Genomic DNA, 193,870 nt, shown 5'->3' with positions numbered 1-193,870 from the left:
CGTTTTCGCGGGCAAGCCTCAGTGCCTTCAGAACGGCAGCTTCCGTCTGCGGATGGCTGAGATGCGTGCCCGTGGCGACCACCGCCTTGGCCGACGCAATGAACGCGGGATCGATGTCATCTTCGCCAAGAGCCATGTCGGCGCAGTTCTCGCGGTAGAAGATCAGCGGGAACTGTTCCTGGTCGCGGATGCCGAGCAGCACGAGCGCGGTGAGCCGCTCTTTGTCGGTGATCACGCCTTGTGTGTCGACACCGTGCCGTTCCAGCTCCTCGCGGATGAAACGGCCCATGTGTTCGTCACCGACACGGGTGATCAGCGCGGACTTCAGGCCAAGCCGAGCCGTGCCGCAGGCCATGTTGGTGGGCGAGCCGCCGATATACTTGTTGAAGGACGCCATGTCCTCCAGACGGCCGCCAGCCTGGGCTCCGTAGAGGTCGACCGACGAGCGGCCTATCGTGATGACATCGAGTTTCTTCACGTGCACATTCCGTTTTTGATTCAGCCCGTCAGATGGTGCCGCCGAGGGAACCTTCCAGTTCCGCCAGTTCCTGGCCACCGGCCATCAGGTCCTGAAGTTCTTCCGCTTTTATGTCTCCGCGCTCTGCGGTGCCAAGCGTCTTGCCGCGGTTGAGCACCGTGAACCTGTCGCCCACGGCCATGGCATGGCGCACGTTGTGGGTGATGAAGACAACGCCGATGCCTTTTTGGCGGACCTTGTCGATCGTCGCCAGCACGTTGGAGGTCTGGCGCACACCCAGGGCAGATGTCGGTTCGTCGAGGATCAACACCTTGGCCCCGAAGAAGACTGCGCGCGAGATGGCGACCGTCTGGCGTTCACCGCCCGACAATGTGCCGACCGCCTGGTCCGGCGAGCGCAGGTGAATGCCCATCTTGGCCATCTCGGTCATCGTGACTTCGTTGGCTTCGGAAAAATCGAAGAACTTGAACGGGCCGAAGCGCCTTTGCGGTTCGCGGCCCATCCAGAAGTTCCGGGTCACCGACATCAGCGGGATCATTGCCAGGTCCTGGTAGACGGTCGCGATGCCGGCTTCCATGGCGTCCCGCGGACTGTTGAAGCTGACTTCCTTGCCTTCCATCAGGATCTTGCCCTTGGTCGGCTTGTGGACGCCGGACATGGTCTTGATGAAGGTGGACTTGCCCGCGCCGTTGTCGCCCAGAAGGCAGTGGCATTCACCGGCCTTGACGGAAACGGAGACACCATTGAGGGCGATCACCGGGCCGAAGTGTTTTTCGATATCGACGAGTTCGATGAGGTTGTCGGACATCTTAGCGTTCCCCCGTGATCATGCGGCGGATGTAGGTGTTGAGGATCACGGCGAGCAGCAGGATAACGCCGAGGAAAACCCGGAAGAGCGAACTTTCGACCCCGGCGAAGAAGAGGCCTTGCTGAACGACGCCGAAGATCAGTGCGCCAAGCGCCGCGCCTACCACCGAACCGTAGCCGCCGGTGAGAAGTGCGCCGCCGATCACCACGGAAATGATGGCTTCGAATTCCTTCAAGAGGCCGCGGTCGGCTGCGGCCGAGCCGAATTCCATCACCTGACAGGTGGCGAAAATAGTGGCGCAGAAGGCGGAAAACATGAACATGAGGATCTTGACCCGGTTCACAGGTACGCCGACATAGCGCGCTGCCTGGGCGTCGCCACCGGCGGCGAAGATCCAGTTGCCGAAGCGGGTGCGGGTGAGCAGGATATGGCCGAACACGATCAGGATGATCGCCCAGATCATCAGCATCGGAATGCCTTCGACCACCGGTAGTCCTGCTTTCGGACCGGCAACGAACTTGCCGACAATGCCGAGATCGGCCAGCCAGACAAAGAGGCCGGAAAAGACCTTGCCGCCGAAAAGCCATGCGATGGGATCACCTTCCGCCGCTTCACGCACGCCGCCGATGATGGTCTTGCGGGTGGTGGCGATGGAAATGAAGATCGTCAGACCGCGCAGAATGTAGAGAAAGGCGAGGGTGACGATGAAGGAGGGCAGGCCGGTCTTGATGACCAGGTATCCGTTGAGCCCGCCAATGGCCAGCGCCATGGCAAATGCGACCAGGATACCGAACCATGCGGGGAACCCCCACTGAACAGTGAAGAGCGCGATGATGACGCCGGAGAAGCCGATCATCGAGCCGACGGAGAGGTCGAACTCTCCCGCGATCATCAAAAGGCAGGCGCCGACAGCGATGATGGCGAACTGGGCAGAGACTGTGCCCCAGTTGATGATGCCTTCCGGGGCAAACATGCCGCTGTCGCTGGCGATGCCGAGGAAGAACATGAATACGAGAATAGTGCCGCAGATCGCGCCCAGCTCCGGGCGGATCAGGGCCTTGCGCATGGGCGACATTTCGCGGATGCGCTCGTCTTTCCGAGGGGCGGCTGCCGATTGTGTCTCAGCCATAGGTCTCCTCCTGCGTGCCGGGGTGGCCGGCCGCGTCCAGTATGCGGCCCGGCCGCAGAACAGTGTTCTGGAATTCAGCGCTTACCCTTCGGGGTGCGCGAGCGTGTCAGTTGCAAGGGAGAGGCGGAGGGCCGCCTCTCCACAGGGCCGCGCCTGGCGGCCCTTCAGCTTAGCGGTATTCGCCGGCGTATTTTTCCACCAGGGCAATGTTGCCCTTGGTCACGAAACCCGGGCCGGAGTTGATGGAGTTGCCCGGAACCACGCCGTAACGAGCCAGGTTCGTCAGGATGACGACCGGCAGGTAGCCCTGCAGGTAAGGCTGCTGGTCGATGGCAAAGGCGATCACGTCGCCCTTGATGGCTTCAGCGATTTCACCGGAAAGGTCAAAGGTGCCGAAGTGGATGGTGCCGGACTTGCCCATGTCTTCCAGCGCAGCCAGCGTCGGATGCGCAGAGGTCGGGCCGAGGGTCAGGACGCCATTGGTGTCCGGGTTGCCCTGCAGGTAGGCCATGACCTTGGACTTGATTTCAGCCGGGTCCTGGCCACTGTCGATCATCTGGCCGCCCAGTTCGACGCCCAGTGCATCAGCATAGCCCTGGCAACGTTCAACCGAAGCCGGGTTGGTGATGTAGTGGTTCACACAAAGGAAGCTGGTGACGCCAGCCGCCTTGGCCTTTTCACCTGCACCCTTGCCGGCATCGTATTCCGGCTGGCCGACATGCATCAGAGCGCCGATTTTCTTGGACTGCTCTTCAGTGCCGGAGTTGATGGTGATGACCGGAATGCCCTTGGCAACCGCGTTGGACAGCGGGCCGCTCAGAACGTCGTAGTCGGCGATCGTCGCGATGATGCCGTTCGGGTTGGATGCAGCAGCCTGTTCGATGATGCGAGCCATGTCGGCAAGATCGCCTGTCGGCGGGTTGCGGTATTCCACTTCAACGCCCATCTGGCCACCGGCAACGGTGATGGCGTTCTTGATCGTGTTCCACCAGCTGTCGCTGTCCGGTGCATGGCTGACCAGAACGAAACGTTCGCCATCAGCGGAGGCCGGAGCGGCAAGGCCGGTAAAGGCAACGGCGGCAGCCGCCATTGCAATAAGTGTCTTCTTCATGGTGTTCCTCCCAGAACGTGGACCGCGGGCCTCGAACAATCCCACCCGCGTCATCAGAAGTCTGTGGCGGCTCGGGATCGCCGTTGCCGCATTTGGAATATAAATTCCATTTTTATCGAAGCGCAACAGATTTTTTCCAGAAAGATCACAGCCTGTTCCGTTGAGCCCCCACGGAAACGGCCAGGGCAATGGCCAGGGAGAGACTTGCGGACAGCGCCCGGAACGCGCCTACGTCCAGTTCCGAGACCAGTAGCTGGATTGCTTTCAGGCGTGCGAGCGGGCTGGTCACGACATCCGTAATGGCAACAATGTCAGCACCGCTGGCACGGGCCTTGGTGGCCATGTCGATGGTCATTTCCGTGTACGGGGCGAAGGTCACCGCGATGACCGCGTCGTTCGGCCGGATCAGGTGTTCCATGTTGATGTTGGCGATGCCTGAATGAAGAACCGCCGGCACGTCCATCTTTTCGAAGGCATAGGCAAGATACGACGTGACCGGGAAGGCCCTGCGGAAGCCGATCATGTGGATCGTTTCGGCACGGGCCAGCACATCGACTGCCTGTTGAAGCGCGGTCGGGTCGACGGTTGTCAGCAGGTTTTCCAGCGAAGAACGGCCAACCTCGACGAATTCGGCCAGGAGCGCAGAAGGTGACTCGGTGCCGTGCTCACGCAGTTTGGCGAGGCGGGTGGCGTAGTCCGGCCATTTCTGGGAATAGTCCGAGCGGAACAGTTTCTGCATTTGCGAAAAACCGGAAAAGCCCATTTCCTGGCAGAAACGCATCACGGCGGACGGCTGAACGTCGGCGCCTTCGGCAAGTTCGGCAACCGTGGAAACCGCCACCTTGTCTGGGTTGGCGGCGATGTAGTTCGCGAATTGTTTCAGGCGCTTGGGCAGTCTTTCGGCGGTGCTGCCGAGCCGGGCAAAAAACGCATCGATCGACTGCGGGGGCGCAAGGATTTCGGCGTTGGCGAGATTGGGTTCATTTTCTGGATCGGGCGAGGCGTCATTCATTGTCTTCTTCTTTTCCGGCTTGACACATTCCGTCGAAAATGATTTTGGAATTTTTATTCTAAATTGGCAAGCGCTGGTTCAAACCGCTCTGCCACATGTCATCCGGGAGGAAGTATCATGGCCGTCAATGTCGCCCTGCTTGGGGCTGGACGTATCGGTAAAGTGCACGCAAAGGCCGTTGGTGCGGCCGCCGGTGCGACGCTCGTCGCTGTTGCGGACGCCTTCCCGGAAGCCGCCGAAACGCTTGCAGCCGCCTATGGCGCCCGTGTCAGCACGATCGACGAGATCGCCGCCGCCGGCGATGTCGACGCGGTGATCATCTGCACGCCGACCGACACCCATGCCGATCTGATCGAAAAGTTTGCACGCGCAGGCAAGGCAATCTTCTGCGAAAAGCCGGTCGATCTGTCGCTGGACCGGGTGAAAGCCTGCCTGAAGACGGTAGAAGACCTTGGCGCAACCTTGATGCTGGGGTTCAACCGCCGTTTCGATCCGCATTTCCGCGCCGTGCGCGCAGCCATTGACGAAGGGCGGATCGGCGACGTGGAAATGGTGCAGATCACCTCGCGCGATCCGGGTGCGCCGCCGCCATCCTACATCACGTCGTCCGGCGGCATCTTCCGTGACATGACCATCCATGATTTCGACATGGCCCGGTTCCTGCTCGGCGATGAAGTCACGACCGTCTACGCGACGGCGTCGGTTCTGGTCGATCCGGAAATCGGCAAGCTCGGCGATTACGACAGCGCCATGGTGGTGCTGACGACGGCGTCCGGCAAGCAATGTTCCATCTCCAATTCCCGCCGGGCAACCTATGGCTACGACCAGCGCATCGAGGTGCATGGCTCCAAGGGTGTGGTGAGTGCGGAAAACCAGCGTCCGGTATCCATCGAAGTGGCAACCGAAGCCGGGTACACCCGTCCGCCGCTGCATGATTTCTTCATGACCCGTTACACGGAAGCCTATGCGGCTGAAATCACCGCTTTCGTCGAGGCTATCGAAACCGGTACTGCGCCGTCACCGAGTGGCGAGGACGGATTGAAGGCACTCGCCCTGGCAGAAGCTGCCCTCAAGTCCATCGCCGAACGCCGCGCCGTCGGCATGGACGAAGTCTGAGCGTCAGAACCACTATGACCTCATCCTGAGGAGGACCGTCTGGTCCGTCTCGAAGGATGGGCGGCACACTCATGAGCAAGCAGCCCATCCTTCGAGACAGCGCCAAGGCGCTTCCTCAGGATGAGGTTAAAGGGCGGAACGGTCCGCTTCGTCACCTCCGGGAGGATCGGATTACATGACAAGTCTCGGTATCGGATTGATCGGCACCGGTTTCATGGGCAAGTGCCATGCGCTTGCCTATGGTTCGGTGAAAGCGGTGTTCGGCGATGTGCCGGCGACCCGCCTGGAAGTGCTGTGCGATGTTCCTGCAGAAAAGGCAGAAGCCTTTGCCGACCAGTTCGGCTTCGCAAGGGCAACGAGCGACTGGAAAGATCTGATTGCGGATCCGAAGGTCGATATCGTCTGCATCACCACACCCAACAAGGTGCACAAGGAAATGGCGCTTGCCGCGCTCGAGGCCGGCAAGCATGTGCATCTGGAAAAACCGATGGCGCTCAGTCTGGAGGACGCCAGACAGATGCTGGCTGTTGCCGAAAGAACAGGTGCGAAGACCATCGTCGGCTACAACTACCTGCATAATCCGGCGATTTCGCATGCCCGCAAACTCATCGCGGATGGCGCCATCGGCCGGATCGTGCATTTCCGCGGCATGGTCGATGAAGACTACCAGGCTGATCCGGACCTCGCCTGGACCTGGCGGGCAACCAAGGCCGATGCCGGCCTCGGCACGCTCGGCGATCTTGGCTGCCATCTGATTTCGCTCGCAACCGCGCTCGTCGGACCGGTCGAAAGCCTGGTCGCGGAGACAAGGACGGTTCATGAAACACGGCCCATGGGCAATGGCTCAAGCGAGCGGCGTCCGGTTGAAAACGAAGACATAGCTTCTGCGCTGCTGACCTTCGAAAACGGTGTCCATGGTGTCGTATCGACCTCGCGCAGTGCGTGGGGCCGCAAGAGCTACATCGGCTTCGAGGTGCATGGAACGGAAGGCATGATCACCTTCGATCAGGAGCGCATGAACGAACTCCGTCTCTACCAGAACCGGGGTGAGCTTGCCGAACAGGGTTTCAAGACGTTGCTCAGCGGGCCAGCTCATCCGCCGTACGGGCAATTCGTTCCGGCCGCCGGCCATCAGCTCGGGTTCAACGATCTGAAGGTGATAGAGGTTCATGAGTTCCTGAAGGCGATTTCCGAAGGGCGCAATGCCGTGCCGTCATTCCGGGAGGCGCTCCATTTCGAGGCGGTCATTCATGCGATTGCCGAAGCCGGAGAGACGGGCTCCCGGGTACGGGTTGCTAGGGCGGACTGACGCCGACAGCATCCCACTGTCTATCGCTCACTTTATTGTTCAATGGGCGCGAACAGGCCGGTTCCTGTTCGCGCCCTTTATCTGTTGCGGATGATCCCTATAAACTCTTGAGAATACAGACCGTTGGTCTGCCGTGCCCGGCAGACCTTGCCGGCTCTGCGGGCTTACTCAGATCCGGGAGATCCTCTTGGCCAAGGTAATCGTTTTCTTTGCCCACCCACGACCGCACAGGTCGGAGGTGAACCTGCCGCTGTTTGAAACCGCGCGGTCGATCAAGGAGATCACAACCGTCGATCTTTATGCGGACTATCCGGATTTCAGCATCGATATCGACCGGGAACAGGACCGCCTGCGGGCTCATGACGTGGTTGTCTTCCAGCATCCGCTTTATTGGTATTCGGCACCCGCCATCATGAAGGAGTGGCAGGATCTGGTTCTGGAACATGGCTTTGCCTATGGTCATGCCGGCAAGGCATTGCATGGCAAGGTGTTTCTGAACGCGGTCACGACCGGTGCCAAACCGGATGCCTATTCGCAAACGGGCATGAACCATGCCGAGTTGCGCAGCTTGCTGGGCCCGTTCGAAAAGACGGCGGACCTTTGCGGCATGCGCTACCTCGCGCCCTTTGCGCTGTTCGGGGCCGGGCGGGCACTGGAGGAAAACCGCTTTGAGGCCCACCGCCTTGCCTATGGAAAGCTTCTGAATGCTTTGGTCCGCGATCGATTGGATCTTGCAAAGGCGGCTGCAGCGCCGGTGCTGCCGGATGACCTGGATGCGTTCCTGCTGGCAGGGGAGGCGGTCTGATGGCGCTGCTCAGCGAAGCTTTCGTCTATCTGTGCGCGGCCGTCATCGCGGTGCCGATTGCCAACCGGCTCGGCCTTGGCTCCGTGCTCGGTTATCTGATTGCCGGTGTGGTGATCGGGCCGGTCATCGGCATCGTCGGATCGGAAGCGGCCGACGTGCAGCATTTTGCCGAATTCGGCGTGGTGATGATGCTTTTCCTGGTCGGGCTGGAACTGCAGCCCGCCATGCTCTGGAAAATGCGTCAACAGCTTGTCGGGCTTGGCGGACTGCAGGTTGTCGGGACAGCGCTCGTCTTTGCCGCGGCCGGTCTGGCGTTCGGTCTTCACTGGCAGAGCGCTTTGGCGCTCGGCATGATCCTGTCGCTCTCCTCCACGGCCATCGTCTTGCAGACCCTCAACGAGAAAGGCTGGCTGAAAACGCAAGGTGGGCAGAGTTCCTTCTCGGTATTGCTGACCCAGGATATCGCGGTCATTCCGATGCTGGCGCTTCTTCCGTTGCTTGCCATCAGTGGCCATGGCGGGGAAGGAGCCGCGGATGGGCATGGCGAGAGTGCCGGTCATGGTGGCGAAGCTCTGGCGGCCTTGCCGGGCTGGGCACAGGCTCTTGTCATTCTGGCTGTCATAGCCGCCATCATTCTGGCAGGGCGTCATCTGCTGCGGCCTGTCTTCCGGTTCATAGCCGAAGCGCGTCTGCGGGAAATCTTCACGGCAACCGCGCTGTTGCTCGTAATTGGCATTGCCCTCGTCATGGATTTTGTCGGTCTGTCGCCGGCACTCGGTACCTTTCTTGCCGGGGTTGTTCTGTCCGACAGCGACTATCGTCATGAGCTGGAAAGCGATATCGAACCCTTCAAGGGCCTGTTGCTTGGCCTGTTCTTCCTGACGGTCGGGGCGGGGATCGATTTCGATCTTCTGTTCGGTGCCCCTTTATCGATCCTTGGACTCGCGCTCGGCTTGATGGCAGTCAAGTTTCTGGTGCTGTTCCTGCTTGCAGCCCTCTTTCGCCTCACCGGGCCAGATCGATGGCTGTTCGCGCTGGGGCTGGCACAGGCAGGGGAGTTCGCCTTCGTGCTGTTCGGATTTGCCTCGGGCAGCGGGGTGCTGGAACCATCGCTGATCAAGACCATGACCCTGGTGGTGGCGATTTCCATGCTGCTGACACCCGCGTTGTTCATCTTCTACGAAAAAATCGTCGCTCCACGGGCTCTGGCGAAAGCGGATCGGGAACCGGATGTCATCGACAGGCGCGGCCGGGTCGTTGTCGCGGGCATGGGCCGGTTCGGCCAGATCGTCTCGCGACTGCTGCTGACCAGTGGCTATGACGTGATCATTCTCGATCATGACCCGCAGACGATTGAAAATCTGCGCAGGATAGGCATTCGAACCTTCTATGGGGATGCGACCCGGCCGGACCTTCTGCACGGTGCCGGGCTGGACGATGCCGACCTCTTCGTTGCCGCGCTAGATGATCGCGACAAGCAGACCGAACTGGTGGAACACGTTGCCAAGACCTATCCGAATGTCCGGATCCTCGCCCGTGCCCGCGACCGGCATCACGTCTACGAACTGGAAAATGCCGGTGCTCATTGTGCTGAGCGGGAGGTCTTCGAAGGGGCCTTGGCGCTTGGGCGCCAGGCCTTGACCGAGCTGGGCTATCATCCGTTCCGGGCGCGCACCAAGGCGCGGGAATTCCGTCATCACGACATTGCGATGCTCGATGACCTTCGCGAGAATTTCAACGACGGTGGCGTCGACACTTCCTATATCGATGCCATGCGGGCGCATTCCGAAACCCTGTTCGAAATCATGCAAGTCGACAGGGGCGGTGATCGCCCTGAAGGATCGGAGCGTGGCTGGACACCTCCCCCAAAGGGCGATGCGACGCTCTGACGGGAGGTGGAAAGCAGCGTTCCGACAAAAGAATGAGGTTTCCCGGTGGTAACCACTGCCTTTTCCCGGCTGGCAGCGGCTCCTATATGCGGGGCAAGACAGACAATGGCGCCAGCCAGACACGCGGCTGACTGCGCCGGAACAGGAACCAATCATGACTTCGCAAGACACCGACACAACCGACCTCGATGATGTGTTGCAGATCGACATTGTTTCCGATGTCGTCTGTCCGTGGTGCATCGTCGGCTTCAAGCAGCTCGAACAGGCGATCGCACGGACCGGCGTTACGGCCGCCATCAAATGGCATCCTTTTGAACTCAATCAGGATATGGCTGCCGAGGGAGAGAACCTGCGCGAACACATCATGCGCAAATACGGCTCCAGCGCGGAGCAGTCCCAGGCGGCGCGGGACCGGCTGACGGACCTTGGCGCAAGCCTTGGTTTCGAGTTCAACTTCACCGACGACATGCGCATGGTGAACACCTTCAAGGCGCACCAGCTGATCCATTGGGCCGGTGAGAGCCGCAAGGAACACCAGTTGAAGATGGCGCTGTTCCAGGCCTATTTCGGCGACCGGAAGGACCTCAATGACAATCAGGTTCTGGCGGATGTGGCCGAAAGCATTGGTCTCAACCGGGCTGAAGCCCTTGCCGTTCTGGAAGACGGCCGCTTTGCCGAAACCGTTCGTGCGGAAGAAGCCTTCTGGACCGGCAACGGCATTCACGGCGTTCCGGCTGTCATCTTCGAGCGTCAGCACCTGGTATCAGGCGCACAGGGCGTCGACAATTTCGCAGCCATCATCACCGAACTGACGAAGGGCAAGGCGGCCTGACGGAACAGCCGTAAAGATAACCTGTAGATCGTCCAATATCTTCGCCATGCCATGGCTCAACCATGGCATCCACGCCGTTCCGTTCCCGCTCCACAGGCCTCAGTTTGCGGCACTGTTTCGGCATGGATTGCAGGTACAAGCCCTGCAATGACGGGGAGGAGGAAGAGTTCGGTTATCTAACTTCTCCCAGGGAAGAACCAACTTTGCCTTACAGCTTTTCGAACAACACTCCTGCAGCTTCGATCCGGCCGGCTGGTGTGTCGTCAGGTTCGGCGCCGTAATTTGTCCAGATCCTCAGGCCATCGGTCACACGGCAGCGGGCACCGCCGGCAAGGTCGAGCGTGTCGATCCCGGCTTCTTCGCACAGCATGGTGTAGAGGCGCTTCAGCACGGTTTCGTCACCCCAGCCACCGACATAGACGAGATGTTCCTGGCGGTAGGCGGCGGGCTGGCCGTCTTCCAGTTCCAGGATGACTTCGCCAGCACCTTCCAGTTCCTCGCGGTAGCCGGTGAAGGTGCCACCGCCCTTGAGCGGCATCGGCATGTCCGGGCGCAGGCTTTCGACCCGCGAGACTGCAAGATCAAGCCCGGGCATGTCTGGTGGCAATGGCACGGGAATGACCATGTCGGCGTTGCGGGCGGCTGTGCGCGGGCCCATCACCACCAGCGCTTCGGTTTCCGCAAGCACCTGTTTCAGGTCCTGCGGCACGTAGATCAGGCCAGGCAGGGCAACGATCTTGTAGCCGGAAAAGTCGCGGGTTTCGCCGCGCAGGATATCGACCGAAAGCCCGAGCTTGCGCAGCGCCTTGTAGGTGTCGAAAACAAGCTGGAAATAGGAAAGCCCCTTGCCGTGCGGCTGGGTGGTCCAGGCAAAATCCGCATCATAATCGAAGATCAGTGCAACAGGTGCCTGTGGGGCCGAGACGTCAGGCGCGTCGCGCAATTCGTCGGCGACCTTGCGGGCTTCGAGCAGTGCCGGTGCATCGGCATTGTCCGGGCGCAGCATGCCGGCATGCATCTGTTCCTGCGCGAAAGGCGCTTGTCGCCAACGGAAATAGCACACGGCCTCGGCCCCATGGGCATAAGCCTCCCAGGCCCAAAGCCGCATCATGCCCGGCAGAGGAGCAGGATTGTGGGGGGCCCAGTTCACCGGTCCCGGCTGTTGTTCCATCACCCACCAGCGGCCCTTGCCAACGGCACGGTAGAGATCGTGGTGGAAGGCCTGGAAGTCCGGATCGCCCTGGCGCATGAAGGCCCGCTGATGGGCGTCATCCGCGCTGACACGGTCTTCCAGAAAACCGAGCGGGTAGCTGTCCCATGTCGCGATCTCGAGATCGTCGCCGACCTTGAAGTGGTCGAAATCAGTTACCCGGCCCATGTAGTTGTGGCTGATCGGTGCGCTGGAATGCGCCCGGATGATATCGACCTGTCGCTTGTTGAAGGTAACCACCTGATCGGAGGAGAACCGCCGGAACGCAAGCGTGTGCGAGGGGTTCGGTTCGGTTACGGTCAGGTTCGGCAGGTCGATCTCGTCAAAGGAGAGATACTCCATAGACCAGAACACGTTGCCCCAGGCGCGGTTGAGCGCCTCGATGGAGCCGTAGCGGCCCTTCAGCCAGACCCGGAACGCTTTTCGGGCAGCATCCGAATAGGAGAGAATCGTATCGTGGCAACCATATTCGTTGTCGGTCTGCCAGGCGGCGACATGCGGATTGTTGCCGTAGCGCTCGGCGACAAGCTTCACGATCCGGTCGCTCTCCTGGCGAAAGCCCTCGTGCGAAAAGCAGTAGTGGCGGCGGGAACCAAACTTGCGGGGATTGCCGTTGGCATCGACGGCGACCATGTCCGGATGCTTGTCGACAACCCAGCGCGGCGGCGTTGCGGTCGGTGTGCCGAGAACGACCTTCAACCCGGCACGGCCCAAGGTCTCGATGGCCCTGTCCAGCCACTCGAAGTGCAAGTCACCAGGGCGGGGCTCGAGGCGCGACCAGGCGAATTCACCGATGCGGATCCATGTCAGCCCGGTCTCGGCCATCCGGCGGGCATCAGCTTCCCAGATTTCTTCCGGCCAGTGTTCCGGATAATAGCAGGTGCCGAGAGTACGTTTCATGATGGATGCTCACTGCTTGATGGTTCGGCAACGCTCATCCGGATGGTGAAGCGTTGCCACATATTCCGTGTCATCCCCGCAAAGGCGGGGCCTGAGGACCCTTCAAAGGTTCACTGAACTAGCATTTTGTCCCGGTGCTCCCAACACTTTGCCCGGGAGATGGACGGTGGCCCTGTTAGAGCAAGACCCTGTGCTCGCTCTGTCCACGAACCTTCACTTGTGCGAAATAGGTCTTGCCTTCGTGCTCGCCAGTAAGACCTTCGGCGGCGGATGTGGCAAAGAGCGTCTGCAGATCCGCCCCGCCGAATGCCGGGCAGGAAATCTGTTTTGCAGGCATGGAAACGGCCTCGGCAAATTTCCCGTCCGCAGTATAGCGTGCAACGTGGTTCGCCCCCCAATGGGCGTTCCACAGGAACCCCTCGCTATCGACCACGGCGCCATCCGGATTGAACCCGTCGGCGGACAGATCGACGAACAGGGACGGCGCACCTGCTGGCCAGCCCTCGGCGTCCAGGGCGACCTTCTGAATGGTCAGGGTGTCGGTGTCGGCGAAATAGGCCGTCTTGCCGTCCGGCGAAAAACAGATCGCGTTGGAAATGGTGATGTCGGAGAACAGCTTGCGCAGCTCTCCCTTGTAATAGCGGTAGATCGATCCGGCGTTCTTTTCGGCGCCAAAGCCCATGGTGCCGATCCAGAAGCCTCCCTTGGGATCTGCCCTGCCGTCGTTGGACCGCGTGATTGCGTTGTCGGCCTCCAGGTCGCAGATCTTTGCGGAGGCTTCCGTTTCCAGATTGAACAGGAACAGCTTTGAAGAGCTGGCGATCAGGAGTTCGGTCCGGCTGACCCAGCCTGCGGCAGAAACATATTCATCGAACTGCCAGGTCTTTTCCGTGCCGTTGTCGCGGCTGAGCAGGCGCTTGTTGAGAATGTCGAACCAGAACAGCTGCTGGCGCTCGGGATGCCACAACGGGCCTTCGCCTAGGGTGCACTGGCGCTCGTCGAAAACTGTGCTCATGACATCACCTGCATGCTGCAACGGCCGCGTCGTAGGCGGCGACGATTTTTTCGGCCCGTTCGCTGACTTCGGCAACACTGAAACCGGGTTTGAACAGAGCCGTTCCGATGCCGAAGCCGGCAGCCCCGGCCTTGATCCAGTCCCCGAAATTGTCCGGGCCGGCACCGCCCACGGCATAGGTCGCAGTGCCCTTCGGCAATACCGCCAGCATCGCCTTCAGTCCGTCCGGACCGATGAGCGAGGCGGGAAAGAATTTGAGGCCATCTGCCCCGCTGCGCAGCGCCGTGAAGCACTCGCTTGGTGTCATCACACCGGGAAAGGAAGACATGCCTTCGGCTTTCGTCGTCTTGATGACATCCGGATTGCAGTCGGGTGACACGATCAGCGTGCCGCCGGCGTTCTTGACGTCGCGCACCTGTTCGGGCGCCAGCACGGTGCCTGCGCCGATCTCGGCATTCGAGGAAAAGGCCTTTGCCATGGCGGCAATGCTGACAAGCGGGTCCGGCGAGTTGAGCGGAACCTCGATACGAGTGATGCCGGCGGCAATCAGGCATTCGGTAACGGGCAGAGCCTCGTCCGGGGTCAGGCCGCGCAGGATGGCTATCAGGTTACGGCTCATGAATGCTCCGGTTCGTAGAAGGAATAGGCAAGGGTCAGCCCCTTCAAGGTGATGGTTTCCGCATCGAGCTGCCTTGAGGCATGGCCGAGATGTGTCAAGGCGCTGCGATAGGCACCGGCGATCTTGTCGCTGCCCAGCAGGGCCGTGTTACCAAGGTCGAAATCACGGCTGACAGCGGCCAGTTCGGCTCCGATCAGAAGCCCCGACAATCTGCCGCTTGCCTGTGCAGGGCCAAGGTCCGCGACAAGGCCGGCGGCGCGCACGCCAAACAGATCGGCAGTCAGCGCTTCGGGGGCATTGAAACTGTGTTCGGCCGCTTCGGCAAAGGCTGTGCTGTCGAGGTCATCGGCGGAAAGGCCGTGCCGCAGGACGGAGTGTTTGGACAGAAGCGCGAAGGTCTCTCCTGTCATGAAGGTGCGGAACCGCTCAATTCGTCCGTCCTGGAGGGCGACCCACTTGGTGTGCGTTCCAGGCAGGCACAAGGTGCCGGTATAGTTCTGATTTTCCGAAAGGAATCCGGCGATCTGCGTTTCCTCGCCGCGCATGACATCGGGAGGGGTGAGCTGCTTGATGCCTGGCAGGATGCGCACGTCAAGGCGCGGGTCGGCTGCGTCCACCCGGGTAGCGTTCCGGATCGACGGCGGTGCGCAGGGTACGGTCATGTAGGGAGCTTCGGCCCACCCCTGCCGGGACCCGGCCATGCCGCAGACGATCACGGGTGTGACCTCACCGTCCCTCAGAAGGTCAGCGATCAGTTCGATCAGAGCGGGTTCGAAATCCTGTTTCTCCAGTCGGCCCATGCCCTTTTCGGAGCTGCGATGGGCAAGGATGCCGCCGGCTTCGTCAAGCGCCCAGATGCGCAGATTGGTGGTGCCCCAATCCGCCGCGATCCAGGACGCTTTTGGATGTGTGTTCATCCCGTCACCACCACGCCGCCATCCACGACCAGCGCCTGTCCGGTCATCGCCTTGCTGGTTCTGGAGGCAAGGAAAAGCACCGGGTCAACCATGTCGTCCGGCTGCAGTTCAACCTTGAGACACTGTCGGTCGATGTGCGCTGCCAGACCTTCCGGCGTTACCCACATGTCCTTCTGCTTCTGGGTCAGGACCCAGCCGGGCGCAATTGCGTTGACGCGGATGTTCTCCGGGCCGAATTCCCGTGCGAGGCTGCGGGTCATGCCGTTGATGCCGGAATTCGCGGTCGTGTAGACCGGGTAGCCCGCATTGCCCATCATGTAGGAGATGGACGAGAAGTTGACGATGGAGCCACCGCCGGCCGCTCGCATGCCGGCAACCACATGCTGGCAGGCAAAGAAATAGGCTTTCAGGTTGATCGCCACGGACCAGTCCCAGAACGCCTCGTCAACCTCTTCGGTCTTGTGGCGTTTGTCGTTGGCGGCATTGTTGACCAGAACCGTGATCGGGCCATGGGCTTCGGCTGCCTGATCCATGGCCGCCTTGAGGGCAGCCATGTCTGTGATGTCACAAGGCAGGTACAGCGGACGGCGACCGTATTTCTGTTCCATCTCGTCGCAGAAGGGCGCTGCGTCGGAACGCTGCACAAAGGCGACCTTCGCCCCCTGCCGCAGAAAGCCCTCCGTCAGCGCCGCGCCAATGCCGGAGCCGCCACCGGTGATGAATACCGATGCGTTGTCGAGATCCGGGTATGTTGCGTACATGGCACTTCCTCAATTGTTTTGGCGGCCTAAGCCGAAATTGGTTCGTTTTGAGTAACGTTACTCAAAGACGTTCGCCTTCCACAACCCAGACGGTTTCTGGGAACCGCCAGGGGAGCGTGAGCCCGTGGGACATCAGATATTGTCCACTGGCTTCAAGGTCTTGATGTTTCAGGAGAGGCGCACCGCGGGACAGCCGGGGCGCTTCGTCCCGATTGACGAGAGATAGCCTGTATCTGCCTTGCGGGTCCAGACCGGTCAAGCGCAACGGACGCGGCAGGATCTGGTCACTTGGTCGCGTCAGCGCGGCAAACGCAACGAACCGGCTGCCGTCGCAGGCAAGCTGCTGTTCTGCGATCACGGCCGGCTCGGTGCTGTCGAGCCGCAGGATATCGGCCTGCATCATCCAGTCCCGGTTGGCTTTCCACCAGCTCGTGACATTGCGCAGCGTCTCGGCTTCGGCTTCCGACAGCTCACGCGGGTCCATCTCGAAGCCCATGTGGCGTTGAGCCGCGGTCCAGGCGCGCAGGCGAATGTCCAGCGTGCGGCCGGAAGTGTGGCAGTGACGAGGCCCGACGTGAGAGCCTGTTACCGAGGCTGGCAGGAACAGGGCGGCATCGTGCTGAATACGCTGGCGTTCAAGCGCATCGTTACTGTCCGAAAGCCAGACCCGGTGCGTGCGTTCCAGGACGCCGAAGTCGATCCGCCCGCCGCCGGACGAGCAGCTCTCGATCTCCACTGCCGGAAAATCGGACCGCAGACGGTCGACCAGCTCGTAAAAGCCTTCGGCCTGTTCGGCATCGACCACGGGCAGGATGCGGTTGTGGTCCCACTTGATGTAGCCGATGTCGTTGTTTTTCAGGACGTCGGCGATGTGGGCATAAAGATAGTCGCGAACCTCCTGGTTGGACATGTCCAGCACCAGTTGCTGGCGTCCGCGGATCTGGTCGGCGTGACCGAGTACCCAGTCGGGATGGGCGCGGCAGAGGTCACTGTCCTCGTTGACCATTTCCGGTTCGAACCAGATGCCGAACTCCATGCCGAGCGCCTTGATATGGTCGATCAGCGGGGTGAGGCCATCCGGGTACTTGCGTTTGTCGATCACCCAGTCTCCCAGAGACGAGGTGTCGTCATCCCGGCGGCCAAACCAGCCGTCGTCCAGCACAAAGCGCTCGGCGCCCAGGTCCGCCGCTTGGGAGGCGATGGCTTTGAGTTCGTCGAGGTCGTGTTTGAAATAGACCGCTTCCCAGCAATTGTAGTGGACCGGGCGGGGAGTGCGGGCTCCCTGAACCACATGGTCGCGAACATGGCGCTGGAACCGAACGGCGGCACCGTTCAAGCCGGTGGCGGAATAGGTTGCGTAGAGCGGTGCGCTGACGAAGTGGCGTCCGCTGGCAAGGCTGGCAGTGGCGTGGCCGAACTGGACCTGACGACGCCCATCGGCAAGTTCCTCGGCCACCATCTTGTGGCCCCCGGACCAGCCATAGTGAAACGCGAAAGCTTCACCGGCCGTGTTGGACGTTCCGGCATTGCAGACGACAAGCCCCGGGAAATGGGCGTGGTCCGTGCGGCCCGTGCGGTTGTCGCGGACACGGGAACCGGGCGCAAACGGCAGGCGGCGGGTCAGGAATTCCGCGCACCAGCGGCCGGAAAACTCGATCATCTCGCCGGTGTGAGCCGGGACCGGCAGAACCGGAGCCGCCAGCCAGTCGACCGTGATCTCATCGGCGCTTTCCAGCCGTGTCTGAAGCTTTAACAGGGAGGTTTCCGGTGTCAGGACGAGATCGAAGACGAGGCTGAGATCAAGGCTGTTGTCGGCAAAGACAAGCGTCAGGCCATGCTCCGAAGCGGCTTCGCTTTCGAACCGGAAACTGGGCATGAGCGGCGCGCCGGATGCGTTCCTTGCAGTCAGGCCGGTTTGCCCGGGGAAGCTTTCGGAGGCTTCCGGACACAGGCTCAGACCGGCGTTGCGGTCGACCATGCCACCGGTGACGTCGGCAAGTGCGGCTGCCGAAAGCGTCTCCAGGTTTTCGCCAGTGGGAAGGGCGGGCCCCCAGTAGACGGCTTCCGGCAATCGGTCGTCGAAGCTGGCCAGGACCAGGCTCTGTCTGTCATCTCCAAGATGCCAGCTGCGGATCATTTCACGGCTCCGAGTGTGAGGCCTGCAATAAAGTGGCGCTGCATCAGGAAGAACATGGCGACAGGCGGCAGGGCGGCCACGATGGAACCGGCGCTCATCAGGTGGTAGGCAGCACGATATTGCGCGTTGAAGGACGTGATGCCGGCGGTGACAGGCTGGCTTTCAACGCCCTGCGTCAGCACCACGGCCCAGAAGTAGTCGTTCCAGATGAAGGTGAAGATCAGCACCGACAGCGCGGCGATGGCCGGCTTCATCAGCGGCAGCACCACGTACCAGAAGATCCGCCATTCGGAGACGCCTTCAACGCGCGCGGCCTCTATCAGCTCAAACGGCAGGGCACGGATGAAGTTGCGCATGAAGAGTGTGCAGAAGCCGGTCTGGAAGGCGATGTGGAACAGAACCAGGCCGGTGATGGTGTTGTAGAGGCCCATCTGCAGGGTCAGGTCGCGCACCGGCACCATCAGGATCTGGAACGGCACGAAGTTGCCCGCCACGAACATGAAGAAGAGCCAGATATTGGCCTTGAACTTGTAGATGCCGAGGGCGAAGCCGGTCATGCACGAGAGGCCAACCGCGCCGATCACCGTTGGAATGGTGATCTTGAACGAGTTCAGCAAATACTGCGGCATGTCCGAGCCGGTGAAGACCAGCGCGTAGTTGGTGAAGCCTTCGAAGGATGACGGCCAGCCCCAGTAGTTGGCGTTGGCGAAATCCGAATCCGGCTTGACCGAAAAGATGGCGACCGCGATCAGCGGCAGCAGCCACAGGATCAGCGCCAGCGGAAGCAGCGTCTGATAGGTGATCTGCCAGGGGCGGGACGTGCGTTCGATCGGTGTCGGGAACATGTCAGCGCGCCTTTTCTTCTTTGTACATCGACCAGAGGAAATAGGCGATGAAGGCCAGCATGATCAGGAACAGCACCACGGCAATGGCCGCGCCGTAGCCCATGCGGAAGCCGTATTCGGAGAGTGCGACCTCGAACATGTAGAAGCTGAGCACCCGGCTGGCGCCGAAGGGCCCGCCGTTGGTCATGACCGAAATCAGGTCGAAAGAGCGCAAAGCGCCGATGATGGTGACGACGAAGGCGATGAAGGTGGCCGGGCGAAGCTGCGGCACGATGATGTACCAGAGCATGCGCCAGCCCTTGGCGCCGTCGAGGCGTCCGGCCTCGATCTGCTCCGGATCAACCGCGTTGAGGCCGGTGAGATAGAGGATCATGCAATAGGCTGTCTGGGGCCAGAGGCCCGCGACGATGATGCCCACGGTGACCCAGTTCTCGTCCCCCAGCACGTTGAGCGGCGGCAGGCCGACCGCGCCGAGCAGAACGTTGAGGATGCCGAATGTCGGGTCGTAGAACCAGGTGAACACCAGGCCGACGACGACCTGGGAAATCACGAAGGGAAAGAAGAACAGGGATTTGTACAGCCGGATGCCGGTGACGGTCTGGTTCAGGAACAGCGCGATGAACAGACCGGCCGGAATGGCAAGCAGATAGAGCAGCAGCCAGATGACGTTGTTCTTCAGCGAGGTGTAGAACGCGTCATCCCAGTAGAGTTCCTCGTAATTGTAGAGCCCGACATATTCCGCCTGGCCCAAACCGTCCCACTCGTAGAGCGACAGGTTGAACGACTGGAAAATCGGAAAGATCACATAGAACAGGAAGAACAGGATCCCGGGAGCCAGGAACAGCCAGGGTGTCAACTGCTGCTGGTTGCGATGCCACCAGGAACTCTGGCGGGTCTCGGCGACGGATGCTTGGGCCATTTTCGGAACTCTTCGTGAGTCGTCGGCGTATACCGGAAAAGAGGACAGGGAGCGGTTGCCCCCTGTCCGGTCATGCGAAGGCAGACCTTATTTGTAGATACGCTGTTGGGCGCGGTCCAAACGGTCCAGGATCTTGTCCAGGTTGTCCGGCTTGACCATGAATTCCTGCAGGCCTTCCATGGCAACCTTTGCCATTTCAGCCGGGGCGTCGCGGTCGAAGAACTGGGCAACGCCGCCCGGGGAGTTCGTGGACAGCATCTCAAAGCCCTGTTCCAGGAACTTGTCCTGGTCCACGGACGACTTGGCGTTCACCGGGAGCTGGCCGAGGTGCTTGCCGTCGTTGATCCAGGTCTGGACGTCCGGCGAGACCGCGAACTTCAGGAATTCGCGCGCGTTTTCCTTGTTCTCGGCATTGGCCGGAATGTGGAAGGTATCGGTCGGCGCGTCTTCCGCCTTGGCGATGCCCGGCGTGATTTCCACGAACTGGTAGAAATCGATCTGGTCATCGGAAAGACCGGCTTCGCGCAGCGGTGCCACGGCGAAGTTGCCCATCAGGTAAGCGGCTGCATCGCCCTTGACCATGAACGGCAGAGCTTCCTGCCAGGAGTAGGTCTGATGGTTGTCGATGAAGGCGCCCATGTCGATGAGCTCGCGCCAGTTGGCGAAGGTCTTGCGGACTTCGTCGGACTTCCAGGACGCCTTGCCCGTGAGCAGGTCCATGTGGAAGTCGAAGCCGTTGGTGCGCATGTTCAGGTAGTCGAACCAGCCACCTGCGGTCCAGAGGAACTTGGTGCCGATCGTGTAGCACTTCTTGCCGGCATCGATGATCTTCTGGCAGTTCGCCTTTTCCTCTTCCCAGGTAGTGGGTTCGGACAGGCCAAGCTCGTCGAAGATGTCTTTGCGGTAGTAAACACCCCACTGGTAGTAGGTGTAGGGCACGCCCCACTGCTTGCCGTCGATGGTCATCGCACCCTTGGTAGAGGCGAGGTTGTCGGCAATTGCCGGGTCCGCCCAAAGGTCGGACACGTCCTCGAAGAGGCCGGCCTCCACGTAAGGCCGCATGCGGTTGGCCGCGTACCAGGTGGCAACGTCCGGCGCATTTGCCGTCAGGAAGTTGCGGATCTGGGTCTTGTAGGCTTCCCGGTCAATCACCGTCGTCTCGATGTTCAGCTCCGGGTTCTTCTCCTGGAACTGAGCGATCATCTCTTCCATGGTCGCACGCGGCGCCGGGTTCGATGTGTCGAGAAAGATTTTCAGATTGCCTGTCAGGCCGTCAGCAGAAGCTGCGCCCATCGCGGCTGCCAACATGGCAAATGCCGCTACGGACGTTTTCAGCATGGAACGCATGGTGTCCTCCCTTTTGGTTCCATTATGTGAAACTTAGTTTTGTATATTGATACTTTGATGCGATGGCGATAAGTTGTCAACAGGCTCGACGACAAGAAACGGGCCGAAGGAGGAGCTCATGAACAAACAGGCGGGGTCATCGACAGGTGACGGCACGGTCGGCAAGGCGCTGGAAGTGCTGGACAAGGTTGCGGCTGTGGGCAGTCCTGTGCGCTTTTCCGAACTGCTGTCTGAGAGCACTCATCCCAAGGCGACGCTGTACCGGCTGCTGCAGACGCTGGTGAGCCAGGGCATGCTGGCCTACGACGAGCGCCAGCAGACCTATTCGCTGGGTATCCGCCTGGTGCGGCTGGCACATGCGGCCTGGCGGCAAAGTTCCATCGCGCCGATTGCGCGGCCCTTCATCAACGCCTTGTCGGAAGCTGTCGGCGAAACCGTTCACCTGGCACAGCTCGACAGCGGGCAGGTGCTTTATGTCGACAAGAGAAACCCGACCAATGCCATCGACATGTTTTCGCAGGCCGGCAAGGTTGGTCCGGCCTATTGCACCGGGGTCGGCAAGGCCCTGATGGCCTTTCTGGAGCCTGCGGACCTCGATCACGTTTTGAAGAAGCAGTCGTTCTATCGCTACACCCCGGCAACGCTGGCCAGCGAAGCTGAACTGCGGGCGGACCTGGAAAAGATCCGCGAAGAGGGGCTGTCCTACGACCGCGAGGAACACGAGCCCGGCATCATCTGCATTGCAGCGCCGATCCTGTCGTCCAAGGGGCGCCCGGTCGGGGCGCTTTCCGTTACCACGTCTACGCAGCGCAAGAGCCTCGAACAGCTTCTGGAGGCACGGCCTGCATTGCTGGATACGGCCTCCAAGATCGCGGCGGCGGTCGAGGACTGGCAGTTCCCTGCCTAACAAGAATCCCAAGGGAGAGAGAATTACATGTCTGGCGTCACACTGACAAAAGCCGTCAAGAAATATGGCGACCTGGAAGTCATCCACGGAGTGGACCTTCAGATCGAGCATGGCGAATTCTGCGTTTTTGTCGGTCCGTCCGGCTGTGGCAAGTCCACTCTTCTGCGCATGATCGCCGGGCTGGAGGAAACGACCGACGGCAGGATCGAGATCGGTGACCGTGATGTGACCAAGGCAGATCCGGCAGAACGGGGCGTTGCCATGGTGTTCCAGACCTATGCGCTTTACCCGCATATGACAGTCGAGGAGAACATGGGCTTCGGGCTGAAGATGAACGGTCATCCGAAGGCCGAGATCCAGTCCAAGGTTGCCGAGGCCAGTCGCATCCTGAAGCTGGACCCTTATCTGAAGCGCAAGCCGAAGGCGCTTTCCGGCGGGCAGCGCCAGCGCGTCGCCATCGGCCGAGCCATTGTGCGCGGACCGGAAGTGTTCCTGTTTGACGAACCGCTCTCCAACCTGGATGCCGAGCTGCGTGTCGACATGCGCGTGGAGATCGCCCGCCTGCACAAGGATATCGGCGCAACGATGATCTACGTGACGCACGACCAGGTCGAGGCGATGACGCTGGCGGACAAGATCGTGGTTCTGCGCGGTGGCAATATCGAGCAGGTCGGCTCGCCGATGCAGCTCTATTCCGATCCGGACAACAGGTTCGTTGCCGGCTTCATCGGCTCGCCCAGCATGAATTTCGTCGAGGGTATTGCCGGGGAGGGTGAGGTCAGTGTTGCCGCGTTCGGCGGCGTTGCCGTTCCGACCGTCGTCGCGTTGCCTGCAAAGGGCGAAAAGGTGCTGGTCGGTCTGCGCCCGCAGCATCTGAAGGTCTCGCCTGCGCAGGAAGGGGCGAAGGTCGATCTGTGCGAGCAACTGGGCGGTGTTGCCTATTCCTATCTGATCTGCCCGACGGGCGAGCGTGTGATCGTGGAAACCAAGGGTGAGGATGCGCCGGTTTCAGATGGAACTGTCGCCATCGACTTCGACCCGGCTTCGGCGCTGTTCTTCGATGCGAAGACGGAAAAGCGGCTGCGGTAGTCTCGCCGAGGCGACTGGTCCAGGCGGCCCGCCTTCCGCGCCATGCCGGACAAGTGAGGCAACGTCGATCCGGCAACCGGATATCAGCCGTGCCTTTGGCGCGTCGCCTCGTTCGAAAAAGAGTTCGCTTCACTCACACAGATGCGCTGGGTTCCGGATCTGCACGCAGCTTATGCTGCGCTTGTCCGGAATGACTGTGGGTAACAGTTGAAGGCCTTGTCCTTGAGGGGCTGGAAACCGGATTGCGCAGGGCGCTAAGAACGCCTTTCCGCTTAAGCCGGGATGCAGGGCCTCTGGTCTGCGGGCCGATTGCACAGCATTCGTCTGGTGGGCGGGTCTGTTTTCTTGCCGATTTTGGCGGCTCTCCTGTCAGAGCCGATCTTTTTCCTCTGTCATCATAATCCTTCAGACAGCCATTATCACATTACCTACAGGCATTGCGCTGCCGCTCTTGGTGCTGTGTCTTTGCAGGACCGGGCAGCATTCATCTGTCATGAGCTCGTGTTACGCTAACTGACGACGATCCCGGAAAGGCGGCACTTCGAACGCGCATCTTGCCTTGACATGAATACTGATTCATGTGTCATATATTCCAGCGTCAGGCGATGATGTTACCCTGTGGAGGCCGTGGGAGCGGCCGGGCAGGTTTGCCGGCCTTTCGCGCAACGGGAGGAGAATTCATGACGAAACGCGTTTTCCGCTGGGCCGTGCCGCTTCTGGCTGGCATCAGCGTGGCGGCTGCCGGGATCGCCGGTGCCCAGGCCGACGATATCAAGATCGCCCACGTTTACGGCAAGACCGGTGCCCTGGAGGCCTATGCGAAACAGTCGCATACCGGCCTGATGATGGGTCTCGAATATGCCACCGACGGCACCATGGAAATCGACGGCCGCAAGATCGTGGTCATCGAGAAGGACACCCAACTGAAGCCGGATATCGGCAAGGCCGCGCTGGCGGAAGCCTATGGTGACGATGAAGTCGATATCGCCGTCGGCCCTGTCTCCTCCGGCGTTGCGCTGGCCATGCTGCCGGTCGCCGAAGAATACGAGAAGGTGCTTCTGGTGGAGCCGGCGGTTGCCGACAGCATCACCGGCGAGAACTGGAACCGCTACATCTTCCGCACGGCGCGCAACTCGTCGCAGGACGCGATCGCCAACGCTGTCGCACTGGGGCAGGAAGGCGTCTCCATCGCAACGCTTGCGCAGGACTATGCCTTCGGCCGTGACGGCGTCGCCGCCTTCAAGGAAGCGCTGGAAGGCACGGGTGCCAAATTGGTGTTCGAGGAATATGCGCCGACCGATACCAAGGATTTCACAGCCAACGCGCAGCGCGTCTTTGATGCCCTGAAGGATGAGCCGGGCCGCAAGTTCCTGTTCGTGATCTGGGCCGGTGGCGGCAATCCGATCAGCAAGATCAAGGCAATGGAGCCGGAGCGCTTTGGTGTCGAAATCGCCACGGGCGGCAACATCCTGGCGGCCATGGCGGCCTACAAGGAACTGCCGGGCATGGAAGGCGCGACCTACTACTATTACGAAATCCCGAAGAATCCGGTGAACGACTGGCTGGTGGCCGAACACCAGAAGCGTTTCAATGCGCCGCCGGACTTCTTCACCGCGGGTGGCATGTCTTCCGGCATTGCCATTGTCGAGGCGATCCGCAAGGCCGGGTCCACGGAGACCGAAGACCTGATCACTGCCATGGAAGGCATGGAGTTCGAAACGCCAAAGGGCAAGATGATGTTCCGGGCGGAAGATCACCAGGCTCTGCAGTCGATGTATCACTTCAAGATCAAGGTCGACCCGGATGTCGAATGGGGCATCCCGGAGCTGGTGCGCGAGTTGACAATCGAGGACATGAACATCCCGGTGCGCAACCAGTAAGCCGAATGAAGACGCGGCGGAGCCTTCAGCTTCGCCCGCATGGCCCCAAGACCCTTAAGTTTGCCCGGCTGGTGTGAAACACGTCCGGCCGGGCACTCATCCGATACAGTTTTCGCGACAAATCAAGCCTGGGAACGCGCATCGTGGCCAAGGAACACCCGATTCTGGAAACGAGGGACCTGACCATTCGCTTCGGCGGTCATGTGGCAGTCGATCACGTTTCCTGCGCCTTCGAGCGAGGCACCCTGACGGCGATCGTTGGGCCGAACGGCGCAGGCAAGACCACCTATTTCAACCTGATCTCCGGTCAGCTGGCAGCGACCTCCGGGGCTGTGCTGCTCAACGGCGAGACCATCACCCGACTGTCGGTGCCTGAACGCACCGACAGGGGGATCGGCCGGGCGTTCCAGCTGACCAATCTCTTTCCGACCCTGAGCGTGCGCGAAAACGTGCGGCTTGTAGCGCAGGCGAAGGCACGCAAGGGGTTCGATCTCTTCACCGTTGCAGAAAGCCATGTGGAACTTCTGGAGCGGGCAGACCACGTGCTGGCGGAGGTTCGGCTGATCGATCAGGCCGACCAGACCGTTTCCGCTCTGCCCCATGGTGACCAGCGCAAGCTTGAGGTGGCGCTGCTGATCGCGCTTGGGCCCCAGGTGCTCATGTTCGACGAGCCGACCGCCGGAATGAGCGTCGACGAAGTGCCGGTGATCCTGGAGCTGATCCAGAAACTGAAGAGCGACATGGACCGGACGATCCTGCTGGTGGAGCACAAGATGGATGTCATTCGCACCCTGGCCGACCGCATCATCGTTCTGCACAACGGGGCGCTGGTGGCCGATGGAGAACCCTCGGAAGTGATTGCCCTGCCGATCGTGCAGGAGGCTTATCTCGGCAAGGCACCGGCTTCCTCCAGGGAGGCTGCGTGATGGCGGAAAATCTGCTCACCCTTTCCGGAGTGCACACCCATATCGGCCCTTACCACATCCTGCAGGGTGTGGACCTCGCGGTGCCGGAAGGCGGGGTGACCGTTCTGCTCGGCCGTAACGGCGCAGGCAAGACCACAACGTTACGCACCATCATGGGGCTTTGGACGGCCAGCCAGGGCGATATCCGGTTTGGCGATCATGTCATCACCAAACTGTCGACGCCTGAAATTTCCCGCAGGGGAATTGCCTTCGTGCCGGAAGACATGGGCATCTTCACCGATCTGACAGTTGCCGAAAACATGATCCTGGCCGCTGCCAATGGGCCGATGGACCAAAAGCGCCTTGCCTGGATCAAGGAGCTGTTTCCGCCGATCGGCAGCTTCTGGAATTCCTCCGCAGGAACGCTGTCCGGTGGTCAGAAGCAGATGCTGTCCGTGGCGCGGGCGATCATCGAGCCGCGCCGGCTGATCCTGATCGACGAGCCGACGAAAGGCCTCGCACCGGCGATCATCAAGGCGATGACCGATGCGCTGAAGGAACTGAAGGAAACCGACACCACTATCCTGCTGGTGGAGCAGAATTTCGCGATGGCGTCCGGCATCGGCGACACGGTCGCGGTGATGGATGATGGCCGCATCATTCATTCAGGCCGCATGGACGAACTGGTGGCGGATGTCGCCTTGCAGGAAAAACTCATGGGGCTGAGCCTGGAGGCGCATCAATGAGCGAGACGGCGATCAAACCGCGGATTGAGAAGATCCCGCTGAAGGAACAGCTTGCCCAGAAGCTGCCGGTGCTGCTGGTGCCGGTGCTGGCTGCCGTCGGGCTCATTGCCATCGGCAATCCGGCGAGCTGGCTGACACTGACGGTGGCCGGGCTGGCCATGGGCATGATGATCTTCATCATGGCGTCGGGATTGACCGTGGTCTTCGGGCTGATGGACGTGATCAACTTCGGCCATGGCGCCTTTGTTGCCGTCGGCGCCTTCGTCGGCTTCACGGTTCTGGCCTGGCTGGCCGGCTGGACGGCTTCGCCAAGCGTCTTCATGAATCTCTCCGCCGTGCTGATTGCCATCCTTGCGGCCATGCTCGTCACCGGCCTTCTCGGTCTTGCCTTCGAGCGGGTGATCGTGATGCCGGTCTACGGCGAACATCTGAAGCAGATCCTTGTCACCATGGGCGGGCTGATCGTGGCTCAGCAGATGATCTACGTGGTCTGGGGGCCGGACGAGCTGCATATGTCCCGCCCGGAAGCCTTGCAGGGATCGCTGGTGATCGGCGAAGCGGCCATCGAGAAATATCGCCTGGTGGCGGTCGGCATCGGTCTCGCGCTGTTCATCGGCATGCGCCATATCCTGAAGAACACCAAGATCGGTCTGCTGGTGCGTGCCGGGGTGGAGAACGGCGAGATGGTGGAAGCGCTCGGCTACCGTATCCGCCGGCTGTTCCTGATCGTGTTCATGACCGGGTCGGCGCTGGCCGGGCTCGGGGGCGTCATGTGGGGCCTCTATCAGGAAACGATTACCGCACACATGGGCTCGGAGATCATGGTGCTGGTGTTCATCGTGGTGATCATCGGCGGCCTTGGCTCGGTCGAGGGCTGCTTCATCGGCGCCATGCTGGTGGGACTGCTTGCAAACTACACGGCTTTTCTGGCGCCGAAGGTGGCGCTGATCTCGACCATCGCGCTGATGGTCGTGGTGCTGATGTGGCGGCCGCAGGGCCTCTATCCGGTGGTCAAGGCGAAGTAGGGACGGAACAAGATCATGCTGACCAGACTTCTTTCCGGCGACACGCCGCGCAGCGGCCTTCTGACGGCGCTGCTGCTGATCGTGTTGATCTCGCTCGCCTTTGCACCGTTTCTCTTTCCCGGCACCAAGTCGCTGGAGACGGCCGCGCGGATCTGCATCTTCATCGTGCTGGTGGCAAGCTACGACCTGCTGCTGGGCTATGCCGGTATCGTTTCCTTCGCCCACACCATGTTCTTCGGCATCGGCGCCTATGGGACCGCGCTTGCCTTGTCGACCACCGGGCCGAACTACGGTTCGCTGATCTGGGGCACGGCGGCGGGCGCGGGGGTTGCGGCCCTCTTCGCGCTCGCCATCGGGCTGTTCTCGCTTCGGGTGAAGGCGATCTTCTTCGCCATGGTGACGCTGGCGGTCGCAAGCGCCTTTGCCGTTCTGGTGTCGCAGATGTCCTGGCTGACAGGCGGTGAGGACGGGCTCAACTACAAGATCCCGCGCGAACTGACGCCCGCCTTCAAGCTTATCAAGGCGAAGGTGTTCGATGTCAGCATCAATGGCAAGATCCTGGCCTATTACCTGGTGTTCTTTGCCGCTGCGATCCTGTTCCTGGTCATGCTGCGCATCGTCAATTCCCCCTTCGGCCGCACGCTGAAGGCGGTGCGCGACAATGCGTTCCGGGCGGAGGCGATCGGTTACCGCGTGGTCTGGTATCGCACCACGGCCACCGTTCTGTCGGCAGTCATGGCAGCGCTTGCAGGCTCTCTTCTGGCGATATGGCTGCGCTACACCGGCCCGGCAACAACGCTGTCCATGGAGATCATGATCGACATTCTGCTGATGGTCGTGATAGGGGGCATGGGCACGCTTTACGGGGCCGTGCTCGGGGCAACCCTGTTCATTCTGGCGCAGACCTATCTGCAGAACCTGATGGGTGTTGCTGCAGAAGCAACCAGCGCGGTGCCGGTGTTCTCGACGCTGGTGGCGCCGGAACGCTGGCTGTTGTGGCTGGGTGTTCTCTTCATTCTGTCGGTCTATTTTTTCCCGACGGGCATTGTCGGACGGCTACGGGCGGGGCGTGCGTGAGCGGGAATATGTTGCATATCCGCGACGAGGGAACGGGCAGACCGCTGGTGCTGATCCACGGCTGGTCTTGTCCGGGCCGGTTCTTCGAAGGCCAGATCGGGGCTCTGAAAACTGACGCCCGTTGCATTGTTCCGGATCTGCCGGGCCACGGCAAAACAGCGGGCCGGTTGCCATTGACCATCGAGGCAGCAGCCGATGCGGTTCATGCGGCTTTGGCCGAGCGCGAACTAACTGAAGTAATCCTCTGCGGTTGGTCGATGGGTGCGTTGGTTTCCTATGCAATGATCGAGCGGCACGGCGCCGACAGGATCTCGCAGTTCGTTGCCATTGACATGACGCCGAAGGTTCTGAACGACCCCGACTGGCAGAACGGAACGCTGAACGGCCTCAATGCTGAACTCAACGACCATTTCCTGAATGCCATTGTGGCGGATTGGGCCAAACTGCCGGCCCGGATCGCGAGAAGACTGTTCGCCGAAGGCCTGCCCGTGCCGGAGTGCGTTGCGGAGCTAGCCCGCAAAGAGATTGCTGCAGCCGATCCTGTGCTCTTGAAACCGATGTGGTCCTCACTGACCGCGCAGGATTTCCGCCCGCTTTTGAAAGCCTTTCCCGTGCCGTTTCATCTGGTGGCGGGTCTGCGCAGCCAGCTTTACGGCCCGGGTGTCCATCGCTGGCACGCGGACAATGTTCCGGATTTCCATTTCCATGGCTTTGAAGCGTCGGGCCACGCGCCGCACATGGAAGAGCCGGACAAGTTCAACAGCCTGCTGTGGAACCTGGTGAAGGGCTGAGGCGCACAAACTTGGCTTTTTGGGTCGGCCATCCTGACCGTTTCCTCAGTGTCCGCCGCCCAGCTTCGCCTTCACGAATTCAATGAACCGGTCCAGGATGCTCAAAACCAGGAACACGGCGAGCAGGCCGACGAAGAACCGGAGGTCGCGCAGCAACGTGCCGGGGGCAAAATCCTGGACGCTGCTGTTGGCGTAGGTCCACACAGCCCAGGCGATCCCGGCGAGGAGTGCTGTCATCACCAGCGAGATCAGGATGGTCTGCCAGAGAGGCTTTTGCGGCTGGTCGCTCATTTCAGCACCCTGGCGGTTAGAAGGTCCGCTTTGAACACCATCAGGTCATCCAGCTGTTCGACCTCACCTTCGACCTCGATGTAAAGCGCCAGCAGCGGATCGATGGCCTCGCCAAGAAGCTGGCCGTCCTTGCCTGCCAGAAGAAAGAAATTGCGCCCCTCGACCGGTCCGGACGAGACGAAGACCGGGGGAATGCCGCCGGTCAGGCAAAGGTCCGCGCAGGCCTTGTGCGCAAGGCCCCGGCCCGGGCGCATGGCGCCCGCATAGCACTTGCCGTCGCAGATTTCACCGGTCAGTTTCCAGCGCCCCAGCGAGACGGGTTCGGATGGGGTGAAGCCGGGCGCATCGTCCATAGCAGGTGCTACCTGTCCCACCTGGATCATTGTCAGATCGCCCCGGTTCACGGGCACTCCACGCAAGGTCACCTGCATCTCGCGATTGGCTTCTGCCTGTTCAAAGACACCGCGTTTGCCCTGGCCTGCCAGCATGTAGGTGCGGGCAGGGGTGTCGCCATCCGCCGGAATGCGGAACACCGGATAGGGCCGGAGTTCGAGCAGGCCGGTTTGCTCGAACCTGTTGCCCCACTGAAACGTGCCGCTGCCCGGATCGTTCTGGGTGGTGGACAGGGCGAAGGCTGCAAGGCCCAGTCCCGCGACAAAACACAGGGAGAAGACCCCGAGAAAGGCCACCAGTGGCTTCGGCACCTTGTTGAGATAGCCGACGAAAAACGGAGCCGCCTTGGTTTGTTTCCAGCTCATGACGCACCTCCGATCACCACCGGCTCGACATAGGTGCCGGGTGGCAGAGCGTTGGGATCGAGAAGAACGGTGGAGCCGACCAGCTTCAGCTTGTAGGTGGCGATCTTCTCGGTGAAGGGCGCGGGCGCGCAGCCGTCGGCCAGATTGTACTGATACCCGTGCCAGGGGCAGGTGATGCAGCCCCACAGCACCTTGCCTTCGCCAAGCGGACCGTTCTGGTGGGCGCAGACATTGGTGACCGCCGACAGCTTGCCGTCATACTTGAAGATGGCGACACGCTCTTCTTCGCTCAGGGTCACGACCTTGGCGCATTTGTCGTCGATTTCGTCCACCTCTCCGGCGACGACCCAGCCGGCTTCTTCCAGTGAAGCCTTTGCCGTGGCATCGCCCTTTTCCCGATTGGCCTCCAGGCGTCCGCTTGCAAAGTGAAGACCGCAGACCATGACAACGCTTGCCGCAACCATGCCGGTGAAGATGGGATCGGACGGGCCTTGCAGCGCGCCGAGCGCGACATGCAACACCACGAAGGCGTAGGCGGCATAGATGAACATGTGCAGCGCCTTCCAGATCGGCGCTCCCAGAAAGCTGAGCCAGAAATCATGGCTGGTGGCAGCCAGTGCGAACAGGATCAGGAGAGCGGCGATACCGAAAGCCTCGAAGGGAAAGCCGATCACCTGCCCGTAGCTTGTGTTGGAAGACAGTAACGCGACATAGCTATCTGTCGGTGAGAAGTTGAAATACCAGCCAAGCACATAGTTGGCGTGGACAGCCGCAATACCGGCGGTCATCACGCCGAAATGGCGGCGGTTGTAAAGCAGCGGCAGAAAGCGCCGATTGAGCCGTGCCAGCGGCCCGATGCACAGGATCACCGTCAGCATCAGAAAGGCACAACTGCCGAAGGCACGCATCCTCAGGATGGCACCGTCGATTGGCCGGGTGACATCCTCATGGAACGGCCCGACACGAATGAAGATGTAAAGATAAAGCGCAACGGCAATCAGCAGGATGGCGTCATAGACTATCTTGTTGCGGTTCCAGATCACCGGTGTGTATTGCACGCTCATTGGCTTGCCTCCCCGGAGCTTTTCACCGGAGCTTCAATCAGCACAGCCGGTCTGTCCGTGGGGGGCGACTGACGCATCGCCAGAATGGTGAAGAAGACCAGCGGCAGGAGCAGGCCGAGGACGGTCCAGATACGGGCATGGGCTTTGCGATGTGCACGTTTCACCGGCCAGCCTCCCCATGCTTTTCAAGCACGTACCAGCGATAGAGCACCAGCGGCCAGATCAGGCAGATACCGGGAATGAGCAAGGGCCGGAAGACATGAGACCCGCGTGCGGATGGCTCCACCCGGTCGATGCCGATGACAAGAAAGAGTACCGCGACCAGCCCGCCGGCCATGAGATAGTATTTTCCGATGTCGATCAGAATGGCTGCTGTTTGCAAGTGGACCCCCGCCAGGTCTGGATGTGATTGGTGTCAGCTTAGCTCATTACGAAGCATTGCCAACGGTCTCTTCAATTCTTCCGGTCCGAGTTGGCCGCTCTTCTCTTCTCACCCCGTCATTGCAGGGCTCGACCCTGCAATCCATGCCGTTTCCGTGCCTTGAGCGAGGTCCGTCATGTCGAACCGCAATGGCATGGATCCCATGGTCGAGCCATGGGATGACGGAGGAGGAGGTGTTGCTCGAGTGGCCTTGCCGCGTAAAAGGAGCGATTGAGACCTTGTCACGGTTTCCATCACACCAGATCCGCATCGGTAATGATTTCCACCAGTGACGGACCGTCGTGAGCGATCGCATCGGCGATGGCGTCTTTCAGTTCGGCAGGGTCGGTCACCCGGTGGCCGTGACCACCGCACAGGCGCGCGAAAGCGGCGAAGGACGGGTTGGTGAGGTTCGTTTCCCAGACCGGCCATTCGCCCGAGCGCTGCTCCTTGGAGATCTTGCCGAGCTCGGAATTGTTCAAAAGGATATGGGTTATATCCATTCCGTATTTGACGGCAGTGGTGAACTCCATGGCGTATTGACCAAAACCTCCGTCCCCGGAAATCGAGATCACCTTGCGGCCCCGGAATTCCTCGAAGTCCTGGGTCGCGCTCCAGGCGCCCAGGGCCGCGGGCAGGCTGAAGCCGATGGAGCCGAGATAGCCGGACATCAGGATGCGCTGTCCGCAAGGCTCAAAATACCGACCGAAGGAATAGGTGTTGTTGCCCACGTCGACCGGGATGATCGCGTCCGGTGGGCACAGATCGCTCAACGCCTTGAAAACGGCTGCCGAATGAATGCCCCTGCCGCCGTCCTCGGAAAGACGAAGGTCCTTTTCCACACGCCAGATTGTCCAGCGTTCCACCAGTTCTCCCGCCTGGTCGGGGGCATCTGCCGGTTTCAGCACCTGATCGACAATGGCTTCGCAGAAGCTGCCGATCTCGCCCCAGACGGGCAAGGTCACCGGATGGAACTTGCCGAGCTGCATGCGCTCGAAATCCACCTGGATGATTGTCTTGTATGGGGCGATGCCTGTGTGGTTGGCAAAGGATGATCCGAGCGAAACGATCAGATCCGCCTCGTTCATGAACCAGCTTGCAATGGGCGTCCCGGAGCGGCCAAGAACACCAGCCGCCAGCGGGTGGGTGTCCGGGATCAGGCCCTTGCCCTTGAAAGTGGTCAGGACCGGTGCGCCGAGCTTTTCTGCAAGCGCGACGACCTTGTCGCGAACATCCTTGGCGCCGTAGCCAAGCACAATGACCGGGCGTTTCGCTGCGTTGATCATCTCAACGGCCTTTGCGAGATCCTCGCCGGAGGGCGTGATGCCGGTTCCGCCGAGGCGGCCTTCGGGTTTGCCTGCCTCCTTGCTGCTCGGGTTGGTCTGGACGTCGTCGGGGAAAATGAGATTGGCGACATCCCGTTCCACCAGCGCGGTTTTCAAGGCCAGCGACATTAGCTCTGCATGGTTGGAGGTGCTGAGTACCGGCTGGGAAAACTTCGAGACGGCTTCGAACGCGGATTTGAGATCAATGTCCTGAAAGGCCCCCGGGCCGAACACCTGGGTCTGCACCTGGCCGGTGAGGGCCAGAACCGGTGACCGGTCGACCTTGGCGTCCCAGAGGCCGGTCAGAAGGTTGGTTGCGCCGGGGCCGGCAATGGTGAGGCAGGCTGCCGGTTTGCCTGTCAGCTTGCCATAGGCGGAGGCGGCGAAGGCGGCCGCGCCCTCGTGGCGAATGCCGATATAGCCCAAGGCGCCCTTGTCGACCTGACGGCGTATCGCATCGGCAAGGCCGAGGTTGGAGTGGCCGACCATGCCGAAGACACGCTTGACGCCCCAGTTGACCATCGTTTCGGCCATGACGTCGGTCACCGTGCGTTCATGGGGCGGCTCCGGGTCCAGGCCGATGAAGATCTCGTCGCCGTCGATCCTGAGGGGATAGAGCTTCTGGCCACTGTCCTCGTGACCGCCGGGAGGCGTGCCCGTCAGCGGATCGAAATCCCAGCCGTGCCAGGGGCATCGGATCCAGCATTTGCCGTCCGATCCCTTCTCGATGGAACCTTCCCCGAGCGGGCCTCGCTGATGCGGGCAATGATTGTCCATCGCCGCCCACTGGCCTTCGAAATGCGACAGGCAGATCGAGGTTGTACGCGCCGTGACCGTTTTCACCCGGCCTTCGGGCAGGTCTTTGACGTGCCCAACCTTGATCCAGTCGAGATCCTGAGCGTCCATTGGTCTTCCTCCCTTAAACGTCGCGATCGGTCACGCGATGCCGCCATAGGCAACGCCGGATAGCTCGGCCATTTCCCGTTTCCAGGTCGTCAGGTCTTCCAGGGTGAACTGGCTCAGGTGCGAATGACCGCAGGCCCTTGCCATTACCTGCATCAGTTCAACCGATGCTTCGAAGAAGTTGGTCAGCTGGCGGGCGGATTTCTCGATTTCCAGCCGATTGACCAGATGCGGTTTCTGGGTGGCGATCCCGACCGGGCAATTGTTGGTGTGGCAGGCTCGCATGGCGATACAGCCGATGGCCTGCATGGCCGAATTGGAAAGCGCCACCGCGTCGGCACCGAGCGCCAGGGCCTTGATGAAATCGTCGGGCTTGCGCAGGCCGCCTGTGATGATCAACGTGATGTCCGGCCGTTCCGACGTGTCGAGGTGCCGCCGGGCGCGGGCAAGCGCGGGAATGGTCGGAACGGAGATGTTGTCGCGGAAGATGATCGGTGCTGCCCCGGTGCCGCCGCCACGGCCATCAAGGATAATGTAGTCGACACCCAACTCCAGCGCCGCGTCGATGTCCTTTTCGACGTGCTGGGCCGACAGCTTGTAGCCGATCGGGATACCGCCGGTGCGGGTACGGACCTCGTCGGCGAAATCCTTTATCTGGGATCGATCTGTCCAGTCCGGAAAGCGGGGCGGCGAGATCGCGTCTTCGCCTTCCTTCAAGCCGCGGACCTCGGCAATCTTGCCCTTGACCTTGGCTCCCGGCAGGTGCCCACCCGTGCCGGTCTTGGCCCCCTGACCGCCCTTGAAGTGAAACGCCTGAACCTTGTCGAGCTTGTCCCATGCAAAACCGAAACGGGCCGAGGCGAGTTCATAGAAATACCTTGAATTGGCCTGTTGTTCTTCCGGTAGCATGCCGCCTTCGCCAGAGCAGATGCCGGTTCCGGCAAGGTCTGCGCCTCTGGCAAGGGCAATCTTGGCCGGCTCCGACAGGGCGCCGAAGCTCATGTCGGAAACCAGCAACGGGATCTTCAGTTTCAGCGGTTTCTGCGCGTTCGGCCCGACAACAACGTCGGTGCCGACTGGTTCGTCCTCCAGAAGCGGGAATTTCTGCAGTTGGGCCGTCAGGATCTGGATATCGTCCCAGTCGGGCAACTGGTTGCGCGGCACGCCCATGGCGTCGACGCGGCCATGATGACCTGTCTTTTTAAGACCGTCGCGGGCGTATTGCTGGATCAGGCCGTTGTAAGGTTCTTCCTCTGTGCCGTGGCTGGTGTCGGCATAAAGGCCGAGGTAGCTGTTGCGGTTGAACGGCTGCGGATGCTCCCGGGCCCAGGCGGCGACCTCGTCCTCGTCGACCAGGATATCGTCGCCTTCGACCCAGCTGTTGAATTTCGGCAAGGCCTCGGAGTTGTTGTATTCGGAGACGCCGCTGTCGAGCCGGTAATCCCAGTAATGAACACCGCAGATGAGGTTGTCGCCGCTGACATAGCCATCGGACATGAGCGCGCCGCGATGCAGGCAGCGGCCGTAGAAGACGGAGATGTCGTCGTCGAAGCGAACAACCACAAGGTCAACATCTGCGACGAGGGCATAGGTCGGTTTTCTGTCCGGCAATTCGCTGAGTTTGGCAACAACCTGTTTTGTCATGTCTTCCCCCGGCTACTGGCGATATGCGCCCTTGCTATTGGGTTGGTCGAAAGTCAGTCGGCAGGCACTTCCGGCCGCATGGGCGGCATGGCCTTGAGTTCCGCTGCCCCGTCCTTGCCGGACATGTGAGCAGCGTACCATTTGGCAAAAGGCACGGCTGTGACACCATGCAGGACCGCGCTGATCCAGACCGCGTTAACGGCCAGATTCAGGAGCTGTTCGCCGATTGCGTGATCAATCTGGTCAACGACGAGGAGCGCAAAAAGGGCTGTTGCCAGTCCGCGCGGGCCGAACCAGCCGAAAAAGAGCTTGGTCAGTGGGGCGGCATCCGTGCCGGCAAGCGACAGCCAGACCGCCAGTGGCCGCACCACGAACAGGCTCACCAGAATGAGCGCAAGGCTGGCGGCATCAAGATGGGCGATGGCATCGGGCAACAGGGCAAGACCGATCAGGAAAAAGGCACCCCAGGAAAGCATCTGGCCTTCGCTTTCGGTGAATTCGTAGATGAAGGCGCATTGCCCCTTGATGACGTTGCCGAAGAAGAGCCCTGCGACGAACGCTGATATGAAGCCGTTGCCGCCGATTTCGCCGGCGGCCAGATAAGCGCCGCAAGCCATGGCAATGGCGCCGATGCCTTCGATGGTATCGGTGGTCATGCCCCGGCGTTTGGCAGCCAGAAACAGCACCCCGCCCGCAGCACCGATAGCCGCGCCCGCCAGGGGACCAAGGATCAGTTGCTTGGCGCCAAACATCAGCCAGTCTGTCGCGCCCGGCTGCATCATTTCCCCGGCAAGGCTCGCGAACAGCAAGATGGCCGGCAGGGCCAGTCCGTCGTTGAGGCCGCTTTCCAGCGTCAGCGCCCGGCGCACCCGCTCCGGCACCGCCTTGTTGGTGACGACAGCCTGGCCGAGAGCAGCATCGGTCGGCGCGAGCAGCGCGGCAGCAAGAGCGGCGACGATGAGCGGTTCGCCGCTCAAAAACGGTATGGCCGCCACGGACCCGATAATTATGGCAAGTGGCAGGCCAAGGGCGAGCATGCGCAGGGGCCATTGGTGGCGCTGGCGCAGGGCCTGAAGATTGATCTGGGCAGCGTCCAGGAACAAAAGGACGATGAGAGCCATTTCGGCAACGATATGCAGAAGGCGTTCAGCATCGGTTCCAGGCATCAGCCCGGTCTGGGCCATCAGGTAGCCGAAGCCGATGAAGAGGATCGGCGCTGTCAGGACGCCCTTCGACAATGTCCTGGCCAGCAGCGTGTAGCAGACCGTAAACAGCGCCAGAAGCAACAGGCCGGTTGTCATGAAACGGTATCCCCCTCGAACGCTGTGACGTTAGGACAGCGCGAGCTGCCGTCTCAAATCATAATGCGATGACGCGGTTGTGCGACAGCCGTGATTTGCCAATGGCGAAAATGCGTTTGGAAAGGGTGGGTCAAAGGCCCGTGTGAGGGTTACTGCAAGGCCGCCAATTGCTTCAGGATACGTTGCGCATCGGCGGGTTTGGCGGCGATTTCAAGGATCAGTTTCTTGCGCACTGCTTCGGCAAATGTCGCTGGACTGTCGGCAGTCACCACAAAGGCGGCCGGACCGCCGATGATGCTCTCGTAGAACCGCTTTTCCAGATCGTAGGCAATCGGCCGGCCGGAACAGTGCCGGCACAGAACCGCCAGGCCGTTGATGACAATACCGGAGGAAACCACGATATTCCGGGCTTCGGGTATGGTCGGACCGTTCCAGTTGTTGGCGCTGTCGGCAGACAGGTCGATCACCCTGCGCAAGCCCGCAAAGGCATTGTCGTCGATCAGCTCCTTGCCTTTCAGAAGCGCTGCGCCGATGGCGTTGCGGCCGTAGGCGCGGCGCGGGGCTGCCATCAGTTCCGTTGCAAAATGCTGGGCGCTCTCCGGTCCGTCGATGACTGTCCAGTCCACGACAACATCCTGGGAGTGCATGTCCGCCCATTCGACATAGGTGACGACGATCTTGCCGTAAATGTTGCTGGCGATGGCATTCAGCACTGACGGATCCGTGATCGCGTCGGCATAGCCCTTGCGTTGAAACCGAATTTCTTCGTCATCGATGGACCCGGTCGCATCGGCCAGGAGCACCAGTTCCAGATCGAGTTCTTCGGAAAAGGCTGGGGGGATCAGAAAAAGGCACCAGACAACAACAGCAAGGATTATCCGCATCGCAACCGTCTCCCCATGGCAAAGGCATTTGAGAGTAGCTAGGGCGGGGTCGGGAAAATGGCAGGGTGGATGATGGTCGTGTCGCGAAGTTTGTCGTTGTTTGCACATGTCATAATACGGCTTGCCCCACTCGTATCCGGGGAAGCTCTCGCCACAGAATATTTGCACTCAAGCACTGGCAACTTGTCATCCCTGCGCAGGCAGGGATCCAGTAACTCACAGACTTTGCGGTTTTCGTCTCATACGACACGGCGTACTGGGTCCCGGTCTTGCTGCTGACGCAACAAACCGGGACGACAAATCATGGAGGTTCGGATGTGCTTAATCCCGCAATCCATGCCAATGCGTTTCCTCGTTCACGCACTTTGTTTGGAGGTGCAGGGGCTTGGATCCCATGGTCATGCCATGGGATGACGACGCTTGGAAATGAACAAACAAAAAAACCCGCCTTCCATCGGAAAGCGGGTTTGCAGGGTCTGCTTTTTAACCAGAGCTTACGCGACAGCGCGGGCCAGTGCGCATTGGGACCAGAGGTCGTTGATCGCGTTGGCGAGGTGTTCGATGTCCTCGGCCGTGTGCAGTGGTGTCGGGGTGAAGCGCAGGCGCTCCGTGCCGACCGGAACTGTCGGATAGTTGATCGGCTGAACGTAGATGCCGTAGGTGTCCAGAAGGATGTCAGAGATCCATTTGCACTTCTTGGCATCACCCACCATCACCGGAACGATGTGGCTCGGGTTTTCCATGTGCGGGATGCCGCGCTTGTCGAGAGCGGCGCGGACCTGAGCGACCCGGTCCTTGTGCGCCTTGCGTTCGAACGGGCTGTCCTTCAGGTGACGGATGGAGACGGCTGCGCCTGCTGCCAGCGCCGGCGGCAGTGCGGTGGTGAAAATGAAGCCGGAGGCGAAGGAGCGGATAAAGTCGACAACCGTCTTCGAACCGGTGATGTAACCGCCCATCACGCCGAAGGCCTTGCCGAGCGTGCCTTCGATGATGGTCAGACGATCCATCAGGCCTTCGCGTTCGGCAACGCCGCCACCGCGCGGGCCGTACATGCCCACGGCATGCACTTCGTCGAGGTAGGTCAGTGCACCGAACTTGTCGGCAACGTCGCAGATCTCCTTGATCGGCGCGATGTCGCCATCCATGGAATAGACGCTTTCGAATGCGACCAGTTTCGGCGCGTCCGGATCGTCCGCCGCCATCTGGCGTTCCAGGTCTTCATAGTCGTTGTGCTTGAAGATGCGCTTTTCGCAGCGGGCGTGGCGGATGCCTTCAATCATGGAGGCGTGATTGAGCGAGTCCGAATAGACGATCATGCCCGGAACCTGGGAGGCGAGCGTACCCAGCGCTGCCCAGTTGGAAACATAACCGGACGTGAAGATCAGAGCAGCTTCCTTGCCGTGCAGGTCGGCCAGCTCGTTCTCCAGAAGAACATGGTAGTGGTTGGTGCCGGAAATGTTGCGCGTTCCGCCTGCGCCTGCGCCGCATTTGGAGATCACGTCCTGCATCGCGGACACGACCTTTTCGTTCTGGCCCATGCCGAGATAGTCGTTGGAGCACCAGACGGTCACGTCCTGAACGGAACCATCTTCGCGGTAACGGGTTGCGCGCGGAAAAGCACCTGCCTGACGTTCCAGATCTGCAAACACACGGTAATTGCCGTTGTCATGCAGTTTGCCCAGGCGTTCTTCCAGATACGCGTTCACGTCCATTCTCAGGATCCTCTCATCGCGGGCACCTTTGCCAGCGCCTCTCTCCTGCCCGCGCAACTCGCGTCCCGCGCGGCCAATTTGCTGCCTGGAACCTTTCCGTCCGATTCCAGACTAGCAGCTAACTTATAGCCATTCAAAACTGCTTATCAAAGTTTTGGCCTTGATCAAGGTCAAAAACCCCGGCTGCGTCCAATCGCCATAGTGTCCGTTGCCGTGGTTTGCCAAGGAAAACCGGCCTTGTTCCCTTGTCGGAAAAAGTGCGCAATACCCGGTGAAACCGAAGAATATCCCAAGGTGATTGCCGGAAAATTTTCGCGGTCACGGCAAACATGGGTATGGCATCGGAATGTGCATGGGGCCAAATTGCCGCATTCTTCGGCCCGGTTTGAAGAAGTTTCTTGCTTTCAACCCTCAAACATGAATACTGATTCATGTTTCATGAACTGGGAGGAAACAGCAGGTGCGCAAACCAGCCGCAGAAGCAGACGCGCCGCAAAAGGCTGCAGGCAACCAGCCGAAAACGGCGCGCGGTGAAGCCACCCGAAAGGCGATCCTGACCGCTGCCGAAAGGGTGATCGGCGAGAAGGGCTACAACGACGCCTCCATCGGCTACATTACCAGTGAGGCAGGTGTCGCCCAAGGCACTTTCTATATCTACTTTACCACCAAGGAGCAGGTGTTCTCGGAGCTTGTCCTGGAAATGGGGCGGCTGGTCCGACATACGATCGCCGAGGCAACGCAGGGCATCGGCAACCGGCTGGAAGCGGAAGAGGCCGGCCTGCGGGCCTTCCTGGAATTCGTCCAGGCCCATCCGGACCTCTACCGGATCGTACAGGAAGCACTGTTCGTCGATCCTGCCGCCTATGAGGAATATTACAAGACATTCGCCGCCGGTTACCGGTCGGGACTGGTTGCCGCCGAGGCCGCCGGCCAGATCTCCAAGGGGGACACGGAAACCCGTGCCTGGGCCCTCATGGGCATCGCCCGGGCCCTTGGCGAGCAGCTGGTCGTGTTCAAGTCGGAAAAACCCATTTCCGAACTGGTTGCCAGTGCCTACGACCTGATTGCCAACGGCATCAAACCCTGAGGCGCATGTCATGGGTCTCGTTGAGGCAGAAACACGCGGCGGCGCGATCTGGATATGGTTGAACCGGCCGGACCGGCACAATGCTCTGGTTCCGGCCCTGGTTTCCGAATTGCGGAGCGCCATTGCCGAAGCGGCGATGGTCGAACCGGTGGCGCTGGTTCTGTCGGGCCGCGGATCCAGCTTTTCGACCGGTGGCGATATTGGCGGGTTTTTGGACCATGCCGGATCGCAAGGTACACTCATGGCCTACTCGGACGAGCTTGTCGGCAGCTTGCACGAGACGATCCTCGACCTGTTGTCCTTTCCGGTGCCGGTGCTGGCGGCGGTTAATGGGCCGGTGACGGGTGGGTCTGCTGGCTTGATGCTGGCGGCAGACATGGTTGCCATGTCCGGGACGGCCTTTGTCCAGCCCTACTACAATCAGGTGGGGTTCGGTCCGGATGGCGGCTGGACAGCCTTGCTGCCGGACCGCATCGGCACTTCGAAGGCACTTGCGATCCAGTATCGCAACACGCGCATCAGTGCTTCGGAGGCCGTGGAACTGGGGCTTGCCGTCTGTCAGGTGCCGGGGGCTGAGCTTGTTGCAACTGTTGACGGCTGGGTCGTGGATCTCGGCAAAGGCTTCGCGCAGACCCACCGCACGACACGGCAGAGTGTTTGGGATGCACGCAGATGCGCGATGGTGCGAGACCGTCTCGACCAGGAAAAAGCCAGGTTCCTGGACCTGGTGAGCTGTCAAAGCACGCTCGACGGCATGAAGGAATTCACCAGGAAACGGGCCTGAGGAGAAGCCCGTCCGAAGGACCAGGACGGCGACAGCAAGACGGACACCTCGACTTGCTGGGCGCTGGCTCGAGGCCCCGCCAGGTGTTGGGAGGACGCATGGAATATTTAACCGACATGGCCGCAAAACGGGCGGAGCTCACGCCCGGGGCGACAGCCTTTGTCGATCATGAAAGCGGCAGATCTTTCAGTTTCTGCGAGATCAACGAGCGCGCCACCCGGTTGGGCAATCTTCTGCTGGGTCGCGGCCTTGCCAAGGGCGACCGCATGGCGGTGCTCTGCCATAACCACCCGGATTTCTTCGTGCTGCTGTTTGCGGCTCAGAAAACCGGCATCCTGCTTGTGCCGCTCAACTGGCGACAGCCGGTTGCCGAGCTGCAGCCCATCTTGGCGGCCTCCGGTGCGAAGCTGCTGTTTCATGATCTTGCGTTTGTCGAGATTGCCGAAGAACTTGCCGCCACAACCGGCCTGTCCCTTCTGCCTCTGGGCGCCGAGGGTCGGGGCGGCAGCGCTCTTGATCGTCTTCTGACGGGGGCAAGTCCTGCAGCGATCGGATGCGGCAAGGTCAAGGCCTCGGCCCCCTGGTATCTGCTTTACACTTCCGGAACGACGGGCCTGCCCAAGGCGGTCATCCAGACGGCAGGCATGGCCTATGCCAACATGATCAACTACTGCCAGGCAACGGGTCTTTCGATCGGCGAAAAGGGCGTCAATTTCCTGCCGCTCTTCCATACGGCGGGGATCAACCTGCCGACGCTGCCGATCTTCCTGAACGGCGGCATGTCGACTGTCTTGCGCAAGTTCGATCCGGAGACCGTGCTTGATCTCGTTTCCGCCGGAAACGTCACCTGCTTCTTCGGTGTTCCGGCGATCTATCAGGCGCTGGCCCTGTCACCCAGGATCGGCAAGACGAATTTTTCGAAGGTCCGGTCGCTCGGCTGTGGCGGTGCGCCTGTGCCGAAACACCTGTTGTCGGAGTTTCAGGAGCGGGGCGTCACCATCTGCAACGGCATGGGCATGACCGAGACCGGGCCAACCGTGTTCCTGATGGACAAGGGCCATGCGCCCGCCAAGATCGGCTCAGTCGGAAAACCGCAGATCCTGACGGATGTTCGCCTGGTCGACGGCGATGGCGGTATCGTCGAAGGGCCGGGGGAAGGGGAAGTCCAGTTTCGTGGGCCGAACATCACGCCGGGCTACATGGACAACAAGGAAGCGACGGTTGCCACCTTCACGGTCGACGGCTGGCTGAAATCCGGTGACATCGGGCGCCGCGACGAGGACGGCTACTACTACATCGTCGACCGGATCAAGGACATGTACATCTCGGGAGGCGAGAACGTCTATCCGGCCGAAGTCGAGAAGGTTCTTGTCGGTCATCCGGCCGTTCTGGAGGCTGTGGTGATTGGTGTGCCTGATGCTAAGTGGGGCGAGGTCGGTGCGGCCTTCCTGATTGTGCGTCCCGGCGAAGACCTCGACACGACGACGTTGGCCGACTGGTGCCGCAAGCAGCTGGCGCCCTACAAGGTGCCGAAAAGCTTTACCGTCGTTGATGACCTGCCGCGCACCGCGGCGGGCAAGGTGCGCAAGAACATTCTGAAAGACGACTTCCTTGCCGACAATTCCCTGGAGAAAGCATAACCGATGAGCCTGACCGCTGACGCGCAGCACAGCGCAACGTTTAGCTGGATCCCCCGTCAGGAGGATTTCGATGCCTTTGCCGATCTGTCCGGTGATGACAACCCGATCCACGTCGATCCCGAATTTTCGGCTCGCACACGGTTCGGCCGCACCGTCTCCCACGGAATGCTGCTTTATACGCGGGTCTTTGCGCATCTGGAGGCCCTCCATCCGGGGCGAAGCCATGCCGTGCAGACTTTGATGTTTCCCAATCCGGCCTATGCGGATGAGGAGCTAACGTTTTCATTCACGCAGAGCGAGGACGATGGGGACCTGATCCTGATCGAGGTCGCCCGTGCGGCGGATGGGGCCGTGACCTTGTCCGGTTCCTGCAAACTGGGGGTGCGGACATGAGCCTGGAAGTCGGAGCGCGCGCGGAAGTCAAACGCAGCTACACAGAAGACGACATGCGTGGTTTCGCGCAGCTTGCCGGAAACGATACGGAAGTACCGGTGTCTGTTCCGGGACCACTGATCGGCGGGCTCTTTTCCTATCTGCTGGGCGTCGAGCTGCCGGGGAGAGGAACCAACTACCTGAAGCAGAGCCTGGAGTTTCTGGCGCCCGCCCCGGTCGGGGAGACGCTGACGGCCTCGGTGACCATCACGCGCCTGCGGCCGGAAAAACACCTGGTCGATCTGGAAACGGTCTGTGAAGCCGAGGACGGCACCCGCATCTGTCAGGGCCGGGCGCTTGTCTATGTCGAGGATGTCGGCAAGGACTGAGCCGTTGTTACAGGTTTTCGGCTGCCGCGCGGCGTTAGGCTGACCGGTTGCGCATTCGAGGGCCTTCTACTCGCCCTCGATGATCCGGACCTTGGATGGCCAGAAGGCGTAGTGCCCGGCAAGTTTCTCCGCCATCGGCACCGGCGATCTGTAGACCCAGCCGATCTCCTCACCGTCATGGGAAATGTAGCTGGCGTCGCCCTTGATGGGGCAATGGGTAGACTTGTCGACATACCCGAACCGGGTCTTGAGATCGGCTTCCGGCACGTAGATCACGGGGTCATAAAAAGACTTGCCGATTTCAAGAACGCGAACCGCATTGATGCTGTCCGCCAGCAGGGCCGCGCCCTGATAGATGCGAATACGCCGGGGTACGTCCTTTATCACCATCAGGTGGTCGGGGTTTTCCGGGTTGCGGATCGCCGTATCGAAGGCGGGCATTGTCTGCGCAGTCATGAGGTCCTCCGTGGAATTGGCCCTCATGTGTGGATGGTGACGGTGAAACGCAAAACAATTCTATGCTGCAGGGCACACGGTTTCGCTGGGTTTTGGGCGTTCGCAGGTTGAAGGTCATCGTTTCGGCCTTGATAATTCCTGCAGTTCTGCGCTCAAACAGGAGAACATGAATTTAGGAAGAAGTGGTGCCATGGCCGAAAGCGTTCAGGATTTTTTGAAACGGCTGTTCCTGCGGGCCGTCGAAGTGGCGGACCCGATGCAGAGCCTTGGTGCGTTTCTGCCGGAGAAACCAGCGGGCCGCGTCGTGGTGATCGGCGCAGGCAAGGCCTCCGCCCGAATGGCGGAAGCGGTCGAAAAGGTCTGGGGGCCGTGCGAAGGCCTGGTGATCACGCGCTATGGCTACGCGAGGCCGTGCGAAGGGATCGAGATCGTGGAGGCCGCGCATCCGGTTCCGGACGAAATGGGGTTTGTCGCGACCAAACGCATGATCGAGCTTGTTTCCGGCCTGGGTGAGAACGACTATCTGCTGGCGCTCATGTCCGGTGGTGCCTCGGCCTTGCTGATTGCGCCTGCCGGAGAAATTTCACTGGCCGAAAAGCAGGCGGTCAACCAGGCGCTTCTGGCCTCCGGTGCGCCAATCGGCCAGATGAATGTCGTGCGGAAACATCTGAGCCGGGTGAAGGGCGGGCAATTGGCAGCCGCTGCCTATCCTGCAAAGATGCTGGCTCTGCTCATCTCCGATGTTCCCGGTGACAATCCTGCTGAAATCGGGTCCGGTCCGACGGTTGGTGATACCAGCACGACGGCCGATGCCAAGGCGATCCTGGAGCAGTGGAAGATCGCAGTGCCGGCTTCGGTGCAACAGGTTCTCGCCGCCGGAAGCGGTGTGTTGAAGCCCGATGACGAAAAGCTTGGCCGTGTGTCGAATGTCATCTTCGCAGCTCCCTCCCAGTCGCTGGAAGCTGCCCGGACACTTGCCGAAGCAGAAGGCTGTGATGTCGAGATCCTGGGGGATGCCCTGGAAGGCGAAGCGCGGGAAGTGGCGCGTGCCCATGCAGAGCTTGCCCTCAGCCGCCAGAGCGAGCGCCCCGACGGTAGCCGGCCCTTGCTGCTCCTGTCCGGCGGTGAGCTGACGGTGACCCGACGCGGCGAGGGCGTTGGCGGACCGAACGCCGAATACGCCCTGGCTCTTGCCTTTGCCTTGCGTGGGGCTCCAGGTATCCACGCGATCGCTTGCGACACGGACGGTGTCGACGGGGCAGCAGAGGTAGCGGGTGCTGTCATTGGCCCGGATACGCTTGCAAGGGCGGACAAGGCGGGTGCCGATGTGGAAGAGGCACTTCTTACCAATGACGCTCACCGCTTTTTCGACACGATCGGAGATCAGGTTGTCACCGGGCCGACACTGACGAATGTCAATGATTTCCGTGCCATATGGATTGGATAGCGCATTGGCCGGGACGAACGCCCGCAAATCCTTTACCCGGCAAATGGCGCCGGAATTCCCAAGGGACCGGACTTGACTGAAATCACCATCACCCGTGTCGCGCGCCTGCCGGATCCGTTTCGGATCGAACGGTTTCTGTCCAATCCCAAGCTTGGCCCGAGGACGCTGTTCTTCAGCGGTGGATCGGCACTCAACGGTGTCGCCCAGTGCCTGAAGCGCTACACGCATAATTCCATTCACCTGGTGACACCGTTCGATTCCGGCGGCAGCTCGCAAGGGCTCAGGATTGCCTTCAACATGCCGGCCATTGGTGATCTCAGAAGCCGGTTGATGGCACTCGCCGACGAAACGGTGCTCGGCCATCCGGACGTTTTTCGCCTGTTCACACATCGGTTTTCGAAAACAGCCTCGCAAGTGGATCTGGCTGCCGAGCTGGAAAGCATGATCGCCGGAACGCATCCGCTGGTGGAGGCGATAGAGCAGCCGATGCGCACGCTCATCCAGAATCAGCTGGGGATGTTTCACGCCGCACGCCCGATAGATTTCGACCTGCGCGGCGCGAGCATCGGCAACCTGATCCTGGCCGGTGGTTACCTCAACCAGAACCAGCAACTTGAACCGATCATCTTTCTTGTGGCCAAGCTGGTGGGTGTTCAGGGCACCGTCCGGGCCGTTGCCGACGACAACCTGCACCTGGGGGCAGACCTTGACGATGGCGAGGTTGTCATCGGCCAGCATCTTCTGACCGGCAAGGAGCATCCGCCACTGGTCTCGCCGATCAGGAACCTGTTCCTCAATCGGGGGCTGACCGGCAAGGACCCTGCGGAAGCAGCGTTTCCGGACCGCAACCGGAGCCTCATCCAGTCTGCTGACCTCATCTGTTATGCGCCGGGCAGTTTCTATACCAGCCTGATCGCAAATCTCCTGCCGAAAGGCGTCGGAAAAGCCATTGCCGCACGCACCGTTCCGAAGGTCTATGTGCCCGGAACGGGGCAGGATCCGGAAACCGGCACGATGAGTGTTGCCGACAAGGTGCAGACCCTGCTTGCCTACTTGCGGCGTGACGCGGGCAGCGATTGCCCGGTCGACCGTCTGCTCAACTTCGTGATCGTCGACCAAGCGGTTCCGGAGAAGGAAACGGAAGGGCTGCAGGCGCTTGGGCTTTCCGTGCTTCGGCTCGATCTCGTCAGCAAGGCGTCCGCACCCTATTATGCCCCTGTGCCGCTTTGCGAAACTCTGGTCTCGCTGACGTAAGCACCACCGAACATTCAGGACAAGGTCATGAAACGTACGAAGCTTCTAAACCGGCATCTCAGCAAACTGGTAGCCTCGCTCGGCCATACGGACGAGATCGTCCTTGCCGATGCAGGCCTTCCGGTTCCTGCCAATGTTGGTGTGATCGACCTGGCAGTCAGCCCCGGTATTCCGGCCTTCTTCGATGTTCTGGAAGCGCTGGCCGATGAAATGATCGTCGAGCAGGCGGTCTTTGCGGACGAGGCATCGGAAGATCTCGTCACGCAGATCGAGGTACGGTTGGCCCATTGGGCGGCTGACACCGGCAAGCCGATCGAGCATGTCCGCATGTCTCACGAGGACTTCAAGGAGCGTTGTTCGAAGGCACGTGCGGTCATTCGCACCGGTGAATGCACGCCTTATGCAAATCTGATTCTCGTTTCCGGCGTGCCGTTCTGACAATCGCCGCAGACGGTGTCTGCAAGGCCTGTCTCCACAATCATTGCTGAGAACTGACCAACGCGAGGGGGGAGCGGAAATGCTCCTCCCATTTTTGTTTTCCGAAACGTTGCGACGGCATGTTTCGTTGCAACGTCAGTCGCTTCCCGCTCTGCAAAAAATAAAAATTTGATCTCCAAAACCGATTTTGTTGACTTACAAAATCGGTTTTGTAAAAATTTTCCTCAATAAAACAATCTGTTGCCTTTTGAGGCTGCAGGCCGGGAATTGAGCCCTTCGGGCTCGCAGGGAGGATCGATGTCGCGACTTCGCGATTCCGTCACCATTGATGACGTGGCGCGCCATGTGGGCGTTGCGAAAGGAACCGTGTCGCGGGTCCTCAACAATTACACCGATATTTCCGAAGCCACCCGCAAACGTATCCTCAAGGCTGTTCAGGATCTGGGCTATCAGCCGTCGGCCACCGCACGCAATCTGAAGCGCGGACGTCAGGACACGCTCGGCATCGTCATCCCCGTGGGTCACGGCAGTGGAGCGGATCCGTTCCTGTCCGAATTCATCGACGGCATCGCAAGAGCTCTCGACGAACTGGGGCTGGACCTTCTGGTGACCACTGCCCATTCACGCGAACACATGATCGAGACCGTGAAGCGGCTGATTGCCCGGCGCAAGGTGGACGGTTTCATCGTCACCCGAACGGAAGTGGACGATCCGCGCATCGCCTATCTGCGGGAACAGAATTTTCCATTCGTCGCCCATGGCCGCACGCGCGATCCGGCAGGCTATGCCTGGTTCGATATTGATAACGAGGCGGCCTTTGCTGACGGCGTTCGCCACCTCTACAGCCTCGGACACGAGCGGATCGGGTTCATCGGCGGTCCGATGGAACTCAACTTCGCGCTTCAGCGCCGCAACGGGTACAGGCAGGGTCTGGAGGCTCTGGGCCTTGCACATGATCCGGCATTGGAAAATCTTCAGCCGCTCAGCGAAAAAGGCGGCTTTGCAGGGGCCGAGGCGCTGTTGTCGCTGGAGGCGCCGCCAACCGCACTTTTGTGCGTGACTGACGCCCTTGCCATCGGAGCGGTGCAGTACTGCCGCAAATTCGGTCTTAAGGTCGGCTCCGACGTTACCGTCGTCGGCTATGACGGCCTGCCGGTGGGCGAATATCTGGACCCGCCGCTGACGACCTTTTCGCAAAGCGCCCAGGAAGCAGGCGGCAGGGTTGCCCGCATGCTTATCGATGTTCTGGACGGCAAGAACCCCACGGATCTGCAGGCCCTTGCCAAGGCAAACCTGATCCGGCGCGCCTCGGATGGCGCTCCGGCAAATTCATCGGAGGCGCTTGCAAGCGCGCTCCGCGACCGGCTGAACCAACAGCCACATTCCGGCAGGAAGGGAGAGTAATATGTTTGGGAGGACAACATTCCTGGCCTCGACCATCGCGGGCGTTCTGACGCTCGGTCTGACGGCCGCACAGGCCGAGACGTTGCGGTTCTGGACGACTGAAGAACAACCGGAGCGCCTGGCCAAGCAGGAAGAAATGGCCGCCGCGTTCAAGGACAAGACAGGCATCGAGGTGGATGTCATTCCGGTGACGGAATCCGATCTCGGCACGCGTGCCACAGCAGCCTTTGCCGCCGGCGATCTGCCGGATGTCATCTATCACACACTGCAATACGCGCTGCCCTGGGCCGAAGCAGGCATCCTGGATACGGAAGCTGCGACCGAAGTGTTTGAAAAACTGGGTGCCGGCACATTCGCGCCGGGCGCGGTTGCCATGGCTGCCGTTGAAGACGGTGTCGCCTCCGTGCCTGTGGACGGCTGGACCCAGATGGTGATCTACCGCAAGGACCTCTTTGAGGAAAACGGCCTTGCCGCTCCGGACAGCTATGAAGACATTCTGGCAGCTGTCGAAAAACTGCATAACCCGCCCGAGATGTTCGGTTTCGTCGCCGCGACCAAGGTGGACGAGAACTTCATGAGCCAGGTGCTGGAGCACGTGCTTCTGGCCAATGGTGTCAGCCCTGTCGGTGACGACGGTTTCAATCCGCTGGACGAGAAGAAGACTGTCGAAGCGCTGGAGTTCTACAAGGCCATCGCCAAGGCATCGCCTCCCGGAGACCTCTTCTGGAAGCAGTCGCGCGAGCTTTATTTTGCCGGCAAAGCAGCCATGATCATCTGGTCGCCGTTCATCCTGGATGAGCTTGCCGGCCTGCGTGACAGCGCTCCGCCGACCATCACTGACGATCCGACTTCCACGGAACTTGCTTCCAAGACCGGAGTTGTCACCACCTTGAGCGGCCCGTCCAATCCAGATGGGGCAGCCTGGGCCGACATCCGTTACTTCGGCATCACCAACGACGCGGACACGGAAGCGGCGATGCAGTTCGTCGAGTTCTCCATGGATGAGGGCTACCTGTCGACCCTGTCGATCGCGCCGGAAGGCAAGTTCCCGATCCGTCGTGGTTCTGCCGACAACGCGACCGAATTCGTCGATGGCTGGGCAAAGCTCCCGGTAGGTGTAGACCGCAAGGCGCCGCTGACCGATCTCTACGATGCCGAGACCATCAAGACCATCGTCTCCGGTCTCGACACCGCCAGCCGCTGGGGCGTCAAGGAAGGCCAGCTCTCGCTTGCCTCCAAGATGATCAACAGCCAGGTGATGAACCGTCTGGTGCGTGAATACATCGACGACGAACGCGATGCTGCGGCAACAGTTGCCAAGCTCAACGAGGAGCTGGCCAAGATCCAGTAACGCCTTTCCACCCCCAAGACCCCACGAGGGGGTGGGAAAGCCCGCACATAACGGCCCGGACCGGGCGTCTGTCGGATGCCCGGTCCTTCCCAATCTCCTGCCGCTGCATTGCCGGCAGCCGAGATGGGCTCCAGAAAGTTGCCGGTTGGGACTTGTCGGTCGCCAACGGCAGAACGGGATCTAGACCCCGGGCGGAAACATGAACACCAAAACCGAAGCTGACGCTTCCTCAGGGCCGCCGAAAGGCATCGGTCCGATGCAGCGGCGTGAAATGTGGCTGGCGTATCTGATGCTGGCGCCGACATTTGCCATCATCCTGATGATTGTTGCCGGACCGCTGCTTGCCAATTTCTGGATCAGTGTGAAGCCGGTTCAGCTTGCCGACCTGCGGCCGCCGACCGTGCTCGTCAACGAACGGGTTCGTGGCCGGCCAAAAGCACCAGGCGACGAGGCCCGGCTGGAATACCGGTTGCGCAATTCGTCCCAGGACGAGGAAGTCCGCAACGTGACGCTGAGCGATGTGGTGCCCGATGGCTTCACGGTGACTTCGCATTCCGAAAACTGTTCGCTCAATGGCGCCGCGCTGACGTGCGATCTTGGAACCGTTGCGCCTGGCTGGCGCGGAGATGTCGAACTGGTTGGAACCGTGTCGCAGGGGTTTCTGGATGCAAACCGTCCCGAACGTGCGAGCGAGCCGGTTATTTCGGGCGAAGCCAACAATGTGCTGACCAACTTCGAATTCACGTTCGAGAACTTCAGCCGGATCTTCAGCGCGGACGAGTTCTGGTCAGTGCTGCGCATTACGTTCTACTACACCATCTTCGGGACGGGTGGCGCGTTGGTGCTGGGTCTCTTTGCGGCGCAGCTCCTGAACACGACCTTCCCCGGTCGCGGTGTCCTGCGGGGCCTGTTCCTGTTTCCCTACGTCTCGCCGGTGATCGCAGTTGCCTTTACCTGGGTCGTTCTGTTCGACCCGTTTTCCGGCACGCTCAACGCGCTGCTGACCAAAATGGGCGTTGTCGCCGATCCGATCAATTTCTTCGGCCAGAGGGCGATCGAGTTTTCCGTTCTCGGCATTCCGATGGAGTTTCCGCTGGCGCTGACGACGGTGATAGCCTTCGAGGCCTGGCGTTACTTCCCGCTGTCTTTCCTGTTCATCCTGGCGCGCATGCAGTCGATCAACACCGACATGTATGAAGCTGCCGAAATGGACGGGGCGACGCCGCTGCAACAGTTCTGGTACCTGTCGCTGCCGCAACTGATGGGGATCCTTTCGGTCTTGTTCCTGCTGCGCTTCATCTGGACCTTCAACAAGTTCGACGACATCTTCCTTCTGACCGGCGGCAACGCGGGCACTCGTACGCTGACCGTCGATGTCTATGAGCAGGGATTTGCCCTGTCCAATCTCGGCGCCGGTGCAGCCGTTGCCGTGGTCGTGTTTGTCGTCCTTGTCACCTTCGCCACTTTGTTCATCCGCTTTTCGCCGAAGGAGGAAGGGCTATGAGACCCGGCAGTATCGTTCTCGCGGCGCTGACCGGCCTGATCTGGGGCGTGACTGCCATGGTGGTCATCGGTGTCACGCTGACACTGGTGACCGGCGATGTGGCGCAGCCGCAGGCAACGGCGGCAGGTCTTGCGGGGCTTGTCAGTGCTCTGGTTCTGGTCTGGAGGCAGTCGACCGGGGGCGCTGGAGCCATGGCGGACAGGGGGCTTTGTGCTGCCGTCCTGTTCGTCGTCCTGATGGTGGCTTCCTTCGCGGCGCCCTTCGGTCTGTCGCTTGGTCAGCACTCCTTGTGGCAGGGACTTGGTCTGGTGATGTTTGTCGCCGGCGTTACCGGTGCCAATGCGATCTGCCTCGGTGGGGCCCGGCTTGGTGCCATGTCGCGCTATGAGCGTGAGGTCGTCTATATTCGCATCGCGAAAGGCGTCGGCTTCGTCGTCTTCTCGATCATTGTCGCCTTGCCGTTCTACGTCATGATCATGACCTCGCTCAAAAGTCAGCAGGCACTGCTGGCCAATCCGCTGGACCTGTCGATCGACGTCAGTCAGGGCATCAGCGGGCTTTTCCGGTCCTATGTCGAGCTTTTCACCCAGTTCAACTTCAGTCGTTACCTGATGGTGTCCGCCTTCGTGTCGGTGGCAACCGTCGTGCTGACATTGCTGTTCTCGGTGCCGGGCGCCTATGCCGTGTCGCGGCTGCGGTTTCCGGGGCAGGCATTCCTGGCCCGCTCCGTGCTGCTCATCTACATGGTGCCGGCGATCGTGCTGGTGATCCCGCTCTATGCGGTGTTCTCGCAGCTTGGCCTGCGCAACACACTCACCGGTCTGTTGATCGTCTATCCGGCAACCACCATCCCGGTCGCGCTCTACATGCTGCAGGGGTACTTTCGCGGTCTGCCGTCGGAGCTGGAGGAAGCCGGACTGATGGACGGGCTGTCGCGCATCGGCGTGATCCTCAAGATCACCCTGCCGCTGTCCCTTCCGGCGCTGGCTTCCGTTTCCCTATACGTCTTCATGATCGCCTGGAACGAGTTCCTGTTCGCGTTCATGTTCCTGGATGATCCGGACATCTTCACGCTGTCGCGCGGAGTGGTGTCCCTCAATTCCTCCGAGGTGCCACGTCAGCATCTCATGGCGGGCGCGGTAATTGCGACCGTGCCCGTCCTTTTCATTTTCCTGTGGTTCGAACGTTTCCTTGTCCAGGGCCTGACGGCCGGCAGCGTCAAGGGTTGAACGATCAAGAGAAGGGGCTCTGAAGAGCCCGAGGGAGTACGCTGTGGCACACGCAGATCTAGACCAGGCGGCAAAGGCCATCCTGACCGAAAACGACCAGGGCGGGTACACGATCCCGACGAAGGGTCTTTATCCGTACCAGTGGAACTGGGATTCCGTCTTTGTCGCCCTGGGGTTTGCGGAATTCGACCAGGACCGGGCCTGGCAGGAAATCGAGATGCTGTTCCAGGGCCAGTGGCGCGACGGAATGGTGCCGCACATCCTGTTTCGCAAGGACGATCCGAGCTATTTTCCCGGACCGAGCGTGTGGGGAACCGACGGCGGTCCGATCCCGAGTTCCGGTCATTCCCAACCGCCGGTGGCCGCGTCCGTCGTCCATAGCCTGGTGGAGGCTGACCGGACCGGCAAGGCACTGGAGCGGGCGAAGGCCTTGTTGCCGAAACTGATGGCCTGGCATCGCTGGTATCTTGCCTATCGCGACCCGAAAAACCTTGGTGTCATTGCCGTCATTCACCCCTGGGAATCCGGCCGGGACAACCTGCCGGACTGGGACGAGGCGCTGCGGGCGGTCGAGGTCAAGGACATTGGTCCCTATGAGCGGAAGGACACCTCTCATGTCGATCCGGCCATGCGGCCGCACAAGGAGGACTACGACCGTTATCTCAGCATTGTCGCTGCTTGCCGCAAGGTTGGCTGGGATCCGGAAAAAGTCGCCGAAACCTGCCCGTTCTTCGTTGCCGACCCGGGCGTTACCTTCATCTTCCTGCGCGCAAACCGGGATCTTCTCGCGCTGGCCGAAAAACTCGGCATGAGCGCGGAAGCCGACGAGATCCGAGGGTGGATCGCGGCGATGGAAAAAGGCAGCCGGACGCTTTGGAATGATGAGGTCAAGGCACATGTCGCTTTTGACGAGCGTCGCGGCAAGCAGACAGATGGCATCTCCAGTGCTTCCTTCCTGGCACTCTATGCCGGGCTCCATGATCCGCAGACCCTTGGTGCGCTTCAGGGACATTTCGACAGGATCGCGGAGCGGGTCGAATACCTGATGCCGTCCTATGATCCCGATCACCGCAGTTACGAGCCTTTGCGGTATTGGCGCGGACCGGTGTGGGCGATGATCAATTACATGATCGCGAAAGGTTTTGCCGAAGCAGGCGATGCCGTCCGGGCGGAACGACTGCGCGCCGACACCGCGCGGCTGATCGAAACCGGGGGCTTTGCGGAATATTTCAGCCCGGAAACGGGCGCAGGAGCAGGTGGCGGATCGTTCTCCTGGACGTCGGCCATCTGGCTGACCTGGGCTTCGCCTTCACACGCCGAGCAGGCAGCTTAAGGGGGACGCGATGGGAGCGATCCAGCTCAACAAGGTTGAAAAGTGGTTCGGCAACCTGCAGGTCATCAAGGGCATCGACCTCGACATCAAGGATGGCGAATTCGTCATCTTTGTCGGACCGTCCGGCTGCGGGAAGTCGACACTGTTGCGTCTGATATCAGGGCTTGAGGAAACCAGCCGTGGTGCTATCGAGATCGATGGCAAGGACGTCACTGCACTGCCGCCATCGGGGCGGGGACTGTCGATGGTCTTCCAGTCCTACGCGCTTTACCCGCATATGTCGGTGCGCGAAAACGTCGGTTTTGGTCTGAAGACCGCAGGCTTTCCCAAGGCGGAGATCGACCGCAAGGTGAATGCGGCTGCCGAAGTGCTGAAGCTGGACGAATATCTCGACCGGCGCCCCAAGGCGCTTTCGGGTGGACAGCGCCAGCGGGTGGCCATCGGCCGCGCCATTGTTCGCGAGCCAAGTGCCTTCCTGTTCGATGAACCGTTGTCGAACCTGGACGCAGCGCTTCGCGTCGAAATGCGTTTCGAGGTCGCCCGGCTCCACAAGAGCCTCGGCACCACCATGATCTACGTGACACACGATCAGGTGGAAGCCATGACGCTGGCCGACAAGATCGTGGTGTTGCAGGCCGGCAGGATCGAACAAGTCGGATCACCGCGCGAACTTTATGAGCGGCCGGACAATCTGTTCGTGGCCCAGTTCATCGGTTCGCCGAAGATGAACGTGTTGCCCTGTTCACTCGAAGAAGGACGGTTTTCGCTGCGCGGGCATGGCGGCGGACCTTATCCGTATGCCGGCAGCGGACAAACACCGGTTAAACTCGGCATCCGTCCGGAGCACATCAGCCTTGCAACGCCGGGCGAGGGGCATTGCACCGGGACGGTGGAAGTGGCCGAGTATCTGGGTGCAGACACCTTCCTTTACGTGGCGCTCGACGGGCTTGAAACGATCCTGGTGCGCATCAGCGGTGCCGAAGACGTGGAGGAGGGTACTCGTGTTGGTCTGACCTTCGACGAGAGCCGCCTGCATTTCTTCGACGGCGAAGACAAGGCCATCCGCTAAGACTGCCTGTCGGAAAGAACCCGGCCTTTTCGGCGGGTTCAGTTCCGGCAGAGCACCAGCACGGTGTATCGAGAAGCCTCCTCGTCGATCCGGGTCGGGCTCTTGATGTTGGTTATGGTGTTGTAGGAAGGCGCCAGGCCGAGATCTTCCATGAACTCCGCCATCAGCTTGCCCCTGACCGCGAAATTCACGTTTTCCGGCAGGTCACCGGCCAGTTTGAGCGTCTTGAACTTGTCCAGACGAGACACAACAGTGCCGACAACAGCCCCCGTCCTGTCCAGAACCGGGCCACCTGAATTGCCTGGCTGTACCGGTGCTGTCAGCATGAAATGGCGGCTGTCGCCCTTGACGCCTGCCAGCGACGAGATCATGCCGGGAGTGAAGTTCAGGTTGTTGTCCAGGATCTGGGCAAAGGGATAGCCGATCACGAAAATCTCCTCTCCGCGAACGATCGGCTGTTTTGAGCGGAACTGCGCAACATGATCCGACTTGCCGTTGTCGAGCTGCAGGATCGCGAGGTCGTTTTCCGTGTCCGCCTTCACCAGCCTCGCGGTACCATGGCCTGGAATATCCAGCGAGCGGCAGTTGCCGACCACATGCGCATTGGTGCCGATGTGGCCTTCGCTCGTCAGGAAATAGCCGCTGCCGGAGGAGGAGGTCTTGCGGCCGATAATATCCTTGCGTGCTCCCTTGGGAAGCGGATCGCTGCTGTTGTCCTCTTCCAGAACCTGCAGGCCGGGAGCTGATGTGACCGCGTCCAGTTTCTCCTCGTCTGTTCCGTCGTAAAACGTCATGCTGTTCGACATGGCAACTGCCACGCGATCCATGAAGACGGCATGGCGTGCCTGCCAGGCAAGCGAAAAGCCGCGGCTGTCCGAAGAGGTCTTCATCATGCGCAGGTAGAAATCACGTCCATCCTGCCGACCGGAGACGACGAAGTAGTCATTCCGGAATTGCTTGTGCTCCACGGTCCGCCCGTCGCTGGTATCGGTCAGACGCTTGTAGAGGGCCGCGTAGTCGGTTTCTTCCGCCGAAACCTGCAGGGTTTCCAGTTCGATGCTGTTGTCGTAGGCCCGCCAGAGGTGTCCGCGCGGCGTTTGGGTGGACGGTTCGAAGAGCTTGCCCGGAACGCCGAGCTGCAATCCGGAAACGGCGTCCTTGTAGGTTTCAAAACCGACCCGTTCGACAAGGTCTAGGCCATCGCGCTGGAGAATCTGCATCTGCTCGTCGTCGAGCACACCGTTCGGGGTGAAGTCCCGGTGCTTTTGGAAAGTTGTGAGGGCGTTATAGGTGAGCCTGCCGAAGGTTCCGTCCACCTGTGAGGCGTAGTCTCCCGTAAAGACCAGCAGGAACTGGATCCGGACCCGTTCTCGCCAGTCCCTGGCATGGAACCAGTCCTTGGACTGATCGTAACCTGCCTGCACGGTGCCGGCTGATACCAGCAAAAACACGATGGCATGAAGAAACGAACGCATAACCAGCTCCCCTTGGTCGCGTTCCACATTTTAGCAAAACGGCGATGATGGAAACAGGCTCGCCCTGCTCAGCCGGGGATATCTCGCGATAAAACTCCGGAGGCGGTGTTCAGATGGAGCAGCCTGAAAAATCATGTTTCAAAGCGGAACAACATCGACCTTGTGATCGGTGGTTTGGGACCCCGACGTGCGCAACACGCCTTTCACCGGTGCCGCGTCTCCATAGTCGCGGCCATGCGCGACAACGATGTGATCCTGCCCGACCCTGAGGGCATTGGTGGGGTCATATTCGATCCAGCCGATCTCGATGCCGCACCAGGCCCTGACCCAGGCGTGCATGGCATCCGCACCTTCCAGCCGTTCCTGGCCTTCCGGGGGAATGGTCCGGAGAAAGCCGCTGACGTAGCCTGCCGGAATGCCGATGCTTCTGAGGCATGCGATCATGATGTGCGAAAAATCCTGGCAGACGCCATGACGTCGCTCGAACGCCTCGATGGCCGGAGTATCGACTGTTGTGGCCTCGGCATCGAAACGCATGTCCGTGTTCAAGGCCTTGCCGATGGCTTCGACGGCGGAAATCGTGCTCATGCCCGGAACGACATGGTCCTGCGCATAGACTGCAAACGCGGGGTCGAGGGGAAGGCGCGGTGAGGCTGAAAGAAAATGGACCGGCGCCCTGGGGGCAAGCGACTGAACGCCGGAGAGCTCCCTTGCCAGCGCGTGCAACGGCGGTGAAATGTCGAGTTCTTCCGGCACCGCTGTTCTGTCGATACGGGCCTTCAGCTTGAAACTGAGTTCGCTGTGGCTGCGCCGGTAGGCAACGTCGGTGACAGCATTGCCGAAGAAGTCCGTCCGGTCGTGACGCTCAGAAGGGCCAGGCACGATATGGATCTGCCCCGCCATCAGCTTCTGCTCGCCGGGAATGGTCGCCGGCATCAGCCGGAGCGCATGATGTCCGTAGTTGGCCGGGCTGGCATAGTCGTAAGTGATTTCAAGCGTTACATCGTAATGCACGGGCGCCTCGCGTCGGGCGTGTCGGGTGAAAGCGACCGTCCGTTACCGGATATAGGCATCGGTCAGCTCCACGGAGAGATAGGAGATCTGATCGCGAAGATCGGCAAGAGAAGCCGGTGTCAGTGTCTCCGGGGTGGCGATTGCCAGAAGTGTGTGAACCTGCAGGACGGAGCGGGCCAGCTCCGAAAGATGCCCGTTTTCCGTCGCGTTGGGCAGCACGCCGATATGGTCTTTCATGTCGGTCAGCTGGTAGAGCACCGCGCGCGGGTTCTTGGTGTCCATCGCCAAAAGGTCCAGCACGGTGGCATGGCTGAGAGAGACCGCATAACGCCGGCTCATGGACATGGCGCTGTCGCCAACCTCAAGCAGCAGTTCAAGAGAGCCTTCCGGGGCGTCTTCGTCGGTAAAGACCGACAGGAGATCAGCCATCCGGTGGGCGCGTTCCAGTGCACGGCCGATGGACAGGAAACGCCAGCCGATAAACCTGTACATGTTTTCATGCACAAGACCCGAAAAGCCGGTGATCTTGCGCAGCAGCAGGCCCATGGCTCTGGTAACGTCGGCATTGTCGCGCATCGTGCGCTTGGCGCCGTTCGCGGCCTGGGCAAGGTCGTTCAGCGCCAGCCAGCCATCGACGGAAAACCGGTCGCGTACCTTTGCAGCGCTGGCGACGGCCGATTGCAGCATGTCGCACAGGCCATCGGGAACCGGCTCGACAGGCGCCATGCCGATCTTGTCCAGATATTCCGCCGTCAATGCCACAAGCGGGGCTTCCGGGTCCGCCGTTTCCATCAACCGGGCATGATAGGCACGCAGCAGCCGCACCGCGCCTTCCGCACGCTCCACGTAGCGGCCGAGCCAGAACAGATTGTCGGCTGCGCGCGATGGCAGGGAACCGGTCTGTGATTTGAAGAACGGCGATTCCGTCTGGTGGAGCAAGGTTTCCTTGTGCGGCTTCTGACCGCCGACGATCCACACATCGGCCGCCGATCCGCCTGCCTGCATGGCAATCGCACTTGCATCTTCCGTTTGTCCGATCCGGGCAAAGCCGCCAGCCATGACTTCCCAGCCGTTGGTCGTTCGGGCCAGGAAGACGCGCAGGCTCATCGGCCGGGGGACCAGAAGCCCGTTGTCATAGGCAGGTGTCGTCGACAGGGTCACGGCTTCCTGCCCGACCAGCCTGTCACTCTTGCTATCGATCCAGGTTTCCAGAATGCCCTTGTGGAACTTGTCGAAATCCTTGCCGATAAAATCGGTATGGGAGGACGTGAAAGGCAGCGCGGTCGACAGCGCGGGGCTGAACATCATGCCTTCCGCATTTTCCTTCACGTAGGCTTTCGTTCCCTCTTCACCGCACCACCAGGTCGCGACGTTCGGCAGTTTCAGCGGCTCGCCGAGCAGGTGTTCGCTGATACGCGGCAGAAAGGCAAGGAGCGCGCGTGTTTCCAGAATGCCGGTGCCGAGCGCATTGATCATGGTGACTGCGCCGCTGCGGACCGCCTGAACAAGACCCGGTGTACCGATGTGAGAGGTTTCGTTCAATTCCACCGGATCGGCCCAGGCGGCATCAAGGCGCCGCCAGAGAACGCTGACGGGCCTCAGTCCGGCGACCGTGCGAACCATCAGCTTGCCGTTTTCAACCGTCAGGTCCTCACCTTCCAGCAGCATGAAACCGAGATACCGGGCGATGTAGGCATGCTCGAAATAGGTGTCGTTCAGCGGGCCTGGTGTCAGGATCGAAACGCGGCTTTCGCTTTCTCCACGCAGCTCGACCAGGTGGTCGCGGAACCGCCGGAAAAACCCGGCGAGCCGATGGACATTGGCGCGGGCGAAGAACTCGTTGAAGACGCGTCCGGTTGCGACCCGGTTTTCCAGTGCGAAGCCGGCACCGGAAGGCGCCTGTGCCCTGTCGGACAGAACCCACCAGGTTCCGTCCGGTCCGCGGCCGATCTCGAACGACAGGAAGTGCAGAAAATGTCCGGATTTCGGCTTGATGCCCACCAGTGGACGCTGCCACTCCGGGCTTTGCGCAATCAGGCTTGCCGGAAGATAACCGTTGGTCACCAGCCTGTTGTCGCCATAAAGATCGGCGACAACCTGTTCCAGAAGTTCGGCGCGCTGGGTCAGGCCGTCTGCAATCACCTGCCAGTCGTCCTGGCTGATGATCACCGGAATATGGCTCAACGGCCATTCCCGCTCATTCGCCCCGTCCTGCCCGTATTGACGGAAATAGACCCCGGCATCGTTCAGATACTGATTGCCGCGCGCGAAACGCTCGGTGATTTCCTCCGGCGTCAGAGCGCTCAGATGCTCCAGAAACGGCCGCCAGACCGGTCTTACCCGGCCATCAGGGAAGAGCAGCTCGTCCGAAACATCCGGAAAGGGACGATAGGCCTTCAAGAGGCCGTAGCGAAGCGCTCCGGGTTCTGCGTTTTCGTCCAAGCTCATGCATCGTTTCCAGTCGGCGGGGCTGCCGGTTCGTCAGACATTCTGCGGTCTGCGCAGGTCCAACGTCAACGGAAACTCCGGATGCGGCCGTTCAAGCCCCGGAAGATAGAGCCCCGGCGTATGGCCGTGCGGCTCGAACCTTGCAAGGCGGCGGGCTTCTGCCTCGTTCCCGTTGACAGGAAACGTGTCATAGTTCCGTCCGCCCGGATGAGCAACATGATAGACGCAGCCACCAAGGGCCCGGCCGCTCCAGCGATCGAAGATATCGAAGGTCAGCGGGGCGTCGACCGGATGCACGGGGTGCAGCGCCATGGCCGGTTGCCAGGCCTTGTAACGGACACCGGCAACCGAAACGCCGTTGGTCTCGGTTTTCCTGAGCGGCAAGGTCCGCCGGTTACAGGTGACGGCGTAGCGATCCGGATCGCTGGTGGTGAGCTTGACCTGCAGACGTTCAGTGGAACTGTCCGTATAGCGCACGGTGCCACCGATGGCGCCGGTTTCGCCCAGTACGTGCCAGGGTTCCAGCGCCTGTCGAAGTTCCAGGTGAACACCATCGACCTCAAGTTCTCCGCAGAAGGGGAAGCGGAATTCGGCCTGGGCTTCGAACCAGTCCGGACGCATCTGAAAACCGTGATGCTCCAGATCCCCCAGGACGTCGAGAAAATCGGTCCAGACATAATGCGGCAGCATGAACCGGTCGTGCAGGGCCGTGCCCCAACGGGTCAGATTGCCGGACAGTGGCTGCTGCCACAGGCGCGCAATGAGCGCCCTGAGCAACAGCTGCTGGGCAAGGCTCATGCGCGGGTCCGGCGGCATTTCGAAGCCGCGAAACTCGACAAGGCCCAGCCGTCCTGTCGGGCCGTCGGGGGAATAGAGCTTGTCGATGCAGATTTCCGCCCGGTGGGTGTTGCCGGTGACGTCCACAAGAAGGTTGCGCAGCAACCGGTCAACAAGCCAGGGGAACGGCGTTGCTCCCTCATGTGGGCGGTGGATCTGTGACAGCGCGACTTCCAACTCGTAAAGGCCGTCATGACGGGCCTCATCGACGCGCGGTGCCTGAGAGGTTGGGCCGATGAAGAGGCCGGAGAACAGGTAGGACAGGCTTGGATGGCGCTGCCAGTGCAGGATCAGGCTGCGCAGGAGATCAGGCCGGCGCAGGAACGGACTGTCGAGCGGCGTCGCACCCCCAACTACCACGTGGTTGCCGCCGCCGGTGCCGGTGTGCTTGCCGTCGATCATGAACTTGTCGGCACCGAGCCGCGACTGCCGGGCTTCCTCGTAGACGCCTTCGGTGATCGCGACACATTCCTGCCAGCTGGATGCCGGATGGATGTTGACCTCGATGACGCCCGGATCCGGTGCAACGCGGATGACATTCATGCGCGGGTCGGGCGGGGGTGGATATCCTTCGATATGAACCGGCAGCTTCAAGTCAGCCGCGGCAGATTCCGCCACCGAGATGAGTTCCAGATAGTCCTCGATCCGTTCCACCGGCGGCATGAAGACGCAAAGACGTCCGTCGCGAGCTTCCACCGACAGCGCTGTTCGGACCGATGCTCCGCCAAATTCGTCGTCCGTCAGGGTTTGTTCCCGCCGGTCCTGCTGGCCTTCGCTGGCGGTGAAATGGGCAACATCCTGCCTGCGGTCAGCGCGCGGGCCCGCAGGAAACTCCGGCAACGGATCGCGCGGCACGGTCGGATCGGCGATGTTGGTGTAGGGATATTGGGCCGGTGGGACATGGGGCAGGGATTCCAGCGGCAGGCGGTAGCCGACAGGGCTGTCTCCGGGTACGAGGAACAGCGCATCACGGCGCAGCTTCCAGCGTTCGGATCGCCAGCGGTGTCCGCCGGCCTTCGATTGCCAGCGCTGGATCGGCAGCACATGTCCGGCAGGTTCGGTCAGCCCGCGGTCGAAGACACGGGCAATACGATGCCGGGCCTCGGCATCCTCCAGCTTGGAATTTTTCGGGGTGACATTTTCCGGAAGGTTGGCTTCCTTCACCAGCCACACCGCTGGGTCTTCATAGGCGGCCACCACGTGGTCCGGGTCGATTTCCAGCTTCGTTGCGATCTCCTGCAGCAGCGCTGCGGCCTGATCTGCGCTGGCCTTGGTATCGTCGCCTTCTTCCGCGATCAAATCCGGATCATGCCAGATCGGTTTTTCGTCGCGGCGCCAGTAGAGCGAGAAAGTCCAGCGGGGCAGGGTTTCACCCGGGTACCATTTCCCTTGGCCGTAATGCAGGAACCCTCCAGGGGCAAAGCGTTCACGCAGCCGGCGGATCAGAATGTCCGCCTTCTGGCGTTTGGTCGGGCCGACCGCGTCGGTGTTCCATTCAGCGGCTTCGAAATCATCGATCGAGACGAATGTGGGTTCACCGCCCATGGTCAGGCGGACGTCCTCCTGCGACAGGATCCGGTCGACTTTGGTGCCGAGCTGATTGAGTGCCGACCAGGCATCGTCTGAAAACGGCTTGGTGATGCGCGGATGTTCGGCGACGCGGGCCACCTTCATGTCGAAGGCGAAGTCGACCTCCGCCTTGCTTGCCATGCCGACAATCGGGGCGGCGTTGACGTAATGCGGCGTCGCAGCCAGCGGAATGTGGCTTTCGCCTGCCAGAAGGCCGGAGGTCGGATCGAGCCCGATCCAGCCTGCACCCGGCAGGAAGACCTCGGCCCAGGCATGAAGATCGGTGAAATCGTGATCGGTGCCGGAGGGGCCGTCCAGTGCTTCCAGATCCGGCTTCAACTGGATGAGATATCCGGAGACAAACCTTGCGGCAAAACCGAGATGGCGCAGCGCCTGAACCAGCAGCCAGGTGGAATCGCGACAGGACCCGGTTCCTTTCTCGAAGGTTTCTTCCGGTGTCTGTACGCCAGGCTCCATGCGAATGACATAATTGACGGTCTGGGAGACTTTGGCGTTCAGCCCGACGATGAAGTCGACGGTTCTCTGGCGATCCTTCGGGACCGATTCCAGGAACGCGGTCATGTGCGGGCCGGTCGGGTCGAGGCGACGGTAAATCTGAAGATCTTCGCGAAGTTCCGGCGGATAGTCGAAGGGCCATTCTTCCGCGCTCTCCTCGATGAAGAAATCGAAGGGATTGTAGACGGCCATGTCGGCGACCAGATCCACTTCGATCTTGAATTCGCGTACAGGCTCGGGAAACACGAAGCGGGACAGCCAGTTGCCGTAGGGGTCCTGCTGGTGATTGACGAAGTGCCCTTCGGGCGAAACCTTCAACGAGTGAGACAGGACCCGGGTGCGGCTGTGAGGGGCCGGCCGCAAGCGGATAATCTGCGGGCTTAAGGTAACCGGACGGTCGTATCGGTAATGGGTCAGGTGATAAATGCTTGCACGAATTGACATTTACAGGGTCCCGGTATTTGTCCGTTTCAAAGCGCGAGTGTCAGGTTTTCACAAAATCAAACGCATAACCACGTCTTTCTGTAGGCAGTTTCGCCTCACGAATGGGCTGCAAGCATCTTGTGAAAGGAGAAGACCGGAAACCAGGTGAAATCTCGTGTCGCCGGTCAGGGTTCGTTAAACACGATGCAATCCTTCCGGCGAAGCCGGCTCTGACGAGCGCTTTTCCTGTGCTAATTTCGGATTGATTAACACAATCGGATCAAGGTGCCGGCTGCCAGCGAACGGCCAGCAGGCATGAGCTCTGTTGCGGCCGGGTTTCAGGCAGGAATGTCTCAGGAACCGGTTTCTGGCAATCTTTGGATATGCGCCAATAAAATGTGCGTAAGTGGTTGCCACTTCTGCAGAACATATTTGTGGTGGCTAATATGACGCCGGGGGCATAACCAGGCACTGTTTCGGTGCGATCGGCCGGCCCCATGTCAAGGTTCCGTTCGGCTTTCGAACATTCAACCGGTGCTTCGGTGAATGTCCGTGATCTGAAGCGGGGCCGTTCTTGCGTGAAGAGCTGCAAGACGGGACGGGCAAGGATGAAGAGCGAAGGATAATGATGATCGTCAGACTGCTGTGCATGGTGTGGTTCTGGGTGGCAGCCGGCGTGGTCCAGGCGGCGGACTTCCGCGTGACCTTCATCAATCCGGGTGGTGAGACCGGTTTCTGGGGTGACGTGTCCAGAACCATGATGGCGGCTGCTGCCGATCTGAACGTCGACCTGGAAATCCTGCACGCCGATCGGCGTCCCTACGGCATGGAAGAGCTTCTCAGCCTCCGGCTGGAACAGGGGGAGCTGCCGGACTATTTCATTCTGGTGAACGAGAACCAGGCGGCAGCCCGTCTGATGCAGCTTATGGAGGGCCGGGAGAGTAAGGTTCTGTTCCTGCTCAACAAGCTGACGCCGAAGCAACGGGTCGACCTGGAACGCAGGAACATCGATCTTCATGGTATTATCGCCTCGGTCGTTCCGGACAATGAAACGGCCGGTTACGAGATGGCACAGTCGTTGTTTGCCGAAGCGCGGCGGCTCAACCCTGAGGCAGGGGAAATCCGGTTGCTGTCCCTGACAGGCGATTCAACAACTCCTGCCGGATTGCAGCGGGAACTCGGCATGTTGCGGGCTGTCGCAGACAACAGCGACGTCAAACTGGTCCATGCCATTCCGGTCGACTGGAGCGAGGAACTTGCTTTCGCGCGGACGAAAAGCGTTTTGAACCGTACGCGAATTGACGTCGTCTGGGGTGCGAACGATGACATTGCTTTCGGTGCACAGCGTGCAGCAACCGATGCCGGGCTGAACATCGGCAAGGATATATTGTTCGCCGGGTTGAACTGGTCGAACCGCGGCATGAATGCGGTACGGTCCAACGAACTGACCATGACACATGGCGGGCATTTCTTTGCAGGTGCCTGGGCGATCGTGATGCTGAGGGATCATTTCTTCAGAAGTGTTCAGGGGGAAGTTTTCGTCGATGTCGTGTTCAAGATGTCGCCGATCACCGCCCAGAACGTCGAGCTATATCTCAGCAGGCTTGGTGACGGGAATTGGGACAAGATCGACTTTGCCCGTTTCTGCAAATCGTCTTCCAATCATAGCCACTACGATTTTTCAGCTGACGCCATTCTGGAAGCTGCCGGCAGTTGACCGGCGTGCCGGCTGGAAGTGGACGGCTGTTGTTTCTTTTCTCGTAACACTTTGAATTCTCACCTATCCAAGTCTGCTGTCCGGACGGTATAGATGCCTTGGAAGGGCCATTTGAAGAGCCCAGCGGGAGAGAGCCATGAGCGACGAAGCCGAACCGGGCAAAGCCTATAATCCGGAAACGGAAGGCGCCGAGATGCGCTTTGCAGACAAGATGTCCTATGGCGACTATCTGGGGCTGACGCAGATTCTGAATGCACAGGCACCCTTGTCGGATGCTTCCGATGAACTGCTTTTCATCATTCAGCACCAGACGTCGGAATTGTGGATGAAGCTCATGCTGCATGAGCTGAACGCCGCTCGCGATGCGATTGCCGATGATCACATGCCGCAGGCGATGAAGCTTCTTGCCCGGGTCAGCCGGATCATGGAGCAACTGAATTCTGCCTGGGATGTGCTGCGGACAATGACGCCGAGCGACTACACCCAGTTCCGGGATGCCCTCGGCATGTCCTCGGGCTTCCAGTCGCTGCAATACCGGCTGATCGAATATGCGCTGGGCAACCGGAACACGGCAATGATCCGACCGCACGAGCACGACGCGCAAAGCGTTGCTTTGCTGAATGCGGAGCTGGCCCGCCCCAGCCTTTACCAGGTCGTGCTGGCCTTCGCCCGCCGCCAGGGTCTCGATGTGCCGGATGACGCCATTGCGGTACCTGCTTCTGCTCCACATCTCGAAGTTCCCGCGATCATGACGCTCTGGCAGAAGGTTTACCGGGATCCGTCCGCCCATTGGGCCCTTTACGAGGTCGGTGAGAAACTGGTTGATCTGGAAGACTACTTCCGCCGGTGGCGCTTCAATCATGTCACCACCGTGGAACGGGTGATCGGTTTCAAACGTGGAACCGGCGGAACCGGCGGCGTCAGTTACCTGAAGCGCATGCTGGAAGTCGAACTCTTCCCCGAGCTCTGGCATGTGCGCACCGCGCTCTGAAACAGTCTGCGTCTCGTCATTCTTGGACGAATTGCATGTTTGCCATCGGCGTTTGTGCCGATAGAGTGTCGTTTCAAGAGCCCCGCAAGCGGGCTCAAGGGACTGAAGAGGGGATTTCCTATGTTGAAACAATTTGCTGCGGCCGCCAGCCTGGTGGCCCTTCTGGCGGGAGCGGCACAGGCCGAACCCGTCAAGGTCGGCATGATCACGACCCTGTCCGGCGGTGGTGCAGGTCTTGGCATCGATGCACGTGACGGCTTCATGCTGGCGGTCAAACAGGCCGGCAACAAGGACCTGGAAGTGATCATCGAAGACGACCAGCGCAAGCCGGACGTCGCGGTTCAGCTTGCCGACAAGATGATCCAGTCGGATAAGGTCGACGTCTTGACCGGCATTATCTGGTCGAACCTGGCCATGGCCGTCGTGCCGTCTGTCACTGCCCAGGGCAAGTTCTATCTGTCACCGAACGCCGGTCCGTCCGCTCTGGCCGGCAAGGGCTGCCATCCGAACTATTTCAGTGTTGCCTATCAGAACGACAACCTGCATGAGGCCGCAGGTGCCTACGCCAAGGAAGCCGGTTTCAAGAAGAGTTTCATCCTCGCGCCGAACTATCCGGCCGGCAAGGATTCGCTGACCGGATACAAGCGCTACTACGACGGTGAACTGGCGGGTGAGATCTACACCAAGCTGGGCCAGACCGACTATGCGGCCGAGATTGCCCAGATCCGCGCATCGGGCGCCGATAGCGTGTTCTTCTTCCTGCCTGGCGGCATGGGTATTTCCTTCCTGAAGCAATATGCCGACAGCGGCGTCGGCCTTCCGGTCGTTGGTCCAGCCTTTTCCTTTGATCAGGGTATCCTGCAGGCCGTCGGGGATGCTGCGCTGGGCGTGAAGAACACGAGCCAGTGGAGCAAGGATATCGACAACGATGCCAACAAGGCCTTCGTTGAAAGCTTCCAGGCCGAATACGGTCGCCTGCCGTCGCTTTATGCGGCCCAGGGTTTCGACACGGCCAATCTGCTGCTGTCGGCCATGGCGAAAGCGGATGTGACGGACGCTGACGGTTTCCGCGCTGCGCTTGAAGCAGCTGACTTCCCGTCCGTGCGCGGCAAGTTCAGCTTCGGCCCGAACCATCATCCGATCCAGGACATCTATGTTCGCGAGGTGATCAAGGAAGGTGATGTCTACACCAACAAGATCGTCGGAACGGCCCTGACTGATCATGGTGATGCCTATTCAGCCGAGTGCAAGATGTAAGACCCGGCGGGTTCTCCAAGCTTTGCGAAAGGCGCAGTCTCAGGGCTGCGCCTTTTTCTTTTTTGAAATCGTGGGGCTTCCAGGTCCCGGTTCGCAGGAAGTATGGGGCTGGGTTCAATTACCTTTGCCGGCGAAATTACTCCTCACCTAACTTCGGTCTTTCCAGGGCTTGCCCCTGTAATCCGCATCTTGGCCATGCCTGCCGGGGCTGTGGTTTGGCGCAAGGGCAACGGCATGGATCCCATGGTCGAGCCACGGGATGACGGGGAGGGAGTGGGAGAATAGAGGGCATGGATACGGCGATACTTTGCCCGGCGTCCGTCATTGCAGGGCTTGACCCTGCAATCCCTGCCGTGATCTCAGCGAACGCAGATGGTGTGGTCTGAAGCGAGCTACTTCCCGAACGCACCTGTATCGATCATCTGCTGGAACATCTCTTCCATGGAGGTTTTCATCGGCCTGTAGGTTACGCCGAGGGCGCGTTTGCTTTTGGAATTGTCGGCGCGCCATTTCACGTCGACGTTGTTGGTGACGAATTTCCGTGAAATACCGCCGACGATCGGCCCGACCAGCCAGACGATCCATTTGGGTAGCGACTGGCGAGGCACCGGATAACGTTCGCCGTATTTCTCGATCAAGGCCTTGCCGAGTTCCAGAATGTTGGTGTCGTGGCCGGAGATGATATGCCGGCCCTCGGCCTCTTCCCGGAAACCCGCCTCCATATGTGCCCTGGCAAGGTCACGCACATCCACGACACCAAGGCCAAGTTTCGGAGCGCCCCGTTTCATGGTGCCGTCGCCCATCTGGCGGACGATGTTGAAACTTTCGGATGTCGGCCCGGCGTTAAGGGCCGGACCGATCACCAGCGACGGATTGACGGTGACCAGCTTGAAGCGATCCTGAGCCCTGGCGTTCTTCCAGGCTTCCTGTTCCGCAAGCGTCTTGGAATAGCTGTAGGGCTGGTATTCGAGAGAGGCGGTGGTGTTCCAGACCTCCTCCGTCAGTTTGCCACCGGGGGCTTTTAAGCAGTCGATTGCATCCGTGTAGATGGCCGCGCAGGAGCTGGTGACGACCACGCGTTTGACACTTGCAGTCCGCGTGGCGGTTTCCAGAACGCTCCGTGTGCCTTTCACTGCGGGCTCGATCAGTTCCCTCTGCGGGTCCTTGACCGATGTGGTGAAAGGGGAGGCCGTGTGGAAGACGATGGCACAGCCTGCCATCGCCTCGGCGTAGGAACCTTCCTCCAGCAGGTCGGCCCTGAAAAAACGCAAGGTGCCCGGAGATCCGGCCGCAATCTTCTGAAGGTGTGCGACCTTGTCCTTGCGGTCCGGGTCACGGACAGCAGCGTGCACCGTAATTCCGGCATCGAGCAATTCCTTCACCAGCCAGCCGGCAACATAGCCCGTGGCACCCGTTACCAGGACCGGTGCATCGGTGGAAAAAGAGGTCATCGGATCTGGTCATCCTTCCTTTGAAGGCCGCTCTTGTGCCGGCAGCTTGTCCAAGCAGTGAGATAGCCGCTGGATGGTGTGCGTCAACACAGGAATTTTTTCTGCCATAGATGCCCGTCCAGCAGCCAATGGGCGACAGACGATCGTGAAGACCTGCCCGGCGGACGTCGTATCCGGGGTGCAGACAGGCTGGGGACACGGGCGAGCAGGCCACGCTGCAGTGCAAAGTCAGTATTCGGATTTCGTTTTGCGATGCAAAACGAACCTCAATAGAAGTATGATGTAGAAAAATATGAAAGACTCGAAACCCGATTTCGTGCTACATCTGATGTCAAAATTGTGCCACACTGACGGTGCTGGTCGACAGGTGACCGGGTTTTCGGGTCGAGTGCAGGGGGCGTTCCTGTTCTTGAAAAGCCTTTGAAAACAATATTTTGCCACTCTTTTGAGTAGGCTTGATTATCTACTAAAAATTTAGTTTGACAACATGGCGATGCTGTGACCATCTATTCGTAGCCGGTTAATGACGGCGTTTAATATCTCACGGGAGGAGATGCAGATGCGTAAGTATCTACTCACCGCAGTCGCAGCTGGTGCTGTGCTTGCGGGGGCAGGGTCCGCTTTTGCCGATGAAGCAGCGGCGCAAAAGTGGATCGACCAGGAATTCCAGCCATCCGTTCTGTCAAAAGATGAGCAGCTTGCAGAAATGCAGTGGTTCATCAATGCGGCCGAACCGTTCAAGGGCATGGAAATCAACGTCTTGTCCGAAGGCATTCCGACGCACTCCTATGAGTCGGAAGTTCTGACCAAGGCCTTCGAAGAAATCACCGGTATCAAGGTCAATCACCAGATCCTCGGCGAAGGGGAAGTGGTGCAGGCCGTGCAGACCCAGATGCAGACTGGCCGGAACCTCTATGACGCCTATGTCAACGACTCCGACCTGATCGGCACCCATTCCCGTCTGCAGCTCGCCTACAACCTGACCGACTGGATGAACGGCGACGCCAAGGATGTCACCAACCCGGGTCTCGACCTGGAAGACTTCATGGGCACCCAGTTCACGACCGGCCCGGACGGCGACCTCTATCAGTTGCCTGACCAGCAGTTCGCAAACCTCTACTGGTTCCGCAAGGACTGGTTCGACCGTGAAGACCTGAAGGCAGCCTTCAAGGAAAAATACGGTTATGAACTCGGCGTGCCGGTCAACTGGTCCGCATATGAGGACATCGCCGAATTCTTCACCAAGGACGTCAAGGAAGTCGACGGCGTCCAGATCTATGGTCACATGGACTACGGCAAGCGCGCACCGGATCTCGGCTGGCGCATGACCGATGCCTGGCTGTCCATGGCGGGTGCAGGCGACAAAGGCGAGCCGAACGGCGTACCGGTTGACGAGTGGGGCATCCGCATGGAAGCCGGCACATGTAACCCGGTTGGCGCTTCGGTTTCCCGCGGTGGTGCTGCAAACGGCCCGGCGGCCGTCTACGCGATCCGCAAGTGGGACGAATGGCTGCGGAACTACGCGCCTCCGGGTGCTGCCAGCTTCGACTTCTATCAGTCCCTGCCGGCTCTCAGCCAGGGCAACGTTGCCCAGCAAATCTTCTGGTACACCGCGTTCACCGCGGACATGGTGAAGCCGAAGTCCGAAGGCAACAACACGGTTGACGACGAAGGCACGCCGCTGTGGCGCATGGCTCCGAGCCCCCATGGTCCTTACTGGGAAGAAGGCCAGAAGGTCGGCTACCAGGACGTGGGTTCCTGGACCATCCTGAACTCCACTCCGGTGGATCGTGCGAAAGCAGCCTGGCTCTATGCCCAGTTCGTGGTTTCCAAGACGGTTGACGTGAAGAAGAGCCATGTCGGTCTCACCTTCATTCGCGACAGTACCGTGCGTCACGAGTCCTTCACCGAGCGTTCTCCGAAGCTCGGCGGCCTGGTCGAGTTCTATCGCTCGCCGGACCGTGTTGCCTGGTCCCCGACCGGTATCAACGTTCCGGACTATCCGAAGCTGGCCCAGATCTGGTGGCAGCAGATCGGTGACGTGAACTCCGGTGCGTTCACGCCGCAGGAAGCCATGGATCGTCTGGCACAGGAAATGGACATCGTCATGGCCCGCATGCAGCAGGCTGACGAGCGCGCCAACGTCTACGGTGGCTGCGGTCCGCGTCTGAACGAAGAGTCGGATCCGCAAGAATGGCTGAACAAGCCGGGCGCACCGAAGGCAAAGCTCGAAAACGAGAAGCCGCAGGGCCAGACCGTGAACTACGACGAGCTGGTCGCACGCTGGGCTGAAAAGTAAACCTGAGCGCGACGTGCAAGGGCATCGTGTCTGCCATGCAGAACATGGTGCCCGGGCACCCATCACCCAACAAACCGGACCGGGGCGTCTCCCCGGTCCACCACCGATCCGAAGCGACAGGGCGCGAAATCGATGTTTCGCCACTTGCACCTGTCCGGACGCGGGCGAAAAATAAATGTCTCTAGAACTTAAGAACGTCAGCAAGCGCGTTGCAGGCATCACCCATGTCAAGGAAACGAGCCTGACGCTGCATCCCGGTCACTTCAATGTTCTGCTTGGGGAAACCGGCTCGGGCAAGACCTCGCTGATCAAGCTGATGGCTGGTCTCGACAGCCTGGCGACAGGGCAGATCGTGCTGAATGGCAAGGACGTGTCTCGCCTGTCCGCGCAAAAGCGCAACATCAGCCTGGTGCACCAGTTTTTCGTCAACTACCCGCATATGTCTGTCTTCGACAACATCGCCTCGCCGCTGAAGGTTGCAGGTGTTGCCAGGTCGGAGATCGAAGGCCGGGTGGAAGAAGCGGCCAAGCTGATGAAGCTGAACCCGTATCTGAACCGCAAGCCGCATGAACTGTCGGGCGGCCAGCAGCAGCGCACCGCGCTGGCGCGGGCCATCGTCAAGGAAAGCGATGCGGTCTTCCTCGACGAACCGCTCGCCAACCTCGACTACAAGCTGCGCGAGGAACTGCGCGACCAGCTTCCGGAACTTTTTGCAGGCCGCGGTGCGGTCGTCGTCTACGCGACGTCCGAGCCTGAAGAGGCCCTTCTTCTGGGAGGGCACACGGCCCTCATGACCGACGGCAACGTGGTGCAGTTCGGCCCGACCGCCGACATCTATCGCAAGCCGAAGGATCTGGACGCCGCCAAGGTGTTCTCCAACCCGCCGATCAATGTCGCCTCGGTGACCAAGCGCGGAGACCTGGTGATCCTGAACGAGGTCACGAGCTGGCAGGCCACAGGTGCTGCGTCGGGACTTCAAGATGGCGCCTACACCCTTGCGATCCGGCCCAATCACGTGATGCCGGTGGCAAGTGCGCATCATACCGTGAAGCTTGACGGACACGTACTGGTGACGGAGCTCAGCGGTTCGGAAAGCAGTGCCCATTTCGACATGGACGGCAACGCCTGGGTCTCTCTGTCACCCGGTGTTCATCCCTATTCCGTCGGCGAGGTCCACACTTTCTACCTGGATCCGAGCCATTGTTTCTTCTTTGCGCCTGACGGCCAGCTGGTCGCCTGAGGAGAGGACATCATGGCACAAATCAAACTCTCCAATCTGCGTCACAGCTACCAGCCCAACCCGGCGAGCGATGCGGATTACGCGCTGAAGAAGATCGACCTGACGTGGGATGACGGCGGCGCTTATGCCCTGCTTGGCCCGTCGGGCTGCGGCAAGTCCACGCTGTTGAACATCATTTCCGGCCTGCTGGTTCCTTCTGAAGGCAAGATCCTGTTCAACGATCAGGACGTCACCTCGCTGCTGCCGGCAAAGCGCAATATCGCGCAGGTGTTCCAGTTTCCGGTCATCTACGACACGATGACCGTTTACGACAATTTGGCCTTTCCGCTCAGAAACCGCGGGCGAGACGAGGACACGGTCAAGCGCCGGGTCGCCGCGATCGCCGAAATGCTGGAAGTCAGCGACATGCTGAAGGTCAGGGCGGCAAATCTTTCGCCGGACAACAAGCAGAAGATCTCCATGGGCCGTGGCCTCATCCGCGAGGACGTCAACGTCGTCATGTTCGACGAGCCTCTGACGGTGATCGACCCGCATCTGAAATGGAAGCTGCGATCCAAGCTGAAAGAGCTTCATCAGCGGGTCAAGGCGACCATGATCTACGTGACGCACGACCAGACCGAAGCGCTGACCTTTGCCGACCAGGTGGTGGTGATGCAGGACGGTGAAGTCGTGCAGATCGGGACGCCAGTGGAGTTGTTCGAACGTCCGGCCCACACTTTCGTCGGTCACTTCATCGGCTCTCCGGGAATGAACGTCCTACCCTGCGACGTCCAGAACGGGGCCGCGTTCTTCCGCGGTGAAAAGGTCGCGCTGGAAGGCCCGGTGACTGCTGCCGGCGACGGCACGGCGGAGATCGGCGTCCGTCCGGAATTCGTCAAGGTGTCTGCCGACGGTGCAGGCATTGCGGCGAAGGTCCGCAAGGTTGCCGATATCGGTCGCCACAAGGTGGTTGAGGCGATCGCTCATGACATGCGTATCAACGCCATTCTGGAGGGCGAAGCGCCCAATGCCGGAGACGACGTGATGCTCGACTTCAAACAATCCCAGACGCGTCTCTACAAGGACGGCTGGCTGGCGAGCCAGCCTGAGGGAGGGGCCCGATGAAAACGCAAAATCAACGCGCCTGGTTCTTCGTAACCCCGGTGCTCATTCTTGTCGCCTTCAACGCGCTCATCCCGATGATGACCGTGGTGAACTACTCCGTTCAGGAAACCTTCGGCGACAACCTGTTCTTCTGGCAGGGTCTGGACTGGTTCGAGCAGGTGCTTCGCTCGGAGCGTTTTCACAATGCGCTCGGACGGCAGTTCCTATTCACTTTCCTGATCCTGATTATCGAGGTGCCGCTTGGTGTCGCGATTGCGCTGTCCATGCCCAAGAAGGGCTTCTGGGTGCCGTTCTGCCTCGTCACCATGGCCTTGCCGATGCTGATCCCGTGGAACGTGGTCGGCGCGATGTGGAACATCTTCACCCTGCCGGACATCGGTCTGCTCGGTTACTTCCTGAACCACACCCTGGGCATCTCCTATGACATGACCCAAAACCCGATCGCTGCCTGGGTGACGATCATCGTCATGGATGTCTGGCACTGGACATCGCTGGTGGTGCTCCTGGCCTATGCCGGTCTGGTTTCGATCCCGAACGCCTATTATCAGGCGGCGGAAATCGATGGAGCCTCCCGGTGGGCGGTGTTCCGCTTCATCCAGTTGCCGAAGATGAAAACGGTGCTGACCATTGCCGTGCTGCTGCGCTTCATGGACAGCTTCAACATCTACACCGAGCCTTTCGTGTTGACGGGCGGTGGTCCGGGCAACTCCACGACGCTGCTCTCGATCGATCTTGTGAAGATCGCGCTGGGTCAGTTCGACCTTGGACCGGCAGCCGCCATGTCCCTCATCTACTTCGCCATCACGTTGTTCGCCTCCTGGCTGTTCTACACGCTGATGACGATGAACGATAACAAGTCCTGAGGAGAACCGTCATGCGCCTGAAAAGCCTGGTTCCCATCCTGTACATTCTCTTCCTGATGTTGCCGATCTACTGGCTCGTCGCGATGAGCTTCAAGACCACCAACGAGATCCTGTCCGGGTTCACCCTGTTCCCGCAGACCTGGACCTTCGCCAACTACATCGAGATCTTCACCGATCCGACTTGGTACTGGGGCTACATCAACTCGATCATCTACGTGACCATCAACACGGTCATTTCGATCACCGTCGCGCTGCCGGCAGCCTATGCTTTCTCCCGCTATTCCTTCGTGGGCGACAAGCACCTGTTCTTCTGGCTGCTGACAAACCGTATGGCTCCGGCGGCCGTCTTCGCGCTGCCGTTCTTCCAGCTCTATTCCGCCGTCGGCCTGTTCGACACCCATCTTGCCGTTGCACTGGCACACTGCCTGTTCAACGTGCCGCTGGCGGTCTGGATCCTGGAGGGTTTCATGAGCGGGGTGCCGAAGGAACTGGACGAAACCGCCTATGTGGACGGCTATTCCTTCCCGCGCTTTTTCATGACGATCTTCCTGCCGGCCATCAAGTCCGGCGTCGGGGTGGCCGCCTTCTTCTGCTTCATGTTCTCCTGGGTGGAAATGCTGCTGTCCAAGACACTTACCGCCGTCGAGGCGAAACCCATTGCCGCCGTGATGACCCGAACCGCTTCCTCCGCCGGTTACGAACTGGGTCTGCTGGCGGCCGCCGGGACCCTGACCATCATTCCCGGCGCCATCGTCATCTATTTTGTCCGTAACTACATAGCCAAGGGCTTTGCCCTGGGGAGGGTATGATGCTCGGTTGGATGGCCTGGACCCTGCCGACGGCTCTGCTGTTCGTCGGTATATTCTCCGCAATCGGGGTGCTGACTGCTTTGGAAGTGAAATTTCCCGGTGGCGCTGCCCGGCGCGGTGTCCTGGGACTTGAAACGACCCGCGGCGACCGCCTCTTCATCACCTTGCTCGGAACGGCCTATATCTTCCTGGCCTGGCTTGGCCTGGTGGGCAACCCGCTCTGGTGGCCGCTCGCTCTGAGCATCGGTTGGGGCGTCTTCTGCTTCTGGAAAGTCTGATGTGAATAAAGGCGCGCGGGTTTCCCGCGCGCTTCGTCCATCAGGTGGTCACGATCAGGGGAGAAACCCGAACACCTTCGTCGACTAAAGACATAGTAATTTCCGATATTCTGGTGCATGAATAGATGCGTAAGCCACATCCATTCCGCAATCGGTGCAGGACTGTAATGAGAAAGCGTAAGAGCAACGAGTTTTTGACCGAAGTCGAACTGGAGTTCATGACCGAACTCTGGAAACTCGGCGAAGGTTCCGTGCGGGACATCCTTGCATGTCTGCCGCCGGAGAGAAAACTCGCCTATACGTCCTGCGCCACCATCATGCGGATCCTGGATGAAAAAGGCTTCGTGGACAGCCGCAAAGAAGGCAAGACATTCATCTATTCCCCTCGGCTGACCAGGGATACCTACCAGTCCCGATCTCTCCGAAACCTTTCAGAAAAACTGTTCGACGGCACGCCGGCGTCCCTCGTGGCCCGACTTGTCGATGAATACGAACTATCGGGAGACGATCTGGAGGAAATCAGAGCGTTGCTGGACAGGAGGAGGACAGATGACGCTACTTAACCAGATTTTCGATATCTATATCGATCTGAACATCACACTGGCCATTACCGCAATGGTGTGGCTGAGCGCCAAACTTCTGCTGGCCCGTTCCGGCAAGAAGGTCGACTTTTCCGTACAGCTTGGGCTGCTGAACGGCTTGTTCGCCCTGATCCTGCTAACACCCTTCGCCGTCATGGGCTACCAGCACATGCTGTCGGCGGAGGTGGTCCCCCGGACCATGTCCGTCAACCTGGCCGATTACGCCGTGTCGCAGTACCTGCGTGGCGGCATCGCCATTTCGGCGGAAGACTTTCAGTCGCTGCTTGGACTGCGAACGCAGATCAGCGAAACGATCCTGACCCTGTCTACCGGTCTGGGTGCCGGGATTGCTTTGGCTTTCGTGGCCGGGTTCAGCTATTTCGCGCTGAAGCTTGTCGTCAGCTTCGTCCGATTGTACCGGGTGCTGGCAACCTGCCATGAATGGCGGAGCAATGGCCGTGTGCTGTTGCTGCTGTCGGATCGCGCAATGGTGCCGTTTTCCGCACGTGGGCTGAGGCGCCACTACGTGGTCATTCCGTCCGACCTGCTGGCCGAGCCGGAAGACCTGAAGCTGGTTCTCAAGCACGAGTTCCAGCATCTGCGCCAGGGCGATGTCACCTGGGAAATCGGGCTTGAACTGCTGCGCCCGCTGTTCTTCTGGAACCCGTTCTTCTACATGTGGAAGTCGGAAGTCGAGCGTCTGCGTGAACTGGCCTGCGATCAGAAGGTCGCCGAAAACGCCCATGTGGACCTGAGGTCCTATTGCATGTGTCTGCTCCGCGCCGCCCAGGCGGGGATCCGCAAGCGCCAGGACAAGGAAGCGCGCAAACGTTCCGTCGGGATCGCAGCCGTTGCCCTTTTGGAGGTGCAGGACAAGCTGCTTCGCCGTTCCCCGGCCGCGAAACTGCGCCGCCGCGTGGAGGCCTTGCTGGAGACCAATCGGGTTCGTCCTCATTGGGGCGTTACCTGCCTGGCCGTGCTGCCCATGGTGGCGGTGGTTTTCCTGTCGGCACTATCGATCCAGAAACCGGCGGACTGGAGCCAGGACCGGCTGATGCTGTCGGCCATCATCAATCTGGAACGCCTGGAAACCAGAAACGGTTCGAACGGGCAACAGGCCTATAATACCTTTGCGCAGCGCCCGCTGCGCTGAGTGATCCAAAACTGCTCCGGGCGGAAAGTCGTCCGGAGCAGGAGCATATTCCCTCTGTTCTACAAAACGTTTGGTCTTGCTCAGGCGAGCGACCATGAGTTCCCGTTCGCGCTGTGCGTGCCTCGATTGCGGGTCATTCAAAAATATCCATCTGGAAATCATTCGCCATTCAGGGGATTACTGAACCGTGCCTGCACAGGGGCGGTGCCTCGTGTCTGGCGAGAAATGAAGGTCATCGTCGGCGACGGTGTCGGGCAAGCCAGAGATCTTGAGCGCGTGCAAGAAACAGGTCCATTGAGGTCAGCCAAATCCATACGGATCAGGGGTCTTGTACAGGGCGTCGGGTTTCGGCCGTTTGTCTGGCAGCTTGCAAGGGGTCTGGGTCTTGCCGGTCATGTGCTGAACGACGGCGAAGGTGTGCTGATCGAAGCAAGTGGTGACGAGCGCTCGCTTGACCTTTTTATGGGCCGTCTGCAATCGGACGCGCCACTGCTGGCACGTATCGACCAGATTGTTGTGTCCGATCTGGCAGGTGCGCCCGATGCCAGAGATTTCAGAATTCTGCCGAGTGAAGAAGGCAAGGTCGCCACTGGCGTGGTGCCGGACGCCGCAACATGCCCGGCCTGCCTGGCCGACATCCGCAACCCGGCCGACCGGCGTTACCGCTATGCCTTTGCCAATTGCACCCATTGCGGACCACGCCTGTCCATTCTGCGGCACATTCCTTATGACCGGGCCTCGACAGCCATGGCGGCCTTCGAAATGTGCCGGGCGTGCCGCATCGAATATGAAGACCCGGCTGACCGACGCTTCCATGCCCAACCGATTGCCTGTCCGCAGTGTGGGCCGAAACTCTGGTTTGAGGACAAAGACGGACGAGCTGTTGATGGCGATCCTGTCGTCCTTGCCGCCGAGCGGCTCGGGCGCGGTGCCATTCTGGCGATCAAGGGTCTTGGCGGGTTTCAGATAGCGGTCGATGCAGGCAATCAGAGCGCCATTGAAAAGCTGAGGTTGCGCAAGCACCGTCCGGTGAAGCCACTCGCCCTTATGGCGCGGGATCTGGACCAGATCCGGGACTTCGCCTTGGCTGATGCAAAAGAGGTGGCGCTGCTGGAAAGCCCGGCGGCACCGATCGTTCTGCTCAAGAAAGCGGGCGCACCACTGGCGCCGGGTATCGCCGGTCCGTTCGACCGCCTGGGTGTCATGCTGCCGAACACCCCCTTGCACCATCTGCTGATGGCCGAGCTGAAGGGGCCGATTGTGCTGACCTCCGGAAATCTTTCCGAGAACCCGCAGGAAACACAAAACGAATGTGCCCGGCACAACCTTGCAGGCATTGTCGACGGGTTCCTGATGCACAACCGCGACGTGGTCAACCGGCTGGATGACAGCGTCGTTCGTCATGATCGATCCGGCGTTTCCATCCTGCGCCGCGCGCGCGGATACGCTCCGTCGCCGATCCGTCTGCCCATTTCTTTCGAGGGGGCGCTGAAGGTTCTTGCTCTTGGGGGAGAGTTGAAAACGACCTTCTGCCTTCTCGACGGCCGCAACGCAGTCCTGTCGCAGCATATCGGCGATCTTGAAAACGCGCCGACCCTTGCGGATTACAAGAAGATGCTGAGGCTCTATCTGGATCTCTACCAGTTCGAGCCTGATATTGTCGCCGTCGATGCACATCCGCAATATCTGTCGACGCGGACCGGCGAAGACTTTGCCCGGGAGCGTGGCCTGCCGCTGGTTCGGGTGCAGCATCACCATGCGCATCTTGCAGCCTGCCTGGCGGACCAGGGGCAAGACCAGGCGATGCCCGGGACCGTTCATGCCGTTGTTCTGGACGGGCTAGGCTGGGGGGCGGACGGGACGGTGTGGGGCGGTGAAATCCTGCAGGGAAGCTACGGCGGCTTTGTGCGGCGTGGCCATTTCCGGCAAGTGCCGTTGCCGGGAGGAGAGGCTGCAAACCGGGAGCCGTGGCGCAATCTGGCTGCGCAATTGTTTACTGCCTATGGAGTGAACTACCGCGCCAACCTGGTTGGAACCGGTCTGGAAACCAGGTTTGCCGGCCATCAGGCAAAGCTGCTTGATCAGATGATGCAGAAAGGTGTCAACGCACCGATGACGTCCTCTGCCGGGCGACTGTTTGATGCGGTGGCTGCCGCGCTTGATATTTGTCCGGACAAGCAAGGCTTCGAAGGTGAGGCTGCAATGCAGCTGGAGGTGCTGGCGCGAGCCTCCGTGGCTGGCAAGGAAGGATATCCGGTGGAGGTGACGACGTCGGAGACCGTATTGCTGTCGTTCGACAAGGTCTGGCCTGCGCTTCTTGGCGATCTCAAATCGGGAGTGGGGCATGAGACTATCTCCGCGCGCTTTCACCAAGGCCTGATCGACGGCCTTGCGTGCGGCCTGTCGGCTGCAGGCGCAAGACCATCCGGCAAGGTCGTTCTTTCCGGCGGCGTTTTCCAGAACGCCTTCCTGCGCGACGGCCTGACCGAGAAGCTGGAAACCGATGGCTACACTGTTCTCAACCACAAAAGTGTGCCCGCCAACGATGGCGGCCTTGCGCTCGGTCAGGCGGTGGTCGCGGCAAATTTGCAAGCGCCCTCAACCTTCGATGACTGATTTTTTGCCCTGACTGAAGGTCCTTGAACGCGCCTTATTCAGCAGGATCGACTGATAGGCCATCGGGTACCATCTGCCCCGATTTTAAGCAGGTTGATCTTCCTCAAAGACGTTTTCCTGCAAGTCTGGAAGCGTGGAAACACTCGGAAATTTCACAAGTGTATTGCGGGTCGTTGCCATCATGTGCTGCAGTCCGGTTTGATCTCAAATCGATTTAGCGGCAGGGCGCAACACCAGCCAATCACTTCCGGACGGAACGGTCATCGCCTACGCGGGTGCAATCTGCTTTGGGTATCAGGAGGGAGGGGCCATGGACAACGGGCACAAGACCGGGAACGGGGTCTCCACGGCCATCTGCGGAACCGCGCCTGTTCCTGCCGAAGAGATCGAAGCGATCTGCGCGCAATTCGGCAACGACAAGCACCGAATGCTCGACATCCTGCGTGAGGTGCAGGACCGCTACCGCTGCATCGCCCCGGCCACCATGGACCATGTTGCCGCCTCTACCGGTCTCACCCGGATCGAGGTGGAGGGCGTTGCCAGCTTCTATTCCTTCCTCTCCCTGGCGCCGAAAGGCAGGGTCACCATTCGGCTGTGTGACGATATCGTCGACCGGTTCTCCGGGGTGTCAGAGGTTGCCTGTGTTTTTGAAGAGGAGCTTGGGCTCAAAATCGGCGAAACCAGCAACGACGGTGCGTTTTCGCTGGAATACACTCCCTGCATCGGCATGTGCGATCAGGCGCCAGCCGCGATGGTCAACGACATCGTCCTGACGAAACTGACGCCGGAGACCGCGCGCAGCGCGGCGCAGGCGCTGAAGGCGGGCCGAAGCCCAGAGCAGTTGATCAGCGAGAGGTTCGAGGCGCTGACACCTTCCGAACGCGCCTTGCATATGGTCGACAACAACATCCGCCATGCGGGTGAAGTGCTGTTGGGGCCTGTTCCAGAAGACGCCGGGCTTGCCAAGGCGGCCACGATAACACCGACGCAGATCATCTCCGCGATCGAGGAAAGCGGGTTGCGCGGCTGTGGCGGCGCGGGCTTTACCACCGGCCGGAAATGGCGTTTTGCCGCCAGCGAGCGTGCCGAAAAGCATTTCGTCATCTGCAATGCCGATGAAGGCGAGCCGGGCACCTTCAAGGACCGCGTTCTCCTGACCGAACGGCCGCATCTCCTGATCGAAGGCATGACTATAGCGGCAAGGGCTGTCGGTGCGCGCGAGGGCATCCTTTATCTGCGCGGCGAATATGTCTATCTGCGCGAGCTTCTGCTTCAGGTGCTGGAAGAACGACGCCGGCGCGGTCTTCTCGGCAAGGACATTCTGGGCGTAAAGGGCTTTGATTTCGATATCCGACTGCAGCTTGGCGCGGGCGCTTATATCTGCGGCGAGGAAGGTGCGCTTATCAGCTCCTGCGAGGGCCTGCCGGGCGAACCCAAGACGCGGCCGCCGTTCCCGGTCAACCGCGGCTATCTCGGGTATCCGACGGTGGTCAACAACGTTGAGACCTTCTGTCATGCCGCGCGCATTCTCGACAAGGGGGCGGCATGGTTCAATGCCATGGGCATGGAAGGCTCGCACGGCACCAAGCTGTTCTCCGTCTGTGGCGATTGCCTGAACCCGGGCATCTACGAACTGCCTTACGGGCACACGGTCCAGGAATTGCTGGCGATGGTCGGCGGCGAGGATGCCGCCGCGGTTCAGGTTGGCGGACCGAGCGGCACGATGATTGCCCGCGACAGCTTTCACCGCAAACTGACGTTCGACGACCTTGCGACCGGCGGGGCGGTCATCGTCTTCAACGGCGAGCGCAACGTTCTGGAAATCGTCGAATACTACATGTCCTTCTTCGTGCACGAGAGTTGCGGCTATTGCACGCCCTGCCGGGTCGGCAATGTCTTCCTGCAGAAGGCGATCCAGAAGTTCCGCAAGGGCCTCGCGAACCCGGAGGACATCGACTACCTCAAGGACCTCTCCGGAACGATCATCGAGACCAGCCGCTGCGGTCTCGGCATGACGTCTCCCAACCCGGTTCTCACCACCTTGAAGAACTTTCCGCTGGTCTATTCGGCGGTGATCAAGCCGAGCAAGGACGGCATCCGCGATACGTTCGACATCCAGTCGGCCATCGATGGTGCGCGCAAGATTGCCAAGCGCCGCTCCTATATCTTCGACAAGGATTTCACCCAATGAGCGGTACGAAGAGAGAGACCGGCTTCACCTTCACCATCGACGGGGTGGAGATCACCGCGTATGCGGGGCAAACCATCATGGAAGCGGCCGACGAGGCCGGGGTCTATATCCCGCGCCTGTGCGACCACGAAGGCCTGCGCCACCAGGGCAGCTGCCGGGTCTGCACGGTGAAGGCAGGCGGGCGCAGTGTTGCCGCCTGCACCCAGCCGGCAGCCCCCGGCCAGGCGGTGGAGAACGAGACGCCGCATCTGACCAAGATGCGCCGCGACCTGGTGGAAATGCTGTTTCACGAGGGCAATCACCTTTGCCCGATTTGCGAGGCCAGCGGCAATTGCGAGCTTCAGGCGATGGCCTACCGGCTGGACATGACGGAAGCCACCCGGTTTCCGTACCTGGAGCCGTGCCGGGCGCTGGATGCCTCCCATCCCGACATCGCGCTTGACACCAACCGCTGCATTTCCTGCGGACGCTGCATCCGCGCCTCTCAGGACGTCGATGGCAAGGGCATCTTCGGTTATGTCGGCCGCGGCATTCACCGCCGCGTCGCAGTCAACGGCGAGAACCTTGCCGATACCGATGCCGAGGTGACCGATCACGCGATTTCGGCGGAAGTCTGCCCGGTCGGCTGCATCATCCGCAAGCGTGTCGGTTTCGCCGTTCCCATCGGCGAGCGGGAATTCGATCATGGCCTGATCGGTCACGACATTGAGGAGAAGCGCAAATGAGCGAGCTGCCCAAGGCCCGGATCGCGACCGCTTCTCTTGCCGGCTGTTTCGGCTGTCACATGGCGATCCTGGATATCGACGAGCGCCTGATCGAGCTGATGCAGCTTGTCGAAGTCGACCGCTCGCCGCTTACCGACAAGAAGCGCTTCACCCAGCGGTGCGACATCGGCATCATCGAAGGCGGCTGCTGCAACGAGGAAAATGTGCATGTGCTGCATGATTTCCGGCGCAACTGCGATGTGCTGATCGCGCTCGGCCAATGCGCGATCATGGGTGGGCTGCCGGCCATGCGCAACGCGATCATGCATTCAGACGCGCCGCTGCGCGAGTGCCTGGACGAGGCCTATATCACCGGCAAATACATCCGCAACACGACCCACAACGTGCCCAATGATCCGGCTCTGCCGCTGCTTCTGGACGAGGTTTATCCGTGTTCCCAGGTGGTGGAGATCGACTACCAGATCCCTGGCTGTGCACCCAGTGGTGACATCATCTTCGACACGCTTTCCAAGCTGCTGACCGGCAAGTTCCGTGGCTTTGAACGTGAAATGATCAAGTTCGACTGAGGGTGATGGCGATGACTGAACCCAGACTGATTGAAATCTCCCCCGTCACCCGCGTGGAAGGCCATGGCAAGGTGACGATCCATCTCAATGCGGAAAACGAGGTGGATGAAGCCCGGCTGCACATTGTCGAATTCCGCGGCTTCGAGCGGTTCATCCGCGGCCGGCTGATGTGGGAAGTGCCGGTGATCGTGCAGCGGCTTTGCGGCATCTGCCCTGTCAGCCACCATCTGGCCGCAGCAAAAGCCATGGACATGATCGCCGGTGTCGATCAGTTGACGCCGACGGCGGAAAAGATGCGCCGGCTGATGCATTACGGCCAGGTGATGCAGTCCCACGTGCTGCACTTCTTCCACCTGGCAGCGCCCGATCTCCTGTTCGGCTTCGGTGCGCCTGCGGAAAAGCGCAACATCTTCGAGGTGATCAAGGAAAATCCGGAACTCGGCAAGCGCGCCGTTCTGATGCGCAAGTACGGGCAGGAGATCATCGAGGCGACGGCGGGCAAGAAGGTGCACGGCACCGGCGCCATTCCCGGTGGCATCAACCGCAACCTGCCCATCGAACGGCGCGATCATTTTCTTGCCTCGGTGGACCAGATGATCGAATGGTCCCTGGATGCGGTGAAACTCGCCCGGGACTACACGCTGGAGCATGAAGACCTGGTCGCCGAGTTCGGTTCGTTCCCCTCCAACTACATGTCACTGGTGCGCGAGAGCGACGGTGCGCTTGATCTCTATCACGGCAACCTGCGGGCTCTCAGTTCCACCGGAGACATGATCTTCGATCAGGTGCCTTACACGAAATATCACGAGCTGATTGTCGAGGACGTGCGCTCCTGGTCGTACATGAAATTCCCCTTCATCACGACGCTTGGGCCTGACGCCGGCTGGTATCGGGTCGGGCCATTGGCACGCATGAACACGGCCACCTTCATCGATACGCCTCTTGCCGATGCCGCCCTGAAAGACCTCAAGGCCGTGACGTGCGGTACGCCGAACAATTCCACGCTGGCCAATCACTGGGCGCGGATGATCGAGGTTCTGCATTGTGTGGAGAAGATCCGGGAGCTTCTGAACGACCCGGATCTGCAAGGGACGGACCTGATTGCCAAGGGGGACCGGCGCGAGGAAGGTATCGGGGTGATCGAGGCTCCGCGTGGCAACCTCATCCACCATTACAAGGTCGATGAACATGACCAGGTTACCTATTGCAACCTGATCGTCTCCACGACCCATAACAACGAGGGCATGAACCGCGCGGTGAAGGATGTCGCGGTCAAGCATCTTTCCGGCAAGGAGCAGATCACCGAGGGCATGCTCAACCATGTCGAAGTCGCGATCCGCGCCTATGATCCATGCCTTTCGTGTGCCACCCACGCTCTCGGTCAGATGCCGCTGCAGGTAGAGCTGTTCAATGCGGATGGCGCGTTGGTCGACAGCCGGACGCAGTGTGTGTGAGCGTGGGAGGTTCGACGATATGACAGCCTCTCAGATCGTCCACCCGGACGCAGCAAAGCGGAGATCCGGGATCAGCGAGTTCGATACTCTCTTTCGGGAAATGAATTGCCGAGAAATCTGTGCCCCCCCGATCCCGGCCCGCGCTGCGCTTGGCCGGGATGACGAGGGAGAGAAATTGTGTGCGGCAACGTTTCATCTGTCTGAAGAGAGGACGTCTTCATGCTTCTGATCGGATATGGCAATCCCGGGCGGGGCGATGACGGGCTTGGGCCGGCCTTGTCCGAGGCAATCGCCGCGCGCGGATTGCCGGGGTTGGAGGTCGATACCGATTATCAGCTCGTCGCCGAACATGCGCTGGCGGTCTCGGAGCACGATGTGGTGATCTTCGTTGACGCGGAGATCGGTGCCGCGGGACCTTATTCGTTCCGGGAAATCGCGCCGGGTGCACCGGAAGTGCTCGGCAGCCACAGTCTGATTCCGCAGACTGTTCTGGCTCTTTGCGATACCCTTTATGGCGCCCGACCGAAAGCCTTCGTGCTTGGTATCTCCGGCTATGAATTTGGTGAGGTAAAGGAAGGGCTGTCCGACAAGGCAACTGCCAATCTGGCTGCAGCCGAGGCTTTCTTGCTGGAGTGGCTGCAAAAGGCAGATCAGCAGAGGGAGGCAGCCCATGCATGAAATGTCACTTTGCGAGAGCATACTCGACATTTTGAAGGATCAGGCGGCGAAGGATAGCTTTACCCGGGTGAAGCGGGTCGCGGTCGACATCGGACCGCTGTCTTGCGTCGAACCAGAGGCGCTGAAATTCGGATTCGACGTTGTCACGCGGGGCTCACTCGCCGAAGGCGCCATTCTGGAAATATCCAGGCCTTCAGCCGAGGCTCTGTGTCTTTCCTGTTTCAAGACCGTGCAGGTGAACGCACGGTTCGATTGCTGCCCGGAATGTGGTTCGGAAGCCCTGCAGGTTGTCAGTGGGGAAGAGCTGAAGATCCGGGAACTGGAGGTGGTGTGATGTGTACGGTATGCGGTTGCAGCGGGTCTCACGAACATGACCATGAGCATCACCATCACCATGGACACGCCCATTCACATGACGCAGGTCATGTCCATTTCGGCGAAGGGGAAGCCGGCGTTTCCGTTCCGGGCATGAGCCAGGCACGGCTGATCCAGATCGAAACCGATATTCTGGGCAAGAACAATTCCTATGCGGACAACAATCGTGCCTTGCTGGCCGCAAAAGGCGTTCTGGCACTCAATCTTGTTTCAAGCCCCGGCTCCGGCAAGACAACGCTGCTTGTCGAAACCTTGAAGCGGATGGCGGGCAGGACCCCGGCTGCGGTCATCGAAGGTGATCAGCAGACGTCAAACGATGCCGAGCGGATCCGGGAAACGGGAGTACCTGCCATTCAGATAAACACCGGCAAGGGGTGCCATCTGGATGCACATATGGTCGGTCACGCCTTGGAGAAGTTGCCGCTGGACGAAGGCAGCGTGCTTTTCATCGAGAATGTCGGCAACCTGGTCTGTCCCGCAGCATTCGATCTCGGCGAAGCCTTCAAGGTGGTGATCCTTTCGGTGACGGAAGGCGAGGACAAGCCGCTGAAATACCCCGATATCTTCGCCAACGCCGACCTGATGATCCTCAACAAGACCGACCTTCTGCCGCATGTCGATTTTTGCGTCGGCGCGGCGATCAGGAATGCACGACGGGTCAATCACAAGATCCAGGTCCTGCAAGTGTCGGCGCGCACTGGCGGTGGCCTGGAAGGCTGGCTAGTCTGGCTGGACGGTGCCTTGAAGACGCAGGCAGCGCACGCACGCGGCCTTGCTGCGGAATAGGAGTTCTCCGTCATGTGTCTCGCCATTCCCGCAAGGGTGGTTTCCGTCGATAGCGACGACATGGCAACCGTCGCTCTGGAAGGGATCCGGAAACCGGTCTCGACAGCTCTCCTGGAGGAGGTTGCCGTTGGCGACTATGTGCTCGTCCATGTCGGCTATGCCCTGCACAAGCTCAGCGAGGAGGAAGCCGAACGAACCCTTCAGCTTATGGCGGAAGCCGGTGTTCTTGCCGAGGAGCTGGAGGAGATGGCGGGCGAGCCGGTGGTGGGGACGGACGCATGAAATACATCAAGGAATTTCGGGACGGCAAACTGGCGCAAAAGCTTGCCCTTGCAATCCGGCAGGAAGCTGATCCGGACCGGCGTTACCATCTGATGGAGTTTTGCGGTGGGCACACTCACGCCATCTTCCGTAACGGGGTGCAGGATCTGGTTCCGCAAAATGTCGAGTATGTGCATGGGCCGGGCTGCCCGGTCTGTGTCTTGCCGGTACGGCGTCTTGATGATGCGATCGAGCTGGCGCTGAAGTCGAATGTGATCCTGACCACCTATGGCGACATGATGCGGGTGCCGGGCACCAAGCAGAAGAGCCTGATCCGGGCCAAGGCCGAAGGCGCCGATATCCGGATGGTCTATTCGACCCAGGATGCCCTGCGGATTGCGCGGGAGAACCCGCAACGGCAGGTGGTCTTTTTCGCCATCGGCTTTGAGACGACGACGCCGCCAACGGCGGTCGCGATCCTGCAGGCAAAGGCGGAAGGCCTGAAGAATTTCTCCGTCTTCTGCAATCACGTTCTGACACCGCCTGCCATCGCCCATATCGTCAACGCTCCGGCGGAGCCGGGGGAGCAGGCGGTTAAGATTGACGGTTTCCTTGGGCCTTCCCACGTCAGCTCGGTCATCGGCTGGGCGCCGTACCAACCGGCGGCGCGGGACTTCAGAAAACCGGTCGTCATTGCCGGCTTTGAGCCGCTCGACGTGATGCAGTCGACCCTGATGCTGATCCGCCAGATCAACGAAGGCCGGCATGAAGTGGAAAACCAGTACACCCGGGTCGTCACGAAGGAAGGCAATCGCAAGGCCCAAAGGCTGGTTGACGACGTTTTGGAGTTGCGCCGGACCTTTGAATGGCGCGGGCTCGGCTATGTCCCTGACAGTGCCCTGAAAATCCGAGAAGCCTATGTCGACTTCGATGCTGAAGAGCGTTTTGCGCTCAGCCCGAAGGAGTCGCGCGAAGTCAAATCCTGCGAATGTCCCGCGATCCTGCGCGGCGTGAAGAAACCGACGGAATGCAAGCTGTTCGGCACGGTTTGCACGCCGGACAATCCTATGGGGGCCTGCATGGTTTCCTCTGAAGGTGCCTGCGCCGCATACTGGACCTATGGCCGCAAGCGCGAGGCGATGGCCGCCGCCAAGGGAGCCGCGGCGTGACCAGCATCGATCCGCAGGCAAAATTCCGCACCGGTGCTGTCGATATGACCCATGGCGGCGGCGGCCGGGCCATGGCCGTCCTGATCGAGGACCTGTTTCACCGGCATCTGAAAAATACAATCCTGGATCAGGGCCATGACGCGGCGGTGCTTGAAGTGCCGCCAGGGCGTCTTGTCATGTCGACCGATGCCCATGTGATCTCGCCGCTGTTCTTTCCAGGTGGCGATATCGGATCGCTGTCGGTCCATGGCACCTTGAACGATGTAGCCATGGCCGGTGCGAGGCCGGTGTCGCTCACCGCGAGCTTCATACTGGAAGAAGGGTTCCCGCTGGCAGATCTGGAACGGATTGTCATATCCATGGCGCGCGCTGCCCGTGAAGCCGGAGTGCCGGTGGTTTCCGGCGATACCAAGGTGGTTGAAAAGGGGAAGGGCGACGGGGTCTTCATCACAACGACCGGTGTTGGCGTTCTGCCGGAAGGCGTCTCGATTTCTCCTGCTGCGGCCAAGCCAGGTCAGGCGGTTCTTCTGTCCGGTACCATTGGCGATCATGGTGTGGCCATCCTGTCGAAACGGGAAAACCTGACCTTCGAAACCGAAATCCAGTCCGACAGTGCAGCACTACATGGCCTCGTCGGTTCGATGGTCGACGCGGTGCCGGGCATTTCGGTTCTGCGGGATCCGACCAGGGGTGGACTGGCAACTGCGCTGAACGAAATCGCTCATGCTTCGAAGGTTGGCGTGATGCTCGACGAGGGTGAGATCCCCGTTCGCCCGGATGTGGAAGGGGCCTGCGAGCTGCTCGGTCTCGACCCGCTTTATGTCGCCAATGAAGGCAAGCTGATCTGCATTTGCGAGGCCTCGGATACAGACCGGTTGCTGGAGATCATGAAGGCTCACCCGCTGGGGCAGAATGCTGCGAAGATCGGCGAAATCGTGGAGGACGCCGATTGCATGGTGGTCATGAAGACCGGCTTCGGCGGCTCCCGTGTTGTCGACTGGCTCTCGGGCGAGCAACTGCCGCGCATCTGCTAAGAGCGGCATAGGCCCCAAGGCTCTTTCCCAATCCGATGCTTGGCATCCCGGTTTGGCGCAGCCAGGACGGGATCCGGTACACACCGGCCTTTGTGTTCCTCCAGGAGAGGCTGCTTTGTTTTCTCAGCCAGGGACTTGAGAGGACGCGCTCGCAGCGCGGCTCATGACCGGGTTCCGGATCTGCGGGCGGCTGCGCCTTCCTTGTCCGGAATGACGGTGAAGGGGCAACAGGTTCTCGGGGCTTGGCCTATCCGCCCTTTACCTTCAGTTTGCCATTGTCCTTCTTGTCCTGGCCGTCGTTGGCCCATGTGATGCGCAGGTCCAGGCGGGACTGGTCGTCTTCCGTGGTGGCTGTCACCCTGATGGCCATCAGACCTTTCGGGTGCAGGGTAATCTCACCAGTGTCGTCACCGAATTGCAGCTCGCCCTTGGCGATGCCACGCTTGACGGCGTCGAGCAGTTTCTGGATCGATTTCCTGTCCTGCAGGGACTGGTGCCGGAAACGGCCCTTGCGTTCCATCATGACGACAATCCGTGTTGCTGGAGAATGTGCGCCGGATTGAACAGCTTGGCGTGGGGATAATCCCGACTAATGCCGACGATGTTGCCATCCGGGCAGATGATCGTGGCGCCGGTGCCGATGCCTTCAAGGCCTTCGGAGCTTCTGGAATGCCGGTCGAGCGTGATGTCCGCTTCCAGATGCAAGAGGCCGTGCTTGGACGTCAGCTCCTGTCCGCTGTGCCTGTTGACGTGCCCCTGTACCAGCATCCTTATGCCGGCAAGATGGAGATCGTCTACGCCGGTTTCGGTCAGGGGATGGTCCACATCCCGGTATTTCGTGCGCATCAGATTGGCGATGGTGCCGGAGTAGAACACGAAGGGATCTTTCCGGCTTTCCTTCCGAAAGCGGTGATTGACGTGGGCCACACCTTTTGCCGAAATCTGGGACGCCATGTGATCATCGATACCGGCATGCACGAACAGCAACGATCCGCTCTGGTGCACGGCCTTGAGGCTTTGAAAGAACCAGGCGTAGCGTCCGCCGGGTTCAACGAAGAGTTCCCGGCATTTGAGCGCGGCAGCATACAGCTGACGAATGGTAAGGCCGACTTCGGCGGCGTGTTCCGCGAACTTGTCCGCCTTCTTCTTGAGCCGCTGCATTTCCTTGCGGATGGCCGCGTCACTCAGATAGCGTGAGGCTGCCTTCGGAAATTGTCTGGTCCACTTCTTTCCCGGAACCATCAGCGACAGGCAGGTTTCCTCGTCGGGCAGCATGGCGAGGTTGGCCGAGCTGCCGACATACCGCTCGTGTACTTCCTTCAAGAGCGGCATCACCTTCTTGCCCATGCGAACGAACATATGGGCGTTGAGCGAGCTGCGCTTGACCGTCAGGGCTTCGAGACCGAGGTAAAGCCGCAGGTCGTGGTTGCCGGCGAGGATGACGACATCGGCACCGGTTTTCAGCAGCGCGCTGAGGCTGTCGAGAAGGTCCAGATTGCTGGGGCCCTTGTCCAGGCAATCGCCGCCGATGATGAACTGGCAGCTTCGGCCGAAGGGCGTCAGGTGAAAGTCGCTCAGACCATCTCCATTGCGCTGGATTGCCCGTGCCGCCGTCAGGGATCTCAACAGGCTTTCCGCATCCGCATGCAGGTCGGAAATGAAGATTACCGGCTTTTCCGGCCAGTCCCACGGGCCAAGAGCATTTGCCCGGGCAAGGCTGCCGACAACACCGGGAAGGGTGCTTTCGGTGGTGAACTGGCCGAGAGGCAGATTCCCGATGGGCGCCAGTGGCCAGGGGACACAGCTTTCGGGCAGGCCGAGATCAATGGCTTCCGCCTGGTCCATCGGCGGCAGAAGCGGGGTCAGTGGCAGATGGGTCATCATGGCAGCAATCCGGTTCAATCCGTTGCGGTTTCAAGTGGCTGTCGCAGTTTCCAGTCACCCCGGTGGTGCACCCAGGTGCCGTCCCTCTCCAGTTTCAGGACGACGGCGCGCGCGTGGTGCATGCTGAGCTGGCGGATCTGGTCAAACGTCAGCACACCCAGGCAATGGGCGGCATGTCGTATGGAAGCGCCGTGGCCGACGAAGATCCGGGCACCGGGTCCTGCCTCGTCATCCAGATCTGTCATCTTCTGATCCAGGAACGCAGCCACCCGCTGTCCGGCTTCCATCAGGCTCTCAGCGCCCTGAACCGGCAGTCTGTGGTGGCTGTTCGACTTCCAGTCGCCCGGCAGCGAGGCGGTGCGTGGATCGTCTGCTATCACCTGCTCGATTTCCCGCAAGGTGAGGTTGGCAAGGGCACCGACACTGCGTTCGGCAAGAGCTTCATCCTCGGTGATCGTGAAGTCCGATCGGAGGACTTCACCAAGCGACTGGCCAAGAAGCGCTGCCGTCTGCCAGGCTCTGAGCTGGCGTGAGCACAAGATCTCCGGTGCCAGCCGGAAGCCTTCCTGCCGCGCGATGTCTGCAATCTCGGCGCCAAGTTCTTGTGCCTGCACCTTGCCTACATCGGTCAGGCCATAGGGCTGCAGGGCACTCGGCGTGTCCGGTTTTTGATTGTAAGCGCCATGACGCACCAGGATGGCGAAGCGGTCTGTCATGGCGTTTGTCCCAGCAGCTCCGCACCGGCTTCAAACAGGGCGTCGAAATCGATCAGTCCCTTCACTTCCCACACCTGAACACCTTCGAGCGCCCCCAGGTAGGCCTCTGTGTCGAGCGGTGTTTTCATCGGCCAGAACGGGCCTTGCGGTGTCTGGTAGAACGGGCCGGGGTTCTTCATGATCGCGGACAGAAGATCCGGCCGGTCCTTCAGATCCGTCTTGCTTACTTCGGTCGCGTCGGCGCTGTCGCGGGACCAATTCAACACCCAGAAATCTGTCAGGCGCGCATCGTGGGAAATGCGCCCGGGGCCATAGATGTCATCGATGAAGAGGTCGTATTTTTCTTCCAGGTGCCAGAGTTCGTCCGGTTCCAGGTTGCGCAGTTCCTCTTCGCGTTCCTCGTCGATAAGACCGGTCAGCCGTGCGTTGGTGACGATGGTGCCCGGGTTGATGCGCGGCAGTTTCGGAATGCCGAGCGCATCGGTGCTGTTGCCGGCATTGCGCACGAGAAGGCGGTCGTTGGTGACATACTGCGTGCCGGTGAGCTCCATCATGCGCAACATCGAGGTGGACTTGCCGCCGCCGGAAAGGCCCGATATCGCAAGCCCCCTGTTGGGGGTGCGGACAGCCGCTGCATGACAGGCGACCCACCCCTGCCGCTGGAAGTGATTGAGAAACTGGGTGTTGATGAAGTTGATCACCTGGTTGGGGTGATCGTCCGTAGGGCCAAAGGCGATCGCCCAGTCGGGGGATTGCAGGAACTGCAGACCCGTGCGGACCTTCAGGATCAGGCGCCCGTTTTCAAGGTCGCAGACCGCATCCTTGCGGCCGGACTTTCCCGTTTCCCGCTCCCAGTCGGTGTACTCCGGGTCGAAGGGCAGTTCCATGGATCCGAGCACATGGACGATCCTGTCCGGTTCGCTCGGCGCGGAAATCACATGCTGGAAATAGCGCAGCAATTCGGCCAGAAGCGCCGAAGAGGTGCATCTTGCCTCGACCACATGGCCGCCGACCGTGAGGCACACCGGATCGCAGTTTCGCGTTTCCCGAGCCGGGGAAAGAGCGTCGACAACGTCCTGGACGGTTATGCCGGTCATCCGCGCACCTTTTCAATTACATGGTTGGCGTAAAGCTTGGCAGCGTCGATGCCGGCGCCTTCCAGAGCTCCCTTGAAACCACCGAAGGCCGAGACCTCGAACACGACCGGTCCGCTGTCCGTCAGGCCAACATCCACGGTGGTGAAGTCGAGATCGAACGGTTCCTGCGCACGGCGCGCCAGTTCGATCAGGTCGGCATCAGGTTCGAACGGTTCGTATTTGCCGCCGTGAAGGATGGTCGTGTTCCAGCTGTTTGTCTGGGCAACGCGGGCATAGGTGCCGAGATAGGATCCGCCGAGGAAAACCATGCCGAGGTCCCTGCCGGAAAGATTGACCTTCTTCTGCAGGTACATCACCGGATTGTCGGCCTTGAACGCGGCAATCTTGTGCCGGAGGGCTGTTTCGCCTTCAGTGGCATCCATCAGCGTCATGCCGCGGGCCTTTGTCGAAAACAGGGGCTTGAACACCGCACTGCCGAACCGCAGGACGGCGGCCAGGGCTTCGTCTTCGCTTTCGCTCACGCAGGTGGCTGGCATGGGAATGCCTGCATTGGCCAGTGTCACGGTGCAGCTCAGCCGGTTGACCAGGCCGAGAATGGACCTTGTGCTGGAAAAGACCTTGGTGCCGCTGGCCTCGGCAAGGCGCAACATCTCCAGCCGGTCCAGCGTTGCGGGGCTGTAGGTCTGGCTGATCTTCTTGACCACGATGCCGTCGAGGCTGCAAAGATCGATCTGCCCAGCCATCAGCGCCCTGGCTTCCAGATCCAGAACGACGTCGGCCATGTCGACCACGCAGCGAAAACCTGTTTGTGCTTCCAGGGCGTCCGCCAGAACTTCCGTCGACCATTTGCCGGGGATGCCGACAACGCCGATCCTGAGGTCAGTCAACGAAGATCTCCTTCATTTGCAGGCGGAACCTGGCCTCGGCGCCAGGCGGGCAGGCAAGAGCCTGTTCGATCAGGTAGCGGGCACGTAGCCACATGCGCCGGGCATGGGACTTGTCCAGAATGAACCGCGTCGACGTTGCAAAGGACCGGGCAAGACCAAGGGCAAGCCGATATTCGAACGTGTCGTCACCCTGCTTGCGGGCGAAGGTTCTTACGGATTTGTAGAATGCGAGAGAGACATCGCTGATCCGCCGGCGTGTTTCCCTGTCGAGCACCTGAAGCCGGTAATTCGAGACCATGAACACGGAAACGTCCTGGACGTAGTCCATGTAGCGGGAGCGATGCAGATCGACGAAGTGGATCCGGTTCTCACCAGGGTCGTAGATGATGTTGTCGACGTTGAAGTCGCCGTGGATATAGACGGAAAAGGGAGCGGTTACCCTTGCCTCGCGGTCGGCTGCCTCGGTGATCAGGGCGTCGAGCGAGGGGAGGGTCTCTCCCGCGAAATGGATACCGGTTTCCTTGAATTCCGGGTGAACCCTGCGGACGTCACCAAGGCGTTTGCCAAGTTGCTGCATGCTGCCGAGATCCGCCGGTTCTGCGGTCCGCGTCTGCTTCCAGACGTCTTTCAGCGTGCGGGAAAGACTGGCAAGTGCCTGTTTGCGCAGGGCGTCGCCTTCGTTCAGGACGATGTGCTCGAAGGTCAGGCCAGGCAAATGTTCGATCAGGAGCGCTGCCGACTGGTCGCGTTTGCGGTAGGACAGGATTTTCGGGGCAAGGCCTGGATAGATGGAATGCCAGCTTTTCACGCCCTGGCGCTCTTCCTTGACCTTGCTCTTGTCGCCATCCTTGAAGACCGCCGTAACCGTTTCGGTCTTCTTGTCCTTGATGGCGGAGATGGAACTTCCCGACCTGGTTTCGGCAATCGTTTCGATGGTGACATCGTCGCTGGCCGTGTCCAGGTCAGACATCAGACTTTGCAGGGCGAAATAGCGTTCGAAATTGACTGCCTGTCCGATGTTGGCGGAAATCAGCGCTTCGCTTATGGCCCGCAGAGATTCGCCCATGCGCTGAAATTCGCTGGCGACCAGCAGGCTGTTGGCGATGTCGGCCGGCAACCGGTCCGGGTTGCGCATGTCGCGTGTGTAGGCCTTGAAGAGCTTGCGGTAGTCAGCCTCGATCTTGTTCTGGAGCTGGCCGATCTCTATGGCCTTTTCACTGTCCCTGCTGAGAAGGGCGTCCTCGATGCGGGCGACGCCTTGCCGGACACGACTGACGATCGCGGGATAACGTTCAGGTTCGAGCGTGACAAAGGTCTCGATGCGCTCTGCATGGCGCAAGGATTGGCGCACCAGGTTGGCGATGCGCTGAAGATCGGTGGCTACAAACTCCAGGCTGCGCAGGGTAAGATGTTTGCGATCGTTCTTTCTGGCTCCGGCCATCTGCTGGACACAGGCCGCAAGAATCCGGCTCTTCAGGTTATGGGCGTATCCGGCACGGTCCATGATCCGGCGTGCCGTCGCTGCCGTCGGTTCCTTGAAGAAGGCTTCAAGCTGTATGAGCTGACCATCGATTTCCGCGCACAGAAAACGGAGATTTTCCCGAATGGTCTTTGGGGCATTAATCATTATGGGGTCCGAGATAGACTTCGGGCTCCCGCGTACAGCCAAGTGAAAACAGTTTTGTGACATAAAGCGGACGTAGCTGTTGAGCTTCGTCGAAACCTATCCAGCGTGTCCCGACCTGATGGGGGTCCGGGCGTGGTCCCAATACCGGTTGGTAATCTTCGGCAACGCTGCAGGCGAAAATGAAATCGAGCTGGTGCTGATATTCTCTTGCGGCCTGTTTGCGCCGATGAACTTCCGCCACATGCATCAGGTGCGACACGGTGATTGCGGCACCGATTTCTTCCACGCATTCGCGCTTCAGGCAGGCTTCAAGCGTTTCGCCTGGGTCCTGCTTGCCGCCGGGCAGAGTGAAGTACCGGCCTTTGACGGGGTGTCGCTTGTCTTGCACCAGCAGCCGGTCACCCCGGCGGATAAAGGCTCTTGGTGTTGAGCGGATGACGGGCCGAAACACGGCACCTTTTAGGGGCGCGTCACTTGCGATGGATCTCGCTCCCTGTTCAGGCCTGCCGGTTCGGGACCTGCCAGACCGGCTGGCGCAGCTTCTGTCAGGGGCCCGCTTCGGCTTTCAGCAGGGCCGTGATGGGGCGAGTATAGGTGAGTCGCTCACCGCGAGCGAACCGATCTTCGACTGTTCACGGTTTCAAGTGGTTCCAGGCCGCTCAGATATCCGGCCCCATGGCGCGACCTTCTGTCGAGGGGTCGATGTCGTTGCGCAATTTCTCCAGTGCGCGCATGCGCTCCTGGGCCCGCTTCTGGTTCTCACGGGTGACGCCGGTGATGAGCACTTCGGCAATCGCCATGAGCGCCAGCGAGGAGTCCCATGGGGAAGGGACCGCGACGCGGGCAGGCAGAACGAAGGTTGCGATGCGGCCGACCGGTGACATCCAGCTATCGGTGACAAGGGCCACGGTCGCACCCTGTCGGGCGGCGGCTTCGGCAAACTGGATGATTTCAGCCTGGTAGCGCCGGATATCGAAAACGACGACCACGTCCTTCGGACCGATGCCGATGAGCTGGTCCAGCCAGTTGCCCTGCTGGCCGGCGACGTGATTGACGTTGGCTCGCACGATCCGCAAATGCGCCGCCATGTAACGGGCAAGGCCATCGGTAAAGCGGCCCCCGATCAGGTGCACATGCTTGCGTTCGTCCGACAGCAGCTTGACGAGGCCGGTGAGTTCGCCTTTCGGCAGATGGGCAAAGGTCTCGCGCACGTTTTCCAGAAGCTGGCTGACATGGGGGTCGCCGACCGGGTCGTCTTCCATGTTGGCACTGCGGGCGAGTGGCGAATTCAGCTGGCTTTCCAGTTCGCCGCGGAGCTTGCGCTGAAACTCGGCGAAGCCGGGAAAGCCCAGGCGGCCGACGAAGCGCAGGATGGTGGGGGAACTGACCCCCGCGGCCTCTGCAAACTGGGCGACGGTGCCCAGTCCCTGCATCGGGTAATTGGCCAACAACGCATGCGCCGCCTTCTTTTCCGTGGCGGTGAATTCGTCCAGACGGTCGCGAATATCTTCCAGAAGAGGACGTTCCATGGTCGTCGGCCTTTATGACGGTCCGCGGCACTGAATTTCATTTGACAGCCGCTGCAATCTGCGTATCAAATATTACAGAAGTTAGTTAAGTCGGCAATCCTGTAATAAACATTACAAAATGCAGGGCCGATCTTTCAGGGAGTAGGGAATGGGTTCGAATCCCCAGACCGGAGGAATGACTCGGGCTGTCGCCGTTGAAAATGCGGAGGGAGCGGGGCCTTTCGTTTTTGTCTGCGATCACGCTTCCAACTTCTTTCCGCCCCCCTACGATACATCGCTCGGGATTACCGATGCGGACAAGATTGCGCATATCGCGTGGGACCCGGGAGCGCTCGGCGTTGCCAGGGGGCTGGCCAAGAGCCTTGATGCGCCACTGGTGCACACCACCGTCTCGCGCCTGATCATCGACTGCAATCGCGAGGAAAGCCGGGCCGACCTGATCCCGTGCCTTAGCGAAACCACCAGGATTGCGGGCAACCAGGACCTGTCGGCCGATGAGAAGACCTTCCGTCTGAACCTGGCGCATCGGCCGTTTCACGATGCCATCGACAATGTGATCAGCCAGCGGCTCGACCGCGGGCTGCCGACAGCGGTGGTCTCGATCCATTCGTTCACACCGGTCTACAAGGGACAGTCCCGTCCCTGGGAAATCGGCCTCATCTACGACAGGGACCGGCGTCTTGCCGATCCGGTCCTGGAGGGCTTGAAGGCCAAGTGTGGCCTGACCGTTGGAGACAACGAACCGTACGCTCCGTCCGATGGTGTCTATTATACAATCCGTCGGCACGGCGAGGATCGCAAGCTGCCTTGCCTGATGATTGAAATCCGCAACGACGAAGTGAAGACCTCGGCAGAAGAAGCGCAGTGGAGCGATCTTCTGGCGCCCCTGCTGGAGCACGCCGCGCAAGCCGTTGGCGGGCAGACGCAGGGAGAAGCCCATGCTTAAGGCGGCCCGCGTCTATATCTGCATCGTCGACGGCTTCAATCGGGGTCTCGGCAAGATAATCATGTGGGGGGTCTTCGTCATGGCGGCGATCCTTCTGTGGTCGTCGATCTCCAAGACCTTCTTCAATCCATCGCTCTGGACACTGGAAGTCGCCCAGTTCGCGATGGTTGCCTATTACATTCTGGGCGGGCCCTATTCCATACAGCTCGGCTCCAATGTGCGCATGGATCTGTTCTATGCCGAGTGGAGCGCCAAGAAGAAGGCCTGGTTCGATGCCTTCACGGTGCTGCTGCTGATGTTCTATCTCGGTGTGCTGCTCTATGGCGCGCTGAATTCCACGGCGTACTCGCTTGGCTATTTCGGCAAGGACTCGCTCAGCTTCTGGTGGGACCTGTTCGTTTCCTTCATCACCGGTGGTCCTGACGCGGCAGCTGAAAAGCTCGGCTATATCGAGCGCAGCCCGACGGCCTGGCGGCCCTATCTCTGGCCGGTCAAACTCATAATGATCATTGGATTTGTTTTGATGCTGCTGCAGGCCGTCTCGGAATTCATTAAGGATATCGCCCTGATCAAGGGAGAGACGCTCTGATGTCATACGAGATGATTGCTCTCCTGATGTTCTCGTCGATGATGCTGATGCTCCTGACGGGGCAGCGCGTTTTCGGCGCTATCGGTGGCATTGCCGCAATCGCCGCTCTGGCCCTTTGGGGCACTGGCGGTGGCGACATTCCTTTCTCCGCGGCCATGAAGCTGATGAAGTGGTATCCGCTGCTGACGCTGCCGATGTTCATCTTCATGGGCTATGTGCTGTCGGAAACCAAGATCGCCGACGACCTCTACAAGATGTTCCACGTGTGGATGGGCCCGCTCAATGGCGGTCTGGCTATTGGCACGATCCTGCTGATGGTCCTGATTTCCGCCATGAACGGTCTGTCGGTTGCCGGCATGGCCATCGGTGCGACCATCGCCTTGCCGGAACTCCTGAAACGAAAATACGACAAGCGGATGGTCACGGGGGTAATCCAGGCCGGGTCGTCGCTTGGCATTCTGGTGCCACCGTCCGTGGTGCTGGTGCTTTATGCGATGATCGCGCGCGCTCCTGTCGGCCAGCTCTGGCTGGCGGGAGTCGTTCCTGGTCTGATGATGGCAGCCATGTTCGTCGTCTACATCGCGATCCGCTGCAAGATCCAACCTGAACTCGGCCCTGCGCTGACGAAAGAAGAGCGCGACGCCTCCAAGGACGAGAAATATCATCTGCTTTTGGCAGGCATCCTGCCGATCATCATCTTTGCGGTGATGATGGTGCCCTTCGTCAAGGGCTACACCAGCCTGGTGGAAAGCTCGGCCATTGGTGCTCTGGCCGCCCTGGTGGCTGCCATCATCCGTCGCCGGATGACCTGGGATATCCTGAAGCTTTGCCTGAAGAACACGCTCGGCATTTCGTGCATGTTCATGTGGATCATCCTTGCCGCCCTCGGGTTCGGCGCGGTGTTTGACGGTCTGGGCGCGGTCAAGGCCATCGAGAGCCTCTTCACCGAACAGCTCGGCCTGTCGCCGTGGATGATCCTGATCCTGATGCAGCTGTCTTTCCTGGTGATGGGCACCTTCCTGGACGATACGGCGATGCTGGTCATCGTGGCACCGCTTTACGTGCCTCTGGTCGCAAGCCTTGATCTGGGCATGCCGGCGGGCGAAGTTCTGATCTGGTACGGGGTGCTCTACACGATCACCACGCAGATCGCCTACATGACACCGCCCTTTGGCTACAATCTATTCTTGATGCGGGCGATGGCGCCCAAGGAAATCAGCATGCGCGACATCTACGGCTCGATTACGCCGTTTGTCGCGGTGATGGTCCTGGCGCTCGTCCTCGTCATGGTTTTCCCGCAAATTGCCCTGTGGTTGCCGGATCTGGTTTACGGCAGGTAGCGAGGAACGGGACAAGAAGACAACGTCCGGAGGAAAAACGGAGTTGGACCGCGGACTTACGAGAGCCGGAAAACGGCCGCACCGCTTTAGCTGAATGTGAAACTTAGGGGAACTTGAGATGACCAACAGACGTGAGTTTCTGAAAAAAGCCGGTATCGGCACTGCCGCCGCCGCCGGAGCGACCACCCTTGCGGCTCCGGCCGTGCATGGCCAGTCGCAGATCAAATGGCGCCTCCAGACCTATGCCGGTCCGGCGCTTGCCGAGCACGTGATCAAGCCGCATATCGATGCCTTCAACAAGGCCGCCAACGGCGAGATGGTGATCGAGCTCTACACCGCCGATCAGCTGGTGCCGACGGGCGAACTGTTCCGCGCCATGCAGCAGGGCACGATCGATGCCGTTCAGTCGGATGACGACAGCATGGCGTCCCCGACCGAAGTCACCGTCTTCGGTGGCTACTTTCCGTTCGCTTCCCGTTATTCCCTCGACGTGCCGGTGCTGTTCAACCAGTACGGCCTGAAGGAAATCTGGGAAGAGGAATACGCCAAGGTTGGCGTGAAGCACATTTCCGCAGGTTCCTGGGATCCGTGCCACTTTGCCACCAAGGACCCGATCCGTTCTCTGAAGGATCTTGAAGGCAAGCGCGTCTTCACCTTCCCGACAGCCGGCCGTTTCATGAGCCAGTTCGGCGTCGTGCCGGTCACCCTGCCGTGGGAAGACATCGAGGTTGCCGTTCAGACCGGCGAACTCGACGGCATTGCCTGGTCGGGCATCACCGAGGATTACACCGTCGGCTGGGCGGATGTGACCAACTACTTCCTCACCAACAACATCTCGGGTGCGTGGGCTGGTTCGTTCTTCGCCAACCAGGAGCGCTGGAACGAGCTTCCCGATCACCTGAAGACCATGCTGCAGCTTGCCATGGATGCGTCGCACTACTATCGCCAGTGGTGGTACTGGGGCGGTGAAGCCAACCTGCGCGTCAACGGCACCAAGATGGAGCTGACCTCCATTCCGGACGCAGAATGGGCAACGGTCGAAGAAGCCGCGATGGCCTTCTGGGACGAGATCGCAGCTGAATCCCCGACCAAGGCAAAGGTCGTGGAGATCTTCAAGAAGTACAATCAGGACATGAAGAAGGCCGGCCGGCCTTACCGCTATTCCTGATAGAAACCCGGACCGTGCCGGCCATCGGCAGGCACGGTCAGATCTGCCGGTCCGGAGCGACCCCTCCGGACCGGGATTTTCCGGAATTCAATTCTCGACCGCTCAACCTGGAACAACCGTAAAATGCCTGGCAACCTGACCTTTGATGCACTGAAGTCTCTCGTCTCATCCGGCGAGATCGACACGGTGCTGACCTGTATCGTCGACATGCAGGGACGGCTGATGGGCAAGCGTTTCCACGCCCAGCATTTCGTCGACAGTGCCTATCACGAGACCCATTGCTGCAACTATCTGCTGGCAACCGACCTGGAGATGTACACGGTCGAAGGCTATGCGGCGACGAGCTGGTCCGGCGGGTACGGCGACTATGTCATGAAACCGGATCTTTCCTCCCTGCGGCGGGTGCCGTGGCTGGAAGGCACGGCCATGGTGATGTGCGATGTCCTCGATCACCACACCCACAAGGAAGTGCCGCATTCCCCGCGTGCGATGCTGAAATCGCAAGTCGCGCGTCTGGAGGAACTTGGACTGACGCCGATCATGGCGACCGAGCTGGAGTTTTTCCTGTTCGAGAAAAGCTTTGAGGATATGCGCAAGGGCGGCTACCGCGATCTGGAGCCGATTTCCGGTTACAACGAAGATTACCACATCCTGCAGACCACCAAGGAAGAGGATGTGATGCGCCCGGTGCGCAATCACCTCTATGCCGCCGGCATCCCGGTCGAGAACACCAAGGGTGAAGCCGAAGCCGGGCAGGAAGAGCTCAACATCAAGTATGCACCGGCACTCGACACGGCCGAATATCACACCATCGCCAAGCATGCGGTGAAGGAAATTGCCTGGGCAAAAGGGCGTTCCGCGTCGTTCCTTGCCAAGTGGCATCATTCCCGCGTCGGGTCTTCGTCCCATGTGCACCAGTCGATGTTCGACAAGGACGGCAACAACGTCTTCGTGGATGCCAAGGGTGAATACGGCATGTCCGAGACCATGCGCCACTACATGGCCGGGCTCATCAAGTATGCGCCGGACTATACCTATTTCCTGGCGCCCTACATCAACAGCTACAAGCGGTTCCAGAAGGGGACCTTCGCGCCGACCAAGACCGTGTGGTCGGTTGACAACCGCACCGCCGGCTTCCGGCTCTGCGGCGAAGGCACCAAGGGCCTTCGCGTCGAGTGCCGCATCGGCGGTTCCGACCTCAATCCCTATCTGGCACTGGCGGTTCAGATCGCTGCCGGCATCAAGGGCATGGAAGAGAAGCTGGAACTCGACGCTCCGACCACCGGCGACGTCTACGACGCCAGGAAGGCGAGGGAAATTCCGCACACTTTGCGCGAGGCCCGCGAGACCCTGCGCAAGTCGAAATTCCTGCGTGAAGCCTTCTCCGACCAGGTGATCGACCACTATTCCCGCGCCGCTGAATGGGAGCTGGAGGAGTTCGACCGCGTGGTCACCGATTACGAGATTGCCCGCGGCTTCGAGCGGGCGTAAGAGGCGATGAAGCACTAGAAGGCAAGCTGCTTGGTTACCCCTCATCCTGAGGAGGACCTCTAGGTCCGTCTCGAAGGATGGGCGGCACACCGGACAAGCGGCCCATCCTTCGAGACAGCGCTCGCGCGCTTCCTCAGGATGAGGGAGGTGGGTGCTGAAAAACAAGAAATCGGAGCCAACCACTTTCAACAAACCGTCCGTAGAGGCGGTTCTGAGAGGTTCAAAATGTCAGATGTCATCAAGCTGATTTCCCCCATCGACGGTTCGGTCTATGCCGAACGCACGGCGCTGGACGAGGCCGCGGTCGACCGGGTGGTTTCCACCGCACGGACCGCACAGGCAAGCTGGGCTGCCGTGCCGGTTGCCGAACGCGTTGCCTATTGCCTCAAGGCGCTGGAAGCGCTGAAGGCGATGAACGAAGAAGTCGTGCCCGAACTGGCCTGGCAGATGGGCCGGCCGATCCGTTTCGGTGGCGAACTCGGCGGTACCATCGAGCGCACCGAATATTGCGCGAAGATCGCTGCTGAAGCGCTGGCCGATGTGGAGCGCACCGACAAGGCGGGCTTCAAGCGCTACCTGCGCCGCGTGCCGCTCGGCATCGTCATGGTGATCGCGCCTTGGAACTATCCGTTCATGACGGCGATCAATACCATCATGCCGGCGCTGATGGCAGGCAATGTGGTCGTGCTGAAGCATGCCGCGCAGACCCTTCTGGTCGGTGAGCGCCTCGCCAAGGCCTTCGAGATTGCCGGTCTGCCGAAGGGCGTTTTCCAGAACATCGTCCTGACCCACCAGGGCACGGAAAAACTGCTCGGTTCCGGTCTGATCGACCATGTCAACTTCACAGGTTCCGTCGGCGGCGGACGTGCCATCGAAAAGGCGCTGGCCGGTACCTTCGCGACGCTTGGTCTGGAACTGGGCGGCAAGGACCCGGCATATGTGCGGGCTGATGCAGACCTGAACTATGCGGTTGAGAACCTGGTCGATGGTGCATTCTACAATGCCGGCCAGTGCTGCTGCGGCATTGAGCGCGTCTATGTGCATGAAAGCCTCTACGACCGCTTCGTCGAAGGCTTTGTCGATCTGACCAGCCAGTACAAGCTTGGCAATCCGCTGGATGAAGCGACCACTCTGGGCCCGATGGCCCAGGCGCGTTTTGCCGCCTGGATCCGCGAGCAGACGCAAGAAGCTCTGCGCAAGGGCGCGAAGGCGCACATCGATACCTCCAAGTTCGAAGCCGACAAGGAAGGCACGCCTTACCTGGCGCCGCAGGTGCTGACGGACGTCAATCACCAGATGTCCGTGATGCGCGAAGAAAGCTTCGGCCCGGTCGTCGGCATCATGAAGGTGAAGGACGACGAGGAAGCGCTGCAGTTCATGAACGACAGCCCCTATGGCCTCACCGCATCGATCTGGACCGAAGACGTTCAGGCCGCTGCAGAGATCGGCGACAAGATCGAGACCGGCACCGTGTTCATGAACCGCTGCGACTATCTCGACCCGGCGCTGGTCTGGACCGGCGTCAAGGACACCGGCAAGGGTGCGGCTCTTTCCGAAATCGGCTTCCACAACCTGACCCGACCGAAGTCTTTCCACTTCCGTCTGGAGCATTGAGGCCGGTTTGACAAACGACCGAGCAAGCCCAGTTTCCTAGTCCCAAATCGGGCAGGGTGATTGAGCTTGCTCCCCTCTCCCCCCTTGAGGGGGGGATGTCTCCGCAAGGAGACAGAGGGGGGGTGCCACCCCCTCGGCAAACTAGGCACCGGAATACACGCAGAGCCCAGTCACCCCCCTCTGTCAGCTTCGCTGACATCTCCCCGCAAGGGGGGAGAGGGGTGCAAGAGGCAATGCCGAGACTTGTAACTGCCTCCCTTGTCGGTGTGGCAGCGACCAGAACCCTGAGTTTCAAAACAACGAGACACCCATGAGCTCACTTCCTTCCGTCAATTGGTCCTATCCGACCTCCGTTCGCTTCGGTGCCGGCCGCATCAAGGAACTTCCCGATGCAGTCAAGGCCACCGGCATGGCCAATCCGCTGCTGGTCACCGACCCGGGCCTTGCCGGCCTGCCGATGGTCGCAGAGGCGATTGCAAGCCTGGAAGCTGCCGGCCTTAAGGCTGCGGTCTTTTCCGACGTCAAGCCGAACCCGGTCGACAGCAACATTGCTGCCGGTGTCGCCGCCTACAAGGCCGGTGGACATGATGGTGTCATCGCTTTTGGTGGCGGTTCGGGCCTCGATGCAGGCAAGCTGATCGCCTTCATGTCCGGCCAGACCCGGCCAATTTGGGACTTTGAAGATATCGGCGACTGGTGGACCCGTGCAGATCCGGCCGGTATTGCGCCGATCGTCGCGGTGCCGACCACTGCCGGAACCGGCTCGGAAGTTGGCCGCGCGGGTGTTGTCACCAACGAAGCGACGCACACCAAGAAGGTTATCTTCCACCCGAAAATGCTGCCGGCCATCGTGATCTGCGATCCGGAACTGACCGTCGGCATGCCGCGTTTCATCACCGTCGGCACCGGCATGGACGCTCTGGCACATTGCCTGGAAGCCTATTCCGCACCGATGTATCACCCGATGTCCGAAGGCATCGCGCTTGAAGGCATGCGGCTGGTGTTTGAAAACCTGCCGAAAGTTGCTGCGGATGCGTCCGATCTTGAAGCACGTGGTCACCTGATGAGCGCCGCCGCCATGGGTGCTGTTGCCTTCCAGAAGGGCCTCGGAGCGATCCACTCGCTGTCTCATCCGGTCGGCGCGCTTTATGACACTCACCACGGCATGACCAATGCGGTCTTCATGCCGTACGTGCTGCAGTTCAACAAACCCGCCATCGAACAGAAATTCGAGCGGCTTGCCGGTTTCCTTGGCATCGCCGGCGGTTATCAGGGTGTTCTCGATGCGATCCTGAAACTGCGTGAAGACCTCGGTGTACCGCACACGCTGGCCGGTCTCAATGTCGATGACAGCAAGCGCGACCTGATTGCCGAAATGGCGATTGTCGACCCGACCGCAGGCGGCAACCCGGTTCCGCTGACCAAGGAAGGCGCATTGGAAATCTTCGACAAGGCTCAGCAGGGTACCGTCTGAAGCAAGACCCCTTGACCTCGAAGGCGCACCGGATACCGGTGCGCCTTTTTTTGTTTTTCAGGCCATCTTTCGCAATCACGGCCAAGCGTAGCCAAGCCGGGCCGGTGTGCCGCGGGGCCTGCAGATGGCCCAGAATTGTTCGCGGACAGCTTTGACGCTCTCCGATCCCTGGTCTTCGCTTCGCTGCGTCGCGGATCACGCTCTCATAGCCTTTGCACTTCAGGTCGCTCTGATCGTTCCCAGGATGAGGTTGGTGGTGCGTGCATTGCTGGCGCTCAGCGCGCCATTCGGTCTTTCTGTTCGAGATCGCGGCTCTCCGCCTTCCGCCACTGATCCGGCGTCATGCCGGTCACCCGCAGGAATTCGCGGTTGAAATTCGACTTGGTCGAAAAACCTGCGCGATACATGGCCTCGGTCACCGTGATGCCGTCCTGGCGCAGCAGCGTGCAGACATCCTTGATCCTGAAATCGTTCACATAGCGTGAGACATTCATGTCGCGCACCCGGTTGATGGCCTGCGAGAGCTGACGGGCGGGCAGACCGGCACGGCGAGCCAGCCTTGAGAGGTTGAGCGTGTCGTCGCGATGAAGGTGCTGTGCCGTCATCAGGGCGTCGACTCGCGCGACGATTTCCGCGTCTTCGGAGGTGGCGGTCTGGGCCGCGGGTTCCGGCTCGGTGTTTGTCTCCGTCTGGGCATGGCCTGCCGTGCGGGCGGCAAGACCGATCAGCAGCAAGCTGACTATATTTGCGTTACTGACCAGAATGGCTGCATGGCTGCCGCCCGAGCGTTCGAAATCGAAAAGGATCACCAGATCGAACAGGGCGGACAGGCACAGGCAGAAGGCGGCCAGCCACAGGGCCCGGTGGGCAGCGGCAGCTTCGTCCAGACGCGCAAGTCCGAGGCCGTCCGGTCCGCGCCAGGCGATCCGTGCCAGGGCCACGGCATAGGCCAGGAACAGCAGCACCAGCGCACTATCCAGCAAGACAGGCGCCGCAAGCATCAGACCCAGAATGACGAGTGCGGCCAGTGGCGCCGCTGCCAGGCGAAACCGTCCGGGCGCGGCCTGATCGACGAGACCGCGAAAGCTCTCATAGGCAAGAGGGGGCAGCAGAGCGGCCAGCAGCGGCTGTACGAAGCGCAAAGCGTCGACGTTATATCCCCAGCGCAGGCCCAGGACGATGGATTGCAGGCAGCACAGGGCAATCAGCATCAGGAAGGCGCGTGTGGCTGTTGCTCCGTTGCTTTTCTTCAGGAACACAAAGACAAGTGCCAGAAGCAACGCGTTGACGAAGGGCAGGGGAACAAACAGCACGGGCAAGGCACCTCGATGGGGCGATGGCGGGGACCTTTATCGCGATCCGGCATGACTGAATCGTGAAAGAGGACGCTTTCCATCACGGCCTTAGCAAGAATTCGGTCATTGCTCCACTGACTGAAAGACCCCTCATGAAAATACAATCTCTTTTCTTGCCGCTGGTTCTCACGCTGGCCGTCACCACACCAGCCAAGGCCCAGGAGCCGGTGGGTGTTCGCGAGATCTCGGTAAATTCGAAAGCCAGAGGCGAGGATCTCACTGTTCTGGTCTGGTACCCGGCCAAGCCGGGCGGGGAGGCGGTGCTGATCGGCGATGATAGGATCTTCGAAGGCACGCCAGCATTGGCCGATGCCGCAAGGGCGGAAGGGATGTATCCGCTGATCGTGCTCTCGCACGGGTCGGGAGCGTCAGTCGAAAAGATGGCCTGGATCGCGAGCGAACTTGCCGGCGAAGGCTTTATTGTCGCCGGTGCAAATCACCCCGGCACCACCAGCGGCGATTCCACGCCGGAAGATACGCCGAAGCTCTGGCAAAGAACGGACGACCTTTCCGTGGTGATCGATAAGTTGATTGCCGATCCCGACTGGTCGGCGTCAATCGATCGAGGAAATATCGGGGCGCTCGGTTTTTCCCTTGGCGGCGCTGCCGTTCTGGAAAGCGTGGGTGCAACGGCAAGCCTGGAGGCTTATGTCGACTATTGCGACACCAATCCGCAGATGCCGGACTGCCAATGGTTCATGGGCGGCAGGGCGTTTGTCGACAGGGAGGAAATCAAGGTCGAGCCGTTTGATCTGCGGACGGTCGACAAGGTTCTTTTCGAACAAAAGAGCCATGATGCCCGGATCAAGTCTGTTATTGCTGTCGATCCGGCGCTGGCGGCTGCTTTTCAGGAGCAAAGCTTCGCGGGCGTCGGTGTGCCGCTGCATTTCCTCAATCTTGGCGTGGCAGGGCAGATCGATGTCGGTGTGCGTTCTGCGCATCTGGCCGCTGCTGCGCCAGACGCCGATCTGGATCACATCGAGGATGCCGTTCATTTCAGCTTCCTGCCCGTGTGCAAGGAAGACGCGATTGCGTTCATGAAATCCATCGGCGAGACGGACAGCCTGTGCACCGATGGTGGCGGCAGGTCTCGTGCCGAGCTGCACGATCAGATGGCCAAGATGATTGTTGAGGCTTTCCGGGAAGATTTGAAGGCGGCAAACTGACGGCCTGGCCGGGGACACGATCGAGCTTTTTGCTCATGTGGACTGCAGCCTCCCGTGCTTTCGGGGGTGGGAGGCTGCCGGTCGTCTCAAGGTGTCAGGATGAAGCGCCCTGGCTGCGTTCGATCAGCTTCAGCACTGCCACAAGCACGATGCCGTAGAGAACATGGCCAACGAGGGCGACCCAGACGATGCCACTGAAGTTCAGGAAGAAAGGCAGGCCGGCGACCGATGTGATGCCGCCGATGGCGAAGACCCAGAGACCGAAACCGTAAATTGCCGACGGCAGGAGCCAATGGGTGTTGCCGACCACGCGCTGCCACAACGGCGCGAAGATGAACATCCAGCCGACAGGGTAGCCGATCAGTCCGACGGCGTAGAAATGGACGAAATATCCGCCGAAGTCGCCGTTCGGAAGACCCAGGCTGCCAAGCAGGCTTTTGGCGAGGCCGTGCGGTGAAAGGGTCGCGAAACCCAAAGCTGGACTGATGATCTGGCCCCAGAGGTCGAACGCGTTGGTCGCAAAGAAGCCCGAGATGAACATCAGACCGAGCGTATGAAAACTCAGGGCGGGCAGGGTGCCGGCAGTCTGGGCCTGGCTGGAAGTCGTATTCATGACGGGATCACTTTCCTGAGATTGTCTCTTCTGCTGGCAGATACTTGGCTCTGAATGCGATCACATGGAAATAAAATGGCGAGGGTCCTGCGTGACGAATTCGTGATGAAAAATTGACGCCTGACAGCGGCTGTTTCCAATCTTTGGATAACGCGACGGCGCTGTTGCTACACCTCCTCTTGCATGATCGGATGCGCCCTCTTTGCTGCGCCGACAATGTGAGAATGCCGAAATGGATAAGTTGCCCGTCCGCCTCTATGCCGCTTTTGCTGCCGATGAGCGAGGTGGCAACATCGGCGGCGTTGTTTTTGAGGATACGCCGCTGTGGCCGGACGCGCGTCAGCGGATCGCTGCGGATATCGGTGCCCCGACCACGGGTTTTGTCCGCCAGAAGTCCGACAAGAGGATCGAGGTCCGGTTTCACTCGACCCGGGCGGAAATGGATATGTGCGGCCATGTTACCGTTGCGATTTTTGCCGCGTTGCTGGCCGACGGGCGGATTGGGCCTGGAAGCTATGTTCAGGAAACACCCGCGGGGGAAATCGGTGTTGATGTCGCCTCGGACGGTGCCATCACCATGCACCAGCCTTTGCCGAAGTTCGGATTGAACGAGGCAACCGCGGACGAGATAGCTCCGCTGCTCGGCATGGAACCGGCTGGTATTCTCAGCGTTGCGGCGTCCTCGACAGCCCTTCGGCATGTTTTCATCGAAGTGGCAGATACCGATGCTCTGGCAACCCTTCGTCCGGATGATGACGGGCTGCGCCGTTTCAGCCAGGCACGGTCGATCGACACGATAGGCATCTGGTGCCGGACAGGGCGTGGTCTGGGCAAGGCTAAGGTTCGCCTGCGGGATCTCTGCCACGGTGTCGGCGATCCGGAAGAGGCGGCGAGCGGCACCACCAACGGTGCGCTGGCCTGCCAATTGTTCCGGGCGCAAAAACTTCTGCCTGGTAATGGCGGGCAGGCAGTCCTGGTCGCGGAGCAGGGCTTCGAGATGGGTCGTCCAAGCATCGTCAGAACAGTGCTGAACACGGCTGGCGGCGAAGTCACCGGTGTTTCTGTCGGTGGGTATGCGGCCTTGCGGTTGACGGGCGAGTTTCACCTGTGAAACCCGCCGCGCCGGTGTGACGTCAGACCCGTTCGAACAGCGCTGGACCCGTCTCGCTGAAGAGTTCGATCTCGAGCGACTTGGCCGGACCGGATGATTCATCGCCAAAGACGAGCGTCGAACGGGATCCGTCGGGCGCGTTCTCGGTGACGAAATCGAACACCATTACCGGCCCGTTCCAGGGCTTCAGCGGGAAGGGGATCTGTTTCGGTCCTGCCATCAGCACCAGCTTGTCGCCGTCTGCCTTGATCTCGACCTTGCCGAAATACGGGTTGGAATAGGTGCCGGTGAGAAGATCTTGCGGAGGCGTCGGGCCAGCATCTGCCGGGCGGTTCTGACCGACAGTGCTGCCACGTTTGGTGTAGAAACCTTCGAACCTGCTCGAATATCCGCCGTACCAGTCCCGGGTGATGTGGCCGAGCTGTGCCAGGTCGGTGAAAGAGGCCGTGATGGCTTCGGCTGCCCCGACAGGGGCTGCATTGGTGAGGACGACTATGCCCAGGTCAAGCGAGGGGATCATCGCAAAGCAGGTGCCCGCGCCCAGCAGGAATGCGCCGGAATGGCCGATCCGGACACGGCCGGACGGATCAGTGCCGACATTGAAACCGTAACCGTAAAAGCCGGACCTGGCATCGGGGCTGTGGGGGCGATCCGAAAAGCTTTGCGGGCTGATGGCCGACAGAAGCGCCTCGGGTGCGATAAGCGGAGTTCCCGCGTGGGCACCGTCTGCAAGGAGCATCTTCAGCCAGATGGCCAGATCGTTGGCGGTCGAACTGACGCCACCTGCCGGCGACTGGGCATCGGGCTTGCGCTGGTAGAGCGGAGCAAAGCCGTCGCCGTCGCGGCTGTGTGGTATGGCGCGGTTGCTTGCTGCCATGTAGTCGGCAAAGCGTGAGCTGGTCGACGTCATGCCGAGTGGCCTGTAGAGCGCTTCTTCCGAAAGGCTGCTCCAGTCGGTGCCGGCAGCCTCGGCAACGGCCTCCGCGGCGGCTGTCAGGCCGAAGTTGGTATAGGCATAGGAAATCCGGAAAGGTGCCAGCGGCAGAAGCTTCAATCTCTCCAGGATTTCCTTGCGGTCGTAACCCAGGTCTTCCAGATCGTCGCCGGCGTGGTCCGGCAGACCGGAGCGATGGCTGTAGAGGTCACCTATGGTCAGCTTTTCGGTGCGGTCGGGATCGGACAATTCGAACCAGGGCAACAGTTCGCGCATCCTGCTGTCCCAGCCGACGACGCCCTTGCTGACCTGGCTCGCAACGACGGTCGCTCCCACCGGTTTGGAGAGGGACGCAAGCTGAAACACGGTGTCCGGTGTGATGGTTTCCGGTCCGCCAAGGCGGCGCACGCCGAAGCCCTTGGAATAGACGGTTTCGCCCCGATGAACGGCGGCAACGGCCAGTCCCGGGATTTTGCTGCGCGTCATCACGTCGGCCACGATTGCGTCAAGCTCGGCGACTGCATTTGCAATCTGCTCGGGCGAGGCTTCAACACCTGGAGTCTGGGCGGGAGAAAGCTCCTGCGCAAACCCACGCAGCGGCAGTGTAGTCAGTGCAGCGGTCGCAGTGCCGAGAAACAGACGGCGGGAGAGTGTGTGCCGGGGCATATGCAAATTCCTTGGGGAGATACTGAAATCAAAACAAGCATATGCATGATGCGCGAAACGCACCTGAGAGATCAACTTAACGACGTGTAATGCGGGTTTGTTGAAACTTCTTGGTTAAGCAACCGTGTCTTGAACGTAGCAGCAAGTGGCCGGCTCCAGAACGGCATCCGGCTGGCAGGTCGGGTGCTATTCGATGTCGCCGTGGACGGCGACCATATCCAGTTTTGCTTCCGGCGCGGCAATGGTTCTGAAGGCTTCCCGCACACCGTCTTCGGTCAGGTCGCGCTGAACGGCGATCAGCGTGTTTTCCGGATGCTCCTCGCAAAGCTCTTCCATATAGGCCAGCTCCTGACGGGCAACACCAAGCGCCGCCTCCACGGAAGGTGCGCCGTAAATGTCGACAAAATGCTGAGCAAGCCGCTCGGCGAGGGTGGCAAGCTCGGCCTCTTCGATCGGGGTGACGGCAACGAAGGTTGCTCTGCCGAAGGTTTCCAGCCCCAGCCAGCCGTTGGCAAAGGCCTGACGTGCCTTTCCGGTCAGGTCGGCTTCGGTCCAGTCGGAAAACTCGAAGCCGCCGGACAGGCACCATTCGCCGGTACGAGCCGGGGAAAAGAAGACGTTGCGGTCGCTGTCATCCAGGTGAATGGCACGAGCGAGTTTCATCCGGTTATCCCTCAAGACGGCTGGAAAGCGGGATCAAGGTCGTGTCCTCACCCGTTCTCAGCAACATACCAAAATTTTCATCGACACCGACGAAAGTGCCGGAGGTTCCGTCAACCTCCACCGTTTCACCCAGCGTCGGAACAAGACCGCGCCAGTCGGAATGGACGGGGCGCGGGCCGTCGTCCAGCCAGCGATTGAGCCAGTAAAGGCTATGGCGCACCCAGCACTCCAGAAGCTGGTCGGGGGTAATCTCGCCGCAGCCTTCTTCGGACAACCAGGTTCGGTCAGGATCCTTGCCTGGGTTTGATTTCCGGCTTGTCATGCTGAGTTCCAGGCCGAGGATCAGCCAGTCCGGGGTTGCCTCGGGATCCTGCGTAGACGCCTTGACGCGCATGCGCGCGCAGACCGCGCCGTTGACGCGAATCCGGCCATCCCATTCCAGGTGGACTGCCACCTCCGGCGGGGCGAGCGTGCCGAGGGCCGCCTGAATACCGAGACCGCACACGGGCAGGATGGCCATGGCCTCCTCCAGCGGGACTTCCGGTGCAAAGATCAGAGCTGCCCGCAGACGTTCCCCGCCAAGGTTGTAGATGACTGTTCCGGGATCCGTGCCGGTGATGGCAAGCGCCAATGCACGTTCGAAGGGATCTGCCTGTCCGGTCAGTGCCTCGCCCTGAAACAGCGGCGGAAACTGCACTTCGCTCATGCGTTGCCCTCCGCGATCAAGGTTCGGGCGAGCTGACGGAACACGGAAGCTTCCGGCGCTTCAGGTGTCTTGATCGAAATCGGCGTGCCGCCATCGCCGGCAAGGCGGATGTTGAGATGCAGCGGCACCTCGGCCAACAGGGGAACCCCGAGCTTTTCCGCTTCCGCAGCAACGCCGCCATGGCCAAAGACGTGTTCCTCATGACCGCAGTTGGAGCAGATGTGGGTCGACATGTTCTCGATCATGCCGATAAGCGGAACCTGCATCTGGTTGAACATGCTGATGCCCTTGCGGGCATCGATCAGGGCAACGTCCTGCGGTGTCGAAACGATGATGGCGCCGTCGACGGCGAACTTCTGGCAAAGTGTCATCTGGACATCGCCGGTGCCGGGCGGCAGATCGACGATCAGCGCATCGAGCGCGCCCCATTGCACCTGGGTCATCATCTGCTGCAGAGCACCCATCAGCATCGGCCCGCGCCAGGCAACTGCCTCGTCGCCAGATGTCATCAGGCCGATGGACATCATGGTGACGCCGTGGTTGCGCAGCGGCAGGATCATCTGGCCATCCGGCGAGGTCGGCCGGCCGGAGATGCCAAGCATCTTGGGCTGCGACGGACCATAGACATCGGCATCCAGCAGACCCACCTTGCGGCCTTCGGCGGCCAGCGCACAGGCAAGATTGGCAGCCACGGTCGACTTGCCGACGCCGCCCTTGCCCGAGGCAACCGCGATCACCCGGTCGATGCCAGGCACCTTCTGCGGCCCGGTTGTGCCCGGTGCCGCCGGTTTCGCCCGGATCGGCTGCGGTTCGGACGGTTTGGGCGCTGCGGGTTTGGCGGCCTGTGCGGCCGGCTGGTCCGCATGGGACGTCAGGATCACCTGAACGCTTTCGCAGCCTTCCAGCGCTTCAAGCTTCGTTTCCGCCTCGCTTTTCAGAACTTCCATCTCGGCCATGCGCCGCGGGTCGATCTCCAGAACGAAGCGGACCGTACCGCCATTGACCTGCAGTGCCCGCATCATGCCCGAGGCGGCAATGTCCTCGCCGGAGGCCGGATCCTTGATCGTCTTCAGAACCGACAGGGCGGTTTCGCGCGTCAGTGACACGTTAGTCCTGCCCCTCAATTTCGCCGGTGACCACGTGCTCGAGACCGAGTTCCTCGATCGTCACGACAGCTTTCACCTTGAAGGATTTTCCCGCATTCGGGCCTGCTTCGCGCACCGCATTTTCGATCGCCTGCTGCGAGGTCACGCCGACCTGCTTCAGGAACTTGCGCATGGACATGTTGAAATCTTCGCTCATCTTATTCTCCTGTTGAATGCGGCGCACATTGACGGCTCGCCCGATTGAAACCTACCCTAGCGGATCTGGCCAGCAACGTGAGGGAGGAGCGCGTGGGCTGCCGTGCCTTGATATTTCTTGCCGTTGCCCTGTCGGCCGGCATCCTGTTCCATAAACCGGGGATCGCGCAATCGCGGTCTTTCCGGATGGGCGTGCCGAACGCGATTGCGGAAACCGGCTTCCTCCAGTATCTGCTGCCGCGCTTTTCGCTCAAGACCGGGATCCGCATCGAAATCGTGGGTGACACGGAAACCTCCGAACTCAGTCTTTCGGAAGGCACTTCCGGGGTTGCCGTGTTCTCCGGACTTGGCAAGACCTGGTTCCTCATGACCCATGAGGAAACCAACGAACACGCGATCCGCTTTCGGGACTGGCTGACCGGGGACATCGGCAGGCGCACGGTTGATGCTTTCGAGGAGGACGGCAAGCAGGTGTTCACCGCAGCGCTCGAACAGGTGGAGGACGACGGTCCGGTCGTCCTGTCCGGCGATGCGATCCGGGGTGAGGAACTGGCCGTTCTCCATTGCGGACGGTGCCATATGGTCAACGAGGCGACGCGCCTTACGACCATCGGTTCATCGCCTTCCTTCGCGGTGATGCGCAGTTTCTCCGACTGGCAAATGCGGTTCGAGGCGTTTTTTGCCCTCAATCCGCATCCCGCTTTCACGGTGATCGACGGCGTTACCGAACCCTTCGACATTAGCCGGCCATCGCCAATCGTGCCGGTGCAGATGACGCTTGAAGAACTCGAAGCGATCCTTGCGTTCGTTTCCCGCATTCCGCCGGCCGACCTCGGAGCCCCCATACAGTACCAGTGATCTTGTCTCATGCGGTTCAATGATCGCGCCGCTTGCTGATGTAGTCGTCCGTCGTGCGAACACGTGGGCGCTCGGCAGAGGCGAACGGGTTGTTTTCCGAATGGTAGACGGCGTTCACGCGGCAGTCGTCGCACATCTGTATGAGCTGTATGGCCTTGTTGTCCTGGAACATGGCGTGTTTGCCGGCGAGCTTTTCCGTCAGTCTCATCACTGTTGACCGGACACCGAATGGCTTGCCGCATTCAACACAGTTGAACGGTTCTTCTTCCTTCAGCACCCTGGCGCGCAATGCGTCGTCCGAAAGATCCAGCCTCGGATCCAGTGTCAGGGCCTTTTCCGGGCAGATTGTCGTGCAGATGCCGCACTGCAGGCAGGCATCCTCCTGAAAGCGCAGCTGCGGCGCATCGGGGTTTTCCTTCAGGGCGCCGGACGGGCAGAGCGACACGCAGGACAGGCACAGCGTGCAGGCGTCCTGGTCAAGGACAACCGAGCCATAGGGGGCTCCTTCAGGAAGCGGGATGACCTTGCCCGGCTCGTTGAGCGTTTTGGCGGCAAGGCGCGTGATTTGCCGGCGGGAGCCAAGGGGCAGGATCGGCTGCTTCGCGGTCACCGGAGACTGTTCGCGGTAGAGTATTTCTTCCAGCTCGTCCGGATCTGACGGGGTGATGAGGCAGACGCGGTCTTCGCCGGCGATCGCATTGGAAAGTTCAGTCTGGAAGGGCATGCCTTCCTTTTCCGTGGCTGGTGATAGCAACATGGTCACGTCGGCGAAGCCGCAGGCAAGTGCTGCCAAGCTTTCCGTATGGCCGAAACTGGCGATGGCTTCCATCTCCAGCGGGATGACGTCCGCCGGCAACCCCTTGCCGTAGCGCGCGCCCAGGCGGATCAGTTCTGCGCCGTGGCTGCTGTCGTGAACGAGCAGGCGCGGTGCGTCGGAGCTGAGCTTGCGCCAGGTTGCCGCCAGCGTTTGCAGTCGCTGGAAGGTGTGGCTGACTGGAGGAGCATCGTAGCTGATGGCACCGGACGGACAGACCGCCGAACAGCTTCCACAGCCGGCGCAGACCATCGTATCGACCGCAACACTGTCGCCGCCAGGGCTGATGGCACCGGTTGGGCAAAGATCCAGACAGCGCGTGCAGCCTGTTTTGCGGGCCCTGGAGTGAGCGCAGAGCTGCTCGTCCAGACGAACGTAGAGCGGCTTTTCGAAGGTGCCGACAAGTTGTGAGGCATCCAGAAGCACCTTGGTGAACGCGCCCGTATTGCCCGGGTCTGCGCGCAGGTAGCCTTCCCGTTTTTCCGGTGCGGGAAAGAGCGGCTGCCCCCGGCGGAGGTCCAGAACGATGTCGCATTCCGTGCGCCCACCGCTCTTGGGGTCTGTCCAGTTGAACGCGCCCCGCCCGCCGGGAATGCGTTCCTGCAGGGCATCGAAACCGACCTTGAAGTGGCCAAGCGCACCGGTTGCTGTTGTCACCCGGCCGCGCACGATGTCGAACCGCCGGTCGTCGGCAAGAGGCAATTCGTCGGCAGGGTCGAGAATGACTGTAACGCTCAGGAGCTCGCAAAGATGGTCTGCCGCGGTAAGCGCAGCTTCGCTGTCGCCAAGGATGAGGCAGGTGCCCTCCGAGGTGACGTCCACGACCTTTGCACCGGGTGTCGGCAAGATCGATTCGGCGAGCAGCGCGGCCATCTTGGGAGACGTGCTGCGGGTGTCAGCGGTCCAACCGGCTCGGTCGCGCAGATCGACAAAAAGAGGTTCGTCCGCTTCAAGGTCTGCGGCCAGATCCTCGAATGCCTGGCGTTCCTGCTGACATGCAATGATGACATTGCCCGCCTGAAGCGCTTCGGCAGCCTGCGCTGCTTCGCCGCGGCAAAGTTGCGTGTGGATTTTCGAACAGGGCAGTCCCGTCGCCTGTTCGATAAGCCCGGCGTCAATAGCCTGTGTATTCAGGCAATCGCAAAGCAGAAGCCTTGGTTGCGTCATTGTGTGCGCGTCCTCTCCCCCGGATCGTCCGAAACCGATTCTCTTGTGATTTGTCAGACAATACCGAACCCCATAACAAGGGCGCTGAAAGGCGCGCGTCAAGTTCGACTTCTGCGGGGCTTGAAATTTATGTCGCTTGCTACAGCATTTTACGTAACATCAAAACAGAGTCGGATTGAACCGGCGGACGGGGAGGTAGGTGGTTCGTGACTAGGGAAAGAACGCGCGTCATGCCGGTCGGGGTTGTGGTGCGCAGGCTGCCTGGCGTAACGCGCTGGCAGAAGTGGACCTGGTTGCCGGTGTCCCTGCTGCCGGGAGCCGCGCCTGCGGACTGGAAAATGCTGCGGGCCGAAGGCGATGCGATCGAATACCATGCGACGACCTTGAGCCTGGAGCTGCATCACACCCAGACCGAAGCCTATCTGATTGCCCTGTCCGACAAGGTTCCCTCCGTCTACGTTGTGATGCGGGCTGCCCCGGAGCTGGCTCCGGCGATCCCTATTGAGGTGCTGCACATGACAGCGTCTGCCCATGAAGGCCTGGATTACGCGGATTCCGCCGAGGTCTTTGTCGAGAAGGTGCCAATGCCGCCAGGGCTGATTGCCTGGGTTCGGGAATTCATTGACATGCACCACGAAGAGGAAATCTTCTACAAGCGCCAGCGTGACAAGCACCGGATCGACCTGGAGGAAGAAGGCATCGGTGATCCACGCATCCGGCAGCTTGCCGACGTTTACCGGGCGCCCGGCACCCGAAAGAAGGACACACTGCAGTGAACTCCGGCGACGACAAGCCAATGGATTTCTGGTCAAGGCGCAAGGCTGCGGTTCGTGAGGCCGAAGCCGCGGAGGTCGAGCGCCGGGACGCTGAGCTTGAAACCGCGAAACGGGTCGAGCTGGAAGAAAAGACCGACGCGGAAATCCTGGAAGAACTTGGACTGCCTGATCCCGACAGCCTGCAGAAGGACGACGATTTCACGAAGTTCCTGGCCAAGACCGTGCCGGAGCGCCTGCGCCGGAGGGCATTGCGCCGTTTGTGGCTGTCCAATCCCGTTCTCGCCAACCTCGATGGCCTGAACGATTATGACGATGATTTTACCGATGCATCGACCGCCGGTCAGGTGGTGAAGACCGCCTATGAAGTTGGTCGTGGATTCTTGAAAAAAATCTCTGAAACGGAGCCGGACGAAAACTCGGACGCTACGCTGGCCGGAGAAGGTGAAGTACTTTCCGGGCAAAGTGATTCTGCTGCGCCGCAATCAGAACAACTTGCTGCAGCGCAGCATACTTATGTCGAAAATGGAAAAACATCTATTCGATTGACGCAAAGAGACGAGAAGGTGCAAATTAGTGAAATTGGAACTATTGTGTCTGATGAAACAGCACTGGTCGAAACCGAAGAAGAGCGCCTGCCGAAACGGCGCCGAATGCGTTTCGACTTTGATTAATACTAAAGTCTAAGAAGTTTTTGCGCCAGAAAAGCACCGTGTGTGTGGGAGGAAAAGGCTCGAATGGCCGTTGTGGCGAGGGAATTCATTATCGAACCGGAAGATCAGGCCCGGTCCGAATTGTACGACTTTCTGGCACTGGTGCTTGCGCGCCCGGCCGGAGCCGAATTGCTCGAGCAGATTGCAGGCCTGCAGGGTGGTGACACGCCCCTGGGCAATGCTCTCAATGTGCTTGCCAGAATTGCGGCAGTGACGACGCCGGCGACGGCCGAGCGTGAATTCAATGCCCTTTTCGTCGGTCTCGGGCGCGGTGAGCTGCTGCCATACGCCAGCTATTATCTGACAGGGTTCCTCAACGAAAAGCCTCTCGCAAAGCTGCGCCAGGACATGGCGGAGCGCGGGATCGAGCGCGCTGAAGACAAGCACGAACCGGAAGACAATATCGCATCGCTGATGGAGATGATGGCGGGGATGATCCTCGGGCGTTTCGGCAAGGTGACGTCTCTCAGCGAACAGAAGAGTTTCTTCAACGCCCACGTGGAACCCTGGGCGATACATTTCTTCACTGATCTGGAAGCGGCCGGAACATCGGTGTTCTACGGTGCTGTCGGATCGTTGGGGCGCCAGTTCATGGAAATCGAGGCACAGGGCTTCGACATGATCTCGAACTGACGGTTGCATCTGAAATGGGGTGGCTTGGCCATCCATCTGCGAGAGGAGGAATGCGACAATGAAACGACCCGAAACGGCAAGCCCCGAAGAGGGTACAGGCCGCCGGGACTTCCTGAAGCTGGCGGCGATTTCTGCCCCGGTTGCCGTGACCACGGTAACCGCCGGAACCACCGCTGAAGCGGCTGAACCGGACCTGGCTTCCGACAAGATGCAGGACACGGTTCATACCCGTGCCTACTACGACAGCGCCCGGTTCTAACTGGACCCTGTGAGACTTCCCCGGCCATGGTTGCGTGACGCCCGGACGCCGGTTCACAAATAACCCAGCCGTATCAGGTTCTGATACAAGCAAGGTAGGGCAATATGCTTAGGAAAAAGACCAATGGGGTTGCGCGACGCCCCCAAGGTGCAAGTATCCTGAAAGACGCTGCACACAAGTCGGTAGACCGCCGTACGTTCCTTAAGGGATCCGGTCTTGCCGCAGGCGGCCTGGCCGCCATTACCGTGACCGGAGGAACGGTCACCAAAGCCAAGGCACAATCCACCGGCGATGCCGTGAAGACCGTCAAGTCGATCTGCACGCACTGTTCCGTTGGCTGTACCGTTATCGCCGAAGTTTCCAGCGGAGTCTGGATCGGGCAGGAGCCCGGTTGGGACAGCCCGTTCAACCTGGGTGCCCACTGCGCCAAGGGAGCTTCCGTCCGCGAACACGCTCATGGCGAGCGCCGCCTGAAATATCCGATGAAAAAGGAAGGCGGAGAGTGGAAGCGGATCAGCTGGGACGAGGCGATCAACGAGATCGGCGACAAGATGCTGCAGATCCGCGAAGAAAGCGGTCCGGACAGCGTCTACTGGCTCGGCTCGGCCAAGCACAGTAACGAGCAGGCTTATCTCTTCCGCAAGTTTGCAGGCTACTGGGGAACGAACAACGTCGACCACCAGGCCCGCATCTGCCACTCCACGACGGTTGCCGGCGTAGCGAACACATGGGGCTACGGCGCCATGACCAACAGCTACAACGACATCCACAATTCCAAGGCGATCTTCATCATCGGCGGCAATCCGGCGGAGGCACACCCCGTCTCCCTGCTGCACGTGCTGCGCGCCAAGGAACAGAACAACGCTCCGCTGATCGTCTGCGATCCGCGGTTCACCCGCACCGCGGCCCATGCCGACGAATATGTGCGCTTCCGTCCGGGTTCGGACGTTGCCCTCATCTGGGGCATTCTGTGGCACATCTTCGAAAACGGCTGGGAAGACAAGGAGTTCATCCGCACCCGTGTGTGGGGTATGGACCAGATCCGCGAAGAAGTTGCCAAATGGACGCCCGATGAAGTCGAGCGTGTCACCGGTACGCCGGAAAGCCAGCTGAAGCGCGTGGCGCGGACGCTTGCCAACAACCGTCCGGGCACCGTGATCTGGTGCATGGGCGGCACCCAGCACACCAACGGCAACAACAACACCCGTGCCTACTGCATCCTGCAGCTGGCGCTCGGCAACATGGGCACCGCCGGTGGCGGCACCAACATCTTCCGTGGCCACGACAACGTGCAGGGAGCGACCGACCTCGGCGTTCTCGCCGACACGCTGCCGGGCTATTACGGCCTGACCGCCGGCTCCTGGGCTCACTGGGCTCGTGTGTGGGAAGAAGATCTGGATTGGCTGAAAGGCCGCTTCGGCACCATCAAGGGTGCGGACGGCAAGGACAAGGCCATGATGAACCTGACCGGTATCCCGGTCAGCCGCTGGATCGATGGTGTCCTTGAAGCCAAGGAAAACCTGGAACAGCCGGACAACACCCGTGCGATGGTGCTGTGGGGCCATGCCCCGAACTCCCAGACCCGTCTGCCGGAAATGAAACAGGCTATGGAAAAGCTCGACCTTCTGGTCGTGGTTGATCCCTATCCGACCGTTTCGGCAATCCTGCACGACCGCACCGACGGCTGTTATCTGCTGCCGGCCTCGACCCAGTTCGAGACCCGTGGTTCGGTGACCGCTTCCAACCGGTCGCTGCAGTGGCGCGAACAGGTGATTGCACCGCTGTTCGAATCCAAGCCCGACCACACGATCATCGCCATGTTCGCCAAGAAGTTCGGTTTCGACGACCGTCTCTTCCGCAACATCGGCATGGACGGGGACGAGCCGAACATCGAGGACCTGACACGCGAGTTCAACCGCGGCATGTGGACGGTGGGCTACACCGGCCAGTCGCCTGAGCGTATCAAGTCGCACATGGAGAACCAGCACACCTTCGACCGCACCACGCTGCGTGCAGTCGGTGGTCCGAACGACGGCGAGTTCTACGGCATGCCGTGGCCGTGCTGGGGCACCGCAGAGATGAAACACCCGGGAACGGCAAATCTCTACGACATGTCCATGCCGGTCGCTGAAGGCGGTCTGTGCTTCCGTGCCCGTTACGGCGTGGAGCGTGATGGCCAGAACCTTCTGGCGGAAGGCGTCTCCAACCCCGGTGCGGACATTCAGGACGGCTATCCCGAGTTCACCATGCAGATGCTGATCGATCTCGGCTGGGATGGTGACCTGACGGCCGAAGAGCGTCAGTCGATCGAGACTGTTGCCGGCGCTGCGGACAAGATCGGCACCGTGAACTGGAAAACCGACCTTTCGGGCGGTATCCAGCGCGTGGCGATCGCCCATGGCTGTGCCCCGTTCGGCAACGCCAAGGCGCGTGCCGTTGTGTGGACCTTCCCGGATCCGGTGCCGCTGCACCGCGAGCCGCTCTACACCAACCGGCGGGATCTGGTCGCGGACTATCCGACCTATGCCGACAAGTCGTTCTGGCGCGTTCCGACACTCTATGCGTCGATCCAGAAGAACGACTTCTCCAAGGACTTCCCGATCATCCTCACATCCGGCCGTCTGGTCGAATACGAGGGCGGCGGGGACGAAACCCGGTCGAACCCCTGGCTGGCTGAACTCCAGCAGAACATGTTCGTCGAAATCAATCCGCGGGATGCCAACAATCTCGGGGTGCGTGACGGCGCACAGGTCTGGGTCGAAGGCCCGGAGGGTGGCAAGGTCAAGGTCATGGCGATGGTTACCGAACGTGTCGGCGAAGGCGTTGCCTTCATGCCGTTCCACTTCGGCGGTCATTACCAGGGCGAGGACCTGAGGTCGAAGTATCCGAAGGGTGCAGACCCCTATGTGCTTGGGGAAAGCTGTAACACCGCTCAGACCTACGGGTATGACTCGGTGACCCAGATGCAAGAGACCAAGGCTACTCTCTGCAAGATCTCGGCAGCGTAAGGAGGACGACAAATGGCAAGATCAAAGTTCCTTTGCGACGCCGAACGCTGCATTGAGTGCAATGCCTGCGTCACGGCCTGCAAGAACGAGCACGAGGTGCCGTGGGGCATCAACCGCCGCCGTGTTGTGACCATCAATGATGGCAAACCGGGCGAACGGTCGATCTCCGTGGCCTGCATGCACTGCTCGGACGCACCCTGCATGGCGGTGTGCCCGGTGGACTGTTTCTACCAGACCGAAGAAGGCGTGGTGCTTCACTCGAAGGACCTGTGCATTGGCTGCGGCTACTGCTTCTACGCCTGTCCGTTCGGCGCACCGCAATTCCCGCAAGCGGGCAATTTCGGATCGCGCGGCAAGATGGACAAATGCACCTTCTGTGCAGGTGGTCCGGAAGAAAACAACTCCACTGCAGAGTTCGCGAAATACGGCCGCAACCGTATCGCGGAAGGCAAGTTGCCGCTCTGCGCGGAAATGTGCTCCACCAAGGCCCTGCTCGCGGGTGATGGCGACGTCGTGTCGGCCATCTACCGCGAACGTGTGGTTGCCCGCGGCTTCGGCTCGGGCGCCTGGGGCTGGGGTACCGCTTACGGCCAGAAAGGCGGCTGATCCCTTGCGGGGTGAGGGCAGACCGGCACGCCGGACTGCCTGTCACACTTGGGTAGATGCCTGAAAGAAACGTAGGCGGGGCGGCTTTACAGCCGCCCCGCTCGTCTCCGGTTGTAATCGACAATGAGGTTTGCGGTCATGAAACGCGTGACTATGGCTTTGCTTGTTCTTCTGGCCTTTCTTGGTGCGGGTCTGGGGACAGGGTTTGCACAGGATACGTCCGCCGACCGGTCGGCGACCGGTGGTGCGCAGACGCTTGAAGACATCATGAAGCGCCAGCGTGGCGAGAAGGTCGACTACGACTTCCGCCGCAACAATACCGGTGATCCGGACGACGCGGCGTCAATTTCCTCACAGCTCGGGACGCTTGGCGGTGTCTCCGATCCGGAGCTCTGGCGGGCACTGCGGTATGGCTCCGCGGATGTAACAGTCTCTTCCGGTGGATTTGCAGCAACCGTTCTGATGCAGGATGGCGGCATGCGCTGGCTCGAATGGCGCAAGGGTCCGCTTGCCACTTATGGCGCCTGGCTGCTCGGCGGGACTATCGTGCTGCTGGCCCTTTTCTATCTCATTCGCGGCCGTATTCGCATCGACGGCGAGAAGACCGGCCGCACCATCACTCGCTTCAAGGCGATCGAGCGCTTCGGGCACTGGCTGCTTGCGGGATCCTTCGTCCTGCTTGGCATAACCGGCCTGTTGACGCTTTTCGGGCGCTTTGTGATCATCCCCATGATCGGCAAGGACGCCTTCGCGCCCGTCGCGCATTTCTCGAAGTGGATCCACAACAACGTCGCCTGGGCCTTCATGCTGGGTCTGATCATGGTGTTCGTGATGTGGGTGGCACACAACATCCCGAACAAGACGGATGTAAAATGGATCGCCGTCGGTGGCGGGCTTTTCAAGAAGGGCGTGCACCCGCCGGCCAAGAAATTCAACTTCGGTCAGAAGCTGGTGTTCTGGGGGGTGATCGTCCTGGGCGCGTCGATCTCCGTTTCCGGTCTGTCGCTGCTGTTCCCGTTCGAAATGCCGATGTTTGCGGTCACCTTCGAAAAGCTCAACGCACTCGGCCTGCCGCAGCTGGTGGGTCTCGGTACATTGCCTACCGCGCTTGCACCGCATGAGGAAATGCAGTTTGCGCAGCTGTGGCACGCCATTGTGGCCTTCGTGATGATGGCGCTGATCCTGGCGCATATCTACATCGGTTCCATCGGCATGGAAGGTGCCTATGACGCCATGGGCTCCGGCGAGGTTGAACTGCAGTGGGCGAAGGAGCACCACGGTCTCTGGGTGCAGGAAGTCGAAGAAGCTGAAAAGCGCGAAGCCGCCAAACATTCAGGCGGCGACAGCGCGGTTCCCGCCGAATAGGCCCGGCGTGACATGCCGTTTCAGCCGGATCCCGTATGGTTGCTTGCACGGGTCTTCGGGCCCGCTGCCGGCTTCCTTCTGACGCTGGTCTCCGCAGCCGGGAGCGCCGATTTCCAGACCCTGAAGGGCCACGGCGGCCCGGTCATGGATATCGACGTTTCCCTTGAGACCGGGCAGGTGGCCACTGCCAGCTTCGACAATTCGGTCGGCATCTGGAAAGACCGGGTGCCGCAATGGCTTGAGGGCCATGCGGCGGCGGTCAAGGTGGTTCAGTTTCTGGACGGCAGCCATCTGGTGTCCGGCGGAGACGACAACGAGCTTATTCTCTGGAACACCCGCGATAACTCGAACCGGGTTCTGGAAGGGCACACGGCCAAGATCATGGGGCTTGCGGTTTCTCCCGACAAGACGACGATTGCCAGCGCAAGCTGGGATGCACGTGTGGGACTGTGGCCGGTTGCCGGCGGCGAGCCGGCTTATCTTGCCGGACATGCAGCCGGGGTGAATGCGGTCGCGTTTTCAAGGGACGGGCGCCAGCTTTATTCAGCGTCGGTCGACGGGTCGATAAAGCTCTGGGATCTGGCAACGCAAAGTGAAAAGCGGGTCGTAGATCGCAACGGTTTCGGCATCAATGTCATTGCCATCGGCGGTGAGGGTGACCGGGAGAGCTGGATTGCCTACGGCTCCCAGGACGGAGTGACGCGGATCGTCGATATCGAAACCGGCGAACGGATGCATGACTTCACTTTCGAGCGCCGGCCCATACTGGCCATGGCGGTCAGTCCGGATGGCTCACGTCTGGCGACCGGTGACGGTCATGGATATATCACCGTGTTCGACACGACGTCCTGGGCGCTTGAAACGGATTTCCGGGCTGCACTGAAAGGTCCGATCTGGGCGCTTGCCTTTTCGAAGGACGGCGATGTGTTGCATGCGGGCGGCATCGAGAACATCGTCTATTCATGGCCCCTTGCGGATCTTGCAACATTCGATCCGATGGCAACCGAGACACCGCAATTCCTCAAGAAACCGGAAGAAATGTCCAACGGCGAACGGCAGTTCGCGCGCAAATGCTCGATCTGCCACGCCCTGACCGGCGATACCGCGCGCAAGGCCGGGCCGACGCTTCACAACATCTTCGGCCGGCGTGCGGGCACTATTCCGGACTACCCCTATTCGGCGACCCTGTCAGGATCTGATATTGTCTGGTCGGAAACGACGATCGATCAACTGTTCCTGGACGGCCCGGATCACTATATTCCAGGGTCGAAGATGCCGATGCAGCGGATTGTGGAACAGCAAGACCGTGACGATCTGATCGACTATCTGAAATCGGCGACGGCGCCATCCGAAGGAGATACACAATGAAAACAATGCTCATCGCGTTTGCCGCCATTATCGTGATTGCCATCGGTGCCAACCAGGTTCTGGAGCACCTGCGGTTTTCCAGCGCCGACTTCACGTCCAGCCCGTCCGTGCGCTTGGGGGAATAACGATTACCCGCAATTCGACGGAAACAGGCAGCACCTGCCGGTAATTCTTTTCCACATGGGCTTTTGATAGCTCATGAGCGGTGCCTGTGTGCGGCGTACTTGCCGTCCGCCCCGGGGGGCTTGAAACTCCACGCAAGTCCAGTTGCCTTTGAGCAGGTCAAAAAAAATCCCCCTCCTCGCGTGAGAAGGGGGAAGGTTTGAGCGGAGCATGCGACACAGATTGCTATCTGGCTCCACTCACTCGGAAAGCGAGAAGACGGTCAGACGGGCTCAGCTTGAGCCCTTGTCCGAATTCGGGAAGAACAGCTGCTGGCCGTCGACCTTGTAGTCGGCGATAGCCTGCTGGCCTTCCTTGGACAGCACCCAGTCAACGAACTGCTGGCCAAGATCGGCCTTCACATGGGCATGAACTTCCGGGTTCACCAGAATGATGCCGTACTGGTTGAACAGGATCGGGTCGCCTTCAACGGCAACCTTGTAGTCGCCCTTGTTGCCGAAGGAGATCCATGTGGCACGATCGGTCATGACGTAAGCGCCCATGCCGGTGCCGGTGTTGAGGGTAGCGCCCATGCCGGAGCCGGTTTCACGGTACCAGTCGCCCGAGCCTTCGCTCGGGTCGATGCCGGCGGCCTTCCACAGGCGAAGCTCCGCCTTGTGGGTGCCGCTGTCATCGCCGCGAGAGGCAAATGGGGCCTTCGCATCGGCGATTTTCTTCAGGGACTCAACGACATCTTTCGAGCCGGCGACGCCTGCAGGGTCGTTTGCCGGGCCGACGATGACAAAATCGTTGTACATGACGTCGGAACGGGAAACGCCGAGACCGTCTGCAACGAATTTTTCTTCGGACGGTTTGGAGTGAACGAACAGGACATCGCCATCGCCATTGGCGGCGTTCTTGATGGCCTGGCCTGTGCCAACGGCAACCACGCGGACCTCAATGCCGGTCTTTTCCTGGAAGATGGGCAGGAGATAGTCGAACAGGCCCGAATTCTGGGTTGAGGTGGTCGACTGGACGACAATGAACTTGTCTTCCGCAAAACTCGGCTGACCGGCAAATACGGTCGTCAGGACGGCGGCGGCAAGCGCCAGAAATGCTCTTCTGATCAATTTTTCCTCCCGGGGTAATCATTCAGGGATTGGGTGTTGGGTCCAAGGTAAAGCCTGCCGTCCCGCCAGGCGCGAACGGGTTCGCTTCTGGGGTTGGCCAGCACTTTTTCGACAGGGCCTGTCTCGACCACGGTGCCGTTCTGCAGAAAAACGAGGTCTTCACCGAGGCGTTTTGCCTGGCCTGCATCATGGGTCACCAGAACAACGGTGACACCGCGGGCGTTGGCTTCCAGTACCAGGGACTCGATCGCGGCAGTGGAAGCCGGGTCGAGATTGGCAGTAGGTTCGTCGAGAAACAGGAGTTCGGGATCGCAGGCAAGAGCGCGCACCAGGGACAGGCGCTGCTGCTCGCCGCCGGACAAGACGCGGGCCGGGCGCCTGGCCAGATGACTGAGGCCCGCCGTTTCCAGCGCGGCCTTGACCTTGTCGGCGCGTTCGCTGCCCCGCAGGCCGCGAACGCTCAGTGCGAACTTGAGATTGGCGATAACCGAGCGGCGCAGCAACACGGGACGCTGGAAGACCATAGCCTGCGCGCGTCGGGCGGTGGCGTCCATCCGGCCGCCTTCCCACAGGATAGCGCCTTCCTGCGGCTGAAGCAGACCGTGCATCAATCGCAGCAAGAGGCTCTTGCCGGCTCCGTTCGGGCCCATGATGAGCGTGCGTGAACCGCGCCGGATGGCAACATCGACGTCGTGCAGAAGTTTTTCGCCGCCTGCCGAAAAGCCAAGACTTCTGACATCCAGCAAGGGGTCGTGCACTGCCGGGCTACGGCGCGACATCGTGGAGGCAGTGCCTGGTGTGTCGAAAGCTGCGTCACGCATAGGCGGCCCTCGCGGCTGAGGCACGAAGGGCCATGACACCGGCGTTCACGGCAAAGGCGATCATCAGCAGGATCACGCCGAGCGCCAAGGCAAGCTGGAGGTTGCCCTTGGATGTTTCCAAGGCGATGGTCGTGGTCATCACGCGGGTAACATGGTTGATGTTGCCACCGACAATGATAACCGCTCCGACTTCGGCAACCGCACGGCCGAAACCGGCCAGCGCGACGGTCAGCAGGCTGTAGCGGGCATCCCAGAGCATGGCTGTCAGACGATCAAATCGGCCGACGCCGAGCGATGCGAACTGCTCGGAATATTCCCTGTTGAGGTCTTCGATTACCTGGCGTGTCAGCGCGGCGACAATGGGCGTCACCAGCACCATCTGCGCGATAATCATGGCAGTCGGCGTGTAGAGCAGGCGCAGCGGCCCGAGCGGTCCGGATGCCGACAGGACGAGATAGACAAGCAGGCCGACCACGACAGGGGGCAGGCCCATCAGCGCGTTCAAGATGACGGCGACGAGCGTTCTTCCGGGGAAATTGAAAGTGCCGACCGCCGCGCCGAGGGGCAGGCCGATAACGCAGGCGAGAACGACAGCCGTAAGCGTGACCCGCATGGACAGGCCGATGATTTCCATCAGATCCGGATCCAGCGCGACGACCAGGCCAAGGGCTCCAGCAAATGCCCCCCAGAAACTGTCCATTCCTGTCATTTCTCCCTCTCTATGGGAAAAAATAACGTAAAATGCCAAAGAATGAAACTCATGTACGACATGGACACGCACAAAAAAGCCACAGCGGAAGGTGCTGTGGCTTTTTTAGGTAGATCGTAAATTTTATCGGCTTGCCGAGAAACTCCTCAATACAGCCAGCGGGGCAGCCAGGTGGCGAACATCGGGAAGGTCCAGAGGATGGCGACGGCGACGATCTGCAGGATGATAAAGGGAACGACGCCGCGGTAAATCTGGCCCGTTGTGATTTCCTTCGGCGCTGCGCCTCTCAGATAGAACAGCGAGAAGCCGAAAGGAGGGGTCAGGAACGAGGTCTGCAGGTTGATCGCGATCAGGACCGTCAGCCAGATCGGGTCGATGCCCATCAAGATCAGAGGCGGGATCAGAACCGGCAGCAGGATTACCGAGATCTCGACGAAGTCGAGGAAGAAGCCCAGAACGAAGACGAACAGCATTGCGAAGATCAGTGCGCCTGTCGGACCGCCCGGCATTTCCTGAAGGATGTCGTGGACCCGGTCTTCCCCCCCAAGGCCGACGAAAACCAGCGAGAAGAAGCTGGCCATCAGGATGGTTGCGAAGATCATCGAGGTGACGGTCAGTGTGGACAGCATGGAAGCTTTCAGGAGCCCGTCCGCGAAAGCCTTCTTCAGGATGTGCAGAACGACGCCCAGGGAAAACAGCGCCAGCCCCGCATAGACAGCGGCGATAACGTAGCCACCGGCCGTGACATCGGAGCGTTGCAGGCGTATCGGCAGGATCGATGCGGCAATTGCAAGCGTCAGGAGCGCAGCTGTTGCCAACACGATGAGCTTTGAGGACACCCCGAGACGGCGGCCTGCCAGCAGGATCGCGCCCACGGCACCGACGGAAGCTGCCTCGTTGGGCGAGGCGATACCGCCGAGGATGGAGCCGAGCACTGCAACGATCAGCAGGATCGGCGGCACGATGGCGGCAGCAATCTCCCGGCCTGACGGCTGGTCGATATGTTCCGACATCGCTGGCGCGTCGTTCGGGAACAGGTAAGCCCGGCCGACAATATAGGCGCAGTAGACGGCGACGAGCAGCAGACCGGGGATCATGGCGGCTGCAAAAGTCTGGCCGACCGAGATCGTCTCGATGGTGAACTTGCCCTGCGCGTATTGCGCCTGCTGGAAGGCATTGGACATGACGTCGGCCAGGATGATCAGCAGCGTCGACGGCGGGATGATCTGGCCGAGCGTTCCAGCAGTACAGACCATGCCGGAGGCAAGTTTGGGGTCATAGCCATTGCGCAGCATTGTGGGCAGGGCGATCAGGCCCATGGCAACCACCGTTGCGCCGACAATGCCCGTGGACGCGGCGAGCAGGGCACCGACCAGCATCACCGAAACACCGAGGCCACCTCTCATGCGGCCGAAGAGCCGGCCCATTGTTTCCAGCAGATCCTCTGCGATGCGGCTCTTTTCCAGAATGACGCCCATCAGGACGAACAGCGGGATCGCGGTCAGGACCGGGTTGGTGAGCACGCCGAAGAAACGCTGGCCCATGGCGCCCATGAGCTGAATGTTGAAGTCGCCCATCATCCAGCCGAGCAGGGCAAAGCCCGTGGCAACGCCCGCAATGGTGAAGGCAACGGGATAGCCGAGCAGAATGAAGGCGATCAGCGCGCCGAACATGATGAGATCGAGAGGCAGGCTCATGCGCTGACGCCTTTCAGCTTCTGAACATCGCGGATGAAGGCGGCCACACCCTGGATCAGCAGCAGCACGCAATAGGCGGGAATGAGGGATTTCAGGAGGAAGGAGGCAGGGATACCGCCGACGGAAATCGGCCCTTCCAGAATGGCCCAGCTACCGCGCACGGACGGCCAGGAAAACCAGATCAGCACGACGAGAGCCGGTGTCAGCAGGAACAGATGGCCGAAGATATCGATCCACGCCTGCGCGCGCTCGCTGTTCCTGGCATAGAAGATGTCGACACGGACATGGGCATTGACGAGGAAAGTGTACCCGGCGCCGAGCATGAAGATCGCCGCGTGGAAATACAGCACGCCTTCATCGAGAAAGATGAAGCTGTAGCCAAAGACATAGCGAAGCAACACGATCGTGAATTGCAGCAGCAACATCAGAAGCGCCGCCCAGCACAGCGTGTTGCCTATTACCGAATTGACACGCTCCAGCGCGTCCGCCAGTTTTTCCATCAAAGTAGCTTCCCGGTTCTTTTGCCCCTTAAGGCTTTCTGCCTGCCTGAACTTGAGATCGGGCATCCCGACGCTTGTCATCCCGGACGGAGCGGAGCGCAGATCCGGGATCCAGTACGCCGCAGCCCCTGTAAAAAGCATGGGCGCCGGTGACGACTGGATCCCCGCCTGCGCGGGGATGACAAGTGGAGGGCATTGCCGTTCCATTTCTATAGAGGCGCCACTTGTCCCCTGCCGTCCATCTTCCCAAGCGGCTTAAAACAGATGCCCAAACCTCAATATCCTTATAAGACTTGACCCTGCAGGGCATGCCGTTTCCCCGAAGCGAATTCTGACGCGAAGAGGAACCGAAATGGATCCCGGGGGCTCGCAATGGGACAACGACAGACAGGGCGATAAAACGCCACCACATCGGGGAAAACAGATTTCCCCGATGTGAGACGTCAACCCGATCAGTCGTAGTTGTAGTCGAGCATACGCGCGTTCATCTGGCCGTTGTCGGCATAGGGCATGTACTCGCGCATCAGCTTGCGGTAGGCGAGGAAGCTTTCGGTGATGCGTTTCACCAGCTCGTCTTCGTCCGCACGCAGTTCGGCGATCACTTCACCGGCGGCATTGCCCATTGCGACGATGACGTCGTCCGGAAGCTTCTTCACCATCACACCGTGATCGTTGACCAGCTGGGTCAGTGCCTGGGCGTGCTTGGTGTTGTATTCCGTCAGAACGTCGTTGTAGAGGCTGGCGCAGGCACGCTGCACGGCTTCCTTCAGGTCGTCCGGCAGAGCGTTGTAGGCTTCCAGGTTGACTGCACATTCTTCAGCGGAAGACGGCTCGCCGACACCCGGCCAGTAGTAGTTCTTGGCGATCTGGTAGTAGCCGAGCGCGCTGTCGGTCCATGGACCGATGAACTCGCCCGCATCAAGCGCGCCGGACTGAAGCGCCTGGAACATGGCCGGGCCGCTCATGGCCTGAACCGCCATGCCGAGCTTGGAACACATTTCGGAGGCAAGACCGGTGGACCGGAACTTCAGGCCTTTCAGGTCGTCGGCGCTGTTGATCTCGTTGCGGAACCAGCCAGCCCACTGCGGTCCGGAGTTGCCGCACAGGAACGGCTTCAGGTTGAAGCGGGCATAGATTTCGTCATAGAGAGCCTGGCCGCCGCCGTGGATCATCCAGCCGGCTTGTTCGGGAGCTGTCAGACCGAAAGGCTGCGAACCGAACAGCAGGATGCCCTTGGACTTGGAACCCCAATAGGCGGGTACAGCATGGTACAGCTCGGCAGTGCCCTGGCCGACGGCATCGAACACACCGTTGCCCGGGACGATTTCGCCGGCGGCAAAGAGCTTCACCTCGATGCGGCCACCGGACAATGCGGTGATGCGGTCCGCCAGCATCTGGGCAGCGACGCCCGGTCCCGGCAGGTTCTTCGGCCATGCGGTGACCATGCGCCACTGGTGCACATCCTGCGCAATGGCAGGTGCGGCCAGGGTGGAGGCCGCAACTGCGGCTGTGCCGGTGGCGCCGGCTTTCAGAAAATCACGTCTTTTCATGGTATTACCCCTCAGTCAAAGGAATGGATCGGAGTGTCCCGCCGTGCTTGATTGTTTCCCCAAGATCAACCTGCTTTCATGTTGGACCATGAAAGCAGAAAGTTGATTGCATTATAGTTGCTGGGTCATCTTTCTGCGTCCGTCAGGACGCGGGACGACCCAGAATAGCCGGCAGGTTAAGCCCCTGTTCTTTCGCGCAGTCCAGCGCGATCTCGTAGCCGGCATCCGCGTGACGCATCACGCCCGTTGCCGGATCGTTCCAGAGCACCCGACCGATTCGCCGATCGGCATCTTCCGTGCCGTCGCAGCAGATGACCATACCCGAGTGCTGAGAAAAGCCCATGCCTACGCCGCCGCCATGGTGGAGCGACACCCAGGTCGCGCCGGAAGCGGTGTTGAGCAGGGCATTCAGAAGCGGCCAGTCGGACACGGCATCGGAGCCGTCCTTCATGGCTTCGGTCTCGCGGTTGGGCGATGCAACCGAGCCACTGTCGAGGTGGTCGCGGCCGATCACGATTGGCGCTTTCAGTTCGCCGTTGCGGACCATTTCGTTGAAGGCAAGGCCAAGGCGGTGGCGCTGCCCAAGGCCCACCCAGCAGATGCGGGCCGGCAGGCCCTGGAAGGAAATGCGCTCGCGCGCCATGTCCAGCCAGTTGTGCAGGTGCTGGTCGTCCGGGATCAGCTCCTTCACCTTGGCGTCGGTCTTGTAGATGTCTTCCGGATCGCCGGAAAGCGCACACCAGCGGAACGGGCCGATGCCACGGCAGAACAGCGGGCGGATATAGGCCGGCACGAAACCCGGGAAGGCAAAGGCGTTTTCCAGGCCTTCTTCCATGGCAACCTGGCGGATGTTGTTGCCGTAATCGAGTGTCGGCACTCCCATGTTCCAGAAGTCGACCATGGCGGCGCCATGCACCTTCATGGACGCGCGAGCTGCTTTTTCCACCGCCTTCGGATCGGTCTCGGCCTTGGCGCGCCATTCGGCGACGGTCCAGCCCTGCGGCAGGTAACCGTTGACCGGATCATGGGCGGAGGTCTGGTCGGTGACGATGTCCGGCTTCACGCCGCGCTTCACCAGTTCGGAGAAGACATCGGCGGCGTTGCCGATCAGCGCCACGGACTTGGCTTCGCCTGCCTTGGTCCAGCGGTCGATCAGTGCCAGCGCCTCGTCGAGGGAGTGGGTCTTTTCATCGACGTAGCGGGTGCGCAGGCGGAAGTCGGCGCTCTTCTCGTCACACTCCACCGCAAGGCAGCAGGCCCCGGCCATGACGGCTGCAAGCGGCTGGGCACCGCCCATGCCGCCGAGACCACCGGTCAGGATCCAGCGGCCCTTCAGGTTGCCTTCGTAGTGCTGGCGTCCGGCTTCCATGAAGGTCTCATAGGTGCCCTGCACGATGCCCTGCGTACCGATGTAGATCCAGGAACCGGCGGTCATCTGGCCATACATGGCCAGGCCCTTCTTATCCAGCTCGTGAAAATGGTCCCAGTTGGCCCAGTTCGGCACCAGGTTGGAGTTGGCGATCAGAACGCGCGGGGCATCCTTGTGGGTCTTGAAGACACCGACCGGCTTGCCGGACTGCACCAGCAGCGTCTCGTCTTCCTCAAGGGTCTTGAGGCTTGCGACGATACGGTCGAAATCGTCCCAGGTGCGTGCCGCACGACCGATGCCGCCATAGACGACCAGCTCATGCGGGTTTTCCGCCACATCCGGATGAAGGTTGTTCATCAGCATGCGCAGCGGGGCTTCGGTCAGCCAGGACTTGGTGTTGAGCTCGGTGCCGGTGGGCGGGAATACGTCGCGGGCGTTGTGGCGGCGATCAGTCATTGTTCGCTCCCTGGGTGTTGTTCTGGAATAAGGAGGGCGCGAGGTTTTCCAGCGCGCTCAGGATGTCTTTCAGATGGGTCCGAAGCTGGTCGGCTTTGACCTCGTCATAGGCAAAGGGCGTGTCTTCGGTGGCAAGATGGGTCTTCTGGGCGAGCTCCATCTGAATGGCGTGAAAGCCTTCGGCCGGTCGGCCGTAATGCCGTGTCGTCCAGCCACCCTTGAAGCGGCCGTTGAGGATCGACGTGTAACCTTCCGCTGCTTGGGTGCAGGCGACGACGGCAGCCTCGATGGCGCTGGCGCAGGTCGTGCCGTTGTTGGTGCCCGTATTGAAATCGGGCAGCGTGCCTTCGAAGAGGAACGGCACTACGGAGCGGATCGAGTGGCAATCGTAGAGGATGGCGACGCCATGTTTGGCGCGGACCCGTTCCATTTCCGCCTGAAGGGCAGCGTGATAGGGAGCATGCCAGGCAAGACGCCGGGCCTCGATTTCACCGGTCTGCGGTTCCATGCCGGATTGGTAGATGGGGCGTCCATCGAAATCGGTGGTCGGGCAGAGCGTTGTGGTGTTCTGGCCCGGATAAAGGCTGACGCCTTCCGGATCGCGATTGGCGTCGATCACATAACGATGGAAGTTCGCCTTCACCATGGTCGCACCGGGCAGGAGATCGGAATAAAGCCGGTCCACATGCCAGTCGGTGTCGGCCAGTTTCAGGCCGGTGTCGTTGAACCTTGCCTTGATGTCGTCCGGAACGAATGTGCCTGCATGAGGCACGCCAAGAACGACCGGGCCATCACCGCGGAAGACGTCAACCGGCTGCATGGGCATCTCCCAGCGTGATCATGTGGCCGGCGGAAATCGCCGAAACCAGCTTGCGGCTGCGGATCAGGCCGGCTGCCGTTTCCAGGTCCGGTGCCATGTAGCGGTCCTTTTCCAGGGAGGGGACGACACCGCGAAGAGCGCCCATGACCGTCTGCAGCGAAGCGCTGGTGTTCAGCGGGGCGCGGTGCTCGATGCCTTCGGCGGCACACAGAAGTTCCACACCCAGGATCTGGCTGAGGTTGGCGTTCATGCGGGCAAGACGACGAGCACCGTGGGCGGCCATGGAAACATGGTCTTCCTGGTTGGCACTGGTCGGCGTGGAATCCGTCGAGCACGGATTGGCGAGATGCTTGTTCTCGCTCATCAGGGCGGCGGTCGTCACTTCCGCGATCATCATGCCCGAGTTCAGGCCCGGATCCTTGGCGAGGAACGGCGGCAGGTCGAAGGAAAGCGTCGGGTCGACCATGAGCGCGACACGGCGCTGGGAAATCGCACCGAGTTCGGCAATGGCCAGTGCAATCTGGTCGGCAGCAAAGGCAACTGGTTCGGCATGGAAATTGCCACCGGAAACGATCCGGTCGGCATCGATCAGTACCAGCGGATTGTCGGTTGCCGCATTGGCTTCGATCTCGAGCGTGCGGGCCGCCATGCGGAGCAGATCGACACAGGCACCGGCAACCTGGGGCTGGCAGCGGATGCAGTAAGGGTCCTGCACGCGGGTGTCGCCCTCGCGGTGGCTTTCGCGGATTTCCGAGCCGTCCATGATTGCGCGCATGGCCCTTGCCACTTCGATCTGGCCGCGATGGCCGCGCAGTTCATGGATTTCTGGCAGGAGCGGTGCGGTCGAGCCCATGATGGCGTCGGTGGAAAGGCTGGCGGTCATCAGGGTCGCTTCGGCCAGACGCCAGGCGTCGAACAGGCCGGTGAGCGCACAGGCGCTCGAAAACTGCGTGCCATTGATCAGCCCAAGGCCTTCCTTGGGGCCAAGCACGACCGGGGTCAGTCCCGCCTTGGCAAGGGCTTCACCACCGGGCATGCGCGTGCCGCCGAAATCAGCTTCACCTTCACCGATCAGGACAGCCGTCATATGGGCCAGCGGCGCAAGATCGCCGGATGCACCGACAGACCCTTGCGAGGGAACCATCGGCGTGACGTTTCTTTCCAGGCAATCCTCGATCAGCTTCATCACTTCGAAGCGGACACCGGAGGCACCGCGGCCAAGCGAGAGCAGCTTCAGCACCATCATCAGGCGGGTGGTGGTCTTGTCGAGCGGTTCGCCGACGCCGCAACAATGGGAAAGGATCAGGTTCCGCTGCAGGGTTGCAGTGTCCTCGGGGGCGATCTTGACGCTGGCCAGCTTGCCGAAGCCGGTGTTGACGCCGTAAACGGCCTCGCTGCCCCGGGCCGCCTTGGCAACTCGTTCGGACGCAAGGTTGATCGCGGCTTCCGCCGCGCGGTCGATGCGCACTGGCAGCTCTTCCCGGTAGATGCGTTCCAGATCCGCCAGGGTCACGGAGCCCGGTGTCAGGGTAAGGGCGCTCATTCAGAGCCTCCGAAAATGCGTTTGAAGAGGGAATTGAAGCCGATCCGGTAGGAAAGCTCGGCCGGGTGGCTGACGTTCCAGACAGCCAGATCCGCCCGTTTGCCGGGCGCCAGCGTGCCTTGATCGTCCAGACCAAGCGCCTTCGCCGCTTCGCGGGTGACGCCGGCCAGCGCTTCTTCCGGTGTCATGCGGAACAAGGTGCAGCCCATGTTCATGGTCAGGAGCAACGAGGCGAGGGGAGATGAACCCGGATTGCAGTCCGTTGCCAGCGCGACGGGCACATTGTGCTTGCGCAAAACATCAAGCGGCGGGAACTGCGTTTCGCGCAAGGTGTAGAAAGCGCCCGGCAAAAGCACGGCAACAGACCCGCTTTCGGCCATCGCCTTGACGCCGGCTTCATCCAGGTATTCCAGATGGTCGGCGGAAAGGGCGCCATAGGAAGCGGCCAGGGCCGCGCCGTTCAGGTTGGACAGTTGCTCTGCATGCAGCTTCACCGGCAGGCCGATCTGCTTGGCCTTGTCGAACACCTTGCCGATCTGTTCCGGCGAAAAGGCGATGCCTTCGCAAAAACCGTCCACGGCATCCACCAGTCCCTCGGCATGAGCCGCTTCCAGCGTCGGCAGGCAGACCTTTTCCAGATAGAGGTCGGGCTTGTCCTTGTATTCGGCCGGAATGGCATGGGCGCCCAGGAAGCTGGTCTTGACGGTGATCGGGCGCAGCTTGCCGATCTTGCGGGCGGTGCGCAGCATGCGCAGCTCGGTTTCCCGGTCGAGGCCATAGCCGGACTTTATCTCGATGGCGGTGACGCCCTCGGCGATCAGGGCATCGACACGTGGCAGGGCAGCTTCCAGCAGCTGCTTTTCGCTGGCTGCGCGCGTTGCCTTGACCGTGGAAACGATGCCGCCACCGGCCCGGGCCACTTCCTCGTACGTTGCACCTTGAAGGCGCATTTCGAATTCACGTGCCCGGTCGCCGCCGAAAACAACATGGGTATGACAGTCGATCAGGCCCGGGGTCACCAGCCGTCCGCCGATATCATCCGCGCTGAGCGACGCATAATGAGACGGCAGGTCTGCGGCCTTGCCGACCCAGGTAATCCGGCCACCTTCGATCACCAGCGCACCGTCCTCAATCAGGCCGTACGGCTCTCCGTTTGCGGTGAGCGTTGCCAGCTTGGCGTTTGTGAGGAGGCGTTTCAGCACGTCCATCTCCGGCTTGATTAGATTGCGATATAAGATAATATGCATGCACATATTAACGTGTCAACGGAGGAAAAGACGGCATGTCGACAGTTTCTGGCGCGACGGTTTTTGCGGAAAAGGCGCTTCTGGCCGACGGCTGGGCGGAAAATGTCGCTGTCTCGATCGGTCCGGACGGCCGGATCGCCTCGGTTGAAAGAGATGCGCAGCCAATCGGCGAACGCGTCGGCATTCTTCTGCCGGCCCCGGTCAACCTGCACAGCCACGCCTTCCAGCGGGCCATGGCGGGCATGAGCGAGCGGCGCGGTAGCGAAAGCCGCGACAGTTTCTGGACCTGGCGCCAGATCATGTTCCGCTTTCTGGACGCCCTGACGCCGGAAGACGTGGAGGCGATTGCCGCCTTCGTGCAGATGGAAATGCTGGAGGCGGGTTATGCCGCCGTTGGCGAGTTCCACTATCTGCATCACCAGCCGGGCGGTGCGCCCTACGCCAACCTGGCGGAAATGTCGGACCGCATCATGGCTGCCGCTTCCGATACCGGCATCGGCCTCACGCATCTGCCGGTTCATTATCAGTTCGGCGGCTGCGACGGGCGCCCATTGGCTGCCGGACAGATCCGCTTTGGCAACGACTTCGACCGTTTCCAGAAACTGCACGAGCTTGCGTCTGAGGCGCTCAAGTCCTTGCCGGATGATGCGGTCATCGGCGTTGCCCCGCATTCACTGAGGGCCGTGGATGCCGACAGTCTGAAGAAGGCCGTTGCCCTTGCCGGCGGCAACCCGCTGCACATGCATCTTGCCGAGCAGATCCCGGAAGTGGACGAGGTTCTGGCGGCCACGGGGCAGCGCCCGGTGGAATGGCTGCTTGCCAACCACGCGGTTTCAGAAAACTGGTGCCTGATCCACTGCACGCAGATGACCTCGCAGGAGACCGCCGGTCTTGCTGCGACCGGGGCCGTCGCGGGGCTTTGTCCGATCACGGAATCCAGCCTCGGCGACGGGATCTTCGACGGCGTCGACTACCTGGCCGCGGGCGGCCGCTTCGGCGTCGGCTCGGATTCCAACATCCGCATCGCGCTCTCCGAAGAGCTGCGCACGCTGGAATATTCCCAGCGCCTGCGCGATACCTGCCGGGCTTCTGTTGCAACGAAGGAAAAGTCCACCGGCCGGGTCCTGTTCGACGGTGTCGTGGCCGGTGGTGCGCAGGCAGCAGGGCGTGCGGCGGGCCGGATTTCGGAAGGATCGCTTGCCGATCTCATCGCACTGGATGGCACCGCCATCGACCTGGAAGGCCGGGAAGGCGACGAAATTCTTGATGCCTGGATCTTTGCCGGTGACGACCGGATGGTCGCTGAGGTCTGGTCCGCCGGCCGGCATGTTGTTTCCGGCGGAAACCATGTAAAAGGCAACGCCATCCGCGCGAAATACCGGGCCACCATGGCCTCGTTGCGCGCCAGACTGTGAAGAACGACTTAAACGGGTAGACGACTTGGCGCTTGCGGACACAAATTCCTGGACGGGCATTCGCGAAGAACTCCTTCGGCGGATCCATGACCGGATCTGGCAGCCGGGGGAGCAGATCCCCCATGAGGCCGATCTTGCGGAAGAGTTCGGCTGCGCCCGCACCACCGTCAACCGTGCTCTCCGGGACTTGGCCGAAAGCGGTCTTGTGGTGCGCAAGCGCCGGGCGGGAACGCGTGTTGCGCTCAACCCGCCCCAGCGCGCGACGCTCACCATTCCGATCCTGCGAGAGGAAGTCGAAGCGCTTGGCCGCACCTACCGGCACAGCCTTCTGGAAAAGGATCTCCGGCCCCTGCCGCCCATGTTGCACGGCGCGTTCCAGGTGACGCTCGGCGCGGATGTCCTGTTTTTAAAGACGCTGCACTTTGCAGACGACCGGCCTTATGCCTTCGAGGAACGCTACATCAACCTGGAAGCAGCTCCTGCGGCGCGTGACATGACGTTCGAGGACGTCAGCGCCAACGAGTGGCTGGTGCACAACGCGCCCTACAGCCACGGCGACATTTCCTTCTTCGCCGTCAATGCCGACAAGACCCTGTCGCGCAAACTGGATGCCTCCACGGGCGCAGCCCTCTTTGCGATGGAACGCATCACCTGGACCGGCCCCCTGCCGATCACCCACGTCCGCCTGATCTTCGCCCCGGGCTACCGGATGCGGACGGAGATCTGAACGGGGAGGGGCGTTTTCCGACCTCTCCAGCAAGGTTGTTCAAATACCGGCCGGGCATGGCCCCGCTCATTGCGATTGCGCCCCTTAGAGTTGTAACTGGGTCGGCAATCAATTAGGGTTGGATTCTGAAAGTTTGTTAACTAATTGATTTATTTTAATTTTCGGATTGGAAAACAATTTCTGTCCTGACCAGCCCGAGCAATAGAGGGGTTGAAGAAAATCATGACCGTTGTAGGCGATGAGGTCATCAAACTCCTGGAACTGGGAGATGTCTTCCGATGGGTTACCGACGGGGAGCGGGCAAAAGCTCTGGAACTTCTTGAACGTGACACGAGGTTCGATGCAACAATCACGCAATTGCAATCCGGCAAAGTTCTGAGAGAGTTTTTTACAAGGTACTTCAATCAGCAAAGTGCTCCTTCGCTTTACGACGCCGTAATGCTGATGGCAGCGAAAGCCGGGCCCGTCTCAGTTTCCAGTATCGAAAACAACCTGGCTGGTTTCTTCTTTTTCGACCGGGATGCAGCAATCCTCAACGCGCAATTTGGCAATCCGGCAAAGGTGTTCGGGCTTGCAAACGATCTTGCCGACAGCATGCGCAAGTACGGCTTGCTTTCGATCAGCACCAAGAAACCCATCACCAGTGCGACTATTCCCTCAAGTGCATCCGCGTCTTTCTCAGGCAGCGGTGCAACGGGACGCGACATCTTCAATCACCGCGTTTCTGCGTTTGACCAGGCACGCATCCTCTATGAGCAGAAGACAAATCCGCAAGGTGATCCTGGCGCATCCGGTCCCGTGTCGCGCAGCTACTCCAATCCGCTCTGGAATGGTCTGACTGTTCCCAGTTCCGCCAGTGAACGTCTTCGGCAAGCCGCGCGCATTACGAGTTTGCCGATCTCCACTTTGTTTGAGCCGATTTACCTGAACGGTCGCCCGTCCCGGGGAGCCGTGATGAACGCTGCTGCAAAAACCTATAATCTGACGCCGGAAGTCATAGGAGCGATCGTCTTGGCGGAACAGCGTGATCAATCTCAAAACGAAGACATGCTCGACTACACAGCGGCGACGCACTCGGTCTCAAGGCGCACAACTTCTGTAGGCCTTGGTCAGGTGCGCGACGACACTGTCGCGCGTACGGATCTGTTCTCCGGGCTGCTGGAACACAAACGGAGGCAAGGTCTCGACGGCGCGCAGATCGCGACGCTTCTGACGTGCGACGAGTTCAACATCTTCGCTGTCGCGAAATACATCAGGTATGTTGCCAATCTCGTCGGCAAAAAGACAAAAACGGACTTGCCAAGAACCGCCGCTGCGTTTCCCGGTATCAATTTTGCCGCCTATGCGCAGCATGCCAGGAACTGGCCTGCGGACAACGTTGCGGCGCTTGGGTCCGAATACACCTCACGGCCGTGGGACGACAGGGTGACCGGTTGGGGAAGCTTTGTCGGTGAAGCTCATTCCGACATGTCAGGCGCCAAGATATCATGGTGAAGTGGCTGAAAATATTTCCCTTTCTCGTTCCGTTTATTCTGGCGTCCTGCAATGCCGAGCAGCAAAGAGTGATTGAGATGAAGACTGAAGTTGTCGACGGCCTGCAGTTTGGCGTACCCGAAGGACGCAAGGTCGAAACAGGTGCCGATCACATTCTGCTTTTGCCGGAAGAGACACTGCGCGAAGTCGATGAAATCGCCATTTGGACCACCGCGCCGCAGCCGGTCGCCGGCGGGGTCGACACCAAAGGGACCGATCCTGCCCCGCACACCTTGACGACGGTCGAAGGCGGCATGGGCGGCCCGGAATATACCCTCACCATTCCCAAACAAATTGCAGACCGTCAGGCCTACGTCCGCGCCTATATCCAGTCGGAAGGCGGAACACCGGCGTTCGACGAGGCGTGGCAGGTTTGGGAAAGCCTGGCGGCCGAGAAGTAACCGACAGGGTCTCCGTAGGAAGTGAGGGAGAGGCTCTGCGCACCCCACAACACGCACAAGATGAATATTTCTGTGCTCGCTTTTTGATCCGCGCCGCCTTCTGCACGTCCTGAGCAGTCGCCTAAGGCCAGCAGTAGCCCGTCTCAGAAGGACGGGATACCGACAGCTTCCTTGGCTTTGTCCGTGAGGGTGTCCTTTACTGCATCCACAATGTCTTCCTTGAGCGGTGTCTCGTGGATATTGCGTTCCAGCAAACGGCTGGAAGACAATTCCCGTGCGAGATAGAACGCAACGGCGCGTCCGCCAAAACCCTTCGAGAAGTTGGCTTTCTGCTGATAGATCGGGTTGCCTCCCCGCAGACCATAACGGCGTGCGCGTTCCATCAGGCCCATCACGAACTGGTAACGTTGCAGACCGCTCATCTGGCGACCATGCTCGAGACCGGCATTGAAGAAGAACCTCTCTCCCGGGACCTTGTCGTGAAGCGCGTAGTCGTGCCCTGGAAAGAGCGCCGCCGCCACGCCGTTTGCGAACCCTTCATAATACTTCTTGCGCAGCTTACGAACCCGCTCGTTTTCCGGATGGAGTTCCTTGAGGGGCTTGAGCAAGGTCTTCAAGAGCGCCTTGTGCGGCGTCAGGAGACCACCGCCACCGTCAATCGCCTCGCCCACGAGAAATCCCGTCAATTCCTTTTGCAGATCGAAATCCTGCGAGTTCGGGACGTGGTTCTGGACGCGCCGGTAAATCATTTCGCGTGCCTGGATGACGAGTTTTTCACCCTCCGGAATGTCGATATTGCGGTTGTCCCATCGTCGGTCGAGGATGGTGCGGCGCTGACGGCGCTCCTCCTGCCTGTGTGCGCGTTCCACCACATCGCCGATCAGCGCATCCCGGAACGGAGCAAGGATAAGACCAGGCTTGGCGCCATCGAACATGAAGTTGAACCCACGAGGGCCAGGCTTGTGGCAGCCGACATATTCTCTCAGGTACCAGTTGATCTCGGCTGGGTCATAGGTCTCGAAGTTGGCATAGGCCACTTCTTCGGCAGGGATGCCGTCGCAGAACTTGCCGATCGTCTCCCAGCTGTCGCCGGCGCCGACAGGCATAACGACCCCGCACCTCACCCAGACGCCGTCGCGCTTTTGTTCCACACGGTTGTGGGGAAAGTAGTTCCTGGGGATGGGGTTCTTTGGTTTTCTGATTTGAACGTGCATCAGATTTACACCTCTATTTCGGTATCACTTGAGTTCTCGTTGAGAGGCTGGATATCACGCGTCCTGCAGGTCGCACTTGTGCGGCATGTCACTTGACTTGAAGGCGGCGGTTTTGAGTTTTGGGGGAAGGTTTTGGCCGTTTTTGAGGGCTCAGAGGGAGGGTATGATGCCCCCTCCACCGGTATTCCGGGTGGGTCACGGCGTGGCTGCGCGGTAAGATCCGGGCCCTGGATATCCGCTTGCCTTGGGCGCTTTGCCGTATTCAAAAACTCTGACTATTGCGCTCTTGTGAAAGCGCCTTTGCTTGCGCTGGCAGCGCTGGATTGCAGATCAGCGCGCACAAGCCCGCTCTTTCTGGATCCAGTCCAAAAACACCTTGGAGGCAGGCGTTTCCGCGTAAGGTGGCGGGGTCCGGACGAAGTAGGCTTCACTCAGGGGCGCCTGATGTTCAAAGGGACGAACAAGGTCACCGCTTCGGAGGAGGTCACCGACGAGCGTGTCATGTGCGAGGACGAGGCCCGCACCGTTCAAGGCTGCCGAAATCGCAATCACATAGGTCGATGCCAGATTGACTTCGGCTTCCCTTGCAAAGGACCTGCCTTGCGAGTTCATCCAACCGGACCAGGAGCCGGTGATGCCCGCGCAGTCGAACAGCCTGCCGCTCTCCAGTGAGCGCTCTTCTTCAGGCAGGCCGGGTGAGCAGACCGGATAGCATTTTTCCTCGGCAAGCCGAATGGCGGCGGTCGGCATGTCCTCCGGGCGGGCGAAGCGGATTTCCAGGGAGGCATCGGCCGCGCGCTTTTCGGTGTCCCAGATCGATGTCACGATATTGAGCGTCAGCCAGGGAAATTCTTCGTAAAGTCGGCGAAGGCGCGGGGCCAGCCAATAGACGGAAAAGGCCAGATTGCACTGAAGCGTCAGGTTGCGCCCCAGGTCACTGCCGGTGACAAGCTGCGTGCTCCTGGTGATCAGGTCGAAGGCTTCACGCAGGCTCGGCAGATAGGTTTCCCCTTCGAGCGTCAGTTCCAGGGCACGCGTCTTGCGCACAAAAAGACTGCAGCCGAGCAGGGTCTCGAGGCTGCGTACATGCTGGCTGACCGCGGACTGGGTCAGGTTCAATTCCTGCGAGGCACGGGTGAAGCTGAGATGGCGCGCGGTTGCCTCGAATGCCCGCAACCAGGCCAGCGGCGGCAGTCCAACCGTCTTCATGCGTGCACCTCACTCATTCATCAACTGACATAATGCGTATTAATTTTATTAATGCAACGCCATCGAATATATTGTTTGTCAATGTTGAAAGCGCTCCCTAGCGTCGAAGAGAAAGCGAGGGAGACAGTGCATGCTGCGTGTTGCAGAACATTCGAACATCACCCACTGGGCGGAGCGGATCGACCTGGCGGCAGCATTCCGCTGGACCGAGCGTCTTGGAATGCACGAAGCTGTCGCAAATCATTTCAGCCTCGCCGTCAATGACGAAGGCACGGCTTTTCTGGTAAACCCCCGCCAGCGGCATTTCAGCCGGATCAGGGCATCCGACCTGATTTTGCTGGATGCAAATGACTCGCAAACGCTGGAACATCCAAATGCCCCGGACCCGACTGCCTGGGGATTGCATGGCGCCATCCACCGGCAGTGTCCACATGCCCGCTGCGTCATGCATGTGCATTCGGTCCATGCCACGGTTCTGGCCTGCCTTGCAGACAGTACTCTGCCGCCGATCGACCAGAACACCGCGACTTTTTATGGCCGCTTTGCAATTGACGAGAACTATGGCGGACTTGCTTTCGAGGAAGAAGGCGAACGCTGCGCGATGTTGCTTCGCGACCCGAAGATCAAGGTGCTGATCATGGGCAACCACGGCGTTCTGGTCGTCGCCAACACTGTCGCGGAAGCCTTTGACCGCCTTTATCATTTCGAACGTGCTGCGGAGACCTACATCCGGGCACTGCAGACCGGAAAACCACTGCGCGTTCTCAGCCCTGAGATTGCCGAGAAGACCGCGCAGGAAATTGAAAATTATCCGGGCCTTGGACACGACCACTTCGCCGAATTGAAAGCCATTCTGGACGACGAAGGCTCGAACTACGCCAGCTAGGCACCGGCACGGCCCAGGCTGCGGACGCAAAGGCAGCGGACACTCGAAACAAAATCATGCAAGGCCCGATGGTGACACCGCCGGGCCGGGCGGACGGAATTTGCCGAAATTCCGGTTATCGCGACTGGCCGTCGGTACCGGCTAACAAGTTGAACTGAAACCTATCACGCTCATCAAGGAGAACCATGGAATGGGAGAGGCCTTTACGCCGCAAAACCGACTGGCAGTCTCGCGGCGAAGCGTTCTCGGGGGAACTGCTGCGCTCGGCGCCACGGCTCTCGTATCGTCTCTTGGTATCGGGCCGGCCGTTGCCCAGCCCAAAAAAGGCGGAACGATCCGCTTCGGGATTGCCTCGGGCAATACCAACGACACGTACGATCCGGCAGTTTGGGACAACACCTATTCGCAGGTCTTCGCCTTTGCCCGCAACGGCTACCTGGTGGAGATCGCCTCGGACGGATCCCTCGTCGGGGAAGTGGCGGAAAGCTGGACGTCATCTCCCGATGCAAAGGTCTGGACGTTCAAGATCCGCAGCGGTGTCGAGTTCCACAGCGGCGGTACCGTGACACCTGATGATGTCGTCGCCTCGATCAACTATCACCGCGGCGCGGACAGCAGTTCGGCTGCCAAGCCCTTCCTTGCACCGGTTACCGACATTGCCAGCGACGGCGATACCGTCGTCTTCACGCTGGATGCAGGCAACGCCGATTTCCCTTATGTGGTGAGCGACTACCACATGCCGATCCTGAAGTCTTCGGATGGCAAAATCGATCCCACCAGCGGTGACGGGTGCGGTCCTTACAAAGTCACCAACTTCAAACCCGGCTACATCGCCGAGCTCACGCGCAATCCGAATTACTGGAAATCGGACCGTGCCCATTTCGATGCGGTTGTCCTGATGGCCATTGTTGATCCGGCAGCGCGGCAGGCCGCGTTGATGACCGGAAATGTCGACGTCGTTGACCAGGTGGATCTGAAGACGGTGCATCTGTTCCAGCGCGCACCGGGCGTCCAGATCGTTTCGGCGACCGGCGGTCAGCACTATACCTTCGCCATGGACACTCGGGCAGCGCCCTTCAACGACAACAATGTCCGCATGGCCTTGAAATACGCCATCGACCGGCAGGAACTTGTCGACAAGATCCTCTTTGGCTATGGCTCGGTTGGCAACGACCACCCGATCAGCCCGGCCAACCGCTTTTACGCAGCCGATCTTGAGCAGACCAGTTATGATCCGGACAAGGCGAAATATTATCTGAAACAGGCGGGCCTCAGCTCGCTGGATCTGCAACTCTCCGCCTCCGACGCTGCTTTTGGCGGCGCTGTCGATGCAGCAGTGCTTTATTCAAGCAAGGCAGAGGCGGCCGGTATCAACATTCAGCCGGTGCGCGAGCCCAATGACGGTTACTGGTCCGATGTCTGGATGAAGAAGCCGTTCTGCGCGGTCTACTGGACCGGACGCCCGACCGAGGACGCGACTTTCACGCTCGCTTACGCCGCCGGGGCGCCGTGGAACGACACCTATTGGGACAACGAGCGCTTCAACCGGCTTCTGAGCGAAGCGCGGTCCGAACTCAACGAAGCAAAGCGCGCGGATATGTATCGCGAGATGCAGAACATCGTCAGGACCGATGGCGGCACCATCATCCCCATGTTCGCAAGCTACGTGATGGCACTCAGCGACAAGGTCAATCATCCGGAAAAAGTCGCAGCAAACTGGCCGCTCGACGGTCTGCGCGCTACGGAGCGCTGGTGGTTTAGCTGAGTTCGTCTTCTCAAGTCTGAAGCATTTTTGACTGGCGCCTTGCATGTTGGTTCCCCGCTGGGTGGCAGCTTCGCTTCGGACCATCGGGAATGACGACGGTGAGACGTCCGCAAACAAAAAAACGCCCTCATCCGGAAGGAGAGGGCGTTTTCGTTTCTTGCGCTGTTGGCAGCGATCAGTCGATGACCGAGCCCTCTTCGTCCTTCTTCATGTGACGCATGCGGGCTTTCAGGACCTTGCCGAAGATGATCGGCAGGACGAAGCCGATGATGGCCATGCTCCACAGGGTCAGCGACAGCGGGCTGTCGATCAGGGTGAACCAGTCGCCGTTGCTGATGGTGATCGCGCGGCGCAGGTTGTTTTCCATGGCGTTGCCGAGCAGCGTTCCGAGGATGATCGGGACCAGCGGCACATCCAGCTTGCGCAACACCCAGCCCAGCACACCAAAGCCGACCATGACCAGAAGGTCGAAGGAGGAGCCGGAGATGCCGTAGATGCCGACGAAGCTGACCATGGCCACGATGGGCATGAGGATGCGCGGCGGGATCAACAGGACGCGGGTGAAGAGACCGATCATCGGGATGTTCATGGCCAGCAGCATGAAGTTGGCAATGAACAGGGCCGCGATCAGACCCCAGACCACATCCGGCTGCTGGGTGAACAGCAGCGGGCCCGGGGTGATGTTGAGCGCCAGCAGAACCGCCAGCAGCACGGCCGTGGTCCCGGAACCGGGAACGCCGAGGGCGAGCATCGGCACCAGCGCACCACCCGCGGCAGCGTTGTTGCCGGCTTCAGGCGCGGCGACACCGCGCGGGTCGCCCTTGCCGAAGGTGCCTTCCTTGTCGACCAGTTTCTTCTCGAACGTATAGGAGATGAACGAGCCGAGCGACGCGCCGGCACCAGGCAGAACGCCGGCAATGAAGCCGAGCAGACTGGTGCGCAGCATGGTCGGTGTGCAGGACTTCAGCAGCGAGAAGCTGGGCATCAGCCGGCCGACGGTAACCTTGCTGGAGTTGGCGTCGGCATTGCCGTGACGGTGTTCCAGGAACAGGAAGACCTCGGACAGAGCAAACAGGCCGACGATGGCAACCAGGAAGTCGATCCCGTCGTAGAGATGCACTTCGCCGAAGGTGAAGCGCGGCACACCTGTCTGGGTGTCGACGCCGACGGTGGCAAGGCCAATGCCGAGCGCGGCTGCGAAGGCGGTCTTGGCCTGGTTGGTCGAGGCAACGCCGCCCAGGGTGGCGAAGGCCAGGGTGAACAGGGCGAAATATTCCGCCGGACCGAACAGAAGCGCGATCTTGACCAGCTGCGGTGCCAGCAGGATCAGGCCCCAGGTGGCCAGGAAGGCACCAACGAAGGAGGCAACGCCCGACAGCGAGAGGGCCTCGCCTGCGCGGCCCTGCTGGGCCATCGGGTAACCGTCGAGACAGGTCATCATCGCCGGTTCGTCACCGGGAATGTTCAAGAGGATCGACGAGATACGCCCGCCGTACATGGCGCCGTAATAGACCGACGTCAGCAGGATCAATGACGGCGTGGCGCCAAGACCGAGCGTGAAGGCAAGCGGGATGAGGATGGCGACGCCATTGGACGGGCCGAGGCCCGGCAGAGCGCCCATGATGGTGCCGAGAAAGCAGCCGAGCAGGGCCAGCAGCAGGTTCTGCCAGGTCAGCGCGATGATGAAGCCGTCGGCCAGTGAAGAGAGAGTTTCCATGGCGATGCTCCGTTAAAAGCCGAACGGGCCCTTGGCCAGGGAGAGGCCAAGAACGAGGTGGAAGACCGCATAGATGCCGAGCGAAGTCAGGCAGCCGGTGATAAGCGAGCCGATCGGTGAAGAGCCGAGGCGCCAGGTCAGATAGGCAGCGGCAATGGCTGTCGCGATGATGAAGCCGGCTTCCGGCAGAAGTATCGCGTAGAGGATCATCGCCAGCACTGCCATGGCGACTTCAAGCAGACGCGGCAGCGACGGCCATTCCGGGGCGACGTCGGGTTTCAGGAAAATCGCCAGCGACGACAGACCCAACACGGATGCGATGATCAGGGGGAACGCCTTCGGGCCGACGGCGTCGGACAGAAAGCTTTCTTCGATGACAAGAGCGGCCCAGGCATATCCCAGCGCGAGAAGTAGCCCGACCGCGCCAAAGATGCGGTCGCTCATGGATACCTTCCTAATAGCGGCTCCTCCCCAAGTCCGGCGGCCGCCCCTTATGTGTTCTGTTGTTTGTTGGCACCCGAAGTGTGCCACTGTGTCCGCCGACAATCCACTTTGCCCAATCGGGCGGACAATGATCAGGCAGACATACTTCCGGCGTTACGCTGTCAGTCTCAAAGCTGCGTGCGGTAAACCGGATATGCCCGCGTTCGGACGCGTCCTGAAAAAGAAGGGGGCACATGGACTGCGCCCCCTCCAGTCGGACTGACGGCATTCTTATTTGATGATGCCGATTTCTTTGGAGATGTTCTGGATCTGCTGAACCGAGTTGGCAACGAATTCCTGGAACTCGGCACCCTGCAGGTCGAGCGGAGCCAGACCGTTTGCAGCCATGATGCCTTTCCATTCTTCACTTGCGTACAGATCGGAGATCTTGGACACCCATGCGTTATAGGCGTCGTCGGACATGTTGCCCGGTGCGTAGAAACCGCGCCAGTTTGCGCCGATCGCGTCGACACCCTGTTCCTTTGCCGTCGGGAAGTCGGCGAATTCGCCGGACAGACGCTCAGGTGCCAGAACAGCGATCACCTTGATGTCGCCACTGTCGACAAAGCCCTTGGCTTCGGAAATGTCACCGGTGAAAGCCTGGACGGAACCGGCCAGAAGCTGGGTCACGGCTTCACCACCACCGTCGAAAGCGATGTATTTCACGGTGCGGACGTCTTCGATGCCGTAAGCGTTTGCAGCGATCAGAACCTTCAGGTGATCCCAGCCACCAACAGCGGAACCGCCGGCAACGGATACGGACGTCGGGTCGGATTTCATCTGGTCGAGAAGTTCCGGCAGGGTGTTGATCGGGCTGTCGGCCGCAACGGCGATCACGCCGTAGTCAGCGCCAACGGAAGCCACCCAGCGAACCTGGTCCATGGTGTTGCCCGGGAAGGCACCCTGCGCAAGCCGGGTTGCGGTTGCCGAGGAAGCTGCAACGATCAGGTCGTTGTCGTCGCCGCGCTTGTTGACGACTTCAGCATAGGCCACACCGCCGCCGCCGCCAGCCAGGTTCACAACCTGCATGGTCTTGTCGAGAAGCTTCAGGTCCTGAAGGGTCTTGCCGACCTGGCGGCAGGTGAAGTCCCAGCCACCACCCGGGTTGGCCGGTGCGATGCACTCCGGGTTTTCCGGCGTGAAATCGGCAGCTGTTGCGCCGAAAGCGGATGCGCCAAGGAATGCGGCCGCCAGCAGAAGGCGGGTCGTTTTGAATGCCATGTTGTGTTTCCTCCACATGTGCAAGGCTTTTGGTGAGCCCCTGGTATCCGTTGTGCCGCGTTAAAGCGGGTCCTCCCAACGGACGTGAGGAGAGCCTAGCGCCAAACCCTGTCATCAACCTGTCACCAGGGGGCACATTGCTTGCAAGCAGCGAATTTGCGGGGCAAGACTGGGGGCGGGAGGAACGAATCTTTGCGCCTTTTGCTCGTTGAAGACACGTTTGACATGGCGGAGGCGATCATGATCCGGCTGGACCGGTCAGGCATTGCCTGCGATCTGGCAAAGTCGCTGGAGGAGGCGAGGGCCTGCGTCAACGTTCAGCATTACGACGTGATCGTTCTTGATATCAATTTGCCGGATGGCCTGGGCACCGAGCTATTGAAAGAGATCAGGTCTCGGGGCGAACGCACGCCGGTGCTGATGCTGACGGCGGAATTTTCCGTCGACGACAGGGTATCCTCGCTCAATTCCGGGGCGGATGATTACCTGGTCAAGCCGTTCGACCACCGCGAACTTGAAGCCCGCATCCGCGCACTCTATCGCCGCGAACAAGGCGACAAGGCCGAGGAACTGACACTCGGCAGCCTTACGTTCAATGCTTCCGCGCGGGTCGTGCGTCAGGGCGACAGCCCGATCAATCTGACCCGGCGCGAATTCTCGCTGCTGGAGATCCTGGTCCGCAATCGCGGCAAGACCGTCAGCAAGGAACGTCTGTTCGAAGGGGTGTTCAGTTTCCAGGACACCGACGTCAGCATGAACGCGCTGGAGCTTTATGTTGCGCGGCTGCGCAAGAAACTCTCGGGCGGATCTGTCAGGATCGAGACCCAGAGAGGGCTTGGTTACAAGCTGGAAGTCGATGACTGATCTCATCCGCAGGCTGGCGTCGACCTCGCTCACCGCACGTGTTGCCTTCGGGATTGCCTTTCTGCTGATCTTCGGCGGGGTGATCGTTTCCATCGCGGCATTCGCCTATGGCCGGGAGGCGGCCAGAAGCGCCTACGACCGGTTGCTCCTGGGCGCGGCGACAGGCATTGCTTCGTCGATCACCGTTCAGGATGACAGGCCCGTCATCGAGTTGCCGGTATCGGCGTTCGAGTTGCTGGCGCTCGCCCCCGACGACAGGATCGGCTATCGCATTATCGGCCCGGAGGGTGCGACGCTGACCGGCTATGATGAAATCACCCTGCCGACAGGCCGGCGCGATTTCCGGGAAGGGTTTTTCGACGGTTCGTTCTTTGGAGAGCCAGCCCGTTTTGCTGTCGTCTCGCGCCGGTTTGCCGAGCGTACGCTCAACGGCACGATCAAGGTGGTCGTCGGCCAGACCCTGCGGGCGCGTAACGACATGGCCTATGACATCACCCGCAAGGCGCTCTACGTGCTTGCAGCCTCCGGCCTGGCAATGGTGCTGTTGTCGGTCGTCGTCGTCCGCTCGGTGCTGCAGCCGCTGGAACGGATCGCCGGCGGTCTTTCGGCACGGGACCCCCACGACCTGACACCGCTCGACACCTCGGTGCCGCGGGAAACGGCGGTGATGATCAATGCCCTCAACGGCTTCATGGCCCGGCTCGACCGGCAGATGAATTCCATGCGGCATCTGATCTCCGACACCGCGCATCAGCTCAGGACGCCTGTCGCTGCCCTCAGGGCCCAGGCGGATCTCTTCACCGACGAAGCGGAACTTTCCCGCAAGGAAAAGATCGTCGAGAGGATACAGACCCGAACGGCAAGCCTCGGCCGTCTGCTCGACCAGCTTCTGAGCCAGGCACTGGTGATCCACCGCGGCGACAGCGCCAGACGGGAGAAGGTGGACTTGCGCGATATTGCCCTCGACGTTTTCGAGGAAGGCGATCACGCTGTTCTCAATCCGGAATTCGACGTGATCCTGGAGATCGGCGAAGACCCTGTCGAAGTGCTGGCGGATGTGCAATCGCTGAAGGAAGCCTTGAAGAACCTCCTGAACAACGCGCTCAAATACGGCCGCTCGCCGGTGCGGATCGGGGCTTCGCTGCAAGGCGGGCGGGCCAGTATCTGGGTGGAAGATGCGGGCGGTGGACCGGTGGACGGGGTTCTTGCCGAACTGGGGTCCCGTTTCAACAAGGGCGCGCTGTCGCGGCAAAGCAGTTCCGGCCTCGGTCTTGCGATCGCGCATTCCGTCGCCCTTTCCTACGATGGCGAATTGCGTCTGGAAAAGACGGGTGGGGCGCGTTTTCGTGCAGCCCTTGTGTTTGCAGCCGTACCGGAGGGGCGGACATGAAGCGGCTCGCCTATCTGCTGAAGTGCCTGCCTGCAGTCGTGATGCTGCTTGCCACCGGCCAGGCCGTGTCGGCCCAGGAGCTGGTGGAAAATTTCGGACCGGAGACCACCAACCGTGTGCTGGTGGTGCGCTCCACGACGGATATTTCCATCTTCGGTCCCGTGGTCGAAAGTTTCCTGCGCACCCGGCCCGGGTTGCAGGTGCGCTACGAGCAATGGGGATCGAACGAGCTCTACCGCCTGACCCGCCGGGACTGCCGCGACGGCGTTCCAGGTGCCGACATTGTCATCAGCTCCGGTGTTCACCAGATGGTGCAGCTGGTCAACGAAGCCTGCGCAGCGTCCTACCGCTCACGGTTGACCGAACAGTTGCCGGAGGCCCTTCGCTGGCGCGACGAATTGTGGGGCATCACCCGAGAGCCCGCGGTGATCGTCTATAACCGCGGGCTGGTGCCCGTGGAGGATATTCCGCAGACCCGCTTCGACCTGCTCGATCTCCTTCGGCCTTCCGGCACCCCATATGCCGGGCGGGTCGCAACCTATGACATCGAGCAGTCGGGGCTTGGGTATCTGTTTGCTTTTGCCGACGCGCAGGAAGCAACCACCTTCGGCGCGCTGCAGGAATCCTTCGGCCGCTCACAGGCAATTTCCACCTGTTGCTCGGTCGACATCATCAAGGGTGTTGCCGAGGGGCGCTACCTGATCGCCTACAACGTGCTTGGCTCCTACGCCCAGGGCTATCAGCTTAACGACGACCGGATCGGCATCGTGCTGCCGTCCGACTACACACTGGTCCTGTCGCGCACCTTTATGATCCCGAAGCAGGCAAACAACGAAGCCGAGGCCGAGGCGTTCCTGGATTTTCTCTTGTCCTCGGAAGGCACGCTTGCACTTCGGACCGCATTGCTGATCAGCCCGCTTCTGGAAACGGAGGATGGCAATGAAGGCGAGGTCCTGAGTTCGACAGCCCTGCGGCCGATCGGTCTTTCCCCCGCGCTCATGGTCGCACTGGATGCCCTGACCCGGGAAACCTTTTTGCGCCGATGGCGGTCGACGTTTCCCGGGCCATGAGGCGCCGGCAGGCGCGTTGCATGATGCTCGTTTCAGGTCCTCAGGAAACGCCCAGGAAGGGATAAGGCCCCGGAAAGGCGCCAACCGGAATGAGGTGCGTCAGGAAACCATCGTCTCGCCATTCGTGAAGCAGCATCCCGCTAGGTTCCTTGGTCAAGCTGTTGCCGGCGTTGGTGCGCTGGTCCAGCGTGACCGCATGCGAGGTGCCGGGGCAGACCTGACACAGGCTGCCGGAAAAGAGGCCAACGATGGAGCGGTGCAGATGGCCGCAGACAAGCCGAACCTGCCCGGAATGAAGGGAGAGGGCGGTGCCCAGGCTGTCTGCGTCGTGCAGGTTCTGCGCGTCCATCGCATTGATCCCCACGGCAAAGGGAGGGTGATGAAAACCGACTATCGCGGGTTTGTCGCCAAGACCGGAGAGCGCGTCCGTCAGGAAGGACAGGGTTGCCGGTTCAAGTGTGCCATGCGCTGAGCTTTCGGTAAGGCTATCGAGCCCGACAACGGCAAAGTCTTCAAAATCGATCTGCCAGTCCAGGGGGCCGGTGCGAGGCATCCACTGTGCGTCCGCGAAGCTCTCCCGCATCGGCTCGCGCCGGTCGTGGTTGCCCGGCAGCACCCTGTAGGGCAGGTCGAGGTCCGCCATCAGCATCTTGAAGCGGTCGTATTCTTCCGGCGTTCCATGTTCGGTCAGGTCACCGGTAACGATCACGAGGTCGACTGGACCGATCTGCGGCAGCAGACGGTTGATTGTGGCGACCGTTTCGGCAAGGGCCGCGGCCGTGTCGACCTGTCCGTAGGCGAGTGCTCCTTCGGGAACAATGTGGGTGTCTGAAATCTGAATGATCTTGGTCATGAATGAGTCGATGTCTGATCTGCAAGGAAGATGAGGTCGGAGGGATCAATGGCGAGGCGCACGGTGCTGCCGGTTTCAGGGGCTTTCCTGCCCGGGTGCTGAAGATAGAGAAGGCCGGCATCCGGAAGGACGCCGCCCACGGCGAGACGGATATGACCGCCGGAGAACGTGACGGTTTCCACCGTCCCCGACAAGGATCCTGTCTGGTCTAGGCGGACGTTTTCCGACCGTATGTAAGCTGTTTTGCCGGCGGCGCCAGCGGGAAGCTTCAATTGCCCGCCGGGCAGCTGCAGTACATCGTTTTCCATGTGTCCGGTCAATGGCATGGCGTTGCCGATGAACCGGGCGACGAAGGCATTGGCCGGAGTGTGGTACAGCTCTTCTGGCCGGCCGACCTGAAGCATGGTTCCGTTCGACATCACCGCGATCCGGTCCGCGATCGCCATCGCCTCGCTCTGGTCGTGGGTGACGAAAACAGCCGTGATCCGGAATTGCCGCAGCATGGCGGCCAGTTCGTCACGCAGGTTGTCGCGCAAGGCGGCGTCCAGCGCGGACAGGGGTTCGTCCAGCAGCAGGATCCTGGGGCGCGGTGCGACGGCACGGGCCAGGGCCACCCGTTGGCGCTGCCCGCCCGACAGGGCATTTGTCGGGCGATCGGCGTAGTCGGTAAGGCGGCACAGGCTCAGCACCTCGTCCACACGTTGCCGGCGTTCTTCCGCCGGCACTTTTCTAACCTTCAGGCCGTAGCCGACATTCGCGCGCACGCTCATGTTGGGAAAGAGCGCATAGGACTGAAACACCATGCCGACATTGCGATGTTCCACGGCAAGTCCGGTCACGTCGGTTTCGTCGAACCGGATCCGGCTGCCCGCATCGGGGCGCTCCAGTCCGGCAATGATGCGCAGCAGGGTCGTCTTGCCACAGCCGGAAGGACCCAGCAACGACAGGATTTCGCCGGGACCAACGGTCAGGTTGGTCGGGCAGAGAGCCCGCGTGCCATCGGCAAAGGTCTTGGCGGCGTTTTCGATTGTCAGGGTCATTGAGCGATCCTTTGCGCTCTGGCGGAGGCCCATTGCATGGCCATCAACAGCGGTACGATCATCGCGAAGAAGACGAGCGTATAGGCGGAGGCGACCTCCAGCCGCATGGAGGCATAGCTGTCGGCAAGGCCGACGGGCAGGGTTTTCAGATAAGGCGTGTGCAACATCCAGGTGAGGTTGAATTCGCCGATGGAGAGCGTCACCACGGTCAGGGCACCAGCCAGGATGCCCGGCATGGCATTGGGGATGATCACCGTTCGAAACCGCGTGAAGGCAGACGCGCCAAGTGTCGCCGCGCTTTCTTCCAGGCTGCGGAAATCCATGGCCATCAGGACGGCGAGAACCGATCGCACCATGAACGGCAGCGTGTAGAGAACATGGCCGACGAGGATGAAGGTCCAGGACGTGCGGAACCCGGACAAGGTTCCGTAGAGCTGCAAGAGCGCGAGCGCCAATGCAAGGCCGGGAATGGCGAGCGGCAAGGAGATGAACTCTTCCAGCAGACGCGACAGGCGTCCGGGATTCCTGGCAAGGGCGTAGGCCGCCGGAACGCCGATCACCAGTGTGACGGCAAGGCAGGCTATCGCGAGCCAGAGCGACAGGAAGATGCTGGCGGAGTATAATTCCCAGACACGCCCGATCCATTTCAGGGTCAGGCCCGAGGATAAACCGCGGAAGTAGTTGGCTGTTACCCCGGCCAGGATCGACTGGATGGCCGGGACCAGCAGAAAGGCGGCGATAACAAGCGTGACCGCGCATTGCAGCCACCAGGCGAGGGATCTTTTCATGTCAGCCTCCCGCCGCAACTGTCGTTCCCGCAAAACTGCGGGCGATGTAAAGCAGGGCCCAGGTCACAAGGCCCAGCAGAACGGACAGGGCTGACGCCATGGCGATGTTCGCCGACAGGGTGAATTCGGTATAGATCACCATCGGCAGAACATCGATATTGGTGGCCAGCGTGAAGGCGGTTCCGAAGGCTCCCATGGCGGTGGCAAAGGCGATTGCACCGGCGGCAACGAGGGACGGGGCAAGACCGGGCAGGATCACGTCTATGACAATGCGCCACGGCGATGCGCCCAGGGTGCGGGCGGCTTCTTCCAGTGCGGGGTCGAGTTTTTCAACGGCAGCCATCACCGTCAGCAGGACGCGCGGGATGGAAAAATAGAGATAGCCGAGAAAGAGGCCGATCAGCGAATAGGCAAACACGATGTGCCCGGGCAATAGCTGGTTGAACAGCCCCTGACGTCCCCCCAGGAGGATGATCAGGAAGCCGATGACGACGCCGGGAAAGGCCAGCGGCAGGGTCAGGACGGAAAGCAGCAGGCCGCGTCCGAAGAACCTGTTCCGCGCCAGGAACAGGCCGGCGGTGGTCGCCAGAGCGAGCGCGGCAAGGCTGACCGCCAGCGACACCAGCACCGTGTTGACCAGGGTTTCAAGATATCGAGGCGTTTGCAGGATCTGCAGGTAGATGTGCCAGCCGGCTTCCGATTCAAAGGACGCCTGAACCAGGCGCACCAGCGGCAGAGCCAGAAAAGCGAGGGCGAATACCGCCAGCGGTACAAGGCAGGCGGTCACGAATGTTCTGTCGGACATGAAGAATGCCTTCGGAAAAACAGGCCGGAACGCCAATGCGTTCCGGCCCGCCAGATCAGGATGTTATTTGACTTCGTTCAGGTAACGCTCGCCGAAACCGGCCTGGGCGCGTTCCATGTGGGCATAATCGACGGCAACCGCACGCTCGTAATCGCTTGCAGGCAGGAACTTCGCGGCGACTTCAGCCGGCAGTTCCACCGGGCGGGACGGCTGCAGGTAGGCATTGGTCCAGATCGCCTGGCCTTCGTCGGACAGGATGAAGTCCAGAACCTTCTTGCCGGCTTCCTCATGCGGTGCGCCTGCCACCAGGCTCATCACGTAGGGAACGCGCACGGAACCTTCGCACGGCAGCACGAATTCGAAGTTGCCGTCTTCTTCGTATTTGCCGCGATAGGCGTTGAAGTCATAGTCGAAGAGGATCGGGATTTCGCCGGAAACGACGCGCGCGAAAGAGGTCTGCTTGGGGACGATCGGGTCGTTTTCCGCCAGTTCCTTGAAGTAGCTGATAGCCGGATCGAAGTTCTCCAGATCACCGCCGAAGGCCAGGTTGACGGCAACCGCACCTGCATAGCCGACAAAGGCGGAAGACGGATCAAGGTAGCCGACCATGCCGCGGTATTCCGGCTTTTTCAGATCGGCGAAGCACTGCGGCACCGGAGCGCCACCGAGCGCGTCGACATTCACGAACATGCCGAGGGTGCCGTAGTGAACGGCAAACCACTTGCCTTCCGGGTCCTTCAGGCCTTCGGGGATGTCATCGAAACCGGCCGGCTTATAGGCGGTGACGACACCTTCGTTGCCGGCCTTGATGCCAGTGGTCACGCCGTAATAGGCAACGTCGGCGACCGGCGCGGCCTTCTCGGCCAGAAGCTGGCTGAGGGTCTGGCCGGAATTCTTGTTGTCATGCGGCATGGCAATGCCGAGCTTCTCATTGATGGCTTCCAGCATCGATGCCCAGTCGGCCCATTGCGGCGGGCAGTTGTAGCAAACGGCATCTTCGGCCTTTGCCGGCACGACGGCCGCCATTGTCATGGCCAATGCGAAAAGTGTACGTTTCATGTCAGTGACTCCTGAAGCGATCTCAAGCAGGTCTCGGGGTTACTCATTGGATGGCAGGGAAGTGGCAGCTTCTCTGCCATCGGCTTTTCCGGGAACGGGAGGGCCAAGGCTGCCTCCCGCGCGGAAACTGAATGTGGCGGCTGCGGACGGCAGGTCGGGTGTCGGCCGGTCCAGCAGCCTTGCCAGCACGGAATGGACGGCGCCCTGACCCATGGTGCGCGGATCTGTTTCGACGGTCGCCAGATGAGGGTCGACCAGCAGGCCGGTGGAAATACCGTCGAAGCCGACCAGCGACAGATCGTCGGGAATGCGTTTGCCAAGGGCCCGTGCGGCCTTCATGGCGGCAAGGGCGAGAAAGTCGTTCGACGCGAAAATTCCGGTCAGGGCCTGATGTTCGGCCAGAAGCGTGCCGAGCAATTCCAGAAGGGTGCCGTCCTGCTCCTCGATTTCCAGAAGAAGCGGGTCTGCCATGCCGAACTCGCGGCATGCGGCGGCAAAGCCTTCGTAGCGCTCACGCGAGCGGTCGGAGCGGTGGAACCGCAGGGCCAGAAAACCGGTTTGAACGTGTCCCTGGCTGTGAAAGGCCCTTGCGACTTCACGCGCGGCGGCACGGTTGTCGACGGCCCACGCGGGCAAGCCGAAAGAGGAGCGGTTATAGACGAGGCAGCAGGGAAGGTCCCTATCCCGGATCAGCTCCAGAGCCTCGCTGTTGGCGGCATTGTTGACCGTCAGGACCAGGCCGTCGACCTGTTTGGCAATCAGGGTACGCGCGGCCTGAAGCTCCAGCACTTCGTCGTATTCCGAACAGGCCAGAATGAGCTGATAGCCTTCGCGGTGAGCTTCCTGCTGGGCAGCCTGGACGACTTCGGCAAACACGGGATTGGCGAGAGAAGGGACGATGCAGCCGAGTGTCTTTGTCGAGCTGCTTTGCAGGGATCGGCCAAGCGCGCTGAATTCGAAGCCGAGTGCTTTTGCTGCCGAAAGAACCTTCCGGCGGGTGTCGGCGCTGGCGGAGCCGGTGCCGTTGAGGACGCGGCTCACCGTTGCAATGCCGCAACCGGCCTGCTCGGCAACATCCTTGATCGTCGGCGGACGCGATCTCACCCTTGGCTCCTTCAGTCTTGGAAACGTTTCCAACACTGAATACAGGGTGTCGATGTCACTTTGATGAAAGCGTTTCCAGAAGGGAAAGGGAGCGCTTTTCGATGTGCAGTGGTCAGCCGCAACCGGGCTTGAAACCCGCCGCCCGCGGGGACAGGCGGCGGGTCATGGGTCAGAACTTCTTGGCGAAGCTCAGCTTGAAGCTGCGGCCTGCACCTTCGTCTTCACTCAGGTGGTTCCGGTACGACTTGTCGAACACGTTGTCGACGTTGAACCGGACCTCACTGTCCGCCATGAAACCGTCGGTCGGTTTCCATGCCGCATAAAGGTTATGCAGCACGTAGCCAGCGGTTTCCTGTTCGTCAGCGCCCACACGGTCCTGGGCGGCGTAGAAGTCGCCCTTCCAGCCGAAGTCGAGGTTCCACGGACGGTAGACGTAGCCGATCTTGAGGAAGGCGCTGTCGGCGGGGACGGCATTCATGTAGCCGCCGGTGCTGACGTTGTTGCCCCGGATCAGCGAGGCGCCGAGAGACCCGTAGATGCTTTCGGTCCAGTAGGAGGCTTCCAGCTCAAGCCCTTCGTAACGGGCTTTCGGAATGATTTCCGTCACCACCGTCGAACCGTTCCAGTAGCTGGCGTAGTAGTTGGTGACGTTGTTGCGGAACGCCGTTCCCTTCAGGCGGAAAGCGTCACCACCCATGATCAGGTCATCGAAAGAAAAGGTGACACCGGCCTCGAAGTTGTTCGACAGTTCCTTGTCGAGATCGTTGACGACGTAGTTCGAAAACACCTCGTCGAGGGACGGCAGACGCTCGGTGTGTGCGACGGAGCCGAAGACGCCAAGCCATTCTGACATCTTGATCATGGCTGCAAGCTTTGGCGAATAGCCGACGGCGCTCTTTTCCTCGTTCAGGTTGATGGTGTTGCCGCTGCCGTCCACATAGCTGCCGACAGACACGTTGCTGTAGTCGATCCGCATGCCGGGAATGAGGGTGATGCGGTCGTTCCACACCAGTTCGGCCTGCGCATAGCCGCCGACGTTGACCGTTTCGCCTTCCGGGTGAGATCCCGAACCACTGCGCACATAGGTGCCGAAATCACGCGGATTGCGGCGTTCCTGGTACTGGCCGTCGATGCCGGTCGTGACATAGGCCATCCAGTCTTCGCCCAGCTGGAACGTTGCGACGTTGTCGGCCTTGCCCTGCCAGGTCTCGTAGGAATATTCGGAATTGAAGCCGAACGGATAATAGCAGGTCGGCGGCGCGGGTGCAGGGGCGTACTGGGCGCAGATCTGATCCTGGTTTTTCTGCTCGACCCGCGTGTCGGACCAGCTGAACTGGGCCTTCACATCAAGCAGATCGTTTCCTGAAAACCCGTTTGCATAACCGACGATCGCGGTCTGATCCGTCACGGTGCGGTCGACATCGCCAAAGTCAGGACCCCAGGCAATCTGGTCGTAGTTCTGGTCGTCCTCGTCACTCGACCAGTTCTGGTAACTTGCGAAAACGGACTGGTCTTCATTTTCCCCGAAGGTGTAACGGGCCTTGATGAGACCGTTGATGGAGCTGAAATCCGTGTCCGGGACCTCGTTGCCCTGGCCGTCCGTAATGTCCTGAGACTGCCGATAGTTGAGGGCGCCGAGCAACTCGAGGTTCTTGACCGGCTCCGCCGCGACGATCGCACTGCCCAGCCAGCCGTTGCCGTTCGAATCCCAGGAGGTTTTCAGCCGGCCGCCGATCAGGTCACCCGGATCGAGGAAATCGCTGGCATCCTTTGTGGTGAAGGTGATCACACCGCCCATCGCACCGGCGCCATAAAGGGTCGATGATGCCGGTCCACGCAGGACTTCGATCTGTTTATAGAGTTCCGGATCGGAGAAGAACGACCCCATCCGGTACTGTTCGAAAAACTTGTTGACCCCGTCTACCTGCATGATGATCCGGGTCTCGTCGCCGGAAAGAGCTTCACCGATACCGCGGATATTGATGCTTTCGCCGAGGATCGAGTTACTGCCGATCGGCGTGACGCCCGGGATCTCCTGGAAGACGTCTCCGATCGAGCGCGGTTGCAGGTCGTCGATGGCTTCCTGGTCCAGCACGGTGACGGCCTGAGGAGTGTCGATCGCGACTTTGGGCACGCCGGCGCTGACCACGATCTGTTGTAGCTGCGACACCGGTTGATCCTGTCCGGCAACGGGTGTCGCCGGTGCTGCATCCGCTACTGCATCCTGTGCAGCCGCCCCGCAATTAAAAGCCAAAACCCAAAGGGCAACACCACCCATCAAGCGGGTGTTACCGGTCTTCTTGAGCCCCATAAAAATTCTCCAAGAGTGCGCGTTGTTCGCGTCCTTTTCGCTGCCTCTCACACAGCGTTTTAAACATGAGTCAGTGACTCAGGTATTGTGTTCCTAATGAAATATGAATATAGGAGTCAAGTATTAGATTGCGGTCGCCGAGGAAAAGCGTCTCTTTGGAATGATTCAAAAATTCCTAATAATCTCAGTAATTTACGTTACGGGATGATGAGGCGGGAAACTGAGCGCGGGCTGCAGGAAGACCATAGCGATTGGGGACAGAACTCATGAATGCCGATCAGATCTCCTCTGAAACCAGGCAGAGCGCAGCCGACATCCGGGCGGCACGTGCGGACAATCCGAAGATGCGGGAGCGGGATCTGGCGCAGATACTCGGCATAACGGAAGCGGAGCTGGTCGCAAGCTTCGTAGGGCATGGCGTGCGCCGCATCGCGCCGCGTTTCGAGGATCTGTTTCCCGGGTTGCAGACCGTCGGCACGGTCATGGCACTGACGCGCAACGAGAGCGCGGTGCACGAGAAGATCGGCCCGTTCGAGAAATTCGTGAACGGCAAGCGGGCGGCCCTGATGCTGGGCGAGCAGATCGACACGCGCATGTTTCCGGCCAATTGGGTGCATGGCTTTGCAGTCGAAAAGGCTGACGGCAACGATGTCCGCCGGTCACTGCAGTTCTTCGATGCCCATGGGGATGCGGTGATGAAGATCCACACCCGTGCGGAAACGGACCTGGATGCGTGGAACACGCTGGTCGAAAAGCTCGTGCTGGACGACCAGACGCCGGATGTGTTGCCGCAAGTGAGCGAAGCAAAACCGTTCAGCCGAAAACTGGCATCCGAAGGAGCTGAAGCGATGCTGCGCGACCGCTGGCAGGCGATGACCGATCCGCATCAGTTCCACGGACTTTTGAAGGATCTGGACCTCGACCGGGTCAGTGCTTTTGAACTGGCGGGCGATGCCTGGGCCTGGCCGCTCGATCGTGGGGCGGTGCCGGCCTTGTTGCGTCTTGCTGCGTCGGAAAACATCCCGATCATGTGTTTTGTCGGCAATCGCGGTTGCATTCAGATCCACTCCGGGGCGGTGGCAACGGTGATGGACCGGGGTTCATGGATCAACGTGATGGACCCGACCTTCCATCTGCATCTGCGGACCGACCACATCCACGAGGTCTGGGCCGTGCGCAAACCGGCGGATGTCGGCCATGTCACGTCGGTGGAAGCTTATGACAGCGACGGACAGCAGATCATCCAGTTCTTCGGTGTGCGTGGTGAGGGCAACCAGGAACGGTCCGATTGGCGCGGCCTTGCCGAAAACCTGCCGAAACTGGATCGGGCGGTAAAGCTGGGAGCAGCGGAATGATCGGGTCTCTTTCGCGTTTTTCCGGCGTCTCGGCGGCTGTCGCGCTGACCGTTGCAGCCCTGGTCCTGCCCGGCCAACCACTGTTTGCGGAAGGCACGGGCAGTCCGGACAGCAGCAATGTTGTTGCCATCGGCGGTTCGGTGACGGAGATCGTCTACGCCCTGGGCGAAGACAAGAGGCTGATTGCCCGTGACAGCACCAGCATTTTCCCGGTGGAAGCGGCAAGCCTTCCGGATGTCGGGTACATGCGCGCGCTGTCCCCGGAAGGTGTGCTCTCCGTCAATCCGGAGCTGATCCTGATGCTGGAAGGCAGCGGGCCGCAGGAAACAGTGGACGTGTTGCGCAAGTCCGGTGTGGCGATGGCGGATGTGCCGGAGGCATATACCGCCGAAGGCATCATCAAGAAGGTGCGTGTCGTTGGTGAAGTGCTCGGCGTCGAGGCGAAAGCCGATGCTCTTGCGGGCAAGCTTGAACAGGATCTGGCAGAGGCGCAACGTGCCGCTGAAAGCCGGACGTCAGGCGTTCGTGTCCTCTTCGTCCTGTCGACAAAGGGCGGGCGTATCCTTGCCGCCGGATCGGATACGGCCGCCAACGGCATACTTGCGCTTGCGGGTGCTGAAAACGCGACGTCCGGCTTTTCCGGCTACAAGATCCTCAGCGACGAGGCGATCGTCAGTGCGGCACCGGACGTCGTGCTGATGATGGACCGCCACGGCGACGGCGAAGACGCAACGAGCGGTGATGCGGTGTTCGATCATCCGGCCGTGGCGCAAACGCCGGCAGGGAAGGACAGGCGACTTGTCCGCATGAACGGGCAGCTCCTGCTGGGGTTCGGTCCGCGCACCGCAGAAGCCGTCCGTGAATTGTCGACCCGTCTGGCGGATACGGCAAGCTGATGGCACTGATGAGCGATACGGTCTTGCCCGCCAGAAGCGGACGGATTTCCTCTCTCCTTGGGCTTGCCGACCTGCAGCGCGGAGACAGGGCTCCGCTCGCCCGGGCCGTCATTGTGCTGCTCGCCGTGCTGACATGTCTCGTCGTTCTGGGAAGCCTTGCCATCGGCCCTATCTCGATCCCGGTTCTGGAGCTCCTGCCACATGTGCCGTCCTATTTCGCGGGAGCGGGAGAGGGCGTGCCGCAGGGCGTTTCGCCAAGGGACTGGATCGTGCTCATGGATATTCGCCTGCCGCGGGTTACGCTGGGAGCGCTCATCGGAGCGGCCCTGGCGGTGTCCGGCGCGGTGATGCAGGGTCTGTTCCGTAATCCGTTGGCGGATCCGGGCATTGTGGGCGTTTCGGCGGGGGCAGGTCTGGGCGCTGCCGCGTTCATCGTTCTCGGAAATACCGTACTGGCGCCGGTGATGGCGCTTCTGGGTATCTATGCGGTCCCACTGGCGGCCTTTGCGGGCGGCCTCGTCACGACGCTGCTTCTTTACAGGATCGGCACGCGCGGAGGCATCACGTCAGTTGCGACATTGCTGCTGGCGGGCATTGCGCTCGGTGCGCTCACCGGTGCGATGACAGGGCTATTGGTCTATGTGGCCGATGACCAGGAGCTGCGCGACCTGCAGTTCTGGGGACTTGGGTCGCTCGCGGGATCCAACTGGCAGAAGGTCGCTTCTGCCGCGCCAATCATCCTCACCATGCTGGTCTGCGTGCCGTTCCTTGCACGCGGTCTCAACGGTTTGACGCTTGGTGAAGCTGCCGCCTCGCACATCGGCATCAAGGTGCAGCGGCTCAAGAACCTCAGTATCCTGCTGGTTGCGGCGGCAACCGGCGCCTCCGTTGCTGTCAGCGGCGGCATCGGCTTTGTTGGCATCGTCGTGCCGCATTTGCTTCGTCTCACAATCGGTCCCGACCATCGCTACATGCTGCCGGCCGCAGCGCTTCTTGGCGCCTGTTTGCTTATAGCCGCCGATACGCTGGCGCGCACCATCGTGGCACCGGCGGAAATGCCCATCGGTATCATCACCGCCTTTGCCGGTGCGCCCTTCTTCCTCTGGATCCTGCTGCGCAAGCGCGGCCTCACAGGTCTTTAGGGTGTGGTCATGTTGCACAGGACAATTGAAAATGGCACGGCGCTGGCACCCGATCTTGTTGTCGAGCAGGTGTCTGTTTCGGCAGGCAAGACCCGGATCGTGCAGGACCTTTCCTTTCACGCAAAGGCTGGGGAAGTGCTGGCGATCATCGGGCCAAGCGGTTCCGGCAAGACGACCTTGATGAAGGCAATGACCGGTGAACTGCCTTATTCCGGCGGGATAACGCTGGCAGGGCTGGAGGTTGGTGGCCTGTCACCGGAAGTGCTTTCCGCCATGCGCGGGGTGCTGCCGCAGGCAAGTCAGATTTCCTTTCCGCTGAACGTGGCTGAAGTGGTCGGTCTCGGCCTGACCTCCAGCCGCCGGGAGCGGACCTTCCGTGCCCGGCGCATTGCCGAAGCCCTTGCGAAAGTCGGCCTGTCGGGGTTCGAAGGGCGAAGTTATCAGGAACTGTCCGGCGGCGAGCAGCAACGGGTGCAGCTCGCACGGGTGTTGTGTCAGGTCTGGGACCCGCTTCCGCAAGAAGGCCTGCCGCATTGGTTGTTCCTGGACGAACCGGTCTCCAGTCTCGACATCAAGCACCAGGTCCAGATCATGCAGCTTGCAGCCGATTACGCCAAGCGTGGTGGCGGCGTCGTTGCCGTGATGCACGACCTCAACCTGACCGCTGCCTTTGCCGACCGGGTGCTGGTCATGCAGGGGGGGCGCCGTCTCGCCTTCGGTACGCGGGACGAGGTCATGCAGGCGGAGTTGTTGTCGAAAGCCTATGACTTTCCGCTGGAAATTCTAACACGTTCGGGTGGTGGGCGGCCTGTCATCGTGCCGATGGACAACGGCTGAGGGTCTTTCACGCTGCTGATGTTCGACGTGGTCAGGTGGTCTTCAAACTGCGCAGCGCGGAGATCATTTCCTCTGAATCCCACACCCGGTCGCCAATGGCGGCGAGGGCAACCTTGCCGGTGCCATCGAGGACGTAGGTCACCGGCAAACCGCGGAGGAACCAGGTGCTCGGCATGGCCTTGTCCGTGTCCATCAGGACGGTGAGACCATCATGGTCGATCTCGTCCAGAAAACCTTCGATCCGGTCCTGCCGGTCACCTACGTTTACGGCGAGCACTGCAAAGCCTTCTGGGCCGAGTTCACGGTTGAGACGCGCCAGACCCGGCATTTCCTTCCGGCAGGGCGGACACCATGTCGCCCAGAACGATACAAGCAGGATCTTTCCGGAATAGTCGGCAAGCGTGTGGACGGTGCCATCAAGATCGGGAAGGTCGAGTTTCGGTTCGATTTCGAAGGCCGGTTCGGCCAGACCAAGTCGGAAGAAGTCGTTGCCTGCCGCAAACACCGTTCCCGGCAGCAATGCCATTGCCGCACTGCCGGCCAGAAGGTCCCGTCTGTTCAATTGTCTCATGCCCGTAATCCCGCCTTACCGCTTTCCGTCGTGCAGGCGAAGGTCAAATCCTCGTCTGTCAGTGACATCAAGGTAAGCGGGACAGGGCAAATTGAAAGGCAAATGGGATCACATTGCGCACACGGTGGCGCGAGTGTGATCCCTCGTTTCCTAGTGGGCGTTCGCCTTGAGGGCGGCGGCGCCTTTGTCGAAGCGGCCATCGAGGTAGGCTTTCAGCGTGGCTGCCACCCCATCTTCAGCGATCATGCCTGCGGCGTAGCTGAAGGCCTTCAGGAAGGTTTCGTCGGAAGCGAGCCCACCGAATAGCTCCGGCATTTCGATGCGCGCCGGCTTGTCGACGTAAACGCCTTGTGCCCAGGCCTTCAGGATGTCGGCGTTGTTGTCCTCGATGACATGCGGTTCTCCAGCCTCGTTGTGTCCGAGGCAGTAGCGGCACCAAAGAGCCGTTTCGAGGGCAAGGCCGGCCACCGGCAACCCCTTGTCGAGGCGGTCCTGGATAGAAGGCAGGATAAACTTCGGCTGGCGGTTGGAGCCGTCAAGGCAGAGACGGGGGATTGTGTCTCCCACTGCCGGATTGGAGAACCGGTCCATCACGGTGGTGAGATAGGTCTCGAAGCTGACCCCCGGAATTTCCGGAACGGTCGGCAGGATCTCGTCTTCTTCCAGCTTTTTCAGGAACGCGCAGATCAGTGGATCGGCCATGGCGTCATGGACGAAGTAATGTCCCAGCAGCGCACCCGGATAGGCGATGGTCGCATGACCGCCATTGAGAATGCGCAATTTCATCAGCTCGTATGGAGCGACGTCCTCGACGAATTCGACACCGACCTTTTCCAGAGCCGGGCGACCGGCCGGGAAATGATCCTCTAGCACCCATTGGCGGAAGGGTTCACAGACGACAGGGGCCGCATCGGTCAGGCCGAAGCGTTCCTGAACCAGGCCGCGTTCGCGGTCGCCGGTCGCGGGGGTGATGCAGTCCACCATGCCGTTTGGAAAGGCGACGTTGTCGGCAATCCAGCTTCCGGCTTCCGGCGACAAGGCCCTGGCGAAACCGGCAACGGCCTGTTTCGCCATATGGCCGTTTTCGGGCAGGTTGTCGCAAGACATCACGGTAAAGGGTTCAAGGCCTTTGTCGCGGCGGGCCAGCAAGGCGGCGACAAGCACGCCGAACACGGTCTGCGGCGCATCCGGTGAGGCGAGATCCGCCTGGATTTCCGAATGATTGACGTCGAAGCCACCGGTGTTCGGATCGACGAAATAGCCGCCTTCGGTGATCGTCAGCGAGACGATGCGGATATCGGGTTCGCCAAGGCGAGCGATCAGCGCCTTGGGATCCACGTCGACGAAGTCGATCATGGCGCCACAGACCTGCGCGCTGAGGCCTTCCGGGTCGAGCTCGACCACGGTCGTCAGCCAGTCCTGGGCTTGGAGGCGTTCACGCATGGTCTTGTCGTAGGGCTTGAGGCCCGCGCCGACGATGGCCCAGTCACGGCCTTCGCCGAGATCGAACAGCTTGCTCAGGTAGATGGCCTGATGCGCGCGATGGAAGTTGCCGACGCCGATGTGAAGGATGCCGGGGGTCAGGTCCGACCGGCGATACGCCGGTGCCTTGACGGTTTCAGGAAGAGAAGAGAGCACAGTTTCACTTAGGTTCTGGGTCATTGGTCAGCTCATCCAGTTGCCGCCATCGACGTTGTAAGTCTGCGATACGATGTAATCCGCGTCTTTCGACGCCAGGAAAACAGCCATGCCGGTGAGATCTTCGGCGGTGCCCATGCGGCCGAAAGGCACCGCGGCTCCGACCGCTGCCTTCTTTTCACCGGGCTGCAGGCCTTCGTATTTCGCGAACATCGAATCCACATGGTCCCAGTGCTCGCCGTCGACGACGCCGGGGGCGATGGCATTCACGTTGATGCCGTGTTCGATCAGGTTGAGACCTGCCGACTGGGTCAGGCTGATGACCGCTGCCTTGGTGGCGCAATATATGCCCACCAGCGCTTCACCGCGCCGGCCTGCCTGGCTGGCCATGTTTATGATCTTGCCGCCCTGACCACGCCTGATCATCGATTTTGCCGCGGCCTGCATCATGAACAGGGTTCCGGACACGTTGATGTCGAACAGGCGCTGGTAGCTGTCGCGGGTGATCTCGACAATCGGTGCCAGATCGAACAGAGCCGCGTTGTTGACCAGGATGTCGAGCCCGCCGGTCTTCTGTTCCACGGTGGCGATGGCAGCATCGATCGACGACTGGTCGGTGACGTCCAACTGAACGGCATAGGCATTCGGGCCGATTTCACTGGCCGCCGCTTCTGCGCCGGCCAGGTTGATATCGGCAATCGCCACCCGGGCGCCTTCCTCTGCAAACCGCGCGGCAAAGGCCTTGCCGATGCCCCGGGCCGAACCCGTTATCAGCGCGGATTTTCCTTCAAGTCGGCTCATGCAATCCTCAGGCCCTGGTTGTCGAAGCGGTGGATCTTGTCAGGAGCCGGGGTCAGGTGAACGGTGTCGCCATGGCGGAACCCGATCTCACCGGACGAGCGCACGGTGATCGGTTCGTCGACGCCTTCCATATCGACGTAGAGGAAGGTGTCGGATCCGAGATGTTCCGAGACACCGACCTTTCCGACCCATTTGCCGTCGCTTTGCGAGACGGTCAGATGCTCCGGGCGGATGCCGATCGTGGCGGCATCGTACTCGGTGGCGAAGGATCCCATCAGGAAGTTCATCTTCGGCGAGCCGATGAAACCGGCCACGAACTTGTTGCGCGGCGTGTGATAAAGTTCCAGCGGCGAGCCGACCTGCTCGATCTTGCCTGCCTGCAGCACCACGATCTTGTCGGCCATGGTCATGGCTTCCACCTGGTCGTGGGTCACGTAGATCATGGTCGTCTTGAGGGACTGGTGCAGTTCGGAGATCTCGAGCCGCATGTTGACACGCAGCGCCGCATCCAGGTTCGACAGGGGTTCGTCGAACAGGAAGGCGGCCGGTTCGCGCACAATGGCACGGCCGATGGCAACACGCTGGCGCTGACCGCCGGAAAGCTGACCCGGGCGACGGTCCAGGTAATCCGTCAGGTTCAGCACCTTGGCAGCGGCGGTCACCTTGGCGTCCTGCGCCGCCTTGTCGATGCCGGCCATGCGCAGCGGGAAGGCGATGTTCTTGCGCACCGACATGTGCGGATAGAGCGCGTAGGACTGGAACACCATGGCAAGGCCACGTTTTGCGGGCGGCACTTCGGTGGCGTTCTTGCCGTCGATGGTGATGTCACCGGAAGAGACATCCTCTAGGCCTGCAATGAGACGCAGGAGTGTGGACTTGCCGCAGCCGGACGGACCGACGAACACCACGAACTCGCCGTCGTCGATCTGCAGGTCCAGCGGCGGGATAACCTGAACGTCGCCGAAGCTCTTGGTAATCTGCTTGAGGGTTATCTGACCCATGTTCAGGTCTCCTATTTAACCGCGCCGAAGGTCAGGCCGCGTACGAGCTGCTTCTGGCTGAACCAGCCGATGATGAGGATTGGGGCGATCGCCATCGTCGAGGCAGCGCTCAGTTTTGCGTAGAACAGGCCTTCCGGGCTGGAATAGCTGGCAATGAAAGCGGTGAGGGGGGCGGCGTCGACCGCCGTCAGGTTCAAGGTCCAGAACGCTTCGTTCCAGGACAGGATGATGTTCAGCAGCAGGGTCGAGGCAATGCCGGGAACCGCCATGGGTGTCAGCACGTAGATGATCTCGGACCACAGCTCCGCACCGTCCATCCGCGCGGCTTCCAGGATCTCGCCCGGAATTTCGCGGAAGTAGGTGAACAGCATCCAGACGATGATCGGCAGGTTGATGAGGGTAAGCACCATCACGAGGCCGACACGCGTGTCGAGGAGGCCGGTATCCCGGAACAGGAGATAGATCGGGATCAGCACGCCCACCGGCGGAAGCATCTTGGTGGACAGCATCCACATCAGGACGTCCTTGGTGCGCTTGCCCGGCACGAAGGCCATTGACCAGGCCGCCGGTATCGCGATCAGCAGACCCAGAAGGGTGGAGCCGAAGGAAATGATGACCGAGTTGGAGAAGTGCCGGAAATAGTCCGAACGCTCCTGGACCGTGCTGTAGTTTTCCAGCGTCCAGTCGAAAAACAGGAAGCTAGGAGGAGACGCAATGGCTTCCGCTTCCGTCTTGAAGCTGGTCAGCACGGTCCACAGGATCGGGAAGAAGATGGCGATGCCGACGGCCCACGCACATACGGTGACGAGAGCCTTGCGGCGGTTGGAGACTGCGCGCGCCATGGGTCAGGCCTCCAGGTTCTTGCCGATCATCCGCATCAGGAAGATCGCAACGATGTTGGCGAGGATAATGGCGACCACACCGCCGGCCGATCCGCCGCCGACGTCGAACTGCAGCAGCGACTGGGCGTAGATCAGGTAGGTGAGGTTGGTCGAGGCGTAGCCCGGACCGCCATTGGTGGTGACGAGAATTTCCGCGAAGACCGACAGCAGGAAGATCGTCTGGATCAGGATCACGACGGTGATCGAACGCGCCAGGTGCGGCACCATGATGAACACGAAGCGGTTCAGGAAATTGGCGCCGTCCATTTCGGCCGCTTCCAGCTGTTCGCTGTCCAGCGATTGCAGGGCGGTAAGCAGAATGAGCGTCGCAAAGGGCAACCACTGCCAGGCGACGATCAGGATGATCGAGAACAGCGGTGCATGCGAAAGAAAGTCGAACGGTTGCAGCCCCAGAAACTTCGCAAAGTATGCGAACAGGCCGTTGACCGGGTTCATGAACATGTTCTTCCACACCAGCGCGGAGACGGTGGGCATGACGAAGAACGGGGCAATCACCAGAATGCGTACGATCCCCTGGCCCCAGAAGGGCTGGTCGAGCAGCAGGGCCAGCAGCACGCCGCCGACAATGGTGATGAGAAGGACGCCGCCAACGAGCAGCAGGGTGTTCTTCAGCGCTGCAAAGAAAGCCGGATCGGTGAGGAAGAACTCGTAGTTGGTCCAGCCGGTCCACTCTTCCATTCCCGGAATGAGCAGGTTGTAGCGCAGGAAAGAGAAATAGAGGGTCATCGAGAGCGGGATGATCATCCAACCCAGCAGCAGCAGAACTGCCGGAGAGATCATCAAACGGGCCGCCGCCCGTGAATGTTGGGTAGCCATGATGCGACCTTTGCTCGGTCAGAGCCAGAGCTCACGCGGAACAGAAAGGAGGAGACCGGCGGGACGGGCAGGCACCCGCCGGTCCGCGAAGGCTTCTACTTGAGGTAACCGGCCTTCTTCATTTCGCGTTCAGCGGTCGCCTGGGCAGCAGCCAGTGCAGCGTCCGCATCCATCGAGCCGGCAAGAGCTGCCGAGAATGCCTGGCCGACAACGGTTGCCATGCCCTGGAATTCCGGAATGGCGACGAACTGCACGCCGACATACGGAACCGGATCGACGGTCGGATTCTGCGGATCAGCGGAGTTGATGCTGTCCAGCGTCATCTTTGCGAACGGAACTTTCTGGTACTCCGGGTTCTCATAGAGAGACGTACGGGTTCCCGGTGGAACGTTCGCCCAGCCTTCTTCGGCTGCAACCAGCTCCAGGTATTCCTTGGAAGTCGCCCACTCGATGAACTTCTTCGCAGCAGCTTCCTTCTGGGTGCCGGCCGGAATGGCCAGCGACCATGCCCAGAGCCAGTTACCGCGTTTGCCGAGACCCTTGTCCGGTGCCAGAGCAAAGCCGACCTTGTCAGCAACCTGGCTGTCCTTCGGGTTGGTCACGAAGGAGGCCGCCACGGTGGCGTCGATCCACATGCCGCACTTGCCGGTCTGGAACAGGGCCAGGTTTTCGTTGAAGCCGTTGGAAGAAGCGCCCGGAGGGCCTGCTTCGTTCATCACGTCGAGATAGGTGGTAAGAGCTTCTTTCCACTGCGGCGTGTCGAACTGCGGCTTCCAGTCCATGTCGAACCAGCGGGCGCCGTAAGAGTTCGCCATGGCGGTCAGGAACGCCATGTTTTCACCCCAGCCGGCCTTGCCGCGCAGGCAGATGCCGTAGACTTCGTTTTCCTTGTCCGTCATTGCCTTGGCGGCTTCGACGATAAAGTCCCAGGTCGGGGCTTCCGGCATTTCCAGGCCGGCTTTTTCCATCAGGTCCTTGCGGTACATGACCATGGAGCTTTCGCCGTAGAACGGTGCTGCAAAGAGCTCGCCGTCAACGGTCAGGCCGCCACGGATGGCCGGCAGGATGTCGTCCGCGTCGTAGCTTTCCGGCAGGTCGTTCAGGGAAACGAGCCAGCCCTGCTTGCCCCAGATCGGAACTTCATAGGTGCCGATGGTCATGACGTCGAACTGACCGCCCTTGGTGGCGACGTCAGTGGTGACGCGCTGGCGGAGAACGTTCTCCTCCATGGTCAGCCATTTGACTTCGATGTCAGGGTTCTTGTCGGTGAAGTCCTTCGTCAGACCCTGCATGCGGATCATGTCGCCGTTGTTCACGGTCGCGATGGTGATTGTTTCTGCAGATGCGGATGCGCACAGAGCCGCCATTGCACATGCGCTGAGGAGCGCACGGGTATGAAATGCCATATTTTCCTCCCAAGCGAGATTGGGCATTTGCCATTCTTGCGGGCAAATATTCGCTCCAATTCGCACCCCGAGTCAAGATGTGAATCGCCTAAAATAAAAAAGGCTTCTCGCTGCACTGCGAAAAGCCTTTAAAGTTCATATAGTTATTTATATTGGGAAATCGCTCAGAGCTTGAGCAATTGCTCAGCTGTCGTCTCGTTGGTGATCAGGCAATTGACAAATTTGCCGTTCAACGCTCCCAGCATGGCCGGCACCTTGCCGTCGCCCGCCGCAATTCCGTAAACCGGTTTCTCTCCGGCCGGCAGCAGGGGGGCACTGGCTACCAGGTCATTGGTAAGTCCTTCGACCAGCGCGCCTTTTCGGTCGTAGACCCAGCTTGTGATCTCGCCGATGGCACCAGCTTTCTCCAGTGCGCGCATTTCGTCGTGACTGACGAATCCGTCGACCGTCAGTGGTGCAGTCGGTCCCATGTTGCCGATACCCACGAAAGTAACGTCCGCCTGCCGGATGAGATCGAGGATATTGTGCACCGCTTCCTGGTTATGCAGCAATTGCAGTTCCTCGCGGGAGCGGGCGAAGACGGGCAGAGGCATCGGGTAATGCCGGGCATTGATGCGGTCGGCAAGCCGGATGATGACGTTGTAGGCCGAGGCCGAGCCGTCCGACATCATGTTGCCCAGAAGCGAGACGATGCGGTGCTGCGGACAGTCCATCATCGGCAATTGATCCACCGAAGCGCGCAAGGTGCGGCCCGTGCCGTAGGCGATGATCTTGGGTTTCTGGGAGCGGAAATGACGTTCCATCTCGGTGGCGGCCGCCTGGGCAATGCCGACCGTGGAGGACGGGGCATCCGGGTCGCTGGGAACCACTTCGCAGCTCTGCAGTCCGAAGCGTTCCGTCAGGCGGGTGCTCAGTTCCATGCAGTTGGCGATCGGGTGGTCGAGCCGCACCTTGATCAGCCGTTCACTGACTGCAAGCGAAACCAGCCGCTGTGCCGATTGGCGGGACACGCCGAGCTTGCGGGCGATCTCGTCCTGGGTGTTGCCGGCAACATAGTATAACCAGCCGGCGCGGGCGGCGTCATCGAGACGGGATGCCTCGGCAGGAATTTTCTGTTTCATCTTAGTTGCCGTTGTTCTTCAGATCCGGCCTAAGCTGAAAGAATTCGCCGAAAGATGCAAACAGTTGCGCGGAACCCGCAGTGGCAGTGGCCGAATTCAATAGGCCGGAAAGATGCGAACCGCCAATGAAACGGTAGACTTCCATACCGGCGGCAAGCCCTGCCTTGATGCCGTTTTCGCTGTCCTCGATCACCAGGCAGCGCTCCGGTGCGACGCCATGTTTTTCTGCCGCAAGGAGGAACAGGTCCGGCGCGGGTTTGCCGTGAGCGACTTCGGAAGCCGTGGTGGTCCGGCCGGCAAAGAGATCCGTCAGCCCGGTTATCTCCAGCGATCTGGCGAGCCGCGGCGGGCTGGAACTGGTCGCAAGGCAATAGTCCACGCCAAGGTTCTCGATCACCTCCCGCACGCCGTCGATCGGTCTGAGCTCCGCTTCAAAGGCGCTGAGAAGGCTTGCCCGGTAGGCGGTTTCGAATTCCGGCGGCAGGTCGACACCGAATTCCTTGCGGATCTGCTGCAGGACAACCGGATAGCTTCGACCCAGGAAATGGTGAGCGACGTAGTCCATGGTGATGTGAACGTTCCGCGTCGCGAGTTCAGCCACCAGCATGCGCGCGCTGATGACTTCGCTGTCGATGAGAACACCGTCGCAGTCGAAGATGACTAGGTCGATTGGCTGATTCAAACTCGGGGTTCCTGCCGATTGGAAAGTTAAAACGAGCGACCTCATCCTGAGGAGGCGCGCAAGCGCCGTCTCGAAGGATGGGCCGCTTGCTCAGGAGTATGAAGCCCATCCTTCGAGACGGACCTGGCGGTCCTCCTCAGGATGAGGGCGGTGCAGAGAGCACGGCCGACAGAGAGGCACGCCGTTCCGGTCTCGTCAACCGAACCAGCGCTTCAGCCATCGGCGGAAGCCGCTCGTGGCTTCGCTCGCGCGACGATGGGCGCTGGCGCGGGCCTGCTCGGCGCTATCGCCGACATCGTCCATGAAGTCGTCGATACCGTCGACCACCGGGTCGATCCGGCGTTTCTTGAAGGCGTTGACGGTCTTGATGATCAGATAGGCGAGGGCGACAAGCACCACGACGAACAGGATATTGAACCAGGGGATCAGGAAGACATCCGGCCCGGAGACAACCTCGATGCTGATGGCATTGGGAAAGATCGTGAACAGCTCCACACGCCAGCCATAGTGGGTGACGGCGATCCAGACATCATCGCTTTTCTTGGCCAGATCCTGCGCCTGGGCGGTGATGTTGCTGCTGTCGAACTTGAAATAGGGCGGCCAGCCCCAATCGGTGTCTTCGTTGCGGTAGACCCTTGGCTTGCCGTTCGGCCAGACCGTGTTGATGAAGCGGACGTCCCGTGTCCAGTTCTTGTTGGTACCTGCATCGGGGGCGGCCCAGAAGAGCGACGAAGCGCCGATGTCCATGCGCTTGACGTCGGTGCCGACGATGCGAACCACATCACGTCCCGGCAGCGTGTAATGGAGGAAGGCGACAAGGATCAGCAGGAGCGGAATGCCGATTATCCATTTGATCCACTTCATTGTACGCCGTCCTCGCCGTCTTGTTCCTCGGGGATTGCACCCCACGGCCCCATGTTCCTGCCGAAGCCGTAGTCGGCCTGGTCTTCTTCCGCCATGGCGGCCTCCGGTCCGAACAGCTCCAGCCGCGTGCCGACCTTGTCGACCATATATTCTTCCGCAAGGAACTGGACCGCGTAGTTCTTCTTGGCTTCGCTCCAGCTTCGGTAATGACCGTAGAATGCGTCCTTGTGACAAATGAAAAGCTGGCGGAAGTCAAGCGGTGTCAATTCGGACAGCAGCATGTTGACCAGGTTCTTGTCGCGGTGATTGCGCGAGCGAAGCAGGTAGAAATAGGCCGCGTTTTCCGGTTCGACCCACAGCTTGTCGTCTTTCAGCTCCAGCCTGTGCACGATGTCGTTGAGGGCGTGATATTCCGCGGGGAGCTGCTGGTGATACTTGCGTCTCAAAGCGCGCAGGTCGCGCCGCGAGACGTCCGACAGATCCTCGCCCTGGCTGGCGGCCGTGTCGATGACGATGAAGTCCAGTTTCTGTTTCAAAAGGCTCTTGGCGACGCTGCCGCCTGCATCGAGGATAGGCTCCACCAACTGGTTTCGATTGAGGAAATCGGCCACCTCGTAGCGGTCTTCCAGGCTGAAGAGGTGCTTCACGGGCAGGTCGACGACAATGTCCATGCGCCTGGAGGCGATGCATGCGGTTTCCTTCACATCGCGAAAGATGTAGAGGCCGCCGAAATGGGAGGTATGGAAATTTCCCTGCTCATAGCTTTTCGAACTGATCGCTAAGGGGGTGCGGATGATGTCGCCGGTGTGCTTGGAAAGCTCGATCATGTCCGCGATCAGCACATCGTCCCACCAGCCGTCGGGCTCGCTCATGAACGCTTCGATCTTGTCAGCCAGTTCATCACCTGCTTCGGAATGCCCGCCGACGGTGTCCGCCTCCACCTCGATCGCCCTGATATAAAACAGGTCCTGCGGCGAGGTGATGGAATAGATCGAGTTGACCAGTTCACCGACGACGCAATCGCGGATCGACAGCGCAAAGAGCTGTTCCTCATTGTCCTCGATGAAGCGTTTCAGGATCGAACGCGACGTGGAGAACCGCGCGTTCAGCAGCGGTGCGGTCTTCTGTTCGATCGACAGCAGAATGAACTGCCGATTGCAGCCGTGCGGATTGAGGTAGTGGATGTCGTCCAGTTCATCGCCGATTTCTGGTGAAAATCCGGAGATGTCGACGTGAAAGGCTTCGAGCGCCGTTCGCTTGCCGGTCAGGTGTTCCAGCGCGCGGTTGTAGCGGGCCACCATGGACGGTGCGGAGACCTCGTAGAGGTTGCCGAACATCAAGCCATGTTTGACGAGCCTCATCATGTGCGCGTGATTTCCATGTAGCGGCGCTTGGCTTCTTCCATGCGCTGCATCTCGCGCACGGCATTCTCGATGGCAACCTCGTCCGACTTGTCCGCATAGCGGAATTCGCTGTCCGCGTAGCGGTTGATTTCCTGGATGACCATGTCGACGGTGATCGGCTGCGCCAGGTCGGCGATCATCGCCTTCTTGGTTTCGTAGTCCTTGAACAGGAACAGTTCCGGATCTTCCATCCATGCATCCGGCAATTCGAAGTCCATCGCCCGCACTTTCACGGCATCGGTGATGTTCTTGATCGCCCGGCCGGTGAAACGTTCGTCCGCTTGCTGGATGGCCTTCAGGTAGGTCCCGAGCTTGGCGATCGTGTCCAGGTCACCGATTTCAGCCCGCACCTTGTCGAACACCTTCGTCAGCGCATCTTCCTGTGGCCGGGAGTGACGCTCGTAGGACGCCGCAACGGCCTTCTTCAGGGCCTGGGCCTCGAAAAGATCATGGTCGCCGACTGGAATCGAGTGGTTCTTGCCCATCAGCAGATGCAGGATGTCGATGTAGTCCTCGCGGCTTTGCGGGCCGTCGACCAGGAAGCGGGCGCCGGCGCGCTGACGCAGGGCGTCATCTACGTTCTCCGGATAGTTGGAGAACATGCCGAACGTGCAGTTGCCGCGCACCACAGTGTTGGCACCGGCAAAGCTCTCCATCAGGACCGCTGTAATTTCGAGCTGGCCGGCGGAGGACTGGCGATCGCCGCGCTTGCCGGCAAGCTGGTCTATGTCGTCGATGGTGCCGAAACCGATCACATTCGGGTCGGTGACATTGCGGATGAAGGCCTTGGCATTCTGGGCAGACTTGCCCTGGTAGCTGTCGATGCTCTCCGTGGAGAGGTTCTGATAGCGGAACGGATAGCCGGCGACCTGACAATAGTCGTTGACCATGCCGGCCATCATCTGGATCAGGGTTGTCTTGCCGGTGCCCGGTTTGCCGTCGCCCATGAAGGTGAAGATGAAGCCGCCGAGTTCCGCGAACGGGTTGAGCTTGCGGTCGAAATCGTAGGCCATCAGCATCTTGGCAAGCCTCATCGCCTGGTATTTGGCGATGTGGTTGCCGACGACTTCTTCCGGCTTCTTGAACGCCATGGCGAGCGTGGTCGAGTGCGTGCGTGCAGAAGGCGTAAAGCCGGTGATCTCGAAATTGTCCGCTTCCACGCGGTAACGGCTTTCCGAGAATGCCTGCAGCACGCTGACGCCTTCCGCGCGTAGTGTCACCTTTTCCATCAGCTGTTCGCAGAAGGACGTCACCAGGCCGATTAACTGGGCATCGGTTTCAATCGCGGCGGCGGCAATTTCCTGGTCCAGCTCCCAGAGAACACCATGAAGGGCGAGCTGGTCGTTGTCGAAAAGGATTTCCTCGACGTCGCCGCACTGGACTTCGGTTTCACCGGTTTCGGCCGAGAGCCCCGACAGGAGGAAGTCCGTCATGTTGGCAAAGACGTGCAGCGCAATCATGGCCGTTGCCGACAGAAGATCCTGGAACCGCATCTTCTGCGAGGCGTCCAGCGTTCCGGCAAGGTTGGCGCGCTTTAGCTCGGCAAGGCCGGTCTGGTCGGCAAACTGGTCGGACGCCACCTGGGCGACAGCCAGCGCCCGGCGCAGGGACCGCAGAACGCTCGCCTGAAGCGGGGTGGTCAGCGCATCGTCGTCGCATTCCAGAATCCGGTTTGAAAGCTGCACACCTTCGGGACGTGCCGTGGAGCGAGTGACGAGGCCAGGCGTCGTGGAGCGGAACCTCCGGCGGGCGCCAAGGCCGGGTGAACGGTCCTGTGCAACGGGCGCATCCGACTTCTTGGCGATCCGCGGGGTGTGGTCGAAGCCCTGGAGCATTGCTTCCGCAAAGGCGCATTTCTCGCGGATCTTGTCTTCTTTCAGTTCCATGAGGTCGTTGGAAAGGGTCACGCGAAAAACCTATTTGTAACTGAGGATCTTGCCCGAAGGGCTGACGACATACTTGCGGATATTGGCAAAGCCCGGCGGGTTTCGCTCTTCCAGAATTTGATAAGGCCGCTGCGGCAGGATCAGCGATCGCTGCTGGTGTGTATGGCCAGCGACTTCCTGTGAAGCCGGATTGTGTGCCGACAGCGGATCGAGTTGGTAGATCTGCCGCTCGACCGACGAAAAGAAGCCTGCGGATTCGAACTCGGAGCCGGAGGCGACCAGGGTTTCGGTCGTCCAGGCCAGAGCCCAGTCTTCTCCAGGACGACCGGCGGCTTCGGCCAGGACGTCGCGCAGCGGACCGGACTGTTGGGTGAAGGTGTGGCTGTACATCGGCCCAAGAAAGAACCGGCGCAGGCGCTTGGGATGCAGGTCATCGAAGTCGCGGTCGAAGCCACGGGCGATTGTCACCAGCTTCAGGGACGCGGAGGATTGCGCGGTCAGATGGCTCTGGACGCGCGGCCAGCGGCGCTCGTCCTTGGCCAGAGGCCACTTGCCGCTGTCTTCCAGGTCGAGAATGTAGATCAGCGGAATGTTCTGCTGACTGTCATAGACGGCCCAATGCAGCCTGTAGAGGCGGCGGTTGTCGACGACGTTGCCCATCCAGGCCAGACGTGGGTCGTTCCGTGCCCAGAACAGGTCGCCCTTGGCGAGCTCTTCGTAATACTGGCGCTGCGAGGCGGCAAACTGCAGGTTGGTCGGCGAGGACTGTTCACGCAGGATATGGTTGACCATCTCCAGCTTGAGTTCGCGCATTGCCGGCAGCGACCGTAAATGCTTGTCCGCCTGCATGGCGTCGTTCGCCATCTGCAGCAGTTCCTGATAGATCGGGAAGCCGCTGTCCTGACGGTCGATGTTCAAAAGCGAGGGCAGCATGTCCGACACGCGGCCCGCCAGCAGATATTTGTAGGAAAGCGCCGTGAAGGTTCCCGACAGCGCTTCCAGGTACTCTTTCAGAACCGGTATTTCCGAGGCGAGCGCGGTGTTCTCGTTGATGACGCTTTCCGCCACCCCTTGCAAATGCGAGATGATCCGCTCGAACTTGGCGAAGTAGCGCCGTGTTTCATGCGCTTCTTCCAGGGTTCTGTGGTCCAGGGTCAGATCCACGGTTCAGACCCTCAGGCCCCGTACGTGTTCTTGTCGTGCTTCTCGACGATCTGCTGGAACCGGCGCGCGAAACGCTCGTCCGACTTGGCCTTTTCCTCCAGCACCTTGCGGGCGAACACCATGTGGTCCTCATGGGCTTCCATCATGTCGGCCATGCGCTGGTTGGTTGCGGAGCCGATGGCGGCCATCGCGGACTGGGCTTCCTTGTCGGTGGCCACGCCGATCTCGTTGATCTTGTGGGCGATATCCTGCTGCTGGGCCGTCTTGAGGGATTTCACAAGCGCATCGTAAAGCACGACGCGCTGCTTTGTGTCCGTCTGCAGCTTGTTGATCAGCACCATCTGGGTGGCCGCCTGGTTTTGAAGGCTGTCGACCCAGGTCTTGCCCTTTTCGATGTAGCGTTCCAGCGTCTGGCTCTCGGCCAGCTTGACCTGCTCTTCCTGGGCCAGGCGGTTGTATTCGGCGTTCATCTCCGCCAGCTGGCTCTCAAGCTTGGTGCGCTCGGAGGCATCGGTCTCCACGGAAATCTTGTTTTCCAGAGCAATCACGTCCGGATCCATGGCCACAAGCTTGGCCTTGATTTCCTCCAGCGTGCCGACAGTCTGTTCGCGCTGGCTCAGTGTTTCGCTGAGGTTGGTTTCCACGCGCTTGGAATGTTCGTTCAGCGTGTTGAGCTGCTCCTGCAGCAGCTGTCCGATGACATTGGACTTGGTGATCAGGTCCTGAAGCTTGTCGTCGATGCTGGCGGAGCGCATGCGTTCCTGGCGGATGCTGTCGGAGCGCTGCTTGGAAAAGATGCCGATGAAGCTTTCCCATCCGGTCTTCGTGCGCATGGCATCGAAGTCCTTGGAAAAGGTCGCGGTGACATCGTCAAGACCCATGATGAGCTCGGCGATGTTGGCGCCCATGAGCTCGGTGTGCTTGTGAACATCGTCCAGGGACGCGTTCTCGATGTCGATGGAAATGTCCTGCCCGGTGTCCAGCTTGGACTTCGCGGTTTCGATCTTCGAGGTCAGCTCGTCGATCTTCTGCCTCGCGGCGGCAACTTCCTTTTTCGACTTTTCAATCTGAGCGCTGAAATCCGCCATGGGCCCCTTCCGGATAAAATTTTTTCAAAGTGATTCTTATTTAGCAAGTCTTCTTGGAAATACAATTACAACGCGCTTGCCGAAACGTCATGGTTCCACATGCTTGCGGCGTGTTTCGTGGACGGCGTGAAGCGGCTCAGTCTTGAAGACGGCCGGGAAAGCCGATGCTGGATGCCCGTTGTACCCGCAGCCAGAGTTGTCCGTCGAAGGCCTTCCGGTCGAGAAAATCCACACGAAGTCCAAGACTGGTGCACTCGGTGTCGATCCAGGACTTGCTGTGGCGAACGATCCCCGGTTCATCGGAAACATGGCTTGTGCCGACCCATGCTGTGCCGTTGTAGTCCTCTTCCAGGGACTTCGCAGGGAGGTAGGAAACGAGGAAAACCGCATTCTCGCTCGAGTTCTGGAGAAAACCCTCTAGCATCGTGCGGATATGAGACTTGCTGCAATGGGTCCAGATGGACCCCGCCAGAACCATGTCGAACTTTTTACCGAACACGGACAGGTCGAATTCGGCATTGTGGTCGAAACGCGGCTGTCTTTGTCGAAGGACCTGATCATCAAACAACAGATCAAGTCCCCAACGCACCCTGTCGCGGTGCGGTTCGATACCGCAGTAGTTTTGCTCTCCAAGAAAGGGAATCAGCCAGTAGGCGGTCCGCAGACAACCGCAGCCGATTTCCAGCACACTCGTTTCCGGCGACAAGCCTTCGCGCAGGAGCTCTGCGAATTGACGTCTGCCACCTTCATCGAAGGTCTGGGTCGGCACGCCAAGAAATCCGTGGTCGAGCGCCATCTTCTCGCCAAGGCGCTGGACGTTTGTTTTTTGCTGATCCGATGCTGTCTTCATTGCCTTGTCTGTCTGCCCGCAACACGTTCCGTGTGAAGGTGTCAGGTCTCGCGGTTCGTGGTGTTTGTCCTGTCGTAACAGGACGGGAACGGGCATGTGGACTACCGCGAAACAGCACCTGCGGCAAAGGCGTATTTGAAAGCTTTTGACCTTTCACGCCGTCAACGGCTATGCCATTGTTCCGCAGACCTGAACTTCAAAAACAACAACAACAGCCCCGTCAAATCACATGAGCCAATCCGAAACGCCAGAAGAACGTTTTCCCGACGTGCTTTTTTACAATGCCTCACTCACGGAGGTGCAGGAAAACGTCACAATAGGACCCGGTACACGTGTCGGTTCCATGACGATAATTCACAAGAATGCAAGCATTGGTTCTGGAACTACTATCGGGTCGCATTGCAATATTTGCGAATGTGTCATTGGCGATAACGTTTCCATTCAGACCGGCTGCCATATTACACGTGGGGTTACTGTTGAAGATGACGTCTTCATCGGCCCGCAAGTCGTTACGCTCAACGACAAGCTGAAAGGCGGACCGATGGTCTATCCCTATATCGAGCGCGGAGCGAAGATCGGTGGTGGCAGCCGCATTCTTCCAGGTGTTCGTGTCGGAGCAAATGCAGTTGTCGGTGCCGGCAGTGTTGTGACCAGAGACGTTCCTCCGGGTGCTCTCGTGGTTGGTAATCCGGCTCGTGTCAGATCTGACGGACAGGACAGGCAAGCTCAGAAATCCCCATGAAGGACCTGATCCTGAACCTTGCACCCACGGGAATGGTGCCGACCCGTGCCATGTCGTCGGCCGTGCCGCTGTCGCCGGACGAGATCATCGCCGACTGCCGCCTGTGTGCGGACCTTGGCGCGACGATCCTGCACATTCATGCAAGAGACGAGGATGGCCGGCCAACATTCCGGAAAGACATATACGGGCGGATCATTGCAGGTATCCGGGAAACGCACCCGGATGTGATCATCTGCGTGTCCCTCAGCGGTCGGAACTTCCCGGAGTTCGAACAACGTTCAGACCCCTTGCTGCTGACAGGGGACCTCAGGCCTGACATGGCCAGCCTCACGCTGTCCTCGCTGAATTTTGCCCGCACCGAAAGTATCAATGCACCGGACATGGTTGTCCGCCTTGCAAAGACCATGGAAGACCGCGGCATTCGTCCCGAGCTGGAGGTCTTCGATGCGGGCATGGTGAACTACGCCAGGTATCTTGCAGACCGGGGGATATTGAAGCCTCCCTTCTATTTCAATGTGCTGCTCGGAAATCTCAGCAGTGCACAGGTAACGCCCTTGCATCTGGCGGCGATCACGCAGGATCTGCCTCCAGAATCCGTCTGGTGTGCAGGTGGCATCGGCGAAAGCCAGCTTGCCGCCAACACGCTGGGGCTCTTGTTCGGAAACGGTGTGCGAACCGGTCTGGAGGATTTTCTGTGGCTTGATGCGGACAGAACGCAACCGGCTACAAACGAGAAACTGGTTAGCCGGGCAAGCGAACTCTGCACGCTCCTTGGCAAGCGGTTTGCCTCTGCCTCGCAGGTTCGCGAAGCGCTCGGGATGACGCCTCATGCAGGCTGACCGTCGTCCGCTCCGGATCCTGATGACCAACAACACGCTGGATCAACCAGCCGGGTCGGAGCTTTATCTCAGGGATCTGGCGCTGGCCCTCATGCGGCGAGGGCACTTCCCGGTCGCCTACAGCCAGAGCCTTGGCCCGGTTGCCGACCGTCTCCGAGCGGCGACGATTCCTGTCGTTGACGACCTGCGGGACCTGTCCGCGGTGCCCGATGTGATCCACGGGCAGCATCATCTGGAAACGATGACGGCCGCGCTTCGTTTTCCGCAAGTGCCGGTCACCTATACCTGTCACGGCTGGATTCCCTGGCAGGAATGGCCACCGGTCTTCCCGAACATCCTGCACTATGTCGCGGTTGATGACCTGTGCCGGGAACGTCTTCTGACCAGTGCGGGCGTACCGGCTGACCAGATCTCGGTCCTGCATAATTTTGTCGATCTCGACCGTTTCAGAAAGGTGCGGGACCTTCCGGACAAGCCGAAGTCCGCACTTGTCTTCAGCAATTCTGCGGCTCAGGTCCCGAAGGCGATACGCGACGCCTGCACCCGCATGGGCATCGAGCGCGTCGATGTCGTTGGACAGAACTCCGGCCGCTCCGCCGCGCACCCGGAGACCATCCTGGCGGACTATGACGTTGTCTTTGCAAAGGCGCGCGCTGCAATCGAGGCAATGGCATCCGGATGTGCCGTTGTCGTCATGGATTACGGTCAACTTGGCGGGCTTGTCAGTTCCTCCAATCTGCAAAGCATGCGTGGATTGAATTTCGGCATCCGAACCTTGCAGAACCAGCTTTTGCATCAGGACAAGATCGAGCGTGAACTGGAGCGTTACGACGCATCGGATGCGCGCACGGTGACACAGTGGATCAGGGCGAACGCCGGCCTGGAAGCTGCCGTGGATCGATGGCTGGAAATCTACTACAGGACCATCGAACGCTGGAGTGATGTTGCCGGTACGCTGCACGATGGCGAGAGACTGACCTCCGCATCGCGCTATGTCAGTCAGCTAGCACCGCGGGTGAAGGCAAAGGAACAGGCGGAACATTGCAAAAACCTCGCCGATGCAGACCTCAGGGCGGCGAAAGCTCAGTTGGAGCGGGATACGGCAGTCGCTGCCAACGATGATGCGCGACACAAGGCGAGGATCGCTGAACTGGAAAGAGAAGTGCAGGGCCTGAGGAGGGAATTGCAGGGTCGGAAGAGGGAACTGGAAAGACACAGATTTCCAGGATTGGCTGTCCGGATGGCCTGGCAGGGGTTTGAGAAGCAGGTTCTCAAGCGGTGCCGCCGGCAGATAGCGTCCTTCAGGAAGCCGAAATCGTGACCCTGCATCTTGCCGAAATTGTCTCCGAGGAACCGTTGCGCGTGCTGCTGGTTGGCCTTGGCAAGATGGGCCAGCTCCATATGGAATGCCTGTCCAAGATGCCCGGCGTTTCTCTTGTCGGTATCGTCGATGAAGACGGGGGCAAAGAGATTGCTGCAAACGGGATCCCGTTCGCGCGATCGATCGATGGTCTCGCCAACGAGTTTGCAGCTGCCGTTATTGCGGTTCCTGTCGAAAGGCATGCCGAGGCTGCCGTTCCGTTGCTCGCGCGCGGCATTGATTGCCTTGTCGAAAAACCTTTGTCCCTGTGCCCGGGAGAGATAGAGACGATGATTGCCGCGGCCCGCACCGGCGGTGCCAGGCTATCGGTCGCGCAGGTCGAACGTTTCAACCCGGTCATCGAAAGCACGATGGCCGCCTTGCGCAAGCGCTCAGGCAAGGTGCGCGTGCAACGGCTGTCCCGGATGCAAAGCGTTTCCGGCGGCCCGGACGTGATCGCCGACCTGATGGTGCATGATCTGGACTGGATCGTGAAACTCGAGGGAACAAGTGACTGTGAGATAACGGTGCTGGAGAGCCGAAGGACGGCAGGCTGCCTGGATTATGTCTGCTGCCGTCTCGGTTTTGGCGACAGATCCTATGAGCTGGCTGCGGTCCATGGAGCCAGCAAACGGAAGCGCAGCCTTGACGTCTGGCTGGACGGAGATGAAACGCGCTGTTTCGACCTTCTTGCGTTGTCGCCAGACGGGCGGTCGGATCCGCTGACGCGGCAGGCCGAAGTTTTTGTCATGAGCAGAGCAGGTGATGCGGCTGAACTGGCGACAGCTGAAGAGGCGCTCGCTGTACTTCGACTGTCGGACGCAATCAGACGATGCGCATTCGAGACCTCCAAGCTACCGGAAGGTGCGGCGTGAAGGTGATTGTTCCCTTCGCCGATGTGGTTGGCGAATGGCAACCTGTCCGGGCCAAGGCTCTGGAAGGTATCGACAGGGTGTTCTCACATGGGCGTTTTGTCGGCGGTCCGGAAATTGCCGAGCTGGAACAAAAGCTTGCCGGGATAACTGGTGCAAGGTTTGCCGTGGCCTGTGCTTCGGGAACGACGGCCTTGCAAATGGCCATGATGGCTCTCGGCATTGGGCCGGGTGATGAAGTCATTGTTCCGGACTTTACCTTCATCGCGCCAGCGGAAAGCGCTCTTGTGCTCGGTGCGGAGCCGGTTCTGGTAGACGTCCTGCACCCGTCCGGCCTGCTTGACCCGGATGAACTGGAAACAGCGATTTCCAGCCGCACCAAGGCCATCGTCGCGGTCTCGCTTTTTGGACTGCCTGCCAACTTCGAAGCCATCAATTCGATTGCCGCAAGGCACGGAATTTCAGTGATCGAAGACGCTGCCCAGAGCCTGGGGGCGGGGCTGGAAGACAGGCGGAGCGGCAATCTGGCGGGGCTCGGATGCACCAGTTTTTTTCCGACGAAGGTGCTCGGCGGGGCAGGGGACGGCGGAGCGGTCTTCACCAACGATGAGGCGCTCGCCAGCGCGCTTCGCGAGATCCGTGACCATGGACAAGGCGGCAAGTACTATCACCTGCGGCTGGGGATGAACGGCAGGATGAGTTCGATCGCCGCCGCTGCCCTGCTGGCGCGGCTCGAACGGTTCAGCAAGGCGTTGGATCGTCGCCGCAGTATCGGTGAGCTATACGACAGGCTCCTCGAGCCTCTCCGGGAGACTGGTCGTTTGGATTATGTCCGCAGTCCGGACTTGGCAGGCAGTGCCCGTTCGCAATATGCCGTCGTTCTGGAGGATCGAGAAGCGCTTGCCAGAGGTTTGCGCGAGGCAGGCATAGAAACGGCAGTTCATTATCCCGCTCCACTGCACGACCAGCCGGTTCTGCAGCATTGCCGCCGGTCTGGTCGTCTCGAAACTGCGTCCATGCTGGCAAGCAGGATCCTGTGTCTGCCCATACATCCGGGCCTGACGGATGAACAGGTGAACCTCACCGTGGAACGACTTGGCGTGCTCGTGCAAGCCTGAACACCCCACTCGTTCCCGAGGCTGATGTCGGTCAGGCCCCGGTAAAGTCCAGAAACCGGCGGCTGAACAATGGCCTTGCCTCGTGACGTGCAATGAGAAGATCGCGCCAGGTGGCGGGATAATCGTCCACGGCCAGCATGTCTGTCGTTTCGTGGTCTATGCCGGCGGCAACTTCGAGCAAGGCGTCCAGATCGCTGAGATCGGTTTTTGGAAGCGTATTGCTGCGGCATGCCTGCCACATTTCAGCATAAAGACCTTCCAGTTTCGAAACCAGAAGCGGCGTGTCGAAGAGGAGGCAGTCGTCCCGGCTCTCGGTCAGGCGTTGACGAAGATCCCGCAGCGCTTGGCGGTCCTTGCCGAGGTCTGCTGCGCGTTTCACGTAATCTTCCGGCGTCGGACAGACGAGCTCCTGAAGACCGGCGGCAGTGACCAGGCTCGCACAGACCCGTGCGGCGAAACATTTTCCGGCAATCGTGAGGACCGGCACGCCCATCCAGAGGGCATCGGAGGCGGTGGTATGGGCGCCATAGGGGGTGGTGTCGAGGAAGAGGTCGGCAAGCGGATAACGTGCCAGATGGTCGGGGTTGGCCATCTTCCCGGCAAAAACCAGCCTGTCCGGAGCAATGCCTGCCGCTTCGGCACAAGCTTTGAGACGCTGGTCGGTTTCCGTGCCGCCAGTCAGCAGCCAGAGAACGCTTCCCGGTACCTTCTTCAGGATGGCGAACCAGCGGTCCAGGCAGAACCTTGTGATCTTGTGGCTGCCGTTGAAGCAGCAGAACACCGTGCCGTCTTCCGGCAGTCCGAAATCGGAGCGTTGCCAGATGCGCTCGGAAACGACGCGCTTGCGGTTGTTCGGCTGGTAGCAGGGCAGGCGCAGAACCTCTTCGGAATAATAGATCTCGTGGTCCTGCGGAATGATGATGTCGTCGGCGACGATATAGTGATGGAACGGACTGGCCGTCGTGCCCGGAAAACCGAGCCAGTTGACGATGACCGGAGCCGGACGCAGTGCGACCAGCCGCGTACGGCCTTCCCGGGTATAGCCGTTTACGTCGATCAGGATCTGGATGCCGTCTTCGGCGATCAACCGCGCGGCAGCTTCGTCGTCGATGCCGGAAATGGTGCGCCAGTTGTCGGTGGTTTCCCGGAAATTCCGGCTGAGCGGATCATCCGCCGCCGGGCCGCAATCATAGGCGAAGACCTCCACCTTGGACCGCTCATGCAGGCCGAACACTTCCGCCATCAGGTGGCCGACGGCATGTTCGCGAAGATCGGACGACAGGTAACCGATCCGCAGCGGGCCGTCGTGCTCCATGGCTTTTGGCCATGCCTTCATGGGGGCGGTGGGCGTTCCGACGTCCTGGCGGCTGTAGTCGGCGCAAAGGCCAAGCTGAAACAGCGGGTCGTCGCTGAAGGCCGCGGCCGACAGGGGCGACATGGCCCACACCTGCTGTGAAGGCGTTACCCGTTCCAGCGGCTGCACCACCGGCCACTCGCACTGGCGCTGCCGAAGGGCAATGAAATGCTGCGCGACTTCCCGTTGGTGCGGGTCGAGTTCCAGGCTCTGGCGCAGCATGCTTTCGGCTAGAACATCCTGGTTGGCGGCTTCCAGTGTGCGAGCGATCTGGTTGAGGGCCGTCAGTCGAACGGAGAGCGAAGCCGGCGTCACCGCAAGGGTCTGTTCCAGCACTGTGTTCCACTGGCCAACCGCCGCGCCGATATCCCCCTGCTGTTCCAGAATACGACCGAGGTTGATATGGGCCGCATGAAAGCTCGGATTGAGGTTCAGCGCGCGCTCCAGGGTCTCGCGCGCAGCCGCCAGCTTGCCGGTTTCTGAAAACAGCACAGACTGGTTGAAAAGCACTGCATACAGCAGTGGGTCATCCGGGTTCTGTGCCACCCAGGTGCCATAGAGAACTTCCGCGGCACCAAAGGAGCCGTTGCCTTTCAGGGCCTCGGCCGCGCCGATGAGTTCGACGATCGACAGGCTGGTTTCATTTGCCATTCGTGGCGGTCCTGGGTGTGTCTGGTGAGTCGGAATGATGGCGCAAAGATCAGGAGACCGCTACAGCCATGGCGGCGATTTGCTCAGGTGTCATGGTCGCGATCTGTGTCTCTGTGAAGTGTCCGATCTGGTCGGCGTCGAGCGCTTCGATCGACTGCGGGCCGAGGGCAGCGATCGCCTGCGCGCTGAGCGAACGGATCTGGGTTCCGGTGAGGCCGGACAGCTGGGCGTAAGACATGGCTCCGATGCGTTCCGGTGCCAGGGCACCCAGCTGCGTGACTGTCAGTGCTCCGACCTGGCGCGAGGTCAGCGCTCCGAACTGGGTAGAGGACAGAATCGAGATTTCACTGCTGGTCAGGTTGGAAACCTGGTTTGCGCTGAGGGAGGCGATCTGGGATGGGGTCAAAGCCGTGAATTGCGCATTTGACAGGGCGCGCAACTGCACACGCACGAGACCGGCAAGTTGTGACGCGCTCATTTCGGCGATTTCATCCGGAGAAAGACCGGCCAGCGCGCTGGTGGAAATGGATCCGACCTGCGCAGCGCTCAGGCCGCTGATCTGGGTCAGGGTCAGCGCTTCGATCTGGTTTTCCGAAAGTCCCGCAATCGTCGACGGCAAAAGGGCGCCGATCATGGTCGAGGTGAAGGCGGTGAACTGGTCTGCAGACAAGGCGCCAATCTGGGTTGCCGTCAGGCCGGAGACCGCCTCTCTGGCAAGAGCGAGAAGTTGTGTTGTCGCCAGACCGCCGATCTGGTCCCCGCTCAGACCGGAGATCGCCGACGCCGACAGATATTCCATCTGCGAGGTGGAGAGCGAGCTCAGTTGCGACAGCGTGAGGCCGGCAATGGCGGTGGCGGTCAGGGCCTCCAGTCCGGTCGAGCCGAGGGCGCCAAGCTGACCTGAGTTGAACTGGGAGAGCTGCGCTGCCGTCAGTCCCTTGATGCCGCTGGCCGAAAGGGCCGTAATCTGTGCGGGCTTGAGCGCGGCCAACTGGTCGGTGGTCAGCGAGGCGATCTGCGCCCCGGTCAGGCCTCCGGCTGCGGCTGGCGTCAAAAGGCCAATGCGTGTGCTGGAAAGGGAGGCGATCTGGCCGGTGTTCAGTCCGCTGATCGCGGTGGCCGACAGTGCGCCGAATTGCGGATCTGTGAAGGTGGCAAGCGTCGTTGGCGAAAGCCCGGCAAGCGCCGCTCCGGACAATCCCTCGATCTGACTGGTCGTCAGAGCTGTGAGTTGGTCTTCGGACAGCGCACTGATTTGTGCCGCACTCAGGCCGGAAACAGCATTTTGGGACAGGGCCGAAACCTGTCCTGTTGTCAGCGCGGCCAGTTGAGGGGCGGACAGGGCACCGGCTGCCGAGCTGGAAAGGCCCCCCATCTCGATCAGCGACAATTGAGAGACCCGCAATGGCGTCAGTGTGCCGATTTGCGTTGCCGTCAAGGCTGCAGCCTGGGTGGCGGTCATGCTCGCCCATTGTCCGCCGGAGAAAGCTGCAAGGCTCGTTGCATCGAGTGCGGCAATTGTTGTTGTCGAAAGCCCGGCAACATGCTTTCCGCTGAACATGGCGAGCTGGCTGGCTGACAGCCAGGAGAATTGATCGGCCCCCAGACCGGACAGGCCGGAAGGTGTCAGCGCCGCAACCTGACGTGTGCCAAGCGCTCCGATCTGATCCTGGGTGAGAGCGCCGACTTGCGCTGCCGACAGTCCCGCAATCTGTGTCGTTGCCAGTCCGGCTATCGTTGCGCTTTCAAGGGACGCGATCTGCGCTGGTTTGAGAGCTGCAAGTTGACCGGCGGTCAATGCGGAAAACTGCTCCCCGTACAATCTGGAAAGCACGGCAGTGCCGCTTCCTGCCAGGGCGCCGGGGGCAAGCGCGGCGACCTGATCCGGATCGAACCGGGAGATCTGTTCCGGCGAAAGGCTCGAGAGGACCGTGGACGAAAGTCCGCCGATACCGGCTGTCGACATTGCAGCGATCTGATTTCCGGTGAGGGCGGCGGCCTGCTCAGTTGTCAGGGCACCTGTCTGCCTTGCCGTGAGGGCCTTTACCTGATGCGTGCTGAGGCTGGCGATCGTGCCCGGCGCCAGGCTTGAAATGACGCTCGTGGAGAGGCCTGATATCTGCTCGGAGGTCAGCGACAGCAGTTTGTCCGGGCCAAGCTGGTCTGCCTGGGTCGGGGTCAGACCGGCAAGGGCTTTCAAAGACAGGCCGGAGATCTGCTTGTCGGTAAGAGCACCCAGTTGCCCGGCACTCATGGCGCCGAGACCTTCGGCGGAAAGCCGCTGCATCTGCGTTTTCGACAGGCTTTCGATCTGCGTGGTCGATAGCGCTCCGACCTGATCGCCGTTCAGAAGGCCGATGGTGATTGCAGCGAGGCTGGATATCTGGCTGGTCGAGAGGGCGGAAACAGCTGCCGGGGCAAGGCCTTTCCAGGCTGCGGCTGAAAGCGCGTTCAATTGTGTTGTCGACAGGGAGGCGGTGGTCGCCGGGCTCAGTCCTGCAGCAGCGTCTCCGGAAATGGCGCTGACCTGGGTGGTCGTCAGCCCGGCAATCTGGCTGGTCGTGAAAGCTCCGATCTGATCAGCCGACAGCGATCCAATCTGTGTTCTCGTGAGCGCGCTGATCTGTGATGTGGAGAGGGAGGCGGTCTGTGTGGTGGTTAGTCCGGTCAGCGCCGCGGTGCTCAGACTGCTGATCTGCGACCGTGACAGCGCCGCCATCTGCTCACTCGAAAAGGCTTCAAGGGCTTCATCACCCAGGCCCGCAATTTGTGTGGTGTTCAGGGCCGCAAGCTGTTCGTTGGTAAGGGCGGCTGCCTGAGTGGCCTTGAGCGCACCAATCGTTCCGGCGCTGAGGCTTTTCACCTGTGTTACCGACAGGGCGGATATCTGGCCGGTGCTGAAAGACTGGATCTGCGTGGTGGCCAGGCCCGCCATCGCCGTGCCGGTCAAGGCGGCCAGCTGGGCATCGCTCAAGGTTGCAATTGCGGTTCGGGTCAGGCCCTTGATCCCGGTGGCCGAAAGGGCTGCGGTTTGGGTGGTGGTCAGCGCTTCCACCTGTGCCGTTGTCAGGCGGGTCACCTGCGCCGCGTTGAAACTGGCGATCTGGGTTGCTGTCAGCGCCGCGATTTGATCCGGCACCAGGGCTTCGAACTGGGTTGCGTTCAAGGCCTTCAACTGAACTCCGGTCAGGCCGGTCAACTGGGCTGTTGTCAGGCCCGACACGTCGGAGGCGGAAAGACCTGCGAGACCTGTTGCAGACAAGGCGCCGATCTGCTTGTCGCTCAGCGCCAGGATCTGCTCGGGCGACAGCGCATCGACCTGATCGTCGGTCAGGCCTTTCATCTGTGTCGTTGTCAGGGAGCCGAGTTGTGTCGTCGTCAGGGCGGCGATGGTCTCTTCACGCAGGCCGCCGATTGCGGCTGCCGTCAGTTCTCCAAACTGCGCGTTCGACAGAGAGCCGAGCTTGGTCGCCGTCACCGCCGCCATCTGCGTCTGGGTCAGGGCACGCAATTGCACAGAGCTGAACTGGGCCAGCTGGTCCGCGGACAATGCGGCGATCTGGGTTGCGCCGAGAGATGCGGTCTGTGTGGCTGTCAGTCCCGCAATCTGGGTTTTCTCAAGCCCTGCAACAACGTCGCTGTTCAGGCCGGCAAGCCCGGAGGCCGACAGCGAGCCGATCTGTTTGGCAGATAGCGCGGCCGCCTGGGTCGAAGAGAGCACTTCGGTCTGGGTGCTGTCGAGGGCGCCTAGTGCGGCAGGTGCAAGGCTTGCCACCTGTGTTGTCGACAGGGAGGCAATCTGGTCCCGGGTCAGGCCCTTGGCCTGATTGGCGACAAGGGATGTGATCTGCGTTGTCGTGAAGGCATCGAATTGCGCCGTACTCAACTGACCGACGGCGGTGCTGGAAAGAGCTGAAACCTGTGTGTTGCTCAGCGCCGCAATCTGGTCCGGTGTCAGAGCCGCGATCTGGCCGGAGCCGAGGGAAGAAATGCCGGCTGCCGAAAGGGCGTTCAGGCGCTCGCCCTGCAGGGCGGAAACCTGAGCATCCGTCAGGCCGGCAGTGTTGCCGGCAAGGGCTGCAATCTGGGTCGTGGACAACGCCTGGAACTGATCGGACGACAGCGATGAAACCGCCGATGCGGTCAGGCTTTTCACCTGTGCGCCGGTGAGAGCCGCCACTTGCGTTATCGACAGCGCTGCAAGCTGGTCCGTTCCAAGGGCGGCGATTGCCTGGCCCGAGAGACCGGCAATCTGGGTAGGGGCAAGCTGGCTGAGCTGGCTCGTCGAGAAAAACCCGATCTGGGAGCCGGTCAGGCCCGACAGGGCAGTGGCAGTCAGGCTTTCCAGCCTGTCTGGCGTCAGGGCCGCGATATGGCTTTCACTCAAACCGCGGATCTGCGCCGGGGCAAGATCGGCAAGTTGCGTGTTGCCGAGCGCCGCAAACTGCTCGGCACTCAGGCTTGCGAAGGCGGTTTCGGTCAGGCTTCGCAACTGGCTGGTCGACAGGTTCGACAGGAAGCTGCTCGACAGCGCTTCCATCTGCTCCGGTCCGAGCGCGGCAATCGTGGTGGTGGAAAAGCCCTTGATGGCTGTGCTGTTGAAGGCGGCGATCTGGTCGCTGCTGAGCTGGTGGATTGTCGTGCCATTCAGGGCTAGCGCCTGAGCATAGCCCATCGAGCCGATCTGCTCGGTGCTGAAAGTTCGGAGCTGTCCGGCGGAAAAGGCCCGCATCTGGGGAGCGGTCAGCGAGC

171 protein-coding genes (1 of these 171 only partly in view) are annotated in these 193,870 nt (G+C 60.5%); 86 read left to right on the top strand and 85 right to left on the bottom strand.

Features of this window, described 5'->3' with window-relative positions:
* The 5 genes from Q666_RS45130 to Q666_RS45110 form a co-directional block, all read right to left on the bottom strand.
* Positions 1-478 (bottom strand): PfkB family carbohydrate kinase (locus Q666_RS45130; protein ID WP_023014504.1); only part of this gene is annotated, 478 nt, incomplete at its 3' end.
* Positions 479-506: 28 nt separating this feature from the next.
* On the bottom strand, positions 507-1,286 hold the full coding sequence (locus Q666_RS45125) for an ATP-binding cassette domain-containing protein (protein ID WP_023003004.1): 780 nt from the start codon (positions 1,284-1,286) through the stop codon (positions 507-509).
* A gap of 1 nt (position 1,287) precedes the next feature.
* Positions 1,288-2,415, bottom strand: coding sequence for an ABC transporter permease (locus Q666_RS45120; RefSeq protein WP_031270286.1), 1,128 nt, complete (start codon positions 2,413-2,415; stop codon positions 1,288-1,290).
* 169 nt (positions 2,416-2,584) lie between these two features.
* Entirely contained in the window at positions 2,585-3,526 is a 942-nt protein-coding gene (locus Q666_RS45115) for a sugar ABC transporter substrate-binding protein (RefSeq protein WP_023003006.1), read from the bottom strand.
* Positions 3,527-3,671: 145 nt separating this feature from the next.
* Positions 3,672-4,538: a MurR/RpiR family transcriptional regulator gene (locus Q666_RS45110; protein WP_023003007.1), complete on the bottom strand. Its 867-nt coding sequence runs from the start codon at positions 4,536-4,538 to the stop codon at positions 3,672-3,674.
* A 117-nt stretch (positions 4,539-4,655) separates the two neighbouring features.
* Here Q666_RS45110 and iolG point away from each other — a divergent pair, with 117 nt between their 5' ends.
* The 5 genes from iolG (at position 4,656) to Q666_RS45085 (ending at position 10,489) form a co-directional block, all read left to right on the top strand.
* On the top strand, positions 4,656-5,654 hold the full coding sequence (gene iolG, locus Q666_RS45105; protein ID WP_023003008.1) for an inositol 2-dehydrogenase: 999 nt from the start codon (positions 4,656-4,658) through the stop codon (positions 5,652-5,654).
* A gap of 175 nt (positions 5,655-5,829) precedes the next feature.
* A complete protein-coding gene (locus Q666_RS45100) occupies positions 5,830-6,963 on the top strand; it encodes a Gfo/Idh/MocA family oxidoreductase (RefSeq protein ID WP_023003009.1) in 1,134 nt (377 codons plus the stop codon).
* A gap of 187 nt (positions 6,964-7,150) precedes the next feature.
* Positions 7,151-7,768 carry an NAD(P)H-dependent oxidoreductase gene (locus tag Q666_RS45095; RefSeq protein ID WP_031284995.1) on the top strand — a complete coding sequence of 206 codons (618 nt, stop codon included), beginning with the start codon at positions 7,151-7,153 and terminating at the stop codon, positions 7,766-7,768.
* On the top strand, positions 7,768-9,657 hold the full coding sequence (locus tag Q666_RS45090; RefSeq protein ID WP_023003011.1) for a monovalent cation:proton antiporter-2 (CPA2) family protein: 1,890 nt from the start codon (positions 7,768-7,770) through the stop codon (positions 9,655-9,657). The genes Q666_RS45095 and Q666_RS45090 overlap by 1 nt, the downstream gene beginning before the upstream one ends.
* A gap of 154 nt (positions 9,658-9,811) precedes the next feature.
* Positions 9,812-10,489: a DsbA family oxidoreductase gene (locus Q666_RS45085; RefSeq protein WP_023003012.1), complete on the top strand. Its 678-nt coding sequence runs from the start codon at positions 9,812-9,814 to the stop codon at positions 10,487-10,489.
* A 208-nt stretch (positions 10,490-10,697) separates the two neighbouring features.
* On the opposite strand, the gene Q666_RS45080 is transcribed toward Q666_RS45085, so the two are convergent.
* From Q666_RS45080 to Q666_RS45040, 9 genes are all read right to left on the bottom strand, one after another.
* Positions 10,698-12,599 carry a beta-galactosidase gene (locus Q666_RS45080; RefSeq protein WP_023003013.1) on the bottom strand — a complete coding sequence of 634 codons (1,902 nt, stop codon included), beginning with the start codon at positions 12,597-12,599 and terminating at the stop codon, positions 10,698-10,700.
* A 175-nt stretch (positions 12,600-12,774) separates the two neighbouring features.
* Positions 12,775-13,614 (bottom strand): SMP-30/gluconolactonase/LRE family protein, encoded by an 840-nt coding sequence (locus Q666_RS45075; RefSeq protein WP_031270295.1) that lies wholly within the window; start codon positions 13,612-13,614, stop codon positions 12,775-12,777.
* Positions 13,615-13,618: 4 nt separating this feature from the next.
* The gene (locus Q666_RS45070) at positions 13,619-14,233 is read right to left on the bottom strand and encodes a 2-dehydro-3-deoxy-6-phosphogalactonate aldolase (RefSeq protein WP_023003015.1); all 615 of its coding nucleotides are present in this window, start codon (positions 14,231-14,233) and stop codon (positions 13,619-13,621) included.
* Positions 14,230-15,150 (bottom strand): 2-dehydro-3-deoxygalactonokinase, encoded by a 921-nt coding sequence (locus tag Q666_RS45065; RefSeq protein ID WP_023003016.1) that lies wholly within the window; start codon positions 15,148-15,150, stop codon positions 14,230-14,232. Before Q666_RS45065 ends, Q666_RS45070 begins: the two co-directional genes overlap by 4 nt.
* Entirely contained in the window at positions 15,147-15,911 is a 765-nt protein-coding gene (locus Q666_RS45060) for an SDR family oxidoreductase (protein WP_023003017.1), read from the bottom strand. Before Q666_RS45060 ends, Q666_RS45065 begins: the two co-directional genes overlap by 4 nt.
* A gap of 61 nt (positions 15,912-15,972) precedes the next feature.
* On the bottom strand, positions 15,973-18,048 hold the full coding sequence (locus Q666_RS45055; RefSeq protein ID WP_023003018.1) for an alpha-galactosidase: 2,076 nt from the start codon (positions 18,046-18,048) through the stop codon (positions 15,973-15,975).
* Entirely contained in the window at positions 18,045-18,893 is an 849-nt protein-coding gene (locus tag Q666_RS45050) for a carbohydrate ABC transporter permease (protein ID WP_023003019.1), read from the bottom strand. Before Q666_RS45050 ends, Q666_RS45055 begins: the two co-directional genes overlap by 4 nt.
* Before the next feature lies 1 nt (position 18,894).
* On the bottom strand, positions 18,895-19,812 hold the full coding sequence (locus Q666_RS45045; RefSeq protein WP_023003020.1) for a sugar ABC transporter permease: 918 nt from the start codon (positions 19,810-19,812) through the stop codon (positions 18,895-18,897).
* An 87-nt stretch (positions 19,813-19,899) separates the two neighbouring features.
* Entirely contained in the window at positions 19,900-21,159 is a 1,260-nt protein-coding gene (locus tag Q666_RS45040) for an extracellular solute-binding protein (RefSeq protein WP_023003021.1), read from the bottom strand.
* Between the two features lie 118 nt (positions 21,160-21,277).
* Here Q666_RS45040 and Q666_RS45035 point away from each other — a divergent pair, with 118 nt between their 5' ends.
* The 8 genes from Q666_RS45035 to Q666_RS45000 all read left to right on the top strand — a co-directional run bounded on the left by Q666_RS45035 (position 21,278) and on the right by Q666_RS45000 (position 29,579).
* Complete coding sequence (locus Q666_RS45035) at positions 21,278-22,066, top strand: IclR family transcriptional regulator (protein ID WP_031270297.1); 789 nt, start codon at positions 21,278-21,280, stop codon at positions 22,064-22,066.
* A 27-nt stretch (positions 22,067-22,093) separates the two neighbouring features.
* Positions 22,094-23,155, top strand: a complete 1,062-nt coding sequence (gene ugpC, locus Q666_RS45030; protein ID WP_023003023.1) for a sn-glycerol-3-phosphate ABC transporter ATP-binding protein UgpC — start codon at positions 22,094-22,096, stop codon at positions 23,153-23,155.
* 680 nt (positions 23,156-23,835) lie between these two features.
* Positions 23,836-25,035 (top strand): substrate-binding domain-containing protein, encoded by a 1,200-nt coding sequence (locus Q666_RS45025; protein ID WP_023003024.1) that lies wholly within the window; start codon positions 23,836-23,838, stop codon positions 25,033-25,035.
* 140 nt (positions 25,036-25,175) lie between these two features.
* Complete coding sequence (locus Q666_RS45020) at positions 25,176-25,961, top strand: ABC transporter ATP-binding protein (RefSeq protein WP_031270299.1); 786 nt, start codon at positions 25,176-25,178, stop codon at positions 25,959-25,961.
* Entirely contained in the window at positions 25,961-26,686 is a 726-nt protein-coding gene (locus Q666_RS45015) for an ABC transporter ATP-binding protein (protein WP_023003026.1), read from the top strand. Before Q666_RS45020 ends, Q666_RS45015 begins: the two co-directional genes overlap by 1 nt.
* The gene (locus Q666_RS45010) at positions 26,683-27,711 is read left to right on the top strand and encodes a branched-chain amino acid ABC transporter permease (RefSeq protein WP_023003027.1); all 1,029 of its coding nucleotides are present in this window, start codon (positions 26,683-26,685) and stop codon (positions 27,709-27,711) included. Before Q666_RS45015 ends, Q666_RS45010 begins: the two co-directional genes overlap by 4 nt.
* Before the next feature lie 15 nt (positions 27,712-27,726).
* Positions 27,727-28,788: a branched-chain amino acid ABC transporter permease gene (locus Q666_RS45005; RefSeq protein WP_023003028.1), complete on the top strand. Its 1,062-nt coding sequence runs from the start codon at positions 27,727-27,729 to the stop codon at positions 28,786-28,788.
* An 8-nt stretch (positions 28,789-28,796) separates the two neighbouring features.
* Positions 28,797-29,579 (top strand): alpha/beta hydrolase, encoded by a 783-nt coding sequence (locus Q666_RS45000; RefSeq protein WP_031270300.1) that lies wholly within the window; start codon positions 28,797-28,799, stop codon positions 29,577-29,579.
* A gap of 45 nt (positions 29,580-29,624) precedes the next feature.
* Here the strand turns inward: Q666_RS45000 and Q666_RS44995 are convergent, their stop codons facing one another.
* The 10 genes from Q666_RS44995 to hemA form a co-directional block, all read right to left on the bottom strand.
* Complete coding sequence (locus Q666_RS44995; protein WP_023003030.1) at positions 29,625-29,870, bottom strand: hypothetical protein; 246 nt, start codon at positions 29,868-29,870, stop codon at positions 29,625-29,627.
* Positions 29,867-30,628 (bottom strand): hypothetical protein, encoded by a 762-nt coding sequence (locus Q666_RS44990; RefSeq protein ID WP_023003031.1) that lies wholly within the window; start codon positions 30,626-30,628, stop codon positions 29,867-29,869. Before Q666_RS44990 ends, Q666_RS44995 begins: the two co-directional genes overlap by 4 nt.
* The gene (locus Q666_RS44985) at positions 30,625-31,692 is read right to left on the bottom strand and encodes a Rieske 2Fe-2S domain-containing protein (protein WP_023003032.1); all 1,068 of its coding nucleotides are present in this window, start codon (positions 31,690-31,692) and stop codon (positions 30,625-30,627) included. Before Q666_RS44985 ends, Q666_RS44990 begins: the two co-directional genes overlap by 4 nt.
* Positions 31,689-31,856, bottom strand: a complete 168-nt coding sequence (locus Q666_RS66385; protein WP_023003033.1) for a hypothetical protein — start codon at positions 31,854-31,856, stop codon at positions 31,689-31,691. The genes Q666_RS44985 and Q666_RS66385 overlap by 4 nt, the downstream gene beginning before the upstream one ends.
* Complete coding sequence (locus Q666_RS44980; protein WP_023003034.1) at positions 31,853-32,074, bottom strand: hypothetical protein; 222 nt, start codon at positions 32,072-32,074, stop codon at positions 31,853-31,855. Before Q666_RS44980 ends, Q666_RS66385 begins: the two co-directional genes overlap by 4 nt.
* 293 nt (positions 32,075-32,367) lie before the next feature.
* On the bottom strand, positions 32,368-34,344 hold the full coding sequence (locus Q666_RS44975; protein ID WP_023003035.1) for a thiamine pyrophosphate-binding protein: 1,977 nt from the start codon (positions 34,342-34,344) through the stop codon (positions 32,368-32,370).
* A gap of 30 nt (positions 34,345-34,374) precedes the next feature.
* Complete coding sequence (locus Q666_RS44970) at positions 34,375-35,985, bottom strand: glutamate synthase-related protein (RefSeq protein WP_023003036.1); 1,611 nt, start codon at positions 35,983-35,985, stop codon at positions 34,375-34,377.
* 53 nt (positions 35,986-36,038) lie between these two features.
* On the bottom strand, positions 36,039-37,286 hold the full coding sequence (locus Q666_RS44965; protein WP_023003037.1) for a cation:proton antiporter: 1,248 nt from the start codon (positions 37,284-37,286) through the stop codon (positions 36,039-36,041).
* Positions 37,287-37,435: 149 nt separating this feature from the next.
* A complete protein-coding gene (locus Q666_RS44960; protein ID WP_023003038.1) occupies positions 37,436-38,170 on the bottom strand; it encodes a DUF1194 domain-containing protein in 735 nt (244 codons plus the stop codon).
* Between the two features lie 494 nt (positions 38,171-38,664).
* On the bottom strand, positions 38,665-39,882 hold the full coding sequence (hemA, locus tag Q666_RS44955) for a 5-aminolevulinate synthase (RefSeq protein WP_031270302.1): 1,218 nt from the start codon (positions 39,880-39,882) through the stop codon (positions 38,665-38,667).
* A 460-nt stretch (positions 39,883-40,342) separates the two neighbouring features.
* Between hemA and Q666_RS44950 the strand changes: the two genes are divergently transcribed.
* From Q666_RS44950 to Q666_RS44930, 5 genes are all read left to right on the top strand, one after another.
* Positions 40,343-40,969 carry a TetR/AcrR family transcriptional regulator gene (locus Q666_RS44950; protein WP_023003041.1) on the top strand — a complete coding sequence of 209 codons (627 nt, stop codon included), beginning with the start codon at positions 40,343-40,345 and terminating at the stop codon, positions 40,967-40,969.
* Between the two features lie 10 nt (positions 40,970-40,979).
* Positions 40,980-41,753, top strand: a complete 774-nt coding sequence (locus Q666_RS44945) for an enoyl-CoA hydratase/isomerase family protein (protein WP_023003042.1) — start codon at positions 40,980-40,982, stop codon at positions 41,751-41,753.
* Positions 41,754-41,851: 98 nt separating this feature from the next.
* Positions 41,852-43,393: an AMP-binding protein gene (locus Q666_RS44940; protein ID WP_023003043.1), complete on the top strand. Its 1,542-nt coding sequence runs from the start codon at positions 41,852-41,854 to the stop codon at positions 43,391-43,393.
* 3 nt (positions 43,394-43,396) lie between these two features.
* Positions 43,397-43,786: a MaoC/PaaZ C-terminal domain-containing protein gene (locus Q666_RS44935; protein ID WP_023003044.1), complete on the top strand. Its 390-nt coding sequence runs from the start codon at positions 43,397-43,399 to the stop codon at positions 43,784-43,786.
* Complete coding sequence (locus tag Q666_RS44930; RefSeq protein ID WP_023003045.1) at positions 43,783-44,154, top strand: phosphate acetyltransferase; 372 nt, start codon at positions 43,783-43,785, stop codon at positions 44,152-44,154. The genes Q666_RS44935 and Q666_RS44930 overlap by 4 nt, the downstream gene beginning before the upstream one ends.
* Before the next feature lie 66 nt (positions 44,155-44,220).
* Here Q666_RS44930 and Q666_RS44925 read toward each other — a convergent pair whose 3' ends face one another.
* Complete coding sequence (locus tag Q666_RS44925) at positions 44,221-44,610, bottom strand: DUF427 domain-containing protein (protein WP_208984244.1); 390 nt, start codon at positions 44,608-44,610, stop codon at positions 44,221-44,223.
* Between the two features lie 190 nt (positions 44,611-44,800).
* On the opposite strand from Q666_RS44925, the gene Q666_RS44920 reads away from it, so the two are divergent.
* The 9 genes from Q666_RS44920 (at position 44,801) to Q666_RS44880 (ending at position 55,639) form a co-directional block, all read left to right on the top strand.
* Positions 44,801-46,057 carry a glycerate kinase gene (locus Q666_RS44920; protein WP_023003047.1) on the top strand — a complete coding sequence of 419 codons (1,257 nt, stop codon included), beginning with the start codon at positions 44,801-44,803 and terminating at the stop codon, positions 46,055-46,057.
* A 72-nt stretch (positions 46,058-46,129) separates the two neighbouring features.
* Positions 46,130-47,311, top strand: a complete 1,182-nt coding sequence (locus Q666_RS44915; RefSeq protein ID WP_023003048.1) for a GAK system CofD-like protein — start codon at positions 46,130-46,132, stop codon at positions 47,309-47,311.
* Positions 47,312-47,338: 27 nt separating this feature from the next.
* Entirely contained in the window at positions 47,339-47,749 is a 411-nt protein-coding gene (rbsD, locus tag Q666_RS44910) for a D-ribose pyranase (RefSeq protein ID WP_023003049.1), read from the top strand.
* Between the two features lie 297 nt (positions 47,750-48,046).
* Positions 48,047-49,153 carry a substrate-binding domain-containing protein gene (locus Q666_RS44905; protein ID WP_023003050.1) on the top strand — a complete coding sequence of 369 codons (1,107 nt, stop codon included), beginning with the start codon at positions 48,047-48,049 and terminating at the stop codon, positions 49,151-49,153.
* A gap of 1 nt (position 49,154) precedes the next feature.
* Positions 49,155-50,504 (top strand): extracellular solute-binding protein, encoded by a 1,350-nt coding sequence (locus Q666_RS44900; RefSeq protein ID WP_023003051.1) that lies wholly within the window; start codon positions 49,155-49,157, stop codon positions 50,502-50,504.
* A 199-nt stretch (positions 50,505-50,703) separates the two neighbouring features.
* Positions 50,704-52,008 carry a sugar ABC transporter permease gene (locus Q666_RS44895; RefSeq protein WP_023003052.1) on the top strand — a complete coding sequence of 435 codons (1,305 nt, stop codon included), beginning with the start codon at positions 50,704-50,706 and terminating at the stop codon, positions 52,006-52,008.
* On the top strand, positions 52,005-53,237 hold the full coding sequence (locus Q666_RS44890; RefSeq protein ID WP_023003053.1) for a carbohydrate ABC transporter permease: 1,233 nt from the start codon (positions 52,005-52,007) through the stop codon (positions 53,235-53,237). Before Q666_RS44895 ends, Q666_RS44890 begins: the two co-directional genes overlap by 4 nt.
* Positions 53,238-53,280: 43 nt before the next feature.
* A complete protein-coding gene (locus tag Q666_RS44885; RefSeq protein WP_023003054.1) occupies positions 53,281-54,570 on the top strand; it encodes a trehalase family glycosidase in 1,290 nt (429 codons plus the stop codon).
* Between the two features lie 10 nt (positions 54,571-54,580).
* The gene (locus Q666_RS44880) at positions 54,581-55,639 is read left to right on the top strand and encodes an ABC transporter ATP-binding protein (RefSeq protein ID WP_023003055.1); all 1,059 of its coding nucleotides are present in this window, start codon (positions 54,581-54,583) and stop codon (positions 55,637-55,639) included.
* A 38-nt stretch (positions 55,640-55,677) separates the two neighbouring features.
* Here the strand turns inward: Q666_RS44880 and Q666_RS64820 are convergent, their stop codons facing one another.
* From Q666_RS64820 to Q666_RS44860, 4 genes are all read right to left on the bottom strand, one after another.
* Entirely contained in the window at positions 55,678-57,114 is a 1,437-nt protein-coding gene (locus tag Q666_RS64820; RefSeq protein WP_023003056.1) for a serine protease, read from the bottom strand.
* A 138-nt stretch (positions 57,115-57,252) separates the two neighbouring features.
* Positions 57,253-58,128, bottom strand: a complete 876-nt coding sequence (locus tag Q666_RS44870; RefSeq protein WP_023003057.1) for a transglutaminase family protein — start codon at positions 58,126-58,128, stop codon at positions 57,253-57,255.
* A gap of 42 nt (positions 58,129-58,170) precedes the next feature.
* Positions 58,171-60,576 (bottom strand): circularly permuted type 2 ATP-grasp protein, encoded by a 2,406-nt coding sequence (locus Q666_RS44865; RefSeq protein ID WP_023003058.1) that lies wholly within the window; start codon positions 60,574-60,576, stop codon positions 58,171-58,173.
* 33 nt (positions 60,577-60,609) lie between these two features.
* Positions 60,610-63,942: a transglutaminase family protein gene (locus tag Q666_RS44860; protein WP_023003059.1), complete on the bottom strand. Its 3,333-nt coding sequence runs from the start codon at positions 63,940-63,942 to the stop codon at positions 60,610-60,612.
* Between the two features lie 604 nt (positions 63,943-64,546).
* On the opposite strand from Q666_RS44860, the gene Q666_RS44855 reads away from it, so the two are divergent.
* The 3 genes from Q666_RS44855 to Q666_RS44845 all read left to right on the top strand — a co-directional run bounded on the left by Q666_RS44855 (position 64,547) and on the right by Q666_RS44845 (position 67,886).
* Positions 64,547-65,638 carry an ABC transporter substrate-binding protein gene (locus Q666_RS44855; RefSeq protein WP_081713240.1) on the top strand — a complete coding sequence of 364 codons (1,092 nt, stop codon included), beginning with the start codon at positions 64,547-64,549 and terminating at the stop codon, positions 65,636-65,638.
* A 136-nt stretch (positions 65,639-65,774) separates the two neighbouring features.
* Complete coding sequence (gene kynA / locus Q666_RS44850; RefSeq protein WP_023003061.1) at positions 65,775-66,629, top strand: tryptophan 2,3-dioxygenase; 855 nt, start codon at positions 65,775-65,777, stop codon at positions 66,627-66,629.
* A gap of 120 nt (positions 66,630-66,749) precedes the next feature.
* On the top strand, positions 66,750-67,886 hold the full coding sequence (locus Q666_RS44845) for an ABC transporter substrate-binding protein (RefSeq protein WP_023003062.1): 1,137 nt from the start codon (positions 66,750-66,752) through the stop codon (positions 67,884-67,886).
* Between the two features lie 392 nt (positions 67,887-68,278).
* Here the strand turns inward: Q666_RS44845 and Q666_RS44835 are convergent, their stop codons facing one another.
* Positions 68,279-69,337 (bottom strand): NAD-dependent epimerase/dehydratase family protein, encoded by a 1,059-nt coding sequence (locus tag Q666_RS44835; RefSeq protein WP_023003064.1) that lies wholly within the window; start codon positions 69,335-69,337, stop codon positions 68,279-68,281.
* A gap of 559 nt (positions 69,338-69,896) precedes the next feature.
* On the opposite strand from Q666_RS44835, the gene Q666_RS44830 reads away from it, so the two are divergent.
* The 19 genes from Q666_RS44830 to hypE all read left to right on the top strand — a co-directional run bounded on the left by Q666_RS44830 (position 69,897) and on the right by hypE (position 89,519).
* Positions 69,897-71,636, top strand: coding sequence for an ABC transporter substrate-binding protein (locus Q666_RS44830; protein ID WP_031270305.1), 1,740 nt, complete (start codon positions 69,897-69,899; stop codon positions 71,634-71,636).
* Between the two features lie 175 nt (positions 71,637-71,811).
* Positions 71,812-72,876, top strand: coding sequence for an ABC transporter ATP-binding protein (locus Q666_RS44825; RefSeq protein WP_023003066.1), 1,065 nt, complete (start codon positions 71,812-71,814; stop codon positions 72,874-72,876).
* Positions 72,877-72,888: 12 nt separating this feature from the next.
* Positions 72,889-73,980 carry an ABC transporter ATP-binding protein gene (locus Q666_RS44820; RefSeq protein WP_023003067.1) on the top strand — a complete coding sequence of 364 codons (1,092 nt, stop codon included), beginning with the start codon at positions 72,889-72,891 and terminating at the stop codon, positions 73,978-73,980.
* Positions 73,977-74,843, top strand: a complete 867-nt coding sequence (locus tag Q666_RS44815) for a sugar ABC transporter permease (RefSeq protein ID WP_023003068.1) — start codon at positions 73,977-73,979, stop codon at positions 74,841-74,843. Before Q666_RS44820 ends, Q666_RS44815 begins: the two co-directional genes overlap by 4 nt.
* Before the next feature lie 11 nt (positions 74,844-74,854).
* Positions 74,855-75,652, top strand: a complete 798-nt coding sequence (locus tag Q666_RS44810; protein WP_023003069.1) for a carbohydrate ABC transporter permease — start codon at positions 74,855-74,857, stop codon at positions 75,650-75,652.
* Entirely contained in the window at positions 75,649-75,930 is a 282-nt protein-coding gene (locus Q666_RS44805; protein WP_023003070.1) for a DUF2160 domain-containing protein, read from the top strand. The genes Q666_RS44810 and Q666_RS44805 overlap by 4 nt, the downstream gene beginning before the upstream one ends.
* A gap of 167 nt (positions 75,931-76,097) precedes the next feature.
* On the top strand, positions 76,098-76,493 hold the full coding sequence (locus Q666_RS44800; RefSeq protein WP_023003071.1) for a BlaI/MecI/CopY family transcriptional regulator: 396 nt from the start codon (positions 76,098-76,100) through the stop codon (positions 76,491-76,493).
* Positions 76,480-77,664 carry a M56 family metallopeptidase gene (locus tag Q666_RS44795; protein ID WP_023003072.1) on the top strand — a complete coding sequence of 395 codons (1,185 nt, stop codon included), beginning with the start codon at positions 76,480-76,482 and terminating at the stop codon, positions 77,662-77,664. The genes Q666_RS44800 and Q666_RS44795 overlap by 14 nt, the downstream gene beginning before the upstream one ends.
* Before the next feature lie 225 nt (positions 77,665-77,889).
* The gene (gene hypF / locus Q666_RS44790) at positions 77,890-80,280 is read left to right on the top strand and encodes a carbamoyltransferase HypF (RefSeq protein ID WP_023003073.1); all 2,391 of its coding nucleotides are present in this window, start codon (positions 77,890-77,892) and stop codon (positions 80,278-80,280) included.
* A gap of 310 nt (positions 80,281-80,590) precedes the next feature.
* Positions 80,591-82,471 carry an NAD(P)H-dependent oxidoreductase subunit E gene (locus tag Q666_RS44785; protein ID WP_023003075.1) on the top strand — a complete coding sequence of 627 codons (1,881 nt, stop codon included), beginning with the start codon at positions 80,591-80,593 and terminating at the stop codon, positions 82,469-82,471.
* Positions 82,468-83,196 (top strand): 2Fe-2S iron-sulfur cluster-binding protein, encoded by a 729-nt coding sequence (locus Q666_RS44780; protein ID WP_023003076.1) that lies wholly within the window; start codon positions 82,468-82,470, stop codon positions 83,194-83,196. Before Q666_RS44785 ends, Q666_RS44780 begins: the two co-directional genes overlap by 4 nt.
* A complete protein-coding gene (locus Q666_RS44775) occupies positions 83,193-83,762 on the top strand; it encodes an NADP oxidoreductase (RefSeq protein WP_023003077.1) in 570 nt (189 codons plus the stop codon). The genes Q666_RS44780 and Q666_RS44775 overlap by 4 nt, the downstream gene beginning before the upstream one ends.
* 11 nt (positions 83,763-83,773) lie before the next feature.
* On the top strand, positions 83,774-85,216 hold the full coding sequence (locus Q666_RS44770) for a Ni/Fe hydrogenase subunit alpha (RefSeq protein WP_031270309.1): 1,443 nt from the start codon (positions 83,774-83,776) through the stop codon (positions 85,214-85,216).
* A 219-nt stretch (positions 85,217-85,435) separates the two neighbouring features.
* A complete protein-coding gene (locus Q666_RS44765; protein ID WP_023003079.1) occupies positions 85,436-85,894 on the top strand; it encodes a hydrogenase maturation protease in 459 nt (152 codons plus the stop codon).
* Positions 85,887-86,228, top strand: a complete 342-nt coding sequence (gene hypA, locus Q666_RS44760) for a hydrogenase maturation nickel metallochaperone HypA (RefSeq protein WP_031270314.1) — start codon at positions 85,887-85,889, stop codon at positions 86,226-86,228. The genes Q666_RS44765 and hypA overlap by 8 nt, the downstream gene beginning before the upstream one ends.
* Positions 86,228-87,055, top strand: a complete 828-nt coding sequence (hypB, locus tag Q666_RS44755; protein WP_031284993.1) for a hydrogenase nickel incorporation protein HypB — start codon at positions 86,228-86,230, stop codon at positions 87,053-87,055. Before hypA ends, hypB begins: the two co-directional genes overlap by 1 nt.
* A gap of 12 nt (positions 87,056-87,067) precedes the next feature.
* Positions 87,068-87,337: a HypC/HybG/HupF family hydrogenase formation chaperone gene (locus Q666_RS44750; protein ID WP_023003083.1), complete on the top strand. Its 270-nt coding sequence runs from the start codon at positions 87,068-87,070 to the stop codon at positions 87,335-87,337.
* Positions 87,334-88,485, top strand: coding sequence for a hydrogenase formation protein HypD (hypD, locus tag Q666_RS44745; RefSeq protein WP_023003084.1), 1,152 nt, complete (start codon positions 87,334-87,336; stop codon positions 88,483-88,485). Before Q666_RS44750 ends, hypD begins: the two co-directional genes overlap by 4 nt.
* Positions 88,486-88,529: 44 nt before the next feature.
* Positions 88,530-89,519, top strand: a complete 990-nt coding sequence (hypE, locus tag Q666_RS44740) for a hydrogenase expression/formation protein HypE (protein WP_051990107.1) — start codon at positions 88,530-88,532, stop codon at positions 89,517-89,519.
* A gap of 247 nt (positions 89,520-89,766) precedes the next feature.
* Here the strand turns inward: hypE and Q666_RS44735 are convergent, their stop codons facing one another.
* The 8 genes from Q666_RS44735 to Q666_RS44700 all read right to left on the bottom strand — a co-directional run bounded on the left by Q666_RS44735 (position 89,767) and on the right by Q666_RS44700 (position 97,259).
* Positions 89,767-90,042, bottom strand: a complete 276-nt coding sequence (locus Q666_RS44735; RefSeq protein WP_023003086.1) for an amphi-Trp domain-containing protein — start codon at positions 90,040-90,042, stop codon at positions 89,767-89,769.
* On the bottom strand, positions 90,039-91,403 hold the full coding sequence (locus tag Q666_RS44730; protein ID WP_208993999.1) for a metallophosphoesterase family protein: 1,365 nt from the start codon (positions 91,401-91,403) through the stop codon (positions 90,039-90,041). Before Q666_RS44730 ends, Q666_RS44735 begins: the two co-directional genes overlap by 4 nt.
* Positions 91,404-91,417: 14 nt before the next feature.
* Complete coding sequence (locus tag Q666_RS44725; RefSeq protein WP_023003088.1) at positions 91,418-92,119, bottom strand: histidine phosphatase family protein; 702 nt, start codon at positions 92,117-92,119, stop codon at positions 91,418-91,420.
* Positions 92,116-93,216, bottom strand: a complete 1,101-nt coding sequence (locus Q666_RS44720; RefSeq protein WP_023003089.1) for an HprK-related kinase B — start codon at positions 93,214-93,216, stop codon at positions 92,116-92,118. The genes Q666_RS44725 and Q666_RS44720 overlap by 4 nt, the downstream gene beginning before the upstream one ends.
* A complete protein-coding gene (locus tag Q666_RS44715) occupies positions 93,213-94,103 on the bottom strand; it encodes a GAK system ATP-grasp enzyme (RefSeq protein ID WP_023003090.1) in 891 nt (296 codons plus the stop codon). Before Q666_RS44715 ends, Q666_RS44720 begins: the two co-directional genes overlap by 4 nt.
* Positions 94,096-95,730, bottom strand: coding sequence for a phosphotransferase (locus Q666_RS44710; RefSeq protein WP_023003091.1), 1,635 nt, complete (start codon positions 95,728-95,730; stop codon positions 94,096-94,098). Before Q666_RS44710 ends, Q666_RS44715 begins: the two co-directional genes overlap by 8 nt.
* Positions 95,723-96,118: an NUDIX domain-containing protein gene (locus tag Q666_RS66925; protein WP_353608043.1), complete on the bottom strand. Its 396-nt coding sequence runs from the start codon at positions 96,116-96,118 to the stop codon at positions 95,723-95,725. The genes Q666_RS44710 and Q666_RS66925 overlap by 8 nt, the downstream gene beginning before the upstream one ends.
* 271 nt (positions 96,119-96,389) lie before the next feature.
* Positions 96,390-97,259 (bottom strand): MurR/RpiR family transcriptional regulator, encoded by an 870-nt coding sequence (locus Q666_RS44700; protein ID WP_023003093.1) that lies wholly within the window; start codon positions 97,257-97,259, stop codon positions 96,390-96,392.
* 148 nt (positions 97,260-97,407) lie between these two features.
* Here Q666_RS44700 and Q666_RS44695 point away from each other — a divergent pair, with 148 nt between their 5' ends.
* The 7 genes from Q666_RS44695 (at position 97,408) to Q666_RS44665 (ending at position 105,881) form a co-directional block, all read left to right on the top strand.
* A complete protein-coding gene (locus tag Q666_RS44695) occupies positions 97,408-98,205 on the top strand; it encodes an N-formylglutamate amidohydrolase (protein ID WP_023003094.1) in 798 nt (265 codons plus the stop codon).
* Complete coding sequence (locus Q666_RS44690; RefSeq protein ID WP_023003095.1) at positions 98,198-98,794, top strand: TRAP transporter small permease subunit; 597 nt, start codon at positions 98,198-98,200, stop codon at positions 98,792-98,794. The genes Q666_RS44695 and Q666_RS44690 overlap by 8 nt, the downstream gene beginning before the upstream one ends.
* Positions 98,794-100,134 carry a TRAP transporter large permease subunit gene (locus Q666_RS44685; RefSeq protein ID WP_023003096.1) on the top strand — a complete coding sequence of 447 codons (1,341 nt, stop codon included), beginning with the start codon at positions 98,794-98,796 and terminating at the stop codon, positions 100,132-100,134. The genes Q666_RS44690 and Q666_RS44685 overlap by 1 nt, the downstream gene beginning before the upstream one ends.
* Positions 100,135-100,252: 118 nt before the next feature.
* Complete coding sequence (locus Q666_RS44680) at positions 100,253-101,302, top strand: TRAP transporter substrate-binding protein (RefSeq protein WP_023003097.1); 1,050 nt, start codon at positions 100,253-100,255, stop codon at positions 101,300-101,302.
* Between the two features lie 123 nt (positions 101,303-101,425).
* The gene (locus Q666_RS44675; RefSeq protein WP_023003098.1) at positions 101,426-102,793 is read left to right on the top strand and encodes a glutamine synthetase family protein; all 1,368 of its coding nucleotides are present in this window, start codon (positions 101,426-101,428) and stop codon (positions 102,791-102,793) included.
* 225 nt (positions 102,794-103,018) lie between these two features.
* Positions 103,019-104,407 carry an aldehyde dehydrogenase family protein gene (locus Q666_RS44670; RefSeq protein ID WP_023003099.1) on the top strand — a complete coding sequence of 463 codons (1,389 nt, stop codon included), beginning with the start codon at positions 103,019-103,021 and terminating at the stop codon, positions 104,405-104,407.
* A gap of 310 nt (positions 104,408-104,717) precedes the next feature.
* Positions 104,718-105,881, top strand: a complete 1,164-nt coding sequence (locus Q666_RS44665) for an iron-containing alcohol dehydrogenase (protein ID WP_023003100.1) — start codon at positions 104,718-104,720, stop codon at positions 105,879-105,881.
* Positions 105,882-106,156: 275 nt separating this feature from the next.
* On the opposite strand, the gene Q666_RS44660 is transcribed toward Q666_RS44665, so the two are convergent.
* Positions 106,157-107,194 carry an AraC family transcriptional regulator gene (locus Q666_RS44660; RefSeq protein WP_023003101.1) on the bottom strand — a complete coding sequence of 346 codons (1,038 nt, stop codon included), beginning with the start codon at positions 107,192-107,194 and terminating at the stop codon, positions 106,157-106,159.
* 134 nt (positions 107,195-107,328) lie between these two features.
* Here Q666_RS44660 and Q666_RS44655 point away from each other — a divergent pair, with 134 nt between their 5' ends.
* Entirely contained in the window at positions 107,329-108,402 is a 1,074-nt protein-coding gene (locus Q666_RS44655; RefSeq protein ID WP_023003102.1) for an alpha/beta fold hydrolase, read from the top strand.
* A 94-nt stretch (positions 108,403-108,496) separates the two neighbouring features.
* Here Q666_RS44655 and Q666_RS44650 read toward each other — a convergent pair whose 3' ends face one another.
* The gene (locus tag Q666_RS44650) at positions 108,497-109,015 is read right to left on the bottom strand and encodes a hypothetical protein (RefSeq protein ID WP_023003103.1); all 519 of its coding nucleotides are present in this window, start codon (positions 109,013-109,015) and stop codon (positions 108,497-108,499) included.
* Positions 109,016-109,247: 232 nt separating this feature from the next.
* Between Q666_RS44650 and Q666_RS44645 the strand changes: the two genes are divergently transcribed.
* Entirely contained in the window at positions 109,248-110,126 is an 879-nt protein-coding gene (locus tag Q666_RS44645; RefSeq protein WP_023003104.1) for a PhzF family phenazine biosynthesis protein, read from the top strand.
* Positions 110,127-110,148: 22 nt separating this feature from the next.
* Here the strand turns inward: Q666_RS44645 and Q666_RS44640 are convergent, their stop codons facing one another.
* The 5 genes from Q666_RS44640 to Q666_RS44620 all read right to left on the bottom strand — a co-directional run bounded on the left by Q666_RS44640 (position 110,149) and on the right by Q666_RS44620 (position 114,397).
* The gene (locus tag Q666_RS44640) at positions 110,149-111,726 is read right to left on the bottom strand and encodes a serine hydrolase (protein ID WP_023003105.1); all 1,578 of its coding nucleotides are present in this window, start codon (positions 111,724-111,726) and stop codon (positions 110,149-110,151) included.
* Positions 111,727-111,912: 186 nt separating this feature from the next.
* A complete protein-coding gene (locus Q666_RS44635) occupies positions 111,913-112,389 on the bottom strand; it encodes a DUF6505 family protein (protein ID WP_023003106.1) in 477 nt (158 codons plus the stop codon).
* A 4-nt stretch (positions 112,390-112,393) separates the two neighbouring features.
* Positions 112,394-113,095: a biotin/lipoate--protein ligase family protein gene (locus tag Q666_RS44630; RefSeq protein WP_023003107.1), complete on the bottom strand. Its 702-nt coding sequence runs from the start codon at positions 113,093-113,095 to the stop codon at positions 112,394-112,396.
* Positions 113,092-114,201, bottom strand: a complete 1,110-nt coding sequence (locus tag Q666_RS44625; protein ID WP_023003108.1) for an Mrp/NBP35 family ATP-binding protein — start codon at positions 114,199-114,201, stop codon at positions 113,092-113,094. Before Q666_RS44625 ends, Q666_RS44630 begins: the two co-directional genes overlap by 4 nt.
* A 1-nt stretch (position 114,202) precedes the next feature.
* Positions 114,203-114,397, bottom strand: a complete 195-nt coding sequence (locus tag Q666_RS44620; protein ID WP_023003109.1) for a DUF6494 family protein — start codon at positions 114,395-114,397, stop codon at positions 114,203-114,205.
* 92 nt (positions 114,398-114,489) lie between these two features.
* Between Q666_RS44620 and Q666_RS44615 the strand changes: the two genes are divergently transcribed.
* Complete coding sequence (locus tag Q666_RS44615; RefSeq protein WP_023003110.1) at positions 114,490-115,254, top strand: hypothetical protein; 765 nt, start codon at positions 114,490-114,492, stop codon at positions 115,252-115,254.
* A gap of 16 nt (positions 115,255-115,270) precedes the next feature.
* Here the strand turns inward: Q666_RS44615 and Q666_RS44610 are convergent, their stop codons facing one another.
* On the bottom strand, positions 115,271-117,235 hold the full coding sequence (locus tag Q666_RS44610) for a 4Fe-4S binding protein (protein ID WP_023003111.1): 1,965 nt from the start codon (positions 117,233-117,235) through the stop codon (positions 115,271-115,273).
* Positions 117,236-117,441: 206 nt separating this feature from the next.
* On the opposite strand from Q666_RS44610, the gene Q666_RS44605 reads away from it, so the two are divergent.
* From Q666_RS44605 to Q666_RS66720, 9 genes are all read left to right on the top strand, one after another.
* On the top strand, positions 117,442-118,011 hold the full coding sequence (locus Q666_RS44605) for a DUF3305 domain-containing protein (RefSeq protein WP_208984238.1): 570 nt from the start codon (positions 117,442-117,444) through the stop codon (positions 118,009-118,011).
* Positions 118,008-118,682, top strand: coding sequence for a DUF3306 domain-containing protein (locus Q666_RS44600; RefSeq protein ID WP_023003113.1), 675 nt, complete (start codon positions 118,008-118,010; stop codon positions 118,680-118,682). Before Q666_RS44605 ends, Q666_RS44600 begins: the two co-directional genes overlap by 4 nt.
* Before the next feature lie 63 nt (positions 118,683-118,745).
* Positions 118,746-119,354: a molecular chaperone TorD family protein gene (locus Q666_RS44595; RefSeq protein WP_031270327.1), complete on the top strand. Its 609-nt coding sequence runs from the start codon at positions 118,746-118,748 to the stop codon at positions 119,352-119,354.
* A 58-nt stretch (positions 119,355-119,412) separates the two neighbouring features.
* The gene (locus Q666_RS44590) at positions 119,413-119,613 is read left to right on the top strand and encodes a hypothetical protein (protein ID WP_023003115.1); all 201 of its coding nucleotides are present in this window, start codon (positions 119,413-119,415) and stop codon (positions 119,611-119,613) included.
* A gap of 104 nt (positions 119,614-119,717) precedes the next feature.
* Complete coding sequence (locus Q666_RS44585) at positions 119,718-122,621, top strand: formate dehydrogenase subunit alpha (protein ID WP_023003116.1); 2,904 nt, start codon at positions 119,718-119,720, stop codon at positions 122,619-122,621.
* Between the two features lie 12 nt (positions 122,622-122,633).
* Entirely contained in the window at positions 122,634-123,227 is a 594-nt protein-coding gene (gene fdh3B, locus Q666_RS44580) for a formate dehydrogenase FDH3 subunit beta (RefSeq protein ID WP_006937368.1), read from the top strand.
* A gap of 138 nt (positions 123,228-123,365) precedes the next feature.
* Positions 123,366-124,592, top strand: coding sequence for a formate dehydrogenase subunit gamma (locus Q666_RS44575; protein ID WP_031270328.1), 1,227 nt, complete (start codon positions 123,366-123,368; stop codon positions 124,590-124,592).
* 12 nt (positions 124,593-124,604) lie between these two features.
* Positions 124,605-125,960, top strand: coding sequence for a c-type cytochrome (locus Q666_RS44570; protein ID WP_023003118.1), 1,356 nt, complete (start codon positions 124,605-124,607; stop codon positions 125,958-125,960).
* The gene (locus tag Q666_RS66720) at positions 125,957-126,085 is read left to right on the top strand and encodes a hypothetical protein (RefSeq protein WP_023003119.1); all 129 of its coding nucleotides are present in this window, start codon (positions 125,957-125,959) and stop codon (positions 126,083-126,085) included. The genes Q666_RS44570 and Q666_RS66720 overlap by 4 nt, the downstream gene beginning before the upstream one ends.
* Before the next feature lie 270 nt (positions 126,086-126,355).
* Here the strand turns inward: Q666_RS66720 and Q666_RS44565 are convergent, their stop codons facing one another.
* The 10 genes from Q666_RS44565 to hutI form a co-directional block, all read right to left on the bottom strand.
* A complete protein-coding gene (locus tag Q666_RS44565; protein WP_023003120.1) occupies positions 126,356-127,192 on the bottom strand; it encodes a substrate-binding domain-containing protein in 837 nt (278 codons plus the stop codon).
* The gene (locus tag Q666_RS44560; protein WP_023003121.1) at positions 127,189-128,013 is read right to left on the bottom strand and encodes an ATP-binding cassette domain-containing protein; all 825 of its coding nucleotides are present in this window, start codon (positions 128,011-128,013) and stop codon (positions 127,189-127,191) included. Before Q666_RS44560 ends, Q666_RS44565 begins: the two co-directional genes overlap by 4 nt.
* Positions 128,006-128,713: an ABC transporter permease gene (locus Q666_RS44555; protein WP_023003122.1), complete on the bottom strand. Its 708-nt coding sequence runs from the start codon at positions 128,711-128,713 to the stop codon at positions 128,006-128,008. The genes Q666_RS44560 and Q666_RS44555 overlap by 8 nt, the downstream gene beginning before the upstream one ends.
* 155 nt (positions 128,714-128,868) lie before the next feature.
* Entirely contained in the window at positions 128,869-130,419 is a 1,551-nt protein-coding gene (locus Q666_RS44550) for a TRAP transporter large permease subunit (RefSeq protein ID WP_023003123.1), read from the bottom strand.
* Entirely contained in the window at positions 130,416-130,919 is a 504-nt protein-coding gene (locus Q666_RS44545) for a TRAP transporter small permease subunit (protein ID WP_031270332.1), read from the bottom strand. Before Q666_RS44545 ends, Q666_RS44550 begins: the two co-directional genes overlap by 4 nt.
* A gap of 452 nt (positions 130,920-131,371) precedes the next feature.
* Positions 131,372-132,469 carry a TRAP transporter substrate-binding protein gene (locus Q666_RS44540; protein WP_023003125.1) on the bottom strand — a complete coding sequence of 366 codons (1,098 nt, stop codon included), beginning with the start codon at positions 132,467-132,469 and terminating at the stop codon, positions 131,372-131,374.
* A 142-nt stretch (positions 132,470-132,611) separates the two neighbouring features.
* Entirely contained in the window at positions 132,612-134,294 is a 1,683-nt protein-coding gene (hutU, locus tag Q666_RS44535; protein ID WP_023003126.1) for a urocanate hydratase, read from the bottom strand.
* Positions 134,287-135,114, bottom strand: coding sequence for an N-formylglutamate deformylase (gene hutG, locus Q666_RS44530; protein ID WP_023003127.1), 828 nt, complete (start codon positions 135,112-135,114; stop codon positions 134,287-134,289). The genes hutU and hutG overlap by 8 nt, the downstream gene beginning before the upstream one ends.
* Positions 135,101-136,657 carry a histidine ammonia-lyase gene (hutH, locus tag Q666_RS44525; protein ID WP_023003128.1) on the bottom strand — a complete coding sequence of 519 codons (1,557 nt, stop codon included), beginning with the start codon at positions 136,655-136,657 and terminating at the stop codon, positions 135,101-135,103. The genes hutG and hutH overlap by 14 nt, the downstream gene beginning before the upstream one ends.
* A complete protein-coding gene (hutI, locus tag Q666_RS44520; RefSeq protein ID WP_031270333.1) occupies positions 136,654-137,865 on the bottom strand; it encodes an imidazolonepropionase in 1,212 nt (403 codons plus the stop codon). Before hutI ends, hutH begins: the two co-directional genes overlap by 4 nt.
* A gap of 74 nt (positions 137,866-137,939) precedes the next feature.
* Between hutI and Q666_RS44515 the strand changes: the two genes are divergently transcribed.
* The 4 genes from Q666_RS44515 to Q666_RS44505 all read left to right on the top strand — a co-directional run bounded on the left by Q666_RS44515 (position 137,940) and on the right by Q666_RS44505 (position 141,980).
* Positions 137,940-139,319, top strand: coding sequence for a formimidoylglutamate deiminase (locus tag Q666_RS44515; RefSeq protein ID WP_023003130.1), 1,380 nt, complete (start codon positions 137,940-137,942; stop codon positions 139,317-139,319).
* A 25-nt stretch (positions 139,320-139,344) separates the two neighbouring features.
* Positions 139,345-140,046, top strand: coding sequence for a UTRA domain-containing protein (locus Q666_RS44510; RefSeq protein WP_023003131.1), 702 nt, complete (start codon positions 139,345-139,347; stop codon positions 140,044-140,046).
* 222 nt (positions 140,047-140,268) lie between these two features.
* A complete protein-coding gene (locus tag Q666_RS64815) occupies positions 140,269-141,540 on the top strand; it encodes a hypothetical protein (RefSeq protein ID WP_152533321.1) in 1,272 nt (423 codons plus the stop codon).
* Between the two features lie 77 nt (positions 141,541-141,617).
* The gene (locus Q666_RS44505) at positions 141,618-141,980 is read left to right on the top strand and encodes a Tsi3 family protein (RefSeq protein WP_152533320.1); all 363 of its coding nucleotides are present in this window, start codon (positions 141,618-141,620) and stop codon (positions 141,978-141,980) included.
* 143 nt (positions 141,981-142,123) lie between these two features.
* Here Q666_RS44505 and Q666_RS44500 read toward each other — a convergent pair whose 3' ends face one another.
* Together Q666_RS44500 and Q666_RS44495 are read right to left on the bottom strand one after the other, a co-directional pair.
* On the bottom strand, positions 142,124-143,086 hold the full coding sequence (locus Q666_RS44500; RefSeq protein ID WP_152533319.1) for a hypothetical protein: 963 nt from the start codon (positions 143,084-143,086) through the stop codon (positions 142,124-142,126).
* 438 nt (positions 143,087-143,524) lie between these two features.
* Positions 143,525-144,403 carry a LysR family transcriptional regulator gene (locus tag Q666_RS44495; RefSeq protein WP_023003135.1) on the bottom strand — a complete coding sequence of 293 codons (879 nt, stop codon included), beginning with the start codon at positions 144,401-144,403 and terminating at the stop codon, positions 143,525-143,527.
* Between the two features lie 130 nt (positions 144,404-144,533).
* On the opposite strand from Q666_RS44495, the gene Q666_RS44490 reads away from it, so the two are divergent.
* Complete coding sequence (locus tag Q666_RS44490) at positions 144,534-145,289, top strand: class II aldolase and adducin N-terminal domain-containing protein (RefSeq protein WP_023003136.1); 756 nt, start codon at positions 144,534-144,536, stop codon at positions 145,287-145,289.
* Between the two features lie 190 nt (positions 145,290-145,479).
* Positions 145,480-147,054 carry an ABC transporter substrate-binding protein gene (locus Q666_RS44485; RefSeq protein ID WP_023003137.1) on the top strand — a complete coding sequence of 525 codons (1,575 nt, stop codon included), beginning with the start codon at positions 145,480-145,482 and terminating at the stop codon, positions 147,052-147,054.
* Between the two features lie 175 nt (positions 147,055-147,229).
* Here Q666_RS44485 and Q666_RS44480 read toward each other — a convergent pair whose 3' ends face one another.
* The 3 genes from Q666_RS44480 to Q666_RS44470 form a co-directional block, all read right to left on the bottom strand.
* Positions 147,230-148,771 (bottom strand): tripartite tricarboxylate transporter permease, encoded by a 1,542-nt coding sequence (locus tag Q666_RS44480; RefSeq protein ID WP_023003138.1) that lies wholly within the window; start codon positions 148,769-148,771, stop codon positions 147,230-147,232.
* 12 nt (positions 148,772-148,783) lie between these two features.
* Positions 148,784-149,215: a tripartite tricarboxylate transporter TctB family protein gene (locus tag Q666_RS44475; RefSeq protein ID WP_023003139.1), complete on the bottom strand. Its 432-nt coding sequence runs from the start codon at positions 149,213-149,215 to the stop codon at positions 148,784-148,786.
* Between the two features lie 270 nt (positions 149,216-149,485).
* Entirely contained in the window at positions 149,486-150,475 is a 990-nt protein-coding gene (locus Q666_RS44470; RefSeq protein ID WP_023003140.1) for a tripartite tricarboxylate transporter substrate-binding protein, read from the bottom strand.
* Between the two features lie 192 nt (positions 150,476-150,667).
* On the opposite strand from Q666_RS44470, the gene Q666_RS44465 reads away from it, so the two are divergent.
* The 3 genes from Q666_RS44465 to Q666_RS44455 are packed head-to-tail and all read left to right on the top strand — an operon-like array spanning position 150,668 to position 153,799.
* Complete coding sequence (locus Q666_RS44465) at positions 150,668-151,339, top strand: response regulator transcription factor (RefSeq protein WP_023003141.1); 672 nt, start codon at positions 150,668-150,670, stop codon at positions 151,337-151,339.
* Complete coding sequence (locus Q666_RS44460; RefSeq protein WP_023003142.1) at positions 151,332-152,729, top strand: sensor histidine kinase; 1,398 nt, start codon at positions 151,332-151,334, stop codon at positions 152,727-152,729. Before Q666_RS44465 ends, Q666_RS44460 begins: the two co-directional genes overlap by 8 nt.
* Positions 152,726-153,799 (top strand): extracellular solute-binding protein, encoded by a 1,074-nt coding sequence (locus Q666_RS44455; protein ID WP_023003143.1) that lies wholly within the window; start codon positions 152,726-152,728, stop codon positions 153,797-153,799. Before Q666_RS44460 ends, Q666_RS44455 begins: the two co-directional genes overlap by 4 nt.
* A 40-nt stretch (positions 153,800-153,839) precedes the next feature.
* On the opposite strand, the gene Q666_RS44450 is transcribed toward Q666_RS44455, so the two are convergent.
* The 7 genes from Q666_RS44450 to Q666_RS44420 form a co-directional block, all read right to left on the bottom strand.
* The gene (locus tag Q666_RS44450; RefSeq protein ID WP_023003144.1) at positions 153,840-154,652 is read right to left on the bottom strand and encodes a phosphodiesterase; all 813 of its coding nucleotides are present in this window, start codon (positions 154,650-154,652) and stop codon (positions 153,840-153,842) included.
* The gene (locus Q666_RS44445) at positions 154,649-155,692 is read right to left on the bottom strand and encodes an ABC transporter ATP-binding protein (protein WP_031270341.1); all 1,044 of its coding nucleotides are present in this window, start codon (positions 155,690-155,692) and stop codon (positions 154,649-154,651) included. The genes Q666_RS44450 and Q666_RS44445 overlap by 4 nt, the downstream gene beginning before the upstream one ends.
* Positions 155,689-156,480: an ABC transporter permease subunit gene (locus Q666_RS44440; protein ID WP_023003146.1), complete on the bottom strand. Its 792-nt coding sequence runs from the start codon at positions 156,478-156,480 to the stop codon at positions 155,689-155,691. The genes Q666_RS44445 and Q666_RS44440 overlap by 4 nt, the downstream gene beginning before the upstream one ends.
* 1 nt (position 156,481) lies before the next feature.
* Positions 156,482-157,285 (bottom strand): ABC transporter permease subunit, encoded by an 804-nt coding sequence (locus Q666_RS44435; protein ID WP_031270343.1) that lies wholly within the window; start codon positions 157,283-157,285, stop codon positions 156,482-156,484.
* 63 nt (positions 157,286-157,348) lie between these two features.
* The gene (locus Q666_RS44430) at positions 157,349-158,344 is read right to left on the bottom strand and encodes an ABC transporter substrate-binding protein (protein WP_031270345.1); all 996 of its coding nucleotides are present in this window, start codon (positions 158,342-158,344) and stop codon (positions 157,349-157,351) included.
* Positions 158,345-158,383: 39 nt separating this feature from the next.
* On the bottom strand, positions 158,384-159,448 hold the full coding sequence (locus Q666_RS44425; RefSeq protein ID WP_031270348.1) for a LacI family DNA-binding transcriptional regulator: 1,065 nt from the start codon (positions 159,446-159,448) through the stop codon (positions 158,384-158,386).
* A 169-nt stretch (positions 159,449-159,617) separates the two neighbouring features.
* The gene (locus Q666_RS44420) at positions 159,618-161,759 is read right to left on the bottom strand and encodes a TonB-dependent receptor (protein ID WP_023003150.1); all 2,142 of its coding nucleotides are present in this window, start codon (positions 161,757-161,759) and stop codon (positions 159,618-159,620) included.
* Between the two features lie 266 nt (positions 161,760-162,025).
* Between Q666_RS44420 and Q666_RS44415 the strand changes: the two genes are divergently transcribed.
* Genes Q666_RS44415 through Q666_RS44400 form a run of 4 tightly spaced genes read left to right on the top strand, consistent with a single transcriptional unit; the run spans position 162,026 to position 165,989 of the window.
* Positions 162,026-163,114: a hemin-degrading factor gene (locus tag Q666_RS44415; RefSeq protein ID WP_023003151.1), complete on the top strand. Its 1,089-nt coding sequence runs from the start codon at positions 162,026-162,028 to the stop codon at positions 163,112-163,114.
* Positions 163,111-164,010 carry an ABC transporter substrate-binding protein gene (locus Q666_RS44410; protein ID WP_023003152.1) on the top strand — a complete coding sequence of 300 codons (900 nt, stop codon included), beginning with the start codon at positions 163,111-163,113 and terminating at the stop codon, positions 164,008-164,010. The genes Q666_RS44415 and Q666_RS44410 overlap by 4 nt, the downstream gene beginning before the upstream one ends.
* A gap of 8 nt (positions 164,011-164,018) precedes the next feature.
* A complete protein-coding gene (locus tag Q666_RS44405) occupies positions 164,019-165,152 on the top strand; it encodes an iron ABC transporter permease (protein WP_031270350.1) in 1,134 nt (377 codons plus the stop codon).
* 9 nt (positions 165,153-165,161) lie between these two features.
* Complete coding sequence (locus Q666_RS44400; RefSeq protein WP_023003154.1) at positions 165,162-165,989, top strand: heme ABC transporter ATP-binding protein; 828 nt, start codon at positions 165,162-165,164, stop codon at positions 165,987-165,989.
* 31 nt (positions 165,990-166,020) lie between these two features.
* On the opposite strand, the gene Q666_RS44395 is transcribed toward Q666_RS44400, so the two are convergent.
* The 15 genes from Q666_RS44395 to Q666_RS44325 all read right to left on the bottom strand — a co-directional run bounded on the left by Q666_RS44395 (position 166,021) and on the right by Q666_RS44325 (position 182,182).
* Positions 166,021-166,560, bottom strand: coding sequence for a TlpA disulfide reductase family protein (locus tag Q666_RS44395; protein WP_031270351.1), 540 nt, complete (start codon positions 166,558-166,560; stop codon positions 166,021-166,023).
* A gap of 150 nt (positions 166,561-166,710) precedes the next feature.
* The gene (locus Q666_RS44390) at positions 166,711-168,222 is read right to left on the bottom strand and encodes a mannitol dehydrogenase family protein (RefSeq protein WP_023003156.1); all 1,512 of its coding nucleotides are present in this window, start codon (positions 168,220-168,222) and stop codon (positions 166,711-166,713) included.
* Positions 168,223-168,225: 3 nt separating this feature from the next.
* Positions 168,226-168,999: an L-iditol 2-dehydrogenase gene (locus tag Q666_RS44385; protein ID WP_023003157.1), complete on the bottom strand. Its 774-nt coding sequence runs from the start codon at positions 168,997-168,999 to the stop codon at positions 168,226-168,228.
* Positions 168,996-170,000, bottom strand: a complete 1,005-nt coding sequence (locus tag Q666_RS44380) for an ABC transporter ATP-binding protein (protein ID WP_023003158.1) — start codon at positions 169,998-170,000, stop codon at positions 168,996-168,998. The genes Q666_RS44385 and Q666_RS44380 overlap by 4 nt, the downstream gene beginning before the upstream one ends.
* Before the next feature lie 11 nt (positions 170,001-170,011).
* Positions 170,012-170,842: a carbohydrate ABC transporter permease gene (locus Q666_RS44375; RefSeq protein WP_023003159.1), complete on the bottom strand. Its 831-nt coding sequence runs from the start codon at positions 170,840-170,842 to the stop codon at positions 170,012-170,014.
* A 3-nt stretch (positions 170,843-170,845) separates the two neighbouring features.
* Positions 170,846-171,718, bottom strand: coding sequence for a sugar ABC transporter permease (locus tag Q666_RS44370; RefSeq protein ID WP_031270353.1), 873 nt, complete (start codon positions 171,716-171,718; stop codon positions 170,846-170,848).
* Between the two features lie 95 nt (positions 171,719-171,813).
* Positions 171,814-173,085: a sugar ABC transporter substrate-binding protein gene (locus tag Q666_RS44365; RefSeq protein WP_023003161.1), complete on the bottom strand. Its 1,272-nt coding sequence runs from the start codon at positions 173,083-173,085 to the stop codon at positions 171,814-171,816.
* 203 nt (positions 173,086-173,288) lie between these two features.
* On the bottom strand, positions 173,289-174,245 hold the full coding sequence (locus Q666_RS44360) for a sugar-binding transcriptional regulator (RefSeq protein WP_023003162.1): 957 nt from the start codon (positions 174,243-174,245) through the stop codon (positions 173,289-173,291).
* Position 174,246: 1 nt separating this feature from the next.
* Complete coding sequence (locus Q666_RS44355) at positions 174,247-174,927, bottom strand: HAD family hydrolase (protein WP_023003163.1); 681 nt, start codon at positions 174,925-174,927, stop codon at positions 174,247-174,249.
* Positions 174,928-175,122: 195 nt separating this feature from the next.
* The gene (locus Q666_RS44350; RefSeq protein WP_023003164.1) at positions 175,123-175,791 is read right to left on the bottom strand and encodes a DUF1523 family protein; all 669 of its coding nucleotides are present in this window, start codon (positions 175,789-175,791) and stop codon (positions 175,123-175,125) included.
* Complete coding sequence (locus Q666_RS44345; protein WP_031270360.1) at positions 175,788-177,155, bottom strand: DUF6638 family protein; 1,368 nt, start codon at positions 177,153-177,155, stop codon at positions 175,788-175,790. Before Q666_RS44345 ends, Q666_RS44350 begins: the two co-directional genes overlap by 4 nt.
* Entirely contained in the window at positions 177,152-179,101 is a 1,950-nt protein-coding gene (locus Q666_RS44340; protein WP_023003166.1) for an ATP-binding protein, read from the bottom strand. Before Q666_RS44340 ends, Q666_RS44345 begins: the two co-directional genes overlap by 4 nt.
* A 9-nt stretch (positions 179,102-179,110) precedes the next feature.
* A complete protein-coding gene (locus Q666_RS44335; protein ID WP_023003167.1) occupies positions 179,111-180,244 on the bottom strand; it encodes a hypothetical protein in 1,134 nt (377 codons plus the stop codon).
* Between the two features lie 11 nt (positions 180,245-180,255).
* Complete coding sequence (locus Q666_RS44330; RefSeq protein WP_023003168.1) at positions 180,256-181,332, bottom strand: hypothetical protein; 1,077 nt, start codon at positions 181,330-181,332, stop codon at positions 180,256-180,258.
* Between the two features lie 136 nt (positions 181,333-181,468).
* Positions 181,469-182,182, bottom strand: coding sequence for a class I SAM-dependent methyltransferase (locus tag Q666_RS44325; protein WP_023003169.1), 714 nt, complete (start codon positions 182,180-182,182; stop codon positions 181,469-181,471).
* Positions 182,183-182,411: 229 nt separating this feature from the next.
* On the opposite strand from Q666_RS44325, the gene Q666_RS44320 reads away from it, so the two are divergent.
* From Q666_RS44320 to Q666_RS44305, 5 genes are read left to right on the top strand one after another with little or no spacing between them, the layout of a single operon-like run.
* Positions 182,412-182,924: an acyltransferase gene (locus tag Q666_RS44320; protein WP_023003170.1), complete on the top strand. Its 513-nt coding sequence runs from the start codon at positions 182,412-182,414 to the stop codon at positions 182,922-182,924.
* Positions 182,921-183,763, top strand: a complete 843-nt coding sequence (locus tag Q666_RS44315) for a 3-keto-5-aminohexanoate cleavage protein (protein WP_023003171.1) — start codon at positions 182,921-182,923, stop codon at positions 183,761-183,763. The genes Q666_RS44320 and Q666_RS44315 overlap by 4 nt, the downstream gene beginning before the upstream one ends.
* On the top strand, positions 183,753-185,084 hold the full coding sequence (locus Q666_RS44310; RefSeq protein WP_023003172.1) for a glycosyltransferase: 1,332 nt from the start codon (positions 183,753-183,755) through the stop codon (positions 185,082-185,084). The genes Q666_RS44315 and Q666_RS44310 overlap by 11 nt, the downstream gene beginning before the upstream one ends.
* Positions 185,081-185,998, top strand: coding sequence for a Gfo/Idh/MocA family oxidoreductase (locus Q666_RS64810; protein WP_152533318.1), 918 nt, complete (start codon positions 185,081-185,083; stop codon positions 185,996-185,998). The genes Q666_RS44310 and Q666_RS64810 overlap by 4 nt, the downstream gene beginning before the upstream one ends.
* The gene (locus Q666_RS44305) at positions 185,995-187,113 is read left to right on the top strand and encodes a DegT/DnrJ/EryC1/StrS family aminotransferase (RefSeq protein WP_023003174.1); all 1,119 of its coding nucleotides are present in this window, start codon (positions 185,995-185,997) and stop codon (positions 187,111-187,113) included. Before Q666_RS64810 ends, Q666_RS44305 begins: the two co-directional genes overlap by 4 nt.
* A gap of 31 nt (positions 187,114-187,144) precedes the next feature.
* On the opposite strand, the gene Q666_RS44300 is transcribed toward Q666_RS44305, so the two are convergent.
* Positions 187,145-189,118: a tetratricopeptide repeat protein gene (locus Q666_RS44300; protein ID WP_023003175.1), complete on the bottom strand. Its 1,974-nt coding sequence runs from the start codon at positions 189,116-189,118 to the stop codon at positions 187,145-187,147.
* 49 nt (positions 189,119-189,167) lie between these two features.
* Positions 189,168-193,870, bottom strand: the 3' portion of a protein-coding gene (locus tag Q666_RS44295) for a hypothetical protein (protein WP_023003176.1). 1,609 nt of this gene lie beyond the right edge of the window; the window shows 4,703 of its 6,312 coding nt (coding positions 1,610-6,312); the start codon falls outside the window, past its right edge; the stop codon is at positions 189,168-189,170.

Source organism: Labrenzia sp. C1B70 (assembly GCF_000475395.1).
Lineage (GTDB): Bacteria > Pseudomonadota > Alphaproteobacteria > Rhizobiales > Stappiaceae > Roseibium > Roseibium algicola.
Note: the sequence above shows the minus strand (reverse complement) of the source record. Positions and strands in the feature narration are given on the sequence as shown.

Coding starts and splice junctions, on each gene's coding strand:
- Q666_RS45125 (WP_023003004.1), bottom strand. CDS start 1,286: ATGTCCGACAACCTCATCGAACTCGTCGATATCGAAAAACACTTCGGC.
- Q666_RS45120 (WP_031270286.1), bottom strand. CDS start 2,415: ATGGCTGAGACACAATCGGCAGCCGCCCCTCGGAAAGACGAGCGCATC.
- Q666_RS45115 (WP_023003006.1), bottom strand. CDS start 3,526: ATGAAGAAGACACTTATTGCAATGGCGGCTGCCGCCGTTGCCTTTACC.
- Q666_RS45110 (WP_023003007.1), bottom strand. CDS start 4,538: ATGAATGACGCCTCGCCCGATCCAGAAAATGAACCCAATCTCGCCAAC.
- iolG (WP_023003008.1), top strand. CDS start 4,656: ATGGCCGTCAATGTCGCCCTGCTTGGGGCTGGACGTATCGGTAAAGTG.
- Q666_RS45100 (WP_023003009.1), top strand. CDS start 5,830: ATGACAAGTCTCGGTATCGGATTGATCGGCACCGGTTTCATGGGCAAG.
- Q666_RS45090 (WP_023003011.1), top strand. CDS start 7,768: ATGGCGCTGCTCAGCGAAGCTTTCGTCTATCTGTGCGCGGCCGTCATC.
- Q666_RS45085 (WP_023003012.1), top strand. CDS start 9,812: ATGACTTCGCAAGACACCGACACAACCGACCTCGATGATGTGTTGCAG.
- Q666_RS45080 (WP_023003013.1), bottom strand. CDS start 12,599: ATGAAACGTACTCTCGGCACCTGCTATTATCCGGAACACTGGCCGGAA.
- Q666_RS45075 (WP_031270295.1), bottom strand. CDS start 13,614: ATGAGCACAGTTTTCGACGAGCGCCAGTGCACCCTAGGCGAAGGCCCG.
- Q666_RS45070 (WP_023003015.1), bottom strand. CDS start 14,233: ATGAGCCGTAACCTGATAGCCATCCTGCGCGGCCTGACCCCGGACGAG.
- Q666_RS45065 (WP_023003016.1), bottom strand. CDS start 15,150: ATGAACACACATCCAAAAGCGTCCTGGATCGCGGCGGATTGGGGCACC.
- Q666_RS45060 (WP_023003017.1), bottom strand. CDS start 15,911: ATGTACGCAACATACCCGGATCTCGACAACGCATCGGTATTCATCACC.
- Q666_RS45055 (WP_023003018.1), bottom strand. CDS start 18,048: ATGATCCGCAGCTGGCATCTTGGAGATGACAGACAGAGCCTGGTCCTG.
- Q666_RS45050 (WP_023003019.1), bottom strand. CDS start 18,893: ATGTTCCCGACACCGATCGAACGCACGTCCCGCCCCTGGCAGATCACC.
- Q666_RS45045 (WP_023003020.1), bottom strand. CDS start 19,812: ATGGCCCAAGCATCCGTCGCCGAGACCCGCCAGAGTTCCTGGTGGCAT.
- Q666_RS45040 (WP_023003021.1), bottom strand. CDS start 21,159: ATGCGTTCCATGCTGAAAACGTCCGTAGCGGCATTTGCCATGTTGGCA.
- Q666_RS45035 (WP_031270297.1), top strand. CDS start 21,278: ATGAACAAACAGGCGGGGTCATCGACAGGTGACGGCACGGTCGGCAAG.
- ugpC (WP_023003023.1), top strand. CDS start 22,094: ATGTCTGGCGTCACACTGACAAAAGCCGTCAAGAAATATGGCGACCTG.
- Q666_RS45025 (WP_023003024.1), top strand. CDS start 23,836: ATGACGAAACGCGTTTTCCGCTGGGCCGTGCCGCTTCTGGCTGGCATC.
- Q666_RS45015 (WP_023003026.1), top strand. CDS start 25,961: ATGGCGGAAAATCTGCTCACCCTTTCCGGAGTGCACACCCATATCGGC.
- Q666_RS45010 (WP_023003027.1), top strand. CDS start 26,683: ATGAGCGAGACGGCGATCAAACCGCGGATTGAGAAGATCCCGCTGAAG.
- Q666_RS45005 (WP_023003028.1), top strand. CDS start 27,727: ATGCTGACCAGACTTCTTTCCGGCGACACGCCGCGCAGCGGCCTTCTG.
- Q666_RS45000 (WP_031270300.1), top strand. CDS start 28,797: ATGTTGCATATCCGCGACGAGGGAACGGGCAGACCGCTGGTGCTGATC.
- Q666_RS44995 (WP_023003030.1), bottom strand. CDS start 29,870: ATGAGCGACCAGCCGCAAAAGCCTCTCTGGCAGACCATCCTGATCTCG.
- Q666_RS44990 (WP_023003031.1), bottom strand. CDS start 30,628: ATGAGCTGGAAACAAACCAAGGCGGCTCCGTTTTTCGTCGGCTATCTC.
- Q666_RS44985 (WP_023003032.1), bottom strand. CDS start 31,692: ATGAGCGTGCAATACACACCGGTGATCTGGAACCGCAACAAGATAGTC.
- Q666_RS44975 (WP_023003035.1), bottom strand. CDS start 34,344: ATGGACGCTCAGGATCTCGACTGGATCAAGGTTGGGCACGTCAAAGAC.
- Q666_RS44970 (WP_023003036.1), bottom strand. CDS start 35,985: ATGACAAAACAGGTTGTTGCCAAACTCAGCGAATTGCCGGACAGAAAA.
- Q666_RS44965 (WP_023003037.1), bottom strand. CDS start 37,286: ATGACAACCGGCCTGTTGCTTCTGGCGCTGTTTACGGTCTGCTACACG.
- Q666_RS44960 (WP_023003038.1), bottom strand. CDS start 38,170: ATGCGGATAATCCTTGCTGTTGTTGTCTGGTGCCTTTTTCTGATCCCC.
- hemA (WP_031270302.1), bottom strand. CDS start 39,882: ATGGACGTGAACGCGTATCTGGAAGAACGCCTGGGCAAACTGCATGAC.
- Q666_RS44945 (WP_023003042.1), top strand. CDS start 40,980: ATGGGTCTCGTTGAGGCAGAAACACGCGGCGGCGCGATCTGGATATGG.
- Q666_RS44940 (WP_023003043.1), top strand. CDS start 41,852: ATGGAATATTTAACCGACATGGCCGCAAAACGGGCGGAGCTCACGCCC.
- Q666_RS44935 (WP_023003044.1), top strand. CDS start 43,397: ATGAGCCTGACCGCTGACGCGCAGCACAGCGCAACGTTTAGCTGGATC.
- Q666_RS44930 (WP_023003045.1), top strand. CDS start 43,783: ATGAGCCTGGAAGTCGGAGCGCGCGCGGAAGTCAAACGCAGCTACACA.
- Q666_RS44925 (WP_208984244.1), bottom strand. CDS start 44,610: ATGACTGCGCAGACAATGCCCGCCTTCGATACGGCGATCCGCAACCCG.
- Q666_RS44920 (WP_023003047.1), top strand. CDS start 44,801: ATGGCCGAAAGCGTTCAGGATTTTTTGAAACGGCTGTTCCTGCGGGCC.
- rbsD (WP_023003049.1), top strand. CDS start 47,339: ATGAAACGTACGAAGCTTCTAAACCGGCATCTCAGCAAACTGGTAGCC.
- Q666_RS44905 (WP_023003050.1), top strand. CDS start 48,047: ATGTCGCGACTTCGCGATTCCGTCACCATTGATGACGTGGCGCGCCAT.
- Q666_RS44900 (WP_023003051.1), top strand. CDS start 49,155: ATGTTTGGGAGGACAACATTCCTGGCCTCGACCATCGCGGGCGTTCTG.
- Q666_RS44895 (WP_023003052.1), top strand. CDS start 50,704: ATGAACACCAAAACCGAAGCTGACGCTTCCTCAGGGCCGCCGAAAGGC.
- Q666_RS44890 (WP_023003053.1), top strand. CDS start 52,005: ATGAGACCCGGCAGTATCGTTCTCGCGGCGCTGACCGGCCTGATCTGG.
- Q666_RS44880 (WP_023003055.1), top strand. CDS start 54,581: ATGGGAGCGATCCAGCTCAACAAGGTTGAAAAGTGGTTCGGCAACCTG.
- Q666_RS64820 (WP_023003056.1), bottom strand. CDS start 57,114: ATGCGTTCGTTTCTTCATGCCATCGTGTTTTTGCTGGTATCAGCCGGC.
- Q666_RS44865 (WP_023003058.1), bottom strand. CDS start 60,576: ATGAGCTTGGACGAAAACGCAGAACCCGGAGCGCTTCGCTACGGCCTC.
- Q666_RS44860 (WP_023003059.1), bottom strand. CDS start 63,942: ATGTCAATTCGTGCAAGCATTTATCACCTGACCCATTACCGATACGAC.
- Q666_RS44855 (WP_081713240.1), top strand. CDS start 64,547: ATGATGATCGTCAGACTGCTGTGCATGGTGTGGTTCTGGGTGGCAGCC.
- kynA (WP_023003061.1), top strand. CDS start 65,775: ATGAGCGACGAAGCCGAACCGGGCAAAGCCTATAATCCGGAAACGGAA.
- Q666_RS44845 (WP_023003062.1), top strand. CDS start 66,750: ATGTTGAAACAATTTGCTGCGGCCGCCAGCCTGGTGGCCCTTCTGGCG.
- Q666_RS44835 (WP_023003064.1), bottom strand. CDS start 69,337: ATGACCTCTTTTTCCACCGATGCACCGGTCCTGGTAACGGGTGCCACG.
- Q666_RS44830 (WP_031270305.1), top strand. CDS start 69,897: ATGCGTAAGTATCTACTCACCGCAGTCGCAGCTGGTGCTGTGCTTGCG.
- Q666_RS44825 (WP_023003066.1), top strand. CDS start 71,812: ATGTCTCTAGAACTTAAGAACGTCAGCAAGCGCGTTGCAGGCATCACC.
- Q666_RS44820 (WP_023003067.1), top strand. CDS start 72,889: ATGGCACAAATCAAACTCTCCAATCTGCGTCACAGCTACCAGCCCAAC.
- Q666_RS44815 (WP_023003068.1), top strand. CDS start 73,977: ATGAAAACGCAAAATCAACGCGCCTGGTTCTTCGTAACCCCGGTGCTC.
- Q666_RS44810 (WP_023003069.1), top strand. CDS start 74,855: ATGCGCCTGAAAAGCCTGGTTCCCATCCTGTACATTCTCTTCCTGATG.
- Q666_RS44805 (WP_023003070.1), top strand. CDS start 75,649: ATGATGCTCGGTTGGATGGCCTGGACCCTGCCGACGGCTCTGCTGTTC.
- Q666_RS44800 (WP_023003071.1), top strand. CDS start 76,098: ATGAGAAAGCGTAAGAGCAACGAGTTTTTGACCGAAGTCGAACTGGAG.
- Q666_RS44795 (WP_023003072.1), top strand. CDS start 76,480: ATGACGCTACTTAACCAGATTTTCGATATCTATATCGATCTGAACATC.
- hypF (WP_023003073.1), top strand. CDS start 77,890: ATGAAGGTCATCGTCGGCGACGGTGTCGGGCAAGCCAGAGATCTTGAG.
- Q666_RS44785 (WP_023003075.1), top strand. CDS start 80,591: ATGGACAACGGGCACAAGACCGGGAACGGGGTCTCCACGGCCATCTGC.
- Q666_RS44780 (WP_023003076.1), top strand. CDS start 82,468: ATGAGCGGTACGAAGAGAGAGACCGGCTTCACCTTCACCATCGACGGG.
- Q666_RS44775 (WP_023003077.1), top strand. CDS start 83,193: ATGAGCGAGCTGCCCAAGGCCCGGATCGCGACCGCTTCTCTTGCCGGC.
- Q666_RS44770 (WP_031270309.1), top strand. CDS start 83,774: ATGACTGAACCCAGACTGATTGAAATCTCCCCCGTCACCCGCGTGGAA.
- Q666_RS44765 (WP_023003079.1), top strand. CDS start 85,436: ATGCTTCTGATCGGATATGGCAATCCCGGGCGGGGCGATGACGGGCTT.
- hypA (WP_031270314.1), top strand. CDS start 85,887: ATGCATGAAATGTCACTTTGCGAGAGCATACTCGACATTTTGAAGGAT.
- hypB (WP_031284993.1), top strand. CDS start 86,228: ATGTGTACGGTATGCGGTTGCAGCGGGTCTCACGAACATGACCATGAG.
- Q666_RS44750 (WP_023003083.1), top strand. CDS start 87,068: ATGTGTCTCGCCATTCCCGCAAGGGTGGTTTCCGTCGATAGCGACGAC.
- hypD (WP_023003084.1), top strand. CDS start 87,334: ATGAAATACATCAAGGAATTTCGGGACGGCAAACTGGCGCAAAAGCTT.
- hypE (WP_051990107.1), top strand. CDS start 88,530: ATGACCCATGGCGGCGGCGGCCGGGCCATGGCCGTCCTGATCGAGGAC.
- Q666_RS44735 (WP_023003086.1), bottom strand. CDS start 90,042: ATGATGGAACGCAAGGGCCGTTTCCGGCACCAGTCCCTGCAGGACAGG.
- Q666_RS44730 (WP_208993999.1), bottom strand. CDS start 91,403: ATGATGACCCATCTGCCACTGACCCCGCTTCTGCCGCCGATGGACCAG.
- Q666_RS44725 (WP_023003088.1), bottom strand. CDS start 92,119: ATGACAGACCGCTTCGCCATCCTGGTGCGTCATGGCGCTTACAATCAA.
- Q666_RS44720 (WP_023003089.1), bottom strand. CDS start 93,216: ATGACCGGCATAACCGTCCAGGACGTTGTCGACGCTCTTTCCCCGGCT.
- Q666_RS44710 (WP_023003091.1), bottom strand. CDS start 95,730: ATGATTAATGCCCCAAAGACCATTCGGGAAAATCTCCGTTTTCTGTGC.
- Q666_RS44700 (WP_023003093.1), bottom strand. CDS start 97,259: ATGGAACGTCCTCTTCTGGAAGATATTCGCGACCGTCTGGACGAATTC.
- Q666_RS44695 (WP_023003094.1), top strand. CDS start 97,408: ATGGGTTCGAATCCCCAGACCGGAGGAATGACTCGGGCTGTCGCCGTT.
- Q666_RS44690 (WP_023003095.1), top strand. CDS start 98,198: ATGCTTAAGGCGGCCCGCGTCTATATCTGCATCGTCGACGGCTTCAAT.
- Q666_RS44685 (WP_023003096.1), top strand. CDS start 98,794: ATGTCATACGAGATGATTGCTCTCCTGATGTTCTCGTCGATGATGCTG.
- Q666_RS44680 (WP_023003097.1), top strand. CDS start 100,253: ATGACCAACAGACGTGAGTTTCTGAAAAAAGCCGGTATCGGCACTGCC.
- Q666_RS44675 (WP_023003098.1), top strand. CDS start 101,426: ATGCCTGGCAACCTGACCTTTGATGCACTGAAGTCTCTCGTCTCATCC.
- Q666_RS44670 (WP_023003099.1), top strand. CDS start 103,019: ATGTCAGATGTCATCAAGCTGATTTCCCCCATCGACGGTTCGGTCTAT.
- Q666_RS44665 (WP_023003100.1), top strand. CDS start 104,718: ATGAGCTCACTTCCTTCCGTCAATTGGTCCTATCCGACCTCCGTTCGC.
- Q666_RS44655 (WP_023003102.1), top strand. CDS start 107,329: ATGAAAATACAATCTCTTTTCTTGCCGCTGGTTCTCACGCTGGCCGTC.
- Q666_RS44650 (WP_023003103.1), bottom strand. CDS start 109,015: ATGAATACGACTTCCAGCCAGGCCCAGACTGCCGGCACCCTGCCCGCC.
- Q666_RS44645 (WP_023003104.1), top strand. CDS start 109,248: ATGGATAAGTTGCCCGTCCGCCTCTATGCCGCTTTTGCTGCCGATGAG.
- Q666_RS44640 (WP_023003105.1), bottom strand. CDS start 111,726: ATGCCCCGGCACACACTCTCCCGCCGTCTGTTTCTCGGCACTGCGACC.
- Q666_RS44635 (WP_023003106.1), bottom strand. CDS start 112,389: ATGAAACTCGCTCGTGCCATTCACCTGGATGACAGCGACCGCAACGTC.
- Q666_RS44630 (WP_023003107.1), bottom strand. CDS start 113,095: ATGAGCGAAGTGCAGTTTCCGCCGCTGTTTCAGGGCGAGGCACTGACC.
- Q666_RS44620 (WP_023003109.1), bottom strand. CDS start 114,397: ATGAGCGAAGATTTCAACATGTCCATGCGCAAGTTCCTGAAGCAGGTC.
- Q666_RS44610 (WP_023003111.1), bottom strand. CDS start 117,235: ATGACGCAACCAAGGCTTCTGCTTTGCGATTGCCTGAATACACAGGCT.
- Q666_RS44595 (WP_031270327.1), top strand. CDS start 118,746: ATGGCCGTTGTGGCGAGGGAATTCATTATCGAACCGGAAGATCAGGCC.
- Q666_RS44590 (WP_023003115.1), top strand. CDS start 119,413: ATGAAACGACCCGAAACGGCAAGCCCCGAAGAGGGTACAGGCCGCCGG.
- Q666_RS44585 (WP_023003116.1), top strand. CDS start 119,718: ATGCTTAGGAAAAAGACCAATGGGGTTGCGCGACGCCCCCAAGGTGCA.
- fdh3B (WP_006937368.1), top strand. CDS start 122,634: ATGGCAAGATCAAAGTTCCTTTGCGACGCCGAACGCTGCATTGAGTGC.
- Q666_RS44575 (WP_031270328.1), top strand. CDS start 123,366: ATGAAACGCGTGACTATGGCTTTGCTTGTTCTTCTGGCCTTTCTTGGT.
- Q666_RS44570 (WP_023003118.1), top strand. CDS start 124,605: ATGCCGTTTCAGCCGGATCCCGTATGGTTGCTTGCACGGGTCTTCGGG.
- Q666_RS66720 (WP_023003119.1), top strand. CDS start 125,957: ATGAAAACAATGCTCATCGCGTTTGCCGCCATTATCGTGATTGCCATC.
- Q666_RS44560 (WP_023003121.1), bottom strand. CDS start 128,013: ATGCGTGACGCAGCTTTCGACACACCAGGCACTGCCTCCACGATGTCG.
- Q666_RS44555 (WP_023003122.1), bottom strand. CDS start 128,713: ATGGACAGTTTCTGGGGGGCATTTGCTGGAGCCCTTGGCCTGGTCGTC.
- Q666_RS44550 (WP_023003123.1), bottom strand. CDS start 130,419: ATGAGCCTGCCTCTCGATCTCATCATGTTCGGCGCGCTGATCGCCTTC.
- Q666_RS44545 (WP_031270332.1), bottom strand. CDS start 130,919: ATGGAAAAACTGGCGGACGCGCTGGAGCGTGTCAATTCGGTAATAGGC.
- Q666_RS44540 (WP_023003125.1), bottom strand. CDS start 132,469: ATGAAAAGACGTGATTTTCTGAAAGCCGGCGCCACCGGCACAGCCGCA.
- hutU (WP_023003126.1), bottom strand. CDS start 134,294: ATGACTGATCGCCGCCACAACGCCCGCGACGTATTCCCGCCCACCGGC.
- hutG (WP_023003127.1), bottom strand. CDS start 135,114: ATGCAGCCGGTTGACGTCTTCCGCGGTGATGGCCCGGTCGTTCTTGGC.
- hutH (WP_023003128.1), bottom strand. CDS start 136,657: ATGAGCGCCCTTACCCTGACACCGGGCTCCGTGACCCTGGCGGATCTG.
- hutI (WP_031270333.1), bottom strand. CDS start 137,865: ATGGACGTGCTGAAACGCCTCCTCACAAACGCCAAGCTGGCAACGCTC.
- Q666_RS44515 (WP_023003130.1), top strand. CDS start 137,940: ATGTCGACAGTTTCTGGCGCGACGGTTTTTGCGGAAAAGGCGCTTCTG.
- Q666_RS64815 (WP_152533321.1), top strand. CDS start 140,269: ATGACCGTTGTAGGCGATGAGGTCATCAAACTCCTGGAACTGGGAGAT.
- Q666_RS44505 (WP_152533320.1), top strand. CDS start 141,618: ATGAAGACTGAAGTTGTCGACGGCCTGCAGTTTGGCGTACCCGAAGGA.
- Q666_RS44500 (WP_152533319.1), bottom strand. CDS start 143,086: ATGCCTGTCGGCGCCGGCGACAGCTGGGAGACGATCGGCAAGTTCTGC.
- Q666_RS44495 (WP_023003135.1), bottom strand. CDS start 144,403: ATGAAGACGGTTGGACTGCCGCCGCTGGCCTGGTTGCGGGCATTCGAG.
- Q666_RS44490 (WP_023003136.1), top strand. CDS start 144,534: ATGCTGCGTGTTGCAGAACATTCGAACATCACCCACTGGGCGGAGCGG.
- Q666_RS44485 (WP_023003137.1), top strand. CDS start 145,480: ATGGGAGAGGCCTTTACGCCGCAAAACCGACTGGCAGTCTCGCGGCGA.
- Q666_RS44480 (WP_023003138.1), bottom strand. CDS start 148,771: ATGGAAACTCTCTCTTCACTGGCCGACGGCTTCATCATCGCGCTGACC.
- Q666_RS44475 (WP_023003139.1), bottom strand. CDS start 149,215: ATGAGCGACCGCATCTTTGGCGCGGTCGGGCTACTTCTCGCGCTGGGA.
- Q666_RS44470 (WP_023003140.1), bottom strand. CDS start 150,475: ATGGCATTCAAAACGACCCGCCTTCTGCTGGCGGCCGCATTCCTTGGC.
- Q666_RS44460 (WP_023003142.1), top strand. CDS start 151,332: ATGACTGATCTCATCCGCAGGCTGGCGTCGACCTCGCTCACCGCACGT.
- Q666_RS44455 (WP_023003143.1), top strand. CDS start 152,726: ATGAAGCGGCTCGCCTATCTGCTGAAGTGCCTGCCTGCAGTCGTGATG.
- Q666_RS44450 (WP_023003144.1), bottom strand. CDS start 154,652: ATGACCAAGATCATTCAGATTTCAGACACCCACATTGTTCCCGAAGGA.
- Q666_RS44445 (WP_031270341.1), bottom strand. CDS start 155,692: ATGACCCTGACAATCGAAAACGCCGCCAAGACCTTTGCCGATGGCACG.
- Q666_RS44440 (WP_023003146.1), bottom strand. CDS start 156,480: ATGAAAAGATCCCTCGCCTGGTGGCTGCAATGCGCGGTCACGCTTGTT.
- Q666_RS44435 (WP_031270343.1), bottom strand. CDS start 157,285: ATGTCCGACAGAACATTCGTGACCGCCTGCCTTGTACCGCTGGCGGTA.
- Q666_RS44430 (WP_031270345.1), bottom strand. CDS start 158,344: ATGAAACGTACACTTTTCGCATTGGCCATGACAATGGCGGCCGTCGTG.
- Q666_RS44420 (WP_023003150.1), bottom strand. CDS start 161,759: ATGGGGCTCAAGAAGACCGGTAACACCCGCTTGATGGGTGGTGTTGCC.
- Q666_RS44415 (WP_023003151.1), top strand. CDS start 162,026: ATGAATGCCGATCAGATCTCCTCTGAAACCAGGCAGAGCGCAGCCGAC.
- Q666_RS44410 (WP_023003152.1), top strand. CDS start 163,111: ATGATCGGGTCTCTTTCGCGTTTTTCCGGCGTCTCGGCGGCTGTCGCG.
- Q666_RS44405 (WP_031270350.1), top strand. CDS start 164,019: ATGAGCGATACGGTCTTGCCCGCCAGAAGCGGACGGATTTCCTCTCTC.
- Q666_RS44400 (WP_023003154.1), top strand. CDS start 165,162: ATGTTGCACAGGACAATTGAAAATGGCACGGCGCTGGCACCCGATCTT.
- Q666_RS44395 (WP_031270351.1), bottom strand. CDS start 166,560: ATGAGACAATTGAACAGACGGGACCTTCTGGCCGGCAGTGCGGCAATG.
- Q666_RS44390 (WP_023003156.1), bottom strand. CDS start 168,222: ATGACCCAGAACCTAAGTGAAACTGTGCTCTCTTCTCTTCCTGAAACC.
- Q666_RS44385 (WP_023003157.1), bottom strand. CDS start 168,999: ATGAGCCGACTTGAAGGAAAATCCGCGCTGATAACGGGTTCGGCCCGG.
- Q666_RS44380 (WP_023003158.1), bottom strand. CDS start 170,000: ATGGGTCAGATAACCCTCAAGCAGATTACCAAGAGCTTCGGCGACGTT.
- Q666_RS44375 (WP_023003159.1), bottom strand. CDS start 170,842: ATGGCGCGCGCAGTCTCCAACCGCCGCAAGGCTCTCGTCACCGTATGT.
- Q666_RS44370 (WP_031270353.1), bottom strand. CDS start 171,718: ATGGCTACCCAACATTCACGGGCGGCGGCCCGTTTGATGATCTCTCCG.
- Q666_RS44365 (WP_023003161.1), bottom strand. CDS start 173,085: ATGGCGGCTCTGTGCGCATCCGCATCTGCAGAAACAATCACCATCGCG.
- Q666_RS44360 (WP_023003162.1), bottom strand. CDS start 174,245: ATGAAACAGAAAATTCCTGCCGAGGCATCCCGTCTCGATGACGCCGCC.
- Q666_RS44350 (WP_023003164.1), bottom strand. CDS start 175,791: ATGAAGTGGATCAAATGGATAATCGGCATTCCGCTCCTGCTGATCCTT.
- Q666_RS44345 (WP_031270360.1), bottom strand. CDS start 177,155: ATGATGAGGCTCGTCAAACATGGCTTGATGTTCGGCAACCTCTACGAG.
- Q666_RS44330 (WP_023003168.1), bottom strand. CDS start 181,332: ATGGCGGATTTCAGCGCTCAGATTGAAAAGTCGAAAAAGGAAGTTGCC.
- Q666_RS44325 (WP_023003169.1), bottom strand. CDS start 182,182: ATGAAGACAGCATCGGATCAGCAAAAAACAAACGTCCAGCGCCTTGGC.
- Q666_RS44320 (WP_023003170.1), top strand. CDS start 182,412: ATGAGCCAATCCGAAACGCCAGAAGAACGTTTTCCCGACGTGCTTTTT.
- Q666_RS44315 (WP_023003171.1), top strand. CDS start 182,921: ATGAAGGACCTGATCCTGAACCTTGCACCCACGGGAATGGTGCCGACC.
- Q666_RS44310 (WP_023003172.1), top strand. CDS start 183,753: ATGCAGGCTGACCGTCGTCCGCTCCGGATCCTGATGACCAACAACACG.
- Q666_RS44300 (WP_023003175.1), bottom strand. CDS start 189,118: ATGGCAAATGAAACCAGCCTGTCGATCGTCGAACTCATCGGCGCGGCC.